This is a genomic window from Novosphingobium sp. 1529 (assembly GCF_040544855.1).
Lineage (GTDB): Bacteria > Pseudomonadota > Alphaproteobacteria > Sphingomonadales > Sphingomonadaceae > Novosphingobium > Novosphingobium capsulatum.
Map to the genome: position 1 here is coordinate 115,343 of NZ_JBEPKW010000004.1, position 193,400 is coordinate 308,742.

Below are 193,400 nucleotides of genomic sequence, written 5' to 3' on the forward strand. Positions count from 1 at the left end.
GCCACGCGCCCGCGCAGCGCGCCGCCGCGCCAGGCCAATGCGGTATCGAGGCCCAATGTCTCGCCAGAGACGGCGCCGGCGCGAAAGGCGCTGGAGCGCAACTGCCCCTTGACGCTCAGCCCGGCAAGATCGCGATCGGCCAGCGCATCGAGATTGAGGTCAGCACCGCGCACCGCCAGGCCGGCGCTGCCGCAGGCCAGGTTGGCCACACGCACCGGGCCGACAAAGCGCGGCTGTTCGTTGCGGATCGTCACGCGGCCAAACGCGGTTGCCCGCCCGGTGCTGCAGGCGCCCAGCGCCAGGCGCGGCGCCACCGCCGCCAGCGTGCCGGCAAACCCGTCGCGCAAGGCCCCCGCCCCGTCGGCCTTGAACGCCACCCGCCCCTGATCGGCATCGACCAAGCCGCGCCCATCGATGATCGTCAGCCGCCAATCGGGCAGGCGAAACGGTTGCTTGGAGGAAGACGGCGCATAGATCACCTTGTCGAGCGCGCCAAAGCTCGCGCGCCCACCATGGACCGTGCCATAGAGCCGCGGCCGCACCAGCGTGACCTGGCCAATGCGCGGGCCGGTCAGGCTCCACGCCAGGCTCAATTCGGCCCGCTCGATCACCAGATCGGGGCGCGCGGGATCACCCACCACCACATTGGCGAGCACTTCACGGCCAGGCCCGATCGACACGATGGTATAGCGCGCCGGCAGGCCCAGCGCCGCCAGTTCGCGCGCGATTACGCCATCGGCGATGCGGTTGCGCGCCAGCCACAGGCCGCCACCCGCCACCAGCACCGCCGCGCCGGTGGCCCACAGTGCCACACGCCAATGCCGCCGCCGCCCTTTGGGCACCGGACCATCGGGTTCCGCCAAATCGGTCGTATCCGCCATTCGCCCCCTTCTTGCGCATGGCCCGCGCTTGGGCAATGCAAATCACCGTAACATTCTTCCCGCCAACGCGTGCCGGTCGGTCCGGTGCCGTGCTTTTTGCGCCCACACCTTCTTGCCCGCACGAGGTCATGCCGGACGAACCCCGACTCTTTCCTGAACGATCGGCGCCCACGGCCGATCTCGTGCCGGATCGGGTGCGCGAGGCGGCGCACGATCCATCCGGCCACCGCGCCCGCCTGCGTCGCCGCCTGTTGAGCGGCAGCGACGATGCCCTGGCCGATCACGAGGTGATCGAGGCGCTGCTGATGACCGTGATCCCGCGCATGGACGTAAAGCCGCTGGCGCGCATGCTGCTGCAACGCTTTGGCTCGTTGCCCGGCGTGTTCAACGCCGATCCGCGCGCGTTGCAGGCCGTGCCCGGCATCAAGGAAGCCGCCGCCGCCGCGCTGCGCATCGCCGGCGTTGCCGCGCGGCGCCTGGCCCGCGCGCAAGTGCAGGAAATGCCGGTGCTTTCCAGTTGGCAGGCGCTGATCGACTATCTCACCATCGACATGGCGCACCTGAACCACGAACGCGTGCGCGTGCTCTATCTCAACACCCAGAACCGCCTGCTGCTCGACCAGATCGTGAGCGACGGCACGCTCGATGAAAGCGCGATCTACACGCGCGAGATCATTGCCAAGGCCCTGGCGATCGGCGCGGCCGCGCTGATCCTGGTGCACAACCATCCCTCGGGCAGCACCCAACCGAGCCGCGCCGATATCCAGATCACCCACAAGATCATGGAAGCCGCACGGCTTTTGGGCGTGACCGTGCACGACCACGTGATCATCGGCCGCGAAGGCCATACCTCGCTCAAGGCCAAGGGATTGATCTGAAAAGAAACTCCCCCTCCTCTTCAGAGGAGGGAGTCGGGGGGTGGTGGAAACATGGCGCGTCGCGCCAGGGCCAGCACCACCCCCAGCCCCCCCTCTGAAGAGGAGGGGAGGATTCTTCCTATCAAGAGGCTTACACCAGGCCAGCATGCTCCAGCGCGGCGTCCACCGCCTGGCGCGCGGCGTCGCTGCACGGAACCATCGGCAGGCGCAGTTCCTCGCCCATCCATTCGTGCACACGCGACAGCGCATACTTGACCGGCCCCGGCGAGGCATCTTCGAACATGGCATAGTGCAGCGGATAGAGCTTGTCGTTCAACTCGCGCGCCAGGGCGAGGTCATTGGCCGCGCAGGCCGCCTGGAATTCGGCGCAGAGCTTGGGTGCGACATTGGCGGTCACCGAAATGCAGCCCACTGCGCCGGCAGCATTGGCCGGCAGGGCCAATTCATCATCGCCCGAAAGCTGGCAGAAATGCTTGCCGATGCCCATGCGGTGGTCGGTCACGCGCGAAAGGTCGCCGCTGGCATCCTTGATGCCGACGATCTTGTCGGGATAGCGCTTGGCCAGCTCGCACACCGTTTCGGGCAGGATGTCGGTCACCGTGCGGCCTGGAACGTTGTAAAGAATGATCGGCAGGTCGTTGTTTTCGGCCAGATAGCTGAAATGCGCGATCAGGCCGGCCTGGCTCGGGCGGTTGTAATAGGGCGCCACGCACAGCGCCGCCTGGGCGCCGCACTTCTTGGAAAAGGTCATGTGCAGCAGCGCGTTCATCGTGTCGTTGCTGCCACAACCGGCGATCACCGGCACGCGGCCGGCGGCCTGTTCCACGCAAAGCTCGATCACGCGGTGGTGTTCGGCGTTCGACAGGGTCGATGCTTCACCGGTGGTGCCGCAGGGCACCAGCGCGGACGAACCATTTTCGATCTGCCAGTCGACCAGACGGCGAAATGCTTTCTCGTCAACGGCTCCATCGCGAAACGGTGTCACCAATGCCGGAATGGAGCCGGAAAACATGGACATTATCCCTCGTCTTGTCGCACAATGCGGTTCTGGGCAGGTCTCGACGCTTGCCGTGGGGCGCTTACCCCGGCAAACATGGGTCCGTCAAACATCGGCCCAGCAAACTTTGCTTTGCCACGGCAAAAAGACATTCAGCGCCGGATAAGGAGGCCACAAAGACGATGTCCACCATGGACATGCCCCGAATCCCCGTTTCCCACGCCCTGCGCAATGGTTTGTGCGGGCTGGCCGCGCTGGTCGCGCTGTCGATGCCCACGCATGCCAGCGATGCCGGGCCCGACACCGATGGCAGCGCCTGGGACCGCGCCCGCGCGCAATTGGTCGCCGGGCAGCAGGGGCCGATGGCCCTGGCCATATCGCGCTGGGAACTGCTCACTTCTTCCAACCGCTTTGCCTTTTCCGACTATGCCGGCTTCCTGCTGACTTATCCGGGTTTCCCCGAGGAAGAGCGCCTGCGCCGCTATGCCGAAGGTGCGCTCGATCGCGAGGTTGGCGCGGGCGGTGGTGGCGACGTGCGCGCCACGGTGGCCTATTTCGATCGGCAGCCGCCGCTGACCAATCCAGGCCGCGCGCGCTATGCTTTGGCGCTGAGGGCCCTGGGCCGCCCCGATGCCGATGCCATGGCCAAGGCCGCCTGGCGCGGCGGGCCGATGAACGATGCCGACGAGGCCGCCATCCAGGCCACCTGGGGCGCCACGTTCACGCCAGACGATGCCGATGCGCGGATGGACGCGCTGCTCTGGGCCGGCGCCACCGATCAGGCCAACCGCGCCTTTGCCGCCGTCTCTCCGCAGCGGCGCGGCATCGATGGCGCGCGGCTGATGGCGCTGCAAGGGCTTGATCCCTTTGCCGCAGCCGCCGGCACCCCGGCCGACCAGCTCAACAGCGATCCGGGCTTTCTCTATGCCCGCGCGCGCGAATTGCGCAAGCAGGGCCAGGGCATTGCCGCGCAGGCGCTGCTCGCCAACCGCCCGCTGCTGCGCGCCCGCCCGCTGGCGCGGGGCAAGTGGATCGATGAACTGCTCGCCAATGCGCAAGGCGCGGCATCGATGGGCGATGCGCGCAGTGCGGTGGCCATTGCCCGCGGCGTGGACGATGCCTTTGCCCCTGGCGAAGACATCAGCCAGATGCCGTACGATCTGCGCGATGACTACACCTCGCTGGTGTGGCTGGGCGGCACGCAATCGCTGTGGCGCCTGGGCGATGGCGCTGGCGCGGCCCCGCTGTTCTGGCGCTATGGCAACGCCGCGCAAACCCCCGGCACCAAGGCCAAGGGCTATTACTGGGCCGGCCGCGCCGCCGCGCAGGCCGGGCTGACCGGCGATGCGCAGCGCTATTTCGCCATGGCCGCGCGCTATGCCGATCAGTTCTATGGCCTGCTCGCCCTGGAACGGCTGGGCCAGCCCGTGCCCAACTTTGCCTATGATTCGCGCGCCATGCCCACGGCCGAGGAGCGCGCCCGCTTCAACGCCAGCCCGCTCACACTCGCCGTGCGCGAAGTGGCGCGCAGCGGCCAGTGGCGCACCACCGTGCGCTTTTTCAAGGAAATCGCCGCCCAGCAGCAGACCGAGGGCCAGCACATGCTGGTGGCCGAACTCGCGCGCGAGCTGGGCCGGCGCGATCTGGGCGTGATCGTCGGCCAGGCGGCCGGCGCGCGCGGCTATCTCGATTTCCAGCACATCGCCTTTCCGCTGATCCCGGTGCCGCCGGGCACCGAGCAATCCTGGACGATGATCCACGCCATCACCCGCCAGGAAAGCCAGTTTGCCCAGAACGCGATGAGCCATGCCGGCGCGCGCGGGCTGATGCAGTTGATGCCGTCAACCGCCAACGAACAGGCGGGCAAGCTCGGCCTCGCTTATTCCGCCCAGTCGCTGACCGATGACGCCGGTTTCAACCTGATGCTGGGCAGCGCCTTTTTCGGCCGGCTGATGGATATCTATGGCGGCTCCACCCCGCTGGCCGTGGCCGCCTACAATGCCGGGCCGGGCAACGTGAACAAGTGGCTGCGCGCCAATGGCGATCCGCGCACCGGCGCGGTGGAATGGGTGGACTGGATCGAGCGCATTCCCCTGTCGGAAACCCGCAACTATGTGCAGCGCGTGCTGGAAAACGCCGTGGTCTATGACGCGATGAACCCCGACAAGGCCGAATGGCACGGGCCCAATCCGATGAGCCACATCCTGGGCAAGCCGACGCCGGGTTGAGGTTGCTTGTGGCGGTCACCACCCGCTAAAGGCGGGAGTGATGAAACCCGATGGCAACCCGATCACGCCGGCCGGCCTGGCTGCCCTGCGCGCGCGCTATGACCACCTGCTGGGCACGGAGCGGCCGGCGATCGTCGAGATCGTCAGTTGGGCCGCCGGCAATGGCGATCGGTCAGAAAACGGCGACTATCTCTATGGCCGCAAGCGCATGCGCGAGATCGACCGCGAACTGGCCTGGCTCGCCCGGCGGATGAAGGCGGCGCGCGTGGTCGATCCGGCGCGGCAGGACGACCAGAGCCGCGTGCTGTTCGGCGCGACCGTGGAACTGGCCGACGAAGACGACAACCGCCGCACGCTGACCCTGGTGGGCGATGATGAGCAGGACGCGTCCAAGGGCCTGATCGGCTGGAGCGCGCCGATCGCGCGGGCGCTGCGCGGGGCACGGGTGGGCGATCTGCGCGTGGTTCGGCTACCGGGTGGGAAAAAGGAATGGGAAATCATGGGCATCAGCTATCCGGTGGCGGCATGAGCGAAGACCAGGCCCTTCCCGCCCACGCCTTGCCCGGCCGCTTTTTCGTGCTGCGCCATGGCGAAACCGTGTTCAACGCCGCGCGCCGCCTGCAATCCAATGCAATGCACACCCCGCTGACGCGCCAGGGGTTTGAGCAGGCGGTGATGATGGGCCAGGCCCTGCGCGGTGCGCTGGGGGAGCGGCCGGTGGTGCGGCTGCACATTTCCGATACCGGCCGCGCCCTGCAGACCGCCTCCTTGATTGCCGAGGAACTGGGCATCGACTGGTTTGCCGCCAACCGCACGCCCGACCTGTTCGAGATCGACATGGGATCGTGGATCGGGCGCGGCTATGACGATGTGGAGGCCGAACACGGCCCGATCACGCTGGCCGATCACCTGCTGCGCCCGGCGCCCGATGGCGAGGATTACCCGGCCATCGCCGCGCGGCTGCAACGCTGGATCGATGCCGTGGGCATCTCCGAGGAAACCCACATCGTGGTGATGCACGGCATTTCCAGCCGGGTGCTGCGTGGCCTGCTGGCCGGGTTGCCACCCCATCCCGATCATGGCGCGCCGATTGCGCCCTCTTTGGTGCAGGGTTCGATCGCGCTGATCGAGAACGGCCGCGAAGAGGTGTTCTTCGGCTCGTCCCGCGGCACGGAGCACGCCTGATGGCGCAGGTGATCAATCTGCGCCAGGCGCGCAAGGCCCGCGACCGCCAGGCCGCACAAGCGCAGGCTGCCGCCAACCGGGCGCGGTTTGGGCGCACCAAGGCGGAAAAGGCCGCTGATCTGGCGCGCGAGGAACAGGCCCGCCGCCAGCTCGATGGGCACCGCCTGGATCATGACGGCAAGGAACAAGGGCAAGACTGATGCGCACCACCTATGAAAGCGCCACCGTGCGGCTCTATCACCTGTCCGATGGCCCGGAAGGCGGCGCGGCGCAAACGCTGTTCTATGGCCCGCTCGACCAGGCCATGGCCCTGGCCGCGCAGCAGAGCGAGGATATCCAGGCCGACCTGTTCATCGCCACCGACAACGATGTGATCGCATGGCTCGACCTGGCCGAAGGCTGAGCGCCGCGCTCTTTGCTGCCGGCCTGGCTCTTGCGGGAGCCGGGCCTGCATATGCACGGGACTCGCTGGGCGTGTGGGAGGATTGGGGGGCATTTCGCGATTCCGCCGTACCGCGCTGCTATGCCATCGCCATGCCGCAACCCAGCAGCCGCCCGCGCGACGTGGTGCCCTATATGACGATCGGCACCTGGCCGCGCCGCAATGTGCGTGGCGAGGTGCATTGGCGGCTGTCGCGCCGCATTGCGCCGAACAGCAAGGTTACCGTGTCGGTGGACGGCGAAACCTTTGTGTTGATGGCCAGCGATGCGGTGGCCTGGGCGCAGGACCGCCGCATGGATGCCGCCGTGGTCGCGCGGCTGCGATCGGCGGGAACATTGACGGTCAGCGGCAAGGCCCGCGATGGCCGCACGTTCCGCGACAGCTATCGCCTGGGCGGCGCGGCTTCGGCGATGGACGCCGCCACCGTGGGTTGCGCGGGGCAATAAAGAAACGGGCCGGGGTTTCCCCCGGCCCGCCCTTGCAACAACGGTTCGGCTACGATCAGAAGCGCAGGCCGTAGGTGGCGACGATCTGGTGGCGATCGGTGTCCACGTCGAAACGGTCGCTGGTGTTGCCGTTGAAGTTGAAATTGGCGCGGCTGTAGTTCGAATAGCGATATTCGATCTTGCCGAAGGTCTTGGGGCTGAACGCATATTCCAGACCGCCGCCGACGCGATAGCCATCGGTGGTGATGCGGTAGTCTTCCGAGGTCTGGCCGTCGGTGCCCTGCAGCTTGTAGTGCATGTTGGTGTAGCCGCCCTTCACGAACAGCAGCGCCTTGGGCGAAACGGCATAACCGACGCGCGCACCGACATAGAGGTCACGCCCGGCGCTCACGCGGCCCAGGTTGAACGTGTTGGGTTCGAAGGTGTTGGACCACTTGGCCGTGCTGCCGGTCGCTTCACCTTCGACACCAACAACCAGATTGGTTCCCACCGGCACGTCAAAGCCGATTTCACCACCATAGAGCAGGCCATTGATCGACTGCTTCTGGTTACGCGTGTTGTCGTTGTCCACCGAGCTGCCCGAGCGGCTCAGGTCATAGCCCAGAACGGCGCCGACACGCGGGCCGGAGAACGTACGGTTGGGAGCGTCGGGGGTGCCGGCGTCCTGCGCGAAGGCCGGAACGGAAACGGCGAGCGCCGAAACGGCGACAACGCTGGCGAGAATGGTCTTCATAATGGTTCAACTCCATTCGAACTGTTCTTTTTCTGTCGGCCGATTGCCTGGCCTCTTGTAAGAGGTTCCAGATTGGCAACCTTGCTGCGACCCGACAGACCTGCAACGAACGGAGGGAGAGGCGATCCGGTTTCATGAACGTAGCACAACAAGAAATCTGTGACATTTGCGCCACAGCCATTCGCGGGCTAGAACGCGGCATGGCCACCCCCCTTTCCCCCGCTGTCAGCGCCGCCGCAGCCCAAGCCGCTGCCGCCGAATTTGCCGCCAATGGCCATGTCCGCGTGGAGCCGGCCTTGCCGGCGGCGGGGGCCGACGTCCTGCATCGCTGGCTGGATGGCGAGGCGCCGTTCTCACGCGTGCTCAACCAAGGGGACAAAGTGTGGGATCTCGATCCCGCACAGCGCGCCGCGCTCGATCCAGAAGCGCAGGCCGCGCTGCTCGACGCGGTGCACGGCCAGGCGCGCGACGGGTTTCAGTTCCTGTTCGATTCCCTGCGCGTGTCCGACGATGCCGCTGCGCGCGCCGCCCGCAATTGGCCGGTGGATCAGCTGGTGTCGGCATTCAACACGCCCCCCTGGCTCGACCTGTTCCGCGCGCTGACCGGGGAACCGGCGATCACCATGGTCGATGGCCAGGCCACGCGCTATCTGCCCGGCCATTTCCTCACCGGCCATGATGACAATGTCGCGGGCAAGAACCGCGTGGCGGCCTATGTCCTCAACCTGACGCCGCGCTGGCGGGTGGAATGGGGCGGGCTGCTGATGTTCCACGATGGCGCAGGAGACGTGCGCCGCGCCCTGGCGCCACGGCACAATGCGCTGCACCTGTTCAGTGTGCCACAGGCGCATTCGGTCTCGCTGGTGGCACCCTTTGCCGGGGCTCCGCGCCTGGCGATCACCGGGTGGTTGCGCCGCTAAACCGCAGGGTCACTCGCGCCCACTGGCGATTTTCCCATAAATGCGTATATGGCGGCGCATGAACGCCCCCACCTCGCTTCCCGTGTCCATGCCGATTCCCGGCCATGTCGATCCTGTGCCCGTGCCCCGCCCGGTTACCCCGCGCGAAGATGGCCGCACCGATCTGATCGGCCTGCCCCGCCCGCAGATTGCCGCGCTGTTCCAGGAAGCCGGCCTTGATGCCAAGGCGGCCAAGCTGCGCGCCAAGCAGGTGTTCCACTGGCTGTATCATCGCGGCGTGACCACGTTCGAGGCGATGACCGACATTGCCAAGACCATGCGCCCGTGGCTGGCCGAACGCTTTGTCATCGGCCGTCCCCAGGTGGTGGAAGCCCAGGTTTCCACCGATGGCACGCGCAAGTGGCTGCTGCGCACGGCCGATGGCCATGACTTTGAAATGGTGTTCATTCCCGACGCCGATCGCGGCACTTTGTGCGTATCGAGCCAGGTGGGCTGCACGCTCAATTGCCGGTTCTGCCACACCGGCACGATGAAGCTGGTGCGCAACCTGACGCCGGGCGAGATCGTTGGCCAAGTCATGCTGGCCCGCGATGCGCTGGGCGAATGGCCCAAGGGATCGATGGCGGGGCTGGACCTCACCGACGAGGTGGAAGAAGACGCCGACGAAGGCAGCTACACCGCCGACGGGCGACTGCTGACCAACATCGTGATGATGGGCATGGGCGAGCCGCTCTACAACTTCGACAACGTGCGCGATGCGCTCAAGCTCGTGATGGATGGCGATGGCCTGGCGCTGTCCAAGCGCCGCATCACGCTCTCCACCGCTGGCGTGGTGCCGATGATGGCCCGCGCGGGCGAGGAAATCGGCGTGAACCTGGCGGTTTCGCTCCACGCCGTGACCAAGGACGTGCGCGACGAGATCGTGCCGATCAACCGCAAGTTCGGCCTGGAAGAACTGCTCCAGGCCTGCGCCGATTACCCCGGCGCCAGCAACGCGCGGCGCATCACGTTTGAATATGTGATGCTCAAGGACCGCAACGACAGCGATGACGATGCACGCGAACTCGTGCGCCTGCTCAAGCAGTACAAGCTGCCGGCCAAGGTGAACCTGATCCCGTTCAACCCCTGGCCGGGTGCGCCCTATGAATGCTCCACCCCGGAACGGGTCAAGCGCTTTGCCGAGATCGTGTTCGAGGCCGGCATCTCCGCCCCGGTGCGCACCCCGCGCGGACGCGATATCGATGCGGCCTGTGGCCAGCTCAAGACCGCCGCCGAACGCCGCAGCCGCGCCGAGTTGGACCGCCTGGCTGCCGAGAAGCAGGCGGCTTTGGGCTGAGGCGCAGCGCAAGGTTTCACACCACCCCCAACCCCCTCCTGAAGAAGAGGGGGCTTTCTTTTACACTACTCCCCATCCTCTTTAGAGGAGGGGGTCGGGGGGGGGTGGTGCCGGGCCTAGCGCAGCACCCCGCCCTGGCTGACCATCTCCACAGCCCCGGCCACCCACACCGCGCCATCAGCATCGCGGGTCAAGACCACGCGGCCATTGGCGCCGGTGCAGCGGCCTTGCGCGGCAACATACTGGTCCTGCGCCAGCCCGGCGGCAAAGAGGTACTGCGCGGCGGCGGCATTGAGGCTGCCGGTCACGGGATCTTCCACGATCTTGCCCTGTGGATCGGCAAAAAATGCGCGCAGTTCGAAGTCGGCAGGATCGCCCTCTTCGCAAGGACCGATCAGGCCCACGTCGGTGGGCACCGGCGCCTCGGCCACTGGCCTCGCGGAAAGGACATCGGCCGCGCTGCGCAGGCGCAGCAGGCGCCAGCCGGGGCCGTTGCAGGCATGAATGGCATCGACCACGGCATCGGCTGAAACGCCGGCCACACGGATAGCCTCGGCCCGCTCGGCCGCATCGAGTGGCCCGCCGCGCAGCAGCGGCGGCGCGCGAAACGCCAAGGTTTCGTCTTCCATCCGCACCTCGACCAGGCCCACGCCGCATTCCTGCACCAGGCGGCCAGGCGTGCGCGGCACGCCACCGGCCATCAGCCAGGCCTTGGCCGTGCCCAGCGTGGGGTGCCCGGCAAAGGGCAGTTCGCCTGCCGGATAGAAAATGCGCACGCGATAATCGGCGCCGGGAACGCTGGGCGGCAGGAGAAACGTGGTTTCGGAAAAACCCAGCCAGCGGGTCAGCGCGAGCATGGCCGGCGTATCGAGCCCGTCACCGCCGCGCACCACGGCCAGCGGGTTTCCCGAAAGCGGGCCAGAGGCGAATACATCGACGAGATCAAGCAGCATGGCGCCATGCCTATCGGGCGGGCGCGTCAGGGGCAAGCGTCGGCCGGTCGCACACCAGGCGCGGTTCATCGCGGAACGCGCAACACAACGAGACGTTCATCGGGGGTTGTGGATCGGATCGCTCAAAACCGTGTTCACCGTCACGATATTCTCGGGACCCAATAAGCAGGGAACAGTAGCTATGAAGAAGACCATCCTTGCCGCCGTGATGGCGGCCATCGTTCTCCCCGCAGCGCCCGCCATGGCCGATCCGGGTCACGGCCGTGGCCATGGCTGGGGCCGTTACGACGATCGCGGCCGCTATCGCGAACCGCGTCCGATCGGCGCCAACGAACGCATCTGGCGCGGCCGCGATGGCCGTTACTATTGCAAGCGCAGCAATGGCACGACTGGCCTGATCATCGGTGCGGCCGGCGGCGCCCTGGTGGGCCGCGCGATCGACACGCGTGGTGACCGCACCATGGGCACCCTGCTCGGCGCCGTGGGTGGTGGCCTGCTCGGCCGCGAAATCGATCGTGGCGGCGCGCGCTGCCGCTGATCTGCATTTCCTGAAAAATCAGTATAATCAATAAAAGGCGCGGTCCGCTTGCAGGCGGGCCGCGCTTGTGCATAGTGGCCGGACACGGGACGGGACCGTCGGAGCTTTTTGAACGATGTCCATGCTTATCCTGGGTCCGGTGCTCAAGCGCCTGATCCGCCACGGTACTTTGACGGTAATTGAAGCTGATGGCCGCAGCCGCGTGTTCGGCACCAAGGAACAAGGCTGGCCCGATCTTACCCTGCGGCTGATGGACAAGAAGGTGCCGGGTTTCCTGGCGCGCAATCCCAGCCTGGGCCTGGGCGAAGCCTATATGGATGACCGCGTTCGCATCGAAGGCGGCGACATCATGGATTTCATCAGCTTCGTGCGGGCCAACAACCCGTGGGAGCGTGCCGGCGATATCGACAACCCCGGCCCGCTGCGCAAGCTGTGGCTCAACATCGTTGGCCGGGTCGACCGGGTCAACGCCCGCGCCGCCTCGCGCCGCAACGTGGCGCACCACTACGATCTTGATGATCGGCTCTACGATCTGTTTCTCGACCCGCTGCGCCAGTATTCCTGCGCCTATTGGGCCGATGGCGTCACCACGCTGGAAGAAGCGCAACACGCCAAGGTTGAGCATATCGCCGCCAAGCTGGCGCTGCGCCCGGGACACCGCGTGCTCGATATCGGCTGCGGCTGGGGCGGTCTTGCCATCCAGCTGCACAAGCTGACCGGCGCGAGCGTGCACGGCATTACCCTGTCCAAGGAGCAGCTCGCCTATGCCAAGGACTGGGCCGCGCGCGAAGGCGTGGACGGGCAGGTCACTTTCAGCCTGACCGACTATCGCGACGTGGCCGACAGCTATGACCGCATCGTTTCGGTGGGCATGTTCGAGCATGTCGGCGTGCCCAATTTCGGCGCCTATTTCCAGAAGTGCCACGATATCCTGGCCGAAGACGGCGTGATGCTGATGCACACGATCGGCCGCGTCGGCCCGCCCTCGGTCACCGATGACTTCACGCGCAAGTACATCTTCCCCGGCGGCTATATCCCGGCGATGAGCGAAACCGTTGCCGCGATCGAGCCCAACCGCCTGATGGTCACCGATGTGGAAGTGCTGCGTCGCCATTATGCGCCCACGCTGCGCGCCTGGTACGAACGCTGCGTGGCCAACAAGGACAAGATCGAGGCGCTGTTCGACGCGCGCTTCTATCGCATGTGGCTGTTCTATCTCTCAGGCGCGGCGACCGCGTTCGAGCATGCTGACATGGTCAATTTCCAGTTCCAGCTGGTGCGTCACCGCGATTCCCTGCCGCTTACCCGCGATTACATCGGCACTGAAGAGGCCAGTCTGCGCGCGCGCCGCCTGGCTGCCGCCGACGTCGCGAACGACGCCGACGGGACCAAGGTCTTTCAGTTCGATGCCAATTCGCGCACCAGCGCCGGCGCCGGATAAATCTTTTCCAGCGCCTGCTGCACGGCAGCGGTGCTGACCACCACGGTGCGGTTGACATCGCCCTGGTAGCCATAGTTGCCACCCAGCGAGTGGATGTTCCCGTCAAAGGCGGCGCCGATCACCGCGCCGTTTTTGTCCACCACGGGTGAGCCCGAATTGCCACCGATGATGTCGTTGGTGGTCACGAAATCGAACGGCGTGGCCTTGTCGATCTGCGCGGCATGGTCGGTAAACTGCTTGGCCAGCAGGAACGGCTGCGCCCCGGTGGCCCGGTCGAATGCGCCGCCCATGGTGGTCACCGGTGCCACATCGGCGCCGCGTTCCTTCCACCCGGCCACCTTGCCATAGCTGATGCGCAAGGTGAACGTGGCATCGGGATAGAGCGTGGCGCCATAGGCGGCAAAGCGCGCATCGGCGAGCTTGGCCCCGGCAGCAGCCAGCGGGCCCTGGTACTGCGAATCCACGGCCTTTTGCAGTTCACGCTGGCGCGGCTCAAGGCTGAGGGCATAGACGATCATCGGATCGGTGCTGGCCGCAATCGCCGCAGCGCCCCCTTCCCACAGCGCCTTGCGCACCGCCGGATCGCCCAGCTTGGTGCCGGTCACCAGCCGCGCCGAAAGGTCTTCCGGGCTTTCCTTGCCCAGCAGCAGGCGCGTATCGGGATCATCGGCGCCCAGGTATTCGCGCGCCTTGGACAAGCTCCATTCCATCTCCAGCTGTTCGAGCCAGGGATAGATCGGCTTGGCATCGAGCACCTGCTTTTCCAGCAGCGGCAGCGCGCTGTCGGTATAGCCGGGCAGGCGCTCGCCATTGGGCTTGGCCTTTTCAATCGCGGCCTTCACCAGCGTTTCGGCGTAGCCATAGAGATCGCCCATCGGCTGGGTAAAGCGATAGGCGGGATAGATGTTGCGATAGGCGGCAACCGCCTCACTCACCTGGCTCCACGGATCGCCGATGGCGGCATTGCCGGCCACCTTGGCCTTGAGCGTGGCTTCGTTGTCGGCCAGCATCTTGACGAACGCGGGGTCGTTCAGCGCCTTTTGCCGGCCGATGTAGACCTTGAGCGCGTTTTCAAACCCGAACAGGCTGTCGCCGCCCTCGCGCTTGCGCTGCGGGCTTTGCTCCATTGCGGTGATCAGGCGGCCGCGCAGTTCCGACAGAACGGTGTTGGTGATCGGCAGGGAGACTTCGCGCTGGAACGCGATCTGCGACATCGTGAACAGGCGCTGGGTGGAACCGGGATTGCCGACCACGAACGTTGCCTCGCCCGGCTGCGGCGCGCGCGGGCTCCACTTGAGGTGCGCGGCCACCTTCACCGGCTTGCCGTTTTCATAGGCGCGCAGGAACGCGGCATCGAGGGCATAGCGCGGATAGTTGAAGTTGTCGGGATCGCCACCAAAGAACGCCGCCTGGAATTCCGGCGCCCAGACCAGCCGCACATCGGAATACTTGCGATAGGTATAGAGCTTGTACTGCCCGCCGCCGAACAGGGTGACGACCTGGCAGCGCGTGGTGGCCAGGTCCTTGCAGCCGGCCTTTTCGATCTCGGCGATCTTGGCGTCGCGCGCCTTGACCAGCGCTTCCCCGGCGAGGCTGCCGATCGCGCCCTTCACTGCCCCGGTCACATCGGTGATGGCCGTCACCACTTCGGCCTGCTGGCCCGGGCACTTGCGCTCGTCCTCGCGCCGCGCGGCAACAAAGCCGTTGGCCACCAGGTCTTCCTTTTCGCTCGACAGGTTCTGCGCGCATTCCACCACGCAGTGATGGTTGGTCAGGATCAGGCCCTCGGCCGATACGAAGCTGGCCGAACAGCCGCCGGTCAGCCGCACGGCCGAGGCGCGCACGCGATCGAGCCAGGCCTGGTCGGGCGCCCAGCCATAGTCCTGCTTCATCTTCGCGGCGGGAAAGGCATCGAACGTCCACATGCCCTCGTCGGCCTGCGCCGGAGCGGCAAGGGCAAAGGGCGTGGCCAGCATGGCGCCGGCCATCATGGCCTGGCGCAGACGCGAAAGCGCGGGTGAAGACAGCATGATAGACATCCTCGTGCAGGGCATTGCAATGCGCGCAGGGGTGCCATGGACGGGGGCGCGCCGCAAATCGAAACGAAGGCAAAGAACGGAAATTTTGGGCCGAGGCCAATCGGTCCGAAACCGACAGAATGCCGCAGCACGGTAAGCACTGAACCGCGCTGAACATTTTTACGGTTCTTTGCAAACCATGCCGCAACAAACGGCAATGTCGCTCGAAACCCAAACTATCGCGGGATGACTTTGCCGCCCGATTGAGGCCCAACGCTACAGGTCTTCACTTAGCAGGGGGTATAAGGGAAGCGACATTGGCATTGATGGAACAAGGCCGGATGCAGGCGGATTGGCCATAGCTCCGGAGGGTTGCCAACGGCTGGGGAAGTCGTGGCATCTGCTATCCGTCGGGCGGTGTCGCTGCCCGACCCGCCCACCCACGCGCCCGGCCACCCGGCATGGCGCGGCCGTTTCTGCCTGCTCCATCGGCAGCCATTGAACCATGCCTTGTGCCCCCTGCCTTGCGGGGATGACGGACCAGCCGGATTGGCCCAGTAACCAGCGCCCAGTGGGACGGGCTTAGTGGCGCGGCCTTAGCGGCGCAGGCTGAGCGGGTTGGACCTGGCACCTTGGACTCACCGGGGCAAGCCAGCAGCACCAGCGCGCGGGATGCGCCTAGCATCGTCAGCGGCTTGCCAAGCGCCATCGATGCCGCCGCACGCCAACAGACGTGCTCACTTGGCATCAAGACTTGCTTTGCGCCCGTCGTCTCATCTCGCCTCGTCGCGCCGGACCTGACCCGGGGCGCTACGCCAACCGCTGCCGATCAGGCGATCAGCCGATCGCCACGGAGCCCGCGCACCGCCTCACTGCCAGGCGCGGAACGTCACGCCCAAGGTGCGCGGATCGCTTGGCGTGCCCAGGATCAGGCCGGAATTGCCGGCCTGGATCGTCAGGTTCTGGATATAGTTGGCCTTGAACAGGTTGCGCGCAAACACGCCCAGTTCCACGCCCGGCCCGCCATCGCGGCGGCTGCGCCAGGCCAGGCTGGCGTTGGTCAGCGCATAGCCATCGATCCAAGTATAGCGCGAGAGCGAGGGATCGCCGTTATAGCTGCTGCGCCACGCGGTATCGCTGTGCAGCACCCATTCGCCCCGGGCCATCGGCAGGCGATAGTCCACGCCCAGCGTCTCGCTCCAGCGCGACAGCCCGGTCAGCGCCTTGCCGGTCAGGTTGCACGCGGTGGTCGCCGCGGTCTGCGCCTCCAGCGGGCACGGCCCCTTGGGATAATCGGTATAGCGCCCATCGGCATAGGCCAGGCCCGCCGTCAGCACGAGGCCGCCCCAGTGCAGTGCGGCATCGGCCTCAACCCCCTGCACCCGCACGCGCGGGATGTTGGCAAGATAGCCACGCAGGGCCACGGTCTGGCTGGAATCGACCACCGTTGCCTGGAAATCGCGCACCGTGGTGCGATAGGCGGCCAGGTTGAGCAGCAGGTGCCGATCCCACCACTGGCTCTTGATCCCGCCTTCCCAGGTGATGTTGCGTTCGGGCCGGATCACGGCCGTGGCCAGGACTGGCTGGTTGGCGCTGTCGAGCGGCAGGCCCGACATGTTGATCCCACCCGATTTGAACCCCTGGGCATAGCCGCCATAGGCCATCACCGTATCGCTCACCTGCCAAGCCAGGTTGGCGCGGCCCGACAGGCTGGAATCGCGGGTGCTGGCGCCATAGGCCTGCGGCCGCAGCACCGACAGTTGCGCGGCGATCAGCGCGGCGTTGGTCACCTGCGGGCCACCGAACACGCTGGTGTTGTAGCTGCCCTGCTTGTCTTCCCAGGTCTGGCGCAGGCCGCCGGTCAGCGTCAGGCGCGGCACGATCGTCCAGTTCGCCTCGGCAAAGGCGGCATAGCTGTTGACGGCAAAGCGCGTATCGCCGCCCTGGCCATAGCCATCGAGCAGGTTGGCCGGGATAGCGGTGCCATTGCTGGTGGTCTTGCCGAGCAGCCATGGCGCACCATAGGGGCCATAGATCGAGATCGGGTGGCCGGTGATGACCTGGCGGAAGTAATAGAGCCCGGCGACATAGGACAGCGCGCGCTGCCCGTCAGAGGCAAGGCGCAGTTCCTGGCTCACCTGGTCCTGGCGCGAGGGGATATGCTGCGTGGTCTGGATCGGCAGGCCGGTATAGTCGCGGTCATTGGCTGCGTCCCAGTTCCAGAAGCGCCAGGCGCTGATCGCCGTCAGCGTGGCCCCGCCCAGATGCCAATCGAGCGTGGCGGCAATGCCGCCCTCGTTGGTGTTCACGCCCAGCCCGGCGTCGATGTCGGTCAGCCGGTCATAGGGGTTGGTGCTGGGCGGCGCATAGTGCGCGGCTGCCGCCAGCGCGGCATATTGGCGTGCCGGACTGCGCAGGCTGGTGCCGACGCGCAGATAGACCTGGGTGCAGCAATCCCCGCCAAAGCGGGCATAATCGGCCACCACGCGCAGCTGCACATTGGCAGACGGGGTGAACAGCAACTGGCCGCGCAGCGCCTGGTTATCGACGCTGTTCTGATCAGCGCCGGTGCGCACATTGTGGATCACGCCGTCGCGCCGCGTCAGCAGGCCCGAAAGGCGATAGGCCAGCACGTCATCGATCAGCGGCCCTGTGGCCATGGCTTTGGCCTGCACCAGGCGGCGTTCGCCCACGCTCACCTCTTCGCTCGCCGCCGGGGTGAACGAGGGCAGGCGCGAGGTGATGGCAATGGCGCCGGCCGTGGTGTTCTTGCCAAACAGCGTGCCTTGCGGCCCGCGCAAGACCTCCACCCGCTCCACATCGGCAAAGTCGAACGCCGCCGTGGCCGGCCGTGCATGATAGACGCCGTCGACATAGAACCCCACGCCCGGCTCGAGCCCGTCATTGGCCTGGCTGACCGCCACCACGCTCGATCCCAGGCCGCGGATGGTAAAGGCCGTGTTGCGCGGGTTCGCCGAGGAATAGGTGAGCGCCGGCACCAGCGTGGTGAGCGCCTGGGTGTTCACCGCCAGCGACCGATCGAGCCACGCGCCATCGACCACGCTGAGCGCGGCCGGCACCGATTGGGCCGGTTCAGGGCGTTGGCGCGCCGTCACCACGATATCGCCGGCCGTGCGCAGGGCATCCGTGGTCGCGACCGGAACGCTGGCGGCGTCGGGCGAATCAGCCCAGGCTGGGTTCGCAATGCCGAGGCCGGTTGCCAGCGCCAAGGCGCACGGCACAGCCCGCCGCCACCGGCGATCGATCACGTTTTGCATGGAATGTCTTGCCCCTGCACCGACGGCCTGCCCGGCAGACCGTCATAAAATGTCACTTCAAGCTATATTCACTGAAACATAGCATGACGCAAGAGCGGATCGAAGCTGCGGAAATGGCAGCACAATCACCATCAAATCCGTCTATTTCACGTCAATCCTTTGTCACGAATGTGTCATCAAAACGTCATAGGGGCAGCCAACAGCCCTGAACGGACACCCTTTCCCATGCGTATCCTGCCCTCTCTCTGCAGTGCCGTTGCCCTGGCAGCAGTCCTGTTTGCCCCGGTCGCTGCGCGGGCCGATACCGATACCCAGGGATGGGGAACGCTGCTGGTCACAGCCAAGGCTGGAAAGAACTGGCGCCTGTCCAACGAAACCATCCTGCGCACCGGCAATGCGCGCGGTTTCTACGAACTCGAAAACAACTTCATGGTGGGCTACAACCTCGACAAGACGTTCACCGTCTGGCTGGGCTACACCCATGATCCCAACTACCTGCACGGCGATTTCGCGGTGATGGAGCGGCGCTTTCGCCAGCAGGTGAGCTTTGACAACTTTGCCCATCTCGGCCCCGTGCGCTTCAACGGCCGTATGCGGCTGGAACAGCGCTGGCGCGACAACATGCCCGGCACCGCCTGGCGCCTGCGCCCGTTCCTGAAGGCCAGCCTGCCCGTGGCGCAGGGCAGCAAGGTGATGATCGTGGCCAGCCACGAAAGCTTCATCGATCTCAACAAGACCGTGTTCCAGACCGTGAACGGCGAGGAGCGCATGCGCAATTTCATCGGCATCAATGCGCCGATCGCCAAGAAGCTGACGATCGAGGCCGGCTATCTCAACCAGCACGGCGTGCGCCCCGGCAAGCTCGATACCAGCGACCATGTCGCCTCGGTGGCGCTCAACATCGCGCTCTAAACGTCTGAAAGGCCGCTGCCTCCCACACCCCGCGCCCCGCCTGGCGGCGCGTGCGGGGCAGGCCCGCCCTGCTGTGCCGAACCGGGGGGAACGGCGCCGTGGGGCGGGCCGATCCGCGCGGGGCCAATCCGCGCAGGGCTTGCCTTAGCGGCCGTGCGCCCCTAGCGGGCGGGGCACAGCCGAGCAAACCGCAAACCCGGAGTCGAACCATGGTCCCCCGTTATGCCCGCCCCGCGATGACCGCGATCTGGGAACCCGAAGCGCGCTATCGCATCTGGTTCGAGATCGAGGCCCACGCCACGCAGAAGCTGGGCGACCTGGGCGTGGTCCCCGCAAGCGGCGCCAAGGCGCTGTGGGACTGGTGGGCGACCAACCCCGCCATCGACGTGGCCGCGATCGACGCGATCGAAGCGGTGACCAAGCATGACGTAATCGCCTTCCTCGATTGGGTGGCGCAGCAGGTTGGCCCCGAAGCGCGCTTCATGCACCAGGGCATGACCAGCTCTGACGTGCTCGACACCACGCTGGCCGTGCAACTGGCCCGCGCCGCCGATATCCTGCTCGAAGATATCGACGCGCTGCTCGCCGCGATCAAGCGCCGTGCGCTGGAACACAAGTACACGCCTACCATCGGCCGCAGCCACGGCATCCATGCCGAACCGACCACGTTCGGCAAGAAGCTGGCCGAAGCCTATGCCGAGTTTTCGCGCTGCCGCGCGCGCCTGGTCAATGCCCGCGCCGAAATCGCCACCTGCGCCATTTCGGGCGCGGTCGGCACGTTTGCCAATATCGATCCGGCGGTGGAAGAATACGTGGCCGAGCAGCTTGGCCTGAGCGTGGAGCCGGTTTCCACCCAGGTGATCCCGCGCGATCGCCATGCCATGTTCTTTGCCACGCTGGGCGTGATCGCCAGCTCGATCGAGCGCCTGGCCACCGAAGTGCGCCACCTGCAGCGTACCGAAGTGCTCGAAGCGGAAGAATACTTCTCGCCCGGGCAAAAGGGTTCGTCGGCCATGCCGCACAAGCGCAACCCGATCCTGACCGAAAACCTCACCGGCCTGGCCCGCGTGGTGCGCTCGGCCGTCACCCCTGCGCTGGAAAACGTGGCGCTGTGGCATGAACGCGATATCTCGCACTCCTCGGTGGAGCGCTTCATCGGCCCCGACGCCACGATCACGCTCGACTTCGCGCTGGCGCGCCTCACCTCGGTGGTCGACAAGCTGGTGGTCTATCCCGAGCGCATGCAGAAGAACCTCGATCGCATGGGCGGCCTGGTCCACTCGCAGCGCGTGCTGCTGGCGCTGACGCAGGCCGGCGTGACCCGCGACGAAGCCTATCGCCTGGTCCAGCGCAACGCGATGAAGGTGTGGGAATCCGATGGCCAGCTCTCGCTGCTCGAACTGCTCAAGGCCGATGCCGACGTGACCAAGGCACTGAGCCCGCAGACGATCGAGGAAAAGTTCAACCTCGATTACCATTTCAAGGCTGTGGATACCATCTTCGCCCGGGTGTTTGGCGAATAATGCAAGTGCTGGCGCTTCGTCTGCAATCTGCCTAATGTCCGCCACCCGTGTGTTTGGCACGGCAGGTTGAAGGGTGAAGCGCCGCACATGAAGCAGATCCGCATCGTCTTGTGGCTGGCCCTGATTGCGGCCTTTGCCGCGTTCATCGCCATGAACGCGGACACCGCCCGCGTGAATTTCTGGCCATATGGCGCGGGCTATCTGCACTTCGATTGGCCGGTGGGCTTTGTCGCCCTGGTCTTTTTCCTGGCCGGTTTCGTGCCGCCGTGGGCGGCAGGCCGGCTGCGTCGCTGGCGCCTCAAGCGCCGCATCGCCACCCTGGAGTCGAGCCTGGTGAGCCAGGCCGGCGCCTTTCCTGCCACCGAAGCCGCCAGCGATGCGGCCCAGACGGATATCCACCCGTGAGCAACCCGATCTTTCTTGCCGTCGATCTTCCCCGTCTCGATGCCGCCGTGGCGCTGGGGCAAAAGGTGAAAGGCCACGTCGGTGGGTTGAAGCTGGGGCTGGAATTCTTCTGCGCGCATGGCCACCACGGCGTGCATGAAATGGCCAAGATCGGCATGCCGATCTTCCTCGATCTCAAGCTGCACGACATTCCCAACACGGTGGCAGCGGCGATGCAGTCGATCCACGTGCTGCAGCCGGCGATCGTCACCATTCACGCCTCGGGCGGGCGCGCGATGATGGAAGACGCCAAGGCGGCCGCCGGTGAAGGCTGCAAGGTGGTGGCGGTAACCGTGCTGACCAGCCTGGACGATGCCGATCTGGCGCGCGGCGGGGTCAGCGGTTCGTCGCACGACCAGGTCCTGCGCCTGGCAGACCTGGCGCAGGAAGCCGGCCTTGATGGCATCGTCTGTTCCGGGCACGAGGTGGGCGACGTGCACCGCCGCTGGAAGAACGGCTATTTCGTGGTGCCGGGCCTGCGCCCTGCCGAAGGCCGGGGTTCAGCGCTCGGTGACCAGAAGCGTGCGGTGACCCCGCGCGCCGCGCGCGATGCCGGCGCTTCGTGCCTGGTCATCGGCCGCCCGATCAGCCGCGCCGAAGACCCCCTGGCCGCCGCCCGCGCCATCGAAGCCACGCTCTGATCACATCATGCCCGGCGTTGCATCCGCGCTCACGTTCAGGCTGGCCACGCCGGCGGATCTGCCGGCGCTGCGCCGCCTGGTCGAACGCGCCTATCGCGGCGACACAGCACGCCAGGGCTGGACGCACGAGGCTGACCTGCTGGATGACGAACGCACGTCTGACGCAGAACTCGCCGCCGCCATCGCCGCGCCGGATCGCTGCGTCATCGTCGCGCAGGCTGCCGATGGCGCGCTGATCGGCACCGTTACCCTGACGGCGCTGCCGCAGGGCAACGCCTACCTCGGCATGTTGTGCGTCGATCCCGATGTGCAGGCCGGTGGCCTGGGCCGCGCGCTGCTGGCGCAATGCGATGCGATGGCCCAAAGCGAGCTGGGCGCCCGCGCAATCGAAATGACGGTGATCGATCGCCGCCCCGAACTGATCGCCTGGTACGAGCGGCGCGGCTATGTTCGCACCGGCGAAACCCGGCCTTTCCCTGGCGCCACGCCGGTCGACTTCGCCATGGTCGTACTGGAACGGATGGTTTCCTGAACGGTTACCCTGGCAACGGTTCAGCGCGCTGCAAGCTCGCTTCGGCCATTCCCCAGCCGTCACATACGGAGACCGTCCCGATGAAGCGCCTTATCCTCGCCGCCAGTCTTTCCGCCCTGCCCCTGGCCGCGCTGGTCACCCCAGCCATGGCCCAGCAGGCCGTGCAGACCGCCCCGGTCGTCAGCCCCGGCGCCACGGTGCTGACCGTGCAGGCCGAAGGCCGCAGCACCCGCGTGCCCGATCTGGCAGTCTTCACCGCCGGCGTTACCACCCAGGGCCAGACGGCGAGCGAGGCGCTGGCCGCCAACGCCCGCGCGATGAACGCCACGATGGCGGCCCTCAAGTCGAGCGGAGTGGCTGCCCGCGACATGCAGACCAGCAACCTGTCGGTCAGCCCGGTCTATGGCGAGCAGAAGCGCCTGGCCGATGGCAGCACGCAGGGTGATCCGGTGATCGTGGGCTATCGCGCCACCAACCAGGTGCAGGTCAAGCAGCGTGACCTTGCGCGCTATGGCCAGGTGATCGATACGCTGGTCAAGGCCGGCGCCAACGAAGTCAACGGCCCCAGCTTCCAGATCGACAAGCCCGAGGCGGCAATGGACGAGGCGCGCATCGATGCCGTGGCCAAGGCCCGCGCCCGCGCTGATCTCTATGCCCGCGCCGCCGGCCTCAAGGTGGTGCGCATGTTGACCATCAGCGAAACCGGTGGTTGGTCGCCGCAGCCGCCGATGCTCTATGCCCGCGCCGACAAGATGATGATGGCCGCGCCCAGCCCGGTTGCGGCCGGCGAACTGGACGTCAACGCCAACGTCACCATCACGTTCGAGCTTGCACCGCAGTAAGCAAGACGCCACATGGGCTGGCCATGCCAGCCCCAGCCATCAAGATCTGCGGAATCAACACGAGTGCCGCGCTCGACGCCACGCTTGCCGCGCGCGCCGATTATGCCGGCCTCGTGTTCTTTCCCCCTTCCCCACGCCACGTCACCATCCGCGACGCCGCGCTGCTTGGCGCGCGCAATGCCGGGCGCAGCCGCCTGGTCGGCCTGTTCGTGGATGCCGATGACGCCACCATTGGCGAGGCGATTGCCGCGGCCCACCTCGATGTGCTGCAACTCCACGGCCACGAACCCCCCGACCGCGCCGCGCAGTTGAAAGCCCAGTTTGGCCTGCCGGTGTGGAAGGCGCTGTCGGTGGCCGCGCCTGCCGATGTCGCAGCCGCTGCCCGCTATGCCGGGGCGGCTGATCTCTTGCTGTTCGATGCCAAGGCACCCAAGGGCGCGGCCATTCCCGGCGGCCTGGGCCTGGTGTTCGATTGGGCGCTGCTCAACGCCTACCGCGGTCCCACGCCATGGGGCCTGGCCGGCGGCCTGGGCCCCGACAATGTTGCCGATGCCGTGCGCCAGACCGGCGCCGAACTCGTCGACGTATCATCCGGCGTGGAAAGCGCGCCTGGCGTCAAGGACGAAAGCCGCATCCAGGCGTTCTGCCGCGCGGCCCGATCGGCCTGAACGCCAAAGTGGGCCGCAGCCCCGCAAACGACAACGGGCGACGCTTTCGCGCCGCCCGCTGCTTTTCCTGGGTCGGAAATTGTCCTGTCGAAACAGGGTCCGATCAGAACTTCAGGCCAACGCCAGCGGTCACCGCATCGCGGTTGCCCAGGCCTTCGTCGGCGATGTAGTGGCGGTATTCCACCTTGCCGTAGAACTTCTGCATGAACGACTTCTGCACGCCGGCGCCAAAGTTCCACGCGCCGCCGCAATCGGTGCAGGGCGTGGTGGCATAGCCGCCCACGGCATAAAGCTTGGTGCCGGCCAGGTTCGCACCCAGGCGGCCGCTCACGCCAACCGACACGCGCTTGGCATAGCTGTTAAGAATCTTGTCAGCCGAGACTTCGACGCCGCCGAAGGCTGCCGGGCCAAGATCGTAGTCATAGCCTGCCGCAACGCCAGCCGTGGCATCGGTGGCATCGTGATTCCAGAGCACACCGCTGTGCGCTTCGACGCGGACCTCGTTGGCCATGGCCGGGGCGGCTGCAGCCAGGGTACCGGCGAGCGCGAGAAGAACGAGACGCATAATAAACCTCCTTGCATTCAAGCCGCCGTTTGGTGCGGCGGTCGATCGGGCAAGTAGGCCGCACGCCAATCGTCAACAAGTCATAACTGTAAGATTTCTGACTCTAACATAGTACGCATGGCATTTTTGCCACAGTTTCTGTCAATTTAGAAAGGTTTATCCCTATCTGAACAAATAGACAGAAAGTATCGTTGCAGTAATGTAAAACGCAAAAAGGCGGCCCCATTACGGGACCGCCTTCACGACGTTGCAAGACGCCATCTAGCGCCCAGACATTACGCCAGGATGAACGCGCAATCGTGCAAATTGCTGAAATGCGATTGCAAAAATGCAAACTACGGAAAAATGCCTTGGCCATGCCCGGCGCCGGGCGGCCGCCACTGGCCCGCCGCCCCTTTGGCCATGAATCTGGACAACCGCCCCGCCCTCTGCCAAGCGGCTTGACCATGACTGCCCAGAACCCGAACAGCTTCCGCAACCAGCCCGACGATCGTGGCCACTTCGGCCAGTTCGGCGGTCGCTATGTCGCCGAAACGCTGATGCCGCTGATCCTCGATCTCGAAACGGAATACCGCAAGGCCAAGGCCGATGCCGCGTTCCAGGCCGAATTCGACGACCTGCTCGAACACTATGTCGGCCGGCCCAGCCCGCTCTATTTCGCGCCGCGGCTGACCGAGGAGCTGGCCAAGAATGCGCCGGCAGGCAAGGGCGCGCAGGTCTGGTTCAAGCGCGACGAGCTCAACCATACTGGCGCGCACAAGATCAACAACTGCATCGGCCAGATCCTGCTGGCGATGCGCATGGGCAAGACCCGGATCATCGCCGAAACCGGCGCGGGCCAGCATGGCGTGGCCACGGCCACCGTCTGCGCGCGCTTTGGCCTGCCCTGCGTGGTCTATATGGGCGCCACCGACGTCGCCCGCCAGGCGCCCAACGTATTCCGCATGAAGCTGCTCGGCGCCGAAGTGGTGCCGGTCACGGCTGGCGCCGGCACGCTCAAGGACGCGATGAACGAGGCGCTGCGCGACTGGGTGGCGAACGTGCATGACACGTTCTACATCATCGGCACCGCCGCCGGCCCGCATCCCTATCCCGAGCTGGTGCGCGATTTCCAAAGCGTGATCGGCAAGGAAGCCCGCGCCCAGATGCTCGCCCGCACCGGGCGCCTGCCCGACGTGCTCGTGGCCGCGATCGGTGGCGGGTCCAACGCCATCGGCCTGTTCCACCCGTTCCTCGATGATCCCGACGTCAAGATGCTGGGTGTCGAGGCGGCTGGCCATGGCCTTGACAAGGAACACGCCGCCTCGCTCGCCGGTGGCCGCCCTGGCGTTCTCCACGGCAACAAGACCTACCTGTTGCAGGACGAGGACGGCCAGATCACCGAAGGCCACTCGATCAGCGCCGGCCTGGATTACCCCGGCATCGGGCCAGAGCATGCCTGGCTCAGGGATGTCGGCCGCGTCGACTATACCTCGGTCACCGATACCGAGGCACTCGAAGGCTTCCAGCTGCTCTGCCGCACCGAAGGGATCATCCCTGCGCTCGAGCCGGCCCATGCGATTGCCGCCGTGACCAAGCTGGCGCCGACCATGGACAAGGACCAGATCATCCTCGCCAACCTGTGTGGCCGGGGCGACAAGGACATCTTCTCGGTGGCCGAGCACCTGGGGGTGAAGCTGTAAAATCAATCGGCAAGCAGGCCTCTCCACTCCCCACGCGTCACCCCGGACTTGATCCGGGGTCCAGCTGAATGCCTGGAGCCAAGGGAGAGGCCGCACGCTGGACCCCGGATCACGTCCGGGGTGACGATGAAGGCAAAAGGCAGGGCTCTTTGCATCTCGGCGCAAATCACGTAGTGCGCAGCCCGGAACCTTGAAGATCATGGAAGGTGTGTTGGAAATGATGTCCTTGCCGCTGGCGATCGCGAGCGTGACATGCGGTGGAGTTGTCGGCTGATGACCCGCCTTTCCAATGCCTTTGCCAAGGGCCATGCTGCCCTCGTGTGCTTCGTCACCGGCGGTGATCCCACGCCCGAGGCGACGCCCGCGATCCTTGACGCACTGGTGGCCGGTGGCGCCGACGTGATCGAGCTGGGCATGCCGTTCACCGATCCCATGGCCGATGGCCCGGCAATCCAGAACGCCAACCTGCGCGCGCTCGCCGCCGGCACCAAGACCGCGCATATCCTGGCCATCGCCAAGGGCTTCCGCGCGCGCCATCCCGATGTGCCGCTGGTGCTGATGGGTTATGCCAATCCGATGATCACCCGCGGCGCGGAATGGTTTGCCGATGCCTGCGCCGATGCCGGCATCGACGGCGTGATCTGCGTCGATATTCCCAGCGAGGAAGACCCCGAACTGGGCCCGGCGCTGCGCGCACACGGCATTTCGCCCATCCGCCTCGCCACCCCCACCACCGATGCCGCGCGCCTGCCCGCCGTGCTCGAAGGGTCGGGCGGGTTCCTCTATTATGTTTCGGTTGCCGGCATCACCGGCAAGCAATCGGCCGCGCTCGCCTCGATCCAAGAGGCAGTGGCGCGGATCAAGCAGACCGCCACGATCCCCGTTGCCGTGGGCTTTGGCGTGCGCACGCCCGAACAGGCCGGTGGGATTGCCGCCGTGGCCGATGGCGTCGTCGTCGGCTCGGCTCTGGTGGATCTCGTGGCCCAACACGGCGCTGATGCCGCCGGCCCGGTACGCGATCTTGTCGCGTCGCTGAGCGCGGCCGTGCATGCGGCGCGAAAGGATATCGCATGAGCTGGATCAACCGCGTTCGCAACGCGCTGCCCTTCACCCCCAAGCGCGACACGCCCGACAACCTGTGGATCAAGTGCCCCGGGTGCAGCGAAATGCTGTTCACCAAGGAATATGAGGACAACCAGTCGGTCTGCCCGCGCTGCGATCATCATGGCCGCATCGGCGCCGATGCGCGCCTGGCGCAGTTGATGGACCCGGGCTTTACCCTGCTGCCTGCGCCCAAGGTCAAGGAAGACCCGCTCAAGTTCCGCGACACCAAGAAATATGGCGATCGCATCAAGGCCGCTCGTGCTGCCAACCCGCACCCCGATGCGCTGACCAACGCGGTGGGCCGCATCGAAGGCAAGAAGGCCGTCGTCGGCGTGCAGGAATTCGCTTTCATGGGCGGATCGATGGGCATGGCCGTGGGCAATGCCTTCATCGCCGGCACCGAACGCGCGATCCGTGAAAAGTGCCCCTATATCGCCGTCACCGCAGCCGGTGGCGCGCGCATGCAGGAAGGCATCCTCAGCCTGATGCAGATGCCGCGCTCGACCGTGGCGATCAGCCGCCTGCACGCCGCCGGCCTGCCCTATATCGTGGTCTTGACCGATCCCACCACCGGCGGCGTCACCGCCAGCTATGCCATGCTTGGCGATGTCCAGATTGCCGAGCCGGGCGCGCTCATCGGTTTTGCCGGCCAGCGCGTGATCCAGGACACCATCCGCGAAAAGCTGCCCGAGGGTTTCCAGCGGGCCGAATACCTGCACGCCCATGGCATGATCGACATGGTGGTGCACCGCCACAACCTGCGCGCCACGCTGGCCGAAACCATCGATTACCTGATGGCCGCCAAGGCCGCCTGACGCGAATGCGCCCTGCCCCCGCCTGCGCGCGGGGGCCAGATGGGGGGAGGGGTTTTCGTGAAGGACTTCGCGATTTCCGAGGATCCGGCCGTGCAGGCCCAGCTCGATCGGCTGGGGGCACTGTCGCTGCCGCAGGGACGGCTGGGCCTCGACACCGTGCGCGAACTCTGCGCCCGGCTGGGCAACCCGCAGGACCGCCTGCCCCCGGTGTTCCACGTTGCGGGCACCAACGGCAAGGGCTCTACCTGCACCTATCTGCGCTACATGCTCGAAGCACAGGGCTTGCGCGTCCACACCGCCACCAAGCCGCACCTGGTGCGCTATAACGAGCGCATCCGCCTTGCCGGGCAGTTGATCGACGATGCCACGCTGGCCGCCCTGCTCAAGCAGGCGCTCGATGCGGCGCAGCCCGATCTCACGCCGAGCTTTTTCGAAGTGACCACCGCCGCGCTGTTCCTGGCCTTTGCCAGCGTGCCGGCGGACGCTTGCGTGATCGAGACCGGGCTGGGCGGCCGGCTTGACGCCACCAACATCCTGCCCACGGCCGCCGTTACCGGCCTGGCCACGCTGGGCTTGGATCACGAGGCGTTCCTGCTGTCACCCGATACCACCATCCCCGACGCCGCCGTGCACGATCCGCTGGTGCGCATCGCGTTTGAAAAGGCCAGCATCGCCAAGGCGGGCGTGCCGCTGGTCACGCTGCGCTATCCCGCCCGCGCCGCGCAGATGGTGGCGGAAACGGCCACAGCGCACGGCGCCCCCGTGCTGGCGCGCGGCACCGCGTGGGACGCCACGATCGGCCAAGACATCGCCTATCGCGATGCCATGGGCACGCTCACCCTGCCGCTGCCCGCCCTTGCCGGGCTGCACCAGGCGGAAAACGCTGCACTCGCCGTGGCGATGCTGCGCCACCAGACCGTGGTGACGATTGATGAAGCGGCCATGGCTGCGGGCATCCGTGCCGCGCGTTGGCCCGCCCGTCTGCAGCGGCTGGGCCATGGCCCGCTGACCGCGCAAGTGCCGGGACGCACAGTGTGGCTCGATGGCGGGCACAATCCCGACGCCGGGCTGGCGATCGCCCGCCACCTGGCCGCGCAGCCGCCCGTGCACGTGATCATCGGCATGCTGGCCAACAAGGACCCCGGCGCCATCCTGGCCCCGCTGGGCGGCCATGCCCTGTCGATCTCGGTCGTGCCCGCACCGGGCCACGATGCCCACCGGCCCGAGGATTTCGCCGCGCACAGCGCCTTGCCCGTGCGCAGCTTCGCCGACGTGGCGCAGGCGCTGGCCGCGCTGCCACCGGGTGGCGACGTGCTGATCGTGGGCTCGCTCTATCTCGCCGGCGATGTGCTGCGGCGGAATGGCGAAGTGCCGGATTGAGCCGTTCGGGTTAGGGATCGCACCACCCCCAACCCCCTCCTCTGAAGAGGAGGGGGCTTCATTTTTAGCGCTTTACCTCCCCCTCCTCTTCAGAGGAGGGGGTCGGGGGGTGGTGTGCGGCCAAACGCGACACGCGCACCCATTCCAGCAGCACGAACACCACCGCCAGTCCACCGGCGGCCGCAGCATAGCGGAATACCGTGGCATAGCCGTACAGGTCGAACGCCTCCCCGGCGATGCCACGCCCCAGCGAGCCGATCAGGAACGTGAGCGAGGAGAGCAGCGCATATTGCACGGCGGTGTAGCTGCGGCTGACGATCGTGGAAATATAGGCCACGAACGCTGCCCCGGCGATGCCGGTCGATATGTTTTCAAAGCCGATCGTCAGCAGCAGGCGCACCATGCGATCGTCGAACCCGAAGGCGCTCAGCAGGGCCTGCAGGCCCACTCCATGGGCCACGCGATCGATCATCGCCCCGCCTTCGGCAAGATCAGCATAGACGAAGTTGCCCAGGATGGGCAGCGCCACACCGAGCAGGATCGTGGGCATGCGCCCCACCCGCACGAACAGGAAGCCACCCAGGCCAACCCCCGCCATGCTCATGAAAATGCCGAACAGCTTGGAGGCAAAAGCCACCTCGTCCTTGGAATAATGCAGGAAATCCAGATAGAACGGAAAGGCGAAGCTGGCCCACATATTATAGCACAACGGATAGGTCAGGATCATGCCGATCACGATCAGCACGCCCCAGCGCAGCCGCCCGACCAGTTCCGACAACGGAGAAACAAGCGCCACATAAAGATGGTTGAGCGCAGTGCGCCCCGGGCCATGTGCATCATCAGGCGCCACCAGAACCGCCTGCCCGCGCACCTTGAGCGCATTGACCACTGCCGATACCAGCAAGGGTACACCGACGGTGGCGAGCACGATCCAGGGGCCAGTCTCGCGCGTGAAAGCAGCCACCGACGGATGCTTTGCACCCGGCGCCAGGGGGCGAAGCATCTGGACCATGAAGACCACGATCGTGACGATCGCCCAGGTCCAGCTTAACCCCACGACCAGCAGAGCCAGTCCTCGTGCCTTAGGCACCAACTCGCCAGGCTGGCTGAGCGCGGCATGCAGCGCACCCTGCCCTACGCGCGGCGTATCCGGCGCGCGCAGCGTTACCACGATGATCAGCGCGATCAGCCCGGCCATCAGCAGATAGACCAGCGGCCAGCTCATCCGCCCGGCCATGACCAGCGCGAGCGCGCCACCCACGATCGAGGCGATGCGGTAGGAAAACTGCCCGATCGACGTAAGCAGTTCCACGCTGGTTTGCTCGTCGGCCACATCGATACGCCAGGCATCGATCGCCACGTCCTGCGTGGCAGAGGCCAGTGCGCCCAGGAAGGCGAACAGCGCGAACGTGCCGATGGCATGAGCCGGATCGGTAGCGGCGAGGCCCATGAAACTGGCGACCAGCACGCCTTGGCACAACGCGATCCAGCTCTTGCGCCGGCCCAGGCGCTCAAGCCCCGGCAATGCCAACCGGTCCACCAGCGGCGACCATAGGAACTTGAACGAATAGGTCAGCCCGATCCACGACAGCACGCCAATCGTGGCCAGGTCGATCTTCACCTCCCCCAGCCAGGCGTTGAGTGTGCCGATCAGCAGCGCAAAGGGCAGGCCGGAAGAGAACCCGAAACCCAGCATCGTGGCAGACTTGCGCGTTTGCAGTGCCAGCTTGAACAGCTGCCAGCCCTTTGGTTTGGGTTGCGGGGCTGGCGCCGGGGCCGATGCCATCATGGTCTCCTTGGTAACAGCATGACACCCTAGGCGCGGGGAATGCCCTTCGACAAGCTCAGGGCGAACGGAATTCCCTGCTCGCCCGTTCGGGCTGAGCTAGTCGAAGCCCCATGCCCGAGCGTCAAGGCCGCCCCGCTTTGACGCAAAGCCGCCGATGGTCTATGGGCCGGCGATGACACTTCCCCCAAAAGGCAGGAGCGGCCGCCCGGGACGGCCCGCCGCTTCCAACAAGGCCGCAAGTACACGCCGTCCCGATGGCAAGCCCGCGCCGCGCGCAGACCGCGCCGCGCCCCGTGACGGCGCCAAGCCGGCCGGCAAGCCAGCCGCCCGGCCGGGCACCAAGATCGAAGGCAAGCTGAGCCCCAAGCCGGCCTCCCCCAAGCCCGCCGCGCGCCGCGACGATCGCCCCAGCGGCATGGCGCAGGCCCGCTCGCTCACCCAGCCCCGCGTCGGCGAGCGGCCCAAGGGGGACCGTCCGTTCAAGATCGCCAATCGCACCCCCGCTGGCAAACCGGCGGCGCGCCCCGCGCCCACCCCTGCCCAGCCGCGCGAAGACGGCCGCGAGGGCGAACGCATTGCCAAGCTGCTCGCGCGCGCCGGCGTTGCCTCGCGCCGCGAAGTGGAGCGCCTGATCACCGAGGGGCGCGTGCGCCTGAACGATGAACTGGTCACCACGCCCGCCACGATCCTCAAGAACCTCAAGGGCGTGAGTGTCGATGGCCGGCTGATCGCCGCCGCCGCCCCCACCCGCGTGTTCCGCTTTCACAAGCCGGCGGGCCTGATCACCGCCGAGCGCGATCCGTCCGGGCGGCCCACGATCTACAACGCGCTGCGCAACGCGCTGCCCCCCGAAACCCCGCGCGTGATGCCGGTGGGCAGGCTCGACCTCAACACCGAAGGCCTGCTGCTGCTGACCAACGATGGCGAATTGAAACGCGCGCTGGAACTGCCTGCGACCGGCATCCCGCGCACCTACCGCGCCCGCACCTTTGGCGACATCTCGCAAGACCGCCTGGAAGAGCTGATCGAGGGCATCGAGATCGAAGGCGTGCGCTATGGCCAGATCGATGCCAACATGGAGCGGCGCACCGGCCGCAACCAGTGGATCGAAATGACCCTGACCGAAGGCAAGAACCGCGAAGTGCGCCGCGTGCTCGAGCATCTGGGCCTTCAGGTCTCGCGCCTGCTGCGCATCGCCTATGGCCCGTTCGAGCTGGCCGATCTGCCGCGCGGCGGAGCCGAGGAAGTGCCGCAGGTTCTGGTCGAGCGCTTCCGCAAGACGCTCAAGACCAGCCCTGCCCCGACCAACTTCGCCCAGCCCAAATCGGAAAATTGAACGAATGCGTATCATTGCTGGGCAATGGCGCGGGCGCAAGCTGAACGCACCCGCCGGAGACACCACCCGCCCCACGTCTGACCGCACGCGCGAAACGCTGTTTTCGATGCTGGCCAGCCGGCTGGGCGATTTTGAAGGCCTGAAAGTGGCCGATCTGTTCGCCGGATCGGGCGCCCTGGGGCTGGAAGCGCTGTCACGCGGGGCGGCCCACTGCCTGTTCGTGGAACAGGATGCCGCGGCGATCCGCGCGATCCGCGCCAACCTCGCCGCCTTTCGCGTGCAGGGCCAGGCCGACGTGCGCGCTTCGTCCGTGCTCTCGCTCGGCCCGGTCAAGGAGCCGCTCGACCTGATCCTGCTCGATCCGCCCTATGGCACCGGTGCAGGCGCCGTGGCGGTGGACAAGCTGGTGCGGCTGGGCTGGATCGGCGAAGGCACCTGGGTTTCCCTTGAAACCCATGCCGACGAAGTGCCGCAGATCAAGGCCTGCGAAGTGGAAAGCGAGCGCAAGGTGGGCAAGGCCCGGCTGACGCTGCTGCGCCTGAAAGCCAAGGACTGACGGGCCGCGCTTTGCGCCCTTCGACAGGCTTAGGGCGAACGGGTCACGTTGTTGAAATCCGTTCGGGCTGAGCCTGTCGAAGCCCTTTATCGCGCCGGCTTGGGCGCGAACACCACGCCCGCCAGCGTCACCGCCCCCGCGACCGTCAGGAACAGGCCGACGCTGGCCGTGCCGCCGCGCTGGGCCAGGGCCTGAGCGGCAAAGGGCGCCAGTGCCCCGCCGATGATCCCGCCAACGTTGAACGCGATCGAGATGCCGGTGTAACGTACTGGCACGGCATAGAGCGTGGGCAGCCAGGCGCCGAGCGGGCCATAGACCAGACCCATCACGAACAGCGCCAGGGCCAGCGTGGCAAAGACCAGCGGCAGGTGGCCCGAGCCAAGGCCAACGCCGAAGACCAGACCGACCAGCGCGGTCAGCCCGGCACCCACGCGCAGCACGGCTGCCGGCCCGCGCTTGTCCGCCCACCAGCCGGCGAGCGCGATGCCCGCCGCCAGGAAGAAATTGGCTGCCAGCTGCACCGCCAGAAATTCCTGCTTGGCATAGCCCAGCTTGGTCGTGGCGAACGACAGGGCAAAGGTGGTGGCCAGGTAGAAGATGGCAAAGCAGGCGACCACGCCGGCAATCCCGGCCAGCACCGCGCCGGGATGATCGGCCATCAAGCGGCCCACCGGCACCTTGGGCGGCGGCGCGGCTTCCTGCGCGGCGCGAAACGCGGCGGTTTCGCCGATCTTGAGCCGCACCCACAGGCCCAGCAGCACGAGCACCGCGCTGGCCAGGAACGGCACGCGCCAGCCCCAGCTGGCAAAGGCGGCTTCGGGCAAGGTCATGCCCAGGATCAGGAACAGCCCGTTGGCAAAGAGGAAGCCCAGCGGCGCCCCCAATTGCGGCGCGGCACCAAAGCGTGCCTCCCATCCCTTTGGCGCGTTTTCCACCGCCAGAAGCGAAGCGCCGCCCCATTCCCCGCCCAGGCCAAAGCCCTGGCCAAAGCGCAGCAGGCACAAGAGCGCCGGCGCCACTGGCCCGGCCATGGCATAAGTAGGCAGTAACGCGATGAGCATCGTCGACCCGCCCATCAGCATGAGGCTGGCCACCAGCGTGGACTTGCGCCCGACCCGATCGCCGAAATGGCCGAACGCGATGGCCCCAACCGGCCGGGCAAAAAATGCCAAGCCAAAGGTCATGAACGAGAGCAGCACTTGCGCTTCGGGTGCCTGCGCCGGAAAGAACAATGGCCCGATGACCAGCGCAGCCGCCGTGGCGTAGATATAGAAATCATAGAATTCCACCGCCGTGCCAACCAGGCTGGCGGCAAGGATGCGGGCGTTCTGGCGAAGCGGATGGGAGGGCGCGGTCATGATCTGCGCGACGTTCCCGCCGGCCCCTTCCTTGTCAAGCGCGCAATCGATTTGGCGGCCTGACACGCGGCGCTGACGCGAAAAGGGGCGCCGGTTTCCCGGCGCCCCCTCCCCGTTGCCAAGGCAACAGATGTGCGACCCTTCAGGGCTTGTTTGGTTCAGACACCGCCACGGTTGCGGCAGCTATCCGTCACCGTGCGCGAGCACACGGGATACTTCTTGGGCGTGGCGTCAGCGTTGGACGCATACTGGCTGCTGCTGCTGGCCGTCGCTGCGCTGTCCATGCCGGTATCGCCGCTCGGGGCCGGGGCAGGCGCCGTGGCGGTGTTGGCCGCCATGCCGCCCGACATGCCACTGCTGTTCGAGTCAGCGGTGGGGGCCGGCGGGGTGCTGCCCGCTGCCGAAGCGGATGCCGAAGCCGACGCCCGGCCCTGAACCTGGGCCACAATCGACGGCCAAATCTGGGCGCGCTGGTCAGGCGTCATGGCATAGACCTGGCCGCGCTGGGTGTCATTCATCGCCCACCAGCCCTTCTGCTGGTCCGCATTCAGCGACCAGAAGTATTCCTGCTGGGCCGACGGCCATGCATCATACTTGGCCTTGAGATCGGCCGGCCAGCCGTCGTACTGGCCCTTCTGTTCCGTCGTCATCGAGAACGGACCAGCCGGGGTTGCGGCAGCCGGCGGGGTGGCTGCTGCCTGAGCATGGAGAGCAACGGGCAGCGAAGCGGTCGAGAGCGCCAGAGCGCTGATGAAAATCATCTTTCGCATGGAGATCTTCTCCTGTTCCAAAGATCCGAATTGCCCAAGTTACGCCCGATCCTGTCATTTCGTTTCCGCGCATTCGGCCAGACGTGATATTGTGTCGATCAGCCGCTCGACTTGCCCCGTGTGTGCGGCAAGCGGTGATTTTGTTGATGTATGACAGATGAATGGGCTGCTTTGGCGGAGGCATCGGGCGGTAGCGAATGGGCAAATCCGCCTTGCGCCTGCGCACCCGGTTCCCTACTTGTTCCACCGTGACGAGCTTTGCCCCCCCTTCTCCCCACTCTCCCCCCGGCCCCCTTGCAGGCAACGAGCCCGATTGGCTGTCGGGCCTGAACCCGCCGCAGCGCGAGGCGGTGTTGACCACCGATGGCCCGGTGCTGATGCTGGCGGGTGCCGGCACCGGCAAGACCGCCGCGCTGACCGCGCGCCTTGCCAATCTGCTGCGCCAGCGCCTGGCCTATCCCTCGCAGATCCTGTGCGTGACTTTTACCAACAAGGCCGCGCGCGAAATGCGCGAGCGCGTGGGGCAACTGATCGGCCCGGCGGTGGAAGGCATGCCGTGGCTCGGCACGTTCCATTCGATCGCGGCCAAGATGCTGCGCCGCCATGCCGAACTCGTCGGGCTGACCAGCTCGTTCACGATCATCGACACCGATGACCAGCTGCGCCTGCTCAAGCAGCTGATCCAGGCCGAAGGCGTGGATGACAAGCGCTGGCCGGCCAAGCAGCTCGCCGGGCTGATCGACCGCTGGAAGAACCGGGGGCTTGGCCCGGCCGATCTCGATGCCGGGGAAAACGAAGCCTATGCCAATGGCCGTGGCGCGCATTTCTACCGGCTCTATCAAGACCGGCTGCGCACCATCAACGCCTGCGATTTCGGCGATCTGCTGCTGCATATCCTGGTGATCTTCCGCCAGCATCGCGATGTGCTGGAAAGCTGGCAGGACCGCTTCCGCTATATCATGGTGGACGAATACCAGGACACCAACGCGGTGCAGTACCTGTGGCTGCGGCTCTTGGCGCAAGTGCGCAAGAACATCTGCGTGGTGGGTGATGATGACCAGTCGATCTATTCCTGGCGCGGCGCGGAAGTGGCCAATATCCTGCGCTTTGAAAAGGATTTTCCCGGCGCCAAGGTGATCCGGCTGGAGCAGAACTATCGCTCAACCCCGCATATCCTGGGCGCGGCATCGGGCCTGATTGCCGAAAACGCGCAGCGGCTGGGCAAGCAGCTGTGGACCGAGCGCGACGGCGGCGACAAGCTGCGCGTGATCGGCGTGTGGGACGCGCCCGAGGAAGCGCGCCGCGTGGGCGAGGAGATCGAGCGGCTCGAGCGCGAGGGCTGCCCGCTCGATCGCGTGGCGATCCTGGTGCGCGCGCAGTTCCAGACGCGCGAGTTCGAAGACCGCTTCATCCAGATCGGCCTCGCCTACCGCATCGTTGGCGGTTTCCGCTTTTACGAGCGCGCCGAAATCCGCGATGCGCTGGCCTATCTGCGCCTGGTGGGGCAGCCGTCAGACGATCTGGCGTTCGAGCGGATCTACAATACGCCCAAGCGCGGCCTGGGCGACAAGACGCTGGAAAAGCTGTTCCGCTTTGCCCGCGCCAACCAGGTGCCGCTGCTGCGCGCTGCCTATGACATTACCGATACCGACGAACTGCCGGCCCGCGCGCGCAACACGCTGGCCGCGCTGGTGCGTGATTTCCTGCGCTGGCGCGAGCAGGTCGCCACGCTGTCGCCGGCCGAACTGGCGCGCACGATCCTCGATGAAAGCGGCTATACCGCCGCGCTTCAGGCCGAAAAGACCGCCGAGGCCAATGGCCGGCTGGAAAACCTGTCGGAACTCGTCCGCGCCATGGAAGAGTATGAGACGCTGGGCGATTTCCTGGAGCACGTGAGCCTGGTGATGGACAACGAGGCCCAGGCCAACGAGGACAAGGTCACGATCATGACCATCCACGCCGCCAAGGGCCTGGAGTTTGACCAGGTGTTCCTGCCGGGCTGGGAAGAAGGGGTGTTCCCCTCGCAGCGCGCGCTCGACGAAGGCGGCCTTGCCAGCCTGGAGGAAGAGCGCCGCCTGGCCTATGTGGCGATTACCCGCGCCCGGCGGCGCTGCACCATCCTCAATGCCGCCAACCGCCGCATCTATGGCCAGTGGACCAGCGCCATCCCCTCGCGCTTTATCGAGGAACTGCCCGAGGACCACATCGAGCAGGAAACCACCCTGTCGGGCGGGGCATCGATGTGGCGGGCCAACTGGAGCGAGGCGAGCGATCCCTTTGCCGATGTGGCGCGCAATCACCCCGCCAAGGCCAGCACGCGCGGCCCCGGCTGGCAGCGCGCCGCGGCGCAGATGTTCGATCCCAAGCCGCGCAAGATTGCCGAAAACACGCGCAGCGCAGCCAGCTTTGCCAGCAAGCCACGCGCCGATCTCGCGGTGGGCGCGCGGGTGTTTCACGACAAATTCGGGTATGGCACCATTTCCAGCCAGGAAGGCAACAAGCTGGAAATCCAGTTCGACAGCGCCGGTGAAAAGCGCGTGCTCGACAGCTTCGTGAAACCGGCCTGACACTAGGCCACAGGGGGTAAAGATGCGGGCATGGCAGCGTGGCGCGGCATGGGTGGCGGCCTTGGCCGGGGCGAGCGGCTTGGCGGCAACGGTTGCCTGGGCCTGCGCGGATAGCTCGTGCTCGCCGGTCTGGCGGCTCGATTCGCCCGACTATGCCTGCGAAGGCCGCGCGATGCTCAATCCCGGCAACGATACGCGGATCAACCTGCTGCTGCTGATCCGCAGCCTGGCCCCGGCGAGCGAGGCGGGTCTGGCCTATGCCAAGCCGGAATGGGATGACCAGCAGCTTGGCCACGTGTTCTTCAGCTGGCGGAGCCTGCGCGAAACGCTGTGGCCGCAAGTGGCCGAGCCGGAGCCGGCCGCCAGCGACACCACCGCAGCCCAATGCGCCCCGCCCAAGACGGCGCAGGATGCCTTTGCGGCGGCCATGGCGGCCGACGAGATACCGCAGGGCTATCGTGATACCTTGATGGCAATGCGCGCCAAGGTCGGCTGCCCCGACCCCTTGCCCGCAACGGCGTTTCCCGATGTTCTGGCCGGCAAGTACCTGGAGTATCTGGCTGCCGCCGACGATTTCTATCGCGGGAATTATCCAAGCGCGCGCAGCCGCTTTGCTGCCCTGGAAACCAGCGCCTCCCCTTGGCTGCGTGAAACCGCCAGCTACATGAAGATCCGTGTCGCGCTGCGCAGCGCGGTGGCCGGCGCGATCGACAAGTACGGCGATTTTGCCGGTCTGGACAAGATCGACAAGGCGCAGGCACAGGCGGCGGGCGTCGCGATCGACGCCTATCTCAAGGCCTATCCGCAAGGGCGCTATGCCGCCTCTGCGCAAGGGCTGCGGCGGCGGGTGCTGTGGCTGACCGGGCAGGACGCGGCACTGGCCCAGCGCTATGAAGCGATGCTGCGGGCAACGCCGGGTAGCAGCGAGGCGGCCGCCGATCTTGCCGAGGAAATCGACAACGCCCTGTTGCAGCGTGAGGCGGGCGTCCAGGCGATCATGGCCGCGAACAAGACGCCGCTGCTTATGGCGATCGCCGATCTGAAAGCGATGCGCCCCAGCGATCCGGCTAAGCCGATGCCGCTTGCTGCCGCCACGCTGGCGGCACAGGCACCAGCCTTTGCCGGGGATGGCGATCTCTATGGCCTGCTCGATGCCACGCGCAGCTATTATGCCGGCGAGGCGCCGCGCACGATCCTGACGCGGCTGCCCGATGCGGCGCGCGCGCCATCCTACACCCCGCTGGCGTTCAGCCGCCAGGTCTTGCGCGGCATGGCCCTGGCCAAGGCGCACGACGCCAACGAGGCCGGCTTTTGGCAGGAGTTGCTGGGCGGCGCCAAGGGGCTGTGGCAGGGCCAGCTGGCGCAGCTCGGCCTGGCGCTACGCTGGCAGCGCGACGGGCGGATCGACCAGGCCCTGGCCAGCGCCTCTCCGGTATCGGACACCACGCTGCGCCAGTTGATGCTGCAAACCATGGCGGCGCCGGCCATGCTGCGCGCCACGGCCACCGATGCCACGCGGCCCGATGAAGAGCGCAACGTTGCCCGCTTCACCCTGCTCTACAAGGGCTTGACGCGCGGCGCCTATGGCGATGTGGGCCGCGATCTGGCGCTGGTGCCGTCTGCGCCCAAGGCAGACCTGACCTCGTGGTATGGCAGCGGCCTGGGCACGCCGCCGGCGCAGCGGTTCACCATGGGGCAGTGGAGCAATGGCTGGCCCTGCCCGCCGCTGGCGCAGACCGTCGCCACGCTGGCGCGCACGCCGGCGAACGCGGCAGCGCGGGTGTGCCTGGGCGAGTTCTATCGCCTCAATGGCTTTGACGGCTTTGCGCTCTATGCCCCGTCCGATCAGGTGGACCAGCTTGGCCGTGGCCGCGACCTGTTCCCCGGCACGCCGCTGTGGCGCGATGCGATCTACACCGCGATCATTGCCGACAAGGCCGCCGCGCCAGACCTGCGCGCCTACGCGCTCTATCGCGCGGTGATGTGCTATTCGCCCTCGGGCTATAACGGCTGCGCCGGCCCAGCCACCAGTTATGACGCGATGCAGGCGCAGGAAGTGCCCAAGGCGCAGCGCAAGGCCTGGTACGATGAACTCAAGGCCCGCTATCCGCAAAGTCGCTGGGCCAAATCCTTGCGCTATTACTGGTGAAGCACCGGGCCATCATCCTGGCCGGGCTGGCCCTGCTATCGGCTTGCAACCGGCAGCAGCCCACCCCTGCGCCCACCAAACCGGCCAAAGCCGCCAAGGCACAGGGCCCCGCAGTCGATCCCCATGGCTTTGACGCGTTCTATGTCTGGCCAGGCGTGCGCCCGGCCGCAGACCTGACCGCGCATACGCTCTACCTGCTCGATGGCGAGGTGCGCCGCCGCCCCGGCCCGGCGCGGTTCACCCGGCTGCGCGCCGGCTTGCCACGCCTGCCCGATGCCCAGTTGTGGCTGGTGGTGCGGATCGATCGGCTCGACCTGTCGCCGCGCACCTGGGCGGTGATCGTGGCCGACATGGAGCGCTGGCAGGCCGCCGGCAATCATCTCGCCGGCCTGCAGATCGATTTCGATGCCGCCACGCAGGGGCTCGATCGCTATGGCGCGTTCCTGGCCGATGCGCGCAGCCACCTGCCCCGCCCCTGGCGCCTGTCGATCACTGGCCTGATGGATTGGAGCGCCAACGGCGATCCTGCCGCGCTGGCGCGGCTCAAGCCAGTGATCGATGAAGTGGTGGTGCAAACCTATCAGGGGCGCACCACGATCCCTGGCTATGATGCCTATTTCCGCAAGATGGCGCATTTCCCGCTGCCGTTTCGGGTGGCCCTGGCCGAGGGCGGCGCCTGGACGCCGCCCCCCGACCTGGCCCGAGAGCCGCAGTTCAAGGGCTATGTCGTGTTTCTGATGCCCAAGCAGATCAGGCGCTGATCACGCCTCCATCGCGTGGCGGCCCGGCCGCACAGTGGCGCGGTGGCCCACCCGGCCGGCCGCGTTGCGCTGGTCGATCGTGTCCATCATCACCCATTCGTTGGTCACCGCCTGGGGCGTGACGGTCAGCGCCATGTAGCCGCGCTGTGCCGTGTCGCACCACGCCAGTTCGGGATTGGCCGCCACCAGGCCCGCTGCCACGGTTTGCGGCGCCACGCCGACATCGTGTTCGAACCCGGGCGAGGTTACCGAATGCCCGGCGAATTCCACTACCGTGGCCTGGCCATCCTGACGCAGGTTATAGGCCCAGGCGTTGTGGCTATCGCCCGAGATCACCACGGTGTTGCCACCCATCGCCTGCACGCTGCGCAGGAAGCGGGCACGCGCCGCCGGATAGCCGCCCCAGTTGTCGTAATTGAACGGCAGGCCCAGCTTGGCCGCCATGATCCCGCTGCCGACATAGCGCGCGGCCTGTTCCGACTGGCCGCGCACCCAATCCTGCGCGGTGGCGGGCATTACCGTTTCGCCCATGATCGTGCCAAAGCCCACGATCTGCCAGGGCCGCCCGCTCTTGACCGAGGCCTGCATCGCGCTGGCCAGCCAAGCTTCCTGCTCGCTACCCATCATCGTGGCGGCGGGGTCCTGCCAGGCGCCATCGCGGAATGCCTTGAGCGCGGCGATGGGATCGGCCGCCTGGAACAGCGGCGCCACATCGGGCTGCTGGGTGCGGCCGAGCAGGCGGGTTTCGGTGCGGAACAGCGTGGCCAGGCCGCCAATGTCATAGGCTTTCCACGGCGCCTCGCTCACCGGCATCCATTCGCGATAGACCTGCATCGCGGCGTCCTTGCGCACGCTCCAATCGCCTTCGGTGGCCGGATCGTGATGCTGCGCACCGCCGGCCCAGCTGTCGTTGGCGCTTTCGTGATCATCCCATTGCGCGATCATCGGAAAGCGGGCGTGCAGCGCCTGAAGATCGGGATCGGCGCGATAGCTGGCATAGCGCAGGCGATAATCGGCCACATGCACCGTGTTGGCATCGGGCAGCACGGTGCGGCCGGCAAGGCTGTCCTTGGGCAGCGGATAATGGCCGGGCGCATATTCATAGAAATAGTCACCCAGGTGAATGGTGCAATCGAAGGCATCGTTGCGGGCGGCGTGGGCATAGGCGTTGAACCAGCCGAACGGCATGTTGGAACAGGAAAACACCGCCGCGCGCCACGGCTGCTGGCCATCGGCCGGCAGCGTGCGGGTGCGGCCGACTGGCGATTTGCTGCCATCGGGCGCGATGAAGCGATAGTAATAGGTCCGTGCCGGGGTGAGGCCAGTGGCGACGATCTTGACGGTATGATCGCGCCACGGGCCGGTCTGCATCGTGCCGGCGGCCATTGCGCGGGCAAATTCGGGTGTTTCCGACAGCTCTACCGCCACATCCGCCACGCCGCCGGCTGTGGGCACATAGCGTGTCCACAGAAGGATCTCGTGCGCGCCGGGCTCGCCACTGGCGACGCCATGGGTAAACCCGCGCGCGCCCAACAGGTCGGCGGCGCGCACCCAATCGGGCAAGAGCAGGGCGCCCGTGCCGAACATGGCGGTCTTGATGATCTGGCGGCGGTGAAACTGCATGGCGTTGGTCCTGGCAGGAAGGGGTTGTGCCCCTTCATCCCGGATTACGTGACAGCTTGATGAAATGCCGCGATATTTCGCTTCTTTGCCCCAAAGGCCCAGGCCGTTGGGGCCAGCCCGCGCCGGATCAAGCCGGCGCGACCTGGCTCAAAGCGCGGAAACGTGGAGGAAGTTGGGGATCGGGCCGTTCCATTCGCCCGGCGGGCTGGGCGGCTCGCTGCGGTATTCGCGGCGACGATCGCCCTGGCGGCCGGAATCGCTACGGCCAGCGTCAGCCCGGTAATCGTCGCGGCGATAGTCATCGCGGCGATTGTCATCACGACGGGGGGCATCACGACGGGGCTCTTCCCGGGTGCTTTCGGTGTGCGCCGGGGTGTCCTCTGCCGTCGGGGCAGCGTTTTTCTTGCGGCGGGCGGGCTTTTCGGAAGCGGCCTTTTCCGCCTTGGGCGCGCGCTGCGGCTTTTCGGCCTTGTCGCGGCTCTTGCGCGCCAGGCGCTCGTCCGGTTCTGCGGCGGCACCGATATCCAGCGTCATCACCGGAATCGCGCCACCGGTCAGCTTTTCGACATTGTCGATCGCTTCGGCGTCTTCCGGGCTGACCAGCGTGAACGCACGGCCAGTGGCGCCGCCACGGCCGGTGCGGCCGATACGGTGCACGTAATCGTCCGGGTGCCACGGCGTGTCGAAGTTGAACACATGGCTCACCCCCTTCACGTCAAGCCCGCGTGCGGCGACATCAGACGCCACGAGGATGTTGATCACGCCGTCCTTGAACTTCTGCAGTTCGGCGTTGCGCGCCGACTGGTCCATGTCACCATGGATTTCGCCCGCAGAAAAGCCATGGCTCTTGAGGCTCTTGGCCAGTTCGCGCACGGTCGTCTTGCGGTTGCAGAAGACGATCGCGGTGCTCACGTTGTCGGTGCGCAGCAGGTGGCGCAGCGCCTCGCGCTTGGCACGGCTGGCCACCTTCACCTTGTGCTGCACGATGTTGATGTTCGTGCTGGCCGGGCGCGCCACTTCGATCGACTTGGGATTCGACAGGAAGCGATCCGCCAGCTTCTTGATCGGCGGCGGCATCGTGGCCGAAAACAGCAAGGTCTGGCGCTGCGACGGCAGCTTGGAACAGATCGATTCGATATCGGGGATGAAACCCATGTCGAGCATGCGATCGGCTTCGTCGATCACCAGCAGTTCGCAGCCGGTGAGCAGGATCTTGCCACGCTCGAACAGGTCCATCAGGCGGCCAGGCGTGGCGATCAGCACGTCCACACCCTCTTGCAGGGCCTTGACCTGATCGCCCATCTGCACCCCGCCGATCAGCAGGGCCATCTTGAGATCGTGGTTCTTGCCGTACTTTTCAAAGTTTTCGGCAACCTGGGCAGCCAGTTCGCGCGTCGGCTCCAGAATCAGCGAGCGCGGCATCAGGGCGCGGCGCCGGCCGTGGGCCAGAATGTCGATCATCGGCAGCACGAAGCCGGCCGTCTTGCCGGTGCCGGTCTGGGCGATGCCGATGATGTCGCGCATCATCAAGACCGAGGGGATGGCCTGGGCCTGGATCGGAGTCGGCTCGTCATAGCCGGCGTCGATGACCGACTTAAGCAATTCATCAGAGAGGCCGAGATCGGCGAACTTCATGCAGGTTATGTTCCGAAAGCAGGATGGCCCGCCAGCCTGGCAACGAGACACCGTGCGTGTGCCGCCACCCTGGATGCAAGGCCACCGGTACGGGCCACTTGCGACCCGACACTCAATGCGGGCCCGCTATGCCGAAACCTGCCGGAAAGTCAAGGAAAGCCGCATCTGCCTGCGCACTCAGCGGCCCACATCGCGCAGGCGGGTGATCATGCAACTGGCCCCGGCACGCGAATGGATCACGTCACGCCCGGTGCAGAGCATCCCATCACTGCTTCTTTCGGCATAGAAACCGACATAGAAATCGCGGGCATTGCAGGTTTTTTCCAGGCTGGCGACAACCTGGCGACGGTCTCTGAGCAGCAGGACGATCTGGCTGTCCGACGAAGACGGCGCGATCGCCGCGATCCCGCCCAGCGCCACGCACCCCCCGCCATGGCGCCCACGCAGCACCATCATGGGCTGGGGCATGGGCGGTGGCGGCGGCATGTCGCGGCCCATGATGCCGGGGGTAATGCGGATGATCAGGCGCTGCTCGATGCGCACCTGGCGCCAGGTTTCATCGGCCAGGCCATCGGCCAGCGCGCCGGGATCATCCAGCAGGTCGGGCGCAGCCTGGCTCATCGGGCCCGATGCGGCATCGCGCAGCGGCTGGGGCAGGCTGGCGGCGGGCATGGCCTGGCTGACCGGCGCAGAAGCGACTGCACCAGCCGGCGCCGTGCTCACGGCGTCAGGCCCGATGGCAACGCTCGCAAGCGCCGCCATGGCCAACAAGGGATGGACCAGACCAGGCATCAGCAAATCGGCAAAAACCAACGATCCCTCATGTCCGTGACCCGGCGCCCCCCTTGGCACCTGGCCCGAACCGACAAGCCTCCAAGAGGCAGGCACTGTGCCTTGCAGCCAGCGCTTGAACAACGCCTTAACCCGGCCACGATGAAAAAGGAATTGCTGCGCGGCGCGCAGCGGCGTAGCCGGAGGCCATGGTCGAAACGCTTGCACCCCGCGCGGAAACCGCGCCTTTCCTGGAAGCCGCCGCTGCCCTGTTGGGCGCGAAGGGCTTTACCACCGATCCCGATGCGATCTCTCCCTGGCTGACTGACTGGCGCCAGCGCTTCACCGGTCGTGCCCTGGGCATGGCCTCGCCCGCCACGACCGACGAAGTAGCCGGCCTGGTGCGCCTGTGCGCGGCGCACAACGTGCCGATCGTGCCGCAGGGCGGCAACAGCGGCATGTCTGGCGGCGCCACGCCCGACGAGACCGGCCACGCCGTGGTCCTCTCGCTGCGCCGCATGAATGCGATCCGCAGCGTCGATACTGCCACGCGCAGCGCCACCTGCGAGGCCGGCGTCATCCTGCAAGTGCTGCACGAGGCGGCCGAAGCCAAGGGCCTGCGCTTCCCGCTGTCGCTGGGCGGCAAGGGTTCGGCCACGGTCGGCGGGTTGATCTCCACCAACGCCGGCGGCACGCAGGTGCTGCGCCATGGCTCGATGCGCGCGCTGGTGCTGGGGCTCGAGGCGGTGATGCCCGATGGCACCGTGTTCAACCAGCTGGTGCCGCTCAAGAAGGACAACCGCGGTTTCGATCTCAAGCAGTTGCTGATCGGATCGGAAGGCACGCTGGGCGTGGTCACCGCCGCCACGCTCAAGCTGGAGCCGGCCGTGGCCGCGCGCGAAGTGCTGTGGGCCGGCACGCAAAGCCTGCCCCAGGCGCGCGAGTTGCTGCTCTTGGCCGAGCGCTTGGCCGGCCAGGCGCTGGAAGGCTTCGAAGTGATGCCCCAGCACAGCCTTGACGCGGTGCGCGATTATCTGCCCGGCGCGCGCCAGCCGTTGGCCGAAGACCACGCCTGGCACGTGCTGATCGAAATGGTCGCCGATGCCGATGGCGCCGAACGCCTGCCCGACCTGGCCCAGCGCGTGCTGGAAGAAGCGTTCGAGGCCGGGCTGATCGACGATGCCACCATGGCTGCCAACGAAACCCAGGCCGAGGCATTCTGGAACCTGCGCGAATCCATTGCGCCGGCCGAACGCGCGCTGGGCCCGGCGGTCCAGCACGATATCAGCGTGCCGGTGGAAAAGATGCCCGCCTTCGTCGAGGAAGCGGTGCCCCAGTTCGAGGCGCAATGGCCCGGCACCCGCGCCGTCGGGTTTGGCCACCTGGGCGATGGCAATATCCATTTCCACGTGATCGCCCCGCAAGGGGTTGACCGCGCCAGCTGGGAAGCGGGCGACGGCAAGGCGATCAGCCGCCAGGTCCACGACATGGTCACGGCCTGGGGTGGCTCGATCTCGGCCGAGCACGGCATTGGCCAGTTGAAGCGCGATGAACTGGCGCGGCTGGGCGATCCGGTGGCGCTGTCCATCCTGCGCCATGTAAAGCAGGCGCTCGATCCCCAGGGGCTGATGAACCCCGGCAAGCTGATCTGACACCCGCGCCGGGGGGGGCGGCCGATTCCAGCCCGATAGCGAATCGGGAACGTTTTGGCCGATAAACCCCCAGTCCGGCGCGGCCTTGCGCTTGTCACTGCCGGGTTGAGGCCTTATGCCCGGCGCGCGCCCGTGCTGGCCACGGGCCCGTTATTGTTTTCGGAGAGAGTTCATGGCCAGCGCGCCGCAAGCCAACCTGCCCCTGTTCTACCAGGACCTCATGCCCCTCAACACGCGCGACCACGCCACGTGGCGCGCGCGCGGCGCCCAGTCGGCACCCTGGCTGATCGGCCAGCACGCCATCCCGTTGACCGTGGAAGAGTTCCCGCAGGCGGCCCGTCACTTCCCCATCATCTTCGCCTCGGGTGACAATCCCGTGCCGCTGGCGCTGATGGGCCTGAACGAAGGCGTCAACGTCTTCGTCAACGAAGAAGGCAAGATCGACCAGCCGGTCTATCTGCCGGCCTATGCCCGCCGCTATCCCTTCATGCTCGCCAAGCTGATGCCCGACAGCGACGATCTGTCGCTGTGCTTCGATCCGTCGAGCGGCCTGGTTGGCGAATTCGAAGATGGCGAACCGCTGTTCGACGGCGACCAGCCGAGCGAAGCCACCAAGCAGGCCCTGCAGTTCTGCGAGCAGTTCGAACAGGCCGGCCAGCGCACCCAGGCGTTCATCGATGAGCTCAAGAAGCACAACCTGCTGATGGAAGGCGAAGTCGCCATTCAGCAGACCGGTGTGGACCAGCCGTTCATCTATCGCGGCTTCCAGATGGTGAATCAGGAAAAGCTGCGCGAAATCCGTGGCGACGTGCTGCGCGGCTGGGCCCAGAGCGGCCTGCTGCCGCTGCTCTATGCGCACATCTTCTCGCTCGACCTGATGAGCACGATCTTCGGCATCCAGGCCGAGCAGGGCAAGGCCCCCGCTCCGGTGGCAGTGCCCGCACTCTGATCCAGCAGGGCGGTCGGTACGCCGGCCGCCCTGCTCCGGGTTAAAGCGCCGAATCAGACAAGCCCCTGCCGGCAACGGCGGGGGCTTTTTCGTGGATTGCCCGCAAGTCTGTCTTCATCCTGACGCGCGCCGGTGTCACAAATTGTGAGGAATCACCCGAGCTTGGCCGCATGCTTAACGCCAAGTGTATTTGCCGTTCAGGAAAGGGCTGCGCAGCAAACAAAGATTCACGGTAAATGCAATAAATTTCTGCATCACCCCCTTGCATGGCCGGAAAGTGTTGCCTATCTTCATCACATCAGGTCGGCGCTCCCCTCATGGCCCGATCTGATTGGTGCACTTGGTGCACCTCCTCCCTGAACCTTGGCCACCTGGAGCTTGTCTCCAGGTGGTTTTTTCTTGGGGAGTTTGGGCGGGTCGCTACTCCGCCGCGCGGGGCCAGCGTTGCGCCGCCTGGCCCATGGCCGCAACATCGGCCGCCAACGCCCGCACCATGCCGGTCATCGTTTCCACCACGTCGGCCAGCCCCTCGCCCGGCTCTGCCAATGCGGCATCGAGATAGGCGCTGCGATCGATTTCCACCTGCATGGCATGAATGCCCGCCTCGCGCCGGGCCTGGCGCTCCAGGCCATAGCCGCCGGCATAGGGCCGGTTGTGCGCGGCGCGCGCACCGCAGCTGGCCAGATGGGCAAAGGCGGTGCCCATTACCCCGCCTGCACAGGCCGCGCCAAAGCGATCGCCCAGCACATAGGTGGGTGGCGCCTCGGCCGAATCGCGACGCGGCAGCGGTGGCATCGAATGCAGGTCGATCAACAGCGCAGCCCCCCAACGCGCAGCCAGATCAGCCAGTGCGTCGGCCAGGGCCTGGTGATAGGGCAGATGGATTTGCGCGATGCGCGCCTGGATTTCAGCCGCCGGGGTGCGCTGGCGCCAGATTTCGCCCAACCCCACCAGCCGGCGGGGGACCAGCCCCAGCCCGCTATGCGCCCGGCGTGCCGCCATCGGCCCGCGCGGCAGCGGCGGGAAATCCGCCATGGCCGGATCGGGCACGATCATCTCGCGATCCAGATCATCCGGCGCGCGGTTGAGATCGATCATCGCGCGCGGCGCCCGCGCCACCAGCAGCGCCGCCCCGGTGCGTCGCGCCACGGCCTGTGCCACCAGATCGACCAAGCGATCCTCCAGCCGCCGCGCCGCCTGCGCCGGCTGGCGCATCGCCGCCAACACCCCGGCGGGATAGGACCGCCCGGCATGGGGCACGGCCAGGATCACCGGAATCGGCGCAGGGTTGGCCCGTTGCAGCACGAAGGCCGGGCCACCCTCCCCCGGAATCGTGCCGCCTTCGCTGTGGATTACCGAGGAAACCGGGTCGGTGCCGCCTGGCCTTGCCCCAAGGTGGCACGAATCGGTTGCGGGACGATCGTTTGCATCCATCATCATTGGCTGCAATGCTTTGCCAGTTCTGTCAAAAGCGCATCTGGGCAAAACTGCTGCCACCGCCAGTATCGATCACGCCGATGATGCTGGCCGAAGATTGTTAACCCGCCGGGCGCTATAGCAGCCCCCCGGCCGGATGCCCGCGCCGGTCACGGCGTGGCACACGGGCCGGGTGCATCTGGAAAACGACATGGAAAATCAGAAGGGTAACATGATCCGCATTCTGCTGGCAGAAGACGAAGAGGCCATGCGCACCTACCTTGCCCGCGCCTTGGAAAACGCCGGCTACAGCGTGGTCGCCGTCGATCGCGGCACCGCTGCGGTTCCCCTGCTCGAAAGCCAGACATTCGACCTGCTGCTCTCGGACATCGTCATGCCCGAAATGGACGGGATCGAACTCGCCCAGCGCTGCAGCGAAATCAGCCCGGGCACCAAGGTGATGTTCATCACCGGCTTTGCCGCCGTTACCCTCAAGGCCAACCGCGAGGCACCGCAGGCGCGCGTGCTGTCCAAGCCTTTCCACCTGCGCGACCTGGTGATGGAAGTGGACCGCATCTTTGCCGACGCGGCATAAAAAATCCGGATTTGCCCCCTTGCCAAGCCCCGGCGGCGCGGTTAGTGGGGCGCTCCCGACGCCGAGAGGCTGACGGACATTCGATGGTGCGGGCGTATAGCTCAGTGGTAGAGCACTATGTTGACATCGTAGGGGTCGCAAGTTCAATCCTTGCTACGCCCACCATCGGAAACCCTTGAAAAGCCCCGCTTCGGCGGGGTTTTTTCGTGGCCGCCGCCGCCATCTTTTGCGCGCCTCGTCCAGAAAATCTCACCATCGGGAAACACGCTGCAAGCCGATGCACGCTAGCTCTTCTGCAAGGGGCCTGGCGCCCCATGGGAAATGGGAGAGCGAGAATGATCGATTGGCTCGGGATCATGGCACTGGCCACCACCACGGCGCAGGCGCTGCCGGCAAGTACGCAGGTGGTCCATCGCGGCAACAGCTATGATGTGACCTATCACGCGCAGACCCAGGCGCGGCACAAGTCCGTAGGCATGAGCGCCCCCACCCGCCAAGGCAGCGAGCGATGCGAGCGGACGGTCACCGTGGTGGCAGAGCGGCGGATCGCCCTGCCTGGTGCCGACGCCGCTCTCACCCACCGCCTGCCCGGCGCGCGCACCTGGCGCGATTCGACCCCGGGCCATTGCCGCAAGGATGCAAACGCGCAGGCGGCGGTGGCGCAACGGTCCGCCCAGATTGCGCAGTTCCTGGCCGAAGCGATGGAGCGCGATCGCCCCGATGCCCTCGCCGCGATCGAGGCCGCCCACGCCCTTGCCGCGCGGTGAGGTGGGCCATCGCGGCCCTGGCCACCTGCCTTGGCAATGTACCCTTTGCCATGGCCCAGGATGGCGAGACGCCAATCGATGTTGAAGTGGAGGCCGCCAGCGACTGGATGGCGCGCGGCCTAAGCCAGAGTGGCGGCCGGGCCGCACTGCATCTGGCAGGCAACTGGGCTCCGGCCGAGCGGGTTGCCATCGCCGCGGCGGTCACCACCCTGCGCGGCAGCGCGCGCCATGGTGGCAGCACGCTGGGCTTTGTCGTCGCCCCGCGCCTTGCCGGTACGGTGGCGGGCTGGCAGTGGAGTGCGGGCCTGGCTGGCCATGGTTTCAATGGCCGGGGGCGGCTGGCCTATGGCGAAGTGCGCGGCGCCCTGGCCGGCACGCTGGGCCCGGTGCAACTCGCGATCGGCGCAGATTATGCCCCGCCGCAAACAGCGATCGGCGGCGACAATCTCTATCTCCACGCCATGCTCCAGGGCGCGGTGCCCGGCTCGGCCCTGACGCTGCATGCCGGCGGCGGCTATTCCCTTGGCCGGGCCCGGCCGGGGGAAAGCGCCTGGCGCCTGCGCCCGCAGGGCGACTATGCCGACCTGCAGGCCGGCATTGCCCATGTTTCGCGCCGGCTCACGCTGGGGCTGCGCGCCAGTGGCACGATCGGCCAGCGGGTCGCGCCGCTGCCCCAGATGGCAAGTGGACTGCCGGCAAAGCGCGAGGGAACACGCCTTGTTGCCTATCTGCGGCTCAACGCCCTGCCCTAGGCCTAGCGGGCTGGCTCAATCCGTGGCGATGAAGTGATCGGCCAGGGTCTTGGCCGTAAACCCATGGCTGTAGCTTTGCGGATCGAGCGGCAGCATCGTGGCGTTCCAGCGGTTCCAGTCCTGCGTCAGCGCGGCAAAGACATCGGGATGGCGCGCCTTGAGGTTGGCACGTTCCATGGGATCGGCCTCGACATCGAACAGGAACGTATTGTCGCCGATTTTCAGGTATTTCCACTGGCCGCGCCGGGCGGCCTGCTGGTCGTGCAGCTTGTACCGCCAATAGAGCGTGCGTGCCGGCAGGCTGCCACCGGCAATCGCGCTGCGGATGTCGATGCCATCGGGGGCAAAGGCAGGATCGGGCGCGCCGCCCGCCGCAGCGACGAACGTGGGCAGCCAGTCCATCGAGATGATCTGCGCCGCGCTGGTGCTGCCCGACTGGCTCACCCCCGGCCAGCGCACGATCGCCGGGATGCGCAGCCCCCCTTCGAGCAATTCGGTCTTGCGCCCGGTAAACGGCCAGGTATCGGCAAAGCGTTCGCCGCCGTTGTCGCTGGTGAAGACCACCACGGTGTTGTCGGCCTGGCCGGATTCGGCCAGCGCCTTGAGAATCCGGCCGACCTGAAGATCGAGGCGCTGCACCATCGCGGCATAGGTTTTCTGGCTGCCGCCATCGAAGTGCATCAGCGCCTCGGGGTCCTTGGACTGGGCCAGCCGCTTTGATTCGCTGTCGTCGTCCGGGGTTTCCCAAGGCCAGTGCGGCGCGGTGAAATGCAGGCTGAGCAGCCAGGGCTTGCCGATGCCGGCATTGCGCCGCACCGCCGCCACGGCATGATCGCCCAAGAGATCGGTCAGGTATCCGGCCTGCTGCACCGGCGTGGCGCCATCCCACAGATCCGGCCGCCCGCCCGAGGTGGCGTGGGTGTAATAGTCCACCGCGCCGCTGCGGATGCCCCAGAATTCGTCATAGCCGCTCAACCGCGGATCGTAGTCGGGCAGGCTGCCCAGATGCCACTTTCCGATCAGCCCGGTGGCATAGCCGGCCTTGCGCAGCAGCGAAGGCAGCGTGGGCTGGCTGGGCGGCAGGCCGATCGCGCGCTGTGCCAGCGGCTCTTCCAGACCCACCGGCAGGCGATATTGATAGCGCCCGGTAATCAGCGCCACGCGCGTGGCGGTGCACACCGCGCTGTTGGCATAGGCTTGGGTAAAGCGCACGCCCTGCTGCGCCAGTGCATCGATCGCGGGCGTGGCATAATCGCGCCGACCATAGCACGAGACATCGGCATAGCCCATGTCGTCGGCCATGATATACAGGAAATTCAGCTTCTTGCCCGTATCGGGCACAGCCAGCGCTGGCGATGCCAGTGCCGCGCCTCCGGCAGCAAGGCCGGCCAGGGCTGCGCGGCGGGAAAGGCGGGATGCGGGCATGACAGGCTCCTTGCAACAGGATGGAACGGCGCGGCAGAGGTCAGCCGGACGCCAGCCATTGTCTACAAATTTAATTGAACACCCCGTATAGCCATGCTTGGCTCTGCAATTGCGCCACATGCGAGCCAACTGCGCTTGATCGCGGAGTGCCGCACAGGCCACGTGCCCGGCATGAATGATGTTTCCACCGATGCGACCCTGGCGTGCCGGCGTCTGTACTGGTCCGCACTGCAGGATCGGTGGGACCGCCGCACCCGGCAGGCCGCGGCGTGGCTGGCGGACGAGGCCGGCGTGGTGGATATCGGTTGCGGGCTGATGCCGCTGCGCGACCATCTGCCGGCCGGCACCCGCTATGTACCGGTGGACATTGTCGATCGCGGGCCCGGCACGGTCCTGACCGATCTCAACGCCGATCCCCTGCCCCGCTTTGCCGAACGCGCCGCCGCCATGCTCGGCGTGGTCGAATATGTCACCGATCTACCGCGCCTGTTTGCCCAGCTGCGCCAGTTCGACCGCGTCGTTCTGTCGTACAACCACGCGTCGGTGCAGGATGTGCTGTGGGCCATGCGCCTGCGCCGCAAGGAGGTGATCTGGCTGCATCGCCATGGGCCGGCGCGCTTTGCCCGCCTGCTGGAAGACGCCGGCTGGCACATCGCGCGCCGCCACCGCGTGCGCGTGGGCGAGGCGATGTACGATCTGCGCAACAGCCCTTGAATGGCCGCCACGTTGCCGCACTGCGGCGCAAAACATAAGCTCGGTTCAAGAATCGCCGGAGCCGCGCTTGCGCCGCGTTCCGCACCTGCTAAGGGGGCGGTAAGTTCAACTCCCCAGGCAAGGCAACAGGACGGCTATGGCGAAGATCAAGGTGAAGAACCCGATCGTCGAGATCGACGGCGACGAGATGACCCGCATCATCTGGGAATGGATCCGCGAACGCCTGATCCTTCCCTACCTCGACCTGGACCTCAAGTATTTCGATCTTTCGGTCGAAAAGCGTGACGAAACCGGCGATCAGATCACGATCGATTCGGCCAACGCCATCAAGCAGTACGGCGTGGGCGTGAAGTGCGCCACGATCACCCCGGACGAAGCCCGCGTCGAAGAATTCGGCCTCAAGAAGATGTGGAAGTCGCCCAACGGCACGATCCGCAACATCCTGGGCGGCGTGGTGTTCCGCGAGCCCATCGTGATCCAGAACGTGCCCCGCCTCGTGCCGGGCTGGACCGACCCGATCGTGGTTGGCCGTCACGCCTTTGGTGACCAGTACAAGGCGACCGACACCCTGATCCCCGGCCCGGGCAAGCTGCGCCTGGTGTTTGACGGCGTGAACGGCGAATCGATCGATCTCGAAGTGTTCGATTTCCCGTCGGCCGGCGTCGCCATGGCGATGTACAACCTTGACGATTCGATCCGCGACTTTGCCCGCGCCAGCTTCAACTATGGTTTGAACCTGGGCTGGCCGGTCTATCTGTCGACCAAGAACACCATCCTCAAGGCCTATGACGGCCGCTTCAAGGACCTGTTCCAGGAAGTGTTCGACAGCGAAGGCTTCAAGGAAAAGTTCGCTGCCGCCGGCATCGAATACCAGCACCGCCTGATCGACGACATGGTCGCTTCCGCGCTCAAGTGGTCGGGCAAGTTCGTGTGGGCCTGCAAGAACTATGACGGTGACGTGCAGTCCGACACCGTCGCGCAGGGCTTCGGCTCGCTCGGCCTGATGACCTCGGTGCTGATGACGCCCGACGGCAAGACCGTGGAAGCCGAAGCGGCCCACGGCACCGTGACGCGCCACTATCGCCAGCACCAGCAGGGCAAGGCGACCAGCACCAACCCGATCGCCTCGATCTTCGCGTGGACGCGCGGCCTGATGTATCGTGGCAAGTTCGACGAAACCCCCGATGTGGTGCGTTTTGCCGAAACGCTGGAGCGCGTGTGCATCGAAACCGTGGAAAGCGGCAAGATGACCAAGGACCTCGCGATCCTCATCGGCCCCGACCAGCCCTGGATGACCACGGAAAAGTTCTTCGAAGCGATCGTGGAAAACCTGGAAAAGGAAATGGCTGCCTGGGCCTGAACCCGCGCCATTTCGCATGAAAAAGAAAGGCTCCGGCGTCTGCCGGGGCCTTTTCTTTTGGGGTGGGAACGTCCTAACAGGAATAAACGCGGTCTTGCGGGGCACAACAGGCGCAAGCAGCCGTGGGCAAGGGGGCCTTGGGCAAAGTGAGTAGCATGACGCAATTGGCACCCGTGGTGGGGATCGCGCTGGCCGTGGTGGCCGTGCTCGCCACGCTTGTGGTGCTGCTGATCGTGCGCCGCCGCCGCGCCGCCGCCCTGGCCGCGCAAGAGGCTGAACTTGTCGAAGAAGCCGCGCCCCCACCGCAGCGCCGCCGCAACTTTGGCCCCGGCGCCGGCACCGCCGCCGATCAGGCCGATATGCCAGACGATGGCCCCGGCCTGCCCGCGTTCGTCACCGCTGCCCAGGCAGCCAGTGCCGACGCGCAACCGACCGCGCCATTCGTGGCCGAACCGGCTGCCCCGCGCCAGTCGCGTGGGTTGCCCGCCGCCATCGCCGGCGCTCTGGCCCAGGCCGTGGTGTTTCGCCAATCCTTCCCGCCCGCGCCCACCGGGGCGCACAGCTTCTATGGCGGCGTGCCGTTTACCCCGGGGCCTCTGGAGTGGCCGCGCTCTGCCCACACCGGCCTGCCGCTGCATTTCCTGTTGCAGGTGGATTGTGCGCAAGTGCCACCCCGCGCACGCCTGGGCGTGTTGCCCGGCAGCGGCGCGCTGCTGTTCTTTGCCGATCTCTCTGCCGCGCCGGGCGGCGCCGCCACAACCGAAGGCCGCGTGATCTGGATCGATGATGCCGGCGCAGCCGAATGGACCGAGGCAGAGCCCCCCGCTGATCTGCCGCCGGCCTATGCCGATGCGGCCGCTCAGGCCTGGCCATGGGCCATCGACGCGGCCGACGCGCCACAGGTACTGCCGCGCTGGCCGTTCGCGCCCGCTGTGATCGAACTGACCACGGCGGCACACGATCCGGCCGCGCCGCCGCTGACCTGGCCCGAAAGCGCGGCTACCGCCGATGCCCTGCTTGCCGCGCAGGGCAGCCCGGTGGCGGTTTTTGCCCTCTCGCCCAACGATTTCAGCCTGCGCGACGATGGCCTGATGGATCGGCCCTGGCCCGGTTTCCCGCACGATTGGCTGTCGATCCAGACGCTGGTGGCGATGCTGCTGCGCGAAGCCGGGCGGACCAGCGTGGCTGCCGCCCGCGCGCTCTGGCCCGATCTGGCGGACGAGGATCGGCGCACGCTGCTCGCCCAGATCGAAAGCGAATGTGGCGAATGGCATGCTCTGGCGCGCAACAAGGCGGCCTTTGCCGACGTCACCGCGCCGGTGCGCGACGCGTTCTGGCAATGGTTTTCCAGCTATGCCCCCCTCGCCCGCCTGGTGGCGCCGCGTGGCTGCGTGGCCGCGGTGGAAACCACGCTGCACGCCCTGCCCGGCAGCGCGGCGGCGTTTCCCGATGAACTCGTGGCGCGGCTGGCCTATCGCCACGCGCTGGCGGTGCGCACCGCTGCGCGCGTGCACGCCCGCGTGCCCGATCGCCTGCTCGCCGCGCCGTGCGAAACCGAGGCCGATCAATCCGACCGCATCCGCCGCCAATTGCTGCTGCTGGAACTCTCGGCCGACGAAGCACTGGGCCACCACCTGGGTGACCACGTCCTGCAGTTCTGGATCACGCCCGAAGACCTTGCCGCGCGACAGTTTGCCGCCGTCGAGGTGACCGCGCCCGCCGTCTGAGCCGATTCCCACCCGGAACGGTGGCGCTTTTGCTGGTCAGCCACACAAACTTACCGTCGCCAGGGGTGGCCAAGCCGGACTCCACCCCCTAGCCTGCGCGGCATGGCAGGCCAGCTTCTTCCCACGTCCGCACTTTCCGATGCCCTGGTGATCCTAGGGGCGGCGGGTATCGTCATTCCCGCCTTTGCGCGCTTTCGCATCACGCCGATCATTGGCTTCATCCTGGTTGGCCTGCTGGTGGGCCCCTATGGCCTGGGCTCGCTGGCGCAGCAGCTGCCCTGGCTGCACTACATCACGATATCCAATCCCCACGCGATAGAGCCGTTTGCCGAGTTCGGCATCATCCTGCTGCTGTTCGAGATTGGCCTGGAACTGTCGTTCAATCGCCTGTGGTCGATGCGGCGGCTCGTGTTCGGGCTGGGCGCGATGGAACTGATCGGCTCGGCGCTGCTCGTGGGCCTGGGCCTTATGCTGCTGGGTCAGCCGGTGGCTGGGGCACTCGGCCTGGGTCTGGCGCTGGCGCTTTCCTCCACCGCGCTGGTGCTGCCGATCTCGGGCACGCAAGGGCCGGTTGGCCGGGCTGCGCTGTCGATGCTGCTGTTTGAAGATATCGCGCTGGTGCCGATCATCTTCCTGCTTGGCGCCATGGCTCCGGTTGCTGCCGCCAACGCACCCAGCCTGGTCGAAACACTGTGGAAGGGCGGCGCGGTGATCGTGGCGCTGCTGGTGTTCGGACGGTTTGGCCTGCCGCCGCTGTTTGCCCAAGCCGCCAAGACCAAGAGCCCGGAACTGTTCCTGGCCGCCAGCCTGCTGGTGGTGATCGTGGCGGCGCTCGCCACCGGCGCAGCCGGCCTTTCGCCGATCATGGGCGCACTGCTCGCTGGCCTGCTGATCGCCGAGACCGAATACCATGGCGAAGTCGAGGCGATTACCAAGCCGTTCAAGGGCCTGGCGCTGGGCGTGTTCCTGATCACCGTGGGCATGGGGATCGACCTGCGCGTGCTGGCCGCCAATTTCGGCCCGCTGGCGCTGGGCGTGCTGGGCGTGGTCGTGGCCAAGGCCGTGGTGACTGGTCTGCTGCTGCTGTTCTGGGGCAAGGAACGATCGACCGCGATCGAGACCGGCATTCTCATGTCCAGCCCATCGGAAACCACGCTGATCGTGTTGGGCACGGCGGCGCAGGCCCAGTTGATCCAGCCGGCCACCGCGCAGTTCTGGCAGATCGTTACTGCCATTGGCCTCACCATCACGCCGCTGCTGGCCAAAGTGGGCCAGGTGGGCGCCGGCCGCGTGCGCAATCGCGCCCGGGCGGACGAGGTGGCGGTGGAAGAGCCCGAAGGCCGCCGCACCGTGATCCTGGGCTTTGGCCGCGTGGGTCGCCTGATCGGAGAAATGCTGGCCGAACATGGCCGCTCCTACCTCGCGCTCGATGCCGAACCGGCCGTGGTCCGCGCCGCGCGCGCCGCCGGGCTGCCGGTACTGTTCGGCAATATCGACAGTGCCGCGGTGATCGACCGGCTCAACCTGGCAGAAGCCAGCGCGGTGATCGTGACGATGGACGAGCCGGTGCTGGCGCTGCGCATCGTACGCAAGCTGCGCACCCTGGCGCCAGAGGTGCCGATCATCGTGCGCGCACGCGATCCCGGCCACGCCGCGCAGCTCTATCGTGCCGGGGCCAGCCACGCCGTGCCTGAAACGCTGGAAAGCTCGCTGCAACTGTCAGAAGCTGTGCTGGTCGACCTGGGCGTGCCAATGGGCCCGGTGATCGCCTCGATCCACGAAAAGCGCGATCAGTTTCGCCAGCAGATCATGGCCGAGGGCGAACTCGCCGCCCCGCCGCGCCTCAAGGCCAGCCGTTTGCGCGAGCGGTGACGGAAGGAAGGTAAGGGCCCCTCCACCACCGCTGCGCGGTGGTCCCCCTCCCCACGGTGTGGGGAGGATCTGGTACGGTCCTCCCCACAAGGTGGGGAGGTGGCAGCCCAAAGGGCTGACGGAGGGGCTGGCGAACAACCAACCCCTCCAGCATCAGAAAATTACCCGGCGAGCACGGCCTTGGCCGCAGCCAGCGCATCGGCCGCCTTGCTGCCATCGGGGCCGCCGCCCTGGGCCATGTCGGGACGGCCGCCGCCGCCCTTGCCGCCCAGCGCTTCCACGCCGGCGCGGACCAGATCGACGGCGCTGACTTTGCCAGCCAGATCCTCGGTTACCGCCGCCGCGATCGAGGCGCGGCCATCGTTGACCGCGACGATCACTGCCACGCCCGAACCGATGCGCTGCTTGGCCTGGTCGAGCAACCCGCGCAGCTCCTTGGGATCGAGCCCGTCGAGCACCTGGCCCGAGAACGTCACGCCGCCCACGCTTTCGTCGGCTGCCTCGGCCTTGGCGCCGCCACCACCCAGGGCCAGCGCCTTCTTGGCTTCGGCCAGTTCGCGCTCCAGCTTGCGCCGTTCCTCGATCAGCGCGGCCACGCGCGCTTCCACGTCATCAGGCGTGGTGCGCAGCAGGCTGGCAGTGTGCTTGAGCGCGTCTTCGCGGCCAATCAGCCACTGCCGCGCGCCTTCGCCGGTCAGCGCCTCGATCCGGCGCACGCCCGAAGACACCGCGCTTTCGCCCACGATGCGGAACACGCCGATATCGCCCAGCGCGCGCACATGCGTGCCGCCGCACAGTTCCACCGAATAGACCTTGTCCGTGGTGCGGCCCATCGACAGCACGCGCACTTCGTCGCCGTACTTTTCGCCGAACAGCGCCATGGCACCGGCAGCGATGGCGTCGTCGGGCGTCATCAGACGGGTGCTGACCGTTTCGTTGGCGCGGATTTCGGCGTTCACCTCGGTTTCAATCGCGGCGATATCGTCCGCGCTCAGCGCCGTGGGATGCGAAAAGTCGAACCGCAGGCGGTCGGGCGCCACCAGCGAGCCCTTTTGCGTGACATGCGCGCCCAAACGGTTACGCAGCGCCTGGTGCAGCAGGTGCGTGGCCGAATGGTTGGCGCGCGTAGCATCGCGGCGCACCACGTCGACCGCCAGTTGCACGGCATCGCCGACGTGGATCGTGCCGGCATCGACCACGGCCTGGTGGGCGTGCAGGCGGCCAAGCGGCTTGGCCGTATCGGTCACCGTCAGCTTGAGGCCATCGGCGCCGGCGATCGTGCCGGCATCGCCCATCTGGCCGCCGCTTTCGCCATAGAACGGCGTCTGGTTGGTCAGCACGGTCACCGTGTCGCCGGCCTGGGCTTCGGTAACTTCAACGCCGTCCTTGACCAGGGCCACGACAACGCCCTCACCGCTGGTGGCGGTGTAGCCGGTGAACTCGGTCGCGCCTTCGCGCTCGGCAATGTCGAACCACACTTCGCTCGATGCCGCCTCGCCCGAACCCTTCCAGGCGGCGCGCGCGGCGGCCTTCTGCTGGGCCATCGCCGCGTCAAAGCCTTCGCGATCGACGCTCACGCCACGGGCGCGCAGCGCGTCTTCGGTGAGGTCATAGGGGAAGCCGAACGTGTCGTAGAGGCGGAACGCGGTTTCGCCGGGCAGCTTGTCGCCTTCGCCCAGCCCAGCCGACGCTTCGTCGAGCAGGCGCAGGCCGTTCGACAGCGTCTGGCGGAAACGGGTTTCCTCGCGCTGCAGCACTTCCTCGATCAGGGGCTGGGCACGGCCCAGTTCGGGATAGGCCTGGCCCATTTCCGTCACCAGCGAACCCACCAGGCGGTGCATCAGCGGGTCTTTGGCGCCCAGAAGATGAGCGTGGCGCATGGCGCGGCGCATGATCCGGCGCAGCACATAGCCGCGTCCTTCGTTCGACGGCAGCACGCCATCGGCCAGCAGGAAGCTGGACGAGCGCAGGTGATCGGCGATCACGCGGTGGCTGGCGGTATGTTCCCCGGTGGCCTTCACGCCGGTCAGGCTTTCCGAGGCGGCGATCAGCGCGCGGAACGTGTCGGTGTCATAGTTGTCGTGCTCACCCTGGAGCACGGCGGCAATGCGTTCAAGCCCCATGCCGGTATCGATCGAGGGCTTGGGCAGCTCGCCGACGATCTCGCCGGCGGCCTGCTCGAACTGCATGAACACGAGGTTCCAGATTTCGATGAAACGATCGCCGTCCTCGTCCGGGCTGCCCGGAGGGCCACCGGCGATATGCGCGCCATGATCGTAGAAGATTTCCGAGCACGGGCCGCATGGGCCATCATCGCCCATCGCCCAGAAGTTGTCCTTGGTGGCGATGCGGATGATCTTGTCGTCGGGCAGTCCGGCAATCTTGCGCCACAGCGCGGCGGCGTCTTCATCGGTGTGATAGACGGTAACCAGCAGCTTTTCGGCAGGAATGCCCCAAACCTTGGTCAGCAGGGTCCAGGCGTTGGTGATCGCCTGTTCCTTGAAGTAATCGCCGAACGAGAAATTGCCGAGCATTTCGAAGAACGTGTGGTGCCGCGCGGTATAGCCCACGTTATCCAGATCGTTGTGCTTGCCCCCGGCGCGCACGCACTTCTGCGAAGACGTGGCGCGCGGAATGCTGCGCGTTTCCAGGCCCGTGAAGACGTTCTTGAACGGGACCATGCCCGCATTGGTGAACATCAGCGTCGGGTCGTTGTAAGGAACGAGCGGCGCGGATGGCACCACTTCGTGGCCTTGCGAGCCGAAGTATTCCAGGAAGGACCGGCGGATTTCGTTCGTCGAAGTCATGCCCCGCCGATTAGGCGAGGCGTGGCCAAGGAACAAGCCGGATTCATCGCTAACCGTGATCGCATTACGCTTTCGTGGCGGTAACGATCCAGGCGGCGGCGGAGAACGTGACTTTGCCATCACGGGTGTGCGCGGCGATCACGTCGCGCAGCCGCTGCTCGATCCCGGCGCGGTCAGCCTCCGCTGCCTGGCGCAGGGCCGAGGCGGCCGGCCCGATGCGGCGGAACAGGGTCAGGGCCTGCTCGGCGGCATCGGGCCCCTCGCCTGCCAGATAGGCGAAATCGTGGGGCGTGAAGGCTAGGTCTGTCCAGCCCGCCAGCATGGCCCGCACATGATCGGGATCGGCAAAGGCAAACGGGCCGGGGGAACGCGGATCAGCAGGCTGTGCGGGCGGCGGCACCAAACCGGCCATGGCGCTGGCCCAGGCGTTTTCAGCCGGGGCGCGAAAGCACGAGAACACCAGCCGCGCCCCCGGCGCCGCCACGGCGGCCAGATGGGCAAAGGCGGCGGGCGGATCGGCAAAGAACATCACGCCATGGCGCGAGACGAGCAGATCGGGCGTGAAAGCAGGATCCTGCCATTGGCTGGCATCGGCGATGGCAAAGCGCACATTGGCGCGGCCGGCCCCACGCTGCTGCGCGGCAGCGATGAGATCAGCCGACAGGTCGATCCCGCATACCGCGCCCTTGGGTCTGGCAGCGGCCAGCGACAAGGCCAGTTCGCCCGCACCGCAACCGATGTCGAGCACCCGATGGCCGGGCATGGCAGCGATCGTTGCCAGCAAGGCCGGCGTCAGTTGCGCAAAGGTGCGATCGGTGCGCTGCCATTCTTCTGCCCAGGCGCGGCCGACGCCGCCCTGCCAATCCATCGCCTGTGTCATGCTGCCGGTATAAACGATCGCCGCGAGCTTGGCGACAGCGGCGCTTGCGTCACGCCCTGATCCTGGCGTTGTAGCCGGGATGAAAGACTTTGCCTGGCCAAAACGCCAGCGGCGCGCCATTCACCTGGAACGACGCGCCGGGAGCAAGGAACGGCAGGGCGTGGCGCGGCAGCCTGCCGCCATCGCGCCCTGCGGATCAGATCAACGCCTGATCAGATATCGTCATCGGCGTCAGGGCCGGCCATCAGGCCTTCGGCCACCTGCTCGGTCCGGCCACGGATCGCCGCTTCCAGGCGATCGCGCAGTTCGGTGTTTTCGCGCAGGAAGTTCTTGGCGTTTTCACGACCCTGGCCGATGCGCACCGAGTCATAGCTGAACCATGCGCCCGACTTTTCAACCAGGCCGGCCTTGACGCCCAGATCGAGGATTTCCCCGATCTTGGAGATGCCTTCGCCATACATGATGTCGAATTCGACCTGCTTGAACGGCGGGGCGACCTTGTTCTTGACGACCTTCACCCGAGTGGTGTTGCCGGTGATTTCGTCGCGATCCTTGATCTGGCCGGTGCGGCGGATATCGAGACGGCACGAAGCATAGAACTTGAGCGCGTTGCCGCCGGTGGTGGTTTCCGGGTTGCCGTACATCACGCCGATCTTCATGCGCACCTGGTTGATGAAGATCACCATGCAGCGCGAACGGCTGATCGAACCGGTCAGCTTGCGCAGCGCCTGGCTCATCAGGCGGGCCTGGAGGCCGACGTGGCTGTCGCCCATTTCGCCTTCGATTTCGGCGCGGGGCACCAGCGCGGCGACCGAGTCCACCACGAGGATGTCGATCGCGTTGGAGCGCACCAGCGTATCGACGATTTCCAGCGCCTGCTCGCCGGTGTCGGGCTGCGAGACGATCAGTTCATCGATGTTGACGCCCAGCTTCTTGGCATAGACCGGATCGAGCGCGTGTTCGGCGTCAACGAAAGCCGCGGTGCCGCCGGTCTTCTGGGCCTCGGCAATGGCGTGCAGCGCCAGGGTGGTCTTGCCAGAGCTTTCCGGGCCATAGATTTCGATGATGCGGCCGCGCGGCAGGCCGCCGATGCCCAGCGCGATGTCCAGCCCGAGCGAGCCGGTGGAAATCGCTTCCACCTGCATCGTCTCCTTGGAGCCCAGCTTCATCACCGAGCCCTTGCCGAATGCGCGGTCGATCTGGGCCAGTGCGGCGTCCAGCGCCTTCTGACGATCCATGTCCTTTTCTTTGCCTTCCTGAATGAGCTTGAGCTGCGCCGCCATGGCTGCTTCCCCTTGCCTAGAGATGGCTGACACGAACCGTCAACACGCAGAACAATGTACTTATTCTGTTCCAATGGAACAAGAGGGGAACGAAAAATTCTCTCCAGAGCGGAGACAATTCCCGCTGCGCACTGGAAACATGGGGATTTTCGAGCGCTTTTTCAAGCTGGGCGGCGGCGCAAACCCTGCGCAGCCTGGCATTTTAACGGTATGGGAAAATGCTGCCATCGTGGCGGGATTGGCGACTCAGCGGGCCTATCGACCCGCCCCTCCGTCAGGCCTGCGGCCTGCCACCTCCCCACATGGTGGGGAGGATTTTGCAGGTCCTCCCCACATCGTGGGGAGGGGAACCGCCCGCGCAGCGGGTGGTGGAGGGGCAATCACTCCCCACGCAGCACCTGTTCCACCGCCGCCACGATCTGCGCCACCGAAAACGGCTTGGCCAGAAAATGCATGTTGGGGATGTCGATCTCGCGGCGGAGCTGCTCCTCGGCATAGCCTGACATGAACAGCACCGGCAGATCGGGCTTAACCCGGCGAATCTCGCGCGCCATGGCCGGCCCGTCCATCGAGGGCATGACCACGTCGGACACCACCAGGTCGATATCCCCGCCAACCGCCATGATGCGTGACAGCGCTTCCAGGCCGTCCTCGCCATCGGCCGCCGTGGTCACCTCATAGCCCTGGCGGACCAGCGCCCGTTCGGCCACGGCGCGCACGGTGTCCTCGTCCTCTACCAAGAGCACGCGCCCGCCGCCGGTCCATTGCGTGCGGCGCGTCTCGCCCTTGGGCTTGGCCGCCTCAGCCACCTCGGCCGGATCGGGCACATGCACCGGCAGGTAGATGGTAAAGCGCGTGCCCTTGCCCACCTCGCTATCGGCAAAGATGAAGCCGCCCGATTGCTTGACGATGCCATAGACGGTGGAAAGGCCAAGGCCGGTGCCCTTGCCCTTTTCCTTGGTGGTGAAGAACGGTTCGAAGATCTTGCCGATCTGCGAGGGCTTGATGCCGTGCCCGGTGTCTTCCACCACCAGCGCGGTATAGTCTGCCACGGGCAGGATTTCGCTTTTCATCGCCCGCACGTCATTGGCGCTCACCCGCCGCGTGGCGATGCGCAGCGTGCCGCCGGTCTTGGTATCGGCGCCGTTGGCGGTCATCGCATCGCGGGCATTGACGGCAAGGTTGAGCAACACCTGCTCCAGCTGCACCGGATCGGCGCGGACCAGGCCCAGATCGCGATCGTGGGTCACGTCGAGCTGGATCTTCTCGCCCAACAGGCGCTTGAGCAGGGTGGAAACCTCGGCCACCACATCGGGCAGTTGCAGCACTTCGGGGCGCAGCGTCTGCTGGCGCGAAAAGGCCAGCAATTGCCGGGTGAGCGAGGCAGCGCGGTTGGAATTGGCCTTGATCTGCTGGATATCGTCGTAATCGCTGTCGCCCGGCGTGTGGCGCATCAGGATCAGATCGCAATAGCCGATGATCGCGGTAAGCACGTTGTTGAAATCGTGCGCCACGCCGCCGGCCAGCTGGCCCACTGCCTGCATCTTGGTGGCCTGGGCAATCTCGCGCTTGAGGCGGGCTTCCTCGGTCGAATCCTTGAGGCTGAGCAGCACGGCGCCTTCACCCATGCCGCGCACGCCGGCGAGGCTGAGCGAAACCGGCTCTTCGGGCGAGGCGCGCAGGCGCACCGCCACGTCGCCCGCCGTGGGCGCGCCCTGGGTATAGCGGCGGACGGCATCGGCCAGCGCGCCCTTGTCCTCGCGGATCACCAGGTCGGAGGGATAGGGCGGCGGCACGGTATCGTCATGGCCGGCGGCGCGCAGGAACGCACGATTGGCAAAGAGGAAGCGGCCATCGCGATCGGTCATGGCCAGGCCCAGCGGCAGGCGCGAAAGCAGCGCCTCGACCTGCGGCAGCCCGGCGCGGGCATCACCCAGCGCGCCGTCGTTGTCGATGATCAGGAACAGCGAAGGCACCCGCGCCGGATCGGTGCTCGCCACGCCATCGGGATCGGCGATCGGCACGTGGACAAAGCGCACCGGCGTGCCCCGCGCGCCTTCGCGGGCATAGAAGATGCGTTCGGCATCATCGGCACGGAACCACGCGACGAAATCGCTGCCCCCCACCTGCGCACCTTCCCCGCCAGCGCGGGTGGCAAAGGCGCGGTTGGCGGCGCGCACCAGGCCATCGGGCATGACCACGGCCGCCTGGATGCCTTCGCGCGCCAGAGCACGGCCGAGCTTTCCGGCCACGTGCCCGGCCGTGTCGGCCACCAGGTCTGCCTGTTCGAGGGGAATGAACCGGCACACCAGGTGATCCTGCCCACGCCCGGCGCGCAGCAGTTCTGCCCGCCAGCGTCCCTTGGCCGAGCTGACTTCACCAATCTGGGCCCGGCCATCGCGCCAGGCGGCGCGCACCGCGCCATCGAGCGCTTCGATGGCAGGCCCATCGAGCGGCAGGCGCGGCGGCGCGACATGGCCAAACCACTCCGCAAAGCGGCTGTTGGCGCAGGCCAGGCGGCCGGCACGATCGAGGATCGCCAGCGCTTCATCGGGCCGCTCGATCGCGGCAAAGGTCACCGACCAGTCGGGCGCGGCCGGTGCAGTCTCTCCACGTGCGGGAACGAAGCGCAGCAGCAGGCGCGCCATCAAGGCCAGCACGGCAATGCCCACCAGGTAGGCTGCGGCCAGCACGGCATCGCCCGCCAGCAGCCACAGCAGCGCAGCCCCGGCCAGTGCGGCGGCAGCCACCCAGGCCGCATCGCGCCGCCATGCCGGGCCCTTGCCAGCGGCGTGCGGCGCCCCGGACAGATTGTTGCCCCCGTCGATATCGCCCGCTGCGGCCGGCACGCTTGCTCCCTTCACCATGACAGGCAGCATGGGCCGCCCGCCCCCCTTTATTGCTCCACCCGCATCGCCAGGCGCGTGCGCCGCTTGTGCACCGTCCACCAGCGCCAGGCAAATGCAGCGATGACATAGCCCAGCGCGGCCGCCACCACCGAGATCACGAACAACCCGAAAATCAACGCCGGGGCAGCATCCGACAGCAGCCAGCCGGTCCATTCCGCCACACTGGCGCCGCGTTCGAACAGGGCCATGAACGTGGCGACATCGGCATGAAAGCCGAACCAATTGCCTAGCGCCAGCGAGGCAGCGATGAACAGTGGCGTTGTCGCCGGATTGGACAGGAACGTCATCCCCGCCGCGATCGGGACATTGCCCCGGAATGGCAGGCACATCGCCGCAGCGCCGGCGATCTGCACCCCGGGGATCATCGCAAAGATGCCGACGAGCAGCCCGATCGCCACGCCGCGCGGCACCGAGCGGCGGGTAAAGCGCCACAGCTCGGCCCGCGCTGCCAGCCGACCGGTCAGGCGGTTGCGCTCCATCTGCTCGCGCGTGGGCATCGAAGCGCGAACCATCGCGGCAATCTTCTGGCGCATTGAAACGGCGATTCCCAAGGGTTGGTGACGCAAAGTCGGTGAAACCGCGGCCCGCCGGCCGCAAGTGCCACCATGCACCCGTTCAGCTTGCCAAGCGATGAAGCCGATCGTGCATCTGGCCCAGCATCATCAGCTGTGTTCGCGCATGATCCGCGCCTTGTCGCGCTGCCAATCGCGCTCCTTGATCGTGGCGCGCTTGTCGGCCGCGTTCTTGCCCTTGGCCAGGGCGAGTTCCACCTTGGCCCGGCCGCGCCCGTTGAAATAGATCGACAGGGGCACCAGCGTCATGCCCTTGCGCTCCACCGCGCCGTGGAACTTGGCGATCTCGCGTTCCTTGAGCAGCAGCTTGCGCGGGCGCTTGGGCTCGTGGTTGAAGCGGTTGCCGTGGCTGAATTCGGGCACGTTGGAATTGACCAGCCAGACCTCGCCGTTCTTCACCTCGGCATAGGATTCGGCGATCGATCCCTCGCCAAAACGGAGCGATTTCACTTCGGTGCCGGTGAGCGCGATCCCCGCCTCGTACACGTCTTCGACGAAATACTCGAACCGCGCGCGGCGGTTTTCGGCGACGATCTTCTTCTTGTCGAATGCGAGGGGTGTGGGTCTTGCCATGATGCCTGCCCATGTAGGATGGTATTGCCGGCATGGAAAGCGCCCGAGCATGCGGAATTTGCAAGTGGCTCTCCGATAATCGGCACACCGCGGTGGGAACCGCTCTTGCCAGTTTCACGTTGGCGCCACACACTCGCTTCATAGTGCAGTGCACAAGCCGGCATCATCCCCTTCACTGGGTGCACGACAGGCCGGGTGCAGGACGGGAATGACCATGGCTGATGCCACGCGCGAAAGATGTGTTCTGGTGCTTCAGGGCGGCGGAGCGCTGGGCGCCTACCAAGCCGGCGTGTTCGAGGCGCTGGCCAGCAATGGCTATAGCCCCGATTGGGTGGCCGGCATTTCGATCGGTGCGGTCAATGCCGCGCTGATTGCCGGCAATCCGCCCGAACGCCGGGTGCGCAACCTGCGCGCGTTCTGGGAACAGGCCAGCTCGCGCATTCCGTTCAAATCGCCGTTCGCCGATGGTTGGGGACGCCGCCTGTTCAACGAATGGGCCGCAGCATCGGTGGCGCTGACCGGCATTCCCGGCTTTTTCACCCCGCGCACCACCCCATCGTGGCTGGCCCTGCCCGGATCGCCGGAATCGATCAGCCTTTACGATACCAGCCCCTTGCGCAAGACGCTGCTGGAACTGGTGGATTTCGATCTGATCAACAGTGGCAAGGTGCGTTTCAGCGTGGGCGCGGTAAACGTGCTCAACGGCAACTTCGCCTATTTCGACAACCGCGACCGCCTGATCGAGCCCGAGCACATCATGGCCAGCGGCGCGCTGCCCCCCGGCTTTCCGCCAGTGATGATCGATGGCGATCCTTATTGGGACGGGGGCCTGGTTTCCAACACCCCGTTGCAATTCGTGCTGGACGAGCGCGCGCGCGAGGCTGACCGCCACGATCCGGCCCGCGCCCAGGCGGCCCGCGATCCCGTGCTGGTATTTCAGGTCGATCTGTTTTCCGCCCACGGCATGATGCCACGCAGCCTGGCCGAGACCGCGCAGCGCGAGAAGGACATCCGCTTTTCCAGCCGCACCCGGCTCAACACCGACATGCAGAAGCGGATCGAAGCCCTCGAGGCAGCCGCCGCACGTCTCGCTGAACGGCTGCCACCCGAATTTTCCGACGATGCCGACCTCGCCACGTTGACCGCCCATGCCCAGGACGGGCCGGTAACGATCCTGCACCTGATCAACCGCAGCGAGGATTATGAAACGCAGAACAAGGACTATGAGTTTTCACGCATGACCGCGACCGGCCACTGGGAAAATGGCCGGCGCGATGTCGAGCGTTCATTTGCCAGCCCGCGCTGGAAAAACCGCAAGCGGCCACAGCGCGGCATCGTCACGCTCGATCTGGCCTGATCCACCCGATTTTTACGCTTCCTGCTTGGGGACCGACCACGGCCCATGGCCAAACACCCTGGAGAGTGAAACCATGAATCTCGACAACAAGATCGCCATCGTCACCGGTGCTGCCAGCGGGATCGGCCTGGCCATTGCCAAGCGCTATGCCGCCGCCGGTGGCCGCGTGGCGATTGCCGATCTCAAGCTCGACGCGGCGCAGGCTGCGGCCGATGGCATCAATGCCGATCACCCCGGCGCCGCCATGGCCGTGGAAATGGACGTGACCAGCGAAGACCAGGTCAACGCCGGCGTGGCCAAGGTGGTGGACGCGTGGGGTGGCGTGGACATTCTGGTGTCGAACGCGGGTATCCAGATCGTCAACCCGGTGGAAAACTTCGCCTTTGCCGACTGGAAAAAGATGCTGGCGATCCATCTCGATGGCGCCTTCCTGACGAGCAAGGCCGTGTTGCCGCACATGTATGCCAAGGGCAGCGGCGCAATCCTGTTCATGGGCTCGGTCCATTCCAAGGAAGCCTCGCCGCTCAAGAGCGCCTATGTCACGGCCAAGCACGGCCTCGAGGGCCTGGCGCGCACCATCGCCAAGGAAGGCGGCAAGAAGGGCGTGCGCAGCAACCTGATCTGCCCCGGATTCGTGCGCACGCCTTTGGTGGACAAGCAGATTCCAGAGCAGGCCAAGGAGCTGGGCATCAGCGAGGACGAGGTGATCAAGAACGTCATGCTCGGCCAGACGGTGGATGGCGAATTTACGACGGTGGACGATATCGCCGAAGTGGCGCTGTTCTTTGCCGCATTCCCCACCAACGCGCTCACCGGCCAGTCGCTGGTAGCCAGCCACGGCTGGTTCATGAACTAGGGCACGCGGTATTTGGAACAGGGCGGGCTGCGAACGGCCGCTTTCTGTGCTTCCGGTCCTCACGTGCCAAAAGCACGCTGCGGGCCGGTTCTCGAAAGCATCCATTCTCGCTCCCCCCTGTTCCAAATCCCACGCACCCTGGGCAATCGCGCATGCCCCGTCGCCCCGTTTGCCTTGCGATCTGCCCCCCTCCCTGTTAGGCGCGCCCCGTCTTTTTGGTTGTCGCGTCTTTCAGTTTGAGGAGTGCCCCGCCCATGTCCGAGATCAAGCGTGTCGTCCTGGCCTATTCGGGCGGGCTCGATACCTCCGTCATCCTCAAGTGGCTGCAGGTGGAATACGGCTGCGAAGTCGTGACCTTCACCGCCGATCTCGGCCAGGGCGAGGAACTCGAACCGGCCCGCGCCAAGGCCGAACTGATGGGCGTGAAGCCCGAGCACATCTATATCGACGACCTGCGCGAGGAATTCGTGCGCGATTTCGTCTTCCCGATGATGCGCGCCAATGCCCGCTATGAAGGCGATTACCTGCTCGGCACCTCGATTGCGCGGCCGCTGATTTCCAAGCGCCTGATCGAGATCGCCCGCGAAACCGGTGCTGATGCCGTGGCCCATGGCGCCACCGGCAAGGGCAACGACCAGGTGCGGTTCGAGCTTTCGGCCTATGCGCTGGAGCCGGGCATCAAGGTGATCGCGCCGTGGCGCGAATGGGATCTGACCAGCCGCACCGCGCTGATCGCTTGGGCTGAAAAGCACCAGATTCCAGTGCCCAAGGACAAGCGCGGCGAAAGCCCGTTCTCGACCGATGCCAACCTGCTGCACACCTCGTCGGAAGGCAAGGTGCTGGAAGATCCGTGGCAGGAAGTGCCCGACTATGTCTATTCGCGCACGGTCAACCCGGAAGATGCGCCCAACGTGCCGGAATACATCACCATCGATTTCACCAAGGGCGATGGCGTGGCGCTCAATGGCGAGGCGATGAGCCCGGCCAGCCTGCTCACCGCGCTCAACGAACTGGGCCGCAAGCACGGCATCGGCCGCCTCGATCTGGTGGAAAACCGCTTCGTCGGCATGAAGAGCCGCGGCATGTATGAAACCCCGGGCGGCACGATCTATGCGGTGGCGCATCGCGGCATCGAATCGATCACGCTCGATCGCGGCGCGGCGCACCTCAAGGACGAGTTGATGCCCAAGTATGCCGAGCTGATCTACAACGGCTTCTGGTTCTCGCCCGAGCGCGAAATGCTCCAGGCCGCGATCGACCACAGCCAGGCCAAGGTAAACGGCACCGTCCGCCTCAAGCTGTACAAGGGCATGGCCTCGGTCGTCGGCCGCCAGTCGCCCGACAGCCTCTATTCCGAACGCCACGTGACGTTCGAAGACGATGCTGGCGCCTATGACCAGAAGGATGCGGCCGGCTTCATCAAGCTCAACGCGCTGCGCCTGCGCCTGCTCGCGCAGCAGGGCCGCTAAAGCCAGAACCCAGGCAGGCGCCGGGGCCATCGTGCCCCGCGCCTGCCACGCGGCCTAGCCGATCAGGCCAGGCCAGCCAGCCATTCTCCGATCATCGCCCGTCCGGCCTGCACCGCGCCGGGGCCGTGGGCATCATGGGCGTGCCGCAACGTGGCCTGGGTATGGCCAGCAGCGGCGACATCATCGGGCGATTGCGCCAGCCAGGCGTCAAAGCGCGGATCCTCGCCCATCTCGGCATGAAATTGCAGCGCCAGCAGATTGCGCCCCCGACGAAACGCCTGATGCGGATAGACATGGCTTGAAGCCAGAAGCTCGGCATGCGGCGGCAGGGTGAACGTGTCGCCATGCCAGTGCAGCACCGGCACGCCGGCAACATGGCGCAGCGGGCTGTCGGCCACATGCACCTGCACGGGATGAAACCCCACCTCACGCGCATGACCGCGATAGACATCGGCGCCCAGCGCCGCCGCAATCATCTGCGCGCCAAAGCACACGCCCAGCGTCGGCAGGTCCGCGGCCAGGCGCAGCGCCAGGCGGCGCATCTGGCAGCGGATCCAGGGATGCTCGATCTGGTCATAGATGCCCATCGGCCCGCCCATCATGATCAGCAGATCAGGCTCGCGCAGGTCGAGCGACGGGAACGCGGGATCGCACACGTCGATGCGATCCACTTGGTAACCGGCATCCTCGATCGGCTGGCGATAGCCGGCCACCCCTTCGTAGGGCACGTGGCGGATGATGAGCGCGGACTTCATGGGGCCTTATCGTGATCAATCGGTTGCAGGCCGGCAAGCGGGCCCATGCGGTTTTCTACAGCCGCGTGGCTGAACATAAGGCAGCATTCAAAGGCCCAGCCGGCGAAAGAATTCTTCCGCCGTGCTGGGCCGCTCGCCATCCGGCCGCGCCAGCCCCAGCGTGCCCCACGAAGGATGGGGCAGCGGTGCATTGGCGCGGAGGGGGGCCGGACGGCGGGAAATCGGGCGGGCGTTCAAACGGGACATCGTCGCATTCTCCTTTTCACAGGGCCGAACACGAACCTGGCCACATGGCCTCGCTTTCGTGCGCTTTAGCTGTTGGTGACGCGGAGCAAGCTGGCAGGATCAAAAGCCGCGACCGGACGGAGCCGATGCACCTTCTCTACCGTTTCAGTTGATAAAGGTCATTCGAGAAAAGCTGAAGGCCACCAAAGATTTCCTTGAGCGCCCAAGAAGAAGGCCCGCCGTGCGCCGCTGTGGCGCCCGACGGGCCAGCCTTTCCTCCCCAGGAAAAGCGAAGTCGTGGTCTTCCTCGTGTCAGCGCGGGCTCAACGGCCCATGGCGCTGCCGAGGCGATGATAGAGATGCGAGAACTTCACCGATTCGGGCTTGTCCTCGATAGCCTTGAGGTAGTGCAGCACAGCCTCGCGGATCAGCTTGAAGTCCTCAGTCGAGAGGACTGCACGGGCACGGGCAGGTTCAGCCATTGTCCTTCTCCTTCACTTGGTCGTTGAACGGTTGGGCGGTGGCGGCCCATTCCCCCGCCCGACCTCGCTGCAAGCTAGGCTCTGGGAGGTCGGGTGGGGGAGTGGGCCGGTGCCGCCCCATCCCGGCGTGCCGGGATGGCAAAGTTACGCCGCGAACTGGTTCATGGTGTTGTGTGCGCCACCGGCCTTGAGCGCGGCGTCGCGGGCAAAGTATTCCTTGTGATCGTCGCCGATGTCCGAACCCGCCATGGCCTGGTGCTTGACGCAGGCAATGCCCTGGCGGATTTCCTGGCGCTGCACGCCCTTGACGTAGCCCAGCATGCCCGCCTCGCCGAAGTATTCCTTGGCCAGGTTGTCGGTGCTGAGCGCGGCCGTGTGATAAGTCGGCAGCGTGATCAGGTGGTGGAAGATGCCGGCTTCGCGGGCGGCATCGCGCTGGAAGGTGCGGATGCGCTCGTCGGCCTCTGCCGCCAATTCGGTTTCGTCATAGTCCACGCTCATCAGCCGCGCCCGGTCAAAGCCGCTCACGTCCTTGCCTTCCGCGGCCCAGGCATCGAACACCTGCTGGCGGAAATTGAGCGTCCAGTTGAAGCTGGGCGAGTTGTTGTAAACCAGCTTGGCATTGGGGATCACCTCGCGGATGCGCGAGACCATCCCGCCGATCTGGCCGATGTGCGGCTTTTCGGTTTCGATCCACAAAAGGTCAGCGCCGTTCTGCAGGCTGGTGATGCAATCCAGCACGCAGCGATCCTCGCCGGTTCCAGGGCGGAACTGATAGAGGTTCGACGGCAGGCGCTTGGGCTTCATCAGTTGCCCATCGCGGGTGATCAGCACGTCGCCATGGCCGATCTTGGCCGGATCGACCGGCTCGCAGTCGAGGAAGGCGTTATACTGGTCGCCAATGTCGCCAGCCTCGCGGGTGAAGGCGATCTGCTTGGTCAGGCCAGCACCGAGCGAGTCGGTACGGGCGACGATCACGCCATCGTCCACGCCCAGTTCGAGGAACGCATAGCGCACCGCACGGATCTTCGCGATGAAGTCTTCATGCGGCACGGTGACCTTGCCGTCCTGGTGGCCGCACTGCTTTTCATCGGAAACCTGGTTTTCGATCTGGATGCAGCAGGCGCCCGCCTCGATGAACTTCTTGGCCAGCAGATAGGTTGCCTCGGCATTGCCGAACCCGGCGTCGATATCGGCAACGATCGGCACGATGTGCGTTTCGTAGGTGTCGATATCGTGCTGGATCTTGGCGGCCTTGACCTGGTCACCGGCATTGCGCGCGGCATCCAGATCGCGGAACAGCTGGTTCAACTCGCGCGCATCGGCCTGGCGCAGGAAGGTGTAGAGTTCCTCGATCAGCGCGGCAACGCTGGTCTTTTCGTGCATCGACTGGTCGGGCAGCGGGCCGAACTCGCTGCGCAGCGCCGCAACCATCCAGCCCGACAGGTAAAGGTAGCGGCCCTTGGTGGTGCCGAAATGCTTCTTGATGGAAATCATCTTCTGCTGGCCGATGAAGCCGTGCCAGCACCCCAGCGACTGGGTGTAGTTGGCCGGATCGGCATCATAGGCAGCCATGTCGCGGCGCATGATGCCGGCAGTGTAGCGCGCGATGTCGAGCCCGGTGCGGAAGCGGTTCTGCAGGCGCATGCGCGCCACGCTTTCGGCGGCAATGCCATCCCAGTGGGTGTTCGGCGTGATCGTGCGATCTGCCTCGATGATCGATTGCTGGTACGTCATGGCATGTGCCCCTTCCGCTATACGATGGTGTTTCGTTGCACCCGGAATAGGTCGGCATGATGCACTGCGGAATGTGCTGCGGGGTCTTGTTGTCAAACTTTACAGGTTTCGCTTGTAAAGTTGTGCAGGCATGACAAGAATGGCGCCATGGCCCGCCCTGCAGCTCCTTCCCGCCCGCTTTACCTTGGCCCCCGCATCAAGCGCCTGCGCCGCGAACTGGGGCTGACACAACAGGCCATGGCCGAGGACATGGGCGTTTCGCCCAGCTACATCGCGCTGATCGAGCGCAACCAGCGCCCGCTGACCGCCGACCTGCTGCTGCGCCTGGCCGCGACCTATCGGCTCGACATGGCCGACCTTGCCGCGCAAGACCGCGACGACCACGCCCGCCGCCTGGCCGAGGCGCTGCGCGATCCGCTGTTTGCCGAGATCGACCTGCCCGCGCTGGAAGTGGCAGACCTTGCCAGCAGCTTTCCCGGCATGACCGAGGCGATGCTGCGCCTGCACGGCGCCTATGCCCGCGCCGGCCAGGCCCTGGCCGAAGGACGCGAGGCGGCTGGCGCCACGCCCTCGGCCGATCCGGTGGGTGAGGCGCGGCGCTTTCTGGCCGCGCGTGGGCACTGGTTTGCCGGCATCGAAACCCGGGCAGAAGCACTGAGCGCCGAGATCGAGACGGCCGGCGGCGGCGCCGAATGGCTGCGCCGCAATGGCCTGCGCGTGCGTGCCATGCCGGCCAGCGTGATGATGGGCGCCCTGGCGCGCTATGACCGGCACAACGAACAGTTGCTGCTCGACGAATGCCTGGGGCCACAGCGCCGCGCCTGGCAGATCGCGCTGCACATCGCCTATACCAGCCTACGCCCCGATATTGCCGCGATCGTGCGCGGGGAAAGCTTCGCCAGCGCAACGGCGGCGCAACTGGTCCGCCGCGCCTTGGCCGAACTGGGCGCAGCGGCCGTGCTCATGCCCTATGACCGCTTTGCCCGCGCCGCCCAGGCGCAGGGCTATGACGTGCAGGGCCTAGCCGATCTGTTCGGCGTGGAATGGCAGCAGGCCGCGTTGCGCCTGGCCACGCTGACCAAGCCGGGCCAGGAAGGTGTGCCATTCTTCCTGGTGGAACTCGATAGCGCCGGCAACGTGGTCCGGCGCATCGATGGCGCGGGCTTTTCCTTTGCCGCGCAGGGTGGCGGCTGCCCGCTGTGGAGCCTGCACCAGGCCTTTGCCCGCCCCGGCGAGGTGCTGACCCAGTGGCTGGAAATGCCCCATGGCGATCGCTTCTTCTCGATCGCGCGCACGATCGATATCTCCACCGGCCCAGGCCTGCCGCCAGTGCGCCGCGCCATGGCCCTGGTCTGCCCGGCCCAGGCCGCCCCGCGCCTGGCGGCGGCACGGGGCGTCGATCCGCAAACCGCCGCGGCAACGCCGGTGGGCGTAACCTGCCGCCTATGCCAGCGCGCGGAATGCCCGGCCCGCGCCCAGCCCCCGCTGGGCCGCGAAATCCTGCCCGACGATTATCGCCGCGCGGCCGTGCCCTTCGTCTTTAGCGAAAGCTGAGCGCAACGCCGAAATAGCCCCCTCATCTTCAGAGGAGGGGGTTGGGGGTAGTGGAATGCTGAACCGACGCGCGTGGCATCCACCACCCCCCAGCCCCCTCCTCTGAAGATGAGGGGGAGCATGTAGCTTCCCCCCACCCCCCAATCGTTTGACCCCCCGCCCCCCGGCCGCTATCGGCCCGGCACGTTTCACGATTCCCAAGGCGCCCGTTCTTGTCCACGATCATTCCCCTGGCCGATGTCGATCCGCAACTGGTTGAAGAGCTGCTCGATGCCGCGTTCGAGCCGGAGCGTCGCCAGCGCACCGCCTATCGCCTGCGCGAGGGGATCGATTGCCTGCCTGGCCTGTCGTTTGCCGCGCTGGACGATGAAGACATGCTGGCCGGCACGATCCAGTGCTGGCCCGTCGCGCTGACCACGCCCGAGGGGCGCCGCGTGCCGATGATCATGGTTGGCCCGGTGGCCGTCATGCCCGGCCAGCAGGGGCGCGGCTATGGCAAGGCGCTGGTCACCGCCAGCCTGACCGCGATCGATCCACGGGCGCCGCTGCCCCAGGTGATGATCGGCGATCCGGAATACTACGAACGCTTTTTCGGCTTCAGCAACGCGCACACCGCTGGCTGGCAGTTGCCCGGGCCGTTTGATCAGCATCGCCTGCTGTGCCGCACGGCCAACCCTGCCGTCCTTCCGGGCGAAGGCATGCTGGGGCCTTGGCGGGGCTGATCAAGTCTGGCAGGGCTCAGCCTGTGCCTTACGAACCTCCCCCCGAACTGGCCGGCCTTTCGCTCAGCGAGATCGCCGCGCTCGCGCAAAGCCGCCGCCTGCCCCCGCTCGATCAGTGGAACCCTGCGCACAGCGGGGAAAGCCACATGCGCATCACCGCCGATGGCAGCTGGCTGCATGAAGGCAGCCCGATCACCCGCCCGGCGATGGTCCGCGCCTTTGCCTCGCTGCTGCTGCGCGACGAGGACGGCCAGCACTGGCTGGTCACCCCGCACGAGCGCCTGGCCATCGCAGTGGATGATGCTGCGTTGGTGGCGATCGACATGGAAGTGCGCCACGATCCAGCCACTGGCGAGGCCGTGCTGGCATTCCGCCTCAACACCGATGACGTGGTGCTGTGCGGTCCCGATCACCCCCTGCGCGTGGCCGGCACGGCAGAGCTGCCGGCATTCTACCTCGCGGTGCGCCACGGGATCGCGGCGCGCCTCAACCGCAGCACCTATGGCCAGCTGATCGCCCACGCGCTGGAGGTTTCGCCCGCCGCAGACCAGCCGCACGGCCTGATGGTAGAAAGCCGGGGCGCACGTTTTCCGCTGGTTCCGGCGCCATGAACGCGGCGCTGTTCGACCGTCTGTCCGCGCTGCACCGCGCCGGGCATGAAGGGCCGGCACCCGATCTGATCGCCGATTGGCGCGTGGTGCCCGATGGCCTGCGCCCGGCCGCCGTGCTGATCGCCGTAACCGACCGTGTCGATCATCCCGATGGCCCGGGCGTGCTGTTGATCCATCGCCCCAGCCACATGCGTGCCCATCCCGGCCAGGCCGCCTTTCCCGGCGGCAAGATCGAACCGGGCGAAACCCCGGTAGAGGCGGCCCTGCGCGAGGCGAACGAGGAACTGGGCATCGATCCGGCCATGGTGCGCGTGATCGGTCCGACCGATCGCTATCGCACCGGCACGGGGTATGACATTACCCCGGTCCTTGCCGTGGTGCCGCCCGACCTGCCGCTGCAACCCAACCCGGCCGAGGTGGCCGGCTGGTTCGAACCGCCGCTGTCGCTGCTGCTGGATCGACGCGGCCACGACTGGATCGAGGCGGAATGGAACGGCCGGCGCGGCCGCACGATCGAAATCCTGTGGCAGGGGCACCGCATCTGGGGCGTGACCGCCGCGATCATCGCCAACCTTGCCAAGCGCATGCAATGGCCCGACGCATGAACACCACTGTCCTGCCCCCTGCCCCCTGGACCACGCGCGAAGACCTGGCCGGCCTGGTTGCAGCGCTCGATCCCGACGGCGCGGGCCTGTGCCGCTATGTCGGCGGCGCGGTGCGCGACACGCTGCTGGGCCTTGACGTCAAAGACATCGACATGGCCACCCCGCACCTGCCCGAGGAAACGCAGGCGCTGCTGAAAGCCGCCGGCATCCGCCAAGTGCCCACTGGCCTCGCCCATGGCACGATCACTGCCGTGCTGCCCGGCGGCCCGGTGGAGATCACCACCCTGCGGCGCGACGTGTCGACCGATGGGCGCCACGCCACTGTCGCCTTTTCGCGCGAATGGCAGGAAGACGCGGCGCGGCGCGATTTCACGATCAACGCGCTCTACGCCGATCCGCGCACGCTGGAGGTGAGCGACTATTTCGGCGGGCTGGATGATCTGGCCAGCCGCACGCTGCGCTTCATCGGCGCGGCCGACCAGCGCATCCGCGAGGATTACCTGCGCATCCTGCGCTATTTCCGCTTCCAGGCGCGATTCGGCTCGCTGCCGGCCGATCCTGCGGCCGAGGCAGCCTGCGCGGCGCTGGCGCCGGGGATGAAGGGCCTGTCGCGCGAACGCGTGGCCAGCGAATTGCTCGGCCTGCTCGCACTGCCCGATCCGGCCGCGACGGTGGCGCGCATGGCGCAGCTGGGCGTGCTGGCGCAAGTCTTGCCCGAGGCCGACCCAGCCGCCCTGCCCGCGCTGATTGCGGCAGAGGCAAAGGCGGGCCAAGCCCCCGATGCCCTGCGCCGCATGGCCGCGCTGCTGCCCGCCGATCCGCCCGTGGTGGAACAGGTCGCCGCGCGGCTGCGCCTCTCGATCGCGCAGCGCAAGTGCCTGGTTGCCGCCGCCGCGCGCAGCCCGCTCGATGCACTGCGCCCGCCACGCGCGATGGCCTATGAACTGGGCCGGGACGAGGCGATCGACCGCCTGCTGCTGGCCGGACGCGATATTGCCGACCTGTCTGGCTGGACCGTACCGCGCCTGCCGCTCAAGGGCGGGCAGATCGTGGCACGCGGCGTTGGCGCCGGGCCAGATGTGGCCCGCATCCTGCGCGCGGTAGAGGCGCGCTGGGTGGCCGAAGGCTTTCCCGACGAAGCGCGCGTGATGCAACTGCTCGACGAAGAGCTGGCCAAAAACTGACCACTTTCTCCCCATCCTCTTTAGAGGAGGGGGTCGGGGGGTGGTGGAAATCTCGCGCCAGACACCGCACCACCCCCAACCCCCTCCTCTGAAGAGGATGGGGCTTTTTCCCATTCTATTTCAACTTCACTGGCAGCCCGGCGGAGACCAGCACGGCCTCGTCACACACCGCCGCCATGCGCTGGTTCGCCCAGCCCGCCTCGTCGCGAAAGCGCCGCGCCAGGGCATTGTCGGGCACGATGCCCTGGCCCACTTCGTTGCTGACCAGGATGACCAGCCCGGCCGCCCCGGCCACGGCGCGTTCCAGATCATCGAGCGCGGCGGCGATATCGCGCTCTGCCAGCATCAGGTTGCTGAGCCACAGCGTCAGGCAATCGACCAGCAGCACGCGATCGGGGGCGGCATGGGTGGCGATCGCGTGGGGCAGGTCGAGCAGCGCATCGACGGTTTGCCAGCGGCCATCGCGCTCTGCCTGGTGGCGGGCGATACGCGCGGTCATTTCCTCGTCAAAGGCCTGGGCCGTGGCGATGTAGCGCGGCGCCAGCCCGCTATTCTCGGCACGCTGCTGGGCATAGCGGCTCTTGCCCGATCGTGCCCCCCCGATCACGAACAGGCTAGGCATCGCTAGCCTCCCGCGCCAGGGCCAGCAGACCATCGATATCGAGATGCTGCTCCAACCGGGCGGCGATCGCGTCGAGTGCTGCGTCGACCACGGTGGCATGGTCCGCCCCATTGGATACTCCGCCGATCCAGCCGAGCAGCGCACCACGCAGCGCCGGCCCGCCCAGCGCGCCATGGACATAGCTGCCCATGACCTGCCCGCCCGCGTCGATCGCGCCATCAGGCCTGTCACCATCGAGCAGTGCAAAGGGCCGCGCGCAATCGGGACCATCGGTTTGGCCCATGTGCATCTCGAAACCGGCAAACGCCTGGCCCAGCGCCTGCCCCGCCACCTGGCGCAGCGCCTTGTGCGCGGTGAGCACGGTGGTCACGTCGAGCAGGCCCAGCCCGGCCATTTCGCCCGCTGGCCCCTCGATGCCATGGGGATCGGCCACGGTCTTGCCCAGCATCTGGTATCCCCCGCAAATGCCCAGGATGCGCCCGCCACGGCGGTGATGGGCAAGGATATCGATATCCCAGCCTTGCGCGCGCAGTGCAGCGAGATCGGCCAGCGTGGCCTTCGATCCTGGCAGCACGATCAGCGCGCAATCGGGCGGGATCGGCTGGCCCGGCGGCACCATCACCAGTTCCACCCCGCTTTCGCCTTTCAGCGGATCGAGATCATCGAAATTGGCAATGCGCGGCAGGATCGGGCAGGCAATCCGCAGCGCGCCCGCGCGCAACGGGGCATGGCGTTCCAGCACCACGGCGTCTTCGCTCGGCAGGCGCGCGCTTTCCGCCAGCCACGGCACCACGCCAAACCCGCGCCAGCCCGAAAGCGCGGCAATTTGCTGATAGCCATCGGCAAAAAGCGCGGGATCACCCCGGAACTTGTTGATGATAAAGCCCCGGATCATGGCCGCGTCAGCCGGATCGAGCACGGCCCGCGTACCCACCAGCGCGGCAATGACCCCGCCCCGGTCGATATCGCCGACCAAGACCACCGGCACCCGCGCCGCGCGGGCAAAGCCCATGTTGGCAATATCACCGGCGCGCAGGTTGATTTCCGCTGGTGAGCCTGCCCCTTCCACCACCACCACATCGGCCTGCGCGCGCAACCGCTGCCAACTGGCCATGACATCGGGCAGCAGCGCCGCGCGGCCCATGCGAAAATTGCCGCCGCCCAGCGTGCCCCGCACCCGGCCATGCACCACCAGTTGCGAGGTGTGATCCGCCTGCGGCTTGAGCAGCACCGGATTCATGTCGGTATGCGGCGCGGCACGGCAGGCCAGGGCCTGCAGCGCCTGGGCCCGGCCGATTTCCCCTCCATCGCTGGTGACAGCGGCATTGTTCGACATGTTCTGCGGCTTGAACGGCAAGACGCGCAGGCCCCGGTTGGCGAGCGCGCGGCACAGCCCTGCCACCAGCACCGATTTGCCCACGTCAGACCCGGTGCCCTGCACCATCAATGCGCCCATCGTCATCCCTTCCATACCACCACCGCGCCCAGCGCCACCGCGATCAACAGCGCGCAGGCCCGCCTATAGAGCCGCAGCGCCGGCGCCACATCGCGCGCATCGGCCGCAGCGCGCCCCTGCCCGATCCAGTCCTTGGCCACGGCCACGCCATCATAGACCACCGGTCCGGCCAGCCGCAGGCCCAGCGCCCCGGCCATCGCCGCTTCGGTCCACCCCGCATTGGGCGAGGCATGCCGGCCATGATCGCGCCACAGCACCGCCCAGCCGCCACCGCCCGCCAGGCACAGCAAGACCGCGCCCAGCCGCGCCGGCAGCAGGTTCAGCGCATCGTCCAGCCGCGCCGCCGCCCAGCCGAACGGCCCCCACGGCGCCTCGCGATGGCCGATCAGGCTGTCGGCAGTGTTGATCGCCTTGTAAGCCCACAGCCCCGGCAGGCCGGCCAAGACCATCCAGAACAGCGGCGCCGCCACCCCATCGCAAAAGCTTTCGGCCAGACTTTCGATCGCCGCGCGGGCCACCCCGGCGCGGTCGAGCGTGGCAGTATCGCGGCCCACGATCATCGCCACGGCGCGCCGCGCGCCGGCAAGATCATCGCGCGCCAGGGCCAGCTCCACGGGCCGCACGTGATCGTGCAGGCTGCGCAGGGCCAGGCCTGGCCAGGCCAGCAGGCCGATGACGATCCACGCCCAGCCGCCGGCAAGCCAGGTTGCCAGGGCCTGGAGCGCGCCCGAGAGGCCAATCGCCACGGCCAGCAGCACCAGCACGGTCAGCATGCCCATGGCGCGGCGGCACCCCGCGCTCCACTGCGGGCGATTGCCAAGGCGCGCGCACCAGCCGATCACGCGGGCAAAGCCGCCCACCGGATGGCCTAGGCGCGCATAGAGCGCCGCTGGCCAGCCGAGCGCGAGATCGAGCGCCAGCGCGAGTGCCAGGGCAGCGAGCGTTTCACCCATGGCTGGGCAAGGCCTGCACCAGCCGCGCCAGACCTGCAGCATCGCCTGGCAGGCCGAGCCGCAACCAATCCGGCTGATCGGCAAACGGCCGCGTCAGGATATGCTGCTGCGCCAGATGGGCGAATAGGCCGGCCCCGTTCACGCCGCGCACCAGGCGAAACAGCGGGCAGGCCCCGGCAACGGTATAGCCCATGGCCCGCAGCGCCGCGTCCAGGCGTGCCGCCCGCTTCGGCAAGGCGTCGCGCATATCCGCGATCCAGGTGCCATCGCGATAGGCCGCCTGGCCCACAGCCAACGCCGCCGCGCACAGCGGCCAGGCCCCCAGCCGCGCCCGCAACGCCGCCAACAGCGCGCGCGGCCCCAGCACAAAGCCCAGGCGCAGGCCCGCCAGGCCAAAGAACTTGCCGAACGAGCGGAAGATCACCAGCCGCCGCGCATCGGCAATGTCGCCGGCCAGGCTGGCTTGCGGGTGCGCGTCGGCAAAGGCTTCATCCAGCAAGAGCCAGCCATGATCCCCGCGCCGGTGCAGCAATTCGCGCAGCATCGGCGGCGTCAACAGGCGGCCATCGGGGTTGTTGGGATTGGCCAGGACCAGGCTGGCGCCATCGGCGCTTTCCGGGTCGGCCACCGCCACGCTGGCGCGCAGCATCTCGACATGGGTGCGATAGCCCGGCACGGCATGGCAGCCCGTGCCACCGATCAGATCGCCAATCAGCCGCAGCCCGATCTCGGTGCCAGGCACCGCGCAGACTTGAGCGGCCGCGCAGCCAAAGTGCGCTGCCGCGGCCTGCTCCAGGCCGCGCAGCGCGCTTTCATCGGGCAGGGGCTGCCAATCCACCGCCGCCGCTACCGCCCCGGCGTGGGGCCAGGGGCACGGGTTGATCCCGGTGGACAGGTCCAGCCAAGGCCCATCACCAAACTGCGCGCGCGCCGCCGCCAGCCCGCCGCCATGCCAGGTGAAGCGGTTCAGCCCCACAACCGCCCCGCAATGCATAAGGCCAGCAATAGAACGGTTTCGTTCCATTCGATGCCGGCACCATGGCCATCGCCGGAAATCCCGCCGATCCGCACCTTGAGCCACCAGCCCCACAGCGCCATGCCCGGCACCGCGACCAGCAAGGCCGGATACCACCAGGCGGCCAGCGCCAGCGCCCCGGCCCACAGCGCCAGATCGCGGCGGCGCACCACATCGGCAAAACGCGCACCCAGCCCGGCGTGCAAGGGCGGCAGCCAGCGCGCCCAAGCGAGCGGGCCAAGGCGCGCAGCGAAAGGCACCCAGACGATGCCCGCCACCATGCCCTGCGCCACCAGCGCATGGAGCAGCACCAGCTTGGCCATGAGTTGCATCACCACCGCCACCACGCCAAAGCTGCCGACGTGCGGATCGGCCAGCACCGCCAGCAACCGCGCGCGATCGCGATGGGCAGCGCCGCTGGCATCGGCCAGATCGGCCAGGCCATCGAGATGCAGCGCGCCCGTCACGGCCACCCATGCCATCAGGCCGGCCATCGCCCCAATCCACGGATCGAGCCACCCACCAGCCCAGGCCGCCCCGGCCACGCAGCCACCCACGATCACGCCCACGGCGGGAAACCACCGCATCGAGGCGGCAAAATCGCCAACCTCAGCAGCCACGCGCGGCATGGGCAGGCGGGTGAGGAACTGCGTGGCCAGGACCAATCCCTTCACGTCGCCAGCCCCACGATCTGCGCTGTAGGCCGCTCGCCGGGCCAAACCCGCAGGCTGAGCAGCGCGGCATAGGGGAGGTCAAACGCCCAGGCCTGTTCCGACACGAACCCGCACAGCACGGTGAGCGCGGCACGCATCGCGCCACCGTGCGTCACCACCAGGGTATCGCTGCCGGGCAGATCGGCCAGCGCTGCCGCTACCCGCGCGCGCAGCGCCGACCAGCGCTCTCCCCCCGGCGGGGCATGGGCATCGGGATCGATCCAGAATGCAGTCAGGGCCGCGCAGCTCACTTGCGCCGGGGCGAGACCATCCCATGCGCCGAAATCCAGCTCGCGCCAGCGCCGGTCCAGCTGCACCGGCAGGGCGCGCGGGGCGGCAATGGCCTGGGCAGCAGCAGCACAGCGCCGCAGGTCCGATGCCACGATGCCGGCAAAATCCACGCTTTGCGCCCGCTGCGTACAGGCAGCCAGGCCAGCAGCCGTGGGCGCCATGTCGTCGTGGCCCAGCAAGAGCCCAGGCGTGGCCGGCGCGCCGTGGCGCAACAGATGCAACAGGAAGCCGCTCACGCCTGCCCTTCCGCGCCCGCTGCCACGCCCGATGCCACGCCGGCCTGGGCAAAGGTTGCCATCTGGTCGTGCGCGGCAAGCGCGGCGCGGATCACCCCTACGGCCACCGCAGCGCCGCTGCCCTCGCCCAGCCGCATGCCCAGGTTGAGCAGCGGCACCAGCCCCAGCCGCGCCAGCAGGCGCACATGCCCCGGTTCGGCCGAACAGTGCCCGGCCAGGCAATGATCGACGATGCCCGGTGCCACCACCGCCAGTGGCGCCAGGGCAGCACAGGTGATGAAGCCATCGAGCACCACCGGAACGCGCAAGGCCCGCGCGCGCAACACCGCGCCAGCCATCGCCGCAATCTCTCGTCCGCCCAGCCGGCGCAGGGTTTCGAACGGGGTGTGCGGCGCGTCGGCATGGAAGGCCAGCGCCTGGGCGATCACCGCAACCTTGCGCGCCACGCCGGCGGCATCGAGCCCGGTGCCCGGCCCGGCCCACTCCGCCGCGCTGCCCCCCAGGCTGAGGGCGCAGAGCGCGGCAGCGGCCGTGGTATTGCCGATGCCCATTTCACCCAGCGTCAGGATATCAAGATCGGACGTAACCACCGCGGCACCGGCGTTGAGCGCCGCCAGGCATTCCGCCTCGGTCATCGCCGGGGCGCAGGTGAAATCGGCGGTGGGACGATCAAGATCGAGCGGCACCACCATCAACTCAAGGCCGGCAACGCCCGCCAGCGCATTGATCGCCGCGCCCCCGGCGGCAAAGTTGGCCACCATGGCGGCGGTCACGCTGGTGGGAAAGGCGCTGACGCCATGCACCATAAAGCCATGGTTGCCGGCAAAGATCGCCGTGCGCCCGCGCGCGATCACCGGGCGTTCGCGCCCTTGCCAGCCGGCCATGAACACGGCGATGTCTTCCAGCCGGCCCAGCGATCCGGGCGGCTTCGTCAGGTCATCCTGCCGCGCCCGCGCTGCGGCGGCCGCCGCAGCATCGGGCATGGCCAGATCGGCAAGCGCCGCATCGAACGCGGCCGGAGAAGCAAACGCGCTCATGCCGCGACGAACCCGGCTGGCGGGGTGCGGCTGATGAAATGGCCTTTCACCCCTTGCGGCCATTCCTTGAACGGCACGCGCCCATGCTCGCTTTGCGCATAGGCGGCGGCATAATCGAGGATTGCCGTGGCGGCCGCTTCGTCCGCGTCAAAACGGCCGAGAACATAGCCCACCTTGCCCGGCGCGCGCAGGTGCACGGTGCAGTGGTCCTTGCAGGCAAACAGGCAGGCCATTTCCTGCACGGCAATCCCGGCATAGCGCGCATCGCCCTGCTGCACCGTGCGCAGCGCCGCCAAAAGCCGCGCACCACCGCGCTGGCCCTGGTCATCCTCGCGCAGGTCGGCGCTCAACCGGCAGGTGTTGCAGGCCACCACGGCGGGGCCATCGTCAACGGGGGTAAGCATGGGGGAAATCCTTGTGATGCAAACGGAACATGTCAGAACTCGATACCCGCCTGGGCTTTCACCCCGGCGCGGAACGGATGCTTGATCTGGGCCATTTCGGTGACGAGATCGGCCGCCGCGATCAGTTCGTCGCGCGCGTTGCGGCCCGTCACGATCACGTGCTTCATCGGCGGGCGCGCGGTCAGCACGGCCAGCACCTCGTCGAGCGGCAGATAGTCATAGCGCAGCACGATGTTGAGTTCGTCGGCCAGGACCATGGCATAGGCCGGATCGGCGATCATGCGCTTGACCTCGTCCCAGGCGGCGCGGGCCACGGCCACATCGCGCGCGCGGTCCTGCGTGTCCCAGGTAAAGCCTTCGCCCATCGGCTTGAAATCGACGTGGGCGGGAAAGGCATCGAACACGGCCTTTTCGCCGGTGGTCATCGCGCCCTTGACGAACTGCACCACGCCCACGCGCTGGCCATGGCCGATGGCGCGCACCACCATGCCCATGGCCGCAGTGGTCTTGCCCTTGCCCTTGCCGGTATGGACGATCAGCAGGCCCTTTTCCTGGGTCTTGGTGGCCATGATCTTGTCACGCGCGGCCTGTTTCTTGCGCATCTTGTCGGCGTGGCGCGCGTCTTCATCAGCTTGCATCGGCCGTTTCCCTTTTCAGCAGATAGATGTCCATGATCCAGCCATGCTGCGCGCGCAGCGCGGCACGGCGGGCGAGAATACGCGGGCCCACCGCCGCCAGCGGGCCATGCTCCAGCGCCTGGTGCGCCATGCCCAGGTATGCGCCCCACCAGATGGTGATGCCCGCAGGGTCCAGCGCGGCAAACGCACCGCCGGCATCAAGCATCACGACGAGATGATCAGCCCCCACCGGCCAGCCATGGGTGCGCAGCAGGCGGCCGGTGGTGATCATCACCGGCCCGGCCAGCGGATTGAGCGGGATGGCGTGGGCGGCGGTCAGCGCCGCGATGCTGGTGATCCCCGGCACGACCTGCACCGCGAGGGCCGCACCCTGCCCCATCAGCCGCGCCGCGATGCGCAGGCTGCTGTCATAGAGCGCGGGATCGCCCCACACCAACAGCGCGGCGCGGCCGCCCTGCGGCAGGGCTTGCGCCAAGGTTGCCTGCCACACCCGCGCGATGGCGTCATGCCAGGCATCCACTGCCGCCGCATAGTCGCCCGCGCCATCGCGAAGCGGCATGGCAAATTCGACGAACGGTACGGCCCGCGTCAGCACCGTCGCGCAGATCGTGCGGCGCAGATCGATCAGCCCGGCCTTGTCCGCGCCCTTGTTGGGCAGCAGAATCACGTCTGCGCCATTGATCGCGCGCACCGCCGCCAGGGTAAGGTGATCGGGGTTGCCGGTGCCGATCCCTATAAGATCGAGCTGGATCACACGGCCCCCGCAATCATGTGGAAGAACGTGCCCGTCACCTGCCCGCGCCGCGATCCGCTTTCCGCCACGGCCGCGCCGGTGGCATCGACCACCGTGGCCAGTGGCGCATCGCCTTGGGCCAGGATGGTGCAATAGTGGAATTCGTGGCCGCGCAGCGCGGTGCCGGCCGCCATGCTGCCCACCGGCGCCAGCAGCCGGGCCGCGCGATAGCCCAGGTGCAGGCGCCGCTGGGCATGGCTGGTTTCCAGGGCCAGCAGCCCGGCCATGGCGTGGCGCGCGCCGGCCTTGTCGACCAGGCCCTGGCCCAGCACCATGTAGCCGCCGCATTCGCCGTGCACCGGGCGGGTCTGCGCGTGGCGGCGCAGGCCCGCCAGGAATGTCCCCGCCGCCGCGATCGCCCCGGCATGCAGCTCGGGATAGCCGCCGGGCAGCCAGACGAGATCGGCATCGGCCGGCGGCGCTTCATCGGCGAGCGGCGAGAACGGCAGGATCTGCGCGCCAGCCGCCTGCCAGCCGTGCAACAGGTGGGGATAGAGAAACGAGAATGCCGCGTCGCGCGCCACGGCAAGCCGCTGCGCCGGGGGCGGCGGCAGCGCGGCTGATGCGGTGGGCGGGGCGCCCATTGCGCGCGCCGCTGCAACCAGCGCTGCCATATCGACATGATCGCGCATGAAGGTGGCCAGATCATCCAGGCGGGCGGGCAGATCGGGATGCTCCACCGCCTGGACCAGGCCCAGGTGCCGCTCTGGCAGACCAAGGTCTGCGCGGCGCGGCAGGGCGCCCAGCACCGGCATGCCGATCGCCGTCATGCCGGCGCGCAGCAAGCTTTCATGGCGCGGGCTTGCCACCTTGTTGAGGATGACGCCGGCCACCGGCAGCGCGGGATTGAACCGCGCAAAGCCCAGCGCCGTTGCCGCCGCCGATTGCGCCTGGCCCGAGGCATCGAGCACCAGGATCACCGGCCAGCCCAGCCGGCGCGCCACATCGGCACTGGCGCCGTTGCCGGTGGCGCCCACGCTGGCCACGCCATCGAACAGGCCCATCGATCCTTCGGCCAGGGCCAGATCGGCGCCACCGGCCTGGCTTGCCAGGGCATCGATCAGGCCAGGCGCCATGGCCCAGCTGTCGAGGTTGAACGAGGCGCGCGCGCAAGCCGCCTGGTGAAACGCCGGATCAATATAGTCCGGCCCGTTCTTGAATGGCTGCACCGCCAGCCCCTGGCCATGCAGCGCGCGCAGCAGGCCCAGCATCAGCGTGGTCTTGCCCGCACCCGAACTGGGCGCGGCGATCATCAGGCCCGGCACGCTCATGCCCGCGCCCCGCCGCTTTCGCCGCCATGCTGCGGGCGAAAGCGCCGATCATAATCGGCGGCATAGAGGCTGCTTTCGACAAAATCAGTAGCGCCCAACACGCGGCCGACCAGGATCAGCGCGGTGCGCTCCATCGTGCCGGCCACGGCGGCCTCCACGCTGTCCAGGGTGGCGCGCACCACGCGCTGATCGGGCCAACTGGCGCGCGACACCACCGCCACCGGGCAATCGCCGCCATAATCGGGCAGCAGATCGGCCACCACTTGCGCCAGGTTGTGGATCGACAGGTGAATGGCGAGCGTCGCGCCGGTCTGGGCAAAGGCCACCAGGTTTTCGCGCGGTGGCATCGCACTGGCCCGGCCCGGCGTTCGGGTCAGCACCACCGACTGGCCCAGCGCGGGCAGCGTCAGTTCGCTTTCCAGTGCGGCGGCGGCGGCGGCAAAGGCGGGGACGCCGGGCGTGATGGTGAAGGGAATGCCTAGCGCCCGTAAGGCCCGCAGTTGCTCGCCCAGCGCAGACCACACCGACAGATCGCCCGAATGCAGCCGCGCCACATCGTGGCCAGCGGCATGGGCCTGGATGATGTGGTCCATGATCTGGTCAAGCGAGAGAGGCGCCGTGTTCACGATGTGCGCGCCGGGCGGGCAGTGGGCGAGCAGCGCGGTGGGCACCAGCGACCCGGCATAGAGGCACACCGGGCACGCGGCGATACGATCGCGCCCGCGCAAGGTGATGAGATCGGGCGCGCCGGGGCCGGCGCCGACAAAATGGACCGTCATTGTTCAATTTCCTGGGCATGGCCCTGAGCAAGGGCACACGTGGCCATGCGATCGGGCGATATCTGGCGGTGGCACAGCAACTGCGCGCCCGGCCCCGCTGCGGCCAGCGCGGCTGCCTCGGCCAGGCTGCCGGTGCCGCGCGTGCGCAGGCTGGCGGCAGATTGCGTGGCCGTGCCGCAGCGCTGCACGGCATCGGCCGCCAAAGGGATCAGCGGCAGGCCCAGCGCGCGCGCCAGCGGCGCCACAGCCGGGGCCTTGTCTGCCGCCGTGGCCAGATGGGTGGCGGCGGGCAGTCCTTCCTGCGCCAGGGCAAAGGCCGCGCGCAGAGCAGCAAGCGGGGCGCCCGCGCGAAAGCCCAGGCCGGCGACAATCATGGTCATCGCACCACGCTCCACTGCACGATCGGATAGCGCGCCTTCCAGCCATGCCGCGTGCCGAGTGGCGCGGCGTCGGCCAGTTCGATCCGCAACAGGCTGCCGCCAACGCGGCCATACCAGGCGGTAAGCAGGGCTTCGGATTCCAACGTCACGGCATTGGCGAGCAGCCGCGTGCCGGCCGGCAGCCGCGCCCATAGCGCATCGAGCAGCGCGGCCGACAGCCCGCCGCCGATGAACACCGCATCGGGCGGCGGATCATCGGGCAGGCACGCCGGCGCGCGGCCGGTGATCACGCGCAGGCGATCCACGCCCAGTGCCCCGGCATTGCCGCGCACGCGGGCGGCACGCTGCGGATCGGCCTCGATCGCCACGGCGCGGTTGGCGGGATGGGCCAGCAGCCATTCGATGCCGACAGAGCCAGAGCCGGCGCCGATATCCCAGAGCAGTTCACCCGCGCGTGGCGCCAGCGCCGCCAGGGTGAGCGCGCGCACGGCTGACTTGGTGATCTGGCCATCGGCGGCGAACAGCGCATCGGGCCGTCCGGGCGTGAGCGGCAGAGCCAGCCCCTGCCCGGCAACGACAATGCCCACCGCCACCGGATGGGCGACATCGCCAAGGGCAAAAGCCTGCGCCTCAAAGCAACGCACCCGCTCGCGCGGGCCGCCCAGCGCTTCGAGCACGCATAGCGTGCTGGCGCCAAAGCCCAGCGCGACGAGATAGGCTGCCAGGTCTGCCACCGCCGCGCCATCGCGCAACAGGGCAATCACGCGCTGGCCGGGCGCGAGATGCGGACGCATGCGCGCCAGCGGCGCGGCGTGGAGGCCCAGGCACGCGCAATCCTGCACTGCCCAGCCCAGGCGCGCCGCCGCCAGGGAAAACGTCGATGGCTGCGGATGGGCCAGCCATTCGTGCGGCGCGAGGTGGGTGATGACACTGCTGCCGGCACCGAACCAGAATGGATCACCCGATGCGAGCATCGCCACACGGCGCCCACGCAAAGCGAGCAATTGGGCGACACCATCGGCAAAGGGCACTGGCCATTCCACCGCCTTGGCCTTAAGCGAGCCCAGCAAGGCCAGATGGCGCGGCGGGCCGATCACCACCTCGGCCTCGTCCAGTTCGGCCAAGGCCACCGGGGACAGGCCGTCGCGGCCGTTTTCGCCAAGGCCGATGATCGTCAACCATGCGCGCAAAGGGGTATCAGCCATGGCCAATGTCCTGCTGCTGGGCGGAACGAGCGAGGCCAGCGCGCTGGCCCGCCTGCTTGCCGCGCAAGGCATTGCCGCCCGGTTGAGCTATGCCGGGCGCACCCACGCCCCGCTGGCGCAGCCCCTGCCCACGCGGATCGGCGGCTTTGGCGGCGTGGCCGGGCTGGCCGCCTATCTGCGCGAGGAAGGCATCACCCACCTGGTCGATGCCACCCATCCCTTTGCCGCGCAGATCAGCGCCCATGCCATCGCCGCCGCCGCGCAGGCCGGGGTGCCGCTTATCGCGCTTACCCGCCCGGCCTGGCAGGGCCAGCCACAAGACCGCTGGACCATGGTGCCAGACGTGGCCGGCGCCGTAGCGGCCCTCGCTGGCCCGGCGCGGCGTGTGATGCTGGCGTTGGGGCGGCTGCACGTGGCCGATTTCCTCGCCCAGCCGCAGCATGACTATCTGCTGCGCTTTGTCGACGCGCCGCCCGCACCGCCGCTGTTGCCGCGCCATCGCCTGGTGGTGGACCGGGGGCCGTTCACTGTGGCGGGCGATCTGGCGCTGCTGCGCGACCAGGCGATCGGCGTGGTGGTATGCAAGAACGCCGGCGGCAGCGGCGCGCAGGCCAAGCTGATCGCCGCGCGCGCGCTGGGCCTGCCGGTGATCATGATCGACCGGCCGTTCATCCCGCCGCGCCACGAAGTCCACGATTCGGCGCAAGTGCTTGACTGGATCGCTCATGCCAGCACCCCGCCCGCGCTGCGCGGGGTGTAAAGCAGCGGGCCGGCGGCACGCGCCACGATCCGCGTCTGGCTCGATCCCACGATGACCACGGTGCGCATGTCGGCCATCTCGGGCACCGCCTGCGCCAGCGAGACGATGCGCAGGTCTTCCTGCGGGGTGGAGACGGCGCGGGCAAACAGGGTCGGCCGCTGCGGGCCGCAGCATGTGCGCAGCAATTCCAGCGCGCGGGCAAGGCCATCTGGCCGTGCGCGCGAGCGCGGATTGTAGAGCGCCATGGCAAAATCCGCTTCTGCCGCCAGGCGCAGACGCCGCGCGATCATGTCCCACGGCTTGAGATTGTCAGAGAGGTTGATCGCGCAGAAATCGTGGCCCAGCGGCGCCCCGGCGCGCGCGGCGGCGGCGAGCATGGCGGTAATGCCCGGCAGCACCTCGATCGCGACATCGTCCCACGCTTGCGGGCCGCTTTCCAACACCTCGAACACGGCGGCGGCCATGGCGAATACGCCGGGATCGCCCGATGAGACCAGCACCACCCGGCGCCCTTGCGCAGCCAAGTCAAGCGCATCAGCAGCGCGCTCCCGCTCCACCCGGTTGTCCGATGGATGCAGCACCAGGCCGGGGCGCGGCGCCACACGCGCGACATAGGGGATATAGCCCAGCACATCGGTGGCGGCATCGAGTGCCGCGCGCACCTGCGGGGTGATCATCGCTTCGCTGCCCGGGCCGAGCCCGGCGATCGCCAATGTGCCGCTCATGGCCGGCGCCCCTGGCCGTGGATCAACAGGATCGAGAAATAGGGCGTGACGGCCTGGGCCTCACCCAGCGGCGTAACCCGCTGGCCGGGCATGGCGGCATGTTCCACCAGCCAAGCCTCCCCCTCGCGTCCCGCAGCAGCCACGGCGCGGCGCAGCTTGGCCAGGTGACGGCCGATCTTCATCACCACCAGGGCATCGGTATCGCGGATGCGGCGGGTCAGTTCCGCCTCGGACAGGGTCGCCATGGCGACGGTGAGCACATCATCGCCCCAGGTGATGGGCACGCCGGTGGCATTCCACGCGCCCGCCATCCCGGTGATGCCCGGCACCACCTGCACCGGCACCTGCCCCGCCAGGCGGCTGTGCAGGTGCATGAACGAGCCATAGAAAAACGGATCGCCCTCGCACAGCACGACCACGTCTTCGCCGCTGCGGGCCAGATCGGCCAAGCGCACGGTACACGCGGCATAGAACGCGGCGAGACATGCGTTGTAGCGCGGATCGCTGACCGGGATTTCGGTGGTGACGGGGTATTCCATGGGAATTTCCACGGCATCGGCGCGCAGCAGGTCTGCCGCGATGCGCCGCGCCTGGCCCGGCCGCCCGGCCTTGCGAAAATAAGCGATGTGGCGCGTGTCGCGCACCAGCCGATCGGCGCGCACGCTCAACAGGTCGGGCGCGCCGGGGCCAAGGCCGACACCGTGGACCGTGCCGATCGGGCCAACTGGTGCAAGGACTGGCGCGCTCATTCCGCGTCGCTCGCCAAGGCGTTGATCGCGGCCACGGTGATCGCGCTGCCGCCCAGGCGCCCTTCGACGATGCAACACGGCACGCCGTGCCACGCCCACAGCGCGGCCTTGGATTCGGCCGCGCCGACAAAGCCGACCGGGCAGCCGATGATCGCGGCCGGGCGCGGGCAGGCTGGGTCTTCCAGCATGGTCAGCAGGTGGAACAGCGCGGTGGGCGCATTGCCGATCGCCACCACGCTGCCGGCCAGGTGCGGGCGCCACAGCTCCAGCGCGGCGGCAGAGCGGGTGTTGCCCATGGCCTGGGCCAGGGCTGGCACCGCCGGATCATGCAGCGTGCACAGCACTGGATTGGCCGCAGGCAGGCGCGCACGGGTAACGCCTTCCGACACCATGCGCGCATCGCACAGGATCGGCGCCCCCGTGCGCAACGCGGCGCGCGCCGCCGTGGCGAAATCGGCGGAAAAGCGAATGTGCGGCGCCAGGTCCACCATGCCCGCCGCATGGATCATGCGCACCGCCACTGGCTCTTCGGCAGGCGAAAAGCGCGCCAGATCGGCCTCTGCCCGGATCATGGCGAAAGACTGGCGATAGATGGCCGCGCCATCGGTTTCATAGACATGGGGCATTGGGCAGCTCCGCACTGGGGCAACTTGCAAACTGGTCGAGCACTTGCTGGGCGGTGAGCGGCGCCTGGCACGGCGGCGCGCCGGCGGCGGCATCACGCGCAAGGTCGAACCGGCCATCGGCGCGGCCGGTGAGCACAAGATCGGTGGCGCGGGTGCAGGCGCAGCCCTTGGCACAGCCCGATACGTGCAGCGTGCCGCGCACATGCGGCGCCAGGGCGATGGCAAGATCGCGCGTGGGCACATGCGCCTGCGGGCAGGCCGGCGCGCCGGGGCATGCTTCCACCCGCAGCAGCGGATCGGCCGGATCGGCAATCAGGCCGGACACGGCATCGCCGCCGGCGCCTTCCACCACCAGCAGGCGCCAGGGCGTGATGCGCAGCGCTTGGGCGCCGGGTTCGGCCAGCGCCGCGTCCAGCACCGGCGCTGCAACCCGGCCGAATGGCGCGCCATGCACCATGCCGAGCGCGCAAGGCCCTGGCCGCCAGGCCGGCGCCAACGCCGCTGGAAGATCCTGCCCAGCCGCCCACGCAGGCAGCGGGGCATGATGGCGCGCCATGCGCCCTTGCCCGCCGCTTTGCACGAACCAGCGGGCCAGTGCGATCAGTCCATCAACCTCTGCCCCGGGCGCCAAGGCCACGCCATGGGCGCGCCCAGCCGCGCGCAGGATCAGGCCACCATGGCTGCTGCGCTCGACCCGGAAATCGCCCGGCTCTGCCAGCAAGACCGGCGCCGCGCCGGCATCGATCACGAACCCGGCCTTGGCCGGCAGCGCGGGCAGTTCATCCAGCCGGGCAAGCAAGGCCTGGGCGATGCGCTGCGTGTCATCGCCATCGCGCCAGCCGGGCGCCACCAGCAGGTTGCGCCGCGCCTCTGCCAGCGGATCGGCATCGACCAGGCCCAGCGCCAGCAGATCAGCCAGCGCAGCCTGCCAACCCGCGTGATCGAGCCCGCGCAGTTGCAGGTTGCCCCGCCGCGACACATCGATCAAGCCATTGCCATGCTGGACGGCCAGCGCGCATACCGCTTGCGCAGCATCGCGAGATAGGCGCGCCAGGCGCGGCTTGATCCGCAGCAACAGGCCATCACCCGCCGCCATCGGGCGCCAGGCATCGGGGCACCAGCCCGCCACGCGAAAGCCGCTCATGCCCTGCCCCTGGCGTAATCGGCCAGATCGGCAAGAATGGCATTGCGCCGCGTGGGCCACAGGCCAGCGGCATGCAGCGCGGCAAAGCCGTGCTGCATCGCGGCTAGGGCGCCGGGGTTCTCGCGCGCCAGGAATGCGCGCACGGCAGCATCGCCCAAGGTGGCCTGGTAATAGAGATCAAACAGCTGCGGCGGCACACTGCCGGGGGCAAGGTGGGCAAAGGCGCCCAGATGATCGAGCGTGGCAGCCAGTTCTGCCCCGCCGCGAAAGCCATGGCGCATCATGCCGGCGATCCAGCCGGGATGGGCAGCACGGGCGCGCACCACGCGGGCCAGTTCCTCGCCCAAGGGCCGCGCCACGGGCCGCGCGGGGTCGCGGTTGTCGAGGTGATAGAGCGCTGCCTTGCCCCCGGCCACGCCCTGCGCGGCGGCAAACCCGGCCTCGTGCGCGGCATAGTCTGCGGCGAGCAGCAGATCGGTTTCAGGCAGATCCTGCGCGTGAACAAACGCCCCGGCCCGCGCCACACGGACGCGCAGGCCAGCCAGGTCGGGCTGCGCCGCGCCGGTATCAAACGCGTGGTCCGATGCGGCCAGCCAGGCTTCACCCGCCGCGCGGCGGCCGGCGGCGTCATAGCTTTGCGCCGCCTGCCCCATGCCCAGGCCATAGCGCCCCGGCGCCGGGCCATAGACCCGCGCACCTGGCGCCTTGCCGACAAACGGGTTCCACTCCAGCGGCTCGTCGCGCGCCGCCAGGGCGCGCACCGCCTGCCCGAACAGCACCGGCAGCAGCGGAAAGGCATCGCGCAGCAGGCCCGAAATACGCAGCGTCACATCCAGACGCGGGTGATCGAGCCGAGCGATCGGCAGAATCTCGATCCCCGTCACCCGTTGCGAGGCGGCATCCCATTCCGGCCGCGCGCCCAACAGGTGCAGCGCCATGGCAAATTCCTCGCCACCGGTGCGCATCGTGGCCGAACCCCACAGGTCCACCACCAGGGCACGGGGATAATCGCCGTGATCCTGCAGATGGCGGCGCACCAGTTCCTGCGCCAGCACCACCCCTTGCGCATGGGCGGCGCGGCTTGGCACGGCGCGCGGATCGACGGCATAGAGATTGCGCCCGGTGGGCAGCACATCCGCCCGGCCGCGCCACGGCGATCCGGCCGGCCCCGCCGTAACCCGGCGCCCGTCGAGCGCGGCCAGCACACCATCGCGCTCTGCCCCGCCCTGCGGGCCGCGGCCGAATATGTGCAGGCCATCGCCATACTGGCTGTCCTTCACATCGCAGACAAAGCGGTCGATCCGGGCAATCGCCTCGGCCGGGGTGGCGGCGGGATCGATGCCCAGCTCTGCCTCAAGCCCCAGCGCCTGCGCCTGCGCGCGGATGGCCACGATCAGCCGGTCGCGCCGCGCCGGATCAAGGCCCACCGCGCCGGAAAACTCGTCGAGCAGCGACTCCAGCCCAGCCAGGCCCGCGCCGCTTTCCGTGCGCCGCAGCGGCGGCGGCATGTGGCCCAGCGTGACCGCGCCGATGCGGCGCTTGGCCTGCGCCGCCTCGCCCGGATCGTTGACGATGAAGGGATAGATCACCGGCACGCTGCCGATCAGCGCCTCGGGCCAGCAGGCATCTGACAGCGCGACGGCCTTGCCCGGCAGCCATTCCAGCGTGCCATGCGCGCCCATGTGCAGCAGGGCATCGATCCCTTGCGCCCGCAGCCACAGATAGAAGGCGACATAGCCATGGCGCGGGCAGCGCGACAGATCGTGATAGGCTTCGTCGCGCCCGACCAGATCGCCGCGTTCGGGCTGCAACGCCACCAGCGCTTGCCCCGCGCGCAACGCGGCAAAGTGGAATGCGCCATCGCGAACCGCCGGATCATCCTCTGGCGCGCCCCAGCTTTGTGCCAGATCGGTTCGCAGCGCAGCCGGCAGCTGCGCCAGCGCGGCGCGATAGGCTTCCAGCGGAAACCCCAGCGTCTCACGGCCAAGCCGGTGGGCCAGGTCACCGGGCGGCGCAACTGCATACCCGGCCTGGGCCAGATCGGCGAGCAACGCTGTAGTAGAGGCCAAGGCATCGAGGCCCACCGCATGGGCCATGGCATGCGCCTTGCCCGGATAGGTTGACAGCACCAAGGCCAGGCGCCGCTGCGCCACGGGGCGCCGGGCCAGCGCGATCCAGCCAGCCACCCGCGCCACGATGGCGTCGATCCGCGCCGGATCGGGCCGGTGCATGTGGCGGGCAAAGCCGAGATCGGCATCCTGCGCGCAGGGTTCCTTGAAACTGGCGACGCCGGCAAACAGCAGCCCGTCAATCTCTGGCAAAACGACATGCATGGCCAGGTCTGCCGGCGCCAGGCCCCGCGCGGCGCCTGCCCAGCTTTCGCGCGTGCCGGTGGCCAATGCCACCTGGAACACCGGCACGCCGGCCAAGTCCAGCGGGCTATGCCCGGCATCGTCACGCGCGGAAAAGGCCGTGGCATTGATGATCGCGGCCGGGCGCAGCCGGCCGAGTTCTGCCGCCGCCACCGCGCGCGATTGTGGTTCCTTGAGCGAGGTGACGTAAAGCCCCTGCGCAGCCAGGCCTGCTTCCTCCAGCGCGGTGATCAGAGCGGTTACCGGCGCAACATCGCGCGCGGTGAGATAGGCGCGGTAGAACACGACCAGCACCAGCGGGCGCGCGGCGTCCACCGCCTTGCCATGGGGATGCCACAGGCCCGCCGCCGGCAGCGGCGCCACCGGCGCGGCCAGCGCGGTTGCGTTCAGCGCCAGCCCGCCCGCCTGTGCCAGTGTCACTAGCGCGCGATGGGCAGCATCGGCCCCGCCCGCCTCGCACAGCACGGCCAGATCACGCAGGGTTTCGCACGGCAGAGTAGAGGCTTCGTCCAGCTGCGGATCGGCCCGCCCATCAGCCGGCAGCACCGCCAGCGCCACGCCGCGCGCGCGCGCCAGGGCCGCCACCTGCCCCAGGCCATAGCGCCACCACGAAACCCCGCCGATCAGGCGGATCAGCATCGCCCGCGCGCCAACCAGCGTGCGATCGATATAGGTATCGACCGACAAGGGATGTTCCAGCGCGGCCAGATTGGCCAGGCGCAGCAGCGGGAACGCCGGATCGGCCTGACGGGCCAGGTGCCAGCCAGCGGCAAAAGCGCCCAGGTCGCTGTCGGAAAACGACAGGACGACGAGCGGCGCCGGCGCCTGCCCCAGATCCTGGGGCACGGCCATTTCCTCAAGCCCGTGGCTTTCGCGGAAGATGACGTGCATGGGGGGTGCCGCCGCTCAGGCCGCCAGCACCGCCTTGATGGTTTGCGGGTCGAGCCTGTCGCGCTCGGCAATCGCCACCAGTTGCCCGATGCGCGGCTCTCCCGCCTGCCAGGGCCGATCATACTGATGGCGCACCCGCGCGCCCACGGCCTGAACCAGCAGGCGCATCGGCTTGCCCGCCACGGCGACATGGCCTTTCACGCGCAGCACGCCATGCTCTGTGGCCAGGCGGGCGATCCGCGCGGCAAGGTCGGCCGGATCGGATACCTCGCCCAGCGGCACCACGGTGCTGGCAAAATCGTCATGCTCGTGATCGTCGGCGCCATCGTGGTGCGACGGGCGGGCAGCGATATCGTCTTCGGCTGCGGCGTTCAGCCCCAGGATCACGCGCGGATCGGCTGCGCCTTCGGCCATGTCGATCACCGGAACCGCGCGCGGCGCCGTCTCAGTAATGATCACCCGCGCCTTGGCCAAGCCCTCCGGGCCGGCCAGATCCCCCTTGGTCAACAGCACCAGATCGGCACACGCCAATTGGTCTTCGAACACTTCGGCCAATGGGGTTTCATGGTCGATCCCCGGATCGGCGGCACGCTGCGCGTCGAGCGCGGCCAGATCGGGGGCAAAGCGGCCGGCGGCCACCGCCTCTGCATCGGCCAGCGCCAGGACGCCATCGACCGTGATGCGGCTGCGGATCGCCGGCCAGTCGAACGCCTTGAGCAGTGGTTTCGGCAGCGCCAGCCCCGAGGTTTCGATCAGGATGTGATCGGGCCGGGGATCGAGTGCGAGCAGGCGTTCGACCGTGGGGATGAAATCATCGGCCACGGTGCAGCAGATGCAGCCATTGGCCAGTTCGACAATGTTTTCGGCCGGGCAATCGGGAATGGCGCAGGACTTGAGGATATCGCCATCCACCCCCAGCGTGCCGAACTCGTTGATCACCACGGCCAGGCGGCGGCCGCCGGCGTGGCGAATCAAGTGGCTGATCAGCGTGGTCTTTCCCGCGCCGAGAAAGCCGGTCACGATGGTGACAGGCACTTTTGCCAGATCCGGCATGCACAAAACCCTTCCGCGGCGCCAGGCGAGCGACACGGCAGGGCTTGCCGGAAAACGATCCGGCCAGGCGCGCGGCAGCGGACCGGCGCACGAAAGCGCCCACCACAACGCAACCCGTGCAGCCCCAGCCGCACAAGTCTTCGTCGCCCAGACGGAAGTATTACCGTGCCCGGACCATCCCCTGGATCAAGGCAAGAGCGACCAGTACGCCGGCAGGTCTCCTGGCTCGTGGGTCAGGGCTTGATGCACGCCTTCCCAGGCCCGCTTGGGGCCCAGTGGCCATCCCCGTCGTGCGGGGACCAGTGCATCGCGCTCGCCACTTACAGTTGCAGGGACAGCTGCGGACTTGGGGCAAAGCCCCGCACCGCATTCCCGATTAAGCCCCTCTCGGGGCACCGACGCGATCTTTTGCAGGGCACCGGCCGAAACCGCTGCCTGCGCTGCCCTCCTAGCCCAGTTCGCCGGCCAAGCCAACCGGGCATGACATCAGATTGCGCGAACCACCTCGATCTCGTCGAGCCGCTGCCACCGATAGATCGCCGCACTGGCCAGCCAACACAACGCGAACAGGGCAATGATGGCAAAGCCCAGCCCATTGAAATTGCCGGCAAGATCGGCCGCCAACCGCCATGGCGCGCCAGTCAGGCCCAGCTTCTGGCCGATCAGTGCGGCCGCCTCGATCCCGCCGATCACGATCGCCACCAGAGCCGAAACCAGAGTGATGGTGATGTTGTAATAGAGCTTGCGGATCGGCTTGACGAAGGCCCACTCATAAGCGCCAAGCATGACCACACCGTCGATCGTATCGATCAGCGCCATGCCTGCGGCAAACAGCACGGGCAGCACCAGGATCGTGCCGAGCGCCAGGCCACTCGCCGCCTGGCTGGCCGACAGGCCGAGCAACGCGACTTCCGTGGCCGTATCGAAACCCAGCCCGAACAGGAAACCGAGCGGCGCCATGTGCCACGAGCGCGTGACCAGGCGGAACATCGGGCGGAACAGGCGCGATAGCAGGCCCCGGCCCGACAGCAGCAGGTCAAGGTCTTCCTCCACATAGGTGCCCCCTGCGCGCACATGGGCAAAGGTGCGCCACACCCCACGCAGGATCACCAGGTTCATCGCGGCAATGGCAAACAGGAACAGCGCCGATATCGTCGTGGCGATCATCCCGCCCACCTCGCGAAAGGCGCCAAACCGGGCGAGCGCCGTGGCCGTAAGCGCCACCAGGACCGAGGCGATGGCGATGATCGTGGCATGGCCCAGGGCAAACCACAGGCCCACCGCGATCGGCCGCTGCCCCAGCTGCATCAGCTTGCGCGTGACATTGTCGATCGCGGCGATGTGATCGGCATCGACCGCATGGCGCAGGCCAAGCCCCCAGGCGAGCACGGCGGTGCCCAGCATCAGCGGCTGATCATGGAACAGGCCCAGCGCCCACAGCCAGGCAAGGGCATTGGCCAGCAGCAGCGCGGCCAAAAGAGTAGCGATACGCCGGCGCAGCGAGGGCGCGGCCGAACGGGCCAGCAGGCGGCGAACAGGAAAGGAAACAGGCACGAGCGGAATACTCCGGCCAGAATGGCGACGGAGCCGGACGCGGGACGCCACGCGCACGCCACAAGGCGCCCACGCAGCCACACGCCGGCCAGGCGGCGTCGCTCTGACGGAACGAACCGTGCCGCGGCCATCCCCTGGACCAAGGCATGAGCGACCAAGCGCCGGCCGGTCTCCTGGCTTGCGGGTCAGGGCTTGATGCATGCCTTCCCAGGCCTCGCCCGTCTTGGCGTCCGGCCCAGTGGCTGCCCTCCCCGCCGATATCGGGAAAGGCGGTATGCATCGCGCTCGCCGCTTACAGTTGCAGGGACAGCCGCGGATTTGGGGCGCCATGGCCCCGCACCGCATTCCCGATTGAGCCCTTCCGGGCACCGGCGCGATCTTTACCCGGCAGAAATCCCGCCAGGTCCGCCGGGCATAGCCAGCCGGCAGCGGCGGCGCAACGCCCACGCGATGGTGGCGCTGCGTTTTCGATGGTTGCGAGTGACCGCGCGCTGGGCAATGATCGGCTCTGCCCGGCATCACCGCCGTCGCAGGAGGCCGCGCAGGATGATTCCAGCCGCACGCATCGCGCATCATCGACGGGCAGCGCACCTGGTCCCCGCCGTCGTCATCGTTGCCGCCATGCTGGCCGCGCGCCTACCGGTGGCGCAAAGCCACCCCGCGCTGTCCTTGTGGCTTTGCCTGTGGCTGAGCGCCGATAGCCTGCTGCTGTCACGCATCGTGCGCGATGGCCCCGGCCGTCCCGACGCTCGAACCGTATGCGCGACGCTGGCAGGCGCCTGTTGCCTCGTTAGCATGGCCGCACCGCCTGCCCTGCGTGCCGCCTTGCTGGCCATGCCCGGCACGATGGTGGCCATGGCGCTGGCGCTGCTTGCCCACCTTGCCCTCGCCGGTCGGCAGGCGCTGGCTATCATGCGCCGGGGCAGCACGGCCGCGCGCTGGGAAAGCGTGGCCGCACAATTCCTGCCCCCTGCCCTGGTGCGCCTGGCCCGCGCGGAACTGGTGGTGCTGCACATGGCTCTGTTGCGCTGGGGAGGACCAGCCGACGTTCCAACCGGCGCCCGCGCCTTTGCCTATCACCGGCACCTTACGCCGATGGCGATAACGCTCCTGTCGCTCTCGGCCATCGAAGTGGCGGTCTATCACGTCTTTCTGGGCCACTGGAGCCGCCTGCCGGCCTTGGCGATGTTCGTCGTGAGCGACCTGGGGCTGGTCTACCTGGTGGGCGTGGTCAAATCGTTCCGCTTTCGCCCGATCCTGCTGGAGGCAGACAGCTTGCGCATTCGCGCCGGGCTGCTCCTCGACGTGGCGGTGCCGCTCAACCGCATCGAGAGCGTCAGCATGGCCATCGACGGTGCCGAAGTGCGCGATGCCGCCACGCTCAATGCGGCGCTGCTGGCCTGGCCCAACGTGATCGTGCATTTGCGCGCCCCGATCGATCATGATCGCCTGCTGCGCCGCCGCAGCATCAGGCGCGTGGCGTTCAGCCTGGATGAGCCGGAGCCATTCGTGCGCCTGTTGCAATGGCGGCTGGGCCAGCCCTGAACCGCGCCGTTCAACCTGCCGGTGGCAGGCGGCGGGCCGGGGCAAATGCCCATTGCAACGTGCGCGCCATGGCCATGGCGCCACCGCGCACGATGGGCGTCGCCGGCAGGGACAGGCGGCGCCCGTGCAGCGCCTGCGCCCAGGGCGGCATCAGGTCGACCGCCGCCTGGAACAGCAGGTGCTGGGCCGGAGCGGCGGCCAGCGACGGCGACGGCTGCGACAGCACCATGCGCGCGACCTGCCGCGTGCGCTGATCCGCATGCAGTTCAGGGCGAAAGGAGGCGATGAGTGCCTCGGCCTGCGCGCGCGTTTCCGGCACGGGATCGGCGCCAAGCCGGCGCGCCACCACACCCGCCTCGCGCATATAGGTGTCCTGGTCTGCGGTTGACATGCCGGGCTCGCCATAGGCGATCCACGCATCGAGAAAACCGATAGCCTCGCACACGTGCACCCAGGCCAGCAGGTGTGGGTCGCTGGCGCGATAGGGCGTGCCGTCGGCCAGGGTGCCCTGTACATATTCGTGCACTGCCCGCACCTTGTCGATCGCGGCATCCGCCTGCCCACGCTCGGCATAGGTTGTCACGGCAATGAACCGCGCGGTGCGGCGCAGGCGGCCCAGCATGTCGTTGCGGAAAGTGCTGTGGTCCCACACGCCAGCCAGCGCTGCCGGGTGCAGCATTTGCAGCAGCAGCGCGGTCACGCCCCCGATCATCATCGTGGTGACATCGCCATGCACCCGCCAGATCACCGAATCCGGCGCAAACAGCGCATCGTTCGAACGCACGATCGGGCTTTCGCCCTTGGCCCGATCATGGAACAACGCCTGCACCCGCCCGACAAGCAGTCGCCGCAGCGTTGCGGCAGGGCCAAGATCACGGCGTGAGGTCATGCCCAAGGGTTTGCCGCAAGGCCACGTGCAGCGCCAGCGCAAAGCCAATGCAAGGACACGGCCATGCGGGCAAAACACTGCGCACTTGGCGACAGCGCCCTTGCGAGGCGCCGTTATCGCTGCTGAATATCAGGAAAAGTGGTAGCGGAGGAGGGACTCGAACCCCCGACACGCGGATTATGATTCCGCTGCTCTAACCGACTGAGCTACTCCGCCCCAGGTCCGCGCCGCGTCTGGCGACGCGCGGTAGGGCGGCCGATTAGGCGGCGCGGGCTGATCCGTCAACCTGCTTTTTTCCAGCGCTCCCGATGTTCTCCACAGGCTTGCGCATGGCCGTTGTGCGCTCAGCCGGCCTTGGCAAGCGCCAGCTGTTCGGCCAGCGCGTCGAGAACCGTCAACCGCTGCTTCTTGAGCGCTTCCACGTGCTGGTCAGAGCTGGGCGCAACCTCGCTCTCGATCCGGTGCACCGCATGGTTGAGCGTGTGATACTGCTCGACCAGGCGGTGCACATGCGCATTGCCGAGCTTGAGCGCGTGCAACAGCGCGGCATCGTCGGGAAAGGCATCCTTGAGATCACCGGGCACGTGGGTCATCGCTTGCTCCTGCAAAGGTGTTCGTGGCACGGCGATCATGCCGGCCTGGGCACGCCGCGCATTGCGCTCCATCAAACCGCCCTGGCGATGGATGTTCAGAGATATCCACAAAAACCCGGCAGCGCGTGCAAAACCCATTGCAATCCCGTGCGTGCAAAGCTAATCGCCCGCCAGCCCACACGGCAGGGCCGCTTTAGCTCAGTTGGTAGAGCATCGCATTCGTAATGCGGGGGTCACAGGTTCGAGTCCTGTAAGCGGCACCAGGGGTTTCTTCCCAAAACGTCTCAACGCATTGATTTGGCTAGATTTTCGGTCGATTTTGTCTTCCGGATGTTCTCGCTTTGTCCCAGGATTTCTCACCACTTTTCACGCCAAGTGGGGGCATTTCTGGGGGAAACGGGAACCTAGCAAAAGGCGTTGCCCCCAAATGTCGCTTAAAGCTCTGCAAATAAACGGGTTTTCGGCTTCAAACTCCCCCTACCGCAAGCCCGATGAAAAAGGCCTCTATCTTGAGGTCCGCCCTTCCGGCGCGAAGATCTGGTACTTCAAGTATCGCCTTCACGGCGTTGAGAAGCGCCTGTCGCTCGGCCAATGGCCGGACGTCGGCCTGAAAGAGGCCCGCGCCCTGCGTGACAAGGCGCGCGATTTGATTCGCGATGGCGGCGATCCGGCCGTCGAGCGCCGCAAGAAGAAGATCGAGGCCCGCCTGCACGCCAGCAACACGTTCCGCGCCGTTGCTGAGGATTTCATCAGCGTGCGGTTGGAACGCAGCGGCAAGGCGCCCGCAACCATCACCAAGGCACACTGGTTCCTCTCGCACCTCGCCCATACTGTCGGGCACCTGCCGATCGCCGACATCACGCCACCGGACTTGTTGAACGTCCTGCGCAAGGTGGAAAGCGAAGGCAAGCGCGAGACGGCCCGCCGCACGCGCGCCTTCGCCAGTCGCGTGTTCCGCCATGGCGCCGTTCTGGGACTATGCAAGAACGATCCGGCCGCCCTTCTCGACGACGCCCTCGCCGCCCCCCTCGTAAAGCACCGTGCTGCCGTCCTCGAGCCGCGCAAGCTCGGCGTGCTGCTACGCGCCATCGACGAGTTTAGCGGCACCGATGTAGTGAAACTGGCCATGCAGATTCTGCCGCACGTCTTCCTGCGGCCGGGAGAATTGCGCTTTGGCAAATGGGATGAGATCGACTGGGAGGGTGCCGTCTGGCGCGTACCAGCCGAGCGCACCAAGCTTCGCCGGCCGCACTCCGTGCCACTTTCGCGCCAGTCTTTGGAATTACTTCGGTCCCTGCAGGAGCGCACCGGACAATTGCCCTACATGTTCCCCGGCCAGCGCAAATTTACCGTGCCGATCTGCGAGAATGCGATCAACCTGGCGTTCCGCCGCATGGGCTTCGATCAAGATACCGTCACGGCCCACGGTTGGCGGGCGACGGCCAGCACGCTGCTCAACGAAAGCGGACTATGGCATTTCGACGCGATTGAGCGGTCTTTAGCCCACGGACATTCCAATGCCGTGCGCGGCACTTACGCCAGAGGGCAGCACTGGGACGAGCGCGTGAAGATGGCGCAGTGGTGGAGCGATTACCTGGACGGCCTGAAGCTATCCGCAGCGTAAGCGCAGCCGGGCAGCCGATCAAAGGCTGCCCGGCTTAGCGGAAGAAACCGACCAAATTTCGCCGTTCGCGGCCTAACCGCCACCGGCAGCTTGATCCGGAAGCTGCCGTTTCGCCTGCTGAGGACCGCTGGCGCACTCACGCGCTAGACTGACGAAGGCCCTGAACGCCGCAGATGGATTGCGGCGGCTGGGATAGTAGAGGGCAAGCGGCGGCAAAGGCGGCGTCCACTCCGCGAGGACCTGCACTAGTTCACCGGTCGCAAGTTCGTCCCGCACATCCGATGCCATGAAGAAGCCGATCCCCAGATGGTTCAGTGCGGCGGTCCTTGCGAGGCCCGCTTCGTCGAGCGTGATGGGGCCAGCGACATCGACCTGGACGGCCTGTCCCGCTTTCTCGAAATGCCAGCGGTAGAGCGCCCCGTTCGGCAACCGGACGCGAAGGCTTTGATGGGCGTGAAGGTCCGCCGGAACCCTGGGCTTGCCATGCTGATGGAAGTAGTGCGGGGTCGCGGCGACCACGAACTGTCGCGGCCCCCCGAGAGGCACGGCAATCATGTCGCTCGGCACAAGGTCAGCGGAACGGATGCCGAGGTCGAAGCCTTCGCCGACCACGTCCACCAGTCTTCCCTCGGTGACAAGGTCGATGTGGACTTGCGGATACTGGCGCAGGAACGGCAGGATGAGCGGGGCCATGACTTCGCGTGCGGCGGTGGGGAACGCGTTGATGCGCAGGGTGCCAGAAGGCACCTCCTGCTGCGCCCGGACGGTTTCCATCGCCGCGTGAATGTCCTGCAATGCAGGCCCCACCCGATCAACGAAGTTCCGGCCCGCGTCGGTCAAAGATACGCTCCGCGTGGTTCGGTTGAACAGGCGGACGCCCAACTGGCGCTCCAGCTTGGCGATAGCATTGCTCAAGGCAGTGGTGGACATGCCAAGATCAACCGCTGCCGCTCGGAATGATCCCCTGCGCATGATCGCGATTACCGCATCGAGTTCGATCAGGTTAGCTCGATCCATTATCCTGCCAATCGCGACGCTACATCCCCAATTATCCCGATTATCGCGTAATCGGTCCAGCGCTAAATTGGCGACGACGAAATCAAGATCGATGGAGACAATGATGGCAATCGAACTGCCCGCAGTCATCGCCCGGTACTTTGCCGAGGATGCGAAGGGAGGCCCAGAGCACGTCGCGCAGTGCTTTACCGACACCGCGGTCGTGACCGACGAAGGGAAAAGCCACGAGGGGCGAAGCGCCATCGCAGCATGGAAGGCGTCAGCTTCGACCCAGTACAGCTACACGGTCGAACCGTTCGCGATCGTGGGCGATGGCGACCGCTTGGTGGTGACCAGCCGTGTGGCAGGAAACTTCCCCGGCAGCCCGGTGGACCTGCGCTATATCTTCAAAGTTGAAGGCGAGCACATCGCCGCACTGGAGATCGCCCCGTGAGCCCGTTCTTTACGCTGCAGGGCAAGCGGGCACTGGTTACATCCGGCACACGCGGGGCGGGGGCAGCGACGGTCAAGCTGTTCCGCGAACTCGGCGCGCAGGTTCTGACGACTGCCAGGAGGCGGCCTGATGGCGTAGAACCGGACACGTTCGTCGCCGCTGACCTGACAACCCCTGCTGGCTGCGCAACCCTTGCAGAAGCGGCGCGTGAACGGATGGCCGGAGTGGACATCATCGTCCACATGCTGGGCGGATCGTCATCGCCGGCAGGGGGCTTTGCGGCGCTTGGCGAAGAGCACTGGCAGGAGGAACTCGACCTCAACCTTATGCCGGCGATCCGGCTGGATCGGCATCTGGTGCCGGACATGGCCGCTCGCGGCAGTGGGGTCGTGATCCATGTTACTTCTATCCAGCGAGAGATGCCCCTGCCGGAAGCAACCATCGCCTATGCCGCCGCCAAGGCAGCGCTATCGACCTACAGCAAGGCTCTCTCGAAGGAGATCTCACCCAGGGGCGTTCGGGTCGTTCGCGTTTCGCCGGGATGGATCGAGACGGAAGCATCCATCGAACTCGCCACCCGGTTGGCGGCAGATCATGGCAACGACGTGGAGCGCGGCAAGAAGATGATCATGGATTCGCTTGGCGGCATCCCCATCGGCAGACCGGCCAAGCCTGACGAGGTCGCCAGCCTTATCGCCTTCCTTGCGTCGGACCGCGCCGGATCAATCACGGGGACTGAATATGTGATCGATGGCGGCACTGTGCCCACAGTATGACTTCCCTCGACCACATCGAGACGTTCGCGTCTCAATCGCCAACGGCAGCGTTTGTCGAGGGCGGTCGGTTAGAGAAACTATGGCGATCTGTCCTTGGACCCATTACGCCTAGCTGCAAAATACTGTGCGGGCGTGCTGCCGAGGGCCTTCTTGAACATGGTGATGAAGGCATTGACCGACTCATAGCCGAGTTCGCTAGCGACATTCTGGACGGCGGTTCCACTCGCCAGTTCGCGCAGGGCGACGATGAGGTGCAACTGCTGGCGCCAGCGACCAAAACTCAGCCCTGTCTCGCGCAGCATCAGCCGGGCGAGCGAGCTCTCGCTCATGGCGACATGGCGCGCCCATTCGCCCAGGGTGCGGCGATCGGACGGATCAAGCGTCAGCGCATCGGCGATCAGGCGGATTTTCGGATCGCTGGAAATCGGCAGGTTAAACTGTTCGCGCGGCATCTCAGCCAGTTCATCGAGCAGGACGCGCGCCATTCGTGCGGCGTGCCCCTCGGGCGGATAGTCGCCCCCCTCACGCGCGAGCCGTTCGACCATCGCGCGAATCATGGGCGAAATTGAGAGCGTGCAGCATTCTTGCGGCAACGGTGCAGCGCCGGGCTCGACGAACAGATAGTTTAGCCGGGCATTGTCGGTTGTGCGGGCGCTGTGGGCCACGCCGCCCGGAATCCAGATGCCGCAGTCGGGCGGGCCGATCCAGATCTCATCCCTGGCGCGGCACGTCACTGCTCCATGCAAGGCCAGGATCAGTTGCCCCTTGCGATGTACATGCTGGGGCACCTCGGCGGCATGCTGCGAGAAATCGAGATGATAGGCCACCGCAGGCAGGGCGGCGAGATCGGGATCGAACCCGGAAATTGCAGATGCTGTGGTCATGGGATTGAATGGATATAGTGATTTTCTGACAGGATATCGAATTTATAATTTCTAGATAGGGCGCGATGGTTGCCGGCATGACAACCGCCAGCCTTTCCATTCCAAACCTTGCGCAGCTTTTCGGCACGGCCCGGTCCAAGGCCGCAAGGCTGTTATCATCGCCAGCGATCAAGGCAGACCGCGACGCGCTGCTCTTTTCGGCCAAGACCTTCGCGGCGGCAATGCTGGCCTATTATGTGGCGCTGCGCATCGGCCTCCCCAAACCCTATTGGGCCATCCTGACCGTCTACATCGTCTCCCAAACATCGGCGGGCGCATCGCTCGGACGCGGCATCTATCGGCTCGCCGGAACAATCTTGGGCGCTGTCGCGACTGTGGCCATCGTTCCGAACTTCGCTAACGAGCCCGTCCTGTGCAGCCTGATCCTTGCTTGCTGGATAGGGCTGTGCCTCTATTTCTCGCTGCTGGATCGGACACCGCGCGCCTATGGCTTCGTGCTGGCAGGGTACACGGCCAGCCTGATCGGCTTTCCTGGCGTCGCCGATCCGGGCGCGATGTTCGACACGGCAGCGGTGCGCGTGCAGGAGATCGGGCTCGGCATCGCCTGCGCCGTGCTGATCCATCGCTTCATCGCGCCCCGGCGCATGACAGGCCAATTCAATGCCAAACTCGCCTCCACCCTTGCCGATGCGCGCAGCCTTGGGCGGCAGGCACTGCTGGGCGAGCCGGTTGCCGACCGGCGCGGCAGGCGGGCGATGCTGGCATGCGACCTGCTCGCCCTCAACGGACTGGCCGCGCATCTGCCCCATGACGATCCGCGATCCGCTCCGCCGCGCGAGACGCTGCACCGGCTTCACGATGGGCTCGCCCGGCTGATCCCTCTGGCCAGCGAGATCGAGGTGCGGGTTCACAGGCTCTCGGCTCTCAGCCTGGCCGAGAGCGATTTGCGCCAACTGATCGAGGATTGCCGCCATTGGCTCGCCAGTGCGGAATCCGACAGGCAAGAAACGCCCAGACAACTGTCAGAGCAGGCACGGTTCATCCGCACGCAACTGCTGGCCGACCCGCTACACCATGACAATGCCTTAGGCGCCAATCTCTGCGGTCATCTGGTCGAACTCATCGCCCTGTTCGACGACTGCGACCGGTTGGGCGCATTCGCCCAGCAAGGCGGTCGACCGCAAAGGAGCGTCGGCGGCACAGGCAATGTCACCGGCTATGTCCATCATCGCGACCACCGCGTGGCCGCGCGCGCAGCCCTGGGCGCGGTCGTCGGCGTCTTCAGCGCATGCCTGCTGTGGATCTGGTCCGCCTGGTCGGATGGCGCATTGGCGCTGTCCATCGTCGGAGTCGCCTGCGCCTTGTTCGGCAATATCGACACACCCAAGCCTGCCGTCATCAAGTATCTGATCGGCTCGCTCTATGCCGTGGTGCTGGGCCTTGCCTACAGTTTCATCATCCTACCGCGCGTCAGCGACTTTCCGGTGCTGGTCGCGGTGCTCGCCCCTGTTCTCTTGTGGGCGGGGTCGCTGCAAGCGCGGCCGCCGACTATGTTGATGGCGCTGGGCATCACGCTCAGCTTTCCGATCCTGACCGGCCTTGGCTCCAGATACACCGGCGATTTCGCAACCTATCTCAACAGCACCGTGGCGCTCGTCGTCGGCACTGGCTTTGCCGCTGTCAGCATGAGCCTGTTCCAGACGGTGCCTGCAAGGCAGGCCATCACCCGCCTGCTGCGCCTGAGCCGCCGCGACGTTGCCCGCCGGGCGCAGGGCCGTGCGATTGATGAGGCACGGTGGACCGGGCTCATGATCGACCGCACCGCCTTGCTCCTCCCACGCGCCAGACAGGCCAAGGCGGGCGAGACGGACCCGGTCGGCGAAGTTCTGCTCTATCTTCGTGTCGGTCATGTGGTGGGCCTGCTACGCCAGAAGACTGCGGACGGGCACGCTGACGCCGGCGATGTATCCGCCTTGCTTGGCGCGGTGGCCCGAGCCTTCAGCGGCGAGCAAAAGCCCGGGGATGATGCCCTGAACCGGCTCGCCATGCGGGGAGACATAGAACGGGCCAAACTGCCGGGCGGTGGAGGGGCGAATGGTGCGGACTTGCGCGACCTCCTCATTGACCTGAGCTTCGCGCTGAACGCCCACAATGCTACCGGCAAAGGGCATCCCGCATGATCGCCGACATCGCCATCGGCGGCGTCCTGCTGCCCGGCCTGCTGGTGATCGCGCTTGTCGCGCTGATCGGCGCGGCGATCGTTCTGCGCCTCCTCACGCTGACCGGGGCAGACCGCGCCTTTGCCCGCAGGCCGTTCGTCGAACTGGCCGTCTTCATCATCCTCTTCGGTCTGCTCGCGCAGTACCTGCCATCTTCCGGACTTATGCCATGAAGCCAATCCTGTCCCTGCTGGGCCGCTATGCCCTGACCATTGGCGCCGTGGCCTTGGCCGCCGTCCTCGCACTGCAACTCTGGCACCGCTACGAGCGCAAGCCCTGGACGCGCGACGGCCATGTCCGCGCCGATATCATCCGCGTTTCCACCGATGTCGGCGGACTGGTCACGCAGGTCATGGTGCAGGACAACCAGACCGTCACGCCTGGCCAGTTGCTGATCGTGCTCGATCGCCCCCGCATCGACGCCACGATCGAGCGAGCGGATGCCGCCATCGCGCAGGCCCGCGCCGAACTGGAGCAGGCTCGCCGCGAATCCCGGCGTGACCGCGCCTTGGGCGATCTGGTGGCCGCAGAGGCACGCGAGCAGAACGCCGCGAAAGTCAGCACGCTGGAGGCGGTGCTCAAAAGCGCACTGGCAGCCCGCAACGTCGCCGATGTCGACCGGCATCGCACCGAGATCCGCGCCACCGTGGGCGGGACCATCACCAACCTCGACATTCATCCCGGCGACTATCTGGCGGCGGGCGCGCAGGCCATGGCGCTCGTCGATACCGCATCGCTGCGTATTGAGGGCTATTTCGAGGAGACGAAGCTGCACCGGGTCGCGGTGGGCGATCGGGCGCGGGTGCGCCTGATGGGCGATGACAAGGATATCACCGGCAGGGTCGAAAGCATCGCCGCCGCCATCGCCGACGACCAGCGCGGCGAGGCGCAGAACCTGCTGCCCAAGGTGACGCCGACCTTCTCATGGGTGCGCCTTGCCCAACGTATCCCGGTGCGCATCCGCATCGACCGTGTCCCGCCGGGAACCCGGCTGATCGCAGGCCGGACCGCGACCGTCGAAATCGTCCCTGCCGATGCCCAGCCAGTCATGGCGCAGGCCCCCGTTACGGCGCAGGCAAGGGTGCGGTCATGAAGGCGGCGCTGACACTGTCGGCTGCCCTGCTGGTTGCCGGATGCGTGGCCGGGCCGGATTACCATGGCCCGCAAGCGACCATCGCGCAAACCCTTACGGCGCAAGGGGCCTTCGTGGCGGGCGACGACAGCGCTTTCGCGCAGGAACCGCTGCCCGACCGCTGGTGGAGCCTTTACGCCGATCCCCGCCTCGATGCGCTGGTCGAACAGGCGCTCGCCGTCAATGCCGACCTGCGCGCCGCCGACGCCAATCTGCGCAAGGCCGAGGCAGTGCTGCGCCAGACCGCCGGAGCCCGCGCGATCTCGACAGGCGTCAGCGTGCAGGCGGCGCAGGAGCGGGATTACAGCACCACTTCAGCGGGCGCGAGCATGCCGGGCGTCGCCACCTATGGCTTGGGGCTGTCCGCCAGCTATCCGCTCGACCTCGCCGGCAAGCTCAGGCGTGCCATCGAGGCCGGTGAGGCTGATCGCGATGCGGTCGCGGCGGCGCGCGACACTGTTCGCATCGGCGTGGCGGCGGCGGTGGCCAGGGCCTATGCCGGGGTTTGCGCGGCCAACTTCCAGATGGCTACCGCGCAACGGGTGGCTGGCCTGCAAAGACGCACATTGGACGCCACGATCCGCCTCGCGCGCGGTGGGCGCGGCACCGCTTTCGACGTAACCCGTGCCCGAACGGCGGTGGAGACCAGCGAGGCGGCTCTCCCGGCCTTTGTCGCGAAGCGGCAGGCATCGCTGTTCCTCATGGCGACATTGCTCGGCAAGGCCCCGGCGGATTATCCTCGCGAGATAGAGGCTTGTGCCACTTTACCAGTGCTTGCGCGGCCCCTGCCGGTGGGCGACGGCGCCGCGCTTCTGCGCCGACGCCCCGATATCCGGCAGGCCGAGCGGAGCATTGCCGGAGATACCGCGCGCATCGGTGTCGCCATTGCCGATCTTTATCCCTGCGTGAGCGTGGGCGGTGGCATTCTGGCTGGCGGCAAGGTCGAGAACGTCGGCAGCAGTCACAGTTTTGGGTTCGGCTTCGGGCCATTGGTCAGCTGGAATTTTCCCAGTCGACCGATCGTGAAGGCCCGGATCGCGGCTGCGCAGGAGCAAGTCGCGGAGGATCTCGCCCGGTTCGACGCGGTCGTGCTCGAAGCGCTGCGCGGCACGGAGACGGCGCTCGCCACCTACGCCCGCAACCGCGACAGGGCCGCCGCGCTGGACCGCGCCGCACGAAGTGCCGAAGCGTCCGCCGCGCAAGCCGACAAGCTGTTCCGTTTTGGACGCAGCGATTTCCTGCCAGTCCTCTCCGCGCAGGCCACCCTTGCCGTCGCGCAGGTTCAGCGGGCTGCAGCGCAATCGGAACTGGTCGACGATCAGATCGCGATCTTTCTCGCGCTCGGTGGTGGCTGGCAGTAGAGGGCCTTCATATGCAGCGGAATTGAGACATCTGCCGACCAGATTTCACCGTTCCTCCGGGGTGAAGTGAACTCCAGGATCTGACAAGAGCCGCCGGTCGAGCATGAACGATCGATCGGCAGCCGCCAAACATTGCCGTTCAATCGAAGACCCAGGCTTCCCGAAACAGACGGTTTTGGAAATGTCCGACCGTCCCGTTTTTCCATCTGCAATCTGCCATTTGGGGATCGGGAACAGGATTTGGGAAAGCCAAGCCTGCCGTCCGGGTGTCTGCGAGCTCCCGCAACGCTCGTCTCGCAACAGTTCCAATGCGGAAAGGTCGTATCCGCCGGAATGGTAGGCTAGGCAGGAATGATGCCCATGCCCGATGCCGCCAGCCGTGAACCGCCATCGATGCTGAGCTGCCAAGGGCGCTATTCTCCGGAGGACATATGTTCACGCACATCATGATCGGCAGCAACGACTTGGAGCGGTCCAAAGTTTTCTACGACGCGACGTTCACGGCGCTTGGCGGCAAGCTTGGCAAGCGGGACGAGAGGGGGCGGCTGATCTACGAGCACGAAGGCGGACGGCTGATGATTACCGAGCCAATCGACGGCAACCCAGCGACCGCCGCCAACGGCGGTACCATCGGCATCGCCGCGACCAGCCAGGACCAGGTCCGCGCATGGCACGAGGCCGGCACTACGCACGGCGGCACCTCGATCGAAACCCCGCCCTGCGAGCGCCCGAACGGCGTCTTCGTCGCCTACCTGCGTGATCCGGACGGCAACAAGCTCACGGCGCGAACCAAGGCGACTCGATAGCCTCATGTCCATTGGGACCAGCCTAATCGTCTTGTTCGCGGCGATCCTCCATGCGAGCTGGAACGCCTTACTTCGCGGCGGCGACGATCGGCTTTGGTCGATGACGATCATGTGCATCGCCATCGCGCTCGCCTGCACGGTGATGGTGCCCCTCGTGCCCGTTCCCGCAGTAGCGAGTTGGGGCTGCGTCGCCTTGTCGGCGTCGCTTCACACCGGCTATAATCTCTTCCTCGTGCGTACCTACCGGCAAGGCGATCTCGGGCAGACCTACCCGATCGCCCGCGGGGCCTCGCCGCTGCTGGTCTCGCTCGGCGCCTCGATCTTCGCGCGCGAGCTACCCGACGCGCTCAATCTGATAGGTGTGTTGCTGGTGTCGGGCGGCATCATCGCGCTGGCCTTCCAGGGGCGCACCATCGGCGGGCAGACCCTGCTCTTCGCGCTCGGTACCGGCTGTTTCATCGGCGCCTACAGCGTGACCGACGGCATCGGCGCCCGGCTGTCGGGCTCCTCGGTCGGCTACACAGTCTGGATGTGCCTGTTATGGGGCTTGCTCGCGCCGACGACTTACGTCCTGCTGCGCGATGTTCGCTCTTTGTTTCGCGGGCGACGGGAGACGCTGGTGGCGGCGAGTGGAGGGCTCGCCTCGTTGCTGGCCTATGGCATCGTCATCGTCGCGATGACGCGCGGTGCGATGGGGCCGGTGTCGGCGCTGCGAGAGACGAGCGTCGTATTCGCCGCCCTCATCGGACGCTTTTTCCTCCGCGAAAATCTCAGCGGTTACCGGATCATGGCCTGCCTGGTAGTGGCGGTGGGAGCGGTACTGATCGGGCATGCGGGATGACAACCCATCCGGCAGAATTGCAACGATCATGCATCAATCAGGTCGCGCGCCTTTTCACGAAAATACTATCGCTTTTGGAACAGCACGAACCGACCAAACCCGGTCGCTCGATTAGTCACCGCGAACGTCTTTTCTTGACAGAAGTTGCCGTTTGGCTCCCCCGAAGCGGATTGTCAGTAAGGTGCCTCAAGTCGAACTTTTGCCAAGGAATTGGCAGTTAGTGCGCCCCGTCTCGGAAGCTTGCGGTCGGCGATGCGGACTCAACTGCGATAGGTCTTACGGTCGCTTCGAGATTGACAATAATCGCGGCAGGAAATTAACTCCTGCAATGGGGATCCTTACTAACATCAAGTCGCTGCAGGGAATGGGGATATACGCTGCTCGCGGCGCGCGATCACCATCTCTGCACTTCCGGCGTTACAACCTGATCTACGGGTTCAACGGTTCGGGAAAGAGCACGCTATCGCGGCTGTTCGCGAGCCTTGAGTCGGGCGAACCGCACCCGAAGCTCCCGCAGGGCGGCACGTTCGAGGTGACGTTAGACGACGGGGCAGCGTTCGGGTGCCCGACCAATCCCAAAGGGCTCGAGCAGCGAATGCTCGTGTTCAACTCGGACTACATCGAGCAGAACCTCCAATGGGCCGCCGGGCGTGCGAGGCCTGTGTTCTACATCGGCGCGGACCAGGCGGAAGCCGCCGCCGAGCTGACGAGGATTGAGGGCGACATCCTTAAGGCGGAGGCGAATAGCGAGGCGGCGGCCGTAACCGAAACGGCGGCGGACAAGACCTTCGCCAGCTACAAGCGCGAACGCGCCAAGTCCGTCGCGTCGCGCCTCCATCTGGGCGGCCGCAAGTACGAGGCGCCAGCGCTCGCCAGGGACTTCGACACGTGGAAGGACTTTGACGGACCCAGGCTGACAGATGGCGAGCTCAAGGCCGCGGAGGACACGCGCAGGCTCGACGAGCCGATGCCCCGCCTCGACCCGCTTTCGTTCGACCTGGCCACGATTGAGACTGCCTACCGCTTCATCGCCGAGGTCTGCGGCCAGTCGCTAGCGACCGTCGCGCTCGAGGAGGTGCAGCGGCACCCGGACATGCTCCTCTGGCTGAAACGCGGCCACGAATACCACGACGCCCATGGCCTGGCCGACTGCCTTCTGTGCGGGAACGAGATCCAGGCGGAACGGCGCGCCTTGCTGGCGGCGGCGCTCGACGACAGGGTCGACCAGTTCGTCGCCCGCCTCAAGAGAACTGCCGAACGTCTCGACGATCTCCTAGGGTCTATCGGCCAACTGGCCGCCCAGCTGCCTGCGGCGGACGACCTGGCCAGCGAGCTGCGGCCAGGCTTCAGGGACCTGAGGCAGGACGCGTCGCAGAACGCGCGCCAGCTCGCGGAGCAGTTGCGCACGCTGCAAGGCGTCCTGTCCGCAAAGCTGGAGCGGCCCGCATCTCCTGCGGACATGAAGGACATCGCCGCCGAGGCGGATGTGCGCGCCACCGCCGAGCGCTTGGCAGTCAGCGTCGCAAGCGTCAACGAGACGATCGCGGCCCACAACCAGGGCGTCGTCGACTTCGCGAAGCGGAAGGACGATGCGGAGACGTCCATCCGCCGCCACTTCATCGTCGACTGCCGCGAGGAATATGCCAAGACGGCGAAGGACGTCGGCGACGCCACCGCCAGGCTGAAGGTCGAGACCGACGCGCTGGCCGCCCTGCGGGAGAAGGCATGCGAGCTGCGCCAGCGCATCCGGACGCACGGCCCCGCGGCCGCCGTCATCAACAAGCTCATCGCGGCCTACCTCGGCCACGGCGAGCTGACCATCAACCCCGTAGACGAAGGTTATGAACTGCACCGCCATAGCGCGCCGATCACCGGCGTACCGAGCGAGGGCGAGAAAACAGCCATCGCGATCGCCTACTTCCTCTCCTCCATTGAGGCGGACAACCGGAAGTTGAAGGACGTCATCGTGGTGGTGGATGACCCAGTCTCGAGCCTCGACACCAAGGCGCTGAACTTCGCCTGTTCCCTCGTGAGGACGAGGCTCGAGAAGGCCGCGCAGGTCTTCGTCCTCACGCACAATCTCCAGTGCATGAACGAGTTTAGAAAAGCCTGGAAGGGCAAGGCACGGCCTCCGGCCGGCAAGGATCCGACCGCCACTTTCCTCTACATCGACGTCACGATCCCCGAGGGAGAACACCGCCGCTCCTCCAGGATCATCGAGATGTCGAAGCTGCTCCGCGAGTACGATTCAGAGTACCACTTCCTGTTCAGCCACGTGCTGCGCTTCGTCGAGCAGCCCGACGCTTACGACGACCACGGCTACATGATGCCCAACGTGATCCGCCGGGTGCTCGACGTGTTCCTCGCCTTCAAGAGTCCGGGTGGTGGAGGACTGCCCGGCCAACTCGACAAATTGTGCGCCGACTATCCGGATCTCGATAGGGAGAGGCTGGCGGCGCTGGAACGGCTTACCCAGGTCGAGTCCCACTCCGACAACCTCGATGACCTGCTGTCCTTCTCGACGATGACCCTTGAGGAGACGCGCGGAGCGGCCGCTGCGCTCTTCGCCATGATGGAACACGTCGATGGGAAGCACCTACAACGGCTGAAGGGCCTCTGCACATGATACCTTCCGGCCGTCGAAAGCCTTGGGGGATTCCGCCGGAGGCACCGAGGAATGATGGCAACACAGACCGAAGATCTGAGAGCTATTGATAACGTTGGCTCATAGGAGCGCGTGCAATGACGCCGAGTTGTCTGCATCAAAACTTTGCCGCATGTTGGCGCGTGCGGTATGATGATGAAGAATACGCGGCCGACACATGGGGGTAAGCCATTACAGACTTTCGTTTCCTGCATGCCGCCGACATTCACCTCGATAGCCCGCTGCGCGGCCTGTCGAGATACGAGGGGCTTCCGGAGGAAGACATCCGAGGTGCGACCCGGGCGGCATTCAACAACCTCGTCCAGCGGGCCCTCGACGAGGAGGTCGACTTCGTGGTGATCGCCGGCGACCTGTTCGACGGCGACTGGAAGGACATGGGAACCGGCCTCTATTTCGCGCGGGCGATGGGTCGGCTCGCCCAAGCCCACGTCCCGGTCTTCCTATTGGCCGGCAACCACGACGCGGAGTCGGTGCTAACGCGAAGCATTACTTGGCCCGACAACGTCAAGCTGTTCGGGACGAGGCGCCCGGAGACTCATGTCCTGCCGGAGTTCGCCGTCGCCGTGCATGGCCAAAGCTTCGCAACGCCGGCCGTTACCGACAACCTCGTCCTCGCCTATCCCGACGCGGTCGAGCACTACTTCAACATCGGCGTGCTCCACACCGCGCTAGCCGGCCGTCAGGGCCATGCCGCGTACGCCCCGTGCAGCCTGGAAGAACTCAGGTCCAAGCACTACGACTACTGGGCGCTTGGCCACGTCCACGAGCACGAGGTCGTCTCAGAAGACCCATACGTCGTCTTCCCGGGCAACACGCAGGGACGCACGATCCGCGAGACCGGGCCTAAGGGCGCGGTAATAGTGACGGTGGAGGACGCCCAGATCGTCACCATCGAGCATGTCGAGCTGGACGTACTGCGCTGGGCGCACGTCGAGGTCGACTGCACCGGGGCGGCGGCGGACGCGGTAGCCTCGCTCATGCGCGCATCGCTCCTCTCCACTTGGCAGGCCGATGCGGCAGGCCTGCCTCTCGTCGCACGGGTGTCGCTCACCGGCGAGACGGCGGACGCCGGCGCACTACACGACGGCATGTCATCGATCCGCGACGACGCGCGCGCGGTCGCCGCGTCGATATCGCCGGACCTTTTCATCGAAAGGGTGAAGGTGCTGGTTGTGCCGCCCGCGCAACCGCAGCAGATCCGGATTGGGGACGACCTGTCGTCCCTCATTGGACAAGCGGCTACCGACCCGGAGCTCGCCGCCCTCCTCGCCGAGGACCTCGCGCCGTTTATGCTCGCCACGCAGACCGCGATCGGCCAGTCACCGGACGACGCCGACGACGAGGGCCTGCGGCGATCCGCGGGCGACGGGGACTGGACGGCGGTGCTCCAGACGGCGACACTCGCGCTGCGGTCGCGCCTGACTGGGGAGGCGTAGGTGCGCTTTGTAAACCTGTCGCTCGAGCGCTACGGTCACTTCGAGGACTGCACGCTCTCGTTCCGCAACGGCCAACCGGACCTGCACGTCATCTACGGCGCGAACGAGGCCGGCAAGACCACGTCGCTCGCCGCGGTGTCGGATCTCTTATTCGGCTTCCCAGTCCGATCGCCATACAACTTCATGTACGACTACTCGCTCCTGCGGGTCGGCGCCGTGCTTGAGGACGAGGGAGCCACGCTCACCTGCCGCCGCAAGAAGGCCACAAACGCCTCGTTGCTGGGTTCTGACGACCGGCCGATCGACGAGGGCCCGCTCCTCGCGATGCTCAGGGGACAGACAAGGGAGACCTTCGGCCTCTCGTTCAGCTTGGATCAGGAAGGCCTGCGGGCCGGCGGCAAGGCCATGGTCGAGGCCCGCAACGACCTCGGCCGCGCGCTGTTCGCGGCTGGCTCCGGCCTAACCGGAGTCTCGGACGAGCTGGCGCGGCTGGAGGAGGAGGCGGATGCCATATGGGGTCCACGCGCGTCCAACAGACGCTCCTTCACCGTTGCCCAGCGCGAACTTGAGGCGGGCCTACGCTCGATCCGGGACAGGTCGCTCCGACCGAGGATCTGGACCGACGCGAGGGCGGCGGTGGCGACCGCGCAGGCCGCCTTGGACGAAGCCCAATACCGGCGCGACGAACTGCTTGCCGAGATGAGCCGCGCGGAACGGATCCGCCGGATTGCGCCGTCAGCGCGCCTACGGGCGGAACACCTGGCCGCCCTTGAGGCACACGGTGCGACCCTCGAACTGGCAGCGCAGCGCGAGGAGGCGGCGGAAACCGCGATGGCCGAGGCCGCGTCCGCGGGCCGCGCGAAGGCCGCCGCTGCGAAGCTGGCTGAAGAAGCGGCCGAGCGTGTGGACGCGCTAGTGGCCGACGAGGCGATACTGGCTCAGGCGGATCTCGTCGACGCGCTCGTGAGCGCCTCAGGGGCGGTCGCGAAGGCAAGCAGCGACATGGTCAGGCTCAGGACGGAGCACGCCACGCGGACCGGCCGGATCGAACGCCTGCGGGAGGAGGCTGGCGCGCTGGCTCCCGCTCCACCGTCACGAATCGCCAGCGCGAGGCTGCGCGAACTCGCGCTCTCGCACCTTGAGGACAGGTCGGCGATCGCTCAGATCGCGCAGAGCGAGGAGGAGCTCGACGATCGGCGGAGGGCGGCCTCGAGTCTGCCGCGCAAGATTGACAATGATCCGAATAGCGACCTGGGGTCGGTCATCGCCGCCGTCGACGCCGCGCGCGCTCTCGGTGCCGACATCGACGCCCGCTGCCAGTCCCTGCGGAGGACGGCCGACACAGCCTCGACGACCCTGGCTCAGTCGCTTTCTCGGCTGGCGCCGTGGAGCGGCGACGCCGCGACGCTACTGGAGCTCCCCCGGATCGGACAGGCGGAGGTCGATGAAGCGCGGACGGCGATGGCGAACCTCGCGGCCGAAGCCGAGCGGGAGGCCGCCGCCGCCGGCCGCGCCCGGGAGGAGGCCGCAGACCTTTCCCTCCAAATGGAGCAACTCGCTTCCGGGAACGCGGTATCCGCGGAGGAGATTCAGAGCGTGCGGACAGCCCGCAACGAACACTGGCGCCCGCTCCGTGATCACATCCTGACTGCGGCGCCAGTCGCCGCGCCGGGCGAAGCTGTCACCGTCTTCGAAGCCACCCTGGCAGAGGCGGACCAACTCAGTGACATGCGGTTCGCGGCGGCCGACGAGTCGAGCCGTCTCGCCGACATGCAGAACCGGATCGCGAAGCTCATGCTCGATGCGCAGCAGGCTGAACTCCGTGCGAAGGGCGCGGAGGAGCGCGTCGACACCAAGCGAAGCGCCTGGCGGGAGAGGCTGGAGGCGGCGGGCCATGTCGATATGGAGCCGACGCGCCTTGTCGCCTGGAACGCCGCGAGGGATGTCGCCGAGGCGGCGTACGCCGCGTCTATCGCGGCGATGGCGGAAGCCGGGGCTGCCGATGTCCGCCGGGCCAAGGTGCGACAGGCACTCGCCACATGTCTTCCCCAAGGCGCCGCGCCGCCGTATGCCGCCGAGATCGCGCCCATCCTGGCGATCGCCGAGCGACTGCGGGCCGACCTTGAGGCGGCCGAGCAGCAGAGACGGCTCGACGAAGCCGCCGCAGCGCGTATCGAGCAGGACGCCGATACGCTCGGACGACGCAGGAAGCGTCTCGAGGACGCGGCGGCCGACCGTGAAGCCCAGTGGCGCCAGCAGCTCGAACAGACCGGCCTCGACCTTGATCTCGGGAACGCGACCGCTGCGCTCGACATACTCGAGGAGCTGCGCGTCGAGATCGAGGCGCTATCGGACCTGCAGGGACGGCTCGACGGGATGGAAAGGGACGCGGCCCACCACGGCGCCAAAGTCCACGCGGCCGCCGACGCCCTCGGCATTCCCGCGTCCGAAAATCCGGAGGAGCGGCTGACCGCGCTGCGGAGCCGCCTGACCTCCGCGCGCGCCACGGCCAAGGTCATGGACGCCCTGAAGGCCACGATGAAGGCCCGCGATGAAGAGGTGGCGGCCGAGGAGGCAAGGTTAACGGCGGCCATAGGTTCCGTCAGGAGCCTGATGGAGGAGACGGGTTCGGAAGGCGTCGACGAACTCGCGGCCGCCATCGCGCGATCTCGCGCGGTCAGAGCGCTCCGGGAGGCGATCGCGGATGCCGATACGGCAATCACATCGGCCGGCGACGGCAAGGGTCTTGCGGAGCTCCTCGGATCCCTGGACGGCGTCGATCCAGACGGCTTGGCGGCCAGGACGCAGACGCTCGCATCCCAACTGGCAGACCTAAACGCCGAGGTGGATGCCGCGGCGGGCCGGCTCGGCGATGCACGGAGGGCGTTCGCCAATCTCGAGCAGGCGGGAGAGAGCGCCATTGACGCTGCCACGGACGCAGGTCAGGCTCGGGCGGAGCTGGCGGTCCTTTCCGAGCAATACATCCTGAAGCGGTCCCAGGCGGTGACGCTGCGTTGGGCGATCGAGCGATATCGCGAGCAACACCAGGATCCGATGCTGCTCCGCGCCTCGGAGCTCTTCTCGATCCTGACGATCGGACGTTACGCGGCGCTGCGGATCGACAGCGACGCCGCCTCGCCGCGACTCCTCGGAGTCCGTAACGACGGCAGGACCGTCGTCGAGGTCGGCGCTATGAGCGAGGGAACCACCGACCAGCTATTCCTCGCCTTGCGCCTAGCCGCCGTCGAGCAGTCTGTCGCAGCGGGCGTGCGGCTGCCGTTCCTAGCTGACGATCTCTTCGTCAACTTCGACGACGACCGGTCCGAAGCGGGTTTTCGAGTGCTGGCGGAGCTCGCTAGGTCGACGCAGGTCCTATTCTTCACCCACCATCCCCATCTAGCGTCGATCGCGCGATCTGTGGTTGGGGCCGACATCCACTCGGAATGTACTCTGGGTTGAGACCCAAGCCGCTAGGCTTCTTCCGGCGTTCAGGCCGAACCGGGCAGACGCGCAGGCTCTTCGCTACACCAAGAATGGCCGGTTTCGCCGTTACAGGTCGTTCTCAGCGACAGGGGCGATCGGCGGTTTTGTCCCAAAACTCCGCCTTGGCTTTTGAATGTGGAAGGATGCGGCCTGAGCTATCTGTCGATGGTGAAGGCAAAAAGGTTCCCGCGCAACCTATTGAATTTTTTCCATCTTGGTCGCATCCGCAGTCGCGTGGCAGTTCAGCACGCCACGCCTGATTCGGGCGGTGTGGAAGAAACCATCCTGCTTGATTTATCTTGATGGATCGCAATGCTCGGCCATCTCCCCCACCAGCCAATCGCGGAAGGATATAAACGCTGCTGTCGGTTCCCGACTACGTAGTCGTGCTATCCAGTAAGAGCCGGTCGAAACGGCCAGCGTAAACGGCTGGATTAGCCATCCACCCTGCAGTTCGGCCTCGAACATTTCCAGCGGTAAAATGGCGACCCCAAACCCGCGCATCGCGGCCTGTGCCATGAGGGCCGACGAGTCGAACATCGGGCCGGACAGGCGCTGGTCAGGCAGACCTGCGGCGGCAAGCCAGGTCAGCCAGTCCTGACCGCGATAGGAGCGCAGGAGCGTCGTATCCCTGAGATCGGCCGGCGCGTGAAGATGCTTGGCAACCGCAGGCGAACATAGCGGTGACAGGGACGCCTGCATCAGATGCGTCGCTTCCAGGCCTCGCCACGCACCGTCACCAAAGCAGATCGCGCAGTCGAGGCTTTCTCCTGCAACATCGACCCGATTGTTATTGGTCAGCAGGCGCAAGTCGACAAACGGATGCAGTTGCCTGAAGCGCTCCATGCGCGGCAGCAGCCAGCCAAGCGCGAAGGTGCCGACGACACTGACGGTCAACACCTCCTGGCGCACCCCGCGATCGAAGCGATCGATCAAACCTGTCACTTGCTCGAAAGCCGCATTCAGCGTTGGGAAAAGCGCCAAACCCTCATCCGTGACGGCAAGCCCGCGCGACGTGCGGCGAAACAGCTTGGCGCCCAACCGGTCCTCCAAGGCCTTCACCTGATGGCTGACTGCACTTTGCGTCACGCCGAGCTCGTTGGCCGCGCTGGTGAACGACAAATGCCGCGCAGCGCTTTCGAACGCGCGCAGGCCGTTGAGGGACACCGGCCAGGCGCCGCCATGAGAAATTCTCTTGTCCGACACGATTTATGATCCTTTGCCAGTCAAGCATCCTGCCAATATCGTTTCCTTTATCGCGGACCGGCAGCGTTTCGCCATGAGATTTTATGCGCCGTGGCGCGCCTGCCGAGCCGCTGTCGTTCAGGGTGTTGAGGGAGACGGGCATGAGCCGATTGAACATCGTACGGCTTTTGGCGCTGGCAGGTGCAGTCTGCATTTGCGCAAGTTCGGCTACCGCGCAGCAAGGCAAGCAGACTTCGCCCCCCGATGGCGCCATCGACAAGGTCGAAATCTGGCAGGCTCCGACAGGATCGCAGCAAATAAACATCTGGCCGGGCGCCGTTCCTGACGGAACTTTCCGGCCCCAGCCCGCCGAAACCGTCAGGACGTACCACGACGTTGCGGCAACTGGTGGTAAGTCACAGGTCGTAATGAACATCGCAGTTCCGACGATGACCATCATCTCGCCCAAGGAGCCGAGGACCAAGACGGCGGTCATTGTCTTTCCGGGTGGTGGCTTCCAGAAAGTCTTCGTCGGCATGGAAGGCACGGAACTATGCGATTGGCTGACGGCCAAGGGCGTTACCTGCATCGTCTCCAAATACCGCGCGCCCGGTGGAAACGACTTCTACGATGCGGAGAAAGACCGCCAGATCACGCCGAAAATTCCCCGCGCCTTGCAGGACGCCCAGCGCACTATCCGCCTGGTGCGCTCAAAAGCCGCGGAACTGGGTATCGATCCCCACCGCATCGGTGTTCTGGGCATGTCTGCGGGCGGCTATCTGGTCGCGCAAACCAGCAATATCCTTGCTCCGACCTACCGCCCGGTCGATGCCATCGACGGGATCAGCAGCCGACCGGACTTCGCTATCGCGCTCTATCCAGGGCATATTTGCAGAGATCACGGAGCGTTTGATCCAAAGCTGCCCGTGTCCAAAGCCGCGCCCCCGCAATTCATCGTCCAGACCTGGGACGACGAGATCGATCCCGTCTGCAACAGCCTGATGTATGCGTCCGCACTCAACAAGGCCGGTGTCCCCACCGAATTGCATCTGTTCGCGCGTGGGGGACATGCTTTTGCTCTCCGCCATCCGAATGACCCCGTCGGCAAGTGGCCGGAACTGGTCGAGCTGTGGCTCAGGCAAATCAACATGCTTTAGCTCCGGCTCCACGACCAGCGCCTTCGCGGCACGGCGCTGGCACCCTGCCCGCCTCGCCATGGACAAAGGCTTTCGACCATGAACTTTACAAGACGATCCATAGCCTTGGGCATGCCGGCGCTGCTGTGCTGGCCCGCTCTCGCCCGGCGCGCCAGTGCCGATCCAATCGCCGAGTATGAACGCACGACCGGAGGGCGGATCGGCGTCTATGCCTTGAACGTCATGACCGGCCAGACATTTACATGGCGTGCGAACGAGCGCTTTATCATGTGCAGTTCCTACAAAGCGTCGCTTGTTGCGTTCGTGCTGGCTCGGGTCGACCGCGGCCAAGAGAAGCTGGACGCGCTCGTGCCCTACACCGCGAAGGATACGCTCGGGTTGTGGGGGCCCATCGCAAAGGAAAACCTCGCCAAGGGCGCGATGACAGTCGCGGCGATGTGCAAGGCCGCTGTGGAAATCAGTGATGGGGTGTGTGCCAACATGCTGATGGCGCGGTCAGGTGGCCCCGCTGCACTGACCGCATTCCTGCGCGCTATTGGCGACACGACGACGCGGGTCGACCATTTCGAGCCAGCGCTCGACCGTGTGCCGTCAGGTGGCCCTGATGATTCGACAACGCCGGCGGCGATGGCCAGCACGCTCCAGAAGATGGTCTTGGGCGATGTGCTGGCCGCCCGATCGAAGGGGTTGCTCACGCGCTGGCTGATCGGCAATCAGACCAACCCCCGATTGCGCGGCGGCCTGCCCCGGAACTGGCGGATCGGCAACAAGACCGGGCACAGCGGGCGGGATATGGCTGGCGACATTGCCGTCGCTTGGCCCCATCCTGAAATGCCGATCGTCATCGCGGTCTATACCCGTGGAGGAAGACCCACCGAGGCGCAGTTCGACAAGGCCTTTGCCGGCATCGGCAGACTTGTCGCATCCACACTGGTCTGACATCGCGCGGCACTCGGTGAGGCCGCGCTCAGACAGAATACCTGCGCGTGTCTCGCTAGCGAAGTCTGCAACAGGGCGCGCTCCTATCGCGCTTCGTCGACCTCGTAGAACATCGGGTTGCGCATCCATTCACGGATAGCAGATTCCCGCCAGCCAGTGCAGCGCGTGGCGATGCGCACCTGCTTGGGAAATGTGCCGGCCTGAATCTTGCGGTAGAGAGTCGCGCGGGTCAGGCCGGTGCGATCGAGCACGGCATTGAGACGCAGAATACGGTCCGGGGGCTGTTCGGTCATGGCTTGGTCTTTCTGTGCTGTGGTTGGTTCTCTTGCTCCTTCCTCGTGAGATTTGCTGGTCTGCGGTCCGCGTCAAGAGTGCCGAAAACGGTGCCAATGCGCCGAATTTACGCCAGTTGACCCCATGGTGTCCGATCTTACTCCAGGCTGCGAAAAAGAAATTTTGAGGCTCGTGCAGATTGTGTCCCAGGCCGTCTCGGCCTGGCCACGCTCTCCTTCCGCTGCGCTTCAGCCGAGCCGGCGCTGCCGTCTCGTCGGTAGTGCCGGTGCGATCGCTGACGCATGGCCCGGCCCTGCTGGCCGGTCCTGTCGGTCCGCCTGTAGCTGCCCTTCGGTTGTCGCCGCGCTCCTTGTGCGCGGCGGCGTTTGCCTCGGCTCCAGGGTGACGGGGGGCGTCACGGCCCTGTAGCCCCGCCGCGACGGGGTGCAACCCGGCCCGCTGCGCGGCTCCGGGTGCTCCACGTTGTTGCGCCCTTCGGTGCACCCCGCCGCTGCTGGCGGGGCTGTTGGTCCGCTCCTGCCGCCCCCCGCCACCCCGGCGCCGGGCCATGGCGGTTTAAGGAGCTTGAAGACCATGAGCACCGTGAACACGAGCGAACGCCAGTCCCTTTATGTCGAGGTGACCTCCCGCATCATTGCCGAACTCGAAGCCGGGCGCCTGCCCTGGGTGCAGCCCTGGGACGCCAGCCGCTGTCCCTGCACGCTGCCCCACAATGCCGGTTCCGGCCGGACCTATTCCGGAATAAACGTTCTCATTCTCTGGACCTCTGCCATCGAGCAGGGCTTTTCCTCGCAGCGCTGGCTGACCTATCGCCAGGCCGAGGCCGCCGGGGGCCATGTCCGGCGCGGTGAGAAGGGTACGGTGGTCTGCTATGCCGATCGCTTCACCCCACGCGAGGAAGCCGCCAAGGCCAGGGACGAAGACCGCGAAGCGCGCACCGTGGCCTTTCTCAAGCGCTTTACCGTGTTCAACCTCGACCAGTGCGAGGACTTGCCCGAAGACATGGTTGCCCCGGTGGTGCCGATTGCGCCCGAGCTGGCGATTGCCGGCGCGGATCGCGTGATCCAGAACAGCGGGGTAACCTTTCGCATCGGTGGCGGGGAAGCGTTCTATTCCCCCACCCATGACGTGGTGCAGGTGCCGCCCCAGGCTGCCTTCCTCGAGCCCATCAACTGGTTCCGGACAGCACTTCACGAACTGGGTCATGCCACCGGCCACAAGAGCCGGCTGGACCGGGACCACACCGGCAAGTTCGGTTCTGCTTCCTATGCAAAAGAGGAACTTGTCGCGGAAATGGCCAGTGCCTTTGCCTGTGCCGCGCTGGGCATTGTTCCGACCGTGCGGCATGCCGATTACATCGGGGCCTGGCTCGAGGTGCTATGCGCCGACGAGAAGGCGATCTTCCGGGCTGCCAGTGCGGCGAGCAAGGCCGCCGACTTCCTGCTGGCCTGTGGGGAGGACCGGTCATGAACCGGCCTCTCCCACCCGAATGGGGCACGCCCGTCTTGCCGCCGATCTCGCCGCGCGCGTTCTGGCGCCGGGGCCAGCGTGGCCTGCGTCGGATGACCAAGCGGCAGCGGGCGATCTTCCGGGCGGTGCGCTTCGAGGGCGCCAGCTATGCCGAGCTGGCCCAGCGCTATGGCATCAGCGTCGAGGTAGTGCAGGCCGAGCTGGCCAAGGCCCTCTCCACGCTGGCCCGTGCGGTCTATGGGCACTGGTGGCAGCGCTGGTGGCCGTGGTGAAAAATTCAGGCCGCCCGATGACTTGCCATCGGGCGGCCACCGCGACAGGGTAGCGATGTCATGCGCAGCGATCTCGACCATCTTCCCGCCAACAAGCAGCGTGAGCTGGAGCGCGTGGTGCAGATCGTCTTCGAGGAATTCGAGGACGCGCTGGCCCTGGCTTCGCACGAGTGGAAGAAGAAGGGCCGCATTCTCAAGGTCATCCTCTACGGCAGCTATGCGCGCGGCGGCTGGGTCGACGAGCCCCACACCGCCAAGGGCTACCAGTCGGACTATGATCTGCTGATCATCGTCAACGACAAGCGCCTGACCGACCGGGTCAAGTACTGGGCCAAGGTCGATGACCGGCTGATGCGCGAGTACGGCATTGCCAGCACGATCAAGACGCCGGTCAATTTCATCGTTCACACCCTGCAGGAGGTGAACGATGGGCTGGCCCATGGTCGCTACTTCTTCATGGACGTGGCCCGTGATGGCATCGCGCTTTACCAGAGCGACGACACCGAATTGCACCAGCCCAAGCCCAAGACGCCGCATGCGGCGCTGGCCATGGCGAAGGAGTATTTTGAGGAGTGGTTTCCTCTGGCGATGCAGCGATTTGAGCTGTCGAAGATGGCCCGTGAGAAATCGTTTCTCAAGCCAGCAGCGTTCGATTTGCATCAGAGCACTGAGTTTCTCTACCACTGTTCTTTGCTCGTGGTGACCTTCTACACCCCGCACGTCCACAATCTGGCGTTCCTGCGCACCCAGGCCGAGCGGCTGGACGTTCGCCTTGTACACGTTTGGCCCAGCGACAACCGCAGGCAGCGGGCTATGTTCGAGAAGTTGAAGGAAGCCTACGTCAAGGCGCGCTATTCCAAGCACTACCGGATCACCGAAGAGGAACTGGCGTGGCTGGGCGAGCAGGTCGAGGAACTCGGCCGCGTGGTTCACGCCATCTGTTCGGAACGCATCGCCCAGTTGGAGGCGACGGCGCGGCAGGCGGGCTAGCGGCCGGCATTTGAAATCGGCGGTCTTGTTGCGGGCGCATCTAAACAAGCGGGGTGAACGATGGAGCAGGCCCTTGTCGCGTCACTCGAAGCGGTGGCGGATGTCATGGAGAACGCCCAGGATCCCTGGTGGATTATCGCGAGTGCGGCGGTCGCGTTGCATGGCGCCGATCCCGGGCCTGTTGGGGACGTCGATGTCCTTCTCAGTCTTCGCGATGCACGGCGCATAATCCCCACGTTGGGCCTTGCCCTTCAAAGCGGCTCTCATCATGCCGAATTCCGCTCGACCATTTTTGCAACCTGGGGCGAGCCGCCACTGCCGGTCGAATTCATGGCCGGCTTCCATCACTGCCAGGGTGGTCGCTGGCGCGCCATCGTTCCGACAACGCGCCAGCGGATCGCGTTGGACGGCAAGACCTTGTTCGTACCCAATCGCGCCGAGCTGGGGAATATCTTGCAGTCGTTCGGCCGCCCCAAGGACCTCGCACGGGCAGCTCGTCTCGCTGCGCTTTCTGCGTGAGGCCTGCCGTCCGCAGTTGCACCGGCAGTCACAAGACGTGTCGCGTAACCTGTGACTGCCGGTACAGCAAAATCTATAGCAGATCGCGCGCATCTGCGAATTGGTTTCCTCCGAAATGGCGATACCGGGAAGAGGCTTGCCGAGCTGTCTATGACAGCAATCCGTTTAACGCCCAATCGAATGACGACGTCTCCATATGCCCGTCTTGTCCGTTGATCAGAATTGGTTCGACGCCGCTTTATAAGTCGGCGAAGAGTTACGGTACGGGATGGTGATTTGAGCGGGTGACGTCCTGCCTGATGTCAGGCTGACATTCAGCAAGCCGCGCGGTCGTCAGCACTGCTATCTGCCGCCAACGTGCCGCTGCGTTGTAGGATGTGCCGATGCGCCGTGGCTACTTGCTTGGCGCTGCTATTCAGTCGTCCGCCGCCTGACTTACCCCAATCGCATCGACAAGCATCGCCGCCAGCGCCTCTTCCGCACGCGCGCGGGCCGCCGGATCCTTGGCAGCCAGATCGTTGCGAAGCCATTGCGGTGCGCGTTCGATGACGCCGAGAATGCGGGCCTTGGTCTTGTCGTCCATGCATGTCCCTATGGCGACGCGGCCGGCGTGGGGCAACTTGCTGGCGATGGATGGTTGAACGCGCGTTGCCCGCTGCTCAGTCTTTGTCGTCGGTATCGGCAAACGCCCGCTGTCCCCGTCGCCGCCACAGCGTGAGTTGATTGCCGGTCTCGTCGGTGCGCAGCTTCGCCGCCGCCTCGACCAGCAGCCCGAGGATCACGGCGCGATCATCATCGGTCAGTTCTATCAGGCCGGCCTTGGCAATGAGCCCACCCAGCTCAATCAACTGCCTTGTCCGCTCTTTCCGCTTCACCTGCCAGGCTCGTGTGTCATGCCGCGCCTGTCGCAGAGCCAGGCGATGGCAAGCGCTGGTCGTGCGGCGTTGCTGATCGCGCGTTGTCGCCAGCGTGTGGGCCAGACGCCTGCTCGGCCCGCTCGCCAGAAAAGAACGCGGCGCCGCGTTTGCGCCATGCCTCCCGTCGTTGCGGATCGGTGATGGCGGCAATCGACAGCAGCGCGCCGGCCAGCTCCTCGATGGTGAGGTTGTCGGCGCCGGTCGCTTCGACCAGTTCGCCGAGCTGGCCCTGCTTGCGTGCCTTGAGTTGCCTGGCCTTGGCGGTAAGCGCCTTGAGGTCCTCGTCATAGTTGCGGGGCTTGCGCATGTCTGGTGTCCTGTGACGGCAGTCTGTTGCGCTGCGAGGCCTTCCAGTTATCGGCCTTGACGATCAATGCCAATTCCCTGAAACCTCATGGGATTCCGCCGTCCCGAGAATGATGAAATCTTTTGAGGGCGCGCTTATACGTCGTGCCGACGTGCGCTTTTAGGCGTAACTAGACGATCGCCATGGCGATCTACCACTTCTCGGCCAAAGTTGTTTCGCGCGGTGGCGGCTCGAGCGCCGTGGCCGCCGCCGCCTATCGCTCGGCCGATCGGCTCTATGACGAGCGGCTCGATCGGCACCACGATTTTTCCAACAAGACCGGCGTCGTGCACAGCGAAGTCATGCTGCCCGATGGCGCGCCAGAAGAGTGGCGCAATCGGGCGAAGCTGTGGAACGCTGTCGAAGCGGTGGAGGTGCGCAAGGACGCGCAGCTGGCGCGCGAAATCGAGTTCGCCATTCCGCGCGAGATGAGCCAGGCCGATGGCATCCAACTGGCGCGGGACTTTGTGCAGAAGGAGTTTGTCGACCGGGGCATGGTTGCCGATCTCAATGTGCATTGGGATGTGGGGGCAGACGGCCTGGCCAAGCCGCATGCCCATGTGATGCTGGGCATGCGCGAAGTTGGTGCGGATGGGTTCGGCGCCAAGGTGCGCGAGTGGAACAAGACCGAGCTCTTGAACCACTGGCGCGAAGCCTGGGCCGAGCATGTCAATGGCCGGCTCGCCCAGCTCGATATCGACGCGCGGATCGATCACCGCAGCCTGGAGGCCCAGGGCATCGCTCTCGAGCCGCAGAACAAGATCGGCCCGGCCGCTGCGCGCATGGCGCAGGAAGGCTTGGTCCGCGAGCGGCTGGAAGAGCATTTTGCCATCGCCAGGAGCAATGGCGAGAAGATCCTCGAAAACCCCGGCATCGCGCTCGATGCCATCACCCATCAACAAGCGACCTTCACGTCCCGCGATCTTGCCACTTTCGTGCACCGGCACAGCGAGGGAAAGGACCAGTTCGACGCCGTGCAGGCGGCGGTGCGCGGTTCGCCCGATCTGGTGCGCTTGGGGCCAGATGGACGCGGCGAAGAGCGCTTCACTTCGCGCGCCATGCTCGAGACCGAACAGCGGCTCGAGAAGGCCACGGCCAGGCTCGACGCGGAGCGCCATCATGGCGTGCCAGCGCGTCATCTGGCGGCGGCGCTGGATCGCGCTGAAGCGCGTGGCCTGATGCTGTCGGTCGAGCAGCGCCATGCGCTCGCGCATGTCGCCGGCGGTAGCGGTATTGCCAGCGTGATCGGCTATGCCGGCACCGGCAAGAGCGCGATGCTCGGTGTGGCGCGCGAAGCCTGGCAGAAAGCCGGCTACGATGTGCGCGGCATTGCCCTGTCCGGTATTGCTGCCGAGAACCTGGAGAACGGCTCGGGCATTGCCTCGCGCACCATTGCCAGTCTCGAGCACCAGTGGGCGCAGGGACGCGAGACCCTTGAACCCAATTCCATCCTGGTGATCGATGAAGCCGGGATGATCGGCACGCGCCAGATGGAAAGGGTGATCAGCACGGCCCAGCAACAGGGCGCCAAGGTCGTGCTGGTTGGCGATCCGCAGCAGCTCCAGGCGATCGAAGCCGGCGCGGCCTTCCGTAGCTTGGCCGAGCGGCATGGCGCCGTCGAGATCACCGAAGTGCGGCGGCAGGCCGAGGAATGGCAGCGCGATGCCACGCGGCAGCTAGCCACCGGCCGGACGGGCGAAGCCATCGAAGCCTATCACGCCGCCGGTCTGGTGGTCGAATCACGCACCCGCGAATCGGCGCGCGATGCGCTGATCGAGCGCTGGGATGCCGATCGGCAGGCCCATCCCGAGGCCAGCCGGCTTATTCTCACCCACACCAATGCAGAATGCGATGAACTGAATGCGCAGGCCCGGGATCGCCTGCGCGATCATGGCACGCTGGGCACCGATGTCGCGGTCGAGACCACCCGTGGCATGCGCTTGTTTGCCGAGCAGGACCGCATCATGTTCCTGCGCAACGAACGCGAACTGGGTGTGAAGAATGGCATGCTGGGCACCATCGAGCGGGTTGATCGCACCGGCATGGCGGTGCGGCTCGACGATGGCCGCGCCGTGGCGTTCGACCACAAGGACTATGCCGACCTCACCCACGGCTACGCCGCCACGGTGCACAAGGCGCAAGGGGCGACGCTCGACCGGGTCCATGTCCTGGCCACGCCAGGGCTTGATCGCCATGGCGCCTATGTCGCGCTCTCGCGGCATCGCGATCATGTCGAGCTGCATTATGCCAGGACCGACTTTGCTTATCGCGAGCGGTTGGCCGCGCGGCTATCGCGCGACCGGTCCAAGGACATGGTGCGGGATTATGCCGGTCAAGCACACGAACGCAAAGCGGAGCCGGCCCTGCAGCCACCAGCCAAAGCAGAACCCGAGCGCAAGCAGGGTCGCTTTGCCGGGCTGCGGCTCAGCGTGCCCAGCTTTGCCAGGCCGCCGACCCAGGACCAGCAGGCACAGCGCGACCACACCAAGCCAGCCTTGGCAGCGACGCAGCACATCGAAGCAAGGCCGAGCCTCGACCAGGCGGTCGAGCGCTATGCCCGCGCCACTGCGGAGATCGACCGCATGACCAGACAGCAGCTCCCCGCGCTCGAATACCAGAAGACCGCGCAGGCCCGCGCCGCCCAGGCGCTCGACGCGCTGCCTGGCGGCAGCGCGCGCGATCTCTACACCGCCTTCCAGCGTAATCCGAGCCTCATGGTCGAGGCCTCCATCGGCCGCACCGCCAATTCCATCGGCGCCATGAAGCTCGAAGCCAAGATCCGCGCCAATCCCGAATTGCGCGCCGATCGTTTCGTCGAGTCCTGGCAGCAGTTGCAGGCTCAGCGCGGCCGTCTCACCGGCAGCAGCAACCGCGAAGCGCAGCAGCAGGTCGAAGGCCAGATGCGCGCCATGGCCAAGGGGCTGGAGAAGGACCCGGCGCTTGGCAGCGCCCTCAGCAAGCGTGGCAACCAGCTGATCGGCAAGCAATGGTCGCGGGAATGGTCGCCGGGCGTCAGTGGCCATGACATCAGCGAAGCGGCCAGGACCAGGTCCATCGCCCAGCAGCTGACCCACTCGCTCGATCGTGGGCGCGATCGGGGGATGGGGCTATGACCAACAAATCCGCTAACCGCGCAAACGCCCAGGCCGACCTCGATCGTCCGGAAGTGGCGTTCGAGGCGATGACCCACAAGCTTGCGGTCCTCATTGCCGCTGTCGAAGGCTTTGCCGCCAGGCAGCAGGAACTGCACAGCCGCGATTACACCCAGGACCTAGCCCGCATCCATGCCTGCCAGGACGACGCAGCCGCCGCGCTCGAGACGCTGGCCAGCAGCCCCGCGCTGCAGCTGACGCCCGAGACCATTGCCGGCCAGATCTATCATGCCACGGCCAGGGCAACTGAGGTTGAACGACAGCACTTCGGCGCTGCGCGGATCGACCTGGATCGCACCGTCCTCACGATCAACGACACCGTGCAATCCATCCTGAGGGGGCTTCAGCAACTGCGTTGGCTGGGTGTCGCAGCGGCCATCGGCGTGATGGCGGGCTTCCTGCTGGGTTGGGCTGTTCCGGACTTCGTTGACCGGGCGGTGCCAGAAGTCTGGCACTGGCCGGAGGAGCGTGCGGCCGGCCTTCTCCAGCGCGATGGCTGGGCGGCGGGGGAGCGGATGCTGCAGGTGTCCGATCCGCAGAGGTGGCAGGCGTTGCGGGGAGCCGCCAGCGTTTGGGCGAGCAACGCTAAGGCGCTGGAGGCCTGCCAGCAGCGTGCAGCGAAGGTCGGCAAGGGCGTGAGCTGCTCGATCTCGGTGGGCGGGCCGCAAAAGTAGGGGCGGGTCTGATTAAGTCCGGGATTGGAGACGGTCCGGTAAGTCGGCTTGGGATGGCCAACTGGCCTTAACCGACCTTCGTTCACCACGGTCAGAATTGGTTCGTGATCGCTGGCAATCCATACTTTCCACCAGGGTCGCGTTCTCGACCGAACCTACGAGGCCCAGCAGTACCGCGCCTCCGGCTGGAACCTCGTCATCGCCGCCATAGTCTATGGGAATATCCTGTATCTCGACACGGCGGCTCGCCACCTGCGCAACGCTGGTGAGGTTGTGCCCCACAACCTTTTGGTCCACACTTCCGCCGTCAGTTGGGAGCACATCGCCTTCTCTGGTGATTTTCTGTGGGACCGAGCTGCGGAAGACACCGGGCCGAAAACCCTCAACCTCTGCGAAGAGCCCCTAACCGGAGGGCGAGTTCTATATTTGTTCTCCCTTGGCGTTGTTTAGAGGGATGCCAACGCTATGTCCTCAACGACCTTCGCAAAATTCAGTTATCCGTATCAGTGATAAGTTATGAGTTATTAGTTCAATAACCAGACGATCTCTTGCTTTTGATTCGGACCTCCCTGACTTCTCGCCTGAATTTTCATCGAAAATTGCAAGACAAAAACGGTAGAACGGGAGATTGCGCATGCGCGTTCGGTCAAAGCTTCGTCTCGCGCTCGCCTCGGCAGCTTCTATTGCGATGGCCAGCTTTGGTCTCGTGCCGCAAAGCGCGATGGCTGCCAAAAAGCCAGCAGGCCACCCCAATGTCCTGCTGATCGTGCTGGATGATGTCGGCATCGATGCGGCCAGCGATGCCTATCCGGGCCTGATCAGGCAATTGAAGCAGCGGTATGGCGCGCAGGGCCTCAAGGATCCGAATTATCGCCTGATCGACGGCAAGCCTGCGTCGACCCCGGTTCTCGACCGATTTGCCGCCCAGGGACTGGCATTTCGCGAGGCCTGGGCGCACCCGTTTTGCTCGCCCACGCGGGCGTCCATGCTGACGGGCCTCAATGCCAACAAGACCGGTGTGCGCGATTACAATAACTATCTGACGCAGCATCACCATTCGCTTGCCCAGGACCTGAAGGCCGCAGGGTACAGCACGGCGATCTTCGGCAAATGGCACATGGCGGGGCTCAATCTCTATCCCGGGCTCAAACCCAAGGAGGCCTCGTTCGATCTGTTCCGCGGCAATCTGAACGGCGCGATCAACGACTACTGGGACTATGACTACCAGGTCCAGGACGAGACCACACCGCCAGACCAATGGCGGACCGAAAAGGTGCCCGTGCGCGCGCTGTCCGGCGTCGCGCCCACGACGTATGCGCCCGTCATCAAAGTGACCGACGCCATCGCTTGGATGAAGCAGCAGCAGGGAGCCGGCAAACCCTGGTTTGCGTGGTTCGCCTTCAATCTCTCGCACATCACCGCCGGACAAAGTCATCCGCCGACGTTCGTTCCCAATGTCGACATGCTGGACAAGGCCAGCCAGGACGAAATGAAAGCCTGCGGCGGGCAATTCGGCACCACCAACCTGGGCCATTGTTCGGCCCCGGCGCTCAACCGGGCGATGATCAATTCGATGGACACCGCCGTTGGCAAGCTGCTCGACGCACTGGATACCATCGATCCCAACACTTACGTCATCATCCTGGGGGACAACGGCACGCCGATGTACGGCAAGCCCAATATCAACTTCATCGACAACATGTACATAAAGCGCGAGGGGCGTGGAAAGGGAACCGGCTACGAGAGCGGGACGCGCGTGCCGGTGTTCGTCCGTGGGCCAGGCATCAAGCCCGGCACGAGCGACGCGGTGGTGCATACCACCGACATGTTCTCCACCATCCTCGATCTCGCCCACGTGCCCGTGCCCAAGACCGTGTCGAACCGCGAGGGGACGGGAATGGTCGAGGTCGACGCGCGCTCGCTGACGCCGATCCTGTTCGATCGCAGTAAGGCCGTGCGCGACCCGGTCTATGGCTACGTCGTATCCGAAACCGCCATCCCGTCGATCACGCCCGAAGGGCGGCCCGGGCCGGTGCTGGAGCAGCAGGTGGCAGTCAAGAATGCCACGTTCAAGGTGTTGTGCATCGAGAAGTCGGGCAAGAAATCCTGCGAATTCTATAATTTGATGCAGGACCCGATCGAGGAATTCCCGCTCAAGATGCCGTCGTCCTGCCCGGCGACCGTCACCATGTCGTTCTCGGCCAAGGACGAGGTTGCCAACTACTGCTTCCTGCGCCAGGCGGTTCGTGACCAGTCGGGGATGTGAGATGACCATGCGAACACCGATTTCCCGTCGCCCTGGTCCCCACAGGCGCCGCGTGGTGGGCGGGGCCATGCTGCTGGCCTCTGCAGCTTTTGCGGCGCTGGCGCTTCCGGTCGCGGGGCTGGCCGCGCCGGCCGGGCCGGATTGGCATGCCTATCCCAAGCCCCCACAGGCTTCGCCGCAGGCACCCAACGTCCTGCTGATCCTTGCCGACGACGTGGGCTTCGGTGCCGCGTCCACCTTCGGAGGACCCATCCCGACGCCCACCTTCGACGCTCTGGCGGCGCAGGGCCTGCGCTACAACGCGTTCCACACGACCGCGATGTGTTCGCCCACGCGTGCCGCCCTGCTGACCGGTCGCAATCACCATGCGGTTGCCAGCGGGTCCATCTCCGACGTCTCGCTCGACGATGCGGGCTACACCTCGGTCATTCCCAAAAGTGCGGCGATGATAAGCCGGGTCTTGAAGATGAACGGCTACGACACGGCGTTCTTCGGCAAAAACCACAACACGCCGGTCTGGGAGAACGGACCCATGGGCCCGTTCGACAACTGGCCCAACGCCTGGGGCTTCGACTATTTCTATGGCTTCAATGCGCCGTACGCAGACCAGTTCAACCCTGCGCTGATCGAAAACCGCAATCCGGTGCGGCCGCCGCACCAGCCCGGTTACATCCTCGACCGTGATCTGGCGGACCATGCGATCCACTGGATCGACATGCAGCACACCCTTCGGCCCGATCATCCCTTCTTTGCCTATCTGGCCACGGGATCGATGCACGCGCCGCATATGGCGCCGACGGAGTGGATCGCCCGCTTCAAGGGCCAGTTCGATCAGGGATGGGACAAGCTGCGCGAGGAAACGTTCGCGCGGCAGAAGAAAATGGGCATGGTTCCGACCGACGCCGTCCTGAATGCCCGGCCCGAGGGACTGCCGGCCTGGAACGACCTGAGCCCCGACATGCAGCGCACCTATGCCAGGATGATGGAGGTCGCCGCGGCCCAACTGGCCTATTTCGATGCCCAGACCGGCCGGATCATCGATGCGCTGCGCGCCTCCGGCCAGTTGGAGAACACCATGGTCGTCTATATCCAGGGCGACAATGGTGCGAGCATGGAAGATTATCGCGGTTCGCACCAAGAATTGCTGACCATCGTCGGCATGGAGGCCAAGGACGCCGACATGGCGCGCGATTCCGATCAGCATGGTGGTCCTGCCTCGTTCGGCAACTACCCGGCAGGCTGGGCATGGGCGACGAACGCGCCGTTCCAGTGGGGCAAGCGCGTTGCCTCGCATCTAGGTGGCTTGCGCGACGGCATGGTCGTCAGTTGGCCGGCGAGGATCAAGCAGATAGGGCAGATCCGCACCCAGTTCACGCATGTCGTCGACATCGCGCCCACCATCTACGAAGCCGCAGGGATCAAGGCGCCCGCCTCGGTCGATGGGGTGAAGCAACAGCCGATCGACGGCACAAGCATGGTCTATACGTTCGACCACGCCGACGCCGCCTCCCGCCATCGCGAGCAATACTTCGAGATGCTGGGCAATCGCGCCTATTACAAGGATGGGTGGATGGCCTCGACGCTACCCGGCAACATGCCGTGGTCAGCCGCCGGCACTGTCGACCCGAAGACTTTCAAGTGGGCGCTCTATGACTTGCACCGTGACTGGTCGCAATCGCGCGATGTCTCGGCGCAGTTTCCCGGCAAGCTGGCCGAACTGAAGGCGGCTTTCGACCGCGCGGCGAGGCAAAATCACGTCCTGCCACTCGATGCCAAGCTGCTGGAGCGCATGAGCCCCACCCTGCGCCCCTCTCTTGTCGCCAATCGAACGACCTTCCGGTACGAGCCGGGTGACACCCGCTATCCGGCCTCCTCGTTCCCGGCAATCGGACCCGGCTGGACCATCGCGGCCACCGTGGCCACGGCAGGAGGCCGGGATAGCGGCCCTATCCTGGTCCAGGGCGACCATTTCGGCGGACAGGCGCTTCTGCTCGACGAAGGCCGGCCTGCCTACCTCTACAGCGTTGGCGACGAACGGAACTTCGTCGTCTTGAGGAGTGCTCAGGCGCTGAAAGCCGGAACGCACCAGATCGAGCTTCACTTTGCGGCCGAGGCGGGCGCGACCGTCCTGCAATTGCGCGTCGATGGCAGCCAAGTCGATCAGGCCCGCACGTCGCTCAAGGTGCGCGGCCATGGCGACGCCTATGTCGGCCGGAACGGCATCGCCCCGTTCAGCTACAATCCTGCGCTGCCGACGATCCCGGACACGTGCGATTGCGAGATTCAGGGGCTGAGCGTCACGCTGCAAGCACCACCGAAATAGGCAAGCAAATTGCGGCCTCGCCTCCTCTCCTCATTTACCGGGTAAACGAGGGGGCCAGGGCGGCAATCCCGGAGTCAGGATTCGGTCGGGCCGATCTGTTCGGAAGCGGCGAATGCATCGCGAAAAAACGCGATCATTGTCTGGAGATGCGGGCTGCGTTCTTCCAAGGAAGTGATCAGGATGTTGTTCCAGTGTCCGATCGGCGGACTGATCACGGCGACGCTGCCCGCCGACAGATAGCGTTGCATGTGCCCCATGAACAGCAAGCTGATGCCCCGGCCTTCGGCAACCCACTCCCCCAGCGTCTCGGGGAACTGCGACCGTGCCGTCACGAGCTTGGGGACGATGCCGTTCTCTGCCAGGGTTCGCTCGATCGCGGTGCCCATTTCCGTGTCTTTCTTCGGCAGCATGAAAGGCAGTTCGTCCAAGGGGACGCCATCGCGAGCGCGCTGCGCTAGCTCGGGAGAAGCAAACAGATACGTTCCCGAACTGCCAAGGACGATGGAACGGATCTTGCTGTCGGACCCCGGCGAATGGCCGCGATAGACGCCGAAATGACTTTTACCCGACCCCACCCTGGCGATGATGTCGGTGGTCTTGTCGACGATGTCGAATTCGATGTCGATATTGGGATGCCGGTCAAGAAATGGCGGTAGTGCAGGCATGATGGAATGCCGCAGGACATAGTTTCGTATCGTTACGTCGAACCGGATTTTTCCGCCTTCTCCTTCCTGTTCGGCCGTCTTGCCCCGAAAGACTCTTGCTGCGTTCAGCGCCGCCCTTGCCTGCTCGAGCAGTGCTTTTCCGGCAGGGGCGAGTTCCGGCGATCTGCCGCGACGCCGCTCGAAAACGGGGTAGCCCAGTTCCTTTTCCAACAACAGGATATGGTTACTCAATCCGGCCTGGCTCATGTCCAGGCGGTCGGCGGTCCTGCGGAAGTTGCAGTCCTCGGCGGCTTCCAAAAACACTTCCAGTCGCCTGAGCGTTGGCACGCCTCTCCTCCTACCGATAACCTTTTAATTGACGGTCTGATAACATGTTGCCCCGTTGCCGTTCAACAAAATGCTACGCAAAATCTCCAAACAAGGACGATGCGAGCGGAGGGGGTGGCACCAAGATGTGCCGCAGCATTTTATGTCCCCGGCGTTTCGGCCCCTAGTATCGGTTCCACGGGAACTTCCGGCCAAGAAAATCTGGCGGACATGGAGAGCGGGATGAAGAAGCGGCGCCTGACCAGGGCGATCAAAGGCGTGGCGAAAACGGCACTGGCTTTTGGTCTTGTTGTTAATGCAGGGCTTTGGGTGCCAGCAACTGCCGCGCCTACATCCGATGGTTTCAAAAACTATCCCAAGCAACCCAGCGCACCGGCGCGGGCACCTAACGTATTGCTGATCATGACCGACGACGTCGGCTTTTCGGCGTCGACCGGTTTCGGCGGTGTCATCCCGACCCCGGTATTCGACAGCCTTGCGCTCGGCGGCTTGCGCTACAACGCGTTCCACACGACCGCGATGTGCTCGCCCACCCGGGCTGCCTTGCTGACCGGACGTAACCACCACGCCGTGGAATCCGGGGCGATCAGCAACCTCGCCACCGATCAGCTCGGCTACACCTCGGTGATTCCCGACAGCGCAGCGACCATCGGCCGCGTCCTCCAGCTGAACGGCTACGACACGGCATGGGTCGGCAAGAACCACAATACCCCGGTCTGGGAAACCGGGCCGACCGGGCCGTTCAACCATTGGCCCAATGCCATGGGCTTCGATTACTTCTATGGTTTCAATGCCGCGATGGCGGACCAATTCTCGCCGGAACTGATCGAAAACCGCAATCCGATAGACCCGCCGGCCAACGATGCGAGCTACAATCTCGATCGTGACCTCGCCGAACATCTGCTGCACTGGATGCAGGTCCACCACACGGTACAGCCGGGCCGTCCGTTCTTCGCCTATTGGGCGCCGGGCACGTTGCACTCGCCGCACCAGGTGAGCGCCGACTGGATCGCGCGCTTCAAGGGCCAGTTCGCAATGGGCTGGGACAAGCTGCGCGAGCAGACGTTCGAGCGCCAGAAGCGGTTGGGCATCGTGCCGGCCAATGCGGTCCTGACCCCGCGGCCCGCGGCCATGCCCGCCTGGGACAGCCTCAGCAGCGAGGAGCAGGCTGCCGCCTCGCGCATGATGGAAGTTGCCGCGGCGCAGCTGGCACAAAGCGATTATCAGATCGGGCGCGTGATCGACTGGCTGAAGGAAAGCGGCCAGTTCGACAATACGCTGATCATCTTTCTCCACGGCGACAACGGCGCGAGCGACGAAAGCATCAACGGCGCAAACAACGAGCTGGCGAGCCTGAACGGCATCGAGCCGACATACAAGGAGGTCGAGCGCAATATCCAGGATCATGGCGGGCCATTCGCCTTCGGGAACTATCCCGCGCCCTGGGCATGGGCGACCAACACGCCATTCCAGTGGGGCAAGGAGGTTGCCTCGCACTTGGGCGGCTTGCGCGATGCCCTGGCGATCAGCTGGCCCGCGCGGATCAAATCCTCCGGCCTGCGCACGCAGTTCGGACACGTGATCGACATCGCCCCGACCATCTACGAAGCCGTCGGGATTAAGGCTCCACTGGCCGTCGATGGCGTGAAGCAACAGCCGATGGACGGCGTCAGCCTGGTCTACACTTTCAACGACGCGGCGGCACCCAGCCGGCATACCGAACAGTATTTCGAGATGCTGGGCAACCGCTCCTATTACAGCAACGGCTGGCTTGCCTCGACGACACCCGAAGTTGCCCCCTGGGAACGCCATCATGCGCCCGTGGACCCCAACAAGTTCCACTGGGAGCTCTATGACCTCAACAATGATTATTCGCAGGCCAACGACGTCTCTGCGCAATATCCGGCGAAACTGGCAGAGCTGAAAAAGAAGTTCGACAAGGCGGCCGTTCGCAACCACGTCTATCCGCTGGGCGCCGACCTGATGACGCGCTTTGCCCCGTCGAACCGTCCCGACCTGCTGGCAGGGCGCGACCATCTGACCTATTATCCCGGCGATACCCGCTATCCCGCCAACAGCTTTCCCGGCGTGAGGCAAGGCTGGTCGGCGACGGCGCATGTGACCGTCGGCAGCAGCGCCGCGCGCGGGCCTCTCCTCATCGCGGGAGATCTTTTCGGAGGGTACGGCCTGTCGCTCGAAAACGGCTTTCCGGTCTTCCTGTACAATCCGACGGGCCGGGAACAGGAGCGTGAAGAACTGTCGGGCAAGGCGGCGCTTCAGCCCGGATTGCACGACATCACCGTGAGCTTTGCCGCCAACCCCGCCGGCGGCGCACAGGCCGCGACGCTGACTTTGTCGGTCGACGGCAAGGCGGTGGATTCGCGTTCGCTTGCCAAGCTCTATCGGGTGTTCGGCAATGCCTATGTGGGTCGCGCGGGGCTTACCGAACTGATGCCGGGCGCGCGCAAGGGCGCGCTCGCCGATGCGACACTGCGTTCCATCGATATCGATCTAAAAAAATAATCGACCAAACTTGAGGGGATTTTGAAATGAAGGCTCTGATTTTCAAGAGCGGTTGCGCGCTGCTGGCGCTTGCCTTGCCGGCACTGGCCCAGGCCCAGGCGAGCGCAGGTGCGGCCGCCGATGCGAAGGTGCAAGCCAGCGCGTCTGCTGCAGCGGCAGCCGATGCACCGCCTGCGATCAACGACATTGTCGTGACCGCGCAGTTTCGCGGCCAGAGGCTGCAGGATACGCCGATCGCCATTACCGCCCTGAGCGGCGATGCGCTGCTGTCGCGCAGCTACAACACGATCACCGATCTCAGCAACAGCTCGCCCAACGTGGTGCTGAAGCCGACCGGATCTGCCTTCGGTCCGGGTGCCGCGATCTTCATCCGCGGCATCGGTCAGGCCGACACGAGCTTCGCCTACGAACCGGGCGTTGGCCTCTATATCGACGATGTCTATCGGGGCGCGGTGTTTGGTGCCCAGCTCGACCTGCTCGATCTCGATCGCGTGGAAATCCTGCGCGGGCCGCAGGGGACGCTGGCCGGCAAGAACTCTATCGGCGGCGCAGTCAAGCTGTACACGAAAAAGCCCAATGGAACCAACGGTGGCTTCATCGAGGCCACGACCGGCTCCCGTGATCGCCTGGATGTGCGTGGTGGCGCCGATCTCACGTTGGTGGACGACAAGCTCTTTGCACGCATTTCCGGGGTTACCCGCCATCAGGATGGGTACCTGACCCGCTATGATTTCGGGTGCCGCAACCCGGCCTATACGGGGGTCGTGCCTTCCCAGGCGGGCAACTCGGGCAATTGCGCAATCGGCCGCGAAGGGGGCACCAATTACACGGCAGCCCGGCTCGCCCTGCGCTGGCTGGCCACGGACAACCTCGAGGTGAATGTCTCCGGAAGCCGGCTTGTCGACGATTCCGAACCCACGGCGACCAAGCTGGTGGCAATTGCAGTATCCCCGGTTCTGACGCCCGGTATTGCCAACCAGTCGATCTTCCTCACCCCGCCAAACGAATACAGCAACTATTCCACCTACCAGACTCCCGCGTTCACCGACGCCGCCGGTTCGCATCCGACCACGGTCTGGCAGCCGAATACCAGACTGCGGACTTGGGATGCTGCCCTGACGCTCGACTGGAAATTGGGCGATGTGGCCATCAAGACCATCACCGCCTACCAGGACATTTCGGGGCGCTATGGTACGGACTTCGATGGCACGCCGTTCGGTATCAACACCAGCACCGTGACCAACGGCCACCGCCAGTTCACGCAGGAGCTGAGGATCAATTCCTCCAGCTTCAACAACCGGCTCGATTGGACGCTCGGCGCCTATTACTACAAGGCGAATAGCTCGATCGTCGGCGGCAACATCATTGCACCAGGTGCACCTTTTGGCTCCGTATTCTATTCGAATGACCGTATTCCGTCGCGCAGCATTTCTGCCTTTGCGCATGGCGTGTTCCACGTAACCGACAAGTTCGACCTGACCGGTGGCATCCGATACACCGATGACAAGAAGGACTACTATTACGAGCGGCAAAATCCTTTCGACATCAGCCAGACGTCCTACACCGCGCAGCGGCTGATCGACGGTGCCGTCGGGCATTTCGCCCGGAGCCGCGTCGATTATCGCCTCAACGCAAGCTACAAGTTCACGTCGGACATCATGGGCTATGCCCAGTTCTCCACCGGCTATCGCGGGGGCGGCGTCAATCCGCGACCGTTCGTCGTGCAGCAGGTGGTGCCGTTCAATCCGGAAACGCTCTCGGCCTATGAAGTGGGCTTGAAGACCAATCTGCTCGACCGGAGGGTGCAGCTGAACCTTTCGGGCTTCATGAACGATTACAAGGATATAATCTTCATGAACACCGCGCCGACGGTCGTCGGCGGGGTCGTCATCACCCCGCAGAACTCGACGCCCACCAACGCCGGCAACGCCCGCCTGCAGGGCCTCGAGGCCGAACTGCATGCGGCGCCGGTGCGGGGGCTGAGCATCGACGCGAGTTTGAGCTACCTCGATTTCAAGCTCAAGAGCATCGGTGCCAACGGGGCGACGATCGCGAACATCACGCTGGCCTCGCAGGCGCCTTTCATCACCAAGTGGAAGGGCAGCCTTGGCATCCAGTACGAAGCGATGATCGGCGATGCCGGCAGCATCACGCCGCGCGTCGATGTTGCCTATCAATCCTCGTTCTTCACCAACATCGACAATAATCCCCTGTCGAACGTCCCAGGCTACACGTTGGTCAATGGCCGCGTTACCTGGACGTCGCAGGAGCACAACTGGTCGCTTGCCCTGGCCGTCACCAATATCGGCGACAAGTTCTATTATTTGAACAAGACCCGCCTGCCGATCGGCATCACGACCGGAACGGTGGCAGCGCCGCGCGAATGGTCGCTGTCGCTGCGCCGGAAGTTCTGATCCGGCCAGCACGCCGGCCCGTCTGTGGACGGGCCGGCACCGTGTTTGACCCGCGTCCGAAGATGCGCCAAGGACTGAACCCGATGGACGGCAGGCACGATACGATGATCTTGGTTCCCGAAGGCATCTTCACGATGGGATCGGAGACATTCTATCCCGAAGAGGCGCCTTTGCGCCGCGTGCACGTTTCTGCCTTCTGGCTGGATGAAACACCGGTCACCAATGCCCAGTTCGCGCGCTTCGTGCAGGAAACCGGCTATCTCACGGTGGCAGAACAAGCCCCCGACCCCCGCGACTATCCCGACATGGACCCGGCGCTCGCCGTCGCAGGTTCGCTGGTTTTTACGATGACGGATGTGCCGGTCGACCTGCACGATGCAAGCCAATGGTGGCGCTGGGTCAAGGGCGCGGACTGGAGGCATCCGACCGGGCCCGACAGCAGCATCGCCGACCTCATGGATCATCCGGTCGTGCAGGTTTGCTATCCGGATGCCGCAGCCTATGCCGCCTGGGCGGGCAAGCGGCTGCCGACCGAGGCGGAATTCGAATTCGCGGCGCGTGGCACGCTGGACGGCGCGGACTATGCCTGGGGCGACGAACTGGCCCCGGGTGGCGAGCACCGGGCCAACACGTGGCAGGGCCTGTTCCCCTTTGCCAACACTGCTGACGATGGCTGGGTGCGAACCAGCCCGGTGCGGGCCTATCCCGCCAATCCCTACGGCCTTTACGACCTGATCGGCAACGTCTGGGAAATCTGTGAAGACTGGTGGAGCCTTCCGGACGCCGGCCGCGCCCGCAAGAAGCCGTCGTGCTGCGTCATCGACAATCCCCGGGGCGGATTTCGCGCCAGGAGCGTCGACGCTGCGACTCCGGCGATCAGGACGCCCCGCAAGGTGATGAAGGGCGGGTCGCATCTATGTGCGCCATCCTATTGCCAGCGGTACCGCCCGGCGGCGCGCCACGCGCACACCATCGACAGCCCGACGAGCCACATCGGCTTTCGCTGCGCACGCGATGCCTGAGGAAGCCCGGCCATCGCCCTGGCGCCTCCCCACCGGCTGAAAAGCGGGCCTCTTGCAGAGTCCGACCTCGCCGAGCCCTCGACCTAAACGGCCCACCGGGCGAAGCTTGTCCACCCGGCACGACCTGAACAAATGACTGTTTTGCAGGTGATCAACTAGAGGCTGTTATGGACTTGCGCGTCTGAATAGATTCAAAGGCTTGTATGGAGAAACGCCGCAAGCCTTACCCGTCAGACGTCTGCGATGAAGAATGGTCGTTGCTGGCGCCCTATCTGACGCTTTTGCCCGAGGACGTCGGGCAGCGCGAACACAGCCTGCGCGAGGTGTTCAACGGCTTGCGCTACATTGTGAAGACTGGCGCGCCTTGGCGATGGATGCCCAACGACCTGCCGCCGTGGCCGGCCGTTTACCAGCAGACGCAGCGCTGGCTGGCGGCGGGATGCTTCGAGGCGCTGATTGACGATCTTCGCGTGGTGCTGCGCCTAGCGGCGGGACGCAAGGCCGAGCCAAGCGCTGCGATCATCGACAGCAGGACCTTGCGCTCGACGCCCGAAAGCGGCGAACGCGGTGGTTATGACGGAGCCAAGCGCAAGAACGGCTCCAAGGTGCATATTGCGGTCGATACGCTGGGCAACCTGCTGGCCTTGCATGTCACATCTGCCAGCGCTCAGGATCGCGGTGAGGTCGAAACCATGGCCCGAACCATTCAGGCCGTCACCGACGACAGCGTGGAAATAGCCTGGGTCGATCAGGGATACACCGGTCAATCCACCGCTCAGGCCGCGGCCCGGCACGGCATCGATCTCAAGATCGTCAAACTGCCCGAAGCCAAACGTGGTTTCGTTCTGCTGCCGCGCCGCTGGGTTGTCGAGCGATCCTTCGCATGGGCCACGCGCTTCCGCAGGCTCGTCAAGGACTACGAGCGCTATGCCGAGACACTCGCGGGCCTCCATCTTGTCGCCTTCGCCACGATCATGAGTAAACAGGCCATTTCGTTGATGACCGGTTCATAACAGCCTCTAGAGCCGAAAATGACCAGTTTTGGGGCGTTTGCGTGCAATAAAAGGCGCCATGATGCTCCCCGCTCTACACGCTTTCGTCGCCTGACGCTCCCCAATCCAGCCGCCGCGTGGCATACATCGTCCCGGCCAGCGCGATGAAGAGCACCACCGAACCGATCACCAAGGACCAGGCTTCCAAGCTGAGCAAGGCGTATATCCCCGCGAACAGGGCGGTCAGCACTGCGCCAACCAGACGGGCACGCCGCCAACTGTCCAGCACGGCCGCGCTGTAGGCGGTGAGCAGCCCGATCATCGCGGCGCCTGCCACCAGATAGGCCCAGGAAAAGCCGATCACCTCGGCAAAACCCAGCAGCATGGCGAAAAACAGCACCAACCCCGCGCCCACCAGCAAGTATTCCGCCGAGGCAACGCGCACCTTGGCCACGACCTCGAACAGGAAATAGGTGAGGAAGGTGAAGAGGATGAACAGCGCGCCATATTTCACGCTGCGATCCACTTTGGCATAGAGGTTGACCGGCTCGATCAGCGCCACACCCACCGTCTGGCTGTTGCCCGAAATTTGCTCGCTGGCGCTTCCGGCGGCGCTGTCGCCGGAGGACGATTTGACGTCCGCCGCCTGAATAGCCTCGGCAAAGCCGAACCTGTTTTGCGGCGCCTCCACCAATGCCAGCCCCGGCTCTTCCATGCCCAGCGGCGGTTGGCCGAGCGCCAGCTTGCCCACCTGCCATTCGGCGGAAAAGTCTGTGCCGGTCACGCTGCGGCTCACCGGAAGGAAGCCGCCAATGAAACTGGGGCTAGGCCAAGGTGCGGTGACCGTCCAGCGCGTGGCCCCGCCACGCGGCACCAGCGATAGCGACTGGCTGCCGCGCACGCCAAACGCATAGTCAACGCTGAGCGAGCCCTTGCCATCCCACGGGGCAAAGGCGAAATAGCCCTGTCCGCTGGTTGACCCCGGGCCGTGCCCTGGCTGCACCTCCAGCGCTTTGCCGCCAGCCACTAGTTTTGCCGTGCCGATCAGCCCGCGTGCATCAGAAACCCCCATGCGCAATTCCGCGCGGTCCCACATCAAACGCTCACGCGTGATCGAAAAATGCGCCAGATCATCGGGAAGCTGGAATGTGGCATGCCCTGCGACCTGAGCGGTGAAAACCACGGTGCGATAGATCGATTTAGCTCGCGCCTCAGGCGTGACCATGGTGCGTATTTGGTGGTCGACGGGCGAGATATAGACCAGCTTCTCAACCTCGCTCACCCGCGTCACAGGCTTGCCATTGTCGGTCACGTTCTCGACCTGGGTGGTGCGGAAAGGCACCACCAGCACCGGGCCCGCCAGCACCTGCGCACCGCCCCAGCCTGCGGTGATCGCTTCCCGCGCGGTCTGCGCCTGCTGTTGGCGATCGCTCACCAGCCCTTTCACCATCATGAGCGGGATCAGAAGGGCAAGGCCGATAAAACAGGCGAACAAAAGGCGGACCGCCGGGCTGCCCGCCCGGCGACGGATGCGATCACGCAACGTGCCTGCCATACACCCAACTCCCGAACGGCTATTTACAAACGAAGCCTAGATCGTGGGCCTGGAGTGTCAATGATGACGGCGGGCTTTTACAGCACCTGAATAGATGTCCGGTATCGGCGATATAGGATGGGGCCGCGAACGTCGCCTATCGCGGCGATCGTGGCGGAGGACGAGGCGATGATCAAAATGACAGCTCGCGCCCATGTGTGGACGGCTCTCCGTTGGCAAGGGGTTTGGGCGTGTGCACTTGGTGGTCGGTGCGGCCATGTGTCCGACCTTTGATGCGGCTGTCGTTGCCGCTGGCCATAATGCCTTCCGCGGACCGGATCCCTGATCACTTGCTCGCACTCGGAGTGCTTGGGCGTAGTAGGGTGGTCTGATCCGGCGGTGTCGACCGGCTTTTGTGCAATAGCTCCTTTGCCCTTTCCAACCTCGAAGCGCAGCCTTCAGCCGCGCGGTATCATGCGGCGATAGCCATCGGCTCGCGACAGCGGTCTCCGCGCATCATCATGGCCCATGCGATCCGAGCGTTCTTGTTTGCCAGTGCGATGGCAGCAACCTTCGGCTTACGGCGCTCAAGTAGACGTACGAGCCATGTGCGGCGCGTGCTCTGCATCGCGCGTCGGATCACGGCCATGGCGCCCGTGAAGAGCATCTGGCGCAGATAGCGATTGCCCGCCTTGGTGATGGAGCCAAGCCGCTCCTTGCCGCCCGATGAGTTTTGCCGTGGCACCAGGCCCATCCACGCTGCCATGTTACGGCCGCACCGGAATACCGACGGGTCGGGGATGCATGCTATCAATGCCGAGGCTACCAGTGGCCCGATGCCGGGCACTTCCATGAGACGACGACCAAGCTCCGTTGAACGGGCCAGGCCGAGGACTTGGCGATCGTTTTCGAGGATCTGCTGTTTCACAAGGCTCAATTGGGCAACAAGCATCTGCAGGCACTGACGTGCTGCTGCAGGAAGACGTTCATCGGTCCCATCCTCGATGACCTTGAGCAGCCGGTCTACGCCGATGCGCCCCACCGGCGCGGCGATCCCGAACTCAGCCATGTGCGCACGAATGGCATTGGTGAGCATCACCAGTTGACGGTTGAGCATCAGGCGCACCTTGTGCAGCATCATTGCGCTTTGCTCCTGGGGCGCTTTCGGCGCAACGAAACGCATGGTGGGGCGCGTCACTGCCTCCGCGATCGCCTCGGCATCGGCCATGTCGTTCTTCTGGCGCTTCACATAGGGCTTCACATATTGAGCAGGCATCAGCCGTACCTCATGACCAAATTTGGCGATCTCGCGAGCCCAATAATGCGACGTCGCGCAGGCCTCGATTCCGACCAGGCAAGGCGATAACTTTTCGAAAAACGGCAGCAACCTCGCTCGTGTCAGTCGCTTCTGCAAAACTATGGTGCCAGCCTCATCCAGCCCGTGCAGCTGGAAGACCGACTTCGCGATGTCCAATCCGACCACATGTACGTCCGTCATGGCACTTCTCCTCCATTCTACCGGAGCAGATTAGATCGACTCCGCGGGGATGGAGAGCCGTCCACGACATCACTTGCGGACATTGCTTAGAGCCACGCGGGGAGGTCGAACGCCTGACCTGCCGCATCTTTCGGCGGCGGCCCGATGTTCGTGACGAATCCATCTTGCCAGCCAGTCATACCAAGCTTTGTAGGTATGACCTCAAAACCGTTGGGATAATCGCAGAAGCCCGGTTTTCCCTTGAGAGCATCGACCGCCGCGAGAGCATCTGCCTCCGATGCGTAGATACCGATATGAAGCTCTGTGTCCTCGCGATCACCATATTGGCGGATGAACCAAAGGTCGAAAACTGTCTCCATCGCGACGGCTTATCGACGCGCTCGCGACCGAGCAAGGGAACAGCAGCTAACCTCCATCCCAGGCCATTCCCGGAGGCTGCGAAATCGATAAACAAACGACCGCTTGCAGAGTACGAACTCAGGCGCCTGAACGGCCGTTATGAAGGCGACTGCGGCACAGATGATCACCGAGCCTTCGAAATGCCGCCCCTTGAATATCACACACCCTTGAAAATCAGCATCTTTCCATCCGGATAGCAGACTTGGGGAAAAACTTACGACAGAACCGGTTCATGCGGTCAGAACCTTCGCAAGATCAAATGGCACCTTCGCGTGCTGCAACTCGCGAGCCAGCAGTGTCTTCCAGGTGGTCCCGCCGGCATCGAAGGGAATGTAGGCAATACCGTCAAAGTCTGATGGTTTTTCGACATCATCTTTCACGAGCGCGGCCACGTTGGCTGGCCCAAGCTTTCCGAGGAAAAATCCAAGTTCGAGCACGACATTTTGCCGCGCTCTGGGCTTCCGATCAGCGACACCCGCTAGGCCACCTTCATCATCGGGCGTCATCAGCACCACTGCGAAATCGGCGCCATCGGCCTCTTCCCGAAATTTGGTGAGCAAGTGCCGCCCCCCGTTGGGGCGCATATGCAGAATGATCGGTTCCAATCCGATCGCTCCGAGAAACAGGGAAACTTCGTTCTTTGCCGCGTCGTCCCGACCGTGAACCACAAATATTTTCCTACTGACTTCTGGCACAACGATTTCCTCCAAAATTTCGCGCTCCAAAATCAGCCAATCCTTGCGCGGCTCTGGATGGATCTCGATCTTATCGCTCTCCGCCAATCCGACGATGGCCGCCTTTATTTGATCCGACGCCTCGGCCGGTCGGAGCCTTCCACCAAAGTGCTTGAGCAGAATGTTTTGGGCCTCTAGCGGGACACTATGGGCATAGGCACGCTTGCCGGCAGCAACCAAACCCTCGATCGCAGCATAGACCGCGCTTGCTGCCTCCGGCGTATATTGCGGTTCGCTCGCCCGAGAGTCTCGCGCGGAACCATCGTTCGACGGAAAGCGGATAGAGATTTCCGAAGAGCCGCGGCGTTCAACCGCCGCCACTCCCTTGCCCGTGATCTTGGCCATTCCGGCCGCAATGCCCCCGTCGCCTGCAAGCGCCTTCCAATCGATGAGGCCTATGTCGGCAAGCTGCTGGCACACACTCCCGATAACTCGCAGCTCAACCGGATGGGGTGCGAGAACGGTTTCAGAGATCGGCACCCACCCACCATTGCTATGCCGCAGGTTGTGGAAATGCTTCAGCAGTACCCCTCTGATTTCGTCGTCTTCGATTGACATGGTCAACTCGCCCTCGTCGTGATGGGTGTGGTTCGAGGTCGAAGGTGCCGCTGCACCGACCGTTTGGCGATCTCTGAGCGTCAAGGCCTTCTGCAGCGCATGCTCGACTTGATCCAGCGTCGATGCTTCGACCTCTACATCCCCGATGGCGATGCGAATGCTGCGCCCCTTGCGGGACTGCATCCATGCAACGGCATATCCGGCGATGGCCGTGATCGCCGGCGGTCCCAGCGCCTGCATCGCGACGACGAACTCGGGCAATGTAAAACCGTGGGCATCCACGGAATCCATCGCGATCGCAGTCTGGTGGTACGGAATCTCCGCAGCGCGTAACCCGTCCCCAAATCGCGCCAGATCGTCTTGGAAGGCCGGCTCGCCCTCTCCCGGATCGTCCGGCGCCTTCACAAGATTCATGGTCAATTGCCCGGCGTTGAAGCGCTGCGCGTTCATCAGCCGCCGGTTGCGTGCATAGCTTTCCGCGAACATGCGCAAGTACGCCGTTTCCACCTCCGGTGTGATCAGCTTCGTGCGCTTCGCCATGCCGTCCATCTATGTCTGATAAACTCCTTTGCCCAAGCTGGGTCAACGTCTGCTTTCAGCATAATCCCGTTCGTCACATCACTCGCGAAAGGCAGAAGAGTCCCAGACCACCTCCTTCAGCAGAGCAGCGGCCAGTGTGAACGTATGGCGGGTTCCGATGTCCAGACCAAGGAGCCCGAATGACCACTTTGAGGGCGGCAATGCACATAGCCCTATCTCTCTTCACGCCATTGCCTGCTCCAGCCTCTGCTTGCGTCGCTCCCAGTCCGGTAACACTCTTGCCAGAAGATCGTAGAACGCCTGCCCGTGGTGCGCTTCGGTCACATGGCAAAGCTCGTGCGTGATGACGTAATCGATCGCGTCCACCGGCGCCTCGATCAGCCGGCGGTTCAGCATCAGGCGACAGCCCGGTGACATTGAGCCCCACCGCTGCTTCATTTGCCGGATAATCACGCCTTTGGGGCGACGAGATTCGCTGTCAGAGAATCGCTGGAGATTGACGTCGATACGCTCAGCAAACTTTGTGTGCGCCCTGTCTTTATACCAGCCCTCGACTAGTTCGCGGGTGGCATCCGGACTAAATGGTCGATGGGTCTGGACGACGATGAAGCCGCGATTCAATTTCACTCCTTGTTGGACATGGGGCACGACTTTCAGCCGGTATTGGCGCCCTAGGTACCGGTGGGTTTCCCCCGCGACGAACTGGCGCTGAGGCATCCTTGGCATGAATTGCGTGAAGAAGCGTTGCTGACGGATGATCCACGCCGCGCGCTTGCGGACTTTCGCCTCGATCGCCTCAGCGGTCGCGTCCATCGGTGCGGCGATGACCACCGACATGTCGGGTTCCACCGCGATTTCCAGGGTCTTGCGGGCCCGGCGGACGACGCGACACTCGATGCGGGTGGCACCGTATTCAACATTGAGCACGGGTTCTTCGGTCACGGAAAGCGCGCCCGGGCGAGGTCGAGAATCTTTTGCTCCAGATCATCAAGCTTTTCGACGGGAACGCCGATGCCCTTTTCGTCGCGCAACACGTCGAAGAAATAGTCGTCGATCGCGTTGCGCATGTTGTTCTGCGCCACATCATTGGTCCAAACGCCAACGATGTGATGGGCTCTGACGATCGCGATGATATCGATGGCCACTTGCGCCGCGGTGTCCTGATCGATTGCCTCACCAGCCTCGCTAGACAATTGGCCGTCGAGCAGGCCGAAAAAAGCCTGTCCGTCGTCATCACCCTTCACTACATCGGGCACATGGCGGCCACGATCTTTGCGCGCCACCTTGCTAGCCAGATCGACGACATTGCCCAGATATTCGCGCTCCGATAGCCGTCTTTCGCGATAGGCGCGGATCGTCTCTTCCAGCAGGTCTGAGAACTGGCGGTAAAATGCCGGGTCTTCGTCCATTTTCTCGGTGATGGTGCGGCGGGTCGCGCTGGCGATCCGGTCCGCCTTTGAGCCTTCCGACACCCCGTTTTCCTCGACCACGGCTTTCAGCGCCTCAGGATCGTTGATGTTCACCACCTCGATGATCGTCTCGGCGGGCAAGGCCACGACATGATCGTCGAGCAGCTTCTGGATCTTCGGCTCGAATTCCTTGATGTCGACGATTTCCTGATAGCGCAGCTGGACCGAGCGCCGCAGTTCCGAAAACCGCTTCCAATCACGCTTCATGGCGTCGGCCTTGATCTCGTCAAACACATCGAGGAACTTGTCCGACGACATGGCGATATGCAGGCACCGTCCATAGGCCTTCAGCCGCTCATAGAAATCGTGCCGGATCGCCTCATCGGCCAGGAAGCGCTCGAATTCCTCCATGTCCTTCTTGTTGCGGACGGATTTGAACAAATCCCAAAGCTGATCATGCAATTGCGGCAGCCGGCGGATCTCCTCACGCACATCATGCACGGTGCCCGCCAGATCGCCGTCGTCATAGCCATCAAACGCGCTGTACGTGGTCAGCGCATTGTCCAACTCGCCCAGCAGCCCTTCATAATCGATGATGAAGCCGAACTGCTTCTCAACGCCATTTTCTTCAAACAGACGGTTCACGCGCGCGATCGCCTGAAGCAGATTGTGCTCTTTCAGCGGCTTGCAGACATAGAGTACCGTGTTGCGCGGCGCATCGAAGCCTGTCAGCAGCTTTGACACGACAATCAGGATTTCCGGATCGCCTGATCCCTTGAAGGCATCGATGATCTGCCGGTTGTATTCCTCCTCGGTCTTGTACTGGGCCATCTGCTGATCCCAGAACTTGCGGACCAGATCCTTCGATTCCTTGTCGACCTCCTCGTTGCCCTCGTTGTCGTTGGGGGGCGACATGATGATCTCGCTGGCGACATGGCCGATATCGTCCAGCATCTCTTTGAATCGGATCGCCGCAGCCTTTGACGGCGCAACCAGCTGCGCCTTGAAACCGGTTCCCTGCCAGTGCTGGCGGTAGTGTTCCGAAATGTCATAGGCTTTGGCCCGGATCGCCTGGCCCGTTTTGGCCAGCGCGTCCATGCGTGAGAATTTCCGTTTCAAGTCGGCCTTTTGCTGATTGGTCAGCCCCTCGCTGATCTTTTCGAACCACTTGTCGATCACGGTGCCGGAAATCTGCTGCTCGACCATGCGGCCTTCATACAGCAGCGGCACAACCGCTTCGTCGGCCACGGCCTCGTTGATGCCATATTTGTGGATCAGGCCGCCGAAAGTCGAAAGCGTGTTCTTGTCCTTCTTCAGCAGTGGCGTGCCGGTGAAGCCGAGGTAGCAGGCATTGGTGATCAGGCGCCGCATCTTGGTGGCAAACTGGCTGTGCCCGCCTAGCTTGCCAGTCTGAGTGCGGTGGCTTTCATCGACCAGAACGAAGATGTTCGCGTCGTCGTCGGGCTGCACACTGCCGCGCAGCGCGGTGTCGAACTTATTGATGATGGTGGTGATCAGCGGCGTTTTATGCTCGATCAGCTCCAGCAGGTTGGCGCCGGTGGTGGCGCGCACGGGTTCCATGTCGCAGGATTTGAACGTGCCCTTGATCTGTTTGTCGAGGTCATCGCGATCAGTCACGATGATGATGCGCGGGTTTACAATCGCCTTGTCCAACGCCAGCGCGCGGCCAAGCATCACCATGGTCAGCGATTTGCCGGACCCTTGTGTGTGCCAGATCACGCCCCCCTTGCGCCCGCCGGTGATGTCGCGCTGCTTCACTCGCTCGACCGCCTTGCGAATGCCGAAAAACTGCTGGTGCCGGGCTACCTTGCGCACGCCACCATCATAAACGGTGAAGCGGCGAATCAGATCGAGCATCCGCCCCGGGCGGCATAGCGCGTAGAGCGCCCGATCCTGCGGCGACACCGTGCGCGGCCCTTCTGCCGCCATGGCGTCAAAATAGCGCCGCGCCCCAGCAAAATCGCCGGAGAACACGGCATCCTTTTCGGCAACGGTCAGCGGCCGATTGGCAAAGGAAGCAATGGTGTCGTCGCCATCTTCCTCATCGCGCCAGGTGCCCCAGAACTTCTGCGGCGTGCCCACCGTGGCATAGCGTGCGTCCACGCGGTTCATCGTAACCAGCAGCTGTGCAAAGTAGAACAGCTGCGGGATGTTGTCCTCGCTCTGATAGCCGATCAGCTGGCTGCCCGCCTTTTTCAGGCTCTCCGTCGGGCGCTTGTTTTCGATCACCAGCACCGGAATGCCGTTGACGAAGGCCACGATATCGCATCGCTTGGTCTGGGTGCTGCCGCTGCGTTCCACGGCAAATTCCGCAGTGACATGCAGCGCGTTGTTGGTCGGATTGTCCCAATCGATGAAGCGGAACGAGTAGCTTTTGGAATCGCCGTCGATCGCCTTGGTGATCGTGGTGCCCAACACCAGCGTGTCATAAATGTCCTGGTTGGTCGCCTTCAGCCCCCGGATCCGGTCGGGCGTGGGCTTCAACCGGCGCAAAGCCTCGTGCGCGTCTTCCAGATCGAACGGGTATTCACGGCCCTTGTGGGTGAAGCGGTTGATCCGCATGAAGCTTTCGACCGCGATGTCATCCAGCACCACGTTGCGCAGCCGATCCCCGCGCAGTTCCAGCACCTTGGCTTGCGACAGCGGCACAAAGCCCATCGCAACCAGCATTTGTAGCGCCGGGATCTGGGACTGGTGCTTTTCAGCGGCTTCAAAGCTCACGGCCAAAACTCCGGATCGGGAAAGTGATTGAAATTTTCATCAAGATGGGCCATATACCCTTTCAAGGATTGGGCTTTTCCCGGTCGACGAAAGGGTTCTGGAGCTTCCGGAGCCCTTTTGTTTTGCCCGCAGAACAAAGACTTACGGAAAGCATTTCAGCCCTCCCAGCTTCGGCTTGATGATGTCGAAAGCGCGATTGGGCTGGCCAGGGCGCAGGGCAGAAAGCCCAATCGGCCGCGCAGTCAGGTCTGCCAATTGCAGGCCGGTCGAGTTCGCCGCCTTTGACATAAACACGGGCTGGAAATCGAACTGGCTGAAATCGTGGCGGCGCCAGCCCCACTGGTTGCTGTTGGTGGCGATCCGGCGGAATTCCAGCTCAAGCTCACCATCTTCTTTCGGTCCACGGCTTTCGAAAATGACATGGACAGTCTTCCCCTGCTGCCCCTGCGCCGTCAGCATCTGGTGCAGTCGCTCCATGCAAAAGTGCATGGCAATCTCATAGGGATTCCAGGGGTTGGCATACCGCGCCCGGTGCTTTTCTTTGTCCACGACCGAGGAAAAGATGGTGATCGGCGCGCCCTCGATCAGGCCATTCAACTCATCCATGAACCGCTGCCGGAGCGCCCGATCGGTCCTCAACAGGCCGAAGGGGCCGGTGGTCTTGCGGATTTCATGCTCGTGCAGCACGACGGCATCATGCCCCCAGATGCCGAACTTGAAGGACTGCATCGCCGGTACGACTTGCGCCATGTAATCCGCCTTGCGGATCACGCAAAACGCCAGCGCGAACACGGGGTATTGCGGGTCGATGTTGACCATCCCGTGATCGCCGCTTTCGTCGGCATAGACGATGAAGTCCGAAAAATCAGGCATCCGGGCGATATCCGTATTTGCGGGCGATGCGCCCGATGATGCCCTTGATGATGATGTCGAGTTGCGACTTCACCTGATAATCCGCAGGTGCCACAAACTCGACCCTGCTATCGGAAATCAGTGAGTGGATCTTGTTCAGGTCACGGTCGCTGCGGTTCGGATCATAGACCGCGACAGGATGGCCACCCTGATAGCTCAGCATTTTCATGGTGGGGATATCGGTGTCCCCATCGCCCAGAAAGATCATGCGGTCGAACGGCACAGGGCGCTCATTCAGCGGCATGAACTTGTTGATGCCGTCATTGTTCCAGTGGTTGTCGATCCCCTTGTTGATGCGAAACAGGTATTGGGTCTTGGTGGTGTAGTTGATGCCCACGCCTGGCCACGCCGCCACCCCATCCATGTAGATGAACTTGGAGGCGAAGACCTGCTGGAAGGCATAGCGGATCGGGCAACCGTCGATCATCTCCTGAATGCCGGATGAGATGATGTAGTGCTCAAGCGCAAGACCCCGATCGGCAGCGTGTGCGTTGATCCGGTTGAACCATTCGCCATTCGCCAGACCCGGAAACAGCGGGGCCTCTTTGCCATGGGCCTTCAGATCATTGTCCTTGATCTCGACGCCACATTCACGAGCCTTCTCCAGCATCAAGTGCATGTAGACGAGGATTTCATCGGCATCGTGGGCTTTGGTCCGCGCCTTCACCTCGCCCCAAAACTCAGAAGTCGACATGCCGATGTTGGGGATGAAGGTGGTTTCCTGAAGGTTGCCCCGCGCCAGCGTGCCGTCGAAATCATAGATGATCGCGGTGCGTTTCAGATCAGTCATCGGCAGTCTCCAGATCAGGTTGCACAGCCCATTCGCCCGTCAGCAGTTTCTGCATCAGGCCGCGTTTTTGGCGCTGCAGCGCATCACGATATTCCGTGGCCTTCGCGATGGCGGCTTCAGCTGTATCAAGCGCCCGCGTTATTGCTTCTTGCTGCCGCAGTTCTGGGCAAGGCACCTCAAGTTCGAGAAAATCGCCCTTATTAAGAACGCGGTTCCTTCCCGCTCCCCCCGGAGACACTAGGCCCAGCAGGTGCGTGAACCTCGACATGCGAAGTGTGTGCCGAAGGAAGCGGGCGTCAACATTGGCAACATTTGGCACAAAAGTTGGGAACCTGTGTGAAACCAAACAACCGTCGTGCTCAGGCGGAACAAGGGCGATAGCACCCTCCCAAGCAAAGGTAATGTTGACGATGAGATCGCCATTTCGTGCGACGTACAGCGTTTCCATAGCGACAGAGTTCGGATCATTTACGAGGCGAATAAACGTCCCCTTCCCATGGCTCCTAATACTCAAGGCGTTATATGATGCATTTGGGCGTGGTACTGGGCGAGACAGCGGGGTTACCAGACGGCCGAGCGCTTTTCTGCGCCCATGCTGCCAATCGATAAGTCTGTCACGCAGTGCGCGATAGTGCGCTTCACGAAGTTCAACTATCCTAGAAGCCTTACGTATCGCCTCGTCCCAAGTGCGCAGGATTTCTGCGACTTTGTGTTGCTCGGGAAGCGAGGGGATTAGTATGGGGATATTGAGAAATGATTCTTGTGATATATTTTTCATCGACGCTGAAGTGCCTGAAGCTGCGTCACTGAGGCGCCGTCGCATTTCCGGTGAGCCGATGATGCATGCAAACCACCGAACATCGGTTGTTGACTTTACGGAAACCAACCAGAGGCGATCTGGCAAGACCAGGTTGGGGTAGTCGGCTTCTATCAATCCACTTGCGCCCACAAGCGAAGCCGTGTTCATACGGCTTACGATGATTGATCCCTTGCGGGCATTGCATTTGACGAGGTGAACCTCGTTTTCGACCACCCGCTTATTTTCTCGAGGGTCAAAAAAGCCGTTATACACGCAACTTGTCTTGAGTACGCCCACGCAGTTGCCCGTCGCGGGCTCGTCGAGCGAATTAACGCTCTTGCCGGACGTGATTTCTGAGACACAATCTCGAAACTCACCTTTGCGCCAACCCTCACGCATTGACGCCAAGCTCCTTCAAATAAGCCTGCATCTGCGCGCGCATTTCGGCCAGTTCTCCCTCGATCCGGTCGATATCCGCCTGTACGGCGGCGACATCAATCTCCTCTTCCGCCTCGAACGTATCAACATAGCGGGGGATGTTCAGATTGAAGTCGTTCTCGGCGATCTGCTCCGGGCTGGCGCGGTGGGAGTATTTCGGCTCCTCGGAGCGAGCGCGGTAGGTGTCGACGATACGCTTGATATGCCCTTCTTCCAGCAGGTTCTGGGTTTTGCCGGGGGTGCAATCGCGGCTCGCGTCGATGAACAGCACATCGCGCCGATCCTCGTTTGCCCCGCCTTCCTCGCGGCTGCGGTCAAACACCAGAATGGCCACGGGAATGCCGGTGGAGGTGAACAGATTGGCGGGCAGACCGATCACTGCGTCGAGCAGGTTTTCCTCAATCAGCGCCTTGCGGATCGCCCCTTCGCCGCCGCCGCGAAACAGCACGCCATGCGGCACGATCACAGCCACGCGCCCGGTCTGGCGCCTGGCGATCTCGATCATGTGGCTGATGAACCCGTAGTCGCCCTTGGACTTGGGCGGAATGCCGCGCCAGAACCGCTTGAACGGATCGTCGCCCGCGTGCTCGGCGCCCCACTTGTCGAGGCTGAACGGCGGGTTGGCCAGCACCACGTCGAACTTCATCAGATGGTCGCCCTCGACCAATGCGGGGCTGTTGAGCGTGTCGCACCATTCGATGCGGGCGGCATCCTTGGCGTGCAAAAACATGTTCATCCGCGCCAGCGCCCAGGTCGCTCCGTTCACTTCCTGCCCATAGAGCGCGAAATTGTCGGACCCGACCTGCTGCGATGCCTGGATCAGCAGCGAGCCGGAGCCGCAGGCCGGATCGCAGATCGTGTTGCCCGGCTGCGGATTGGCAAGTCGCGCCAACAGGCCCGACACGGCGGACGGGGTGTAGAACTCGCCCGCCTTCTTGCCCGCGTCCGAGGCGAAGCGCGAAATCAGGTAGATGTAGCATTCGCCGATGATGTCTTCCGACACGCGGCTGGGGCGCAGATCGAGCGCGGGCTTGGCGAAATCCTCCAGCAGGTTCTTCAGGCGGCGGTTGCGATCCTTCACCCGGCCCAGATTGGCTTCGGAATTGAAATCGATGTTGCGGAACACGCCCTCGAGCTTGGCGATGTTGGTGCTTTCGATGGCTTCCAGCGCCTCGTTGATCAGCTCGCCGATGTTGGCCTCGTTGCGGCGCTCGTGCAGGTCATAAAAGCTGGCGCCTTCGGGCAGCACAAAGCGCTCACGCTCAAGCCGGCGGCGGATGCGTGCATCATCCCCGCCAAACTGCTGGCGGTAGGTCTCGACATGTTCGTTCCACTGATCCGAAATGTATTTCAGGAACAGCATCACCAGGATGTAATCCTTGTACTGCCCGGCATCGACCGCGCCACGGAAGGTGTCGCACGCCGCCCAGGCCGTCTGGTTGACCTGCTGCTGGATCTGTTGGTCGGTCATGGTCAAAGGCCTTTCTGCTGGGCACCGGCTTGCGCTAGATCGGCAAGCACACGGCCGGTGAATTGGGTTCGCCTTTCGGCAAGCTGATGAAGCAGCGCCGCTTCCCTGTTCGCCAATCGGGCGATTTCGACAATGGCGCGCTGCGTTGAGAGGTCGGGGACGGGGATCGTGATGCCCTCAAGGCTGCCCTTGGGGATCATGCGCAGGCTTTGGCCCTGCGCCTCTGCATCGATTTGCCGCTGTGCATCGGGCTGGTTGATCGCCCAAGCCAGATAGTCCGGGGCTACAAGGCTGGAATTGGGACGTAGGATGATCAATGGCAGCAGGGCCACGATGGGTTCAGCCATCGCCGCATCCACGACATAGCCGAAATTCGGCATCCCGCGTGACCGGAATACGACGTCGCCGGGCTGCAAAGCGTAACGATCGACTTGCAGATCCAGATTGAAGCGCTGCACTCCGGCCAAGTCGATGGAGCCATCCTCACGCAGATCGCGCAACTGCATGGCAAGCTGACCAACTTCAGGCTGCGGGTCGAGCTTGCCCCGAACCGTGAACCCAGATTGAAATTGGCAAATGGCATCGAGCCGCATAAAATTTCTCTGTAGGATGTGCCACAGCATATGAACGATTCGGCGAGCCGAATCAAGAAACAATTGCTGTAGGATTATTTACAGCGATATTTTTTATGAATTCCGGTGCAGCACGCGGCTTGCAGGGCCTGCTCTGCCATATGGCCCCCATCTCCGCGAAGTGAGTATGCGCTTCAGCGTAACGACAAGCACTGGAAAGGCCTTTGCTGACGCTGCTGCTGTAGCTGCTGCTTTCCCATATCGACGCAAATGCGTGCCGTTGTTGACTCAGCTATGTTGATGCTAAAATCGATGACGACATAATGGGTATTAACCGTGATTTCGCTTCAAAATCGACCTGTTAGAAAGGCAAAAGTTGCGTCTTGTGGGGAATTGGCGTATGGTCCTTTTAAAAGTTTAGCCAATTCATAGCGTTATTGGACGAAAACTGGTCCTGTAAGCGGCACCACGGGTTTCTTCCCATAAAATATCAAAATATTGATTTGGCTAGATTTTCGGTCGATTTCGTCTTCCGGATGCTCTCGCTTTGTCCCAGGATTTCGCACCGCGGTTTACGCCAGGTGGGGGCATTTCCGGGGAAAACGGGAGCCTGGCAAAAGGCGTTGCCGCCAAATAGGCACGTTTGCTGCTGTGGCTGCCGTCAGGAGAAGTTCTTGAGATCCGGCCACATCTCGGTCAGCGATGGCTTCACGTTTTCGCACAGCGCTATCACCTTGCCGTTTTCATACGCCATGGCATAGCGCGACCAGGTTTGGCCGAGCAGCGTGACCTTGCGGCAATAGGGCTGCATGGCGGCCAGGTCATCCTGCACCGACAGGACATGGATAGGATGCTGTCCGCGCAGGCCCCAGAGGTAATACTGGTTGTGCCCGCTCAACGCCGGCGGCAGACCATGGCCATAGATATCGAGCGCGGCCGCTTCGCCATAGTTGTCCACCTTGATGGCCGTGACCGCGCGCTCTGACGCCGGGATGCTGGCCCAGGCTGCATCGACCTGCCGCGCGAAATCACGCCAGCCCAACTGGTCTGCCATGCTCTGTGGCAAGGCTGTGCCGGCAAAGCTGCGCTCTTGCTGCTGAGGCGCCAGCCCGGTTGCCCGCACATAGCGTTCCAACGCGGCTGGTGACAGGATCGGCAGGGCGAGCGGCGCGGCCAGGGCGGCGACAATGAAGGCTGCCGTGGCGATCGCCGCCACACCCACTTTGGCCGGCATGCTTTTTACCCAGGGTACCAGCGCCGTCGCGCCGATCACGAACAAGGTGGGATAGAGCGGCGCCAGATAATAGTCCTTGCCGTGACCAAGGCGCACGATGACGATCACCACGACGGCGCCGATCACCAGGAAACGAAGATCGGCCAGGCGCCTTGCCAGGAACGGGGCCGCCAGGCCGGCGATCCACAGCGGCGCGAACGCCGGGTTCATCACCAGCACCTGGTTGACGAGGAACGGCACGGCATCGACCGCCGCGTTCTTGCCCTTGGCCGCTGCTGCCAATTCCAGGAACGGAAAGCCGTGGGCATATTGCCAGAGGAAGGACGGCACCGCGATGATGGCGGCAATCGCCACGCCGCCCCACAAGGCCGGCCGCCGCAGCAGCACGCGGCCCGGCGTGACGAGCAAGCCGGCGGTCAGGCCGACCAACCAGAACAACATGGCATACTTGATCTCGAGCGTGAGCCCGACCAGCAGCCCCGCCCCCAGCAACGCGCGATCATCCCCCTCGCGACCGGCTTTGACCAGCAGATAGGCAAGCGCCGTCCAGGCCAGCGGCTCGAACGCCGAAGTGTTGAGCGTGGCAACGATGCCCATGAGCATGGGCGCGAGGGCGCAGGCCAGGCCGGCCATCGCCTGTGCCAGCCTTCCCCCGCCCAGCAGCCGCGCGAAGCGCATCGCCAGCCATACCAGCGCTCCGCCCGCCAGCGCCGTCGGCACACGCAAGCCAAAGGCGCCCCATCCCAGCTTGAACAGGCCAGCGGCGAGCAAGGGCACGCCGGGCGGCTGGTCGACATAGCCGAACGCAGGGTGCTGCCCGCAGATGATGAAGTAGAGCTCGTCGCGGAACAGGTCGTACCGCCCGGCAAACAGCAGGTGGAATGCAGCAACGGCAAGGCCCGCAACCAGCGCCAGGCGCTGGTCCGGACATTTGGCGCTGGAAACAGGCACGGTCATCGATCCATTCCTGCGGGCATCAGTTCGAGGGCTCGCCCACGTCGATGCGGTTTCCATCCGGATCGGCGAACACGAAGGCGCGCTGGCCATAGTCCTTGTCGGCCAGGCGTTTGATGATCCGCACGCCTTTGCTTTCGCAGATAGCGTAGAGTGCCGCCACGTCGCTGACGTAGATATGCATGACGTTGGTGGTCGACGGCTTGTGACCAGGCGTGCGGCTCAGGTGAATTTCCGCGCGTCCCTTTTTGAGGACCATGAAGCCGACCGGAGACCCGTTCTCGAACACTTTCTCAAAGCCGAGCACGCCCACGTAAAAGTCGTGCGCGGCGTGAATGTCCCGCACGCTGATTCCGGGTGCGGCGCGTCCGAACGTGATGTCAGCTATTCCAGGTTCCGCCATCGTCTTGTCCTTGCCAGGCAGGGGCGGCGGTGCGCGTGCCGATTGCGGAGCGGTGTCCTTGGCGCGGTGTTGAACACCGGCCGATTATCCATGTCAACCAATGGGCTGATCGGCCGGGCAAAGCTGCCGGCGGTCGGGCATGGCTGCCACGGCACCGCGAGTCCGCCAGGTGGCCATGGCATCGTCCATCAAGCCGCGACTGTACAATCGTACGGTTTTTCGCTACGCCGCGTGCGGGACCGGAAAAACCGGCAGGCCGGGAGAGAGGATTGGCTATGCGTATCGGCACCGAATCGGGACTTACAGCCGCAGACACTCACGGCATTCTGCTGCGGCCGGAACACGAGGTCTTGCAGTCGAGCGACTCGCTGGAATGGCAGTCGTTCTATGCCTCGCACCAGCGCGAGGCCCCCTATGCCGACACGTTCGGCGGAAATGACCATCATCTCATCATCGTGCATCTCAATGGCCCGGTGCGCATCCGGCGCGAACTGAGCGGCGAACGGCGCGAGGCGCGGATCGGCACCGGTGGGCTGTTTATCCTGCCGGCGCAGCGCGACTTCGGCGTGGCGCTCATGTCACCGCTGGAGACGGTGCACCTCTACGTCCATCGCAAGCTGATCGCGGCGACAGTGCGCGAACTGTGCGACGACGCGCTGGACTCGGTGGAGTTCCTGCCGCGCATGGGAGAGCACGATCCGCTGCTCGAACAACTGGCGCGGCTGGCCTGCACGATGATCAAGGAGCGGCAATCCGATCTGTTTGCCGACAGCGTCGCCCGCCTCATCGCCGCGCAACTGGTGCGCCACCATGCTCTGGCAAAACGGGTGGAACTGCCGCGGATCACCGGGCTCCAGCCGAGTCAGATCGCCCGGGTGCGCGCTCTGGTTGCAGAGAAGATGGAAGCGCCGATCAGCGTGGACGATCTTGCCCGTGCGGCCAATTTGAGCCCGATCCATTTCGCGCGCCAGTTCAAGCGCTCAACCGGGCGGGCGCCCTATCAGTACATCATCGAGCAGCGGGTGGAGCGTGCGCGCGACCTGCTGCGTGGCGATCTGCCGATTGCCGAGATCGCCGTGCGGTGCGGCTTCACGCACCAGGAACACCTTACCCGGATCTTTGGCCGGACGACGGGCGTTACCCCGGCCGCCTATCGCCGTTCGCTTCGCTGAGCGGTGGCCACTGGGCCCCGGGACGCCCATCCCGGGGCCAGCATCGCCATCAATACTTGATCGCGAAACGGAAGCCATAGAGGCGCGGTGCGCCGGGCGAACCGGCGAACAAGTTGGCATTGGCGTTATAGACGATATCGCCCCACGGACGCTGGTTGCCGATGTTGTTGACGAACAGTGTCGCCGACCATTTATCGTCCTCGCCCGAATACGTGGCCGAGGCCTGGCCGGTCCAATAGGCCGCCTGCTGTTCGATATCGAGCAGTTCGAACCCGACATAGCTGGACGACTGGTAGCGGGCGTCACCTTGCAGCACGATCTTCGCGGTGCCGATGGGAATGGTCTGGCGCACGCCGAAGTTCATCGTCCATTCCGGCGAACGCAACGCGCGCAGGCCCGAACAATCCACCACCGAGGAGGCAGAGCCCGGCGCCGGGGCCGTCACCGCGCAGCGGGTAGGCGGCGGCGCGGGCGTCGAATAGCGAAAATCGGTGTATTTCGCATTGAGATACTGGATGTTGGCAGTGAGCAGCGTGTTGCGCGCAGCCAGGAACTGTGCCTCTCCCTCGGCACCATAGTTGCGCGAGTTGCCGATGTTTTCGGTAAAGAAAGCCGAAGCACCGTTCGAATCGACGCCAAGATGGGCGATCTGCTGGTTCTTGTAGCGCCAATAGAAGGCTTCGAGATTGAGCTGGAGGCGATTATCGAAAAATCGGTTCTTTGATCCGATCGTGTAGGCCTGGATCGTTTCGGGGCGGTATTGCTGCCGGGTGGGATCGACGGCGAAGGAGAACCCGCCACCGCGATAGCCGGTTTCGACCGAGGCGTAGAGCAGCGAGTGCGGACCCACGTCATATTCCGCACCGGCCCGCCAGGTTGCGCGGCTGTTCTTCTGCTCCATGTTGAGCACCGCGCGGTTGTTGCCCAGGATGCTGGTGGGCGCGGACGGATCAGCATAGATGCTGCTGAATGCCGGAACCGGGCTTGGCAGCGGGCCCACCAGGCCAAGGCTGGAGATCAGCCCGGCCGGGGTCTGCGTATAGGGCAGCACCAGGCCACCCGGGCAGCTGGCCGCAACGCAGACCGCCACCAGCGTCTGCGACGCGCCATCGACGGTCTTGCGATCGCTGGTATAGCGCAGCCCGCCGCTCAGGCGGAACGTGTCGGTAAAGGCCAGCGTCACCCGGCCGAACGCGGCATAGGATGTCGTATCGAGCGCGCCACCCAGATAGTTGGTCAGCGTTTGCTGGGCGAACACGTCGGCGGTTTGCGATTCCTCGCGATAGTAGAACGCGCCGAGCAGGTAGCGGAAGAAGCCGGTATCGGGCGAAGCGAAGCGCGCTTCCACGCTCTTCTGGGTGGTCTTCTCGTCGAACAAGCTGATGAACGAGGTAACCGCGTTAAGCGCGTGCACATCGGCACGGCGATAGGCGGGAATCACGGTCAGCGTGCCGGCAGCGGTAGTCCAGCTCAGCTCGGCATTGACGCCCCAGAACGTGCTGTTCTGCCCTGGATAGGGGCTGAGCGGCTGAAGCGTGCGACCAATCTGGAAGCTGACCTGCTGCGGGAACAGCGCCTGCACCTGCGGATCGTACAACCCGGTGCCGCGATCGGTGGGTGCCGGCGTGATTGCCCCGGTCACAGGATTGCGCACGCCAACCAGGGCCGCGCTGCCACCCACGCCGCCAGCTTTGTAATAATCGGCAGCGATGCGGATCGAGAAATCGCTCGTCGGGCGGAACAGCAATTGGGCACGGGCACCCTTGCCGTCCTCGTCATTGGTACCATCGCTCAAATAGCCATCATGCTTGCTGTAGATGCCGGCAACACGCAGCGCGGCCTTGTCAGACAGCACCAGGTTGACATCGCCTTGCAGCACCACCGTGTTGTAGTTGCCGAGCGTGGCGGAGAAATCGCCGGAATTGCCGTCCAGTTTCGGGCGCGCCGGCAAGATGTTGATCGCGCCACCGGTGGCGTTGCGGCCATAGAGCGTGCCCTGCGGGCCCTTGAGCACTTCGACCCGTTCGACATCGTAGAACACGCCGGTGGTGGCGCTCGGCCGGCCAACATAAACGCCGTCATAGTTGAACGCGATCGCCGGATCGCTGAACGAATTGACCGCGAACGTGCCCACGCCGCGCAAGTAGAACAGGTTGGACGAGCCGCTGGAGGCGACCTGCAAGGCGGGCACCAGCGTCGTCAGCTGCGAGGACTGGGTGACATTGAGCCGGGCGAGTGCGTCAGACGATACCACGCTGACCGCGATCGCGGCGCGCTGGAGGTTTTCCGAGCGACGTTGCGCGGTAACCACGATGTCCTTGAGGCCTTGCTCGCTCGCGTCGCTCTGCGCGCCGCTGGCGGCCTCTGCGGGCTCCGCAGCAGGCGCCTGGGGCGCGGCGGCCGATGCGGTCTGCGCGGCAGCGGGCATCGCGCACAGCGCGAGCGCCAACGGTGCAGTCGACAGGAAATAGCGTGGGTTCAAGACATCCTCCCATTTGCGTTGTTTGCTGTGTCCCTTGCGCTGGCTGGTCCGGCGCAGGGCACATGCGGTTGATGCTGGTCTAGGCAGGCCCTTTGCCGGAATCCTGCATGATGCAGCACGGCCGATGCATGAAAACGGCACGCGCAGTTCCCCGGTCGTTTCCGTGCAGGCAAATGCCCGGAACATGCAGGAACTTCCCTGTCGTCGGGGAGAATGCCAAGGATGGCGCAAAGACCGGGCCGCAGCGCATGCTGCAGAGCGCGGGATGGTTAGGAGAGATGCGAGTGAATAACGACCAGGCCGTGGCAACCGATCTTCCCCGCGGTGCATATCTGATCCGCGGCGCCCGCATCCTCACCATGGACCCCGCAATAGGCGACCTTGCCCGCGGCGATGTGCTGGTGCGCGGCGGCGCCATTGTCGCCGTGGCCGAGGAGTTGCCAGCCGACGATGCCGAAGTGATCGATGCTGCCGGCATGATCCTGATGCCCGGCTTCATCGAGACGCACTGGCACATGTGGAACAGCATCTGGCGCGGTTTGTCGCATGATGCGCCCGGCTATTTCGCGCTCCACCGCCTTGCCGGGAGCTACAACGCCGAGGATCACTATGCCGCCATCCGCTATGCCGCGACCGAGGCGATCAATGCTGGCGTCACCACCTGCCACAACTGGTCCAATGCGCTGCGCAATACCGAAGACGCGCTGGCGCAGGCGCAGGCCCTGGCAGACAGCGGCATCCGCGCGCGCTTCGGGTATGGCCATCTGCCGCATCCTGGCTCCACCGCCGTCGACGACGGCGAAATTGTCCCCATGCTCGACTGGCTCGGCCAGCATGGCGACGGGCGGATCGATCTGGGCGTCGTCATCCACACGACGCAGCACTTCGTCACCGAAGTGGAAGCAGCGCGGCGCCACGGGCTCAAATCGATCGCCCCGCATGCCGACCTGTCGCAGGTTCTGCACCTTTTGGGGCCAGAGTTCATCTTTACCCATGGGCCCGGCACGCCGGACCAGCTGCTCCAGCTTTTGGCGGCGCGCGGCGTCAAGATTTCCCTCTGCCCTTCTACGGACACGATAATTGGTGCGGGCTTGCCGCCGCTGATCCGCTTCCTTGAAAACGGCGTACCGTTCCACGACATCGGCTTCAGCGTCGATGTAACGGCGCAGACCTGCGTGGATCCGTTTGCCGCGATGCGCACGATCATGGCATCTGCGCGAATCGCCCAGCAGCGCGGCGCCTCGTTCACCGAGATCATTATGCGGCCCGGCAACCCGGCAGATCCCACCAATGGCCTGACCATGCCGCGCCAGATGCTACAGCTCGCAACGCTGAACGGCGCGCGGGTGCTGGGGCTTGAAGACACGACCGGATCGATCGCGCCCGGCAAGCGCGCCGACCTGATCCTGGTGCGCACCAGCGATCTCAACATGATCGCGGTGGACGATAGCAACGCCACCTTCCAGCTGGTCCAGCACGGCCAGCCGGCGAACGTTGACACCGTCATGGTCGACGGCCGCTTCCTCAAGCGCGCAGGCCAGCTGCTGGGCATCGATGTGGCCGCCGTCGGCAAGGCCGCCGCGCGATCGCACGATGCGATCCGCCGCCGCGCCCAGGTCGGCTGCGACGCGACGCTCTAGGCGGCGTGGGGATCAGTTCCCGCCGGCTCCGCCAGGGCGCGGATGCCGGCGGCGGCGAAACGGACGATCGGATCGAAGCTCGCCACGACATCGCTGCTGGACAGGCGCCCGTGGGTCAACCGGTCGAGCAGCCGGGTGTCGGCAAACATGCTCACCATGCCGCCCAGCAGCAGGACATAGCCACGTGCGGCCAGATCGGGCGTGAGGCGCGGCTCTACCACCTGGATGCGGGCGATCATTTCTTCGGCCACCCCACCGAAGATCGCCGCGGCAACCGGGGTCCACCGCGCGTCCTGGGTCATCATCGCGTGCAGGCGGGCATAGGAGCGCCAGCCTTCGTCGCCCTCGGCGATCCGTTCGACATAGGGACGCAGAAAGGCCGCCAGCAGCGCTTCCAGGTCCGGCTTGTCCAGCGCGTCGAGCGCGGCGAGGCGTGCCGTATTGATGATATCGGCGCGCCGTTCCAGCACGGCGGCAAACAGCTGATCCTTAGCGGGGAAGTGGTGGGTCAGCAGGCCGAGCCCGACCGGCCCGCGTTCGGCGATCATCCGCATCGAGACCCCGTCGAAGCCATGCACGGCAAACAGCGCTTCTGCTGCGTCGAGGATGATCTCGCGCTTGGTCTTCTTCTGCGTACGTCCCGTCACGCTCGTTTCGTCCCCCAGTGCAGCGCGGCGCTTCGACAAGGCCGCGCGGCGGCGTTAGCGGATCGCGCCGCGATTCTCGACGCAAGCCTCGTGAAAAATTGCCGCGCGAATGCCCTCTACCGCACATTGCGGCGTGGTCAGCACCGTTCGGCCGGCTTGCGGCGCGATCGCGGCCGCAGCGCGGGCCAGGCTGAACTGCGCCAATGCCACCACGCTGCAATCCTCGGGCAGAGTGGCAGCGACCGCTGCAACAATCGCGTCGTGCCGCGCGGCATCACCGCTTTGCAGCGCGTCGAGCGCACCGGGACAATGCACCGGCAGCACCCGGTCGGGATCGGGGAATTCGGGCAGCATCGAGGGCAGCGTCGGTGCAAAGCTCGCCAGCAGCGCGATGCGCCCTGCCCCCGTCGCCGCGACGGTCCGTGCAATCATCGCCGTATTGGGCTTGTGCACCGGCAGCGGCGCCAGATCAGCGGCAACGGCGTCGATCGCTGGCCCAAAGGCAGAGCAGGTGAACAGAATGCCATCGGCCCCTGCCCCCGCCGCATAGCGGCCCAGCGTGCGGAACCGCGCGACGATCGCGTCGGTAAGCGCGCCAGCCTCGGCCAAGTCGCGCGAAAGGCTGTCGTCGAGCAGGTTGGCCAGGCGCGCCTGTGGCCAATGCGCGGCAAAGGCGGCGTTGATCGGCGCAATCGAGGCTTCCAGCGCATGAATCAATGTAATCGCGGTCATCGCCCCTCCACGAAACGCGCGATCGTTTCGCCAAATGCATCTGGCGCCTCGACGTTGGCGAGGTGTGCGGCCGGCAAAGTGGCAAACCGCGCGGTCGGGATGTGCGCGGCGAAGTCTTGCATCATCGCGGGCGCCGCTGCCTTGTCCTCGGCACCAGCGAGCACCAGGCATGGCATCGCGAGTTTTGGCAGCAAGGCCATGTGATCGAGCGTGGCGATGATCCGCGCTGCCGCGACAAAGCCGGCCGCGGGCGTCTGGCGGATCATGCCGCGCACCCCGTCAAGCGGCTGCGGCGAGGCAGCAGCGAAATCGGGCGTGAACCAGCGGTCGAGGCTGGTTTCGACCTGCGTCTCGATCCCCTCGCGCTCCACCATCGCGATCCGCTCATGCCACATCGCGGCGACGGGCGGGGGCGTGCGCGCGGCACAGCAGGCCAGCACCAGGCGCTCCACCCGGGCAGCATGGCGCAGCGCCACCTGCATCGCCACCATCGCGCCAAACGACATGCCGACCAGGCTGAACCGATCGATGCCATGGGTTGAGAGCGTCTCGGCAACCGCATCGGCATAGTCGGCAAAGCCAGCGCCTTCAGGCAGCAATGCACTGGCGCCATGGCCCGGCAGGTCCACCCGCACCACGCGAAACCGCTGGGAAAGCTGCTCCACCTGCGGGCGCCACAACGCGGCCGAGGTGGCGATGGCATGGAGGAAGACGAGCGGCGGCGCGCTGGCGGGGCCGTCGATATGGATTGCAAGGGTCATGCCGTCATGCTCCAGCGGCCCAGCCCGATCCCGGTATACCAGTCGGTGATGCCGTCATAGTGATAGGTTTCGAACGGCGCGCCTTCGGCAATGCCCTGGGCGACCAGCCAGTTGCGCACTTCTTCCGCGCCATTGCCGGCCGTGTTGACCCTCGCTTCCGCAAAGTCGGCAGCCGCATCCAGCCCGCCAGCTTCCAGCTGCTGGAGAAAGCCACGGTCGAACGCCTCGTCGAGCTGGCCCATGCGCGGCGTGCCAACATCGTGGCTCAGCCCGCCGGTGGCGAGCACCGCCACGCGCGCGGCGCCCATATAGCCCCTGATCGCCTGCCCCAGTGCCCGGCCGAACGCCACGCAGCGCCGCATCGCCGGCATCGGCGGCTGCACCGTGTTGACCAGGATCGGCGCCACCGGGATGGCCCCCGCAATCCCGGCCAGATCGAGCGGGGTCATCATGCCGTGGTCAAGCGTCAGTTCCATCGACAGCGCCGGGTCAAAGCCCGCCGCCATCACCGACTGGAGCAGATGCGCGGCAAGCGCGGCATCGCCCGGCAATTGCTGCTTCGGGATCTTGAGCCAACCCTCCACCGGGCTGGGGTAGGATCGCGCCACGCCGATGCAGAAAGGCGGCAGGTTATCGAGAAAGAAATTGTGCAGGTGATCATCGGAAACCAGGACCAGCGCGTCGGGCTGCGTCGCCGCGATCTCCTGCCCCACCCGCGTGAACTGGCGAAAAGCGGCCTCGCGCCGCGCGGGCGCGGGCGCATCGGGCATATTGGTCATCACGGGGGTGTGGCTCACGGCATAAATGCCGGTAATCTCAGCCATGGGTCGCATCTCCTACGGCGCGCAGGGCAGCCAGATAGTCGGCTTCGGGAACCCGCAGTTGCAGGCAATAGGCGCGCAGCAGATAGGGGTTGGCGCCCAGCAAATAGAGCCTGCCGATGTCGGTGGCGTCGAGCGCGGCGCGGGCCGCATCAGACAGCGGTTCGTCCGCGATGTAGCGCGCCGGATTGTCGAAGAAGCGGGTTTCCTCCGCGCGGTCATGCTGGACGCGATAGAGGATGCGGTTGATCGCATAGGCCTCTTCGGTGGGCATGTCCTGCACCCAGTTGCGCGCGGTCATGCCGATGCTCCCCCATCTACGGCGCCGACGAGCCAGTCGACGATGGTCGGCAGCGTTTGCGGGGTGATGCCCATGTGGCCGCCGGGGAACATGCGCACTGCCTTGGGGCTGCCGTGGCCGACCAGAAGATCGATATCGGCCACCGGGCACTGGCTGTCGCCACGCCCATTGACCAGCAGCAGCGGTGCCGAAGGGCGATCGAGCAGGCCTTGCTCAAGCAGCGAGAGCTGGGCAAAGCCCTGGATATAGCCCTCCCAGCTATCGACGCCGAGCATGCGCATCCGCGTCTCGACCAGTTCCATCAGATAGCTGTCAGGATGGCGCGAGCGTTCGATCCATTCGCGCTGGAACATGAAGTGCGCGCCGCCACCCCAGTTCACCGCGCCGGCCACGCGGTCAGGGACGACATGGGCGAGCTTGGTCGCCCAATAACCGCCGAACGAGCGCCCGAGCAGGCCGATCTTGGCGCCATCGAGATCCGGCTGCGCCGCTGCCCAGTCGAACACGGGGAGGAACTGACGCTCGGCATCGGCGGTGCCCTTTACGGGGGATTCGCCGGTGCCTGGCCCATCCATCGCGATGGTGGAGATACCGCGGGCCAGCAGCAGGTCGCACGCCGCGGTCATCTGTTCCTTCCACGCGTCCACCCCGCCCCACATCACCACGACACGGGGGCGAGCAACGCCCTGGGGCCGGCGGTAGTAGAACACGACCTCGCCGCCTTCACCGGCATGGCCGTCAAAAGGCACCACCACACGGGCCAGCGGCGGCGACATCAGCGCGCCGGCGGCCAGATAGGCATCCCGCTCGCGCGCGGCACAGGCAAGCTTGTCGGGATGGTTGGGGCACGGAAAACGGCCGAGGAAAAAGAAACCGTGCGCCCGCAGATACTCCTTGCGCCGCAGCGCCGGATCGCTTTCCGTCTCGGCGCGCTGCCACGCCTTTTCGCCAGCGTCGCGCCAGGCCGCCGCCCAGTTCACCGGATCGAGCCCCTTGAGCGTTGCGAGGACGGCAGCGGTATCGTCAGCGGCCAGGTTGTTCATCGGGTGGATCGCCTTGCCCGTGCGATCGAGCATCCACGCCTTGGCTTCGTCCAGGGTACGCGGCCGCCCGGTGTCGGGGGTGGCGGGCGGCAATTGGGGTTCGGTGTCGAACATCGCTATCTCCTGCTGCTGCGCGCGCAGCGCATGCAAAGGCATCAAATGGGCTGGGCGAGCATGGCGAGTGTCTCGCCGACGATCCGGGTCTGCTCGGCAGCCGGCGCGCCGGCGCGCTCGAGACGGCCGATTTCCATCGAGTTGCGCACGACCAGCTGGCAACGCGCCGTGCGCCGCTCGGCAAAGCGAGCGAGCACTTCGGGCACGTCGTCACCGCGGGCCAGTTCCTCGCCAAGCACGATGGCATCCTCCACCGCCATGCCAGCGCCAGACGCGAGATGGGGCGTAGTGGGATGCGCGGCATCACCGATCAACAGCACGCGCCCGACATGCCAGGGTGGCGGCAGCAGGAACGCCTCGAGCGGCCGCATCACGATCTGCGAGCGGGGGCCAAGGCCCTCGCGCAGCGCCCGCAACGGGCCACCGTATCCATCCAGAAGATCACGCAAGCCGAGGTACAGCTCCTCGTCTGGCACCACGCTGCGGCGCGGACAGGTTTCGAGCAGGAACATGTACAAGCTGTCGCGCGACACGGGCGACAGCCCCACCTTGACCGGCCCGCCCAGGAAGAAATGGCGGCGGTCGATCTCTGCCGGGCGATCGGCGAACAGCCGCCAGATCGTTTGCCCGGTATATTCGGGCTGAGGCGCATCTGGCAGGATCAGGCTGCGGGTGCGCGAAAACACGCCGTCGGCCCCCAGCACCAGATCATAGCTGGCACGGCCGCCATCGCTGAACACGACATCGACCTGGTCATCCCGCTGATGCAGCGCGTCGACGGTCAGCCCCAGCCGTACAGTGGCGCCCGATGCGCGGGTCTTTTCCGAGAGGATGCGGTGCAGCGTCGGTCGCATGATCCCGCCGCTGCCGGGCATCCCGGCCGGATCGGGCACTTCGCCCACCTGCTGCCCCTCGATCGTGCAGACCCGGATGCCGTTGCCGGAAAAGCCGTCGCGCAGCACGTCGTCCAGAATGCCCAGTTGATCAAAGGCGCGCAGCGTCGGGCTGGTGATGGTGATGCCGGCGCCATAGACGCGCCAGGCTGGGTCGATGTCGATCAGGTCCACCGCCACACCCAGGCGCCGCAGCACGAGGGCCGAGGACATACCCCCGATTCCGCCGCCGATGATCAGGGCCGAGCGCACGCTGGTCATGCCCGCACCCGCGCGATGCTTGCCGCGCCCATCCTCACGATCATGTCTCTCTCCGCTCCTTGAAGGTCGTTTCACCATTTCGATTAGCGACCAACCGTACGATCGTACAGCCCCCGGACCGGGCGTGCCTGCGCTTTCGGGCGAATCTGTGCAAGCCGTGCCGAAGCACGCTGGAATCGTGCAGGAAGACAGGCCGCCACGCTCCTAGCCTGCCCTCGACCAAGCCACTGTCCCGTCAGGGTTGGAGCGCGAACACGCGCCGTGGCACGCTCAGGAGATTGGAAATGTCCGACGTCATCACCCGCTTCGGTTCGCTGGATGATTACGAGAAGGGCGGCGTCGAGATCATCAACGACGATCCCCGCAACTATGTGTTTTCCAACGTCTTCGAGGTAGCAAAGACCAACGCGCCCTATGCCCGTGTCGCGGTGGGCATCAACTTTGAATATGTCATCGAAGCTGCCCGCGCCGAAGGCACCTCACCCTGGTACACCTGCGCACACGACGAGTTTGTCCTGTGCATGGATGGCGATGTCGAAGTCCACCTCGTCAAGCTCGCCCGTCCGGATGATCATGTCGATCCCGAGCACGAGGGCGCGGTGCAACTGGCCGACGCCATGCCCGAAGGCCGCAAGATGGGCCGCCTCGTGCTCGGGCGCGGCCACCAGGGACTGCTGCCGGTGGGGGCGGCCTATCGCTTCCATGCCGAAAAACCCGCCGTCATCCTGGTGCAGACGATCCTTGGCGACGTGACCGTCCAGAAATGGGCGGAGATCTGCCAGACCACGGCCTGATCGCGCCGCGCCTTTCCCGACCCTTTCAGGAGAAATTCCATGGCCATGTCGCTATCGCTCGACGCCCAGGCTGCGCCCACCACCAGCACCGCCAGCACCGACACCGAAACGCTGGAAATCAGCAACCAGACCGGGTTCCGCGCCTTCCGCGCCGGCGGCTTCCACTTCAAGCGTGACGAGTATTTCGCCCACCTCTCGTGGCCGGGCGGAACCCACATCATCCCGATCGACGTGTTCCTGCGGGCAATGATGCGCGATGTCGCCTGGGGCTTCTTCTATGGCGTGGTGAACTTCGACGCGGTGTTCGGCACCATCAACCACTATGGCGAAGTGACGATGTTCGCCGGGCGCTTCAACGATGCCTACCGCAGCGCCGGCCGCGACTATTCCGAGCGTTTCCAGTCGGCCGCGCTGATGGCGACGTTCAAGGAACTGCTCTCTGACTGGACGGTGGCGGGCTATGACCCGTTTGCCGCGCCGATGGAAACCGGCGTTCCCTGGGGTGTGAAGCACGGCGCCAACGACGCCGCCATCACCCGCCAGCGCGTGACCGCGCACCGCATGGTCGGCCTGCCCGGCGACACACCGCTGCGCACCGATACCGCCGGCTTCCCGGTAAACCGCCAGTTCGCCGATGTGCCGCAAGACCAGCCGGTGGTCGACGCCGAGCCCGGTTTCGAGCACGAGGTGAGCGCCTATAACCTGTTTGGTTACCTGTCCCGCTCTGACGTGACCTGGAACCCCAGTGTCTGCTCGGTGGTGGGCGATAGCCTGTTCTGCCCCACGTCGGAGGAGTTCATCCTGCCGGTCGAACATGGCAACGATCGCTGCGAGTGGTTCCTGCAGCTTTCCGACGAGATCACCTGGGACGTGAAGGACAAGGAAACCGGCAAGCCGCGCGCCCGCGTGCTGGCCCGTGCCGGCGACATCTGCTGCATGCCTGCCGATATCCGCCACCAGGGCTATTCGACCAAGCGCTCGATGCTGCTCGTCTGGGAAAACGGCGCCGCCAAGATCCCGCAGATGATTGCCGAGGGCACCGCCCCCGTCACGCCGGTGCAGTTCTGACCATGGCGCGGATCGATCCCCTTCCCGCTTTCCCGACCAAGCTGCTGATCGACGGAAAATGGTGCGATGGTGCCGATGGCGGCACGATCACCGTGGCCAATCCCTTTGACGGCGAGACCCTCGCCGAAGTCGCCATCGCCACGGCCACCGATGTGGATCGCGCGGTCGAAGCGGCCGCGCGCGCCTTCCCGGCCTGGCGGGCGCTGGCTGCACACGATCGCGGGCGCCTGCTGCTCAAGCTGGCCGACGCGATCGAGGCAGATACTGCCAACCTTGCGCGGCTCGAAGCGCTCGATACCGGCCACCCGATCCGCGATTGCCTGTCGCTCGACGTGCCGCGCACGGTGCTGTGCTTCCGATATTTCGGCGGCATGGCAGACAAGCTGGAAGGTTCTGTCGTGCCGGTCGATGCGGGCTTCCTCAACTATGTCGAGCGCGAACCGATCGGCGTGGTCGGCGCGATCGTGCCGTGGAACTTCCCGTTGATGTTCACCAGTTGGAAGCTGGGCCCCGCGCTCGCGGCGGGCAACACGGTGGTGATCAAGCCATCGGAAATCACGCCGCTGTCCACCTTGCGGATTGGCGAGCTGATGCAGCAGGTCGGCTTTCCGGACGGCGTGATCAACATCGTCACCGGCTACGGCCACGACGCGGGCCAGCGCATTGCCGAACATCCCGGCATCGGCAAGGTCGCGTTCACGGGCTCTACCGCCACCGGTCGGCGGATCGTCGAGGCATCGGCCACCAACCTCAAGAAGGTGCAGCTGGAACTGGGCGGCAAGGGACCGAACATCGTCTTCGCCGATGCCAATCTGCCGGCGGCAGTGGGTGGATCGGCCTTTGCGATCTTCCACAATCAGGGCCAGGCCTGCATCGCCGGATCGCGGCTGATCCTGCACGAAGCCATCGCCGACGCTTTCCTTGAAAAGTTCGTGGCGCTCGCCCGCTCGATCCGGCTGGGCGATCCACTCGATCCGCAGACGGAAATGGGGCCGCTTACCTCGCGGCTGCACCAAGAGCGCGTGCTGTCTTTCGTCGAGGTCGCGCGCGAACAGGGCGGCGACGTGCTGACCGGCGGCCGCGCGCCTGTCGATGCAGCGCTGGCGGCGGGCTGCTTTGTGGAGCCGACCATCGTGCGCGCCCAGCCCGATCACCGGGTGGCGCAGGAGGAAGTGTTCGGTCCTTTCGTCACCGTGCTGACCTTCCGCACCGACGAGGAGGCGCTGGCGATCGCCAACGGCACCGAATATGGCCTCGGCGCCGGGCTGTGGACGCAGGACATCACCCGCGCGCACCGCTTCGCCAAGCAGATTCACGCCGGCATGGTGTGGATCAACAGCTACAAGCGGGTCCATCCGGGCTCACCCTTCGGCGGCGTCGGCCGTTCTGGCTATGGCCGTGAAATGGGTTTCGAGGCGATGCGCGAATACACCGTGGCCAAGTCGGTGTGGGTCAATGTCGACGCGCAAATCCCGCCCTTCTACCGGCGCTGAGCCAAGGATGCGGCACTTCACCTATCAGGGCCTGCCAACGCAGGTCACCTTCGGAACCGGCACCGTGGCTTCGCTGCCCACGGTGCTGGCGCAGCAGGGCGTGCGTCGCGCCGTGCTGCTGTCCACCCCGCAACAGGCAGAGCAGGCACGCGCGGCAACCCGGTCGCTTGGCAACACGATCGTCGCCACGTTCACCGAGGCGACGATGCACACCCCGGTCGAAGTCACGGCCCGCGCCGAAGCGGAATTGGCGGCATGCGGCGCCGATGGCGTGGTCGCGTTCGGCGGCGGCTCCACCATCGGCCTGGGCAAGGCGCTGGCCGTGCGAACCGGCGTGCGCCACATCGCCGTGCCCACCACCTATGCCGGATCGGAGATGACACCGATCCTGGGCGAGACCGCAGGAGGCCGCAAGACCACCCGCCGGGCGCCGGAAATCCTCCCGCACGCCGTGGTCTATGACGTGGACCTGACGCTGGGGCTGCCGCCGGGCATCTCGGGCACCAGCGGCATCAATGCCATCGCCCATGCAGTTGAGGGGCTCTATGCCCGCGATACCAACCCGGTGATGCAGTTGATCGCGCAGGAAGGCATCCGCGCGCTGGCGGCAGCACTGCCGCGCGTCGTTGCAGATGGGGCCGACGTGGCGGCGCGTAGCCAGGCGCTCTATGGTGCGTGGCTGTGCGGCATGGTGCTCGGTTCGGTCGGCATGGCGCTGCACCACAAGCTGTGCCACACGCTCGGCGGCAGTTTCGATCTGCCCCATGCCGAAACCCACGCCATCGTGTTGCCCCACGCGCTCGCCTACAACGCGCCGGCGATCTCCGAAGCGATGGCGATGCTCCGCTCTGCCCTGGGTGACGACGATCCGGCTGCGGCGCTCCATCGGCTGGCTCGGCAGGTTGGCGCACCGTGCGCGCTGCGCGACCTGGGCATGCGCGAATCCGGCATCGACGTGGCAACCGACCAGGCGCTCGAAAACGCCTATTGGAACCCGCGCCCCTTGGAGCGCGCAGGGGTCCGCGACCTGATCGCCCGCGCCTGGGCCGGCGATCCACCCGCTGCAAGCGAAAGCGAGGCCGCATGAGCACGCCCGACTTTGCCGCCATTACCACGGCCGCGATCGACCGCATGGCCGAGGCACCAAATGCCCGGTTGCGGCAGATCCTTGCCGTGGTGCTGCGCCACCTGCACGACGCCATCCGGGAAACGCGCCTTACCGAGGCCGAATGGGAAGCGGCAATCGCGTTTCTCACCCGCACCGGGCAGATGTGCACCGCCGAGCGGCAGGAGTTCATCCTGCTTTCGGACGTGCTTGGCGTCTCGATGCTGGTCGATGCGCTCAATCATGCTGCTGGCGAGGGCGTGAGCGAGTCCACCGTCTTTGGCCCGTTCTATGCCGGCCGCCAGCCGGTGCTTGCCGCCGGAGCTTCGATCCTCAAGCGCCCGGAAGAAGGCACGCCGCTGCACATGCGCGGGACGGTATCGACGGCACGCAGCGCCCCCCTCGCCGGTGCGCTGGTAGAGGTGTGGCAAACCGCACCGAACGGGCAATACGACGTGCAGGACCCGCAGCAGCCTGCCGGACACCTGCGAGCCAGCTTTGAAACTGCCGCGGACGGCAGCTTTGCCTTCGCCACGATCGTGCCGGTCAGCTACCCCATCCCCGACGATGGCCCGGTCGGCGCGCTGCTTGAGGCGCTCGGCCGCCATCCGAACCGACCGGCCCACATCCACTTCATGATCACGGCACCAGGCTATCGTCGCCTCGTCACGCATCTGTTCATCGAGGGTGACCCATATCTGGCAAGCGACGCGGTCTTCGGCGTGAAGCAATCGCTGATCGTGCGGCCCCAGGCACAGGCCGATGGCAGCCTCGGGATCGACTATGCCTTCACCCTGGCCGACGCGCCCGAGAGGCACGATGAATGATCCAGGCCTGTGGCGATACCGCCCCAATGCCCCGGCGCCCGGAACCCTGCTCGGCCCCATCGCGGACATTCCGGTTGGCACCGCCAGGGAATATCGCTTTGGCCGTGGCCGCAGCGCTTTCTCGATGTTCGTGGTCAACATCCCGGATGGCGGTGTGCGCGCCTATCTCAACCTCTGCCCGCACTATTCGCTGCCGCTCAACCACGCGCCAGACGAGTTCATGCAGAGCGGCGCCATCCTGTGCAGCCAGCATTTTGCACTGTTCCGCGCCGACACCGGCGCCTGTTTCTCGGGCGCTTGCGAGGGCCGGTCGCTCACCGCCATTCCCGTCGGCGTGTCGAGCCAAGGCCTGCTGACGATTGCCGACTGACACGCATCAGGGCGGCGCACGGTCTGCACCGCTGGAGGAACCATGAAGAACAAGCTCTACGATAGCCCCGCCGACGCGCTGGACGGCCTGTTGTTCGACGGCATGACGATCATGTCCGGCGGCTTTGGCCTGTCGGGCAACCCGGAAAGCCTGATCCCGGAAATCCGCGCACGCGGCGTTCGCGGCCTTACGGTCATCTCGAACAATGCCGGTGCCGACGGGTTTGGCCTGTGGATGCTGCTGGAAAGCCGGCAGGTGAAGAAGATGATCTCGTCCTATGTCGGCGAGAACAAGCTGTTCGAGCAGCAATACCTTTCCGGCGAGCTGGAACTGGAACTCACGCCACAGGGCACGCTGGCCGAGCGCATCCGCGCGGGCGGCGCGGGCATTCCCGCGTTCTATACCAAGACCGGAGTGGGGACGGTCGTGGCCGAGGGCAAGCCGATCGAAACCTTCGACGGCGTGGAATATGTCCGCGAAACATGGCTGCGTGCCGATCTGGCGATCATCAAGGCATGGAAGGCCGATCCCGAAGGAAACCTGATGTTCCGCAAAACCGCGCGCAACTTCAATCCCAACATGGCGACGGCGGGCAAGGTCACGGTCGTCGAAGTGGAAGAGATCGTCGCGGCCGGCGCGCTCGACCCGGACTGCATTCACACGCCCGGCATCTATGTCGACCGGATCGTCCGGTCGACGATCAACGAGAAGCGCATCGAAAAGCTGACCACCCGCGCGCCGGAGATTGTGGCATGAGCTGGACCCGCGACGAAATGGCGGCCCGCGTCGCCCGCGAGTTGCAGGATGGATACTATGTCAATCTTGGCATCGGCATCCCGACGCTGGTGGCAAACCATGTTCCCGCCGGCATCGACGTGACGCTGCAATCGGAAAACGGCCTGCTCGGCATCGGGCCGTTTCCCTATCCCGGCGAAGCCGATCCCGATCTCATCAACGCCGGCAAGCAGACCGTCACCACCCTGCCCACGTCCAGCTTCTTTTCCAGCGCAGACAGCTTTGCGATGATCCGCAGCGGCCGGATCGACATGGCCGTTCTGGGCGCGATGGAAGTGAGCGAAGACGGCGACATCGCCAACTGGACCATCCCGGGCAAGATGGTGAAGGGCATGGGCGGAGCGATGGACCTCGTCGCGGGCGTGCGCCGCATCGTCGTGGTGATGGAGCACACCAGCAAGAGCGGCGGGCACAAGATCCTGCCGGCCTGCACGCTGCCACTGACCGGCCGGGCCTGCGTCGATCTGATCGTCACCGATCTCTGCGTGCTCGCCTGCGCCAAGCCGGGCCTCCGCCTGGTCGAATGCGCGCCTGGCGTGACAGTGGAGGAAATTCGGGCAAAAACCGGCGCCAGTTTCTCGGTCGCGCTGTCTTCTCCGTCCTCAAGCCAGGATCTCTGATGCGCCACGCCTTTATCTGCGACGCTATCCGCACCCCGATCGGCAGGCTGAACGGTGCGCTCTCCACCATCCGCGCTGACGATCTCGCCGCCATTCCGTTGCGCGCGCTTGGCGAGCGCAACGGCGGGGTGGATTGGGAAGCCATCGACGACGTGCTGCTTGGCTGTGCCAACCAGGCGGGCGAAGACAACCGCAACGTCGCGCGCATGGCGGTGCTGCTGGCAGGCCTGCCCGAAGCGGTCCCCGGGGCTACCATCAACCGGCTGTGCGGCTCTGGCCTCAACGCCGTCGGTATGGCCGCCCAGGCGATCCGCGCCGGCGATGCCGAGTTGATCATTGCAGGGGGCGTCGAAAGCATGACGCGCGCCCCGTTTGTGCTGGGCAAGGCAGCCACGCCTTTCGACCGCGGGCAGAAGATCGAGGACACCACGCTGGGTTGGCGCTTCATCAACCCGCTGCTCCGCGCGGCCTATGGCGTGGACACGATGCCGCAGACCGGTGAAAATGTGGCGGACGAGTGGCAGATCACGCGCGAGGAACAGGACGCTTTCGCGCTCGCCAGCCAGGAAAAGGCCGCAGCAGCGATCGTCAGCGGCCGAATGGCGGTGGAAATCGTGCCGGTCGGCATTCCCCAGCCCAAGGGCGAGCCCACGATTTTCGCGCGCGATGAGCACCCCCGCGCCACCAGCCTGGAAGCGCTTGCCAAGCTCCGGCCGGTCGTCCGCCCCGACGGGACGGTAACCGCCGGCAATGCCTCGGGCCTCAACGATGGCGCGGCGGCCATGCTGGTTGCCAGCGAAGCGGCCGCCCGCACCCACGGCCTGACGCCCCGCGCCCGGATACTTGGCATGGCCGCAACGGGCATTGCCCCGCGCGTGATGGGCGCAGGCCCGATCGAGGCGGCCCGCAAATTGTGCCGGATCACCGGGATCGCGCTCGAACAGGTCGACGTGATCGAGTTGAACGAAGCCTTCGCCAGCCAGGCGATCGCCACGCTCAGGTCTCTTGGCATCCGTGCCGACGATCCGCGCGTCAACCGCAATGGCGGCGCGATCGCGCTCGGTCATCCGCTGGGCATGTCTGGCGCGCGGATCGTCATGACCGCCATCGAGGAACTGCACCACAGCGGCGGCCGCTATGCGCTGGCATTCATGTGCGTCGGGGTCGGCCAGGGCATCGCGCTGATGCTCGAAAAGGTCTGACGGCGGCCGGGACCTCCACCCCATTCGGACAGGTCTTGTAAGGCGCACGAACGGAGGTGCTGCGCAGCGCCGTAACGGAAGCCCCTTGACCCCCAATCCCAAAACCCCGATTGGACCCCACAACACCCCTTTTGCGGAGTCCATCACAGGTCCATGCGCCGCGGCTGGTCCCTTACCTTGCAACAGCGCATTCGCAGCGATCAGGCCACGCCGCTCTATATGCAGCTGGCCCATGCCCTGATCCACGAGATCGAGCGTGGGCGTCTGCAACCCGGCTCGGCGCTTCCCAGCAGCCGGGAACTGGCGGCGGAACTGGGCTTCAATCGCAAGACGGTGGTGACGGCCTACGAGGAACTGATGGCGCAGGGCTGGCTGGAAGCGGCCGGGCGCAAGGGCACAGCGGTGGCCAAGCGGCTGCCCCGCAGCCGGCCCGAGGCGATCGAGGCCAGTCCGCCCATCGGCCGGCGGCCGATCTATCGCTTCGTCTCCCCACCCGATCGACCCATTGCAGTGCCGCCTGGCCGGGTGATCAAGCTGGACGAGGGCAGCCCCGATGGCAGCCTGTTCCCACCCGAGGCCCTGGCGCGCGCCTTTCGCACCGCTGCTCTCTATGCCGCGCGGCGCCAACAGCTGGGCTATCGCGATCCCTGCGGCAGCGACAAGCTGCGCGCGAGCCTCGCTACCATGCTGCGCGAGGAGCGCGGGCTGGTGGTGGACGCGGAAAACGTGTGCGTCACGCGGGGCAGCCAGATGGGCATCGCGCTCGCCGCACGGCTGCTCGCCCGTCCCGGTGCGGTCGCCCTGGCCGAGGCGCTGACCTATGAACCCGCCGTCGCCGCATTCCAGGCGGCCGGGGTGCCGGTGCTGCCGGTACCGCTTGACGACGAGGGCATCGACGTCGACGCGGTGGAGCGCGCCTGTCGCACGCGCAAGGTCTGCGCGGTTTTCCTTACCCCGCACCACCAGTTCCCCTCTACCGTTTCGCTCGCGCCGGAGCGACGGCTGCGCCTGGTGGAGTTGGCCCGCCAATTCGGCTTTGCCATCATCGAGGACGATTACGACCACGAATTTCGCTTTGGCTCGCAACCGCTGCTGCCGATGGCCGCCTATGCGCCTGATGTGGTGATCTATGTCGGCTCGTTGTCCAAGCTGCTGCTGCCGGCGCTGCGCGTGGGTTATATCGTGGCACCAACGCCGGTGATCGCCGCGGCGGCGCACCAGGTTTCGATCGGCGATGGCATGGGCAACAGCCTGACCGAGGATGCCGTGGCCATGCTGTTCGAGGAAGGCGAAGTGCGCCGCCACGCGCGCAAGGCCACGCGCATCTATGGCCAGCGCCGGGATGCGCTGGCCCAGGCCGTGCAGGATGAACTGGGCGATCTGGTCAGCGCCCGCCTGCCCGCCGGCGGCTTGGCAATGTGGCTGGAATTTCAGGATCTTGCCGCGCTCGCCCGGATCGAGGAAGGCGCAGGCGCGGCGGGCATCACCTTTGCCCAATCGGCATCCTATCGCCTGGCCGAGAATGCCCCCCATGGCCTGCGCCTGGGCTTTGCCAGCCATGCCGCGGAACGCACGGTACAGGCGGTGCGCGTGCTGGGTGCACTGGGCCGGGGTTGAGCCCGGCGTATTGGCCCCCGACAAATTGCGGATCTGGCACTTTTGCCGGGCCAGGGAAGCGGCAAGATGGCGGCCATGGACTTTCCTTCTGGCACCCCTGCCGATCTGGCCCGGCTCGTGGCGGACTATCCGCTGGCATGGCTCGTCAACCATGGCGAGGCCGGCTTTTTCGCGACGCCCCTGCCGCTGGTGGCTGAACTGGACGACAGCGGCGAGGTGACGGCGCTGATCGGCCATTGCTCGCGCCGCAACGCGCAGGTCGCCGCCTTGCAGGCCGATCCGCGCGCGCACGTGCTGGTCATGGGACCACAAGGCTATGTCTCGCCCGCGCTGGTGACCAAGCCGCACTGGGCCCCCACCTGGAACTTTGCCGTCGCCGCCTTCGCGGTGCGCGTAACGTTCGACGAGGATGGCACCATGCCCGCCGTGCGCCGACTGACCAGCCATGTCGAAGCGGACCAGCAACGGCCCTGGCAGATGGAAGAAGCCGGCGCGCGCCTGCCCCACCTGATGGCGCGGATCATCGGCTTTCGCGCCACCGTCACCGCCACCGATGCGCGGTTCAAGCTGGGCCAGGAGGAAGACCTGCCCGAACTGCGCGAAATCATCGCCGCCCATCCCGATCCGGTGCTTGCCGGGTGGATGCAGCGGCTCAACGACGACCGCCTGCAGGCCCATGCAGCGGCACACAGGGACGAAACCGCAGGATAGCCGAACCGGGCGATCCATGACATGCACAGGGGAAGTACCATGAGGACCACACTGCATCTTGCCTGCCTGGCCGGCGTTTCCGCGCTGGCATTCGCTGCCCAGCCGGCCCTGGCCGCAGATGAACCGGCGGCGGAAAGCGCCGGCAGCATCGTCGTCACCGCGACCAAGCGCGCCGTGGCGCTCGACCAGACGCCGATCGCCGCCAGCGCCGTCTCGGGCAAGGATCTGGCCGCCGCCAACGCGCAGAGCCTGGGCGATTACATCGCCCGCCTGCCCGGCGTGGTGTTCAACGATTATCAGCCTGGCATTTCCGAGGTGGTGATCCGCGGGATCGCGGCGACGACCTATCACGAACAGGGCCAGACCACGGTCGGCTATTACCTCAACGAAGTGCCGCTGGTTGAACCGGGCTTTCCCATCGCCATCCCCGATGTCGACACATTCGATCTCAACCGGGTGGAAGTGCTGCGCGGCCCGCAGGGCACGCTGTTCGGTTCCTCCACCTTGGGCGGCCTCGTCAACTATGTGGTGAACCTGGCCGATCCGACCAAGATCGATGCCGCCGCATCGGGTCTGGTCGGCACCACCAAGAACAGCCATGGCGAAGCGAACTATGCCGCCAAGGCCATGATCAACGTGCCGCTGGTGACCGACAAGCTGGCGGTGCGCCTGGTCGCGCTGCAGCGCTTTGACGCGGGCTATCTCGACAATCCCGGCACCGGGGTGAATGGCAGCAACGATTTCCGCACGCGCGGCCTGCGCGGTTCGGTGGTGTTTACGCCCACGGCCGCGACCAAGATCAGCTATCTGTCATCGTGGCAGGATACCTACCTGGAAGACCAGACCTACCTCGATCTCGATCACCCCTACATCCGCAACACCGCACGGGCCGAGCCGCAGCGCACGCGCTTCTGGATGAACTCGCTGCGCCTGGACCAGGACCTGGGCGGCGCTGAGTTGACCGCGATCGGCTCGGTTATCGAGAAGCACAATTTCACCCAGTTTTCCTATCCCTATTACTACGTCACCGGCGTGACCACGGGATCGGGTGCGGCCTATTCGGCCGGCAATGCCAATGCCAATATCAAGACGGCGGAAGTGCGCCTTGCCTCCAAGGGCAATACCCCGCTGCGCTACCTGATCGGCGCGAGCTATATGGAAGCGCGCAAGCATAGCTACGACCAGATCTTCCAGAATGGGGCGGCGGCCTACATCGACGCCAATCCCGCGCTGTTCGGCGGCTATGCCGGCAGCGTGCTGACCCCCGGCGACCGCCTCTATGGCTACCTGTCTGACACCTATAACCAGGACGTGGGCGTCTTTGGCGAACTGACCTATGCCCCGCGCCACGATATCGAGATCACCGTGGGCGGCCGCTATTTCTGGAACCGCTACAACGCCACCGTCGTCAACCAGGCGGGCGCGCTGGGCGGCTACCCGGGTGGCTACAACCCCACGGACGCCAAGGGCTACGTCTCCAACAAGGAAGACGGCTTCACCCCCAAGGTGACGATCACGGCGCGGCCAACCAAGGATTTCCTGGCCTACGCCACCTATTCGGAAGGCTATCGCGTGGGCGGGATCAACCCCAATGCCGGCCTGCTGCCGACTATCCCGGTCAAGTACAACAGCGACCGGGTGAAGAACTATGAAATGGGCGTGAAATTCCACGCGCTCGACAACCGCCTCTATGTCGAGGCGACGGTGTTCAATATCGACTGGAAAGGCATTCAGGCACGCCTGTTTGGCCCGGCGCCGTCATACTATTCCTATGTCTCCAACGCCGGCAGCGCCAATATCAGCGGCGTTGAATTGTCCGCCACGGCGCAACTGGCGCGCTTTGCCAGCTTCAGCACCAGCGCCACGGTCCAGGACGCGCGCCTCACCGCGTTCCTGCCCGATACCTTTGCCGTGGGCGGCGGCTATGCCTCGGGCTCGGTCCTGCCCGGATCGTCGCGCTGGTCGGTGGCCAACAACCTCAAGTTCGACTTTGCCGACGTGGCGTTCAAGCCTTCGTTCGAAGTGGCGCATCGCTACCTGTCGTCGGCCCCGGTCGCGTTTGGCAACACGGCCACGCGCGGCAATTTCAACATCTTCGATCTGCGCGCCAGCGTGACCGTGGGCGAAAAGCTGCGGGTCATGGTGTTTGCCAACAACGTGTTCGACAAGTTCGGCATTCTCAACGCGCCCTTCACGTCGCAGGCGGTGCCCGCCGGCTCGATCGTTCGCCCACGCACGCTGGGCCTGCGGGCCGACTGGTCGCTCTGATGCGCCAGGCCGCGCCGGTTCTTTCCCTGGTACTGGCGCTGGCCGCCGGGGCCGCTCATGCTGAGCCGCCCCGGCATCTGGCCTATCAGGCCCACGAAGCGACCTGGGCGCAGCCAGCGCTCTCGCTCGACGGCGCCTGGCTGTGGTTCGATATCCTGGGTGATATCTATCGCATGCCGGCCGGCGGCGGCACGGCGCAAGCGGTGCTCACCGGCACGCCGTTCGAACGCAATCCGGTGCCCTCTCCCGATGGGCAATGGATTGCGTTCATTTCCGATCGCTCGGGCGTGACCAACCTGTGGGTCGCGCGCAGCGATGGTAGCGGCGCACGCCAATTGACGCACGAAACGTCGCTCGTGCTCATGACCTCTCCGGCATGGGCGCCCGATGGCCGCAGCGTCTATGTCAGCCGCGCGGTCCATGCCGTCCTCGCATTCGAGCTGTGGCGCGTGCCGCTCGACGGCGGCGCGGCGCACGTGCTGGTCAAGGCGCAACCCAGCGGCAACGAAGGCTGGGACGAGCGCGTTAACGCCCTGGGCGCGGCGCCTTCGCCCGATGGCAAGGCGGTGTGGTATGCCACCAAGCGCGGCCACACCTGGACCGAGAAGGACCCGCCCACCTGGTCCATCGTGCGGCAGGATCTGGCTACAAGCGCGGTGGAAACCGTGGTGCCGGACGGCATGCGGCCAGTGCTTTCGCCCGATGGCCAGTTGCTGGCCTATGCTGCGCGGCGCGATGGCACCACGCCTGCCACCAGCGAGACCGGCCTGCGCCTGCGCAACCTGGCCACGGGCGAAGACCGCTGGATTGCCTGGCCGATCGACCACGATGGGCAGGAAGGCGGCTATTACTACGACCTCACCCCCGGTTATCGCTTTACCCCCGATGGCCGCGCGCTGATCCTGGCCAAGAACGGCGGTTTTGTGCGGATCGACCTGGCCAGCGGCGCGCAAACCCCGATCCCGTTCACGGCACCGGTCGACCTGACGCTCGCCCCGCCAAGCCGCGTGCGGCAGCGCGTCGAAGACGGCCCCACGGTGCGCAGCCATCTGGCCGAAGGCGCGGCGCTGTCTCCTGATGGCAAGGCGATTGCCTTTACCGCGCTGGGCACGCTCTATCTCGCCGACCGCGCCGGTGGCGCCCCGCGCGCATTGTTTGCCGGCAATGCGTTCCAGCCCGCCTGGTCGCCCGATGGGCAGACCCTGGCTTTCGTGCGCTGGAGCGCGGAAACGGGCGGCGGCGTGTGGACCATTCCCGCCCAAGGTGGCACGCCCCACGCGCTGGGACCGCAAGGCGCCTATTGGTCCGAACCGCGCTGGAGCCGCGATGGCAGCGGCGTGGTGGCCCTGCGCGCCGCGCAGTTCGACCGGTTGCACGCGCCCAACGAACTCGATCCCGCCTGGCCGGCAGACGTGGTCGCGTTGGGCCGGGATGGCAGCACGCCGCGCGTGATCGCGCACGGCGCCGGCCTCAAGCAGCTGCAGCAGACCGACGATAGCAGTTGGTGGGTCAACAGCGGCGACGCCCTCGCCCGCGTGGAAGCAGATGGCACCCTGCGCCCCCGCGCCCGCATCGTCGCCCGCGCGGCCGGGCAATATGTCAAGGAACCGCGCCCGGTCGACGAACTGCGCCTGTCGCCTGATGGTCGCTGGCTCGCCGCGCGCACCGCGTTCGAATTGCACGTGCTGCCCCTGCCCGCCACGGACCAGCCGGTGAACCTGGCCGATGCCAGCGCGGCGCAGCGCCAGATCACCCGCATCGGCGCCGATACCATGCGCTGGGATGGCGACGGCCTGTCGTGGACCACCGGGCCGTTCTGGCGCCATGCCGCGCCTGCGGCACTCACCGCCGCCGATCCCGAAAGCACCGCCACCCCGCGCGATCTCTCGGTGCAGGTACCCCGCGCGCTGCCCGCTGTGCCGCAGGTGCTGCGCGGCGCCACGGTTTTGACCATGGACCACAGTGCCGTCATCGCCGATGCCGATGTGGTGATCATGGGCGACCGTATTGCCGCGATCGGCCCGCGCGGCGCCGTGCCGGTTCCCGCCGGGGCGCAAGTGCGCGATCTGGCGGGCAAGTTCATCATCCCGGGCCTGATCGACGCGCATGCCCACTTCTTCCCCATTCCGCGCAACATCCACGATGGCACGCACTGGGAATTTCCCGCGCTGCTCGCCTATGGCGTCACTTCCGTGCTGGAAGTGCAGCCATTCACGCCCGATATCTTTGCCTATGCCGATCGCATGGACGCCGGGCTGTCGACCGGGCCGCGCCTGTTCAGCACCGGGCCGGGCGTCTTCGTCAACAGCGCGATCACCTCGCAAGGTGTCGCGCAGGATGTGCTCACCCGCTATCGGGATGCCTATCGCACGCGCAACATCAAGAGCTACATGATCGGCGACCGCGCCGCCCGGCAGGCCATGGCCAATGCCGCGCGCAGGCTGGGCATGATGCCCACGACCGAGGGCGCAGCCGACTATGTGCTGGAGCTGACCCACGCGATCGACGGCTTTTCCGGCAACGAGCACAACCTGCCCATCACCCCGATCCATGACGACGTGGTGCGCCTGTTCGTGGTCAGCCAGATCGCCTACACCCCCACGATCACCGTGCTTTACGGCGGCGCGCCGCTGCTGTTCGACGAAATCGAAAACCACGCCCCGCAAGACGATGCGCGGCTCACGCGCTTTACCCCGCCGTTCGCGCTGGCGGCCCGGCTGCGCGATCGGCACTGGACCGCCGCACCCTGGCAGACCTGGCAGCGCTTTGCCCGGGATGCCGTGCGCCTGCGTCGCGCCGGCGGCCTGGTTGGCGTAGGCAGCCATGGGGAAATGCAGGGCATCGGCGTGCATTGGGAAATGGGCGCCTTCGTGGCCGGCGGCGCGACCCCGTTGGAAGCGCTGGAAATGGCGACGATCGACAACGCCCGGATCATCGGCCGCCCGGATGACCTGGGCAGCATCACGCCCGGCAAGCTGGCCGATCTCGTCGTGCTCGATGCCGATCCACGCACCGACATTGCCAATGCCCGCGCCATCGCGCTCATCATGCGCGGCGGCATCGCGTTCGATGGCCGCACCCTGGCCCGCGATGGCCAGGCGGCGGTTGCACCGTGGTGGCAGGACACCGCGCCATGAAGCCCGCGACACTGCGCGCCTGGAGCAAAGTGCACACCTGGTCCAGCCTCACCTGCACGCTGTTCCTGCTGATCCTGACGCTGACTGGCCTGCCGCTCATCTTTCATGACGAGATCGACGGCCTGTCAAAATCGACCCGGCCCGAACGCTGGAGCGCGGCCGACCTGCTGCCGGTTGATCGCGCCATGGCGGCCGCGCTGGCGCGCCATCCCGGCAACGTGCCGATCTACCTGAGTTTCGATGAAGATCGCCCGGTGATCAACCTCACCACCGGCCCGACCGGCGATGCGCCCGAAGCGGCGATGCAATTCAACCCGATCGACTTGCGCACTGCCGCACCGCCCCATGGCGATGCACCCGGCCATTGCGTGATGGATACGGTACTCGATCTGCACAAGGATCTGCTGCTGGGCAAAGTGGGCGAATATTTCCTGGGCGCGATGGGCCTGTGCTTTGCCCTGGCGCTGGTTTCGGGCGTGGTGCTCTATGCGCCCTTCGCGCGCAAGCCGGGCTTTGCCACGGTGCGCCGGGGCAAGTCCAACCGCCTGCGCTGGCTCGATTGGCACAACGTGATCGGCGGCGTCACGCTCGCCTGGGCCATGGTCGTGGGCCTGACCGGCACGATCAATACCCTGGCCGATCCGATCACCGCCTGGTGGCGCGGCGATGCCCTGGCCCGCCTGGCGCATGACAGCACGGGGCCGATCGTGCCCTATCGACCCGGCATTGCCGCGCTGGCGCTGCGCCATGCGCAGGCCGCCGTGCCGGGGATGACGGTGCAGTTCGTGGCCTTTCCCGGCGCTGCTTTCAGCAGCCATGATCACATCGCGGTCTATCTCAAGGGCGCCACCCCGCTTACCGCCAAACTGCTCACCCCGGTGATGGTCGATGCGCGCACCGGCCAGGTCGATGGCGTGGCGCCGATGCCGTGGTACATGAAAGGCCTGCTGCTGGCGCAACCGCTGCACTTTGGCGACTACGGGGGGCTGGCCATGAAAATTCTCTGGGCGCTGCTCGACGTGGTGACCATCGTCGTGCTGGGCAGCGGGCTCTACCTGTGGCTGGGCAAACCCCGCCCGGCCCGCAAGGCGCGCGCGGCATGAAGCAGGCACATCCCCTGGTGCCGGTGGCAATCATCGCGGTCGTTTCGCTGGCTGGCATGATCGCCGGGTTGGCGGGCGACGGCTGGGAAGACGTCGCCGCCGCGCTTGGCCTCACCGCCAGCGTGGCGCCCATTGCCTGGGCGCTGCGCCGGGGCGGGCCGATCAGGCGGTAAAGCGCTCTACCCCGCCAACCACCGTGCGGATGACTTTCGCCTGCTCGATGGTTTCGGGATCGATGCGGAACAGGTCACGGTCGAATACCGCGAAATCGGCCTGCATGCCGGGCATGATCACGCCGCGCAGATGCTCCACCTTGCCGGCATAGGCGGCCTCGCGGGTATAGCCGCGCAGCGCCTGGGCCATGGTGATCCGCTGCTCGGGATACCAGCCCTGGGGATTCTTGCCATCGATCGTCTCGCGCATCACTGCGGCATAGATGCCGGTCAGCGGATCGAGCGGCGCCACCGGCCAGTCAGACCCGAAGCAGACATGCGCGCCGCTGCGCACCATCGAGCCCACGGCAAAGCTGGTGCGCAACCGCTCCGGCCCGATCCGCCGCACGGCCCAGCGGCCATCGTCGATGGCGTGATAGGGCTGCATCGAGGCGATCACCCCCTGGCGGGCAAAGCGTCCGATCGCTTCTTCGCGCAAGTGCTGGGCGTGTTCGATGCGAAAGCGCCGGTCGCGCGCGCCATTGGCCTTGGTCACCGCCGCCATGGTATCGAGCACGATGTCATTGGCTTCATCGCCGATGGCATGGGCGGTCACCTGCAGGCCGGCCTTGTCCGCGCCCGTCATCCACGCCGCCAGATCCTTGGGATCGGTCACCACGATGCCATGCGCGCCGGACTCGTCCTGATAGGGCAGATACATCAGCGCGGTGCGCGACCCCAGCGAGCCGTCGAACACCACCTTGCACGCGCCCCAGCGCACCCAGTCGTCGCCGCGGCCTTCCTCGGCCACGATCCGGGCCATGCGCTCCCAGTCTTTCAGCGGCGTAAACTGATAGAACCGCATGCCGGTTTCGCCCTGCGACCGCAGCCGGTGGGTAATTTCATAGGTCGACCAATCGAGATCGGGCACGTGCACTTCGGTCACGCCCTTGCTCAACCCCAGGGCGATCCCGGCACGCACCGCCGTGTCGAGCCGCGCCGGGCTGGGCTGGGCAATGGCGCGCAGCACGAGGTCCTTGGCGGCGTCCTTGACGATCCCGGTCGGCTCCCCTTGCGCGTCGCGTACGATCACCCCGCCCGGCACATCGGGCGTGTTGCGGTCGATCCCCGCCAGCTTGAGCGCCAGCGAATTGCACAAGATCATGTGCAGGTCATAGCGGATCACCGCCACCGGCGTGTCTGGCGTGACGGCATCAATCCATTGCCGCGTGGGCAGCGTGCCGCCCCAGCGATCCTGGTCCCAGTTGCCCCCTTCCAGCCATTCGCCCTTGGGCAGCGCCCGCGCCGCCTTGGCGATCTGCGCCACGAATTCATCGGGGCTGGCCGCATTGCGCAGCGACGGCTGGGTTAGCGCCAGCGAACCGATGGTGAAATGGGTGTGGCAATCAACCAGCCCGGGCGTGACGAAGGCGCCCTGCAGATCGACCATGCGGGTGCGTGGACCAGACCGCGCCCGCACCGCCTCGCGCCCGATCGCCACGACATGGCCCCCGGCCACGCCGATGGCATCGCTGCGCACGTCGGGCCCTACGCCGGTCCAGACCGCGGCGTTGATATAGGCCACCTCCACCGTCCCCTGCGCGGCCGCCAGCGCCCGCACTGGCAGGGCAGACGCCGTCACGGCGTTGAGCGAACCCGACACGAAAGCGCGACGCGTGACCATGACCTTGTTACCCCGTTTGCATTCCCAAGACCTGAACCTTCGCGCTGCCGCGAACAAGGCGCGGCGTCCAGCTTGCAGATCACGCGGGGACCAGAGGTGGGGGGTGGGCGCTTGGGGGTGAAGGTGGAGCGTCGAGGCTTTGACCGCTTTAGCAGTATAGAATGCGGCGGGGTCTGGGTTTGGGACGAGTACGAACCCGCTGGCGCGGGAGTGGTGCATGTTTTGAGGCCTGGCCAGTAATCGGCGGTCTGGGGCTAAGTTGAGGTGTGGGCCAA

The 193,400-nt window shown here is 65.8% G+C and carries 167 protein-coding genes, 3 tRNA genes, 1 pseudogene and 2 riboswitches (1 of these 173 cut by a window edge); of the genes and pseudogenes, 92 read left to right on the forward strand and 79 right to left on the reverse strand.

Annotation, left to right across the window (positions count from 1 at the left end):
* On the reverse strand, positions 1–881 hold the 5' portion of the coding sequence (locus ABIC78_RS10830; protein ID WP_354489613.1) for an intermembrane phospholipid transport YdbH family protein. It extends 2,332 nt beyond the left edge of the window; 881 of the gene's 3,213 nt are visible here — the first part of the coding sequence; it begins with the start codon at positions 879–881; its stop codon lies beyond the left edge, outside the window.
* Positions 882–1,009: 128 nt separating this feature from the next.
* Between ABIC78_RS10830 and radC the strand changes: the two genes are divergently transcribed.
* A complete protein-coding gene (gene radC / locus ABIC78_RS10835) occupies positions 1,010–1,759 on the forward strand; it encodes a RadC family protein (protein ID WP_054131954.1) in 750 nt (249 codons plus the stop codon).
* A gap of 130 nt (positions 1,760–1,889) precedes the next feature.
* On the opposite strand, the gene dapA is transcribed toward radC, so the two are convergent.
* On the reverse strand, positions 1,890–2,771 hold the full coding sequence (gene dapA / locus ABIC78_RS10840) for a 4-hydroxy-tetrahydrodipicolinate synthase (protein ID WP_022674870.1): 882 nt from the start codon (positions 2,769–2,771) through the stop codon (positions 1,890–1,892).
* Positions 2,772–2,938: 167 nt separating this feature from the next.
* On the opposite strand from dapA, the gene ABIC78_RS10845 reads away from it, so the two are divergent.
* The 6 genes from ABIC78_RS10845 (at position 2,939) to ABIC78_RS10870 (ending at position 7,057) form a co-directional block, all read left to right on the forward strand.
* Positions 2,939–4,984 carry a lytic transglycosylase domain-containing protein gene (locus tag ABIC78_RS10845; RefSeq protein ID WP_084390686.1) on the forward strand — a complete coding sequence of 682 codons (2,046 nt, stop codon included), beginning with the start codon at positions 2,939–2,941 and terminating at the stop codon, positions 4,982–4,984.
* 40 nt (positions 4,985–5,024) lie between these two features.
* A complete protein-coding gene (gene greB, locus ABIC78_RS10850; RefSeq protein ID WP_354489616.1) occupies positions 5,025–5,513 on the forward strand; it encodes a transcription elongation factor GreB in 489 nt (162 codons plus the stop codon).
* Positions 5,510–6,169 carry a histidine phosphatase family protein gene (locus ABIC78_RS10855; RefSeq protein WP_107715709.1) on the forward strand — a complete coding sequence of 220 codons (660 nt, stop codon included), beginning with the start codon at positions 5,510–5,512 and terminating at the stop codon, positions 6,167–6,169. The genes greB and ABIC78_RS10855 overlap by 4 nt, the downstream gene beginning before the upstream one ends.
* On the forward strand, positions 6,169–6,369 hold the full coding sequence (locus ABIC78_RS10860) for a DUF4169 family protein (protein WP_022675981.1): 201 nt from the start codon (positions 6,169–6,171) through the stop codon (positions 6,367–6,369). The genes ABIC78_RS10855 and ABIC78_RS10860 overlap by 1 nt, the downstream gene beginning before the upstream one ends.
* Positions 6,369–6,572, forward strand: a complete 204-nt coding sequence (locus tag ABIC78_RS10865; protein ID WP_022675982.1) for a hypothetical protein — start codon at positions 6,369–6,371, stop codon at positions 6,570–6,572. The genes ABIC78_RS10860 and ABIC78_RS10865 overlap by 1 nt, the downstream gene beginning before the upstream one ends.
* Before the next feature lie 131 nt (positions 6,573–6,703).
* A complete protein-coding gene (locus ABIC78_RS10870) occupies positions 6,704–7,057 on the forward strand; it encodes an invasion associated locus B family protein (protein ID WP_354489619.1) in 354 nt (117 codons plus the stop codon).
* A 55-nt stretch (positions 7,058–7,112) separates the two neighbouring features.
* On the opposite strand, the gene ABIC78_RS10875 is transcribed toward ABIC78_RS10870, so the two are convergent.
* Complete coding sequence (locus ABIC78_RS10875; RefSeq protein WP_022675984.1) at positions 7,113–7,790, reverse strand: outer membrane protein; 678 nt, start codon at positions 7,788–7,790, stop codon at positions 7,113–7,115.
* Between the two features lie 200 nt (positions 7,791–7,990).
* On the opposite strand from ABIC78_RS10875, the gene ABIC78_RS10880 reads away from it, so the two are divergent.
* Together ABIC78_RS10880 and rlmN are read left to right on the forward strand one after the other, a co-directional pair.
* Positions 7,991–8,710: a 2OG-Fe(II) oxygenase gene (locus tag ABIC78_RS10880; RefSeq protein ID WP_354489621.1), complete on the forward strand. Its 720-nt coding sequence runs from the start codon at positions 7,991–7,993 to the stop codon at positions 8,708–8,710.
* A gap of 58 nt (positions 8,711–8,768) precedes the next feature.
* Positions 8,769–10,046, forward strand: a complete 1,278-nt coding sequence (gene rlmN / locus ABIC78_RS10885; RefSeq protein ID WP_022675986.1) for a dual-specificity RNA methyltransferase RlmN — start codon at positions 8,769–8,771, stop codon at positions 10,044–10,046.
* 116 nt (positions 10,047–10,162) lie between these two features.
* Here rlmN and ABIC78_RS10890 read toward each other — a convergent pair whose 3' ends face one another.
* On the reverse strand, positions 10,163–10,999 hold the full coding sequence (locus tag ABIC78_RS10890) for a PhzF family phenazine biosynthesis protein (RefSeq protein ID WP_022675987.1): 837 nt from the start codon (positions 10,997–10,999) through the stop codon (positions 10,163–10,165).
* Positions 11,000–11,180: 181 nt separating this feature from the next.
* On the opposite strand from ABIC78_RS10890, the gene ABIC78_RS10895 reads away from it, so the two are divergent.
* Complete coding sequence (locus ABIC78_RS10895; RefSeq protein WP_022675988.1) at positions 11,181–11,537, forward strand: glycine zipper 2TM domain-containing protein; 357 nt, start codon at positions 11,181–11,183, stop codon at positions 11,535–11,537.
* 121 nt (positions 11,538–11,658) lie between these two features.
* A complete protein-coding gene (locus ABIC78_RS10900) occupies positions 11,659–12,978 on the forward strand; it encodes a class I SAM-dependent methyltransferase (RefSeq protein ID WP_354489807.1) in 1,320 nt (439 codons plus the stop codon).
* Here ABIC78_RS10900 and ABIC78_RS10905 read toward each other — a convergent pair.
* Together ABIC78_RS10905 and ABIC78_RS10910 are read right to left on the reverse strand one after the other, a co-directional pair.
* Positions 12,936–15,008, reverse strand: a complete 2,073-nt coding sequence (locus tag ABIC78_RS10905) for a S46 family peptidase (protein ID WP_354489627.1) — start codon at positions 15,006–15,008, stop codon at positions 12,936–12,938. The two genes, ABIC78_RS10900 and ABIC78_RS10905, sit on opposite strands and share 43 nt — an antisense overlap.
* An 857-nt stretch (positions 15,009–15,865) precedes the next feature.
* Entirely contained in the window at positions 15,866–18,274 is a 2,409-nt protein-coding gene (locus tag ABIC78_RS10910; protein WP_354489629.1) for a TonB-dependent receptor, read from the reverse strand.
* 225 nt (positions 18,275–18,499) lie between these two features.
* Here ABIC78_RS10910 and ABIC78_RS10915 point away from each other — a divergent pair, with 225 nt between their 5' ends.
* The 7 genes from ABIC78_RS10915 to ABIC78_RS10945 all read left to right on the forward strand — a co-directional run bounded on the left by ABIC78_RS10915 (position 18,500) and on the right by ABIC78_RS10945 (position 23,836).
* Entirely contained in the window at positions 18,500–19,186 is a 687-nt protein-coding gene (locus tag ABIC78_RS10915) for a DUF2490 domain-containing protein (RefSeq protein WP_054131952.1), read from the forward strand.
* A 209-nt stretch (positions 19,187–19,395) separates the two neighbouring features.
* On the forward strand, positions 19,396–20,709 hold the full coding sequence (purB, locus tag ABIC78_RS10920; protein WP_022675993.1) for an adenylosuccinate lyase: 1,314 nt from the start codon (positions 19,396–19,398) through the stop codon (positions 20,707–20,709).
* 87 nt (positions 20,710–20,796) lie between these two features.
* Positions 20,797–21,114 carry a LapA family protein gene (locus ABIC78_RS10925; protein ID WP_054131950.1) on the forward strand — a complete coding sequence of 106 codons (318 nt, stop codon included), beginning with the start codon at positions 20,797–20,799 and terminating at the stop codon, positions 21,112–21,114.
* Positions 21,111–21,794, forward strand: a complete 684-nt coding sequence (pyrF, locus tag ABIC78_RS10930; protein ID WP_354489632.1) for an orotidine-5'-phosphate decarboxylase — start codon at positions 21,111–21,113, stop codon at positions 21,792–21,794. The genes ABIC78_RS10925 and pyrF overlap by 4 nt, the downstream gene beginning before the upstream one ends.
* A gap of 7 nt (positions 21,795–21,801) precedes the next feature.
* Positions 21,802–22,326 carry a GNAT family N-acetyltransferase gene (locus ABIC78_RS10935; protein WP_354489634.1) on the forward strand — a complete coding sequence of 175 codons (525 nt, stop codon included), beginning with the start codon at positions 21,802–21,804 and terminating at the stop codon, positions 22,324–22,326.
* Between the two features lie 80 nt (positions 22,327–22,406).
* Positions 22,407–23,168, forward strand: coding sequence for an SIMPL domain-containing protein (locus ABIC78_RS10940; RefSeq protein ID WP_022675997.1), 762 nt, complete (start codon positions 22,407–22,409; stop codon positions 23,166–23,168).
* Between the two features lie 23 nt (positions 23,169–23,191).
* Positions 23,192–23,836 (forward strand): phosphoribosylanthranilate isomerase, encoded by a 645-nt coding sequence (locus tag ABIC78_RS10945; RefSeq protein ID WP_054131947.1) that lies wholly within the window; start codon positions 23,192–23,194, stop codon positions 23,834–23,836.
* Between the two features lie 103 nt (positions 23,837–23,939).
* Here the strand turns inward: ABIC78_RS10945 and ABIC78_RS10950 are convergent, their stop codons facing one another.
* The gene (locus tag ABIC78_RS10950; RefSeq protein WP_022675999.1) at positions 23,940–24,401 is read right to left on the reverse strand and encodes an outer membrane beta-barrel protein; all 462 of its coding nucleotides are present in this window, start codon (positions 24,399–24,401) and stop codon (positions 23,940–23,942) included.
* 446 nt (positions 24,402–24,847) lie between these two features.
* On the opposite strand from ABIC78_RS10950, the gene trpB reads away from it, so the two are divergent.
* The 4 genes from trpB to ABIC78_RS10970 all read left to right on the forward strand — a co-directional run bounded on the left by trpB (position 24,848) and on the right by ABIC78_RS10970 (position 29,382).
* The gene (trpB, locus tag ABIC78_RS10955; protein ID WP_062781984.1) at positions 24,848–26,083 is read left to right on the forward strand and encodes a tryptophan synthase subunit beta; all 1,236 of its coding nucleotides are present in this window, start codon (positions 24,848–24,850) and stop codon (positions 26,081–26,083) included.
* Between the two features lie 273 nt (positions 26,084–26,356).
* The gene (gene trpA, locus ABIC78_RS10960; protein WP_168351398.1) at positions 26,357–27,157 is read left to right on the forward strand and encodes a tryptophan synthase subunit alpha; all 801 of its coding nucleotides are present in this window, start codon (positions 26,357–26,359) and stop codon (positions 27,155–27,157) included.
* Complete coding sequence (gene accD / locus ABIC78_RS10965) at positions 27,154–28,002, forward strand: acetyl-CoA carboxylase, carboxyltransferase subunit beta (protein WP_062781762.1); 849 nt, start codon at positions 27,154–27,156, stop codon at positions 28,000–28,002. The genes trpA and accD overlap by 4 nt, the downstream gene beginning before the upstream one ends.
* A 57-nt stretch (positions 28,003–28,059) precedes the next feature.
* Positions 28,060–29,382, forward strand: a complete 1,323-nt coding sequence (locus tag ABIC78_RS10970) for a bifunctional folylpolyglutamate synthase/dihydrofolate synthase (protein ID WP_062781759.1) — start codon at positions 28,060–28,062, stop codon at positions 29,380–29,382.
* 64 nt (positions 29,383–29,446) lie between these two features.
* Here the strand turns inward: ABIC78_RS10970 and ABIC78_RS10975 are convergent, their stop codons facing one another.
* Positions 29,447–31,168: an AmpG family muropeptide MFS transporter gene (locus ABIC78_RS10975; protein ID WP_354489638.1), complete on the reverse strand. Its 1,722-nt coding sequence runs from the start codon at positions 31,166–31,168 to the stop codon at positions 29,447–29,449.
* 175 nt (positions 31,169–31,343) lie between these two features.
* Here ABIC78_RS10975 and ABIC78_RS10980 point away from each other — a divergent pair, with 175 nt between their 5' ends.
* The gene (locus ABIC78_RS10980) at positions 31,344–32,507 is read left to right on the forward strand and encodes a pseudouridine synthase (protein WP_354489640.1); all 1,164 of its coding nucleotides are present in this window, start codon (positions 31,344–31,346) and stop codon (positions 32,505–32,507) included.
* 4 nt (positions 32,508–32,511) lie between these two features.
* Positions 32,512–33,063, forward strand: a complete 552-nt coding sequence (gene rsmD, locus ABIC78_RS10985; RefSeq protein WP_179562759.1) for a 16S rRNA (guanine(966)-N(2))-methyltransferase RsmD — start codon at positions 32,512–32,514, stop codon at positions 33,061–33,063.
* Positions 33,064–33,149: 86 nt separating this feature from the next.
* Here rsmD and ABIC78_RS10990 read toward each other — a convergent pair whose 3' ends face one another.
* Positions 33,150–34,421, reverse strand: a complete 1,272-nt coding sequence (locus ABIC78_RS10990) for an MFS transporter (RefSeq protein WP_354489643.1) — start codon at positions 34,419–34,421, stop codon at positions 33,150–33,152.
* 158 nt (positions 34,422–34,579) lie between these two features.
* Complete coding sequence (locus tag ABIC78_RS10995) at positions 34,580–35,191, reverse strand: hypothetical protein (RefSeq protein ID WP_354489645.1); 612 nt, start codon at positions 35,189–35,191, stop codon at positions 34,580–34,582.
* A 197-nt stretch (positions 35,192–35,388) separates the two neighbouring features.
* Here ABIC78_RS10995 and ABIC78_RS11000 point away from each other — a divergent pair, with 197 nt between their 5' ends.
* From ABIC78_RS11000 to ABIC78_RS11010, 3 genes are read left to right on the forward strand one after another with little or no spacing between them, the layout of a single operon-like run.
* Positions 35,389–37,758 carry an ATP-dependent helicase gene (locus tag ABIC78_RS11000; RefSeq protein ID WP_354489647.1) on the forward strand — a complete coding sequence of 790 codons (2,370 nt, stop codon included), beginning with the start codon at positions 35,389–35,391 and terminating at the stop codon, positions 37,756–37,758.
* Between the two features lie 22 nt (positions 37,759–37,780).
* Positions 37,781–39,907, forward strand: coding sequence for a PA5441 family protein (locus ABIC78_RS11005; RefSeq protein WP_354489649.1), 2,127 nt, complete (start codon positions 37,781–37,783; stop codon positions 39,905–39,907).
* Positions 39,904–40,668: a DUF3142 domain-containing protein gene (locus ABIC78_RS11010; protein WP_233250885.1), complete on the forward strand. Its 765-nt coding sequence runs from the start codon at positions 39,904–39,906 to the stop codon at positions 40,666–40,668. Before ABIC78_RS11005 ends, ABIC78_RS11010 begins: the two co-directional genes overlap by 4 nt.
* On the opposite strand, the gene ABIC78_RS11015 is transcribed toward ABIC78_RS11010, so the two are convergent.
* The 3 genes from ABIC78_RS11015 to ABIC78_RS11025 form a co-directional block, all read right to left on the reverse strand.
* Entirely contained in the window at positions 40,669–42,291 is a 1,623-nt protein-coding gene (locus ABIC78_RS11015; RefSeq protein ID WP_354489651.1) for an alkaline phosphatase D family protein, read from the reverse strand.
* Between the two features lie 147 nt (positions 42,292–42,438).
* Positions 42,439–43,926: a DEAD/DEAH box helicase gene (locus ABIC78_RS11020; RefSeq protein ID WP_354489653.1), complete on the reverse strand. Its 1,488-nt coding sequence runs from the start codon at positions 43,924–43,926 to the stop codon at positions 42,439–42,441.
* Between the two features lie 177 nt (positions 43,927–44,103).
* Positions 44,104–44,739 (reverse strand): hypothetical protein, encoded by a 636-nt coding sequence (locus ABIC78_RS11025; protein ID WP_354489655.1) that lies wholly within the window; start codon positions 44,737–44,739, stop codon positions 44,104–44,106.
* Positions 44,740–44,906: 167 nt separating this feature from the next.
* Between ABIC78_RS11025 and ABIC78_RS11030 the strand changes: the two genes are divergently transcribed.
* A complete protein-coding gene (locus tag ABIC78_RS11030) occupies positions 44,907–46,349 on the forward strand; it encodes an FAD-binding oxidoreductase (RefSeq protein ID WP_107715726.1) in 1,443 nt (480 codons plus the stop codon).
* 172 nt (positions 46,350–46,521) lie between these two features.
* Entirely contained in the window at positions 46,522–47,298 is a 777-nt protein-coding gene (locus ABIC78_RS11035; protein WP_022674549.1) for a SapC family protein, read from the forward strand.
* Positions 47,299–47,718: 420 nt separating this feature from the next.
* On the opposite strand, the gene ABIC78_RS11040 is transcribed toward ABIC78_RS11035, so the two are convergent.
* Positions 47,719–48,738, reverse strand: coding sequence for an N-formylglutamate amidohydrolase (locus ABIC78_RS11040; protein WP_354489657.1), 1,020 nt, complete (start codon positions 48,736–48,738; stop codon positions 47,719–47,721).
* A 208-nt stretch (positions 48,739–48,946) separates the two neighbouring features.
* Between ABIC78_RS11040 and cpdR the strand changes: the two genes are divergently transcribed.
* The 4 genes from cpdR (at position 48,947) to ABIC78_RS11060 (ending at position 50,828) form a co-directional block, all read left to right on the forward strand.
* The gene (gene cpdR, locus ABIC78_RS11045; protein ID WP_028657389.1) at positions 48,947–49,309 is read left to right on the forward strand and encodes a cell cycle two-component system response regulator CpdR; all 363 of its coding nucleotides are present in this window, start codon (positions 48,947–48,949) and stop codon (positions 49,307–49,309) included.
* 90 nt (positions 49,310–49,399) lie between these two features.
* A tRNA-Val gene (locus ABIC78_RS11050) sits at positions 49,400–49,474 on the forward strand.
* 170 nt (positions 49,475–49,644) lie between these two features.
* Complete coding sequence (locus ABIC78_RS11055; RefSeq protein WP_169048187.1) at positions 49,645–50,076, forward strand: hypothetical protein; 432 nt, start codon at positions 49,645–49,647, stop codon at positions 50,074–50,076.
* Complete coding sequence (locus ABIC78_RS11060) at positions 50,073–50,828, forward strand: TorF family putative porin (RefSeq protein ID WP_354489659.1); 756 nt, start codon at positions 50,073–50,075, stop codon at positions 50,826–50,828. Before ABIC78_RS11055 ends, ABIC78_RS11060 begins: the two co-directional genes overlap by 4 nt.
* Before the next feature lie 15 nt (positions 50,829–50,843).
* Here the strand turns inward: ABIC78_RS11060 and ABIC78_RS11065 are convergent, their stop codons facing one another.
* Positions 50,844–52,253, reverse strand: a complete 1,410-nt coding sequence (locus tag ABIC78_RS11065; protein ID WP_354489661.1) for a sulfatase family protein — start codon at positions 52,251–52,253, stop codon at positions 50,844–50,846.
* 171 nt (positions 52,254–52,424) lie between these two features.
* On the opposite strand from ABIC78_RS11065, the gene ABIC78_RS11070 reads away from it, so the two are divergent.
* The 4 genes from ABIC78_RS11070 (at position 52,425) to ABIC78_RS11085 (ending at position 57,926) form a co-directional block, all read left to right on the forward strand.
* Complete coding sequence (locus ABIC78_RS11070; RefSeq protein WP_156306578.1) at positions 52,425–52,967, forward strand: class I SAM-dependent methyltransferase; 543 nt, start codon at positions 52,425–52,427, stop codon at positions 52,965–52,967.
* A gap of 136 nt (positions 52,968–53,103) precedes the next feature.
* The gene (locus ABIC78_RS11075; RefSeq protein WP_022675940.1) at positions 53,104–54,327 is read left to right on the forward strand and encodes an NADP-dependent isocitrate dehydrogenase; all 1,224 of its coding nucleotides are present in this window, start codon (positions 53,104–53,106) and stop codon (positions 54,325–54,327) included.
* A gap of 155 nt (positions 54,328–54,482) precedes the next feature.
* Positions 54,483–56,054 carry a DUF1963 domain-containing protein gene (locus ABIC78_RS11080; RefSeq protein WP_354489663.1) on the forward strand — a complete coding sequence of 524 codons (1,572 nt, stop codon included), beginning with the start codon at positions 54,483–54,485 and terminating at the stop codon, positions 56,052–56,054.
* A gap of 102 nt (positions 56,055–56,156) precedes the next feature.
* A complete protein-coding gene (locus ABIC78_RS11085; protein WP_354489665.1) occupies positions 56,157–57,926 on the forward strand; it encodes a cation:proton antiporter domain-containing protein in 1,770 nt (589 codons plus the stop codon).
* Positions 57,927–58,087: 161 nt separating this feature from the next.
* On the opposite strand, the gene alaS is transcribed toward ABIC78_RS11085, so the two are convergent.
* The 6 genes from alaS to smpB all read right to left on the reverse strand — a co-directional run bounded on the left by alaS (position 58,088) and on the right by smpB (position 66,950).
* Positions 58,088–60,733, reverse strand: coding sequence for an alanine--tRNA ligase (gene alaS, locus ABIC78_RS11090; protein ID WP_354489667.1), 2,646 nt, complete (start codon positions 60,731–60,733; stop codon positions 58,088–58,090).
* A gap of 64 nt (positions 60,734–60,797) precedes the next feature.
* Positions 60,798–61,613, reverse strand: coding sequence for a class I SAM-dependent methyltransferase (locus ABIC78_RS11095; protein ID WP_354489669.1), 816 nt, complete (start codon positions 61,611–61,613; stop codon positions 60,798–60,800).
* Between the two features lie 212 nt (positions 61,614–61,825).
* Positions 61,826–62,896, reverse strand: a complete 1,071-nt coding sequence (gene recA / locus ABIC78_RS11100; protein ID WP_022678432.1) for a recombinase RecA — start codon at positions 62,894–62,896, stop codon at positions 61,826–61,828.
* Between the two features lie 380 nt (positions 62,897–63,276).
* The gene (locus ABIC78_RS11105) at positions 63,277–65,775 is read right to left on the reverse strand and encodes a hybrid sensor histidine kinase/response regulator (RefSeq protein WP_354489672.1); all 2,499 of its coding nucleotides are present in this window, start codon (positions 65,773–65,775) and stop codon (positions 63,277–63,279) included.
* A 17-nt stretch (positions 65,776–65,792) separates the two neighbouring features.
* Complete coding sequence (locus tag ABIC78_RS11110; RefSeq protein WP_169048194.1) at positions 65,793–66,338, reverse strand: DUF2062 domain-containing protein; 546 nt, start codon at positions 66,336–66,338, stop codon at positions 65,793–65,795.
* 129 nt (positions 66,339–66,467) lie between these two features.
* Complete coding sequence (smpB, locus tag ABIC78_RS11115; RefSeq protein ID WP_107717820.1) at positions 66,468–66,950, reverse strand: SsrA-binding protein SmpB; 483 nt, start codon at positions 66,948–66,950, stop codon at positions 66,468–66,470.
* Positions 66,951–67,164: 214 nt separating this feature from the next.
* On the opposite strand from smpB, the gene ABIC78_RS11120 reads away from it, so the two are divergent.
* From ABIC78_RS11120 to ABIC78_RS11130, 3 genes are all read left to right on the forward strand, one after another.
* A complete protein-coding gene (locus tag ABIC78_RS11120) occupies positions 67,165–68,307 on the forward strand; it encodes a patatin-like phospholipase family protein (RefSeq protein ID WP_354489674.1) in 1,143 nt (380 codons plus the stop codon).
* A 73-nt stretch (positions 68,308–68,380) separates the two neighbouring features.
* The gene (locus ABIC78_RS11125; protein WP_062781696.1) at positions 68,381–69,163 is read left to right on the forward strand and encodes a 3-hydroxybutyrate dehydrogenase; all 783 of its coding nucleotides are present in this window, start codon (positions 68,381–68,383) and stop codon (positions 69,161–69,163) included.
* A 254-nt stretch (positions 69,164–69,417) separates the two neighbouring features.
* Positions 69,418–70,632 (forward strand): argininosuccinate synthase, encoded by a 1,215-nt coding sequence (locus ABIC78_RS11130; RefSeq protein WP_354489677.1) that lies wholly within the window; start codon positions 69,418–69,420, stop codon positions 70,630–70,632.
* 62 nt (positions 70,633–70,694) lie between these two features.
* Here the strand turns inward: ABIC78_RS11130 and ABIC78_RS11135 are convergent, their stop codons facing one another.
* From ABIC78_RS11135 to ABIC78_RS11150, 4 genes are all read right to left on the reverse strand, one after another.
* Positions 70,695–71,387, reverse strand: a complete 693-nt coding sequence (locus ABIC78_RS11135; protein WP_354489679.1) for a glutamine amidotransferase — start codon at positions 71,385–71,387, stop codon at positions 70,695–70,697.
* 87 nt (positions 71,388–71,474) lie between these two features.
* Positions 71,475–71,633 carry a hypothetical protein gene (locus tag ABIC78_RS11140; RefSeq protein ID WP_156306574.1) on the reverse strand — a complete coding sequence of 53 codons (159 nt, stop codon included), beginning with the start codon at positions 71,631–71,633 and terminating at the stop codon, positions 71,475–71,477.
* 302 nt (positions 71,634–71,935) lie between these two features.
* Entirely contained in the window at positions 71,936–72,094 is a 159-nt protein-coding gene (locus ABIC78_RS11145) for a hypothetical protein (RefSeq protein ID WP_022678438.1), read from the reverse strand.
* A 144-nt stretch (positions 72,095–72,238) separates the two neighbouring features.
* Positions 72,239–73,831, reverse strand: coding sequence for an isocitrate lyase (locus ABIC78_RS11150; protein WP_107717826.1), 1,593 nt, complete (start codon positions 73,829–73,831; stop codon positions 72,239–72,241).
* A gap of 147 nt (positions 73,832–73,978) precedes the next feature.
* Here ABIC78_RS11150 and ABIC78_RS11155 point away from each other — a divergent pair, with 147 nt between their 5' ends.
* The 5 genes from ABIC78_RS11155 (at position 73,979) to ABIC78_RS11175 (ending at position 78,507) form a co-directional block, all read left to right on the forward strand.
* On the forward strand, positions 73,979–75,385 hold the full coding sequence (locus ABIC78_RS11155; RefSeq protein WP_354489682.1) for a helix-turn-helix domain-containing protein: 1,407 nt from the start codon (positions 73,979–73,981) through the stop codon (positions 75,383–75,385).
* Between the two features lie 212 nt (positions 75,386–75,597).
* Complete coding sequence (locus ABIC78_RS11160) at positions 75,598–76,107, forward strand: GNAT family N-acetyltransferase (protein ID WP_054131932.1); 510 nt, start codon at positions 75,598–75,600, stop codon at positions 76,105–76,107.
* 23 nt (positions 76,108–76,130) lie between these two features.
* Positions 76,131–76,718: a DUF1285 domain-containing protein gene (locus ABIC78_RS11165; protein WP_054131931.1), complete on the forward strand. Its 588-nt coding sequence runs from the start codon at positions 76,131–76,133 to the stop codon at positions 76,716–76,718.
* A complete protein-coding gene (locus ABIC78_RS11170; RefSeq protein WP_054131930.1) occupies positions 76,715–77,323 on the forward strand; it encodes an NUDIX hydrolase in 609 nt (202 codons plus the stop codon). The genes ABIC78_RS11165 and ABIC78_RS11170 overlap by 4 nt, the downstream gene beginning before the upstream one ends.
* On the forward strand, positions 77,320–78,507 hold the full coding sequence (locus ABIC78_RS11175) for a CCA tRNA nucleotidyltransferase (RefSeq protein WP_354489685.1): 1,188 nt from the start codon (positions 77,320–77,322) through the stop codon (positions 78,505–78,507). Before ABIC78_RS11170 ends, ABIC78_RS11175 begins: the two co-directional genes overlap by 4 nt.
* A gap of 115 nt (positions 78,508–78,622) precedes the next feature.
* On the opposite strand, the gene cobU is transcribed toward ABIC78_RS11175, so the two are convergent.
* Genes cobU through ABIC78_RS11245 form a run of 14 tightly spaced genes read right to left on the reverse strand, consistent with a single transcriptional unit; the run spans position 78,623 to position 90,300 of the window.
* Positions 78,623–79,129, reverse strand: coding sequence for a bifunctional adenosylcobinamide kinase/adenosylcobinamide-phosphate guanylyltransferase (gene cobU, locus ABIC78_RS11180; RefSeq protein WP_354489686.1), 507 nt, complete (start codon positions 79,127–79,129; stop codon positions 78,623–78,625).
* On the reverse strand, positions 79,122–80,585 hold the full coding sequence (locus tag ABIC78_RS11185) for a cobyric acid synthase (protein ID WP_354489688.1): 1,464 nt from the start codon (positions 80,583–80,585) through the stop codon (positions 79,122–79,124). Before ABIC78_RS11185 ends, cobU begins: the two co-directional genes overlap by 8 nt.
* Positions 80,586–80,587: 2 nt before the next feature.
* The gene (gene cbiB / locus ABIC78_RS11190) at positions 80,588–81,538 is read right to left on the reverse strand and encodes an adenosylcobinamide-phosphate synthase CbiB (protein WP_354489690.1); all 951 of its coding nucleotides are present in this window, start codon (positions 81,536–81,538) and stop codon (positions 80,588–80,590) included.
* Positions 81,531–82,508 (reverse strand): aminotransferase class I/II-fold pyridoxal phosphate-dependent enzyme, encoded by a 978-nt coding sequence (locus ABIC78_RS11195; protein WP_354489810.1) that lies wholly within the window; start codon positions 82,506–82,508, stop codon positions 81,531–81,533. Before ABIC78_RS11195 ends, cbiB begins: the two co-directional genes overlap by 8 nt.
* A complete protein-coding gene (locus tag ABIC78_RS11200) occupies positions 82,505–83,227 on the reverse strand; it encodes an adenosylcobinamide-GDP ribazoletransferase (RefSeq protein WP_354489692.1) in 723 nt (240 codons plus the stop codon). Before ABIC78_RS11200 ends, ABIC78_RS11195 begins: the two co-directional genes overlap by 4 nt.
* Entirely contained in the window at positions 83,224–83,793 is a 570-nt protein-coding gene (locus tag ABIC78_RS11205; RefSeq protein ID WP_354489693.1) for a histidine phosphatase family protein, read from the reverse strand. Before ABIC78_RS11205 ends, ABIC78_RS11200 begins: the two co-directional genes overlap by 4 nt.
* Positions 83,790–84,830, reverse strand: a complete 1,041-nt coding sequence (gene cobT, locus ABIC78_RS11210) for a nicotinate-nucleotide--dimethylbenzimidazole phosphoribosyltransferase (protein WP_354489695.1) — start codon at positions 84,828–84,830, stop codon at positions 83,790–83,792. Before cobT ends, ABIC78_RS11205 begins: the two co-directional genes overlap by 4 nt.
* On the reverse strand, positions 84,827–85,234 hold the full coding sequence (locus tag ABIC78_RS11215) for a DUF1636 domain-containing protein (protein ID WP_022677918.1): 408 nt from the start codon (positions 85,232–85,234) through the stop codon (positions 84,827–84,829). The genes cobT and ABIC78_RS11215 overlap by 4 nt, the downstream gene beginning before the upstream one ends.
* A 32-nt stretch (positions 85,235–85,266) precedes the next feature.
* Positions 85,267–85,872, reverse strand: coding sequence for a cob(I)yrinic acid a,c-diamide adenosyltransferase (cobO, locus tag ABIC78_RS11220; RefSeq protein ID WP_354489698.1), 606 nt, complete (start codon positions 85,870–85,872; stop codon positions 85,267–85,269).
* Positions 85,862–86,626: a precorrin-6A synthase (deacetylating) gene (gene cobF / locus ABIC78_RS11225; RefSeq protein WP_354489700.1), complete on the reverse strand. Its 765-nt coding sequence runs from the start codon at positions 86,624–86,626 to the stop codon at positions 85,862–85,864. The genes cobO and cobF overlap by 11 nt, the downstream gene beginning before the upstream one ends.
* Positions 86,623–87,936, reverse strand: a complete 1,314-nt coding sequence (locus ABIC78_RS11230) for a cobyrinic acid a,c-diamide synthase CobB (protein ID WP_354489702.1) — start codon at positions 87,934–87,936, stop codon at positions 86,623–86,625. The genes cobF and ABIC78_RS11230 overlap by 4 nt, the downstream gene beginning before the upstream one ends.
* The gene (gene cobM, locus ABIC78_RS11235; RefSeq protein WP_354489704.1) at positions 87,933–88,715 is read right to left on the reverse strand and encodes a precorrin-4 C(11)-methyltransferase; all 783 of its coding nucleotides are present in this window, start codon (positions 88,713–88,715) and stop codon (positions 87,933–87,935) included. Before cobM ends, ABIC78_RS11230 begins: the two co-directional genes overlap by 4 nt.
* Positions 88,712–89,089 carry a cobalamin biosynthesis protein gene (locus ABIC78_RS11240; protein WP_171796636.1) on the reverse strand — a complete coding sequence of 126 codons (378 nt, stop codon included), beginning with the start codon at positions 89,087–89,089 and terminating at the stop codon, positions 88,712–88,714. The genes cobM and ABIC78_RS11240 overlap by 4 nt, the downstream gene beginning before the upstream one ends.
* A gap of 2 nt (positions 89,090–89,091) precedes the next feature.
* A complete protein-coding gene (locus tag ABIC78_RS11245) occupies positions 89,092–90,300 on the reverse strand; it encodes a bifunctional cobalt-precorrin-7 (C(5))-methyltransferase/cobalt-precorrin-6B (C(15))-methyltransferase (protein ID WP_054131917.1) in 1,209 nt (402 codons plus the stop codon).
* On the opposite strand from ABIC78_RS11245, the gene ABIC78_RS11250 reads away from it, so the two are divergent.
* Positions 90,299–91,060, forward strand: a complete 762-nt coding sequence (locus tag ABIC78_RS11250; protein ID WP_354489706.1) for a cobalt-precorrin-6A reductase — start codon at positions 90,299–90,301, stop codon at positions 91,058–91,060. The genes ABIC78_RS11245 and ABIC78_RS11250 overlap by 2 nt on opposite strands.
* Here ABIC78_RS11250 and cobJ read toward each other — a convergent pair.
* The 7 genes from cobJ to ABIC78_RS11285 all read right to left on the reverse strand — a co-directional run bounded on the left by cobJ (position 91,024) and on the right by ABIC78_RS11285 (position 100,174).
* Positions 91,024–91,785 carry a precorrin-3B C(17)-methyltransferase gene (gene cobJ, locus ABIC78_RS11255; protein ID WP_354489707.1) on the reverse strand — a complete coding sequence of 254 codons (762 nt, stop codon included), beginning with the start codon at positions 91,783–91,785 and terminating at the stop codon, positions 91,024–91,026. The two genes, ABIC78_RS11250 and cobJ, sit on opposite strands and share 37 nt — an antisense overlap.
* Positions 91,782–92,534, reverse strand: coding sequence for a precorrin-2 C(20)-methyltransferase (gene cobI, locus ABIC78_RS11260; protein WP_354489709.1), 753 nt, complete (start codon positions 92,532–92,534; stop codon positions 91,782–91,784). Before cobI ends, cobJ begins: the two co-directional genes overlap by 4 nt.
* Positions 92,531–93,160: a precorrin-8X methylmutase gene (locus ABIC78_RS11265; protein WP_354489711.1), complete on the reverse strand. Its 630-nt coding sequence runs from the start codon at positions 93,158–93,160 to the stop codon at positions 92,531–92,533. The genes cobI and ABIC78_RS11265 overlap by 4 nt, the downstream gene beginning before the upstream one ends.
* The gene (locus ABIC78_RS11270) at positions 93,144–94,304 is read right to left on the reverse strand and encodes a ferredoxin-like domain-containing protein (RefSeq protein ID WP_354489713.1); all 1,161 of its coding nucleotides are present in this window, start codon (positions 94,302–94,304) and stop codon (positions 93,144–93,146) included. Before ABIC78_RS11270 ends, ABIC78_RS11265 begins: the two co-directional genes overlap by 17 nt.
* Positions 94,301–97,567: a cobaltochelatase subunit CobN gene (gene cobN, locus ABIC78_RS11275; RefSeq protein ID WP_354489715.1), complete on the reverse strand. Its 3,267-nt coding sequence runs from the start codon at positions 97,565–97,567 to the stop codon at positions 94,301–94,303. Before cobN ends, ABIC78_RS11270 begins: the two co-directional genes overlap by 4 nt.
* Before the next feature lie 15 nt (positions 97,568–97,582).
* Positions 97,583–98,620 carry a cobalamin biosynthesis protein CobW gene (gene cobW / locus ABIC78_RS11280; protein ID WP_354489717.1) on the reverse strand — a complete coding sequence of 346 codons (1,038 nt, stop codon included), beginning with the start codon at positions 98,618–98,620 and terminating at the stop codon, positions 97,583–97,585.
* Between the two features lie 194 nt (positions 98,621–98,814).
* Positions 98,815–99,035, reverse strand: a riboswitch (cobalamin riboswitch).
* Positions 99,036–99,106: 71 nt separating this feature from the next.
* Positions 99,107–100,174, reverse strand: coding sequence for a HoxN/HupN/NixA family nickel/cobalt transporter (locus tag ABIC78_RS11285; RefSeq protein ID WP_502915673.1), 1,068 nt, complete (start codon positions 100,172–100,174; stop codon positions 99,107–99,109).
* Positions 100,175–100,320: 146 nt separating this feature from the next.
* A riboswitch (cobalamin riboswitch) is annotated at positions 100,321–100,557 on the reverse strand.
* A gap of 163 nt (positions 100,558–100,720) precedes the next feature.
* On the opposite strand from ABIC78_RS11285, the gene ABIC78_RS11290 reads away from it, so the two are divergent.
* Positions 100,721–101,719, forward strand: coding sequence for a hypothetical protein (locus tag ABIC78_RS11290; protein ID WP_354489719.1), 999 nt, complete (start codon positions 100,721–100,723; stop codon positions 101,717–101,719).
* 10 nt (positions 101,720–101,729) lie between these two features.
* Here ABIC78_RS11290 and ABIC78_RS11295 read toward each other — a convergent pair whose 3' ends face one another.
* The 3 genes from ABIC78_RS11295 to ABIC78_RS11305 form a co-directional block, all read right to left on the reverse strand.
* Positions 101,730–102,608, reverse strand: a complete 879-nt coding sequence (locus ABIC78_RS11295; protein WP_354489721.1) for an oxygenase MpaB family protein — start codon at positions 102,606–102,608, stop codon at positions 101,730–101,732.
* A gap of 139 nt (positions 102,609–102,747) precedes the next feature.
* Positions 102,748–102,824: transfer RNA gene (locus ABIC78_RS11300), tRNA-Met, on the reverse strand.
* Between the two features lie 128 nt (positions 102,825–102,952).
* Positions 102,953–103,201 (reverse strand): HP1242/YdcH family protein, encoded by a 249-nt coding sequence (locus tag ABIC78_RS11305; RefSeq protein WP_169048218.1) that lies wholly within the window; start codon positions 103,199–103,201, stop codon positions 102,953–102,955.
* Between the two features lie 187 nt (positions 103,202–103,388).
* Here ABIC78_RS11305 and ABIC78_RS11310 point away from each other — a divergent pair.
* Positions 103,389–103,464: transfer RNA gene (locus tag ABIC78_RS11310), tRNA-Thr, on the forward strand.
* 164 nt (positions 103,465–103,628) lie between these two features.
* Positions 103,629–104,825 carry a tyrosine-type recombinase/integrase gene (locus tag ABIC78_RS11315; protein ID WP_171792641.1) on the forward strand — a complete coding sequence of 399 codons (1,197 nt, stop codon included), beginning with the start codon at positions 103,629–103,631 and terminating at the stop codon, positions 104,823–104,825.
* A 72-nt stretch (positions 104,826–104,897) separates the two neighbouring features.
* Here the strand turns inward: ABIC78_RS11315 and ABIC78_RS11320 are convergent, their stop codons facing one another.
* Positions 104,898–105,842, reverse strand: coding sequence for a LysR family transcriptional regulator (locus tag ABIC78_RS11320; protein WP_171792741.1), 945 nt, complete (start codon positions 105,840–105,842; stop codon positions 104,898–104,900).
* Between the two features lie 103 nt (positions 105,843–105,945).
* Between ABIC78_RS11320 and ABIC78_RS11325 the strand changes: the two genes are divergently transcribed.
* Both ABIC78_RS11325 and ABIC78_RS11330 read left to right on the forward strand, forming a co-directional pair.
* Positions 105,946–106,275: a nuclear transport factor 2 family protein gene (locus tag ABIC78_RS11325; protein ID WP_171792642.1), complete on the forward strand. Its 330-nt coding sequence runs from the start codon at positions 105,946–105,948 to the stop codon at positions 106,273–106,275.
* Positions 106,272–107,051 (forward strand): SDR family oxidoreductase, encoded by a 780-nt coding sequence (locus tag ABIC78_RS11330; RefSeq protein WP_171792643.1) that lies wholly within the window; start codon positions 106,272–106,274, stop codon positions 107,049–107,051. The genes ABIC78_RS11325 and ABIC78_RS11330 overlap by 4 nt, the downstream gene beginning before the upstream one ends.
* Positions 107,052–107,128: 77 nt before the next feature.
* Here ABIC78_RS11330 and ABIC78_RS11335 read toward each other — a convergent pair whose 3' ends face one another.
* Entirely contained in the window at positions 107,129–107,935 is an 807-nt protein-coding gene (locus ABIC78_RS11335) for an AraC family transcriptional regulator (protein WP_171792644.1), read from the reverse strand.
* A gap of 77 nt (positions 107,936–108,012) precedes the next feature.
* Between ABIC78_RS11335 and ABIC78_RS11340 the strand changes: the two genes are divergently transcribed.
* The 9 genes from ABIC78_RS11340 (at position 108,013) to ABIC78_RS11380 (ending at position 121,854) form a co-directional block, all read left to right on the forward strand.
* On the forward strand, positions 108,013–110,115 hold the full coding sequence (locus ABIC78_RS11340) for an FUSC family protein (protein ID WP_171792645.1): 2,103 nt from the start codon (positions 108,013–108,015) through the stop codon (positions 110,113–110,115).
* Entirely contained in the window at positions 110,112–110,327 is a 216-nt protein-coding gene (locus ABIC78_RS11345) for a DUF1656 domain-containing protein (protein WP_171792646.1), read from the forward strand. The genes ABIC78_RS11340 and ABIC78_RS11345 overlap by 4 nt, the downstream gene beginning before the upstream one ends.
* Positions 110,324–111,247 carry an HlyD family secretion protein gene (locus tag ABIC78_RS11350; protein WP_171792647.1) on the forward strand — a complete coding sequence of 308 codons (924 nt, stop codon included), beginning with the start codon at positions 110,324–110,326 and terminating at the stop codon, positions 111,245–111,247. The genes ABIC78_RS11345 and ABIC78_RS11350 overlap by 4 nt, the downstream gene beginning before the upstream one ends.
* The gene (locus ABIC78_RS11355) at positions 111,244–112,647 is read left to right on the forward strand and encodes an efflux transporter outer membrane subunit (protein ID WP_354489726.1); all 1,404 of its coding nucleotides are present in this window, start codon (positions 111,244–111,246) and stop codon (positions 112,645–112,647) included. The genes ABIC78_RS11350 and ABIC78_RS11355 overlap by 4 nt, the downstream gene beginning before the upstream one ends.
* 431 nt (positions 112,648–113,078) lie before the next feature.
* Positions 113,079–113,453 carry a VOC family protein gene (locus ABIC78_RS11360; RefSeq protein WP_171792649.1) on the forward strand — a complete coding sequence of 125 codons (375 nt, stop codon included), beginning with the start codon at positions 113,079–113,081 and terminating at the stop codon, positions 113,451–113,453.
* Between the two features lie 4 nt (positions 113,454–113,457).
* Positions 113,458–114,294, forward strand: a complete 837-nt coding sequence (locus tag ABIC78_RS11365) for an EamA family transporter (protein ID WP_171792650.1) — start codon at positions 113,458–113,460, stop codon at positions 114,292–114,294.
* A gap of 328 nt (positions 114,295–114,622) precedes the next feature.
* Entirely contained in the window at positions 114,623–116,920 is a 2,298-nt protein-coding gene (locus ABIC78_RS11370) for an ATP-binding protein (RefSeq protein WP_171792651.1), read from the forward strand.
* Positions 116,921–117,147: 227 nt separating this feature from the next.
* Positions 117,148–118,395, forward strand: coding sequence for a metallophosphoesterase family protein (locus ABIC78_RS11375; protein WP_171792742.1), 1,248 nt, complete (start codon positions 117,148–117,150; stop codon positions 118,393–118,395).
* A complete protein-coding gene (locus ABIC78_RS11380) occupies positions 118,396–121,854 on the forward strand; it encodes an ATP-binding protein (protein WP_354489729.1) in 3,459 nt (1,152 codons plus the stop codon).
* A gap of 318 nt (positions 121,855–122,172) precedes the next feature.
* Here ABIC78_RS11380 and ABIC78_RS11385 read toward each other — a convergent pair whose 3' ends face one another.
* The gene (locus ABIC78_RS11385) at positions 122,173–123,084 is read right to left on the reverse strand and encodes a LysR family transcriptional regulator (protein ID WP_354489731.1); all 912 of its coding nucleotides are present in this window, start codon (positions 123,082–123,084) and stop codon (positions 122,173–122,175) included.
* Positions 123,085–123,224: 140 nt separating this feature from the next.
* Here ABIC78_RS11385 and ABIC78_RS11390 point away from each other — a divergent pair, with 140 nt between their 5' ends.
* Both ABIC78_RS11390 and bla read left to right on the forward strand, forming a co-directional pair.
* The gene (locus tag ABIC78_RS11390; protein ID WP_216655948.1) at positions 123,225–124,220 is read left to right on the forward strand and encodes an alpha/beta hydrolase; all 996 of its coding nucleotides are present in this window, start codon (positions 123,225–123,227) and stop codon (positions 124,218–124,220) included.
* Positions 124,221–124,331: 111 nt separating this feature from the next.
* Positions 124,332–125,159, forward strand: a complete 828-nt coding sequence (gene bla / locus ABIC78_RS11395) for a class A beta-lactamase (RefSeq protein ID WP_216655949.1) — start codon at positions 124,332–124,334, stop codon at positions 125,157–125,159.
* Between the two features lie 83 nt (positions 125,160–125,242).
* Here bla and ABIC78_RS11400 read toward each other — a convergent pair whose 3' ends face one another.
* On the reverse strand, positions 125,243–125,452 hold the full coding sequence (locus tag ABIC78_RS11400) for a helix-turn-helix transcriptional regulator (RefSeq protein ID WP_171792654.1): 210 nt from the start codon (positions 125,450–125,452) through the stop codon (positions 125,243–125,245).
* A 574-nt stretch (positions 125,453–126,026) separates the two neighbouring features.
* Here ABIC78_RS11400 and ABIC78_RS11405 point away from each other — a divergent pair.
* From ABIC78_RS11405 to ABIC78_RS11420, 4 genes are read left to right on the forward strand one after another with little or no spacing between them, the layout of a single operon-like run.
* Positions 126,027–126,923 (forward strand): ArdC family protein, encoded by an 897-nt coding sequence (locus ABIC78_RS11405; RefSeq protein ID WP_354489734.1) that lies wholly within the window; start codon positions 126,027–126,029, stop codon positions 126,921–126,923.
* Positions 126,920–127,195 carry a sigma factor-like helix-turn-helix DNA-binding protein gene (locus ABIC78_RS11410; protein WP_171792656.1) on the forward strand — a complete coding sequence of 92 codons (276 nt, stop codon included), beginning with the start codon at positions 126,920–126,922 and terminating at the stop codon, positions 127,193–127,195. The genes ABIC78_RS11405 and ABIC78_RS11410 overlap by 4 nt, the downstream gene beginning before the upstream one ends.
* Before the next feature lie 60 nt (positions 127,196–127,255).
* On the forward strand, positions 127,256–128,185 hold the full coding sequence (locus tag ABIC78_RS11415) for a HEPN domain-containing protein (RefSeq protein ID WP_171792657.1): 930 nt from the start codon (positions 127,256–127,258) through the stop codon (positions 128,183–128,185).
* A 60-nt stretch (positions 128,186–128,245) separates the two neighbouring features.
* Entirely contained in the window at positions 128,246–128,704 is a 459-nt protein-coding gene (locus ABIC78_RS11420; RefSeq protein WP_171792658.1) for a hypothetical protein, read from the forward strand.
* Positions 128,705–129,119: 415 nt separating this feature from the next.
* Here the strand turns inward: ABIC78_RS11420 and ABIC78_RS11425 are convergent, their stop codons facing one another.
* The 3 genes from ABIC78_RS11425 to ABIC78_RS11435 form a co-directional block, all read right to left on the reverse strand.
* A complete protein-coding gene (locus ABIC78_RS11425) occupies positions 129,120–129,287 on the reverse strand; it encodes a DUF6771 family protein (protein ID WP_354489737.1) in 168 nt (55 codons plus the stop codon).
* Positions 129,288–129,363: 76 nt separating this feature from the next.
* Positions 129,364–129,579, reverse strand: a complete 216-nt coding sequence (locus ABIC78_RS11430) for a conjugal transfer protein TraD (protein WP_354489739.1) — start codon at positions 129,577–129,579, stop codon at positions 129,364–129,366.
* Positions 129,580–129,595: 16 nt separating this feature from the next.
* Entirely contained in the window at positions 129,596–129,928 is a 333-nt protein-coding gene (locus tag ABIC78_RS11435) for a conjugal transfer protein TraD (protein ID WP_354489741.1), read from the reverse strand.
* A 182-nt stretch (positions 129,929–130,110) separates the two neighbouring features.
* On the opposite strand from ABIC78_RS11435, the gene traA reads away from it, so the two are divergent.
* From traA to ABIC78_RS11460, 5 genes and pseudogenes are all read left to right on the forward strand, one after another.
* Positions 130,111–133,080 carry a Ti-type conjugative transfer relaxase TraA gene (gene traA, locus ABIC78_RS11440; RefSeq protein WP_354489744.1) on the forward strand — a complete coding sequence of 990 codons (2,970 nt, stop codon included), beginning with the start codon at positions 130,111–130,113 and terminating at the stop codon, positions 133,078–133,080.
* Positions 133,077–133,793 (forward strand): DUF6118 family protein, encoded by a 717-nt coding sequence (locus ABIC78_RS11445; protein ID WP_354489745.1) that lies wholly within the window; start codon positions 133,077–133,079, stop codon positions 133,791–133,793. The genes traA and ABIC78_RS11445 overlap by 4 nt, the downstream gene beginning before the upstream one ends.
* 114 nt (positions 133,794–133,907) lie before the next feature.
* Positions 133,908–134,243: pseudogene (locus ABIC78_RS11450) on the forward strand (Tn3 family transposase); the annotation flags it as partial.
* Positions 134,244–134,481: 238 nt separating this feature from the next.
* The gene (locus tag ABIC78_RS11455; RefSeq protein WP_354489747.1) at positions 134,482–136,059 is read left to right on the forward strand and encodes a sulfatase-like hydrolase/transferase; all 1,578 of its coding nucleotides are present in this window, start codon (positions 134,482–134,484) and stop codon (positions 136,057–136,059) included.
* Between the two features lie 67 nt (positions 136,060–136,126).
* A complete protein-coding gene (locus tag ABIC78_RS11460; RefSeq protein WP_354489749.1) occupies positions 136,127–138,382 on the forward strand; it encodes an arylsulfatase in 2,256 nt (751 codons plus the stop codon).
* 74 nt (positions 138,383–138,456) lie between these two features.
* Here ABIC78_RS11460 and ABIC78_RS11465 read toward each other — a convergent pair whose 3' ends face one another.
* On the reverse strand, positions 138,457–139,374 hold the full coding sequence (locus ABIC78_RS11465) for a LysR family transcriptional regulator (RefSeq protein ID WP_169041289.1): 918 nt from the start codon (positions 139,372–139,374) through the stop codon (positions 138,457–138,459).
* Between the two features lie 222 nt (positions 139,375–139,596).
* Here ABIC78_RS11465 and ABIC78_RS11470 point away from each other — a divergent pair, with 222 nt between their 5' ends.
* The 4 genes from ABIC78_RS11470 (at position 139,597) to ABIC78_RS11485 (ending at position 146,346) form a co-directional block, all read left to right on the forward strand.
* Positions 139,597–141,897: an arylsulfatase gene (locus tag ABIC78_RS11470; RefSeq protein ID WP_169041290.1), complete on the forward strand. Its 2,301-nt coding sequence runs from the start codon at positions 139,597–139,599 to the stop codon at positions 141,895–141,897.
* Between the two features lie 74 nt (positions 141,898–141,971).
* Entirely contained in the window at positions 141,972–144,311 is a 2,340-nt protein-coding gene (locus ABIC78_RS11475) for a TonB-dependent receptor (RefSeq protein ID WP_169041291.1), read from the forward strand.
* A gap of 83 nt (positions 144,312–144,394) precedes the next feature.
* Positions 144,395–145,333 carry a formylglycine-generating enzyme family protein gene (locus ABIC78_RS11480; RefSeq protein ID WP_502915674.1) on the forward strand — a complete coding sequence of 313 codons (939 nt, stop codon included), beginning with the start codon at positions 144,395–144,397 and terminating at the stop codon, positions 145,331–145,333.
* A 203-nt stretch (positions 145,334–145,536) separates the two neighbouring features.
* On the forward strand, positions 145,537–146,346 hold the full coding sequence (locus ABIC78_RS11485) for an IS5 family transposase (protein ID WP_169041292.1): 810 nt from the start codon (positions 145,537–145,539) through the stop codon (positions 146,344–146,346).
* Positions 146,347–146,419: 73 nt separating this feature from the next.
* Here the strand turns inward: ABIC78_RS11485 and creD are convergent, their stop codons facing one another.
* From creD to ABIC78_RS11550, 13 genes are all read right to left on the reverse strand, one after another.
* On the reverse strand, positions 146,420–147,880 hold the full coding sequence (creD, locus tag ABIC78_RS11490) for a cell envelope integrity protein CreD (protein WP_354489752.1): 1,461 nt from the start codon (positions 147,878–147,880) through the stop codon (positions 146,420–146,422).
* Positions 147,881–148,331: 451 nt separating this feature from the next.
* Positions 148,332–149,357 (reverse strand): IS110 family RNA-guided transposase, encoded by a 1,026-nt coding sequence (locus ABIC78_RS11495; RefSeq protein WP_354489754.1) that lies wholly within the window; start codon positions 149,355–149,357, stop codon positions 148,332–148,334.
* 86 nt (positions 149,358–149,443) lie between these two features.
* A complete protein-coding gene (locus tag ABIC78_RS11500) occupies positions 149,444–149,716 on the reverse strand; it encodes a hypothetical protein (RefSeq protein WP_354489756.1) in 273 nt (90 codons plus the stop codon).
* A gap of 270 nt (positions 149,717–149,986) precedes the next feature.
* Positions 149,987–151,597, reverse strand: coding sequence for a TIR domain-containing protein (locus ABIC78_RS11505; protein ID WP_354489758.1), 1,611 nt, complete (start codon positions 151,595–151,597; stop codon positions 149,987–149,989).
* A 213-nt stretch (positions 151,598–151,810) separates the two neighbouring features.
* The gene (locus ABIC78_RS11510; RefSeq protein WP_171793801.1) at positions 151,811–152,530 is read right to left on the reverse strand and encodes a M48 family metallopeptidase; all 720 of its coding nucleotides are present in this window, start codon (positions 152,528–152,530) and stop codon (positions 151,811–151,813) included.
* The gene (locus ABIC78_RS11515; RefSeq protein WP_216656103.1) at positions 152,527–155,688 is read right to left on the reverse strand and encodes a type I restriction endonuclease subunit R; all 3,162 of its coding nucleotides are present in this window, start codon (positions 155,686–155,688) and stop codon (positions 152,527–152,529) included. Before ABIC78_RS11515 ends, ABIC78_RS11510 begins: the two co-directional genes overlap by 4 nt.
* 192 nt (positions 155,689–155,880) lie before the next feature.
* The gene (locus ABIC78_RS11520) at positions 155,881–156,612 is read right to left on the reverse strand and encodes a DUF3800 domain-containing protein (RefSeq protein WP_171793803.1); all 732 of its coding nucleotides are present in this window, start codon (positions 156,610–156,612) and stop codon (positions 155,881–155,883) included.
* Complete coding sequence (locus ABIC78_RS11525) at positions 156,605–157,441, reverse strand: haloacid dehalogenase-like hydrolase (RefSeq protein ID WP_171793804.1); 837 nt, start codon at positions 157,439–157,441, stop codon at positions 156,605–156,607. The genes ABIC78_RS11520 and ABIC78_RS11525 overlap by 8 nt, the downstream gene beginning before the upstream one ends.
* Entirely contained in the window at positions 157,434–158,639 is a 1,206-nt protein-coding gene (locus ABIC78_RS11530) for a restriction endonuclease subunit S (RefSeq protein WP_171793805.1), read from the reverse strand. Before ABIC78_RS11530 ends, ABIC78_RS11525 begins: the two co-directional genes overlap by 8 nt.
* A complete protein-coding gene (locus tag ABIC78_RS11535; protein WP_309806625.1) occupies positions 158,632–160,149 on the reverse strand; it encodes a type I restriction-modification system subunit M in 1,518 nt (505 codons plus the stop codon). The genes ABIC78_RS11530 and ABIC78_RS11535 overlap by 8 nt, the downstream gene beginning before the upstream one ends.
* 2 nt (positions 160,150–160,151) lie before the next feature.
* The gene (locus tag ABIC78_RS11540; RefSeq protein ID WP_171793807.1) at positions 160,152–160,742 is read right to left on the reverse strand and encodes a restriction endonuclease subunit S domain-containing protein; all 591 of its coding nucleotides are present in this window, start codon (positions 160,740–160,742) and stop codon (positions 160,152–160,154) included.
* A 640-nt stretch (positions 160,743–161,382) separates the two neighbouring features.
* The gene (locus ABIC78_RS11545) at positions 161,383–162,912 is read right to left on the reverse strand and encodes an ArnT family glycosyltransferase (protein WP_354489762.1); all 1,530 of its coding nucleotides are present in this window, start codon (positions 162,910–162,912) and stop codon (positions 161,383–161,385) included.
* 19 nt (positions 162,913–162,931) lie between these two features.
* Positions 162,932–163,312, reverse strand: a complete 381-nt coding sequence (locus ABIC78_RS11550; RefSeq protein ID WP_022678208.1) for a VOC family protein — start codon at positions 163,310–163,312, stop codon at positions 162,932–162,934.
* A gap of 275 nt (positions 163,313–163,587) precedes the next feature.
* Here ABIC78_RS11550 and ABIC78_RS11555 point away from each other — a divergent pair, with 275 nt between their 5' ends.
* Complete coding sequence (locus ABIC78_RS11555; RefSeq protein ID WP_022678209.1) at positions 163,588–164,484, forward strand: helix-turn-helix domain-containing protein; 897 nt, start codon at positions 163,588–163,590, stop codon at positions 164,482–164,484.
* A gap of 49 nt (positions 164,485–164,533) precedes the next feature.
* Here the strand turns inward: ABIC78_RS11555 and ABIC78_RS11560 are convergent, their stop codons facing one another.
* A complete protein-coding gene (locus tag ABIC78_RS11560) occupies positions 164,534–166,966 on the reverse strand; it encodes a TonB-dependent receptor (protein ID WP_354489765.1) in 2,433 nt (810 codons plus the stop codon).
* A 284-nt stretch (positions 166,967–167,250) separates the two neighbouring features.
* On the opposite strand from ABIC78_RS11560, the gene ABIC78_RS11565 reads away from it, so the two are divergent.
* Positions 167,251–168,606, forward strand: coding sequence for an amidohydrolase family protein (locus tag ABIC78_RS11565; protein WP_354489767.1), 1,356 nt, complete (start codon positions 167,251–167,253; stop codon positions 168,604–168,606).
* Here the strand turns inward: ABIC78_RS11565 and ABIC78_RS11570 are convergent.
* The 7 genes from ABIC78_RS11570 to ABIC78_RS11600 are packed head-to-tail and all read right to left on the reverse strand — an operon-like array spanning position 168,603 to position 174,179.
* A complete protein-coding gene (locus ABIC78_RS11570; RefSeq protein WP_022678211.1) occupies positions 168,603–169,253 on the reverse strand; it encodes a TetR/AcrR family transcriptional regulator in 651 nt (216 codons plus the stop codon). The two genes, ABIC78_RS11565 and ABIC78_RS11570, sit on opposite strands and share 4 nt — an antisense overlap.
* Before the next feature lie 54 nt (positions 169,254–169,307).
* The gene (locus ABIC78_RS11575) at positions 169,308–169,985 is read right to left on the reverse strand and encodes an arylsulfatase (RefSeq protein ID WP_354489769.1); all 678 of its coding nucleotides are present in this window, start codon (positions 169,983–169,985) and stop codon (positions 169,308–169,310) included.
* The gene (locus tag ABIC78_RS11580; RefSeq protein WP_354489771.1) at positions 169,982–170,746 is read right to left on the reverse strand and encodes an alpha/beta fold hydrolase; all 765 of its coding nucleotides are present in this window, start codon (positions 170,744–170,746) and stop codon (positions 169,982–169,984) included. Before ABIC78_RS11580 ends, ABIC78_RS11575 begins: the two co-directional genes overlap by 4 nt.
* Positions 170,743–171,570, reverse strand: a complete 828-nt coding sequence (locus ABIC78_RS11585) for a DODA-type extradiol aromatic ring-opening family dioxygenase (RefSeq protein WP_354489773.1) — start codon at positions 171,568–171,570, stop codon at positions 170,743–170,745. Before ABIC78_RS11585 ends, ABIC78_RS11580 begins: the two co-directional genes overlap by 4 nt.
* A complete protein-coding gene (locus tag ABIC78_RS11590) occupies positions 171,563–171,868 on the reverse strand; it encodes an Aromatic-ring-opening dioxygenase LigAB, LigA subunit (protein WP_022678215.1) in 306 nt (101 codons plus the stop codon). Before ABIC78_RS11590 ends, ABIC78_RS11585 begins: the two co-directional genes overlap by 8 nt.
* A complete protein-coding gene (locus ABIC78_RS11595) occupies positions 171,865–173,025 on the reverse strand; it encodes an alpha/beta hydrolase family protein (protein WP_354489776.1) in 1,161 nt (386 codons plus the stop codon). Before ABIC78_RS11595 ends, ABIC78_RS11590 begins: the two co-directional genes overlap by 4 nt.
* A 41-nt stretch (positions 173,026–173,066) precedes the next feature.
* Positions 173,067–174,179, reverse strand: coding sequence for an FAD-dependent oxidoreductase (locus tag ABIC78_RS11600; protein WP_354489778.1), 1,113 nt, complete (start codon positions 174,177–174,179; stop codon positions 173,067–173,069).
* A 284-nt stretch (positions 174,180–174,463) separates the two neighbouring features.
* On the opposite strand from ABIC78_RS11600, the gene ABIC78_RS11605 reads away from it, so the two are divergent.
* The 15 genes from ABIC78_RS11605 (at position 174,464) to ABIC78_RS11675 (ending at position 191,462) form a co-directional block, all read left to right on the forward strand.
* Entirely contained in the window at positions 174,464–174,973 is a 510-nt protein-coding gene (locus ABIC78_RS11605; protein WP_062784844.1) for a cupin domain-containing protein, read from the forward strand.
* Positions 174,974–175,012: 39 nt separating this feature from the next.
* Entirely contained in the window at positions 175,013–176,041 is a 1,029-nt protein-coding gene (locus ABIC78_RS11610; RefSeq protein WP_354489780.1) for a hydroxyquinol 1,2-dioxygenase, read from the forward strand.
* A gap of 2 nt (positions 176,042–176,043) precedes the next feature.
* The gene (locus tag ABIC78_RS11615; protein WP_062784848.1) at positions 176,044–177,534 is read left to right on the forward strand and encodes an aldehyde dehydrogenase family protein; all 1,491 of its coding nucleotides are present in this window, start codon (positions 176,044–176,046) and stop codon (positions 177,532–177,534) included.
* Between the two features lie 7 nt (positions 177,535–177,541).
* Positions 177,542–178,621: a maleylacetate reductase gene (locus tag ABIC78_RS11620; RefSeq protein ID WP_354489782.1), complete on the forward strand. Its 1,080-nt coding sequence runs from the start codon at positions 177,542–177,544 to the stop codon at positions 178,619–178,621.
* Positions 178,618–179,466, forward strand: coding sequence for a dioxygenase family protein (locus ABIC78_RS11625; RefSeq protein WP_354489784.1), 849 nt, complete (start codon positions 178,618–178,620; stop codon positions 179,464–179,466). The genes ABIC78_RS11620 and ABIC78_RS11625 overlap by 4 nt, the downstream gene beginning before the upstream one ends.
* On the forward strand, positions 179,459–179,836 hold the full coding sequence (locus ABIC78_RS11630) for a Rieske (2Fe-2S) protein (protein ID WP_354489786.1): 378 nt from the start codon (positions 179,459–179,461) through the stop codon (positions 179,834–179,836). The genes ABIC78_RS11625 and ABIC78_RS11630 overlap by 8 nt, the downstream gene beginning before the upstream one ends.
* A 42-nt stretch (positions 179,837–179,878) precedes the next feature.
* Complete coding sequence (locus ABIC78_RS11635; RefSeq protein ID WP_168352882.1) at positions 179,879–180,592, forward strand: CoA transferase subunit A; 714 nt, start codon at positions 179,879–179,881, stop codon at positions 180,590–180,592.
* Positions 180,589–181,251 (forward strand): 3-oxoacid CoA-transferase subunit B, encoded by a 663-nt coding sequence (locus ABIC78_RS11640; RefSeq protein ID WP_171799709.1) that lies wholly within the window; start codon positions 180,589–180,591, stop codon positions 181,249–181,251. The genes ABIC78_RS11635 and ABIC78_RS11640 overlap by 4 nt, the downstream gene beginning before the upstream one ends.
* Positions 181,251–182,453 carry a 3-oxoadipyl-CoA thiolase gene (pcaF, locus tag ABIC78_RS11645; protein WP_354489789.1) on the forward strand — a complete coding sequence of 401 codons (1,203 nt, stop codon included), beginning with the start codon at positions 181,251–181,253 and terminating at the stop codon, positions 182,451–182,453. Before ABIC78_RS11640 ends, pcaF begins: the two co-directional genes overlap by 1 nt.
* A 177-nt stretch (positions 182,454–182,630) precedes the next feature.
* Complete coding sequence (gene pdxR, locus ABIC78_RS11650; RefSeq protein WP_354489791.1) at positions 182,631–184,070, forward strand: MocR-like pyridoxine biosynthesis transcription factor PdxR; 1,440 nt, start codon at positions 182,631–182,633, stop codon at positions 184,068–184,070.
* Positions 184,071–184,145: 75 nt separating this feature from the next.
* Positions 184,146–184,781, forward strand: coding sequence for an FMN-binding negative transcriptional regulator (locus tag ABIC78_RS11655; protein ID WP_354489793.1), 636 nt, complete (start codon positions 184,146–184,148; stop codon positions 184,779–184,781).
* Between the two features lie 39 nt (positions 184,782–184,820).
* Positions 184,821–187,049: a TonB-dependent receptor gene (locus ABIC78_RS11660; RefSeq protein ID WP_354489795.1), complete on the forward strand. Its 2,229-nt coding sequence runs from the start codon at positions 184,821–184,823 to the stop codon at positions 187,047–187,049.
* Complete coding sequence (locus ABIC78_RS11665; RefSeq protein WP_354489797.1) at positions 187,049–190,186, forward strand: amidohydrolase family protein; 3,138 nt, start codon at positions 187,049–187,051, stop codon at positions 190,184–190,186. Before ABIC78_RS11660 ends, ABIC78_RS11665 begins: the two co-directional genes overlap by 1 nt.
* On the forward strand, positions 190,183–191,289 hold the full coding sequence (locus tag ABIC78_RS11670) for a PepSY-associated TM helix domain-containing protein (RefSeq protein WP_354489799.1): 1,107 nt from the start codon (positions 190,183–190,185) through the stop codon (positions 191,287–191,289). Before ABIC78_RS11665 ends, ABIC78_RS11670 begins: the two co-directional genes overlap by 4 nt.
* The gene (locus tag ABIC78_RS11675) at positions 191,286–191,462 is read left to right on the forward strand and encodes an ARID/BRIGHT DNA-binding domain-containing protein (protein WP_022677537.1); all 177 of its coding nucleotides are present in this window, start codon (positions 191,286–191,288) and stop codon (positions 191,460–191,462) included. Before ABIC78_RS11670 ends, ABIC78_RS11675 begins: the two co-directional genes overlap by 4 nt.
* Here ABIC78_RS11675 and ABIC78_RS11680 read toward each other — a convergent pair.
* Positions 191,452–193,125, reverse strand: a complete 1,674-nt coding sequence (locus tag ABIC78_RS11680; RefSeq protein WP_354489801.1) for an amidohydrolase — start codon at positions 193,123–193,125, stop codon at positions 191,452–191,454. The genes ABIC78_RS11675 and ABIC78_RS11680 overlap by 11 nt on opposite strands.
* Positions 193,126–193,400 lie beyond the last annotated feature (275 nt).

Coding starts and splice junctions, on each gene's coding strand:
- ABIC78_RS11520 (WP_171793803.1), bottom strand. CDS start 156,612: ATGCCTGATTTTTCGGACTTCATCGTCTATGCCGACGAAAGCGGCGAT.
- ABIC78_RS11240 (WP_171796636.1), bottom strand. CDS start 89,089: ATGATTGTCGCCGGCCTGGGCTTTCGCGCGGGCGCCCCGCTTGCTGCT.
- ABIC78_RS11530 (WP_171793805.1), bottom strand. CDS start 158,639: ATGCGTGAGGGTTGGCGCAAAGGTGAGTTTCGAGATTGTGTCTCAGAA.
- ABIC78_RS11250 (WP_354489706.1), top strand. CDS start 90,299: ATGGCCAATGTCCTGCTGCTGGGCGGAACGAGCGAGGCCAGCGCGCTG.
- ABIC78_RS11675 (WP_022677537.1), top strand. CDS start 191,286: ATGAAGCAGGCACATCCCCTGGTGCCGGTGGCAATCATCGCGGTCGTT.
- bla (WP_216655949.1), top strand. CDS start 124,332: ATGCCGGCGCTGCTGTGCTGGCCCGCTCTCGCCCGGCGCGCCAGTGCC.
- ABIC78_RS10990 (WP_354489643.1), bottom strand. CDS start 34,421: ATGACCGCGCCCTCCCATCCGCTTCGCCAGAACGCCCGCATCCTTGCC.
- ABIC78_RS11105 (WP_354489672.1), bottom strand. CDS start 65,775: ATGCTGCCTGTCATGGTGAAGGGAGCAAGCGTGCCGGCCGCAGCGGGC.
- ABIC78_RS11110 (WP_169048194.1), bottom strand. CDS start 66,338: ATGCGCCAGAAGATTGCCGCGATGGTTCGCGCTTCGATGCCCACGCGC.
- ABIC78_RS11425 (WP_354489737.1), bottom strand. CDS start 129,287: ATGGACGACAAGACCAAGGCCCGCATTCTCGGCGTCATCGAACGCGCA.
- ABIC78_RS11245 (WP_054131917.1), bottom strand. CDS start 90,300: ATGGCTGATACCCCTTTGCGCGCATGGTTGACGATCATCGGCCTTGGC.
- ABIC78_RS10975 (WP_354489638.1), bottom strand. CDS start 31,168: ATGGCATCGGCCCCGGCGCCAGCCCCGCAACCCAAACCAAAGGGCTGG.
- ABIC78_RS10925 (WP_054131950.1), top strand. CDS start 20,797: ATGAAGCAGATCCGCATCGTCTTGTGGCTGGCCCTGATTGCGGCCTTT.
- ABIC78_RS11615 (WP_062784848.1), top strand. CDS start 176,044: ATGGCGCGGATCGATCCCCTTCCCGCTTTCCCGACCAAGCTGCTGATC.
- ABIC78_RS11005 (WP_354489649.1), top strand. CDS start 37,781: ATGCGGGCATGGCAGCGTGGCGCGGCATGGGTGGCGGCCTTGGCCGGG.
- ABIC78_RS11410 (WP_171792656.1), top strand. CDS start 126,920: ATGAACCGGCCTCTCCCACCCGAATGGGGCACGCCCGTCTTGCCGCCG.
- ABIC78_RS11155 (WP_354489682.1), top strand. CDS start 73,979: ATGGCCCGCCCTGCAGCTCCTTCCCGCCCGCTTTACCTTGGCCCCCGC.
- ABIC78_RS11495 (WP_354489754.1), bottom strand. CDS start 149,357: ATGACGGACGTACATGTGGTCGGATTGGACATCGCGAAGTCGGTCTTC.
- ABIC78_RS11000 (WP_354489647.1), top strand. CDS start 35,389: ATGGGCAAATCCGCCTTGCGCCTGCGCACCCGGTTCCCTACTTGTTCC.
- cbiB (WP_354489690.1), bottom strand. CDS start 81,538: ATGGGTGAAACGCTCGCTGCCCTGGCACTCGCGCTGGCGCTCGATCTC.
- recA (WP_022678432.1), bottom strand. CDS start 62,896: ATGGCGGCGCAGCTCAAGCTCATTCAGGAAGGCAAAGAAAAGGACATG.
- ABIC78_RS11630 (WP_354489786.1), top strand. CDS start 179,459: ATGAATGATCCAGGCCTGTGGCGATACCGCCCCAATGCCCCGGCGCCC.
- ABIC78_RS11125 (WP_062781696.1), top strand. CDS start 68,381: ATGAATCTCGACAACAAGATCGCCATCGTCACCGGTGCTGCCAGCGGG.
- ABIC78_RS11325 (WP_171792642.1), top strand. CDS start 105,946: ATGGCAATCGAACTGCCCGCAGTCATCGCCCGGTACTTTGCCGAGGAT.
- ABIC78_RS11680 (WP_354489801.1), bottom strand. CDS start 193,125: ATGGTCACGCGTCGCGCTTTCGTGTCGGGTTCGCTCAACGCCGTGACG.
- ABIC78_RS11585 (WP_354489773.1), bottom strand. CDS start 171,570: ATGGCTGAGATTACCGGCATTTATGCCGTGAGCCACACCCCCGTGATG.
- cpdR (WP_028657389.1), top strand. CDS start 48,947: ATGATCCGCATTCTGCTGGCAGAAGACGAAGAGGCCATGCGCACCTAC.
- ABIC78_RS10980 (WP_354489640.1), top strand. CDS start 31,344: ATGACACTTCCCCCAAAAGGCAGGAGCGGCCGCCCGGGACGGCCCGCC.
- ABIC78_RS11065 (WP_354489661.1), bottom strand. CDS start 52,253: ATGCCCGCATCCCGCCTTTCCCGCCGCGCAGCCCTGGCCGGCCTTGCT.
- ABIC78_RS11345 (WP_171792646.1), top strand. CDS start 110,112: ATGATCGCCGACATCGCCATCGGCGGCGTCCTGCTGCCCGGCCTGCTG.
- ABIC78_RS10880 (WP_354489621.1), top strand. CDS start 7,991: ATGGCCACCCCCCTTTCCCCCGCTGTCAGCGCCGCCGCAGCCCAAGCC.
- trpB (WP_062781984.1), top strand. CDS start 24,848: ATGACTGCCCAGAACCCGAACAGCTTCCGCAACCAGCCCGACGATCGT.
- ABIC78_RS11580 (WP_354489771.1), bottom strand. CDS start 170,746: ATGACCCTTGCAATCCATATCGACGGCCCCGCCAGCGCGCCGCCGCTC.
- ABIC78_RS11350 (WP_171792647.1), top strand. CDS start 110,324: ATGAAGCCAATCCTGTCCCTGCTGGGCCGCTATGCCCTGACCATTGGC.
- ABIC78_RS10890 (WP_022675987.1), bottom strand. CDS start 10,999: ATGCTGCTTGATCTCGTCGATGTATTCGCCTCTGGCCCGCTTTCGGGA.
- ABIC78_RS11085 (WP_354489665.1), top strand. CDS start 56,157: ATGGCAGGCCAGCTTCTTCCCACGTCCGCACTTTCCGATGCCCTGGTG.
- cobO (WP_354489698.1), bottom strand. CDS start 85,872: ATGCAAGCTGATGAAGACGCGCGCCACGCCGACAAGATGCGCAAGAAA.
- ABIC78_RS11030 (WP_107715726.1), top strand. CDS start 44,907: ATGGTCGAAACGCTTGCACCCCGCGCGGAAACCGCGCCTTTCCTGGAA.
- ABIC78_RS11145 (WP_022678438.1), bottom strand. CDS start 72,094: ATGGCTGAACCTGCCCGTGCCCGTGCAGTCCTCTCGACTGAGGACTTC.
- ABIC78_RS11095 (WP_354489669.1), bottom strand. CDS start 61,613: ATGACACAGGCGATGGATTGGCAGGGCGGCGTCGGCCGCGCCTGGGCA.
- ABIC78_RS11175 (WP_354489685.1), top strand. CDS start 77,320: ATGAACACCACTGTCCTGCCCCCTGCCCCCTGGACCACGCGCGAAGAC.
- ABIC78_RS11610 (WP_354489780.1), top strand. CDS start 175,013: ATGGCCATGTCGCTATCGCTCGACGCCCAGGCTGCGCCCACCACCAGC.
- ABIC78_RS11270 (WP_354489713.1), bottom strand. CDS start 94,304: ATGAGCGGCTTTCGCGTGGCGGGCTGGTGCCCCGATGCCTGGCGCCCG.
- ABIC78_RS11525 (WP_171793804.1), bottom strand. CDS start 157,441: ATGACTGATCTGAAACGCACCGCGATCATCTATGATTTCGACGGCACG.
- ABIC78_RS11445 (WP_354489745.1), top strand. CDS start 133,077: ATGACCAACAAATCCGCTAACCGCGCAAACGCCCAGGCCGACCTCGAT.
- ABIC78_RS11455 (WP_354489747.1), top strand. CDS start 134,482: ATGGCCAGCTTTGGTCTCGTGCCGCAAAGCGCGATGGCTGCCAAAAAG.
- ABIC78_RS11600 (WP_354489778.1), bottom strand. CDS start 174,179: ATGACCAGCGTGCGCTCGGCCCTGATCATCGGCGGCGGAATCGGGGGT.
- ABIC78_RS11590 (WP_022678215.1), bottom strand. CDS start 171,868: ATGACCGCGCGCAACTGGGTGCAGGACATGCCCACCGAAGAGGCCTAT.
- smpB (WP_107717820.1), bottom strand. CDS start 66,950: ATGGCAAGACCCACACCCCTCGCATTCGACAAGAAGAAGATCGTCGCC.
- ABIC78_RS11370 (WP_171792651.1), top strand. CDS start 114,623: ATGGGGATCCTTACTAACATCAAGTCGCTGCAGGGAATGGGGATATAC.
- ABIC78_RS10865 (WP_022675982.1), top strand. CDS start 6,369: ATGCGCACCACCTATGAAAGCGCCACCGTGCGGCTCTATCACCTGTCC.
- ABIC78_RS11335 (WP_171792644.1), bottom strand. CDS start 107,935: ATGACCACAGCATCTGCAATTTCCGGGTTCGATCCCGATCTCGCCGCC.
- ABIC78_RS10950 (WP_022675999.1), bottom strand. CDS start 24,401: ATGCGTCTCGTTCTTCTCGCGCTCGCCGGTACCCTGGCTGCAGCCGCC.
- ABIC78_RS11135 (WP_354489679.1), bottom strand. CDS start 71,387: ATGAAGTCCGCGCTCATCATCCGCCACGTGCCCTACGAAGGGGTGGCC.
- ABIC78_RS10935 (WP_354489634.1), top strand. CDS start 21,802: ATGCCCGGCGTTGCATCCGCGCTCACGTTCAGGCTGGCCACGCCGGCG.
- ABIC78_RS11505 (WP_354489758.1), bottom strand. CDS start 151,597: ATGGACGGCATGGCGAAGCGCACGAAGCTGATCACACCGGAGGTGGAA.
- ABIC78_RS11515 (WP_216656103.1), bottom strand. CDS start 155,688: ATGCTGGTTGCGATGGGCTTTGTGCCGCTGTCGCAAGCCAAGGTGCTG.
- alaS (WP_354489667.1), bottom strand. CDS start 60,733: ATGACTTCGACGAACGAAATCCGCCGGTCCTTCCTGGAATACTTCGGC.
- ABIC78_RS11230 (WP_354489702.1), bottom strand. CDS start 87,936: ATGAGCGTGCCGGGCCTGATGATCGCCGCGCCCAGTTCGGGTGCGGGC.
- rlmN (WP_022675986.1), top strand. CDS start 8,769: ATGAACGCCCCCACCTCGCTTCCCGTGTCCATGCCGATTCCCGGCCAT.
- ABIC78_RS10895 (WP_022675988.1), top strand. CDS start 11,181: ATGAAGAAGACCATCCTTGCCGCCGTGATGGCGGCCATCGTTCTCCCC.
- ABIC78_RS11355 (WP_354489726.1), top strand. CDS start 111,244: ATGAAGGCGGCGCTGACACTGTCGGCTGCCCTGCTGGTTGCCGGATGC.
- pcaF (WP_354489789.1), top strand. CDS start 181,251: ATGCGCCACGCCTTTATCTGCGACGCTATCCGCACCCCGATCGGCAGG.
- rsmD (WP_179562759.1), top strand. CDS start 32,512: ATGCGTATCATTGCTGGGCAATGGCGCGGGCGCAAGCTGAACGCACCC.
- ABIC78_RS11295 (WP_354489721.1), bottom strand. CDS start 102,608: ATGACCTCACGCCGTGATCTTGGCCCTGCCGCAACGCTGCGGCGACTG.
- ABIC78_RS10905 (WP_354489627.1), bottom strand. CDS start 15,008: ATGCTGTCTTCACCCGCGCTTTCGCGTCTGCGCCAGGCCATGATGGCC.
- ABIC78_RS11040 (WP_354489657.1), bottom strand. CDS start 48,738: ATGATGATGGATGCAAACGATCGTCCCGCAACCGATTCGTGCCACCTT.
- ABIC78_RS11660 (WP_354489795.1), top strand. CDS start 184,821: ATGAGGACCACACTGCATCTTGCCTGCCTGGCCGGCGTTTCCGCGCTG.
- ABIC78_RS10945 (WP_054131947.1), top strand. CDS start 23,192: ATGCCAGCCCCAGCCATCAAGATCTGCGGAATCAACACGAGTGCCGCG.
- ABIC78_RS11420 (WP_171792658.1), top strand. CDS start 128,246: ATGGAGCAGGCCCTTGTCGCGTCACTCGAAGCGGTGGCGGATGTCATG.
- ABIC78_RS11640 (WP_171799709.1), top strand. CDS start 180,589: ATGAGCTGGACCCGCGACGAAATGGCGGCCCGCGTCGCCCGCGAGTTG.
- ABIC78_RS10995 (WP_354489645.1), bottom strand. CDS start 35,191: ATGCGAAAGATGATTTTCATCAGCGCTCTGGCGCTCTCGACCGCTTCG.
- ABIC78_RS11015 (WP_354489651.1), bottom strand. CDS start 42,291: ATGCAGTTTCACCGCCGCCAGATCATCAAGACCGCCATGTTCGGCACG.
- ABIC78_RS11150 (WP_107717826.1), bottom strand. CDS start 73,831: ATGACGTACCAGCAATCGATCATCGAGGCAGATCGCACGATCACGCCG.
- cobM (WP_354489704.1), bottom strand. CDS start 88,715: ATGACGGTCCATTTTGTCGGCGCCGGCCCCGGCGCGCCCGATCTCATC.
- ABIC78_RS11670 (WP_354489799.1), top strand. CDS start 190,183: ATGAAGCCCGCGACACTGCGCGCCTGGAGCAAAGTGCACACCTGGTCC.
- radC (WP_054131954.1), top strand. CDS start 1,010: ATGCCGGACGAACCCCGACTCTTTCCTGAACGATCGGCGCCCACGGCC.
- accD (WP_062781762.1), top strand. CDS start 27,154: ATGAGCTGGATCAACCGCGTTCGCAACGCGCTGCCCTTCACCCCCAAG.
- ABIC78_RS11365 (WP_171792650.1), top strand. CDS start 113,458: ATGTCCATTGGGACCAGCCTAATCGTCTTGTTCGCGGCGATCCTCCAT.
- ABIC78_RS11120 (WP_354489674.1), top strand. CDS start 67,165: ATGGCTGATGCCACGCGCGAAAGATGTGTTCTGGTGCTTCAGGGCGGC.
- ABIC78_RS10875 (WP_022675984.1), bottom strand. CDS start 7,790: ATGAAGACCATTCTCGCCAGCGTTGTCGCCGTTTCGGCGCTCGCCGTT.
- traA (WP_354489744.1), top strand. CDS start 130,111: ATGGCGATCTACCACTTCTCGGCCAAAGTTGTTTCGCGCGGTGGCGGC.
- ABIC78_RS11625 (WP_354489784.1), top strand. CDS start 178,618: ATGAGCACGCCCGACTTTGCCGCCATTACCACGGCCGCGATCGACCGC.
- ABIC78_RS11185 (WP_354489688.1), bottom strand. CDS start 80,585: ATGGGCGCATTGATGGTGCAGGGCACCGGGTCTGACGTGGGCAAATCG.
- purB (WP_022675993.1), top strand. CDS start 19,396: ATGGTCCCCCGTTATGCCCGCCCCGCGATGACCGCGATCTGGGAACCC.
- ABIC78_RS11665 (WP_354489797.1), top strand. CDS start 187,049: ATGCGCCAGGCCGCGCCGGTTCTTTCCCTGGTACTGGCGCTGGCCGCC.
- ABIC78_RS10900 (WP_354489807.1), top strand. CDS start 11,659: ATGCTTATCCTGGGTCCGGTGCTCAAGCGCCTGATCCGCCACGGTACT.
- ABIC78_RS11265 (WP_354489711.1), bottom strand. CDS start 93,160: ATGCCCCATGTCTATGAAACCGATGGCGCGGCCATCTATCGCCAGTCT.
- ABIC78_RS10855 (WP_107715709.1), top strand. CDS start 5,510: ATGAGCGAAGACCAGGCCCTTCCCGCCCACGCCTTGCCCGGCCGCTTT.
- ABIC78_RS11390 (WP_216655948.1), top strand. CDS start 123,225: ATGAGCCGATTGAACATCGTACGGCTTTTGGCGCTGGCAGGTGCAGTC.
- ABIC78_RS11485 (WP_169041292.1), top strand. CDS start 145,537: ATGGAGAAACGCCGCAAGCCTTACCCGTCAGACGTCTGCGATGAAGAA.
- cobT (WP_354489695.1), bottom strand. CDS start 84,830: ATGAGCGCGTTTGCTTCTCCGGCCGCGTTCGATGCGGCGCTTGCCGAT.
- ABIC78_RS11415 (WP_171792657.1), top strand. CDS start 127,256: ATGCGCAGCGATCTCGACCATCTTCCCGCCAACAAGCAGCGTGAGCTG.
- ABIC78_RS10915 (WP_054131952.1), top strand. CDS start 18,500: ATGCGTATCCTGCCCTCTCTCTGCAGTGCCGTTGCCCTGGCAGCAGTC.
- greB (WP_354489616.1), top strand. CDS start 5,025: ATGAAACCCGATGGCAACCCGATCACGCCGGCCGGCCTGGCTGCCCTG.
- ABIC78_RS11540 (WP_171793807.1), bottom strand. CDS start 160,742: ATGCGGCTCGATGCCATTTGCCAATTTCAATCTGGGTTCACGGTTCGG.
- ABIC78_RS11320 (WP_171792741.1), bottom strand. CDS start 105,842: ATGGATCGAGCTAACCTGATCGAACTCGATGCGGTAATCGCGATCATG.
- ABIC78_RS11535 (WP_309806625.1), bottom strand. CDS start 160,149: ATGACCGACCAACAGATCCAGCAGCAGGTCAACCAGACGGCCTGGGCG.
- ABIC78_RS11170 (WP_054131930.1), top strand. CDS start 76,715: ATGAACGCGGCGCTGTTCGACCGTCTGTCCGCGCTGCACCGCGCCGGG.
- ABIC78_RS11070 (WP_156306578.1), top strand. CDS start 52,425: ATGAATGATGTTTCCACCGATGCGACCCTGGCGTGCCGGCGTCTGTAC.
- cobJ (WP_354489707.1), bottom strand. CDS start 91,785: ATGAGCGGCACATTGGCGATCGCCGGGCTCGGCCCGGGCAGCGAAGCG.
- ABIC78_RS11470 (WP_169041290.1), top strand. CDS start 139,597: ATGAAGAAGCGGCGCCTGACCAGGGCGATCAAAGGCGTGGCGAAAACG.
- ABIC78_RS11480 (WP_502915674.1), top strand. CDS start 144,395: ATGGACGGCAGGCACGATACGATGATCTTGGTTCCCGAAGGCATCTTC.
- ABIC78_RS10845 (WP_084390686.1), top strand. CDS start 2,939: ATGTCCACCATGGACATGCCCCGAATCCCCGTTTCCCACGCCCTGCGC.
- ABIC78_RS11620 (WP_354489782.1), top strand. CDS start 177,542: ATGCGGCACTTCACCTATCAGGGCCTGCCAACGCAGGTCACCTTCGGA.
- ABIC78_RS11595 (WP_354489776.1), bottom strand. CDS start 173,025: ATGTTCGACACCGAACCCCAATTGCCGCCCGCCACCCCCGACACCGGG.
- ABIC78_RS11555 (WP_022678209.1), top strand. CDS start 163,588: ATGCGTATCGGCACCGAATCGGGACTTACAGCCGCAGACACTCACGGC.
- ABIC78_RS11400 (WP_171792654.1), bottom strand. CDS start 125,452: ATGACCGAACAGCCCCCGGACCGTATTCTGCGTCTCAATGCCGTGCTC.
- cobU (WP_354489686.1), bottom strand. CDS start 79,129: ATGCCTAGCCTGTTCGTGATCGGGGGGGCACGATCGGGCAAGAGCCGC.
- ABIC78_RS11140 (WP_156306574.1), bottom strand. CDS start 71,633: ATGTCCCGTTTGAACGCCCGCCCGATTTCCCGCCGTCCGGCCCCCCTC.
- cobI (WP_354489709.1), bottom strand. CDS start 92,534: ATGAGCGCGCCAGTCCTTGCACCAGTTGGCCCGATCGGCACGGTCCAC.
- cobN (WP_354489715.1), bottom strand. CDS start 97,567: ATGCACGTCATCTTCCGCGAAAGCCACGGGCTTGAGGAAATGGCCGTG.
- ABIC78_RS11020 (WP_354489653.1), bottom strand. CDS start 43,926: ATGAAGTTCGCCGATCTCGGCCTCTCTGATGAATTGCTTAAGTCGGTC.
- ABIC78_RS11075 (WP_022675940.1), top strand. CDS start 53,104: ATGGCGAAGATCAAGGTGAAGAACCCGATCGTCGAGATCGACGGCGAC.
- ABIC78_RS11435 (WP_354489741.1), bottom strand. CDS start 129,928: ATGCGCAAGCCCCGCAACTATGACGAGGACCTCAAGGCGCTTACCGCC.
- dapA (WP_022674870.1), bottom strand. CDS start 2,771: ATGTTTTCCGGCTCCATTCCGGCATTGGTGACACCGTTTCGCGATGGA.
- ABIC78_RS11605 (WP_062784844.1), top strand. CDS start 174,464: ATGTCCGACGTCATCACCCGCTTCGGTTCGCTGGATGATTACGAGAAG.
- ABIC78_RS11500 (WP_354489756.1), bottom strand. CDS start 149,716: ATGGAGACAGTTTTCGACCTTTGGTTCATCCGCCAATATGGTGATCGC.
- ABIC78_RS11080 (WP_354489663.1), top strand. CDS start 54,483: ATGACGCAATTGGCACCCGTGGTGGGGATCGCGCTGGCCGTGGTGGCC.
- ABIC78_RS11215 (WP_022677918.1), bottom strand. CDS start 85,234: ATGCTTACCCCCGTTGACGATGGCCCCGCCGTGGTGGCCTGCAACACC.
- ABIC78_RS10940 (WP_022675997.1), top strand. CDS start 22,407: ATGAAGCGCCTTATCCTCGCCGCCAGTCTTTCCGCCCTGCCCCTGGCC.
- ABIC78_RS10860 (WP_022675981.1), top strand. CDS start 6,169: ATGGCGCAGGTGATCAATCTGCGCCAGGCGCGCAAGGCCCGCGACCGC.
- ABIC78_RS11055 (WP_169048187.1), top strand. CDS start 49,645: ATGATCGATTGGCTCGGGATCATGGCACTGGCCACCACCACGGCGCAG.
- ABIC78_RS11460 (WP_354489749.1), top strand. CDS start 136,127: ATGCTGCTGGCCTCTGCAGCTTTTGCGGCGCTGGCGCTTCCGGTCGCG.
- ABIC78_RS11130 (WP_354489677.1), top strand. CDS start 69,418: ATGTCCGAGATCAAGCGTGTCGTCCTGGCCTATTCGGGCGGGCTCGAT.
- creD (WP_354489752.1), bottom strand. CDS start 147,880: ATGGCAGGCACGTTGCGTGATCGCATCCGTCGCCGGGCGGGCAGCCCG.
- ABIC78_RS11635 (WP_168352882.1), top strand. CDS start 179,879: ATGAAGAACAAGCTCTACGATAGCCCCGCCGACGCGCTGGACGGCCTG.
- ABIC78_RS11360 (WP_171792649.1), top strand. CDS start 113,079: ATGTTCACGCACATCATGATCGGCAGCAACGACTTGGAGCGGTCCAAA.
- ABIC78_RS10870 (WP_354489619.1), top strand. CDS start 6,704: ATGCCGCAACCCAGCAGCCGCCCGCGCGACGTGGTGCCCTATATGACG.
- ABIC78_RS11405 (WP_354489734.1), top strand. CDS start 126,027: ATGAGCACCGTGAACACGAGCGAACGCCAGTCCCTTTATGTCGAGGTG.
- trpA (WP_168351398.1), top strand. CDS start 26,357: ATGACCCGCCTTTCCAATGCCTTTGCCAAGGGCCATGCTGCCCTCGTG.
- ABIC78_RS11340 (WP_171792645.1), top strand. CDS start 108,013: ATGACAACCGCCAGCCTTTCCATTCCAAACCTTGCGCAGCTTTTCGGC.
- ABIC78_RS10910 (WP_354489629.1), bottom strand. CDS start 18,274: ATGCAAAACGTGATCGATCGCCGGTGGCGGCGGGCTGTGCCGTGCGCC.
- cobW (WP_354489717.1), bottom strand. CDS start 98,620: ATGCCGGATCTGGCAAAAGTGCCTGTCACCATCGTGACCGGCTTTCTC.
- ABIC78_RS11575 (WP_354489769.1), bottom strand. CDS start 169,985: ATGACCGCGATTACATTGATTCATGCGCTGGAAGCCTCGATTGCGCCG.
- ABIC78_RS11655 (WP_354489793.1), top strand. CDS start 184,146: ATGGACTTTCCTTCTGGCACCCCTGCCGATCTGGCCCGGCTCGTGGCG.
- ABIC78_RS11315 (WP_171792641.1), top strand. CDS start 103,629: ATGTCGCTTAAAGCTCTGCAAATAAACGGGTTTTCGGCTTCAAACTCC.
- ABIC78_RS11545 (WP_354489762.1), bottom strand. CDS start 162,912: ATGACCGTGCCTGTTTCCAGCGCCAAATGTCCGGACCAGCGCCTGGCG.
- ABIC78_RS11305 (WP_169048218.1), bottom strand. CDS start 103,201: ATGACCCACGTGCCCGGTGATCTCAAGGATGCCTTTCCCGACGATGCC.
- ABIC78_RS11550 (WP_022678208.1), bottom strand. CDS start 163,312: ATGGCGGAACCTGGAATAGCTGACATCACGTTCGGACGCGCCGCACCC.
- ABIC78_RS11035 (WP_022674549.1), top strand. CDS start 46,522: ATGGCCAGCGCGCCGCAAGCCAACCTGCCCCTGTTCTACCAGGACCTC.
- ABIC78_RS11290 (WP_354489719.1), top strand. CDS start 100,721: ATGATTCCAGCCGCACGCATCGCGCATCATCGACGGGCAGCGCACCTG.